Here is a 177,087-nt window from a genome sequence, read left to right as displayed (position 1 = left end):
CCGAAGGCCGCAGGTTCAAATCCTGCCCCCGCAATTAACTTTCCTTGAGAAAGTATTATGGAACCGTGGTGTAGTTGGCCTAACATGCCTGCCTGTCACGCAGGAGATCGCGGGTTCGAATCCCGTCGGTTCCGCCATTTTATATATGCTTCAGGGATGAGAATCCGTTTTTGGGTTCGTCGGAGCATTCACTTCGAGAGCATAAGCTTCGCAGTCTCGAACGAAGTGAGAGTATCCCGTCGGTTCCGCCATTCTTTAATTAGTAAGGCTCGGTAGCTCAGTCGGTAGAGCAGAGGACTGAAAATCCTCGTGTCGGCGGTTCGATTCCGTCCCGAGCCACCATATATAACACCTGTAATACGCCGGTGTAGCTCAACTGGTAGAGCAACTGACTTGTAATCAGTAGGTTGGGGGTTCAAGTCCTCTCGCCGGCACCATGTAATCCTGGAGGATTAGCGAAGTGGCCAAACGCATCAGACTGTAAATCTGCTCCCGTACGGGTTCGGTGGTTCGAATCCATCATCCTCCACCAGTTTTTAGGGGCATAGTTTAAAGGTAGAACAACGGTCTCCAAAACCGTTGGTGTGGGTTCAATTCCTGCTGCCCCTGCCAATTAACTTTTAAGAAATTAACCTTTTGTGGCGATCGTGGCGAAGTGGTTAACGCACCGGTTTGTGGATCCGGCATTCGGGGGTTCAATTCCCCTCGATCGCCCCTTTGTTTTTTCATTTTTTATTGGGGATTAGCCAAGCGGTAAGGCAACGGACTTTGACTCCGTCATGCATAGGTTCAAATCCTATATCCCCAGCCATTATGCGGACGTGGCTCAGCGGTAGAGCATCGCCTTGCCAAGGCGAGGGTCGCGGGTTCGATTCCCGTCGTCCGCTCCAAAATATGGCGCCATAGCCAAGTGGTAAGGCACAGCTCTGCAAAAGCTTTATCCCCAGTTCGAATCTGGGTGGCGCCTCCAGCATATGCCGGCGTGGCGGAATGGCAGACGCGCTCGACTCAAAATCGAGTGGGAAACCGTGGAGGTTCGAGTCCTCTCGCCGGTATATTGAATAGCCCTACATGTTGCATATGCAATGTGTGGGGCTATTTTTATTTTATATAAATTGATTTTATGTATTGTATGGATAGTTGGACTTCAATAAAGATTGACGTATGGTTATATTCAGTATATTGTAGATAAGTAAAGTCTTTAATATAGAGGAGTGAAGTAAAGTGGCTAATGAAAAAAATGTATCGGATACCGATCTGTTATTTAATCTTTCTGTATGGGAAGCGGCATGGAAGAATCGTCCGAGAAGTTCAAAATATAAAAAGAAAAGCGCACCATTTAATACAGAAGAAGCATTTGAGCGGTGGGCCAGGGATTATCATGCACAGTCGTTCACGGAAGAAGGGAAGCAGCGTACTGAGCGCATTACGGGCTGGATTGAGAACCAGGGTGTGGAGTTCGCAGGGTTATCCATTTTGGACATTGGAGCAGCCTCAGGCATATTTGCCATTCCTTTTGCCGAAAAGGGGGCAAGTGTGACTGCAGTTGAGCCTTCGGAGTTGCTTGTCTCCCTTATGAAAGAGACGATACCTTCATCTCTGGAACCCAATATCGAAATCGTAAAAGAACGATTTGAGGAAATCTCCATTCAGGATAAAGGCTGGGAGAAGAAATATGACTTTGCATTTGCATCCATGTGTCCGGCGATGTCAGATTGGGAAACGATTGAGATGGCGATCAACTGTGCTCGTAAGTATGTGTACATAAGCACTATGGCGGGACAGAGGGAACACACATTAATGGATGAGCTTAAGGATATATTGGGTGTAACTTCTTCATACAAGGCGGGTGATATGGGGTATATTCAACAGTTGCTGTATTTGAAGGGTTATTCATACACGATGATCATTACGAGAGAAGTTAACTCATTTGAAGTACCGGTGGAAGAGATTATCGAGAAGCTGCCTGAATGGCTTAATACGTATGAGTTACCATCGGATGAAGATTCTTTCAGACTGGCTGAGAAGTATATTCGGGATACGTACAAGGATAGTACAGTGACCTTCTCACGTGGAGCAAGGTTCGGGAAAATTCTAATCCAACTTGAACAGCCAAATATGAAAACAGTTCGCACTAAGGATAAGCGATAAATTGCATGAGCTTGTTACATGTACAAGAGGATCAGGAATCGGGAGGACTATGTAGTTTAACGTCTGAGATAAGGCTATCAAGCATCACACTGCCATACAAGAAGAGGCATGTGTGAAACATATGAGCTTGAAGTTAAGTTTTTTAAAAGAGGAAGCAGGATAGCTGCTTCCTCTTTTTTATAAAGTTATTAAGACTTCAAGTACATCGAACCAAGCCGTTGGCTCTTTGGAGCTGTAAAGTTGAATTAATGAACTGCGGATGGGCTCAACCCAACCAACCAACCAACCAACCAACCAACGCTTGATTTAATATCGAGACAACGGAAAAACAAAACATAACACGAAACACGTAACACACCAAACACGTAATCTACTTCCTATTGGAGACTTCTACTTTCTGCTTACGCTCCCGGTACTGGCCAGGTGTGATTCCTTCCCACTTACGAAATGATCGAATGAAATTCTGCGGATTGTTGTACCGAAGCCGTGCTGCGATATCTTTAACGGTTAGATCGCTTTCATCCAGCCATTTTTTAGCGATGTTAAATCGGTACTTGGTCAGATATTCACTAAATGCACAGCCGGTCTCTTTGCGGAAAACACTACTTAAGTAGTTGGCATTGTAATGTAGCTTCAAGGCACATTCCTCAAGTGTCAGATCCTTATCGTAATCTTGATGAATCATGGCAATCATCTTCTCTGATATATGCTGGTATTGAGCATACTGTTTCGCTTTAAAAACCTGGATCACGGGCAAGATGACTTGATGGCTAAACCATTCCTCAACTTCAGCGGCGTACTGCAAACCATGAAGTTCATGGAACATTGATCCACGGCCTTGGGAGATCTGTCCGAGTCGTATGCCGGATTCCTGAGTCATTTGCAAAATATGCGTGAGTAGCCTCGTAAGAGCCACCTCATACTCCTCGGGTGTACCCTCCATACCAAAGATTACTTCAAGCAGTTGTTGCAGAAGAGCAGAGGCATGGACCTCATCTGCACTTTGAATAGCTTGGATCAATGAATATTCCAATGATTCCGGGTAGGTCATGGACCAAGTGGGAGCGTAATGATCTATGTTCTCATATTGAAAAATAATGCCTGTTCCCAGCTTCATCCGATGCCTCAATGCTTCCATGGCTTCTATGTAAGCTTGTGGGATGTGATATAGGGAGCTGTGTGGCTGGCTGAAGCCTATACTGACTTGAAGAGTTAGAATCTTATTAATCTGTTGTTGTAACCGGTCTGTTAATACATATAGCTGCTGTGAAAAAATAAAATCATCCTGTTCGACGGTGCCAATTACCGTGACTACGGTATGTTCCAGCACAATAGGAAGCAGTTGCTGGTTATGCGCAACCGTTTCCTCCAATATATTTTGGATAGCGAATAATAAGAGATTACGATCACCAGCTCGATATTTTGTATGATTAACGAGATCGGCCTGTAGTGTAATAACAGCAATTTGTTGCCATTCCCGAACCTGATGCGTGTAGCCATATTCATTCAGGGTGTCATGAAGAGTATGAACAGGGATCTTTCCCTGGAACAGATTCATCATAAAATGATTGCGAATCTGCAATAGATGCACATTAAGTGTGTTCTCTAATTGGGAGCGAGAGGCAGATAATTGTGAAACTCCTGCTCTAATCTGCTCGAACTCATCAGAAAATGGTGGTGATTGCTGCGCTAATGTGTTTCCTTCTTTGGACAGATGGTTGTCACCAAGTTGGGTTAAAAGTTTACGAATCGGGACATGCATTCGCTTGGAGCCGAGCCAGGCGAGTATTAATGAAAGTAAAAGCAAGAAGATGCTGATATACAAGGTGTGTAATCCAATATTGATATATTCTTGTGTCAGAATATTAGTAGGTGAGATTAGAACATAAGTCCATCCTTTTAAAGTAGAAGGGCTATACGTAAGAGAATAATGTGTATCGGCGATCTTAACTTCTTGTTTTTCAAAGCCTGTTGAAAATGGAATGGGTGATAATTTGGTTATGTTGGCTTCCGTATCCCGATCCTGTAATCCAATGGCAGACAAAGGTTGTCCAATGTATACAGGATCGGGATGGACCAAAATACGTTGTTCCCGATTCAAGATGATCAGTCCTGAGGCAGCATTGCCTACAGAGGCTTCTTCAAGTGTATTTTGCAAAGAGCATGCAGGAATTCCCGCAATCAGGGCAGCATCGGAAGAGGTGTTCAGATTCGGAATAGATCTCGCAAGGGCAATATGATAAATACAGCCTGTACCGGGTGAACGCTCATCATTACTGAATACCGATGAAGGGGTGAGCTGCCATCCAGAGGTTAGGGTATCCGATATCAATTGCTTCATGGGAAGAGCGAGTGGAAAATCCGTATTACGATATAATCCGGCATGATCAATAAGCCAATTCTGAGATTGGTTCACCAGGGTAATATCCAGCAAAGGTTCCCATGACCTCATATGCTGAAATTCGCTTTGCAGCTTGTCGGCAAGCAAATGCCCTTTCCCTTGTAGTGAAGAAGAAGCAGACAGGGAACGGAGGGTTACTGGAGAGCGAACGGCCTGATCAAGCATATAACTGACTGTAGCGAGTTTGTGCTCTACGTTGGATTGCATTTGTTCCAGCAACTGTCTGTTGGCCTGTGTACGATGCAGTTCAGTTTGGTTCGATGAATAGATAAATGCGGCAATTCCTGTTAACAAAATGGGCAGGGTGCTTAACAGGATTCCGAAGATAATCATTTTATGGAGATAGCTGATTGGTCGCACAGTTTCAGTTCCACTCCTGACATTAGTAATAGTAACACTTTCTATTTTAGTAAACGCTTACATATAGAACAATCTAAAATTTGTTTATTTGGATAAAAAAGTAATTTATCAAGAGGGCAAACGAGCAGAGATAAGGGATTGATGATAGATGATCTTGCAGAAAAGTGCTATAGAAACGGTTTGGTCGGACTCTCCTAAATGGAATCATGAGAAACGAAATTGCAGTGTGAACGTAAATAGAGACATGGACATCATTCTCTCTACAGGTCGATATCGGTTGAAGGGTAGCCTGAATACGGGGATATAGAAGGTATCCGGAATGCTGTTCAGCTTGGGCGGAACGTTGGTCTTATATAGGGACAGCCAAAGGTCCAACTAGATCCCCGACCTGAGTCTAGGATGAAAAACCGTCCACGGTCTGTTTTGAAAAGTCTCGAAATCCCCTAGAATAAGGACATAAGGTTAAACAAGAAACACGGAAACAAAAAAACAAGAAACAAACGAACAAATGACTCAACACATTAAAATGAACGAATGGAAAGGGCGGTGAACAACAATTATGAGAATGAATAAGGGAAATGGCTGGGCGATTGTATTGATTGCGCTGGGTGCACTACTCCTCTTCGGAAAGTTAACTCCACTTCTTGGACACTTAATGGGTTATCTGATTCCGGTCCTGATGATTGCACTGGGATACTACGGAGTTAAACGAGGGAATGTGATGCTTGGCTGGATTGTTCTCATCATCGGTATCATCTCACTGATGGGCAAACTGGCATGGTTGATCGGACCGATCATCGCGATCGGGTTAATCATCTTTGGTATCTCAATGCTAAGCAATAATCGCAGTCGTCGTGGTCGGTACTAAGCTTTCACGATTATGAAAAGGAGGGACAGAACATAATGAGTGTATTTCGTCGAATGCGGGATATTACCGTAGCCAATCTGAACGAACATTTGGAGCAAAGTCAGGATCCAGTCAAACTGATTGATCAGTTCCTGGTCTCGACCCGCCAAGACATCGGTGAAGCCGAGAAACTTCGTCATCAATATGCAAGCCATACCAGACAAATGAAACAACAAGCCGATCAGGCAGCAAGTATGGTGAACAAACGGGAAGAACAGGCTTCCATGGCTCTGAAAGCAGGGGAAGAACATCTTGCTAAGCTGGCCTTGCAGGAGAAAATTCTCCACGAGGAAAAAATGGAACAGTACAATGAATTGTATGCACAAAGTTATGCGGCATTACAGGAGCTGGATGAACAGATCGACCAGCTGAAGGTTGAATATCAGAATGTATACAGCAAACGTCAATATTACTACGCTCGTATGCAGACGATTCAGTTACAACAACGTATGAACCAGAGAGGGAATCACAACGGTCAGAATGTACCCCGTATGTTTAACCGACTGGATGACCAAGTCTCTGATCTCGAATATGAAGCACAAAGTCTCCGGGATATCCGACGGATGAGTCAAGATGGTTCAGGAGTGACTGGCAGCATGTCATCCTCCACGCTGGATAAGGAACTGGAGCGCTTAAGACAGAAATTGAACAATGACAGAAAGGAGTAGTCACGTGAATAAATTATACCGCTCGGCGCGTAATCGAATGTTAACAGGTTTGATCGGTGGCATTTCTGAAAATCTCGGATTGAGTACCACGCTGCTACGTATCATCTTCTTCATCAGTATTTTCGCTACGGGAGGTACATCATTGTTGATCTACTTCATCGCTGCATTGGTGGTACCAAAGGAATCCAATCACGTTGATCCATATGCTTATGATTCCAACGTAAGAGGATACAAGTAAACGAAAGGAGCAAGCACATGAGCAAATTATACCGCTCAACGCGTGACCGGATGTTAACCGGCTTGTGCGGCGGAATTTCCGAAAGCATCGGAATGGATTCCACCCTGCTGCGTATCATCTTTGTCATCAGTATCTTCGTAACTGGCGGCACGTCGTTGTTAATATATTTCATTGCAGCACTGGTGGTACCAAAGGAACCGTATCCGCCTTATGATCCATATGGTTACGGTCCGGGCCCAGGCCCAGGCAGAGGTTACAACAACTATGATCATCAGCCGCCAAGAGGTCCTTTTCAAAATAATCACAACCAACAAGGTCCTGGTAACTTCGGTCCCGGCCCTGGATACAACAGCAGACCTCAATCTGGTCCGCGTTCTTATGACAACAATGCCTACGGAGCAGGTGCACCGCAAGAAAGTGAACTTGATTCCATGATGAAAGATATCGAGAAAAAAGCACTGAAAAAAGAAGTTGAAGAGCTTCGCCAAAAATTATCTCGTTACGAGAAGGGAGAAAAGTAAAATGGGAGTATTTAAACGGATTAAGGATATGACGAAAGCATCGGTAAATGATATGTTGGATAAGGTAGAGGACCCGATTGTAATGTTGAACCAGTACTTGCGTGATATGGAGGCTGAGATTCATGAGGCAGAGGTAACTGTTGCCAAACAAATGGCGAATGAGCGTCGCATGAAACAACGTCTCGATGAAGCGGAGCGTACTTCGGTACAACGTGAGTCCCAAGCAGAAGCGGCTCTGGCCAACGGTCAGGAAGAAGTGGCACGCAAGTTGCTGGAAGAGAAAATCTACTTTGATCAAAAAATTACGGAGTACAGCGAACTGCATGCACAGTCCGAAGCTCAAGCTAAAGATCTGTTGCAACAGTTGCATGACATGAAAGATGAGTTCTACAAAATGCGTAACAAACGTAATGAACTCGTATCCCGTGCACAAATGGCTAAAGCCAAAAAACAAATGTCTTCCATTAACAGCTTGCATTCGATCGAAAGTGGTGGCGCATCACTAGGATTCCACCGCATGGAAGAGAAAATCATGCAACTGGAAGCTGAAGCTGACGTAGCCCGTGCACCTTATCGCAACACATCATCCACGTACACGAACCCTGTAGATGTGGAAAAACAATTCAAAGTGGATCAGCAATTACAAGCCCTTAAAAACAAAATGGGCAATGGTTCCAAGAATGAAGCGAACGGAACTTCAAAAGAATAACTGTTCGCTCAGTGGACAATATGATATTCTATAAATCGTGTATAATGTACGGTTGGTAGAACAAAAGTTAAGCCATACAGGACTTCATTGCCTGGTATGGCTTTTCCGTTGAATAAAGAGAGATTAACTTACAGGGGAGGTGCGGCGGGGATGAATAAAAAAAGTAAGTGGCTTGCAGTTGTCATTATTATCATTGGTACAATGATGTTATTGAATCAGAATATTAACTTGCTGACCGCTGCCGCACTGATTCTGTTAACGGTTGGAATGCTTCAAGTCCGCAAAGGAGATACCCGTAAAGGTTATCGATATCTTGGCGTTGGTGCTGCACTGTTATTGCTGGATAATTTAATGATTGTATTTTTAATTGTACTGGGTTCTTTAGCTTATTTTTATTCAAAAAACAAAAAGATTCAGCTGGACGAAGGCGTTATGAAGAAACAGAATTTCATGGCTCGGTACTATTGGGATCAATCATCCTGGACGTTACGTAGTATGAGTCTGTGGCATGCGATGGGTGAGGTTAACGCCGATCTGTCTCTTTCGATTCCGGAGGAGAAACAAACGATTGTGCTGCTGCAAGGAGTTATGGGTAATGTTCGCCTTACGCTACCAGAAGATTATGGTGTGGAGATTGAAGCATCGGTTCTTTTTGGACGAATTAATCTTCTTGGAGAACAAGATAGCGGCATGATGAACAAATTAGTATGGAGAACTCCTGGATATGAATCCAGTGAACATAAAGCAAAATTTGTCATTTCTTATATTGTTGGCGACCTAAGCATCAGTAATCCGTAGTAATATAGATGAAGAGAAGGAGGAGACCCCGATGAAGACAAAACGACATACCGACATGGTAACCCGAAGTATGGGTGAAGGGGTCCTCCTGGTTTTCATTGTCCTTGCTGTTATTTTGTATGTATTGTATACATATGGTTATCTTGCTCCGTTTGCAGGCTGGCGTCATCTGATTCAATCGGGTCTTGCGTTATTGCTGCTTCTGATTGGGATCGGAGCGGTCTTTGGGTTCTATCAGAGTTATCGGGTTAAACGCCGGCTTGAACTGCTGCGGGAAACACTGCTACTGTGGGAGAAGGGCTCTCTATCACGCACTGTACCTGATCTGGGCGATGATGATGTGGGCCGTTTAAGTGAGCAACTCGGACGAATCGGCAAGAAGTGGGAAGATCAGGTATCATCGCTCCAGCGATTGTCTACTCATAATGCACAGCTTGCCGAACAAGCCAGAATTACGGCTATTGTGGAAGAACGGCAGCGACTGGCACGGGAACTGCATGATGCGGTATCACAGCAATTGTTCGCGATATCCATGACAGCAACGGCCGTTGGACGAAAGATGGAAAAGGATTTTGAACGTGCTCAGCGGCAGGTGGCCCTGATTGAGGAGATGGCTTCGGTAGCACAGTCCGAGATGCGTGCGTTACTGTTACATCTGCGGCCAGTTTATCTGGAGGGTAAACAGCTCGAACAAGGTCTCCGTGATCTGGTGATGGAACTGAAAACGAAAGTACCCATGGACATTGTGCTCGAAATAGACGAAGACATCGATCTGATCAAAGGCATTGAGAATCATCTGTTCCGGATTGTTCAGGAGGCTATGTCCAATACGTTACGGCATGCAAAAGCGGAAAAAATGGAGATACGGCTCCAGCGCCGCACAGATGCGATTCGGGTACTGATTCGTGATGATGGGCAAGGCTTCGATCTGGATGAGAATAAACAAGCTTCATACGGTCTGGCTAACATGCGTGAACGTGTTACGGAGATTGGTGGAGCCATACAATTTGTAACAGCGCCTGGTAAGGGAACGCGGATTGAGATTACGATACCTTTGATGAGTGATGAAAGCGAGGAAGAACATGTCAATGGAACCGGAAGTCGAAACGGAGACGGAAACGTCGATCAAAGTATTGCTCGTGGATGATCATGAGATGGTACGTATTGGTCTTGCAGCGGTACTGGATACCGAAGATGGAATTGAAGTGGTTGGTGAAGCAGGTAGTGGAGAGGAAGGCATTCGGCTTGCGCAGGAGTATAAGCCCGATGTGGTCCTGATGGACCTGGTGATGGAAGGCATGGATGGCATTGAGGCTACCCGTCAGGTACTTAAAATGTATCCGGAGTGCAAAGTCATCGTATTAACCAGTTACCTGGATGATGAAAAAATGTACCCTGTCATTGAAGCAGGCGCATTCAGTTATCTGTTGAAAACATCAAGAGCCAATGAGGTGGCAGATGCGATTCGCGCAGCCGCTCGCGGACAATCCGTTCTGGAGTCACAGGTGGCTTCGAAAATGATGAATCGGTTCCGGCAACCACAGGCAGCAGCTCCTTTGCATGATGAATTGACGGACCGTGAAATGGATGTGCTCCGATTACTTGCTAAAGGCAAATCAAATCAGGACATTGCTGATGATCTGATCATCGGCATTAAGACAGTCAAATTCCATGTAACAAACCTACTGGCAAAATTGGGCGTAGACGACCGTACACAGGCCGCGATCTATGCTTATAAAAACGGACTTGCAGAGTAAACAGGATCATATGCAATATCATAATCAAGCCAAAGAACCGTGCATTAATTTGCGGAAGCTATAGATAAGAGATGATCTATATAATTGCGTGTTCAAAAAGGTCGGTTTTCAGTACCAAGAAGATGGGATAAAGCTAGAAATGGAGTAGCGGAGCGTAGATCGAGCTACGTGAGAAACCGCATGTTTCCAAAGGAAACATTCTTCGTAAGCCTCTACTTATTTCGGCTGAATTCCATATTCGATGTTGATGATGGCGCTAGGCACCCTTCGTAATCAAAAGCAGACTTTTTGAACAACCTTTATAAGTATGAATGGAAAGCTTCGATCTGCCATGCAAGTGGCGGGTGGGGCTTTTTTTGCTGTGTGCAGAAGAAGTATAGCTAATGTGGGAAAGGGGCATGCTGTTGATAGATTCATAGAATGCAAGAATGAACGGGGGATTCAAATGTTAAATCGTTGGATGACAGCAGGCATATTAGCAATGGCTATCATTATTCTTATCGGTGTGACACAGGTATACGCAGAGAAAAACGAACCTAAAGCAGCCCAACTGGAACAGTTAATCCATACTGCTGACAGCGTGATTGATAATGTGGATCGTCTGGTTATCAAATGGCAAGCAGAAGGCCGGGGAGATGCACAAGCGCAGGCCGTATTACTGGCTAGTCACTTGGGACTGGAACAACCGGTACAGGTACGTCAGACGGGCCACGATGTGTACCGCAGTGAGCTGGTTGCAGGTACGGCTAATGGAGGTGCAGGTATGTTGGTCAATGTCGTCGATACAGGAGACAACGGCTACTATGTCATCGTACAGCTTTCAGGGGATGCACAAACGGATCGGAAGACATTAATGATATTGCAGGAACAGGTCGATCAATTGCTTGCAGACTCAGGGATGAAGGCAAGCTGGAATATGTCTGTGCAAGGTACAGCAGCTAATGTTATTAAAGGTGATGCGAGTCAGCAGTTAGCACTCATCGAGAAAGACCTGTCCAAAAATGTGGATATTGCCTCAGTTGAACGTTATACGGATGTAGGGACTGCAAGTGTCTCTTATGAGGCGGCTGAGCTGCCTTTGTCGATCAAGAGTAGCTCACATATGTTAAATATGCAACTCGCAGTTCATCAGGTCGGTGAACAAGGGAACAATCGAATCACGGTAGGTTTCCCGGTGATCACGATTGAATATTAATGGATGAAATTTCTATGAATTTGGACGGGATATTGAGAATCTTTATCAGAAAAGTGAGTGTGAAATAGTGCATCCATTCAGTTGATATGCTAAAATGGCATCACATCCAAGAAGGAACTTGCTGGTAATTGACAGTTGTATGTCGTGCATATATAACACCATTACATAGCTCGGGGAGAGCGTGAAGGTTATCTTCCCGGAAGAAAGAGGAGCCCATGGTCGAAAAACAATTGCAAGATGAAGTACAGACACCAGGCGCAGTATTTTTCATTTTTGGAGCAACGGGTGATTTGGCCCGCCGGAAGCTGTTTCCGGCTATCTACAGTCTTTACCGTGAAGGCAAGCTTGCCGAAGACTTTGCGGTTATTGGCGTAGCACGTCGTCCGAGGTCCCCAGAAGAATTCCGGGAAGACATCTATGAATCCATTAAAGAGTTCTGCCGTTATCCAGCGGGGGAACCTGATGAGTGGAACGCTTTTGTCGATCATTTTGAATACAAAGCACTGGATATCAATAATGTGGACGGATTCAAAGAGCTGCGTGCGCAAACGGAGCATCTGGAATCGAAGTTTAACACGCCGGGGAACCGGCTGTTCTATCTGGCACTGGCACCTGAGCTGTTTGGCAGTGTCTCGTACAGTTTGCGGGACGGCGGTATGCTGGAAAGTCGGGGTTGGAACCGTTTGGTGATCGAAAAACCATTTGGTTATGATCTGCAATCGGCTGAACATCTGAATGAGCAGATTCGTGAGGTATTCCGTGAAGAGGAAATCTATCGGATTGACCATTATCTGGGCAAGGAAATGGTACAGAATATTGAAGTGATCCGCTTTGGGAATGCTTTTTTCGAACCACTTTGGAACAACAAACATATTGCGAACGTTCAGATTACGCTGGGTGAGACGGTAGGCGTGGAAGAACGTGGCGGTTATTATGATCACTCTGGGGCACTGCGTGATATGGGGCAAAACCATATGCTTCAGATGCTGACGATGATTGCGATGGAACCGCCAAGTCGCCTATTTCCGGAGGACATTCGGGATGAGAAGGTGAAGGTATTGCGCTCATTGCGAGCCTTTACTTCGGATGAGGAAGTGAGCAACAACGTTGTGCGGGGACAGTATTCCGAAGGGGAGTACCGTGGCAAGCACCTTCCGGGGTATCGCCAGGAAGACAAGGTTGATTCGCAGTCGAATACGGAGACTTATTTTGCAGCACGTGTATTCGTGGATAATTTCCGCTGGGCAGGTGTCCCATTTTACATTCGGACAGGCAAGCGTCTGCCGGTAAAAACGACGGAGATCGTAGTTGAGTTCAAGTCGATGCCAAACAACGTGTACCTCGGGAAAAAATATAAGCTCGAACCGAACTTGCTGGTCATTCGGGTGAATCCGATGGAAGGTATATATATCAAAATTAATGCCAAGAAACCAGGCTCGGATTCCGAGATTCAGCCGCTCGCGATGGATTTTTGTCAGAGCTGCATGATTGGAATCAACTCGCCTGAAGCGTATGAACGTCTGCTGCACGATGCAGCAGAGGGGGATTCTACGTACTTTACCCGTTGGGATGAAGTGGCAACAGCCTGGTCTTTCGTAGACCGGATCGCTGCAGCCTGGGGCAAGAATCAGGGAGAGTTACACACGTACCCGGCTGGAACCTGGGGGCCAGAAGCGACAGACAAGCTGCTGGAGCAGGACGGATTCCACTGGTGGCCGGTGAATGGTCAGGACGAGGACAGCGTGATCTGGCAAGTGAACGGTTAGGGTAAGAAATTTAACAACATAAACTACATGACTGAGCCTGGAGACATCGCATTTTGCGGTGTCCTCAGGCTTTTTAGCGCGGAAAAGGCAGGCATCCATCATAAGGAAATAAGTAATTTAAATTAAGTTGTTGACAAAAAGTAAGTATGTAACTTATACTCAACACATGAGTTAAAGAGTTACGCAAATGACAAACTTCATTCGGGCAAACGTTTCGGATAAGTTATCATTCATGAGATAAAATGTAAACCAGTTGAAGGGGTTTGCGTATAGAGAATCATGAAAAAAAATATGCATAATATCTTTAATCTGAGAATACTATTTTGTATATATTGAATGGAGGAAAAGAAAATGATGTTGGATGTAGGGTTGTTGTTGATTCGTTTGGTGATTGGATTGTCGTTCATGGCGCACGGGGCTCAAAAGCTGTTTGGTTGGTTCGGAGGTTACGGAATCAAGGGTACAGGCGGCTGGTTTGAGTCGATGGGCATGAAGCCTGGTGCATTGGTGGCGTTACTGGCTGGACTTGCGGAATTCGGTGGCGGATTGCTGTTGGCGTTGGGTCTGCTCACACCGGTAGGCGGCATTCTGATTGCATTGACGATGGTCATTGCGATTGTGAAAGTCCATGGTGCGAACGGTTACTGGTCCACGCAGAACGGATTCGAATATAATCTCGCGATTCTGGTGATTGGTGTAGCGCTGGCCCTGACTGGTGGCGGACAATACGCGCTGGATGCATTGATTTTCTAAACCCGATAAATAAAAATGAATGAGGAGTGCCTGAATGCCATGGTTATGGCTGAAGGGTGCTTTTTTTTGCAAGTGAAAGAGAAGAATCTGCGGTAGTAATCGGTTATTTTCGGTACAGATTATGGTACAATAGGAGAGTTGGGTTAAGAAGCAGTTCACGGTATGGATGAAAGCACAGATTTGAGGAGGATGAACTCCATTGTAAATGTGTAAAATTAATCTAGTGTATGAATACCTCATATGCAAAATGACCAGTGTACAATCAACCGGCCTTGCCGGATTGCATAAAGATTGAATGATGGACCGGCTATGCCGGATTAACGTGAATGAACGGACGAAAGGGATTAAACCTATGAGCAAAGCTGCAAATGATATTCTTCAACAGGAAGTGGACAAACGCCGGACGTTTGCCATTATCTCTCACCCGGATGCGGGTAAAACGACATTAACCGAGAAACTGTTGCTGTTCGGGGGCGCGATTCGCCTTGCGGGAACGGTAAAAGCTCGGAAAGCCAGCAAACACGCAACAAGTGACTGGATGGAAATTGAGAAACAACGGGGGATCTCGGTTACCTCTTCCGTAATGCAATTTGATTACCTGAATCATCGCGTTAACATTCTGGATACACCGGGTCACCAGGACTTCAGTGAAGATACGTATCGTACACTGACGGCTGCCGACAGCGCTGTGATGTTGATCGACGTGGCAAAAGGTGTCGAGGCACAAACGATCAAGTTGTTCCAGGTATGTGCGAAGCGTGGGATTCCAATCTTTACGTTTATCAACAAACTCGACCGTGAGGGTAAAAGCCCATTTGACCTGATGGAAGAACTTGAAAATGTACTGGGTATTCGTTCGGTTCCAATGAACTGGCCTATTGGTACAGGCCGCGAGCTCTGCGGTGTATATGACCGGATGAAAAATCAGGTGGAGTTGTTCCAAGGGGACGATCACTCGACCATTAAAGTTCAGAAAGTAAACGGTTATACAGATCCAATTATCCGTGAGATGGCAGGAGAATATCTGCATGATCAGTTAATTCAGGATCTGGAGCTTTTGGACGTTGCAGGAGATCCGTTTGATATGGAGAAAGTTCAACGCGGCGAACTGACGCCTATTTTCTTCGGTAGTGCGATCAATAATTTCGGTGTGCAAACCTTCCTGGAGAATTTCCTGGAACTGGCACCGAAGCCTGAACCACGTCGCAGTACGGCAGGGGAAATCCAGCCAACGAATGAAAAATTCAGCGGGTATGTATTCAAGATTCAAGCGAACATGAACCCGGCACATCGGGATCGTATTGCGTTCCTGCGTATTGTATCAGGCAAATTCCAACGTGGAATGAGTGTGAAGCATACTCGTGTAGGTAAAGAGATCAAGCTGTCACAGCCACAGCAATTCCTGGCACAGGATCGGGATATTGTTGAAGAGGCATATGCCGGCGATATTATTGGTTTGTTCGATCCGGGTATCTTCCGGATTGGCGATTCACTGAGCCAAGGCAGCGAGGTTGTCTTTGAGGAGTTGCCAACGTTCTCGCCAGAGATTTTCGCTAAAGTTACCGTGAAAAATGCGTTGAAACATAAACAGTACCAAAAAGGCATTGATCAGTTGACGGAGGAGGGAACCATTCAGGTGTTCCAGACGGCGAGTTTCGACGAGACGATTCTCGGCGTAATTGGTCAACTTCAGTTCGAGGTATTTGAATACCGGATGAAAGGCGAGTATGGGGTAGACGTGCAATTGCAGCGCATGCCTTATCAGTTTGCTCGCTGGATCGTGGACGAGAATCTGGACGCAAGCAAATTCCGGATTAACTCTGCGCTTGTAAAAGATAAAAAAGGAAATTATGTCGTACTCTTCGAAAATGAGTACGCCATGAGAACGGCTATGGATAAAAATCCTACAGCTAAGTTCCTTGAGACTGCGCCTTAAGTAAGTTCGACGTTTGCCTCGGCAATTATTAAAGGGTTAGTTGAATGTGACAAGTTCATGTAATGAAATAGAGCTTGTTAAAAATAAGATCCCTCCGCCAATCGGCGGAGGGATCTATTGCTATACACCTTACTTGGAGGCGGGTATGATCCAGCCGAATAAGGGAAAGCTTTCTTTTGCAGACAGAACAAACGGTGTGATGGTTACCTTACCCTCCAATGCTTCGATTAGCGAAGCGGTTGAACGGGAATGGTGTGCAGATGCTCCTGCGCGATTTGAATGAGTTCTTCCTGCTTGGCAGGTTCTGTGTTCTTCCAGATCATCTCAAAAATGGCGCCAAGTCCAGGTAATGCAGCTTCCGGTCCATCGACTGAACCTTCAATCATCTCCCGAAGCTGATCATCACTCTTGTCATGAACTTTATGAACAATCGCTTCACGCAGGCTTAATGTAATGGGCATCGCAATTCCCTCCTCGTATATTCGGCTGCTTTTATACTGTTCCCTGGGAAGCGCGAGCGCATTCAAGTTTATCAGGCTTTGTGGTATACTACGAAGGATTATTTACGTTAGCATGGGTATCCGTAATGATGCGTCATGCTGAAGTGCAGCGGGAGGTTAAGACCCTAATGGCCAAGAAACAGTATGCCGTAATTGGCATGGGACGGTTCGGATCAAGTGTTGCCAATGCACTGAGTGGCATGGGATTCGACGTGCTGGCAATTGATGCGGACGAGCAGCGGACTCAGGAAATGTCCAATGTGGTGACCCATGCGGTATCGGCAGATTCAACAGATGAAGAGGCGCTGCGTGCGCTGGGCATACGAAATTTCGACGTTGTCGTTGTGGCAATTGGTGAAGATATACAGGCGAGTATTCTGACAACCTTGATATTAAAAGATATGGGTGTACCAGTGCTGATCGTAAAAGCTCAAAATGAGCTTCATGGTAAGGTGCTGCAGAAGATTGGAGCAGATAAGGTGATTTATCCTGAGCGGGATATGGGACTACGTGTAGCCCATCATCTGACCTCGCCAAATATACTCGATTATATTGAGTTGTCTGAGGATTACAGTATTCTGGAGATGAGAGCTTCCGAGCAAATGATCGGTAAGAACCTGATGGAATTGAACATCCGTGCACGTTTTGGGTGTAACGTGATGGCGATCCGCAGTGGGAATTCGATGAACATTTCTCCGTACGCGGAGGACCGGATCGAAGCTGGAGATGTGCTGATCATTGTGGGTCACAAGGATCATTTGACGAAAATGGAGCTTGCATATCCGAAGTGATGGATGCAGATGGGAAGGATGGAAAGATGGATATTGTATCACCGCAAAATACACGGGTAAAAGAATGGGCACAGTTGCTGGAGAAAAAGCATCGTACTCGTCAACATAAATATATTATTGAGGGCATTCATCTGGTACAGGAAGCGTTGCGCGCCGGAGCAGATCTGGAGTGCATTGTGTACGATGGAGAGCGAGGCGTACCTAGCGAACTCGCCGGGCTTGAGAACCCACTACAGCGTGTGGAGTGGGTCAGTGTATCTCCTGCGGTTATCGCTAAATGTACGGATACGATGACACCGCAGCCTGTACTCGCAATTGTGCGTAAAGGCAGTGAGCCACTGGAAAGCCTGATCGCAGGAGCGCGTGGGCTTGTTGTTGTGCTGGACGGGGTGCAGGACCCGGGTAATGTGGGGACAATCATCCGTAGTGCGGACGCCGCTGGTGCAGCGGGGGTCGTACTTGGCGCGGGCTGTGCTGATGTATATAACCCGAAGACGATTCGCTCGACGATGGGGTCACTGTTTCATCTGCCCATTGTGGAGGGCCAGTTGGAATCTTTGCTTCCAGAAGCGAAGGCTGCAGGCGTGAAGCTGGTCAGTACTTCTTTGCAGGCAGAGCATTCATGTTATAGTTATGATTTTACGCAGTCGGTATGGCTTGTCATTGGTAACGAAGGCAAAGGCATCTCAGATGCTACGGCACGTTTGGTAGATGATGCGATTACGATCCCGATGCAGGGGCAGGCAGAGTCGCTTAACGCGGCAATGGCGGCGACGATTTTGTTGTTTGAGGCGATGAGACAGCGGATGGTTTAGGTAGTAAATAACTCACATTTTCTGAAAAACGTATGGAAGACTGGATACTGGTTGAAGGTTGATTAAACCAATTCCAGTCTTTTTTAATTCTCATTTAGGGCGTTCCTCCCTTTTACGACAAACATACACAAAAACAGGAGGGAAGCTGAGGGGTTCAAATTGTATTTTCTCGATCTCAAATAACTCATCCAAACGTTTCTTCATATAAAGTGAGTATTGGTATAACACTAATGTGCCTCCAGGTCGGAGAGCTGTATGGATCTGTGACAGGATATTTTGTCTCATTTCTCTGGAGAAATTAAAGAAGGGAAGTCCGCAAATGATACAATCTAACTGATGAATCTGTTCTTGATTGATCCTCTTAAATAGATAGGATGCATTCGAATGGAACATGAATTCAGGATAGGTTTGCTTCAAATTAATTCTCATTTTCGGGTCTCTTTCAAATAAAAACACGGTTGCAGATTGCGGTAAATGTGCTCTCATGAGACGTGTGACGGCACCTGTTCCTGGCCCCAGCTCAGCAATGGTATTAACCTCATCCCATCGTACAGACTGGACGATTTTACGGGCCAAAAATTTGGAACTGGGCAGGAGACTGCCCACTCGTTTGGGGTTCCTCAGAAATCCTTGCAGGAAAAGAAGCGGTTCGGATGTTTTCATCGTGGTATCCTCCATGGTTGAACTCATTGATGTATCACTTGATGTTGGAAGGCAAGCTTAGCTGGAAGACGAATACGTTAAGTGTATGTTGTAGTGTTAAAGTCCCCTGGTGTAACTCCGCAATGTTCCTCGCAATAGAAAGACCCAGACCCGATCCTGATTGAATGCCTTCGCTATTCCTCGAATAATCCACTTTATAAAAGCGATCAAACAGTCTGTTTTTTTGTTCTATCGTTAGGGGCATGCCTTTATTCTCTACTTCAATGGTAACGTGATTATGCCGCACACTCATTCGAACATGAATCGTACCTGGTTTGAAGGAATACTTCAGTGCATTCATGAGAAGATTGTCGATGGCTCGTGCAATTTTATCACTATCAAGGGAGACCATGATTGGAGCATCACCGAGTTTTTTCTCAATATGAACCCCATTCTCCTGAGCTAAAGCCTCGAATTCAAACAACAATTGATCCAATAGCTGACATATGTCAACCTTTTTCAAATCCAATTGGGTGTTCACTGCGTTAAGACGTGTGTATTCAAATAGATCATCGAGTAACTTCTTCAAATGCGTTGCTTTGTTATAGGTGTTTTGAATGAAGCGGTCATACTCAGCTTTGTCTTGAAAAGATTCTGATTTGAGAAGTTCAATATAACCAATTATGCTGGTAAGCGGTGTACGCAGGTCATGTGAGATGCCTGTGATCATGTCCATCTTGGATTTTTCCAACTCGCGTTCCTTGCTCATCTGTATCTGCAACTGTTCAGTCATATGATTAATGTTGGAAGCAACCCGGCCCAGTTCATCTTGTCGAACTACAGGAACCCTGTAGTTTAAATTACCTTCAGATATGATATGAAGCCCTTGCTCCAGTGAAATGATGTCTTTTACAATTTTTCGTGTGGAACCCAAAAAAGTAAGCGTAAAAATTAAGATAAATATAGGTGTCAGAATATAAGGGAAGTAGTTGAGAATCCAGTTCCACTCCAAACCTTCGCTGATTTTTGCCACAATCGTAATAAGGGTATTATTGATAATCACTGATCCGACAATTGAAATTACAAAACTGATCACCATTCGATTGAGGATATGGATCTGTATTTTTTTCGTTTGTTTGGATTGCTGTAATCGTTTAATCAATTTTATAACCTACTCCCCATACCGTTTTAATATACTGAGGTTCTCGTGGAGTCAATTCCAGCTTTTCTCGCAGATTACGAATATGAACCATCACCGTATTATCCGAATACCCGTAAGGTTCTTTCCATACGGTTTCGTAAATCTTCTCGGAGCTGAATACTTGTCCGGGATGACTCGCAAGTAATACCAGAATGGAGAACTCCAGAGGTGTTAGTGAAATGTCATTCTCTTTTAACTTTACTGAATGCTTGCTTGTATCAATGACAAGGTCCTTAATGAGGATTAGTGAACTCGATTCCGGTTTCCCGATCAATGTTTGACGTCGTAACTGAGCTTTAACGCGAGCCAGTAATTCTAGAGGATTAAAAGGCTTCACCATGTAATCGTCGGCCCCGGTAGTCAGGCCTGTGATTTTATCAATATCTTCTTCCTTGGCGGATAGCATAATAATGGGAGTCGCTGATACTTCTCTTATTTTGAAGCAGGCTTTGATTCCATCCATAACGGGCATCATGACATCCAGTATTATGAGTTGGACCGATGTTGTTTTAATTATATTTAGCGCTTCTTCACCATTGGTTGCCTCAATGACAAGGTATCCTTCGTTACGTAAATAGACATGAATGACATCACGGATATCGGGTTCATCATCAACCACGAGAACGGTATTCACAATTCAACACTCCTTATAAATTAGGATAATAGTAGTGTAAACGATAGCACAGGCTGTTTAAATTGTTTCCTTTTTGCGACAGACATAAACGAACGCAGGTGGCACATTCAAAGGCACTAATTCTATTTTTTCGATGATAAAGTGTTCGGATAATAATTTTTTCATTTGAAGTGAATATTGAAAGGCGATGAATAACCCTCCGGGTTTGAGTGCCTTATAGATCTGCTGTACCAACGTATTTCTTAATTCAGGCTCAAAGTTGAAGAAGGGCAATCCGCTAAAAATGTAATCCAGGTGCTGAATGCCCTCTTGATTCATGGATTCCACTAATCGAGCAGCATCTGGATAACGGGAGAATTCCGGGTATGCGGTTTGCAGATTATTTCTCATCGTCTCGTTCATTTCAAACAACAGGACTTTGGTGGAATCTTGTACCTGTTGTTGAATATAACGAGTGATAGCACCTGTACCTGATCCGAGTTCGGCGATGGCTTTTGCCTCCAGCCAAGACGCTTGCTTCACCATTTTGCTGGCGAGAAACCGGGAACTGGGTATGATACTGCCAACATGTTTAGGACTTTGAAGAAAGCTTTTCAGAAATAAAATGGGTTCATTGGAATTCATGTTTGTGGTTCCTCCATATATGTGATGTTATCCAAACCAGTTAGAAATGTAATAATTGAAGCGTCGATAGCATGGGGCCGCCGAAATAGATTCCTGCTGTAAAATACGTCATGGTCCAGAGCACAGCGCTGGAATATGCAATGAGAGCAAATTGACGATATCTTACGCCACTTAGCCCAATGACCAATGGGAGAACATAACGCACGATTGGAATGAACAATCCGATGCATATGGCCCAATTGCCACTCTTATTCAGCATCAGTTCCGCCTTAACGAAGTGTTTATGATGTTGAAATCTGTATTTTATCTTGGTTCCAAATAACTTCCCTGCGAAATAAGCAAAGGTAAGGGCCGTTAATAGTCCTGATAAAATACAGAAGTACGTGATCCATGAATTAATAACTCCTGTATGACTTAAAATGGCACCGCTGATAATCGTGATCTCATTCGGAATTGGAATGCCGAAAGGCCCTAAGGAGAAGGCAAAATAAAAAATCAGAAATCCATACTGATGAAGTAGCTCCAAGATCGTATTACTGATCATTGTTTTGCCTCCTCTCTAGTTGATATAGCAATCTTAATGAATAAAACTAAGGAATTAATGAGCATATTTCTGAAGAAAAACTAAAGATTACATAAGTAAAGCCAAACAACTGGATTCAAGAGAAAAAAGCCTTGCCAATGTACTGGCAAGACTTGAATAGGCGGAACTATTCAGGAGTGGTGATCAAGTGGCACGAGTTTATATATCAAGTAAAGTTTCTACAAAGGAAGGTATTAGCAAGCTCGATTGAGTACCAATATTTTCATCTGAACGGAACATAAATAAATCGAACGAAATAATGCGGGCATGCCAATATATAGTGTAAGGAGGAAGGGGATGGATAATGAGTGAGCAAGATGAGTACATAAAACTTGTAATGTTAATACGTGCGGGGCATGAAGAAGCGTATGGAGAATTATATGAGAAAACAGTGACGGGTGTATATCAAACTGTGCGATTTCTCATTAAGGACAAGTCTGACGCGGAAGATGTGGTACAGGAGATTTATATTCAGGCGTATCGATCATTGGCGCGATATGATGCGGAGCGTGCTTTTTGTCCCTGGTTAATGGGTGTGACGATGCGACAGGTTCAGAATTATCGACGCAAAAGATTGATGCAGTTTCGGTTTGGCAAGCGAATCGAAAAATCTGACGTGGGATTGGAATATGATTTTTCCACGGATTTGGTTAACAAACTCGCTAATCGTCCTCTGCTGGAACAGGTGCGCCGTTTGCCTTACAAGCTGCAGCAGGTGGTCACACTTCATTATTTGAATGAATATACGCAAGAGGAGATTGCTGGCATATTGGCGATTCCGCTTGGAACCGTAAAATCGCGCATTCATGCGGCGCTGGCGAAGTTGAGACAAAAAGAGAAGATGAATCCAAGGTTGCGGGGAAAGGTGGAGGATCTGCATGAAACTTGATGAACAGTTGCGAACAGCCTACCAGGAAGAAACCAAAGATTGGTCCGTTCCTGCGAGCATTAAACATAAAATGATGGATAGTATTCGACGTGACTCACACATCAAAAGAAACCGAAAAAAATGGCTGGTCACGGGGCTATTGGCTGCTGTACTCATTATTCCCACGGGAGCTTATGCAGGGTACACCTATCTCGCAGACGGAATATACGGTTCACAGGAAAACATCACAGCTATGGGGGGAACAGCTGAGGATTATATGAGGTTGGAAGCGAAGCTGCAGACGGCCAAGGCCCATTTCAGCGAAGAAGAATTTGTTCAATATATAGACCTGTTGAAGCAAATGGGGCAAATGGCCGTGAAGTATGCCGATTCACAAGGCAATTTGCATCCAGAGCAGTTGAGTACAGTGGAACAGGAAAGATATAACCTTCTTGCAGCTGAGCTGGAACCGTTTTTCGAGAAGCTGGAAGCTGTGAGTGTAGGGTCCTCCAAAAAAAGGATGGACGAGGAGCAATTTTGGACGGAACAGTTGGAACAGGCAGAGAAAACATTTACCAAGGAACAATATCGTGAGTTCAAGTCTGTCTATGAACAAATGAAGAAATACAAAGTTATGGTGATGGACAAGGATGGAAGTATTCATGAGGAACGTTTGTCGGCGGAGCAGAAGGATGATTTAAACCAGCTAGAGAGACGCCTAATCCCCTATTTGAAACGGTTAGAGCTCAATTTGCGTTAATTCGGGTGAACTGTGAAAGTGGAGAAGAAGCGGGGATGAATTCTTTCGCTTCTTTCTTTATGTTGTAATCTAAATATTGTAATCCATTACTTCCTCCCCTGCACCTTCAAACGATATTGATGCGGTGTAGAACCTGTGGCTTTACGGAATACTTTACAAAAGTAGGACGGACTCGTCATACCGACGCGATGACCGATCTCGGGAACGGTGAGCGAGGAACTGGTGAGCAGCACACAGGCATGACGAATGCGGGTGGCTTGAGTATAAGCAACGATGGTGGTGCCAGTTGCTTTTTTGAAGACATGAGACAGATGATAAGGAGATAGGTGAAGTGTATCTGCGATCTGCTCCAAATGGAAAGGCTCTGAATAATGCTGTTCAATCCACTGCATAGCAGCTTCGGCATGAGGATGAAGGATTACTGTACTGGATGCGGCAGGGGCCTTTAGATCCTGAATGACGAGATCTTTCCATAAGTAACGAAGTTGCGTAAGTGAATCAAGTACAAAGAGACAGGTATCCTCCCCAGCTTCATGAGGTAGTAGTGCAGGATAGGTCTTATCGAATTGTTCCATTCGTTGAATGAGTGGGGAAGTGGCAGCAAGTCGGATCGGCTGAATCGGAGATTGCTCTCCCAGCAGGTCATGTATGAAACGGTGAGTCGCCATAAAATGCGACCAATGTGCCTTCAATAGTTCAAGCTCAAACATAAGCACGTTTCTGATAAAAGGCCGCTGGCTGGATAATTGAATCTGGAAGTGATGCAATTGAAAGGGTCTAAAAATTATGAGCATACCAGGTTCAAGGGAGAAAACCTGACCTTCGGTTATCAACTGCCCATATCCTTCGTGAATATAGGCTATCTCCATCTGCGAATGAGCATGGAACACTTCGCGAAACGTAGTGTTGGATGTACGACGACAGGTTAGTTTAAATTGTTCTCCCAGGATGATGGACATCATGAACCCTCCCTTATCATGCGCAAGATAGTTTTATTTTAGCACAAGATGAACGCATAAAAGCGCTTTATTATTGTGTATTGTGAAGGGGATAAGGGAGGTATGTAACGATGTTAAAAGTGGCGATTATCGGAGCAGGTGCAATTAGTGGAGCACATATCTCAGCATATTTGGCATTCCCTGAGCGATGTCAGATTGTTGCTGTGGTCGATATCTACCTGGAAAAAGCACAGAAGCGAATTAATGAATATGGTCTGGAAGGTGCACAAGCCGTCATGGATTACACAGAATTACTTGCCCAAAACATTGATCTGGTATCCGTCTGTACGCCGCCGTATACACATGCTTCAATTGCGTGTGATTTCATGCAGGCAGGTGCGCATGTGTTGGTCGAAAAACCGATGGCTTCCTCTCTGGAGGAAGCAGATCTGATGCTGAAAGTAGCGCAAGAAAGTGGCAGGCTACTATCCGTTGTAGCCCAGAATAGGTTTACGACACCGATAATGAAGCTGAAAGGGGTGTTAGATAGTAAACAGATGGGCCCTATGGTACATGTGCAGGTTGATTCGTTCTGGTGGCGGGGTCACAATTATTATGATCTGTGGTGGCGTGGGACATGGGAAAAAGAAGGTGGAGGTTGTACCCTCAATCATGCGGTGCATCACATTGATGCCATGCTTTGGATGATGGGACCTCCAGTGGAATTGCAGGCCATGATGGCGAATACCGCACATGATAATGCCGAAGTTGAGGATATATCCATGGCGATGCTGCGCTTCCAGGAAGGTGCACTCGGCATGATTACCAGTTCCGTTGTACATCACGGAGAGGCGCAGCAGTTAATTTTTCAGGGGAAAAAAGCCCGGGTATCTGCACCTTGGAAAGTGGTTGCTTCTACCGCGCGGAATAACGGATTTCCGGAACCGAATCGAGAGTTGGAACACCAGATTCAGAAGTTCGCTGACGAATTGCCGGATGTTACTCATATCGGTCATGCTGGGCAAGTTGAGAATGTGTTAAACGCTATTGAAACAGGATCTCCCCTTCTGGTGGACGGCGAAAGTGGTCGTAATACGCTTGAACTGATTGTAGGCATCTACAAATCAGCAAGTACGGGGGAAAAGGTTGTTTTTCCACTAGGGGCGGAAGACGCATTTTACACAAGAGAAGGAATTATGCAACATGCCGTACACTTTTATGAAAAAAAGAAGACGGTAGAGAACTTCGAGGATTCGAATATTACGCTTGGAAGTAAGTTGGATTTGTAATATATAATGTGAAAAACAGATGCCGTCTCATGACATTGAGAAATGGCATCTGTTTTTAGGTCTGTGACACTTTTGTACTCTAAAAATACACTGAATGTATCCATTCATATTTTTTGGAATGACGTTATTACGTATGTTGCTTTGTATAGTTATCATCCAAATTAATATAGTAAGGCTTCCTCGCCGCAATGTTACAGCCACTTATCAGCCCAACGTTCCACGGCGCTTAGCGCTCTCCCCAGTTCCGTCCCTTTTCGTGACAACATATATTCAGTCCGAACTGGACGTTCCGTGACCACATGGCGAACCACGAGTCCTTCTTCCTCCAATTCCTTCATTCGCTCATTTAACACACGTTTGCTCAAGTCAGGGATATAAGCGTGAATCTCACTGAAGCGCTTGGGTTCCTCCATCAACGCATGGATAATGAGGGCTACCCATTTTCGGCCAATGATCTGATAAGATTGTTCCACTTTTGTGCATATTTGCTTGGCATTCTCATCATCGCTCATGATTGTGCTCCTTTGATTTAGTATTGCCTGTAATATCATTAGTATACTTATTGTAACCTACATGTCCACAGGCCATATGTGTTAAATGTCACATACCAATTGTTATTAATGTTACCACATAAAGCGTTATCATCAAATAAAAACCCTATAAACACTGGAGTTCACAGGTTCGACACGATTATTGACGAATTGTGACGACAGGTGTAATATGGGTAACGTTAATTCAAATGGTTACAATTTATAACCTAAACACAGGTTGTGGAGAGAAGGAATGTTCCATGGTTGAATTCAGGTGTGTTATATAAACGGAGGCAAGGCGGGGAACACACCCACTTATTCCGTCTTTTGTCATGCTTGGATTTGAACATTTTGCAACATCATATACTATACTGCACAGATCACAGGAGGCACTCCAATGGATGCAATGACATTTGTCCTGTTCGGGGCAACAGGCGATTTAGCCAAACGCAAGATTTATCCTGCATTATATAACTTGTACATGGATCAGAAAATGCCGAAATCCTTCTCCGTTATTGGTTTGGGACGACGTGAGTTGTCCGATACGGACTTCCAGGCGAATGTGGAAAAGTCACTGCATGAATTCTCACGTCAGACGCCGGAAGAAGCATCTCAAGTTCGTGATTTCATTGGCGCTTTCCGTTATTGTTCTCTAAATAATACGAAGCTTGAAGATTACACCAAACTGTTGGAACTGGTTCAACAGCGTGAACAAGAGCTTAACATTCCCGAAAACCGCATGTTCTACATGTCGGTAGCACCGGAATTCTTTGAGCCAATCGCATTGAATATTCAAGAAAGTGGCCTGGGTAACACTAAAGGCTGGAAAAAACTGATTATCGAAAAACCTTTTGGACACGACCTGCAATCGGCTCGTGATCTGAATGAAAAATTGAGCAATACCTTTGCGGAAGAAGAGATCTATCGCATTGACCATTTCCTCGGTAAACCAATGGTTCAAAATATTGAGACGCTCACTTATGCGAATCCGGTAATTCAGGCGTTGTGGTCTAATCGTTATATTGCCAATGTACAGATCACGGCAAGTGAGACGGTGGGTGTTGAAGAACGCGCCGCGTATTACGACCAAAGCGGTGCCCTTCGTGACATGTTCCAAAACCATATGCTTCAGTTGCTGATGATGATCGGTTTGCATTTGCCAAAACGCTGCACACCGGAAGAAATTCAATTCAAAAAGCAAAAAATTGCTGAAGCACTTCGTCCTCTGACGAAAGAAAACGTCGCTACTGAAGTTGTTCGTGCACAATATGCCGCAGGCGAGCTGCAAGGTGCTCCGGTTGTTGGATATCTGGACGAGCCTGGCATCCCAGCTGGATCTCAAAACGAGACCTATGTTGCCGCGAGATTGTGGATCGATGATCCATTCTGGAGCGAGGTTCCATTTTATATCCGTACAGGTAAACGCCTGGCTGAGAAATCCACCAGAATCGTTGTTGAATTCAAGTCTCCACTCAAAACGGGGCATGAATCCGAGAATACAACGGAACCTAACTTGCTTACGATTGAAATTGGTCCGGGAGAAAGTATTTCCCTTCAATTAAATGCGAAGAATCCGTTGAACCATGGTGAAGTGGAACCGATGCATATGACCTTCAACTCAGGTAAACGTAACATCCCTGAAGCCTACGAGAACTTGATCTTTGATGCGATGCGTGGAGATTCCACCTTCTTTGCTCACTGGAACGAAGTGGAGCTGGCATGGCAATGGGTGCAACCAATTCAGAAAGCATTCGAAGCAGGCAGCGTGCCACTGGATACGTACAGCGCTGGTTCGCATGGACCAGAGTCAGCAGATCGCCTGACAGCAGCAGACGGATACCGTTGGTGGTAAGTGAAACGAAAAAGCGAGCATAAGAGAACACAATAGTAAAAACAACAGTACAATCCGTTCTGCTCACCCATGAACATTTTGCACAATCCAAATGCTTCTTCCAAGTCAGCAGGATATAGAACGAGATGTTTTATTACCTTAGAGCTTGAACTCAGAAGCGAGTTGGATCGAAGGTGTAAATTATATAACACAGTATCTATTACGAATATACCGTTCCAATTTTGCATAAGCCCTTCCGGTTATGTGGCCGGAAGGCCGTGAAAATTTTTGAATATAGATTAGCTGTTCAGTTTTGAAAATGGGTTGGCTTAAACGCTGAGAATGTAGTGTAGGGGACGAAATCGATTCTGTAGAAGCAAAGCGTTCGCCTTTATCCCCGGATTTTCTCCTATATAGGAGATTCAAAAAAAATCTGGGGATAACAGCGATCAAAAGAACGATTACCGGAACGGTTACTTCGCCAAACGTTAAGCACTTATTTTTAATATTGAGCGCACATGAAATTTAAACATTATTCATAACAGGAGGATTTTGAAATGAAACTTGGACTTATCGGATTAGGAAAAATGGGATTGAACCTGGGTAGAAACTTGATTGATCACAAACACGAAGTGGTTGCTTTTGACCTGAACGCTGAAGCAGTAAATGAAATGAAAGAATACGGCGCTGAAGGCGTATCTTCATACGCAGAGATGGTGGCTTCGCTCGAATCCCCACGTGTATTGTGGATCATGGTCCCTCACAACGTGGTAGATGCTGTGCTGGCTGAAGTTAGTCCATTGTTGTCCAAAGGTGACATCATTATTGAAGCGGGTAACTCCCACTACAAAGAATCCATCCGCCGTTACGAAGAGATGAAACCTAAAGGCATTCACTACATGGATGCAGGTACATCAGGCGGTATGGAAGGTGCACGTAATGGAGCATGTTATATGATCGGTGGAGACCCTGAAGCTTGGGCCATCGTTGAACCGGCATTCAAAGATACTTCCGTTGAGAACGGCTACCTGTATGCAGGTAAAGCGGGCAGCGGTCACTTCCTCAAAATGGTACACAATGGTATCGAGTACGGTATGATGGCATCCATCGGTGAAGGTTTTGACGTATTGGAGAAAAGTGGATTTGACTTCGACTTCGAACAAGTGGCTCGCGTATGGAACAACGGTTCCGTTATCCGCTCTTGGTTGATGGAGCTGACAGAACGTGCCTTCTCCAAAGATGCAAACCTCGATGAAATCAAAGGCGTAATGCACTCTTCTGGCGAAGGACGTTGGACGGTAGAAACGGCATTTGACCTTCAAACCGCTACTCCGGTTATCGCGTTGTCCTTGCTGATGCGTTACCGTTCCCTGGAAACAGATACATTCACAGGTAAAGTGGTAGCAGCATTGCGTAATGAATTTGGCGGTCACGCTGTAGAGAAAAATTAATTTTATATATAACTGTTAACATATGATGAGAATCGGGTAATGACTTATATCGTGTTTACGAATTCATCAAGTGGAGGTAACATATCATGAAATTTTTCTTGGATACAGGGAATGTGGAAGAAATCAAACGGATCGAACGTCTGGGTCTGGTGGATGGAGTCACGACTAACCCGTCTTTGATTGCCAAAGAAGGTCGCGTATTTAAAGAAGTCATTCAGGAGATCTGTGGCGTTGTTAAAGGCCCGGTCAGTGCTGAAGTCATCGGTCTCAAAGCCGAGGATATGTTGAAGGAAGCTTATGAAATTGCAGAATGGGCACCGAATGTAGTCATTAAATTGCCGATGACCGAAGATGGGCTGTACGCTTGTCATGAGTTGACGCAAAAAGGGATCAAAACCAATGTCACGCTGATCTTCTCCGCAGCACAGGGCCTGATGGCGGCGAAAGCCGGTGCAACCTACATCAGTCCATTCGTTGGTCGCTTGGATGATATTGCGGTGGATGGTATGAAATTGATTCGGGATCTGCGTCTGATTCTGGACATGTATGATCTGCCTTCCGAGATTATCGCAGCAAGCATTCGCAATATCAAACATGTAGAAGATGCAGCCCTTTCCGGTGCGCACATTGCCACCATTCCGGGTTCGCTTCTGCCGACACTTTGGAAACACCCACTGACGGACAGCGGGATTGAACGTTTCCTGAAAGACTGGGAATCTGTTCCGAAATAAAAGGATAGACATTACCTGAATCTTTAGGTGGTCTCGACATAGAGCCTTTTGCCTTGCAGCGTAATCTGCGGGCGAAAGGCTTTTTTAGCTCTGTTTATGTAGTTTCCGATTTCCGGTTAGGTTCGCAATAAGGAGTACTGAGTACTTGTCCTCTAATGTTGTTGTTACTTTCTGTCCAGTGTCCACGTACTGTCCTTCTTTTTCGGGACAACGGTGCATAAGGTTAACATATAGCCTATAGCTCATCCCGCAGGGGAGGGACACTTCGATGATGAGAAGAAAATGGCGAAGCCGGAGACGCCGTAAGCCGCCAAGCGGCAAACGCAAAATGTGGTTGATCATTTTATTGGTCACCGCGTTTTGTTTGATGCAGGGCTTTGCTTATGTAGATAAGAAAATGAAGCCACCCATCATGCACTTGGCCAAGATCAGAGTGAAGCAGATTGCGACTGAAGCGATCAACAAGGCGATTACAGCACAGGTTGCAGATGGCAAAACCAACGAAGGACTGATTGATTGGAAGACGGATACCGCCGGGAAAGTGTCCGGTTTCATGCTGAACTATAATGAGCATATGCGCATCACCGCAAGTACGATGAATATCGTGCAATCCACGCTGCAGAATGTACACATGTTAAAAGAAAAAATCCCGTTAGGCCAGGCGTTGGGAAGTCCGGTGATGGCTTCATTTGGCCCGAGTATACCGGTTCGTATTGAGCCCCAAGGCGCTGTCAAAGTGGACCTGAACACCCGTCAGCAAAATGCGGGTATTAACATGATTTTGGTGGAAGTGTACATTCACATCATTGCTGAGGTCGCAGTTGTGGTGCCCTTCGACATGGAGCCCGAAACGGTTGATACGGAAATCCCGATATCCTATCTGTTGGTTGTTGGGGATGTGCCAATGTATTATTACGATAATCAGGGCAAGCCAGTGGGCAGTAACGGCAGTAATGCCCCGGCTATTGCGCTCCCATCCGGTCATACGGGTGTATCAAGCGGTAGTGGAGTGACTACGAATCCCCCTAGCCAGAACCAGCAACAGACGCCATCCGACCATTCGCAAGGAAGTGAACTTGAATTTGAACCGGATAATTTGCCCGATGTGAATGGGGGATCACAGTCTAATAAGGACGCGCACCCGTGAATCACAGCGATTACTGGTAAAACGACTTTCAGTACAAAATTCGAAAAAGGGGCCTCTAATCAAGAGGTCCCTTTTTCGAATGCTCATCGTACGCCTAGCGGAAACGTTTATATGGACATATTCTCGTCTCACTTGTTTTTCTTGTTCTTTTGTCTGCGTTCTTCCTGTTCCCAATGTTTCAGTTGTGGATAAGGATCGAACGACCATTCGTGCAGTCCGCTGTCCCGGTAGATCCCATAGTGGAGATGTGGAGGAAATTTGCCCTGTGTCCCCGGTTTTCCGTATCCAGAACTGCCAACCCAACCTACAACCTGGCCGGGGATGACCACTTCACCGATGCGTGCACTTTTGTCAAAACCCGAGAGATGGGCGTAATAGTGGTAATGATTGTTCAAATCCCGGATACCGATGCGCCAGCCGCCAAACGGGTTCCAGCCTTTGATTTCCACGACCCCATAACAGGTGCTGCGCACCGGCAGACCGTGTGGAGCGAAGATATCCGTTCCCTCGTGAATGCGATATCCGCCCCAGCTTCGTTTGGTACCCCAGGTGCTACGATAGGAGTAATTGGTTCCCAGTGGAACCGGAAAGGCATGTCCAAACAGATCCAGATTGTCAAAATGCTCATATAACTTCGCAAATTGCTGTATCCGTTGCACAGCACGGGAGTTGTGATAATATTCCCACAAGGCAATGTTGAAGTCCTCCTGCTTGTTTCCGTAACCTTGAATAACCGAAGCCATGCTGTACAGTACATCCTGATCATTGTTGGCATCCGCAATACCGTCTCCAGAACCATCACGTCCATATCCTTTGAAAAAAAGAATGGATTCCGGATGTTGATCCGTCTCATCGGGATTAAGCCATCCTCTCCAGGCCGGAGGGGTCATGAAGATACCTGTAAGACGCTCAGGATGTTTGCGATCCTTCGGGTGTGCACGAGTAATCGTTCGTTCATACTGATCAATGGCGGCAAGCCTGTACCAGGGAATCTGAGTCATCTGACCGATGGTCTCGTATAAATGTCGGCGTGCAGCAAAAATTTCTGCGGGCTTTAACTCGGCAGCCTGTGGTTTGGGAGCGGCATCTACGGGTTCACTGTAAACTTCAACAGGCAAGAATGGGAGAAGTAGAGTACCTGCAAGTAATGTTTTGATCCAAAATCGGTACGTGTGCTTGAGGGTCAAGCGTTGTTGCACTGGGAAGCAGCCCCTTTCCATTAGAATGATACAAGGTACCCGATGAACCAAGCTAAAGGTTAGCGTTCTTCAAAAGTTCTCATTTTATCCATGTAAGCTCATGGGATGAATGGAATGAAACAAATTGTCCATATTGGGCATGAATGCACAAGATGTGACAAATGGGGGTTTTTCCAACGCTTTCATGGTATAATATGTTCCGAGCAACAGCCTAACTTCAGTAGAAAGAAGGTTTATGCATTGGCTAAACGTGTTAAAGAACCGAAGCCGGATTGGATTCGGATTAAATTGACAACCGGCGATAACTATCAGGAAATGAAAACCATGATGCGTTCCAAAACGCTGCATACAGTATGTGAGGAAGCGCGGTGTCCGAATATTTATGAATGCTGGGCCAATCGAACGGCCACTTTTATGATTTTGGGCGATATTTGCACAAGGGCATGCCGTTTTTGCGCGGTGAATACAGGCTTGCCAACGGAGCTTGATTTGCAGGAACCAGAACGTGTGGCGGAAGCAGCAGAGCAGATGAATCTGCAACACTGCGTAATTACAAGTGTAGCTCGGGATGATCTGAAGGATGGAGGAGCTACGATTTTTGCAGAGACGGTGAAGGCCGTACGGCGGCGGTTACCATTGTGCAGCGTTGAAGTACTCATTCCAGACTTTCTGGGCGATCGGGAATCTTTGCAGATTGTGATGGATGCCAAACCGGACATTCTGAATCACAATATTGAGACGGTTGAGCGGTTGTCAGATAAAGTGCGTGCCAAGGCAAAATATAAACGTTCATTGGAATTGCTTGCTCGTGCCAAAGAAATGCAACCTAACATCCCAACGAAATCAAGCATTATGCTTGGTGTGGGTGAGGAATATAATGAAATTTTATCAACAATGGATGATCTTCGTGCGGTGGACTGTGATATTATGACGATTGGTCAATATTTGCAGCCATCGGAGAAACATCTGTATGTTGAAAAGTATTATCCGCCAGAGGAGTTTGCTGCATTGAAACAGGAAGGATTAAAACGTGGGTTCAGCCACGTCGAATCCGGCCCGATGGTACGCAGCTCCTACCATGCGCATGAACAGGTGAAATCGGCTACCAAACATGCTGAGCAGGCGGCAACACACGTGTGATGGAGGATACCGGATTGGAAGAAGAAAAAATCACAGAACAAGAACAGATTCAGGACCAACTTCAGGAGCAGATCCAGGAGCCGGTTCATGAATCGGTTGTTGAATCAGTTGAAGAAAAGCCCAAAGAACCGGTCATTGTACAGATCGGCGGCAAAAATTATGAGATCGTCCAGAACCACAAAGAGGGCTGGAATCCAGAGGTCTTCCGTGATCGTTACAGTGAGGTGCTGGAGCGTTATGATTATATTATCGGTGACTGGGGTTATAGCCAGTTAAGGTTAAAAGGTTTTTACCGTGATAACCATCCAAAAGCGACGAAGGATTCCACGATCGCCAGTATGGTGGATTATATCAATGAATATTGTAACTTTGGCTGTGCGTATTTTGTGCTTCAGAAGAGCAAAGATCAGCCTCAAGCCAAAGCAAAAAGCGGTTCCTGAAAAGGACCGCTTTTTTGGTGTGCTTATTTAGTCAAGAAATGCCGTGCGAACCCGATTCCAGAATGGATAAGGACGGAAACGCGCGAAACTGACCTTATGACTGGATACCTGACAACGGACGGATATTAGATCCTCCACCATCACGTTCACATGATCAATCGTCAGCAATAACCGCTGATCCTTGCGGGAGAAAATATCACAATGATGATGCTTGGGCAAAATAACCGGTGAGCCGAGTGTCCGATAGACACGGTTATTAATCGAAGCAATCTCCGCAATCTGAATCGCCTCAATAGTCGGATGAACCATGGCACCGCCAAGGGCCTTGTTGTAGGCTGTGCTGCCTGATGGAGTGGATACACAGATTCCATCCCCACGGAACATTTCGAATGTCACATCGTTAATATCGACCTGGGCCACGACGGTACCGTCCACACCTTTTAACGTAAATTCATTCAGGGCGATGTAGGAGGAATTGCCCGACTTTTTCCGAATCTCAAGCTCCAATAGCGGATATTGTACAATCCGTGGTTTGAGACGCTCCGGATCTCCTTTGCCACTCATCAGCCTGACTAATTCCCTTAATTCTTCCTTCTTCCAATCGGCATAAAAGCCGAGATGGCCTGTATGAACCCCAACAAAAGCAATATCCGGAATACGGTCGATGAAATTGTGAAATGCCTGTAGCATCGTACCATCGCCCCCGATGGAGATGACAATCTCCGGCGATTCTGCATCCAGCTTGAACCCTTCTTCCTTCGCCAACGCATGAAACTGCTGACTTAGATCAATCGATAACTGGTCTCCGCGGTCTTGAACATAGTATCTCAAGATTAAAGCTCCTTTGTGGTCATTATACTACCGATGATAATCAATTCCGCGGAAGAACACAACGTTTGGATGCATATTCAGTTAAATATAGATTTAATATAGATGAATCGTTGACTTATTTTTTGGCATGTCGTCTTGGCTTGAAGAAATAACTTAATATCGTAAGGAATAGCAACAACACAAGAATACTCGCAAAAACAATGATCCCCGTCAAGAAAATCAGTCCCCAGTCCGGTACATACGTTGATAACGATGGGATGAAACCAGGCTCCATGAGAACGGGTGAAGAGGAACGCCCCATCATGGGTGTCCATAATAGCAGGACCAACAAAGGTGCGATGAGCGCATGAATTGCTCTGGCAAATAGAAATGGAGCGTACCTCATGGGTGTGTTACTCAGAACACTCATAATCTGTGCATGGACGGATAATCCGCCCCAGGAGAGAACAAAGGCTGCTGCTGCAACTTTATAGACGAGTGGGACGGAGGCCCCGGCACTTCCGGCCTCTTTGTTCCCCAGCGTTACTTCGAATAACCCACCGACCAAACTAGGTGATAAGGATGGAGGAAGCCCGCTATGTCGAAGCAATTGCTCGGTAATTCCGTACAATCCACCAAGCCACCCCGTCTGTACAAGCAACTCCAACATGACTGAGAAGAATACAACCAGCCCTCCTACGATAATAATAAGGCGAAGGGATGAGGAGACTGCGTGGCGCAGCAGTTCACCGAATGCCCGTCCGTCGGCCTTCCTTGCCTCATGCATCGCATAGATGGCCCGGATCAGTCTGTTTCCAGGTATTTTCTTCGCTGAGGATGCAGAAGAGTTGTCTGGCTGTGAGCCTTTCACTGTACCCCCGTGAAAACGCATGAGCATACCCACCAGAAATGCAGCAGCGTAATGACTTACAACCAATAACGGAGCAATGGCGACATTGTGGAAGAAGCCAACCGATACGGCTCCAATCATAAAAATCGGATCGGATGATGTGGTGAAGGCAACGAGCCGTTCTCCTTCTTCCCGGGTAACCAGCTTTTGTTCCCATAACTGGGCGGTTAGTTTGGCCCCTGTCGGATAACCGGATGCACAACTCACGGCAAATACAAAACCACCACTTCCGGGAACCCGAAACAATGGTCGCATCAGTGGATTCAGCAAGGTACCTAGAAAATGAACAATGCCAAAGCCGAGCAGCAGCTCGGACAGCACCAAAAAAGGAAAAAGGGAGGGAAACAATACGTCCCACCAGATGGACAGTCCGCGTACACCTGCATGCCAGGTTGCCGCTGGATACAAGACCATTAACACACAAAGGATCAGGAGAGCGAGTGTGACAAGGACATGGGTGAGTCGTTGTGAAGCAGCCATGAATTCTTCTCCTTTATTTTTGGAATGGTCGGTATCCGGAAGTCTGTGATGCTATTGCCATCAATATATGAAAAAAAGTGGACAAACAGTACAAAATTATACGTAGAAAGCGCTTGCAAAAGTGGCTGTGTTTTTGAGTGATGTGTGCTAAAATGAGAAAAACGCCTGAACGTCACCTAATTGTCTCCAAGGTGGAATTCAATTCGGATGGAGTGATGATCATGAGTCTTGTCACCGGAATCCTGGTCTGTGCTTTTGTATATGTGATACGTGCCTCGCTGGTACGCTCTGAGGAAGAGGACTGGCGGAGTTATTAATGGAATATCTAGTGCGCCAACCTATGCGGTTGGCGCTTTTTTTGTGTTTATTTTTGAAGAAGGTCCTATATTCAGATAACAGGTAACGTGTCCTAATGATTTCATGTTATATAGGACTTTTTGTTTTTTTTTGATAGAATGGAGATAAAGGCTTTTGTAGCCTGGATATTGTTACTGTTTTCACAATGTTCATGGAACGTGTAATATATGGCAAAATTCGACATCAGAAAGGGGAATCAGACGAATGAATCCCAGTTTGAGTATTTATGACAATCTTGGCGGCGAGAAAGGGGTTCGCGCACTGGTCGAGGCCTTTTATCCAATCGTCCAGCAGAATGAGCAACTGGCTCCACTTTTCCCTGAAGATATTCAGCCGGTCATTGACAAGCAGTATATGTTTTTGTCTCAGTTTTTTGGAGGACCTGGGCTGTTTTCCGAGGCATTTGGACATCCGATGATGCGTGCCCGTCATATGCACTTTGAAGTGACGGTTGAACGGGCTGAGGCTTGGCTTGCATGTATGGATCAGGCCTTAACACAGATCGGTGTGGAGGAGCCCTTGCATTCGTTTATCCTGCAGCGTTTATCCGGGCCTGCACATCATTTTGTGAATACACCGTAGTTCCGAATATGATTATAAGCGTACGGGAGAGGGATGGAAGAGATTGGAATTAGAGCCACTATATAAGGTGAAAGTGACCTGTCATTATTGCGAAACCGAGTATGAAACCTCACGGGTAAGACCAAGTTTGAAAAGGCCCTACCGGACAGATGCCGATTTTTGTGCTTACTACAAGCTGGAGAATCCGGATTTTTATGTGGTTCGCATCTGTCCTCATTGCGGGTTTGCCTCCACGGAGAACGCAACGGAGCATTTGAATGAGGCTCAGCGCAAGGCTTTTAAGGAACAGGTCGGTAACCGCTGGGTTAAACGTGATTATAGCGGAGCACGGACACTGGACCAGGCGCTGGCTACGTACAAACTTGCCTTGCTGTGCGCGCAGGTTATTCAGGAGAAAGACCGTGTCGTCGCAGGTCTGCTGCATCATATAGCTTGGTTGTATCGTTATATGGAGGACCATGCACAGGAACATCGTTTTCTTGAATTTAGCCTTGAAGCCTATGTGAAAGTGTTTGAACGGGAAGGAACGGGTGGCAATGAAGCCAAACTGTTGTATTTGCTTGGGGAATTGAACCGCAGGGTAGGACGGTTTAATGAAGCAGTGCAATGGTTCAGCAAGGTCATTCATGACAAGCGGATCACAGATGCGGCCATGATTCGTGCATCCAGAGAACAATGGGCCGTGCTGCGTGAACAGATGATATCAAGTAAGTTGGAACTCCCTGAAGAGATGCTTGAAGCAGACAAAGAGGCTGCGAAGCGCAGCCCCTCTAAGTGAATCTTACATTAGATACGGACAGGACGGCTGGATAACAAATAATCACTGTCGTTGTCGATCACGGTCATGCTGGTATTACAGCAGGGAAAGACGAGTAATTTCTTTTTGCCTTCACGAATGAGCACAAGCTCTTTGGGTTTGAGGGGGAGCAGCACATTGCTTGCATGACAATAGGGACATTGCTGTACATAGATGTCTCCCATCACAATATCGTAAGGCCAGCTGTTCTCAAACGGAATCATTCTTGTTCGCCTTCTGGTGCGGAAGGTTTGGAGGTTTCTTGTTTGGCAAGTTCCGCAATCTTCTGCATCAGGATATGTTGTGGCATGTGCATCAGATGCTCCAATGGTACGCCCAAGGATTCTGCTAATTTGACGGCTGTATCAGCCGATACTTGTAAAGGTTTCATACGTTTACCTCCTGAAAGTTGCTATAAGTATTTCTCTAGTATAGAGATATGGCACGCATAAAACCAGTTTTTAATTCAATCCTAACCATCCAATTTATAGAGAGAGGTGCCTTATTAAATGAAAACGCCATTACACCCCGTATGGGATCTGGAGTCCATTTTTAGTGGAGGTTCTTCCTCCGAGACATTTGCTGCGTATCTGATTGAACTGGAAGAGGATGTACGTAAACTGCAACATCTGTTAAACGAAACAGCTGCACCGACTTCATTAGGAGAGACGGCTGCGTTTGATCCCATTTTGGAACTGCTGCAAAGCTGTTATATGCGCGTATCAGAAGGTTCTGCTTTTGTATCCTGCCTCTCATCACAGAACCAGAAGGACAAAAAGGCAACGCAGCTTCAAGGCGCCATCAGTTCCCTTGGTGCGATGCTGAACGGCAGTAAATCGAAGTTCGATAATACACTCAGTCAGACATCAGATTCGGTGTGGGACGCATGGATTGCTCGGGAAGATATTCAGCCGCTGGCATTTGTACTGAACGAGAGTCGCACGCTGGCTCGTGAGAAGCTGTCGCCTGAACTGGAAGGGCTTGCTCTGGATCTGGGTGTAGATGGTTACCATGGTTGGGGCAAATTCTACAACACGATCGTCAGCAAGGTGAACATTCCATTTGAGCAAAATGGGGAAACGGTGATGCTCTCCGCAGGGCAGGCTGCCAATAAGCTGAGCGATAGTGAACGGAATGTACGCGAGACGGTATTTGCAAACTGGGAGCAGGCTTGGACTGATGTCGAAGATTTCTGTGCAGACACGCTGAATCACCTCGCGGGATTCCGTCTGAAGTTATATGAGAAACGTGGTTGGGATGATATCCTCAAAGAACCTCTGGCCATCAACCGGATGTCACGCCAGACACTGGATACGATGTGGGATGTGATTAATGGTGCCAAACCTGCGCTTGTTCAATATCTGGAGCGCAAGGCAGAACTGCTGGGGGTAGACAAACTCAGCTGGAGCGATGTAGACGCACCTGTAGGACAATCCAGTGGTAAAATCACTTACGATGAGGCAGCCATCAATATTGTTGAACAGTTTGCCAAGTTCAGTCCTAAACTTTCCTCGTTTGCAGAGATGGCTTTTGAGAAACGCTGGATCGAAGCAGAAGACCGTCCAGGCAAGCGCCCAGGCGGATTCTGTACGTCTTTGCCACTCAGCAAAGCAACCCGAATTTTCATGACCTTCTCCGGGACACCATCCAATGTGTCAACTCTTGCGCATGAACTTGGTCATGGATATCATCAACACATTATGGAAGAGTTGCCTGCGTTGAATCAACGTTATGCCATGAATGTGGCTGAGACAGCGTCCACGTTTGCTGAATTGATTGTAGCAGATGCCCTGGTTCAGGCGGCAACCGATGAGCAAGAGAAGCTGGCTTTGCTGGAAGACAAGTTACAGCGAAGTGTAGCTTTCTTTATGAATATCCATGCCCGGTTCCTGTTTGAGAATCGTTTCTATGAACAACGCAAAAAAGGCCTGGTTAACGCGGATGAGCTATCCAAGTTAATGGTGGAAGCACAGCAGGAAGCTTTCTGCGGCGCGCTTGCATCAGATCATCCGCATTTCTGGGCATCCAAACTGCATTTCTATCTGACAGGTGTACCATTCTATAATTTCCCATATACGTTCGGGTACATGTTCAGTGCGGGAATTTATGCGAGAGCACAGCAAGAAGGAACAGCATTTGCAGATAAATACGATGATCTGTTGCGGGATACGGGACGTATGACGGTCGAAGAACTTGCTCAGAAACATCTGGGTACAGACCTGACACAACCGGAATTCTGGCAAAATGCTGCGGACTTGGTTATTGCCGATATTGAGCAGTTTTTGCAGATGACAGCTACCGAAAAATAGGTTGAACATATATGAAATAGGCTGCAATCCCCTGTTAACAGACACGGGAGTGCAGCCTATTTTTGTTCATGATCCTAATTTTTAATGTTTAAATATTTTGTCGCAAATAAGCGAAATAACTCACTTTAAGGAAGCGAAATGGCAATTAATTGTGCAAGTTGTAGTTAAAAATACCCAAATATGCCGTTGTTTGTTGAACGTGCACATATGATGTCATATAATGAGTCGTAAGTCCTTGATATATAGGACTATAAGCATGTAGGAGGAGTGTTATTATGAAAATTGACCAGCTTTCATTGGCGCGGCAGTTAGATTTGGTATTTAAAGAGCTTGATCATGAGTTGTCAGGGTTAGATTCAGGGGTAGTTTTTGTGCAAATACGAAACAATGTGATTGGGAAGTTCGGTATTCGACATAATCCGATAACTGGACGGGATGGGCAGATGGATGCGGAGGAAGGTGGACTAAACGAAACCCAGAGAACTTCTTTCCGGGCAATGGCATTGGAGACGTTGAAATTCAAACGCAATTGGACTCATGGCGAAATATCATACGACTTCGTAGTAAGACAAGGTATGATTTTGGTAGATGCAACGATGGAGTCTAATTACAATATGGCGAGCTTGATGATTCGTTACCCTAGAACCAATACATACAAGGATACAGATATGGAGTCGACCTCATAATTCGTTGCACAAAAGAAAGCGGCACTTCCGAAGAAGGCCGCTTTTGCTGCTTTTGGATTCTGCTTAGGCTCAAGCAATAATTACGAGCTTACGAACGACCCGATAATTGCTGCTCAGCGATTTGCACCAGACGTTTAGTGATGTATCCACCCAGAGAACCTGTCTCACGGGAAGTATAGTTACCGTAGTAACCATCTTGTGGAATCGTTACACCCAGCTCTTGTGCAGCTTCAATTTTCAATTGTTGCAATGCTGCAGTTGCTTGGGGAACGACCAGGTTGTTGGAGCGGCTACCGCTACCTTGGTTTTGACCTCCGTACATATGTGTCACCTCCTTATGGGTTGGTGATGTTAGTATGGTTAGAGAATAAGGAAATATACATGATATGGCGTAAGGGAAAATATGGGTAAATATCTGTGTGCAGATCACATGAAAAAGCCGACCCAATGCGGGTCGGCAAGTTGTATCAGGATATCGAAAGAGATGCTGATATACGTAAAAGCAGTATAGTGGATGATCAACTCGCTTAGTCAGTAGGAGGTATAACCTCAATACGTGTAAATAGCTCAACAGGTTGTTCCGGTTCCAAGCGAATCAACCCCGTTTGTTCATCCGATAAATCCAAATTTGGTGCATCCGGGAGCCAAGTATACGGTTCAATGCACAAAAACTGATCGGATTCACCTTTGGTAAAGAGAACCCAGTGTTTGAAAAATGCTTCATCTGCTGAATATTTCAAGGTATATCCATCTTGCCTGCGTAAGTATGCCGTAGCCGATTCACCTTCGGTAGCTTTCAACAGGGTATCCCAGTTACGTCCCTGCAAGTTGATGCCTTCGTTAAGAGCAGACCATTCACCCAGGGGTTCCAGTTCACCTGTTGGTAGTTGTTCTTCATTCTGTCCGTATATTCCGGAAACAGGCAGTTGCAGTGTCCAGTCGGCAGGTTTGCCGTCTAACAAAAACCATGTATGATATCCCATCCCAAAAGGAGCAGGGGTTGAGCTCAGATTGGTGACTCGCAGACGCTGGCTAAATACAGCGTTTTGCAGACTGAACGTCATCTCAAGTTTCAGGGGAATCGGGAATTGAGCCATCCAAAGCTCTTCATTTTCGGTTAGTAATTCGGTCGTTATTGCACAGCCGTCTTCATCTTCCTCAATGTCACTGACACACCAGGATTGGGTACGATGGAGGCCGTGAATATGGTTGTCATTTGCCGTGTTCTGATCGAACTGGTAACCGACACCTTCATATTCGAATTGTCCTCGATGAATGCGCCCTGGTGGAATCAGGAGAGGAACGCCAAAATGGTATGGCTTCTGCAGATAAAAGGCAAGATCATCTTCATCCGGACGGCGGACGACATCTCTGTCCTGCACTAAATCGCGAATAGAAATAATATTATTCCCAAGACGCGGCAGCAGGGTGATTTCCAATTCGCGGCTATGTAGGATATACGTGTCGTAACCATTCCATTGGCCTTTGGTCACTTGTTTCATATCGATGCTCCTTTTCCCACTTGAAATCTGTCTGCAAGCAGTTGTGATGACTGTACTGCTGCAGGCGTGTCATTGTGTACATGCCAGCTATTTCCTGCGCTGCTTCGTGTGAAGCAGGCATAAGGATAAGCAATTCCATCATAACAGATTTCAGTGTCTCGGGTAAAAAAGTTCAACTCATTTTGACATTCGCGCCTGTGCGCATTAAGATGGAACTCTGAAAGCATTTATTCAAATTGAATGACATGAAATCGATGACAGGGATAAGTAGGCCAAGAGAACCCTCTTCAGAAAGCCGGTGGTTGATGCGAACCGGTGTGAGCTCTTTACCGAATGGACCCTTGAGTGTGGATTTGAACAGGTTAAGCCAGAGACGGGTTTGCCTTACTAGAGTCTGCCGTATAATCCACGTTACGGAACAATGAAGGCATTTCTTCAGCTTGACTTGATTCAAGGTCAGGGCGTTAGGAGAAAGGCGAATAAGGGTGGCACCACGGTCTCACGTCCCTTGCGGATGTGGGGCCTTTTTGCGTTCGCAGAGAATGACAGGAGCTACTTTATATCCAATCAGGGAGGCGTTATGTGCAATGAAAACAGTACTTTCAGGTATTCAGCCAAGCGGGAAGCTCACTTTGGGCAACTATATTGGTGCAATCAAAAATTTTGTGAAACTCCAGCATGACTATCAATGTCATTTCATGGTAGTTGATCTTCATGCAATCACCGTGGCTCAGGAGCCAGCCGCATTGCGCGAGCAGTCAGAAGCGGTAGCTGCGCTGTTTCTTGCAGCAGGTATTGATCCTTCGAAATCTAACGTATTTCTCCAATCCCATGTACCGCAGCACGCGGAATTGGGATGGTTGATGACAACACTGACCTCCATGGGTGAGCTTGAACGCATGACTCAGTTTAAGGATAAATCATCCGGTAAAGATTCTGTTGGTGCGGGACTGTTCGTGTATCCATCATTAATGGCGGCTGATATTTTGTTATACAACGCTGACCTTGTGCCCGTAGGTGAGGACCAGAAGCAGCATCTGGAACTGACACGTGATCTGGCAGGACGTTTTAACCACCGGTATGGGGAGTACTTCACCATTCCAGATCCGTATATTCCACAGGTGGGTGCACGGGTAATGTCGCTTGATGATGCCTCTTCGAAAATGAGCAAAAGTAATCCTAACGCTGGCAGCTATATTGCCCTTCTGGATCCGCCGGATGTTATTCGCAAAAAAATCAGCCGTGCCACTACAGATTCGGGACGTGAAGTCGTATATGATCCGGCTAACAAACCGGAAGTTAGCAACCTGATGAGTATCTACGCTGAATGTGCGGGCATGACACTGAAGGAAGTCGCTGAGCGTTATGAAGGCAAGATGTACGGTCCGTTTAAAAAGGAACTGGCTGAAGTGGTTGTGTCTGTGATTGAACCGCTGCAACAACGATATAATGAGATTCGGGAGTCTGGCGAATTGGCTGATGTACTGGATACGTCAGCTCGTCGTGCAGAAGAGGTTGCTTCTCAAACGCTGAGTGCAGTGAAAGAACGTATGGGGTTTGTTCCTAGACGTACATTGTCGTAGTTTTGTAATGGAAGGCAAGAGGTCTATATGTAACAGCATGAACAGTTAACATGAATAAAGAGGGGCCCTATTGAAGGACTCCTCTTTATTTGTGCGTTCATTATTGAACTATAAAAGACCTGATCAAGAAGTGGGCTCTGAAGTAGCCGAGCGAACTTCCTGACGTTCTTTTTTGGCACGAATCACAAAACCCCAGCCAATGTTGGCAACGGACAGGACAAACATTAAAGCAGCGAACCAACCGGAGTAGGAGATCATAATTGCTGAAACCGTTAACAAAATAATCGAAGAGAATGCGAACCATAAGGATAGACCTTTGCTCATTGGGAAAAACCTCCATCTACAAATTTAGTAAAACTCCGTATAACCTGTAGCCTGCGAGCCATAATAATCTTGCAAGCTTGCAATTACATTACAGACACAGATTGAAGGGAGATTATAAATATGGCTCAAGGATCTCGTTCTAACAACTTGGTGGTACCTCAGGCAAATTCAGCATTGCAACAATTGAAAATCGAGGCTGCACAGGAACTGGGTGTAACTATCCCACAAGACGGTTACTATGGTAACTACACTTCCCGTGAAACAGGATCTTTGGGTGGATATATCACCAAACGTCTGGTACAAATCGCTGAGCAGTCTCTGGCTGGGTCTGGCAAATAATTCATCTTAACCAACAGCAAAAAGGATAAACAGAAAGCCCGGGGCGGAAACGCTCCGGGCTTTCTCGCGTATCTGTTCCTATGTCTGATTGTGCCTTGCCATGCTCACTTCGTCAAGGGCGTGCGGATAAAAGTTTTTTATCCATCTTCTCATCGCTTAACCAGCCTACGTACGTATCAATTGTTTCAAAATTCCGATCCATCACAATGACTGCGACAAATGGATATTGTTTCCGGTGTCGATAACGTACATCTGCCCAGCGGACCTTGTAACCGGCAGGTAGCTCTTCAACCTCTGCCACAGCATAGGAGGTGAAGTAGAGGAAAGCACTGACTTCCGGTGATTTGCGTGAAGCAGCAACGGCCGCATGTGTAGACGACGACGCGTGCAGACTCCATACCAGATTAGAACCATCCATTTTACCAATCACATAACTGCCATCCTTAACTCGTTTAACCACATGCCAGCGGTTCCAGGATATCGTTGGAATGACGATGTATTTGGCCTGTTCTGGGCTGTTGTCGAGACGTCTAACTTTTCTAACCGCTTGTGCTCGAGCAATCGTTCGCCATATATAATACAAACCGGTCAAACTATACAACGTAACGAAAAGTGGTGCAGGGGCGATTAGATCAAAGGCCCATAACAGGATAGCTACGACATGTGTAGTGAATAGAAACGGATCAAAAATATGAATGATGTTCCAGGCGATCCAGCGTTCCGTAAAAGGCCGGGCGGCTTGGGTTCCATAGGTATTGAACAGATCGGTGAATACGTGAAAGCCTACGGCTACAGCAGTCCAGGTGGCGACGTGTCCAATGGGGACACCAGGGAATATCAATGCAATAACGCCAGTGATGAGCAGAACCCATAACAGGAGAAATGGCAGAGAGTGTGACAAGCCCCGATGATTCCGGATGTACAGCGAATTGCTTTTGAGACGTAATGCAGTATCGATGTCAGGGGCCTGGGAACCGGCAATCGTGCCAACCATTACCGCAGCTGCAAGCATGGGGCTCGTCGCAACGACAGGATCGACATAAGCGAGACCGGCTAAACCAATCCCCATGACAAAATGTGTAGAGGTATCCATAAACGTCTCCTTTGTGTGGTGTATCGTTCTAAGGCATATTACTTCTCTATCTAGGTGATACCCATATATAGTGTATAATATCCGTCTGTCAGGATGCAAAACATCCCTAATTTCAAAGTTATGACAATAAACTGGTCCATACCCAATAAATGTACGGAGTTTGTCAAACTATTTCGGCATTTCCTATGATAAACTTTATATCGGATACAGAAAGAAATTTGGTCAGAGCCTAAGTGGCCAGTTGTGTTCTATAAATATGTATGGGCATTGTTACACCAAACCGTTACAATAATATAGAATCTCATAAAAAGTAGGTTTCTTGGAGTACATATGTCACAGTAGATGGATGAAGCGAAACAAACGTTATTTTGGGTTCACATATGTATGCGTATTCATAAGAGGAGATACAGAAGGGACGAGGAAGATGCTGAAAAAGTACAAATGGACATGGATGCTGCTGGGGCTCGCACTCATTATGGCTGTGTATCTGATGTGGGGCACTGTATTTGCCAGTAAGGAGAAATTACCCGAGATTCGCGAGATCCAATCCTTTTCCATGGAAAATGTAGATGGCAGTACGGTATCACTGGAGGATACGCAAGGGAAAGTCCGTTTGTTCTACTTTTATTTCACCAGTTGTCCAGATGTCTGCCCTATTACGACGTTTACGTTATCCCAGGTGCAGGATCTGTTGAAAGAGGACGACACCTTTGGTAAAGATGTCTCGTTTGTATCCATTTCATTCGACCCCAAAGTCGATACGAGAGAGAAGATTAAGACGTTTGCGGATCGATTCCATGCGGATTATTCCGGATGGTACTTCTTGCGAGGGGATATGGACAAAACCAAACAGTTCGCCAAGGATTCATTCCAGATCCTGATTGAAGGGGAGAATAAGGATGATTTTGCCCATATGAATATGATTGGCTTGGTGGATCAGAATAATCAGCTGCGCAAAGTATATAATGCGTTTAATACAGAGGATGTTGTGCCTGCTGTAATTGCAGAGGATATTCGCAATCTGATCAAGGAATAATCATCGGATACTCCTATTGTAGAGGCTGCCTTCAGGTTGGATATCAACCGAAAGGCAGCCTTTTGGCATTTCTTTTTAAAAGGAAGGATGTTCAGGGTATTGGATGTATGTCTCTAACCCGGCTTTCTCCAGCTGGGCAATGATATACTCATCCGGTGTTCCTTCTACCCCCGCGTATCCTCGTCGTGTATACATCTGTACTGCATCCGGGAAAGCATCCCGAAGCACACCTCTAATTTTTTTGCCGGAACTGTCATTATCCATAAATAAAAAGACTTCATCATAACCGACTTGCTTGCGCAGGGTTTCCAGTTTGAGTGAATTAAGTGTTCCAAACGTACATAGAATGTTGATTTCGGGTCCAACCAAACGTTTCAGTTTGCTTCGGTCATTCTTACCTTCCACAATGACATGAATAGGCATGATATTCACCTCTTGTTCGAGAGCTTATGTCGACATTCCCCGGGAAATGTTGCAGCGAAAATCGACTGATTATATAAAATGGACTCCTTTCTTTACACGTTTGCTAACTGGATAGAATAAATCATCAAGACAGATCTCTGAAATCTTATCTCATGTGCATCATTAGGTCAGTAATAGCTAGCAGTGGCCGTTACGGTTACGGATCGTTCCTTCGATCGCTGTTGTCTCCAAATTTCTGTTTGAATTTTTATAGGTTGAAATATGGAGACAAAGGCGAACGCTACCGCTTCTTCAAAATCGATTCCGTCCCCTTCACTACTTTTGGCTAATTGTTCAACCTTAATGATCTTCAATAAAATAAAACCTTCGGTGATTGTAAAAGATAGATTTCCCAGTTAGCTTTTATTAACGTGTAAAACGTTAATCCATTTTATATAGTTTAGCTGTAAATGGGGGAATGATGCAAAGCTAATGAAAATACTGGCCTAATTGCTGTATATAAAGGCAAGGAGACAAAGGCAGATCGGAATTTAATTGAGTATACTTTTGGGATCGGACAGGGAAGACTCGCTTCTGGATGTATAGTATGGAAGCAGCAGCATACCAATCATTAATAAAAGAAACGCAATGAAATAGGGCGATAACCCGACACGAAGTTGCCCGGCTGTGATGGGGCCGATAAAAGAACCGATGGATGTGGCAATGGATTGCAATGAGAAAATGCGGCCTAACCTGCTTCCTCCACTCAGACGGATAAACAGGGTAGCCATCGCTGGAAAGATAATGCCTTTGGAAATCCCGAGTACAAATAATACTGTAGACAACGGGATTTGCGGAATGGCTGCCATTACAAAAAAACACAAGGACATCAACAGCACACCCGCAACCAGACGCAGTTTGGGGGAATACCGGTTGAGAAATAACATGCTCAGTGTGAAGAGAGCTCCGATACTGATTACGGAAAATAACAGGCCGGTAGACATGATGGACGAATGCCCTCCTCCTCGAAGGGGTAACTCGAAGAAGAGAATCCCTTGAGCACACGCAATAACCAGAGGCAGGGCAAAGTACCGCCAGGACACGGGCAGGAATGCACTTGTGGCACCTGCTGGTGATACATCAGGTTTGGCTGGTTCAGTCACTCTCTCATGCTGCTTGATGATGCCACGGGGCATCGTCATGAACGCAATGACACCTGTGAGAATTAGCAGATAGCCCAAACCTGAGAATGTAGCAGAGAATCCCACGGAACCCACAATGATCGCACCGGCTGCGGGAGACACCACAGACGCGAGGGTATGTACTACCCCATGTCCTGACATGAACTTCCCCTGTTTCACCGGATCGGTGGATAACTGTGCAAGCAGGGCGAGACATGCCGGAGATAGGAAGGCCAGCACAAAACCGCTGATGGAACGCAGCGCGAGCAGTTGCCATGGTGTCTGGACATAGGCTTGCAGGAGCAGGATCAATCCTGCCCCGAGCAGACTGAATACAATGTAGCGGCGACTGCCATGTTTATCGATTTGTGTCCCGGCAATCAGATTGCCGGGAAGATGCGTTAAGGAATAGATGCCCATCATCCAGCCAATGAAGGTAGGGGCGGCTCCCAGCGAGATGGCAAAAGGGGTCAGAATGGGATACTGGGCATGCAGATCAAATACAGCAAGGAACAAAAACAGGTATAACCAGATGGCCGTTTTCACATAAGCCCCTCCTTGTTAAGCGATGCATGTTCAAACTACAGGTCTTGAACGTGTTCCCGTTCGCCAGCAGAACCTCATGGTACTACTTGTACGCCTGGCGGGACGAACTTAGACCGTTTATTTTTAAGGGAGAGGGCTTAGCTGACAGCAGCTTCGGAAATCATGTATAATATTCGGGAGTGTTACAAATGAATTCAAATACGGAAGGTGTAGTCATGAACATAGAAGTAATCAAAGAGTTTCTGATGCAGAACTGGCTGGTGATCGTGGTTGCATTGATCATATTGTTCTTTGTTTTGAATGTGGTCAAAACCGTGTTGAAATGGTTGATTGCCATCATCATTATTGCGGCTCTACTGATATACAGCGGCATCTCCATTGATCAGATCAAACAAACAGTGACAGATGTACAATCCAGTACAATGGACACCTTGAAGAAGGAAGCAACCAGCATGATGCTGAAGGAAGCTTCCAAAGCGAAATACGTCAAAGGACAGGATGGAGCGTTCACCATCACAAGTCCCAATGTGGAGATTAAGGGAAGAACTCAATCCGATAAAGTGGATGTGACCTTCCGCGGAATTTCACTCGGCGAATGGAAACTCGACAATGAAACGATACGTACGTTTGTCGAACAGGCACAGGAGAACCAAACAGCACCAGCATCGTAGTAAAGGGGGAATCGGTACGTGCTGCAGAATTGGCTGGACAGCCTAAAGGAATTGAATGGCATCACGATTATGCTGCTGCTGATTGTGGCTGCTTCATTATTGCAAGGTTGGTCCAGAGGGGCTTCGCGTTCAGCAGGCAGACTCTTTGGGTTCCTGATGGATGGCATTATGGCGGTCATTGGTATTCTGTTGTCCATCGGTTTAACGTTGTGGCTTGCGCCATATGTACAGCAGTGGCTGTCTGAGTATGCTTCAGCCATGCCTAATCGCGAGCTGAACCGGTGGGAACAGATGTATTATACGTTGGTTACGGCGATTGCAGATTTTCCGCTGATGCGGTTCGCTGTATTATTTGTATTAAGCTATGGACTCATCCGATTGATTCTCGGGTTTCTCTCTTCATTTATTTTTAGCAGCAGGCAGGGGTCAGCCGAGGAAAGTGCGCCTAAAGGTATGTTTAGTCGGTTGACGGGTGCATTCATTGGCACGATCATAGGCTCCGTCCGCGGAATGATTGTCATTGCGGTTTTGTTCATGATTGTCAGTCTTTATCCCGGGAGTATGTTCAGCCGATATGTGGAGGCATCTCCGATCTATATGCAAGGGGCCAAATCGGTTATTGAACCGTTGTCAGGCACGTTTATCAAGGACAAGCTTCCCGTATTTACACAGGCTGTGCAGAAGGAACTGGGCGGCATCCTGCAACGCAAATATGAAGTCATTGACCATAACATTCCGACGGATATTGAATCTGCTGCGAGAGAGGTTGTCAAAGGCCAATCGACAGATGAGGCAAAAGCAAGAGCGCTATATGACTGGGTAGGTTCACGTATTCAGTATGACTATGGTAAAGTGGATGACTATGAACAAAAGGGCATATGGCATGAACAGAATCCGCAGAATACATTTGATACACGCAAAGGCGTATGTATTGATTATGCCCGTCTCTATGCTGTGATGGCCCGTTCACAAGGACTTGAAGTCAAAGTTGTTACAGGACTTGGGTATAACGGCCAGGGAGGGTACGGTCCGCATGCGTGGAATGAAGTGTATTTGAGTGATTCCGAGAGCTGGGTTCCGCTTGACCCGACATGGGCGATCAGTGGGGACTGGTTTAATCCACCGAATTTTGCCGATACCCATCTAAAGGATCAATCAGCTTAACATTACAACGGACATGGGTCCGTAATATGACGACGTTGCCAGGTTATCATGCCGGGAAGAATCAGTTGTAGCGGTATGCATCAAGTCATGAAAGAGGTAGGATGGATGAAAAAGCATTCCAATGAGAAGGATGAACTTACCGACAAACGGCGCTTCAGTTACCGAATGAACGTATTTTTCTTCGCTTCCTTTGTTATTTTTAGTGTTATTATTGTACGTTTGGCCTTTTTGCAATTTGTGGAAGGGCCTGAACTCAGTCAGGAAGAAGCAAGTAACATTACCAAGGATGTACCGCTCCCTCCTGTGAGAGGTACGATCTATGATTCTACAGGTGAAGTGAAGCTGGCTTACTCCAAGCCCATTCAGTCGCTATATCTGACGCTGTATAAAAACTATGGGGATGTTGATGGGAAACCGAGTCCCAACATAGGGGAAGTGCAGGATATTGCCACCCGATTGCATGATGTATTTGAACAGTACAAGTTGAAGGATTCAGAGTCACTTACGGTGGAGCAGATCCTTGAAGAGATGGACTTGAATTCACGTAAGGCGAACGGCTTCATGCCGCGTCTGATTAAGAGCGATCTGTCCGAAGAAGAAGTCGCTTATTTCCTGCAACATAAGGATGAGTTCAAGGGCATTCAGATTGTTGAGGAGAGTGTGCGATTCTATGATCCAGATACAGTGGCGGTTCAGACCATCGGTTATCTGAAGAAGTTTAGAAGTTCGAAGTCCTTGGACAAATACAAAGAGGTGGACGAGGCCAATAAAACGCAAACGGACCCGGGCCTGGTGTATACGGAAAATGAATTTGTAGGCTTTGATGGACTGGAACTGCAATATCAGGATGCTCTCCGCGGCAAAAGCGGATATACATCCGTTGATGTTGATTTGCGTAATTTGCCTGAAGGTGTAGCAGGTACAACTCCGCCGGAGAAAGGGTATGACCTGATTTCCAGCATTAACAAGAACGTTCAGGTGAAAACAGAACAGGCCATTCTGGATCAGTTGAGTTGGCTTCATCGGAATCCGGTTTCCGGTCGATTGCATCCAAATGCCAAGACCGGATTTGCAGTTGCGATGGAAGTGGATACAGGGAAAATCATATCTGCTGCCAGTATGCCAGATTATGATACCAACATCTGGAGAACAGGCAGTATCACCAATGATCAGTATGATGATATCAAATATGTGTATCAAAATGGTACGATTCGTTCATTCCCTCCGGATGACTCTAAAAAGCGAGCTGAATCGATCGTGCTACTCGGCTCCACCATCAAACCGCTTAGTGTCTTGATCGGTTTGAAAGAAGGTTTCTTCACGACCAATACAGTTTATTCGGATAGAGGTTCAACGACCTTTGGTGGGGACAACCGCAGAGTGCAGAACTCATCAGGGCATGTGTATGGTGCCATGTATCCTCGTGATGCGATTCGTCATTCCTCGAACGTATTCATGATTGATGAGATTGGGAAGAAGATGTACTCGAAATACGGTGCGACCGGAATTGACAAATGGGATGAATACATGAAGCAGTTCGGCCTTGGGATATCTACAGGGGTTGATCTACCGAATGAGTTCTTGGGCATACGGGATTACATGAACGAAACGGAAAGCTCGCTGACTCGTCTCGTGTATGGTTCCTTTGGACAGCAAGGGAAATATACAACGATGCAGCTTGCCCAGTATACAACGATGCTGGCGAACAAAGGTAAACGTATGGAGCCACAACTGGTTAGAGAGTTCCGGGATTCGGAAGGCAACGTGGTCGAGAAAGTAAAACCGAAGGTACTCAGCAAAGTAGAGTTTAACGACGCCTACTGGAATGAAGTGCAACGAGGCATGGCCACCGAAGTTTCGGCATTTAGCGGATTCCCTTATGACTTTGCCAGAAAAACAGGAACATCGACACAGGTAGTAGGTGGTAAACTGGTGGATAACGGGGTGTTTATCGCCTATGCACCACGTAATAATCCAAAGCTTGCTGTTGCTGTGGTTATCCCCGAAGGGGGCTTTGGTTCGAGTAGTGCGGCTCCGGTTGCACGTGCGATCTTCGATGCTTATGACGAGGAATTTGGTCTCGACGGTGTACCGAAAAAGGACAAAAATAAAGATTCAAATTCGGAATCAGGCACACAGTGATGTAAAGGTTTCGTTTAGAGAGAGGACCCTTGGCGGGTTCTCTTTTTTGTTTTACGCGGAGAATGGCTCGTAAGAGTGAGTGAGTTAATTAATTGCATTAATATGTAACCATATGAGCTGTGCCACGTTTATATAAGGGAAGGGTAAAAGCGATCCAGCGAACGGGATAACGTTGATATGTCAGTGTTTACATTGAAATCGGTAATTGGTTAGAGTAAAGATGTTGTTTACGAAAATGTAACCAAATATTGAAAGACTTGACAGCTAACCTTTGGTAGACTTGGATGAGTAAGGATTAAATACTGGATTGAATACGTACGCAATAGGGATGAATTATATTATTTTTATAGAGGAACGGGAGAGGCTTAAAACGATGTTTAACCGATTGAAAAAGAAACCCATAACCGAGGAAGATACACCCGTCAACAAGCCTTCTACCGCAAGGCTGAATCTGTTTTTTTTCGCGGCATTTGTCATATTCAGTATCCTTATTTTCAGGTTGGCCTTTGTGCAGTTTGTAGAAGGTCCTGAACTGACGTATATGGAAACGAGTCGTAATACCAAAGATATTCCACTCGCACCTGTCCGTGGTCCCATCTATGATGCGACAGGGGAAGTCGCGCTCGCTTATTCCGAACCTGTACAGTCCCTGTATGTGCTGTTATATGAGGATTATCGGAATGATGAACGGAGACAGGAAGCAGAGGAACTGGCTCATGATCTGGCCGCTGTGTTTAAGCAGTTTAATCCAGGGGACAAAGAGCAGCCGGATGCGGAAGAGATCATTAAACGACTGGATCTGGATTACCAGAAAACGTTTGGATATGTACCGAGGCTGGTGAAGTCGGATCTATCGACCAAAGAAATAGCCTTTTTCATGGAGAAAAAAGCAGAATATCCAGGCGTTATGGTGCTGGAAGAGAACATCAGAAAATATGACCCGGATGGTGTAGCGGTTCAGGTTGTGGGTTACACAAGAGAGTTCAAGCGAGCACCAGATTCCATTGCCAAATATAAGGCCATCCGCGAGGGGGCAAGTACCCAGCGTGATCCTGGTCTTGTGTACCATGAAGAAGAGAAGGTTGGCTTCGATGGGTTGGAGCTTCAATACCAGGAAGAACTCCGTGGACGAAGCGGATATCAGTCCATTGATATTGACGCACGTAATCTGCCAGATGGGACGATGTTACAAACACCACCGGAGAAAGGCTACAGTCTGGTTTCCACCATTAACAAGGAAATTCAGATGGCTGCACAAGAGGCGATAACGGACGAATTGCGAAGACTGCCTAAAGCAATTACCGGATACGCAGTAGCCATGGAAGTGGATACGGGAAATGTGGTAGCTATGGCGAGTATGCCGGATTATGATCCGAACGATTGGGATTATGACAAAATCAAATATGTGTTCCGAAACGGAACCACCGAGTCGTTCCCACCGAATGATGCCAAACCTAGTCGTGCGGAATCCGTTGTACTCCTTGGATCAGTAATCAAGCCGCTAAGCGTACTGATTGGATTAAAAGAGGGACTATTTACAGCCGGACAGACCTATCATGATCCGGGATATGCCATTCTGGGGAAAGACGGACGACAAGTGAGGAACTCACATTCTGCTTATAATGGTTCTATTACGGCGAGAAGAGCAATCGAGAAATCGTCCAATGCGTTCATGATTGATATGGTGGGTAAACGTTTGTTGAGCAAATATGGCTCGATTGAGGGGGTTAAAGTGTGGGACGAACACATGAAAGAATTCGGATTGGGTGTGTCGACTGGTGTTGATCTGCCTAATGAATTTCTGGGTAGGCTAGAATATAATAATGATGACGAATCAGCTCTAACACGTTTGGCATTTGCTTCATTTGGACAGCAAGCCAAGTACACCACCATGCAACTCGCCCAATACACGACGATGCTTGCCAATAAAGGCAAACGGATGGAGCCTCACTTGGTGAAGGAAATCCGTGATGCGGATGGCAATGTGGTGAAGGAGATCAAGCCTAAGGTTCTAAATGAAGTTGATTTTTCCGATGCGCACTGGAATGAAGTTCATAAAGGAATGGTCACCAAAGTAAGTTCATTTGACGGTTTCCCTTACGATTATGCTCGGAAAACAGGAACGTCAGAGCAGGGGACTGGACCGAACAAAAAAGAGAATGGTGTATTTATCGCCTTTGCCCCACGGGATAATCCGAAGCTCGCTGTAGCTGTTGTTGTACCAGAAGGTGGATTCGGGTCAGTCAGTGCTTCACCAATAGCACGAAAAATTTTCGATGCATATGATGAAGTGTATGGTCTCGATGGGACGCCAAAAGGGAAAAAAGACGAAGCAAAAGACCAGGAGTAACGCAAAAAACATCGCGGGAATTTAGCTCTTTCAACATCGTGACCAGAAAGTTAATGAAGTGAATTAAATACATTTGGACAGGCAGGGGAAATAATCCCTTGCCTTTTTTTTTGGCATCGGATAAAATTTGCACAAGGGAAACATTATTAGCCTTGATTAAAACTTAATACCTTGTACAACAAAATTAGATGTAGACAAGTATTTTAGAAGAGGGAAAGGGGACGATTGAATTGTTAATGGTGAAGATGAGGAGTATCCAGAGGGGGTTCATTACGCTAGCGACTCTGGTACTGGTTGTTGTGCTTACGGCATGTTCCAGTGATGCAGAGACTGGCAGCGGTGGCAAGCTACAAGTAACAGCTACAACGGGAATGATTGCGGACGTAGCACGTGAGGTAGGCGGGGCATATGTTGATGTTACCGGGCTCATGGGCCCGGGCGTTGACCCTCACTTGTACAAGGCATCCCAAGGTGATATTCGCAAGCTGGAACAAGCCAAAGTCATTTTCTATAATGGACTGCATCTCGAAGGTAAAATGACAGACATTTTGGAGAAAATGTCCTCAAGCAAGCTGGTTACAGCCGTTACAGAGACCATTCCAGTTGAGGAGTTACACTCAGGCAAAGATACAGGCGGCACGGAATATGACCCACACGTCTGGTTTAACGTCAGCCATTGGATGCATGCGGCAGAAGCCGTACGCGATACGCTCGTGGAGGCGGACCCGGACCATGCGGAAGAATACAAGGCTCAGGCAGAGGCGTATCTGGCGAAGCTCGAGGCACTGGATGCCGAGGTACGTGAGAAGATTCTGGAGATTCCGGAAGCAAGCCGAGTATTGGTTACCGCACATGATGCATTTGGATATTTCGGTCAGGCTTATGGCATGAAAGTGATGGGGCTTCAGGGCATCAGTACAGCAGCCGAATATGGTGCAAAAGATGTTAGCGAACTGAGAGATTACCTCGTAGACAACCATATCAAAGCAGTATTTGTTGAATCGAGTGTGCCTGCCAAAGCAATGGAAGCCATCATCGCCGGAGCAGCTCAAAAAGGACATACAGTCAGCATTGGTGGAGAACTGTTCTCGGATGCCATGGGTGCTGAAGGAACGGAAGAAGGCACATACATCGGTATGATTCGTCACAATGTTGAGACGATTGTAGAAGCCCTGAAATAATGAATTAGATCAAGAGAGGAGTTACAGGATTATGAATGATACTATTTTATCGGAACAAACTCCTACGCATCTGAACAACAGCCACTTGCAGGGAACGCAGCCCACATCGGCTCCTCTTAGTGTTAGGGATCTGGCTGTTGCGTATCATAAAAAGCCGGTGCTTAGCAGCGTATCCTTTGATATCCCGGAAGGCCAGCTCATCGGAATCCTCGGACCGAATGGTGCAGGGAAATCGACCCTGATCAAAGCTGTTCTGGGATTGATACCGAAGATGCATGGCGAGGTACGGATCTTCGGACAATCGTACCGGGAACAACGTCGCCGCATCGGCTATGTACCACAACGAGAATCAGTCGACTGGGATTTTCCAACGCATGCACTCGATGTGGTTATGATGGGACGGTATGGTCATCTGGGCTGGTTCCGTCGTCCGGGGAAAAAGGAGCGGGATCTGGCAGCACACTGCCTGGAACAAGTCGGCATGGGCGATTACATGTACCGCCAGATCAGTCAGCTGTCCGGTGGACAACAGCAGCGTGTCTTTCTGGCGCGGGCACTCGTGCAAGATGCAGATCTGTATTTCATGGATGAGCCGTTTGCAGGTGTGGATGCTACCACGGAGAAAGCGATCATTTCCCTGTTGGAACAGCTGAAGAAACAAGGCAAGACGGTACTGGTTGTTCACCATGATCTGGCGACAGTTGAGGAATACTTCGACCATGTGCTATTGCTCAATGGACGTCTGGTGGCAGGTGGGCCGACAAGTGAAGTATTTGTACCAGATACACTGCAAGAGACGTACGGAGGCCGGATTGCGATGATCGGAAGCCGGACGGAGAAAGGCAAGGTGTAGTGTATGTGGAACTGGATCGTTGCCATCTTGTCTGACCCCAATACACGTTGGATATTGCTTGGCTGTCTTTTGCTTGGATTCAGTAGCGGGATTATTGGCTCCTTCACCTTCCTTCGTAAGCAGAGTCTGATGGGGGACACTCTTGCTCATGCTGCTCTGCCTGGGATCTGTATTGCATTTATGTTGACGGAGACGAAGTCCGTAGGCTTATTCCTGTTCGGTGCTCTGGTGGCCGGCATCGTCGCTACCTTCGGAATTTCGTGGATTACCCGCTACTCCCGGATCAAGCAGGATGCGGCGATGGGCATTGTGCTGACCGTATTTTTTGGGGTTGGCGTAGTGATGCTTACGCGCATCCAACATGGGGCGAGCGGAAGCCAAAGCGGACTTGATAAATATTTGTTTGGTCAGGCGGCATCCATGGTCATGACAGATGTGTATGTCATGGGTGGTGTATGTCTCGTATTACTGATTGCCTGTCTGGCTTGGTTCAAGGAATTCAAACTGGTGAGCTTTGACCCCGGATTTGCGCGTGGTATGGGACTACCAGTGGCCATGTTGGAGCAGCTCATCCTGCTCTTGACGGTGATCGCGGTGGTGGCCGGAATTCAGGCCGTTGGTGTGGTGCTTGTTGCAGCTTTGCTAGTAACTCCGGCAGCAGCGGCACGTTGCTGGACCGACTCACTCGCACTGATGGTGGTGTTGGCAGGCATATTTGGTGCATTGAGCGGTGCAACAGGGACCATCTTTAGCACACTTATCCCTAATCTGCCGACGGGACCTGTAACCGTTCTTGCGGCTACGGTGCTCTTTGCCGGATCTGCTTTGCTGGCTCCGCGTCGTGGATTATTAGCAAGGCGGTTGCGCAGTATTCAGGCCAAGTCCGCGTATATGCGTGAAGAGCGGGCTACACTTCAGACGCTTGCCACACAGCGAAATCAGCAGGAACGGGGGGAGATGTAATGGCAACGTTTTGGATTATTTTGACGGCCGTATTGGTATCTTCTGCCTGCGCTATCCTCGGTTGTTTTCTGATTCTGCGACGAATGGCTCTGGTTGGTGATGCGATCAGCCATGCGGTTCTCCCCGGTATTGCAATTGCCTTCCTGTGGAGCGGTTCCAGAGATTCATTGTGGATGCTGCTCGGCGCAACGGTGTTTGGATTACTTACGGTGTTCTTCATACAGAGTTTACAGGCGGGTGGACTCTCGTCTGATGCCTCGATCGGAATTGTGTTCACAGCACTCTTCGCAGTAGGGGTCATTCTGATTAGTCTGAACGCCCAGCATATTGATCTGGATCTGGACTGTGTCTTGTTTGGTGAGATCGCTTATGTACAGTGGGATACACTAACCCTTGGAGGTACAGATGTCGGACCGAGGGCGGTCTGGATGCTGGGTATCACTTTGCTGGTCATCCTCGTTGTCATTGGGCTGTTCTACAAACAGTTCAAGCTATGTGCCTTTGATCCGGCGCTGGCTGCGGCCTGCGGCATTCCAGTGGTATTGTTCCACTATCTGCTCATGGGACTCGTTTCCATGACTTCCGTAGCTTCATTTGAAAGTGTTGGTTCGATTCTCGTGGTGGGCATGCTGATTGTTCCTGCGGCGACAGCTTACCTGCTCACCGATCGATTGGGCAAAATGATTCTGTATGCCGTCCTGATCGGTGCAGCTTCCTCAGTTGGAGGGTACATCATGGCATACGCCCTGGATGCTTCCATCGCGGGCTGTATGGTGGCCGTTGCTGGGATTCTGTTTGTTCTTGCACTTCTGCTCTCACCGAAACATGGCATCGTATTCCGTTACGCTCGGCGCAAATTCGCGGCACGTTAATTCATAGAGATTGTCAGCCGCCTGCCTTACAGGCGGCTTTTTTAATGGACTGTAAACGAAGAAAAATTCAATAGCAGCCCCTCCTGCTGGAGTGAGCTGCTATTGGGATGCCTAAAGAGTGGCTATGCGGTAGATGAATATAACAATCCTTACGGTTTCAAAAGCACCCGATGAACCCCTTGGCTTCCTCCCGGTGCGGTTCCGAGATATAAATATTTTCCTTGGCTTACGGCCGTGGTAATGCCATACAATGTTCCCTCAGGATCATGCCAGCTATTCACAAGTTCTCCTTCTGGTCCATATTCTGCGACAAGTCCATGTTTAACCGGCGCGCTGGCTCCATTTAACAAGGCCTGTGGAACTTTGGACATCGTTGCCGCTAACCAAGGATGACTATGCATGTAATCGGCAAAAGGCAGACGGGTTGTGAATATCCCTACCCAGAAGTGTCCCTGAGCGTCACGTGTGATATTGTCCGGAAACCCAGCCAGATTCTCTGCAAAAATATCAGAGGTACCTTGTTTGGGCCCCTTCAGCCAGTACCGGGTCAACTGATAATGATATGATTCGGCTACAAGCACGAAATCTTCTTCGGCAGACAATACGACCCCATTGGCAAAATATAAATCCTCAAGCAGAACGGTCGTCTGCTTGGTCACCGGATCATATTTCAATAATCGTCCATGCGGTTTATTCTCGGCAATTTCTTTGAACATGACCTTACCATAGTTAGAGGTATCGGAGAAATAAATCGATCCGTCTTGGGCGATGTCCAGCTCATTTGCCAGGTAGATCGGTCCTCCATCTACTTCAGTGGTTAGTACTTCGACATCTCCGTTCGGGTCAATGGACAGCAGTCCTTTCTGAATATCTGCCACAATCAAATTCCCTGTAGCATCAAATTTCAATCCGTTAGGTGTACCATGGGTATCTGCGAACACCTCGGCTGGCTGCGCTTTGCCCTCCGCGTCAAAGGTCACTCTGTAAATTTTTCCGTCGGAGTCACCCGTATACAGTCGCCCTTCTTTATCAAAAGTGATAAATTCCGGGAACTTCGCGCTGTCTGTCACCAGTTCTGCGGAGCTAAGTTTGTTGTTCTCTTTCCAGGGACTATCCTTCTCAAAAGAAGGAGCGGTAGGTGCAGACCAAGCAGCAGGTTCCACCGTGGCGGGCATCAGTAGAAATACAACGATGCCCAGCACAATTACCCCGAGCAGAGTCAGGCTCCACCTACGAAATTGTTGACCCGTGGATCGGTTGCGTTGTTTTTGTTCTGTTAACATTATTTATCCTCCTAATATTGTTTGCGGGGGCGGAACATGCCCCCAATCAGCCGCAGACTTTGTCTGCATGGCGCGGATCTCTACTCTAAAAACGAAGTTTTCTAACGGAAACAGCGTTACTGATTTATCAAAAAAATAAATACTTCACATATGGGAATGATTTTTGGTAACACTGTTTCCTGTTAGAATCATAGTAACCAAATGGATACATACGTGTCAAACTTTTTTTCAGCGTGCTTGATTTGTTGACAACTTTTCTGTAAATGGTTAGAATGCCTGTTACAAGTAGGTAACACTGTTGCTGGTGAGTAACATGATAACCGAATGAAGGTGATCCTTATTAGTAACGAAGGCAAGCCCTCACCATCCACGGAGCGGGCATTAAAAACATATCAGGAAGCACGTCTGCAAAATACAGAAAATCTCCGTAAGCTTGTGGTTGAAGCGGCTGCAACCATTTTACAGGAAGAAGGACCAGAGGCCGTCACTGTGCGTAGAGTATCGCAAAGGATGGGCTGTTCCACCAAGATCATTTATAGTTTGTTTATCAATAAAGAAGGTTTGGCCCAGCAGCTGTATCTGGAGGGCTGCAAATTGCTGGCTCGAAGTTTTGAAGAAGTGCCGCCCTCCTCTGACCTCTTGCAGCAATTGTTGGATTTGGGTGAAGCCTTCTGGCAGTTCGCGCAGGATTATAGCAGCTACTACAAGCTGATGTTCGGAGGAGCTTTTGCTGAGTTCAAGCCGGATGCAGAGAGTATGCAGGGAACGATGACAGCCATACACCGTTTGCTGATTCTAATTAACACCGCCCAGCAGCAAGGGCAGATTTCGGACCAGGAAGAGACGAGAACTCTTGTCAGCACCATATGGGCATCGCTGCATGGTGTAATCCACTTGTATATGGGTGGGTTCCTAGGTGATGTTACGTCTGCTCATACCGTATACAAACAAACAATGGATCTGATGTCCCATGCCTTGTTTGCAGCTTCCAAGGCAGATAGAGAAGAAGGCAAAAAATGATTGCATTCATCTTGGCTGTGGGCTAGTCAGGAAACTTCCAGAGTGACAAAGGTTAAGCTAAAGCGGTTGATCCTGTTAGGGGTGGTCGTTTTTTTTGGTTTAGGAATTGATACATTACATAAAATGTAATAACTTCGAAGTTTAATCCTGAGCGGGTTATTTTGTTGCATACAGAGGATCTGTGGTAAAATGTCGTTAGCTGTGACGTCCGGAGCGTCCGTTTTTACGGGTGCCGGGCGATCTTGTTGTGAGAGAATGTTTATAATTAGGAAGAAATAGAGAGACAACCTAGGAGGAACTACTGTATGAGTGAACTGAAATACAAATTGCTTGCATTGGATATGGATGGAACATTGCTTAACGATAATCATGAAATTACGCAGGAGACCGCCAAGTGGATACAGATTGCCATTCGTCGGGGTGTACATGTGTGCCTGTCTACGGGAAGAGCGGTATTCCATGCGATGCCTTATGCGGTCCAGCTTGGACTGGAGACACCGATGGTAACCGTTAACGGTAGTGAGGTATGGAAAGCCCCGCATGATCTGCATATGCGTCATCTGATGGACCCGGCATTGATTCGCCAGATGCAGGAGATCGGTGAGAAATATAACAGCTGGTACTGGGCATACTCCGTGGAAGAGCTGTTCAACCGTGATCGCTGGACAGACAATATTGAAGGTCTGGAATGGTTGAAATTCGGCTTCAATACCGAAGTGGATGAAGTTCGTCACCAGATCATGATGGAACTGCAACAAATGGGTGGTCTGCAAATGACCAACTCCTCACCCGTTAATATTGAGATAAACCCTGCTGGTGTATCCAAAGCAAGTGGTGTAGCGGAAGTCTGCAAGCTGCTGGGCATAGAGATGTCCGAAGTTGTTGCTGTTGGAGACAGTCTGAATGATCTGGCTGTCATTGAGGCTGTGGGTCTGGGTGTAGCGATGGGTAATGCCCAAGAGCAGGTGAAAGAGGCGGCTGATCTGATCGTAGCGAGCAACAATGAAGACGGCATCGTCGAAGTGATCCGTGAACATATTTTGAAGGGGGAGTAACCTTTGCTCGCAACCATTGCCTGGATTTTAATTGTGCTGCTGTTTGCAGTAGGGATGGCTGGAACGGTATATCCCATACTGCCTGGTGCTGTAGCCATTTTCTTTGCATTTCTGGTATACGGCTGGTTCTTCAGCTTTGATCCGTTTGGTGTGTGGTTCTGGATCATCCAGATTCTGATTGTTGTTGTGTTGTTTGTGGCTGATTATGTTGTCAGCGCATGGGGCGTGAAGAAGTTCGGCGGCTCCAAATTATCAACCACGCTGAGTACCATTGGTGTGATCATTGGCCCATTTGTCATTCCGGCATTCGGACTGGTATTGGGACCATTTATCGGGGCTTTTATCGGGGAACTGATCGGAGGGTCTTCACCTTCCAAAGCGTCGAAAGTTGGATTTGGTTCCGTCGTGGGGCTATTTACGAGTACGGTGATGAAAATTATTTTGCAAATCGTCATGATTGTTCTCTTTATTATCTGGGTGGTAAGATTCGCCTAATTGTTCAGGATTAGCTTCAACGGGATGTACGTCCGGTGTGGAGGAAAGAAGGGGAATTCGTTTGTCTAAGAAAGAAACATTCATTAGGGGTACGCTCATTCTGGCGGCAGCTGCGTTGATCGCGAGAGTACTCGGATTGGTTCAACGGGTGCCGCTGGAGCATATTCTCGGAGATGTTGGTAACGCATCGTTCACGATCTCCAATACGGTATATTTAATGCTGTTAACTGTAGCAACGGCGGGCATACCGAGCACACTTAGTAAAATGGTATCGGAACGTTATGCGCTCGGACGCGCGAGTGAAGCCCAACAGATCTACCGTGCAGCCCTGATCTTTGCGGCTGTCGCCGGGGTAGTCATGTCTGCTTTATTGTGGTTCGCTGCACCTTATTATGCCACGTATATCTCCAAAGTTCCGGCATCGGTCAGCGCCATTCGCGCCTTGGCTCCAGCCTTGTTGCTGTTCCCGGCCATTGCGATGATGCGTGGATATTTCCAGGGACGCGGCAACATGACAGCAGGTGGTATTTCACAGATTGTGGAACAGTTCGCCCGTGTAGGTACAGCCATTATTGTGGCTTATGTCATGCTGCAATGGAACTACGACGACCAAACGATTGCTGCGGGTGCTTCATTTGGTGGGGTATTAGGAAGTGTGGGTGCCTTTGGTGTCATGCTGTACTTTACCTTGAAGTTGCGTCGTAGCGACCGTACGGCCCAATTGAATTACGAACGTGCAGAACAGTTACCGATGCGAGGTATCTACAGTGATATCTTCAAGCTGTCTATCCCAATTGTGCTGTCCTCACTTGCGGTTCCAGCCATTAACTTCATCGATTCATCCCTTGTGGTACCACTGCTTAGTGGTCAGATCGGACTCGAAGAAGCGACAGGTGTACTTGCGATCCTTGGGGCGAAGGCCCAAAGTATTGCGGGTATTCCTCCGATTCTGGCTATCGCGTTGAGTCAATCATTGGTGCCTGTCATATCGGCAGCATTTGCCCGCAAGGATGAAGCCCATCTGAAGAGTCAGGTTACACTTGCGTTGCGCATTTCAATTCTGACAGGTATGCCGATTGTCATTGCACTTTGTGCGGCAGCATATTCGGTTAACGGATTGCTGTTTACCAATCTGGATGGAACGCCGATCATTGCCTTGCTGACATTCGGTACCATTTTCCAGATTACGATGATGACCACCAACTCCATTTTGCTCGGGGTAGGTAAACCGCGGATTACGATGGTCAGTGTGGCAGCGGGTGTTGTGGTCAAGCTGATTGCAAGTCTGATCCTCGCGCCGATTTTTGGCATATATGGCATCATTATTGCAACGGCACTGTGTTTCCTGGTGATCACATACCTGAATCTGCGTGTTCTTCGCAAAATCGTTGATTTCTCCATCATGGGAGATCGTTGGAAAGGGTTTATCATTACGGTCTTGCTTGCAGCAGGTGTAGGGTTTGCAACGAACTGGATTGGGAATATGATCTTTGGACTGTTCCTGCCGGCGCGTGTCTCCTTCCTGTTTACCTGCCTTGTGGTTGGTGTGCTTGTGGTAGTGGTGTATCTGGTTCTCATGGTTGTGCTGCGTGTACTGCGCAAGGACGAGCTGGGCAGTTACCCCCGTATTCTGCAAAAAATTCTTCGTCCACTGATGCGTCTCCAACGTGGAGCTGGGCAAAGAGGTTAAGAATGCGAGGAGCATCATTCAAGCTCCAATATTTTGTGAGAATAGGGTACAAGCTCTGTCTGCTGTTAAGCGGACAGGGCTTTTTGTATAGTTAAGGTGAGCTTAGCGACTGAGATCTATATTGGCCCTTCAAGGGAGGATTAGCTTTAGATCGGGGTATTCACATCATCCGGCTTTGCGTACTCTATATGATCTTAAGCGTTAGTGTGTAATGGCTTTTGCATCATGAGCCAGTGCTGTTTTCAGCATGCCATACCGGTGTTCGTGACTCATCTCAAACAGCCATGGCCGACGAGGTGCCGTCAGATAACCGAGACAATCCCGAGTCTGAAGCCAGTCATGTCTGGTGATCGGTTCATAAGGCGTATCCCCCCATACGGAGAGCAGTTCCGGACTATATAATCGTTGCCCTTCTGGAAGCCATTCTTCATCAAGCAGCGCCTGAGCGTATAATGTATGATCACCCGCCCCTTCTTCATGCTGGGTAAACAGGCCAGGCCAATATTCGGCACGCGAGCCACGATGGGGAACCGAACGTGCATACGCCAACACTTGTGTGTGTACTTGCTCCACGCCAAACAACAGAGCATATAGGCCTTTGCCAAACATGATTCGCTCATCCAGCTTGCCAAAATGTTCAATGACGCGTCCTGCGAGTCCTGCTCCCCGTCCAAGAGGAAAGACGATATGATTTAGACCTGCCAGATTATGCAGATGGAATGCGGGTTTGGAGAGTACTTCCTTTTGAAAATAAGGATGCTGCACGACCCGGCTCTCGATATAGTTCTGCTCATTAATAATTAATGCCACACTAAGCAGTGAACTGCACCGTTCCAGCCAAAAGCGTTCCCAAAACGGCGTCATAAACGCCGATACGTGAAAGTGCGACAAAAGATGGAAACAGCTTCGTCCGATTCGGCGACTGTTCATATACAGCTGAAGCTGGGGATATGCATCCTGGAAAATGAGTGCATTGCATCGCTCCAGCAGCCGATACATATGTTCACGATCGCTTTGGTTCTGCAGATTATGCATCAAGTCACTCTGAAGATCTGTCATGTGATATCCACCGTTACGAGAGACCATATGAGCCAGCAGTGCCCAATGCAGTTCGGGACATTGCTCATAACATTCCAGATAGGCTGCCGTGCGAGTGATATTACTTCGATTGTGCTCCTGGGTCAGTGTCTTAATCTCTTCCAGAATGATGCAATCTTCTTCGCAGACAAGTGCGCTTTGAACTTGGTCCGAGCGTGCAAAAGACTTGCTGCTGGCAGGTAACATTCGCTCCACCTCAGACTGTAAGGCAGCTGCCGTATCGGTATCCCACTCGATGTCACGCATGGGGTGACGAAGCTGTGCTGAAGCTTGCCATGCCGCTTGTTTGCCGCGCCAGATTTCACGGGCAGCACCCGGAATGGAACGGACCATCTGCAGGAGGGACCCATGATGTTGTTCGCTGGACGAATCAGTTCTGGTGGAAGTCATGATGTGACATCCTTTCATGATATTCTGGGTTTAAATTCACAGAGCATGTGGTTTATTCTAAGTATGCACTGATTATTTGACTTCCACTCGCCAATTTGCTTCACTTAGGGTAAGACAAGGTACAGAAAGGGAGATGAACCGAATGGAACAGATTACTTCCAAACCGGCTTTTGATGTAGCCATCCAATCCCCACGTTTGACGATTGCCGTATTTAAGGCAGACTGGTGTGGTGACTGCAAATACATCGATCCGTTTATGCCTGAGGTTGAAGAGAAATATGCACGTGAACTGACTTTGATTGAGGTTGACGTGGATCAGGTTGGAACGGTTAGTGAAGAGCAGAATATTCTTGGCATTCCGAGCTTTGTGGCGTATACAGATGGACGCGAACTCGTACGGTATGTAAACAAGCTGCGCAAGTCGAGAGAAGAGATTGAGCAGTTCCTGGATCGCGCAGTCGAAGTGTACAACACGATCCATAAATGATAATAAAAGTATGACAGGTTCATGTTGTAAAAGGGTATACTTAAATGAAACGCCATTTCTCTTGAAATAGGGAAATGGCGTTTGTATGTTCGACACGTTCTAGGTAAGAAACGTTTCTGTTTCTGTACATAACCTCAATGACCTGTGGGTCATTATTTCAGCAGACGTTAACATTTTGTCACAAAGCGCGACGTCAATGAACATTTTATCCGGTATAATGAATTTAGTTGTGAAATAAGTGTCAAAGTACCGAAACAAGCGGAGAATATTCTTCGCCATCTTAAACCAACAGCGGGTGAGAAAAAATTGAAACACTTAACTTTGTTTAAATGGTTAACCGTATTAACCTGTCTTGTCATGTTTCTGGCCACTTTTGGTGGAGGCATCGTAACCAAAACGGAATCTGGCCTTGGCTGCGGAACGGAATGGCCTTTATGTAACGGAAAACTCGTTCCGGCGCATACTGTGGCTTCACTTATTGAATATTCCCATCGCGCTGTAAGCGCACTGGCTGGACTGTTGTCCATTGCCTCGTTTGTTGCTTTTCTGCAATTCGGCAAGTCACGCCGTGACCTGCAATTGTTTTCTTTCTTAACCCTGGTATTTGTTATCGTCCAGGGAATCATGGGAGCTTTTGCCGTCGTTTTCTCCCAATCTTCAGCAGTCATGGCACTGCATTTCGGTTTTGCACTGATTGCTTTTGCCAGTTCCCTAATGATGGCGCTGGGCATAAGGCAGGAGGCAAAAGATGGCGGATTGGAACGCCTGAATAAATACCCTCGGGTTAGCAGAAAATTCAGGAATCTGGTCTGGTTCTCCACCATTTACACTTATCTCGTGGTCTACACGGGTGCATTTGTGAGTCACACGGATTCAGCCGGCGGATGTTCCGGATTTCCGCTCTGTAACGGGCAGGTTATTCCTGAGCTTTCGGGTGGAGTAGCGGTTGCTTTTGCTCACCGTGCAGCAGCTGCGTCGCTTGTCATTGTTATTGCAATTCTGGGTCACTTCGCTTACCGTAATCATCCGGACAACAAGGAAATGCGCACCCTTGGCGTGGTATCCGTTGTTCTCATCCTGATGCAAGTCGTGATTGGTATTTTCATGATGGTGACAATGAACCGTCCGGAAGTATACATGTTCGTAGCGCTCGCTCATATGCTGGATATCGCCATATTGTTCGGAGTTTTAACGTATATGAGTTTCCTGGTGTACAAGCTGCATCGCCCGGTTAATCGGTTCTAGATATAGATTCATCCATTTTCAAAAGTATTTGGGCTAAATATGAAAGTCCACCATCCAGTGATGTACATCATTGGACAGGTGGACTTTGTTTGATGTCAGGAGGATCAGGGCAACCTATGGCAAGCAGCAATTACACGGATTGGATGATAAGTTACAGTAGTGAATTCTTGTTGATTGGAAAAGAGGAGGTTAGATATGCTGCGAACGTTGCTGGGGGAAAAACCGCGTATAAACGAAGGCAAATTGAAGGAAGCGATGGACGCAATGGCGCATACGCTTGAGCTATTTCAGCGCCAAATGCATGTGGACCATGATCCCACGCATGACTATCGGAAACTGTATGTGTGGACCCAGGGACTCATCTCCTCACTGGATGAACTTGAGCAAAGCTGTTTCGCTGCTGCTCATTTTCGCCAAAAGGTTGTTGCAGGTTCAACGGATGATATGACGCCGGCTGAAAAAGCCGAGTATGCCCGGTATGTGTATTTTTACAAAGATGGCTTCATTCGCTGCTTTGCCATTCTGGATAAAGTCGGCACAGTTTTAAATGAAATATTCCAACTGAATACTTCAAATACCAAAGCGCATTTTTCTTATTTTACGGTGTTGAGGCAGTTCGATTATGCGAGGGAGCATCATGATCTTGCATTGCGCTTGATTCAGATCAAGGACTCTTATCGTGAGCCGATGAGCAAGCTGCGCAAACGTCGTAATATGGAAATTCACTACATGAACTCCGAAATGCACGATGACCTGTGGCAGTTACACCAGACCTTGCAAGGTAAAGTGAAGTTGGAGGATCTGAATCAGCATGTGCAGGAAATGCGTCAGGGCGTGGATATGGTCTGTGAAACGTTAACAACTTCTTATCGTTATATCAATAATATATGGAAAAGAAATAATTCCCTTTGACAAATCGGAATACTTGGAATATACTGAGTTTCAATTAGAAGGTTACTGTGACAAAGAATAAACTGATATTTCAAAAGTTACGTTCACATTATAAAACATGAACTACATGAACTTATAAAATCCTACAACAACATATTTCTTATCGAGAGCGGCGGAGGGACAGGCCCGATGAAGCCCGGCAACCGATTTGTAACGACATGATACATGTATCATTCGTTATAGATGTTAGGTGCTAATTCCTACAAAATGGTGCAAGGCACGATTTTGGCAGATGAGAAGGTATAATCTTTCACGTGAAGAGCCCTCTTTGTATCTGCAAAGGGCTCTTTTTTGTACTTTAAGGGGAGTTTTTCTTTAGATCGGGTAAAGATACATGTAGGTGGTTGGAAAGGGGCAAGTGCGATTGATTGAATTAAAAGGTTTAACAAAAACGTACGGCAAAGGAAAAAAAGCTACAACAGCGTTAGCCGATTTGAATTTGAACATCCAAAAGGGTGAAATCTACGGCGTGATCGGCCATTCCGGAGCCGGCAAAAGTACATTGATTCGCTGTATTAATTTGTTGGAACGTCCTACGGAGGGTGAAGTATGGGTTGATGGGATTAACCTGACTGAACTGAGTAAAACCGAATTGCAGCAACAGAGACGCAAGATCGGGATGATTTTTCAACACTTTAATCTGTTATCCTCGGCAACGGTATATGACAATGTGGCGTTTCCACTAAAGCTTGTGAATACACCCAAGGATGCCATTGATCGCAAGGTGAAGGAAATGCTCAATTTGGTTGGTCTGGAGCACCATAGCAACAAATATCCAGCTCAATTATCGGGTGGACAGAAACAACGTGTAGGGATTGCGAGAGCACTTGCGAGTGATCCGAATGTACTTCTCTGTGATGAGGCTACTTCAGCGCTTGATCCGCAGACGACAAATTCAATCCTGAAGTTATTGCTCGACATTAACGAAAAGTACAACCTTACCATTGTGCTGATTACACATGAGATGCATGTCATTCAGAACATCTGTGACAAGGTGGCTGTCATTCATCAAGGCGGCATTGTGGAACAGGGACCTGTAACCGAAGTGTTCCTGAAGCCGCAGCATGCGATTACGCGGGACTTCATGATGCGTGACCATGAAGCTGGACTGGCTCTGGAAGAGACCGCTCTGGCGAATGCAGGCATTGAATTGCAGGCAGGTGTTGCTTCGAAACTTGTGAAGATATCCTTTCTGGGGAACAAAACATATGAAGCGATTTTGTCCAGAACGGTTCGTAAGACAGGTGTGGATTTTGCCATCCTGCAAGGAACGATCTCTACGATTAAACAGGTTCCTTATGGTCAGCTGACCGTTCGGTTCGAGGGTGATTCCAATGCGATTGATCGGACGATATCCGAATTGACCGCTGAGGGACTTGATGTGGAGGTGCTACGTTAGATGGATTTTTCAACAGTTCGTTGGGAAGAGGTTGGTAAAGCTTCCATAGAGACACTGCAGATTTTGGGTGTATCAGGCTTTTTCACCGTTATCTTTGGTTTACCACTCGGAGTTCTGCTGTTTATGACAGCCCGATCTGCTTCGATCAAGTCACGGACGGTATACATTATATTGTCCTTGATTGTAAATATTTTGCGATCAGTTCCATTTATCATTTTGATTGTTGCTCTTATTCCATTCACTCGTTCACTCGTCGGTACAGCTACAGGTGTGTTAGGTGTTATACCACCTTTAGTTATTTCAGCAGCTCCTTACTTTGCTCGATTGGTGGAGACGACGCTGCGGGAAGTTGACCGGGGTGTAATTGAAGCGGCGCAGTCGATGGGTGCATCAACCGGACAGATTGTAAGACGGGTATTACTCCCTGAGGCGTTACCTGGTTTGCTTGCTGGGATAACCATTACCATCGTTACGCTTGTCTCTTATACGGCAATGGCGGGCATGGTTGGTGGTGGAGGACTAGGGACGCTGGCAATCAACTATGGGTATTATCGTTATCAAAATGAAATCATGATTATATCCGTAGTGTCGATGATTATTCTAGTCCAAATTCTCCAGATGGCTGGAGATCGCTTGGTCACATTTTTCACCAGGAAATAACAGATAGATAACATGATGGATATGCATTTATGCGGACGCCACATGAAAAAATGATGAGAGAAGGGGTTTTACACATGAAAAAATGGTCTTTCGCTCTACTTAGCCTTATGCTGATTGCAGTTCTCGCAGCTTGCGGAAACAACAAGGATGCCGATAGCGGCGCAGACAATTCAGCAGGTGCACCACGCACAGTGGAATTGAAAGTTGGAGCTTCACCTACACCACATGCAGAGATTCTGGAAAGCATCAAGCCTGAACTGGAAGCACAAGGTATTCGTTTGCAAGTCGTTACGTTTAATGACTATGTACAACCCAACCAGCAACTTGCTGATGAAAAGTTGGATGCAAACTTCTTCCAGCACCAGCCTTATCTGGACACAGAAAATAAAGAACGTGGATTCAACCTCGTTGCTGTAACACCTGTTCATGTTGAACCTTTTGGCGGATACTCCAAAAAGATTAAGTCTTTGGATGAATTGGCTGACGGCGCAAAAGTAGCCATTCCAAATGACCCATCCAATGGTGGACGTGCTCTGTTGTTGCTCGCGAAAGAAGGCATCATTACGCTGAAAGACAACACAAATATCACATCTACGATTCAGGATATCACAGCGAATCCGAAGAACCTGGATATCATCGAGCTGGATGCAGCCATGATGCCTCGTCAATTGGATGAAGCGGATCTGGTATTCATCAACGCTAACTATGCGCTTGAAGCAAACCTGAATCCCGCGAATGATGCTTTGCTGATCGAAGATCTGCAAGGTAACCCATACGCAAACATCCTCGTATCCCGTGAGGACAACAAGGATGCAGATGCAATTAAGAAGCTGGCTGCTGCCTTGCACTCCGAAGAAGTGAAAACATTCATCAAAGAGCGTTATAAAGGTGCAGTTGAACCTGCAACTGAATAATTCACGATATATAAGTATGATATGATGTGAAGTATGTAAGAAGAGGATATCCCATAAGTCATGAATATGACGGAAGGACATCCTCTTTTTACGTTATTTTGTTTTAATGAACCTGATCAGCATACTGCTGTTCATCTGCTTCCTGCAGGTGAGTCCTCTCGGAGGGAGAGAATTTTTCTTCTTCTCCATTTGAGCTTTTGATTTTGTATCTGATCCAACCGATAAGTCCAAGGGTGTGAAGCCGATTCAGACGAGCAGGAGGCTGTTCAGCCCCACGGTAGATGTTTTGTCAGTCGAAGCATTAAATGATATCCATCTTTTGTTCTTCATATTCATGTAGAAGTCCTTTCGGGTTATATCCTCGACAGTACGATAGGTGTTTGATTTTGATTAAGATATATCTGGAATTAAAAGTGAATAATCCCTTTTGGATCAGCGAGTTGTAGGAGGGCGATAAATCTTTTATACTGGATAGTGACTGCTCTTTGAAGAGGGGGATGAACGTGAAGGGAAAGATTGCCCTCATAACGGGAAGTGCCAAAGGTCTTGGTAAAATGACGGCCCTCAGTCTGGCAGATCAGGGGTGTCATATTGCCCTCAACTATGTACACAGCAGAGCAGAAGCTGAGGCTTTAAGGGCTCAGATTACAGCCAAGGGTGTGCGGTGTATTGCCATCCAGGCGGATATATCCAAGGTGGAAGATATCTCTTATTTGGTTGAACAGGTGGAAGATAACCTGGGCAGCATTGATATTTTGGTGAATAATGCGGGCCCATTTGTCCGTGAACGACGATTATTTGCGGATTATTCTGAAGCTGAGGTCCAGATGCTTGTGCAGGGAAATCTGCTGGGACCGATGCTGCTGGATCAGCGTGTATTGCCAGAGATGAGACGCAAGCAATGGGGACGTATTATCCATTTTGGCTTCAGTCATGCTGGAGAAGCGAGATCTTGGCCTCATCGCGCCGTATATGCGGCTGCCAAGGTAGGCCTGGTATCTTTTACAAAGACACTCGCCGTTGAGGAAGCTCCTTATGGAATTACGGTTAACATGGTATGCCCGGGAGATATTCGCGGTGCCAACAAAGAGAAAACGATTGATGAAATGGCAGGCATCACTGATGAGGAAACGCCAAGAGGGCGTCCTGGCAGCGGTGAAGATATCGCACGAGTGATTACGTACCTGTGCCTTGATCATTCCGATTTTATAACAGGCAACATTATGGATGTATCTGGAGGACTTGATCCGATTCGTCCGACCATACAGCGCGAGGATACTTAAGGTGAGTTGTAGGATTGGACGTTGAAACCCGTTGAAACAGGGGACAGATGAAATGGAAACTCTGAATATGTGCACAAAAAAAGAGCCCTCCGCTTCATGCGAAGCGAAGGCTCTTGAGGTTTATTTCGTGAAGGATTGATTAGAATACTTGTACGACTTCTTGTACACCCTCAACTTCTTCAAGAAGGGCGCGTTCAATCCCGGCTTTTAAGGTAATGGTGGAGCTTGGGCAACTGCCGCAGGCACCGACCAGTTTCAGCTTAATGATGCCGTCTTCCACGTCAACCAGTTCCACGTCACCGCCATCGCGTTGCAGGAACGGACGAAGTTTGTCAAGAACATCAGATACCTCATCATACATGGTGTCTTGTGCGTTTTCGCTCATATTGTTCAACTCCTTTCCTTCCTATATTATATTACAAATGGCCACAAATTAAAATGGTCAAACAAAGCAGGTGAACTTAAATGAGACCGATTATTGAATTTTGTGCCAATAATATGCATTTTGGCACAGATGAAGTCATGGATCAACTGGAAGAAAATCCAGACTATGATGTGATTGAATACGGCTGCCTCACCAACTGCGGCCAATGTTCTATGACTCCATTTGCACTGGTGAATGGTGAAGTTGTCATCACGGACAAAGTGGAAGATCTATATAACGCCATTCTGGCCAAAATTGCCGAAGCCGATGTCTGGGACGAGCTCGATCTCGACTAACCGAGATGGCGCTTGGACATCCAGAGCACACCACTTTTCAGAATACGAGGTACACGTCCCATCATGGACGTTTTGCCCATCAGCCCAAACCCAGACTTCTTGCCGAGTGCACCCAGTGTGCCACGAAGCTTGAGTGGATGTGGATTGGGCTTTTCGCCTTTCCAGAGGGCATGCTGAATATGGGCGATCTGCTCACCCTGTACTTCCGCAGCTTGACCGCTAGGGGCATAAGGTACACTGGCACAGTCACCAACCACATAAACATCGGTATATTCGGGGATTTGGTAGTATTCATTCAGGACGACACGACCTTGCGGGTCTTTGGTTACGTCCAGATCCTGTACCACTTTAACGGGCTGAATACCTGCAGTCCATACGACAGCATCCGTTAGGATCTGTTCATCCCGGTTGTAGATGGCATTAGGTTCCACGCGTGAAATGGCGATATGCCCACGTGTCTCTACCTGATGTTCGTTGAACCATTCATGCACATACACGGACAGGCGTTGTGGAAAAGCAGATAATACACGTTCACCACGATCCAGAATGCTGATGTTCAGATCCGGTCTGCTCTCACGAAGTTCGGCTGCCATCTCGACACCACTTAATCCCCCGCCTACGATATGCACATTGCCATAGGCTTTGACTTCATTAAGGCGCAGGTAAGTCTCGCGTGTTTTGCTAAAGCTCTGAATGGTACAGCTGTAGTCTTCGGCGCCTGGCGTGTTGTGGAAACGGTCTGTGCAACCAAGTCCAATGACAAGCTTGTCATACACGAGCGGGTCTTGGCCTTCAAATTCAATCTGACGCTGTTCCAGGTCGATCGAAGTAACTTCTCCATAACGGTAAGTGACTTTATCACTCACTGGAAATTGAATACGCAGGTCATAATCGGATACGGTTCCTGCTGCGAGTGCGTAATATTCTGTCTTTAATCCCTGAAAGGGGCTGCGGTCCACCAAAATAATTTGGGTATCGGCTGGAATTTTACCTTCCAGAAGTTCCTTGATGATGGTGAGGCCGCCATAGCCGCCTCCAAGAATGACGAAATTTTTCATGACTCGGCTTCCTTTCTGCATCAGTCCCACTGAAATGGGGCTGTAACCTGTGAAGCAGCTATGTATGGACATAGCTGCTTCTTTTGTTTGGATTTGAATAAATGAAAAGTAGACATTGAAAATTGAAGATATCATTCAGCAGTTTGCACCACTCGAATTCAAACGTCTCCCTATAATGAAAGCTGCGTTCTGAAGTGGTGCTGTTGCAATATTGATTGTAGATGGTGTTCTATTTATATCCTATTCGTACACTTGAATTTCATTGTAGAACGTATCACGTTCTACCGGAATACGACCTGCACCCTTAATGAGCCAGATGAGCTCTTTTCGTGTAAGACCTTCAGGTGTGAGTGCACCTGCCGCATGACTAATCCGTTCGCGAACGATCGTCCCGTGTGCATCCGAAGCGCCGAATCCAAGAGCGACTTGAGCGAGCTGTGGACCGATGTTAATGAAGTATGCTTTGATATGATCGATGTTATCCAGCATCAGACGGCTGATCGCAATTGTTTTGAGATCCTCATAAGCCGAGTTACGACGCATAATGCTCGCGTTTTTACTTTTTGGCTGCATGGAAAGCGGGATAAAGACCATGAATCCGTTGGTCTCGTCTTGCAATTCACGAATCTGCACCATATGGTTGACGCGGTCCTCATAGGATTCGATTGATCCATACAACATCGTCGTATGTGTACGCATGCCGAGATTATGAGCTGTGCGGTGCACCTCAAGATAACGGTCCACGTTGGCTTTGTCTACACGCATTTTTTTGCGATATTCATCCGAGAGGATCTCAGCACCGCCACCAGTCAATGTTTTCAGACCTGCTTTTTGCAGCTCTTGCAGAACTTCTCTGATACTGAGTCCGCTAATCCGGGTGAAGAAATCAATCTCGGCTGCCGTATAAGCTTTCAGCGTAACATCCGGATATTTCTCGTTTAAAGCACGCAGGGAGTCGACATAATATTGAAAAGGAACATGGTTGTTATGTCCGCCTACGATATGGAACTCACGTACACCTGGATGAATATGCTGTTCCACATAATCGATCATCTCCTGACCGGATAACGTGTAAGAGCCTTCTTCGCCCTGGTCTTTGCGGAAATTGCAAAAAGCACAGTGAGCTTCGCATACGTTTGTAAAGTAAAGACTCATATTCTCGATGAAATATACTTTCTTACCATTTTTCCGCAGGTTGGCCTCATTGGCCAGCTGGCCCAAAGTCAGCAGATCATCTGTTTCATACAGATATACGCCGTCTTCTACGCTCAGCCTTACGCCGTTCTGCACTTTCTCAACGATTTCAGCCATTCTTTTGTCTGTGAACGGTGTTACCAATGTCGACATAGTGTTTCCTCCTGTTCTTTACCGGAATTGAGTTGTGTAGGACCTGACTTACAGAACTACATAGCAAAGATGCGGTCAACTGCCGCCTTCTTAGTTGGACTAACTCTTATTTACCCGGTGCAGCGTGTGCTGCAAATGAAAGCTAAATTTTTTCTGAAAATGGAGTCAGTTGACTCGTATATGCATTGGGGACTGCGTTGCAGTCTCGAAATGTGAAAAAAATTACAACTCCAATTATGACCATCGTCTGAATAAGTCATGACAAAACACCGACATTTCAGTGCGACCACCTATTCATTATAAACCTCGTGTCCCGGGGGTTCAATACACTGGGAAGAAAAAGGAGTACAGGGGGAACGCGGAAAGAGGCAAACATGACTTGAGACCCTTGACGGGGTGGAGTATAATTTAAAGAAGAGTTAATGAAAGGTAGTTCAAAAAGTCCGCTTTTGATTACGAAGGATGCCTAGCGGCATCTCAGCGTCGAATATGGGATTCAGCCGAAATGTCCGTTGCTCACGTAGTTTTGCCTACGCTCCGCTACTCCATTTCTATCTTCATCCCATCTTCTTGGTACTGAAAAGCGCCCTTTTTGAACATGATTTTATATGAAAAAGGAGAGTGACCTGGCATGATTAACATCAGCGAAACAGCTGCTGACAGATTGAAAGAGATGCTTGCACAGCAAGAGACACCTGGTATGTTCCTGCGTCTTGGCGTAGCACCGGGCGGTTGCACCGGATTTTCGTACGCCATGGGCTTTGACGATAAAGAGTCCGATGAGGACCTGTATATGGATATTCAGAACATGAAGGTTGTAGTTGAGAAGGAAAACCTGAAATATCTGAATGGACTTGAGATTGATTTTGAAGAGTCCGGTATGTCGGGTGGGTTCACCATCCATAATCCAAACGCAGTAGCGACCTGCGGGTGTGGATCTTCTTTCCGTACGAAGGAAGATGCGGGTGTGCCTGATAAGGATTGTTAAACTGGCGCGGGTTTGAGCGCATTCGATAACGGATGACGGACGCAAGCCTGTAACGGTAGCCTTAACGATGCAGATTATGAATTGCGCAGGTATTTCGGTAGGTTAACAACCCCGGACGATGAACGTTATCAATCCTTGAAATGGCATTTCAGGGTTGTGAATCACGACCTCTATGGCGTATTAGTCTCGTACTAATTACGTTATGGAGGTCTTTTTGTTATGGCGTTAAAGGAATAGGAATTAATAAAAATCTAGGTTAATATTAGGTGGATTTTCTAATGAATATTTTTGTTTTTGAATAGTCTAAATATAAAATTATTAAATAGAAGGAAAATGTTGGAGGTTGTCGAATACCCTTTATATAGGTCTTTGAATCTAAATAAAATGGGTAAAAAGGAGTGCTTGAAATGGCGAAAGTAATTTCTATCATTAATTATAAAGGTGGAGTAGGTAAAACGACCCTGACATCGAATTTGGCGGCAGAATTGGCATGGAATGGTCTTAAAGTACTTATAATAGATTTAGATCCCCAAACTAATTTAACTTTTTCCTTTTTAAGAGTAGATGATTGGGAGAAAAACTATCAAAACAAGACTATAAAAAAGTGGTTTGACGCGTACATTGATAATGATCAGGATTTCAATTTAGGTGATATAATTATTACTCCAGAAAGAGTAAATGCTCGATTAAAACAATCCAAATCTGATGGTAAAATTGACCTGATTTCATCTCACCTGGGTTTAATTAACGTTGATTTGGAATTAAGTGCGAAATTATGGGGCGGAAGTGATAGAACTAATCGTCGTAATTTCCTAAAAGTTCACTCCAGATTCAAAGAAGGGTTACAACAACTGGAGGATCAAGGTGTTATTTATGATGTTGTTTTAATTGATTGCCCTCCGAACTTTAATGTTGTCACGAAAACGGCTATTATTGCTAGTGATACACTTTTAGTTCCAGCAAAATCAGATTACCTTTCAACAATTGGTATTGAACAACTTGATAAAAATGTAAAAGAACTTGTTCAAGAGTATAATGAGAAAACTAAATACGATGAATTAAATAATGAGTTTGAAGAAGTCAACCCTGTTTTTGAAGGTGTTATATTTACTATGGTTGGTATAAGATATGGAGTCCCATATCAAGCCCAGCAACAATTCATCTCAACAGTTAAACGATTAAACATCCCTGTATTGGAAACAATTATAAGAGAAAATAAAACTATATATGCTGATGCACCGCAAGCTGGAGTCCCAGTAGTGCTTGAAGAGGTTCGGTCAGAAACATATGAAAATGTAAGAGGAGAATTAGAAGCATTGGCTGAAGAAGTTATGAACCGAGTGGGGATTTAAGGAGGATAAGAGAAGATATGAAAAAAAGTGAATTAGTTAACTTTTTAAAAGCTATAACAGATGTAGTTGCTGAAATGAATGAAAAAGAATACGAAGAGTTACTTAGTGGGAATGGTAAATTCGAATATTTAGCAAAGGATAGTCATATTTCAACGAAACAATTGGACAAGCCTATTGATCCATTTCTGATTGATGCTGTAAATAAATTGAATGAATTTAATGATAGAAATGGAGCTGAAGAATTTTTACTACAGAAAAATATAACAAAGAATGATTTATCTAAAATCTCTTCAATGTTAGATATATATGTTAACAAAAGTGATGCTAAAGAAAAGATCATAGATAAAATAATTGAATCTACAGTTGGGGCGAGAATACGTTCGCAGGCTATAAAAGATACTAAACTTAAGAAGTCATCTGATACTCTCTAAAAGGTGGATATTACAAAAAGTTTAAAAGAAATATGGACACGACCTTAGTTCGATTGTATCGGACTAGGGTTGATGTTGCTCAGATTTTTCAGACTATATTAGAATTTTTAGAGATTTGTTGAGGACTTCATTCTAAATGAATTTGGCCGCGAGCTTTTATCTATTTTCAGTGGTTGTCGCATTTATTTCTTTTAAATTCGTCGCGTAAAAATTAATGAGTAAGAAATACACAGCATAAGGGATCGTAGAGTTACTCAAATTAGTCAACTAGGACTTTTCAGTTACTCCAGTATTGGACATTGTAGAACATGAAATCTAGAGGAATATATTAATATTGTGAAATTTCTATTTTTCGCTAAAATCCTTATCAATTAAAGGCCTAACTGGCATTATCAGACGTTTAATATCTAAGTAGTCAAAAATTCAATTGTTTTTGAGTTTAGTTTTGAGAGTGTTACCCTTTTTACTTTCCTTACCTTCCTCTAGTAGAGTAACTCTGCTTCCTGTATATTTTAACTTATGTAATGCAACACTTTTTTATATTTAACCTCACTTCTGACGAAGTGAGGTTAAATTGTTTTTACTTTGTCTAATATTGTTTGTCAAATAGATAATGTATTAGCAAATTCATAATCAATAAATTGATATAAATTAGTTTTCTTCCAACCTTTTTCTTTATGGGAGAGCTCAGATATTTCTCTTGCATTCATTTTCCTAAATTTATAATCTACATATTCAATTGTTGCTATTTCAGTGATTGTAAATAAGTTACTATTAAAAATGGAATCGCTTGTAGCATACTCTCCAGTCTCATTTTCTATCCAGACAATCGATTTCAAATTATCATATAGTGTCTGATATTTCTCAGGAACTGGTCCATAATGATTCTTTAAATAACGTGTCCCAGTAACAGATCTTTTAAAAACTTTGTAATGATAGTAGTCTACATAAAATAATAGCTTGTTAAGTTTCGGTTTATAAGATTTTTGAGTAAGAGTGAAAAATAAGATTATTTGCTCAAACTTAGCTAAATTGAATGATTCATACCCATTGAATGAATTTTTCTGATGAGAGAATATATTACTTACTTGATTTATAATGATGCTTTCTTGATCCTTTGCAAATTGAATTTCTTTAAAATAATTCTCTAATCTGTGTTGTTCAGCTGGAGATATTTTTTCTTTATTTTGAATGAAATATTTATACATTATTTTAGGATCTCTAGTTGATTCTATTAAATTATTTTGTGCTTTGGTTTGAATTGATCCATTTTCATATCGGGTTATTGTAATCTCTCCAAAACCAAGTAATTTTGAAAAATCTTTTTGAGTTAAGTTGTAACTATTCCTAATTGCTGCTATTTCTATTGGTTGAAGAAGACCTTTGGTATTTCTATATTCATTAAATGCAAGATCTTGATTCTCTTGATCATACTCAGGATGATGCAATTCTTCATTTGAATGAAGTTTACAGAAAGCCTTTGTTCCGTTTATCACTATAATTAAATCTTTAACCTCTATTTCATATTTACCACTAATCAAATTGTACGAAGTGTCATGATCACACAAAGGACAAAACAATTTATCATACTTTGTAGTCATTGATAGCCTCCAATGGAACTATTATTTATTATTATTTTTACCAAAAAATGAATTTATATAAGGCAGGGCTGCTAAAGAGTGGTCTCCTCAGCAGCACTGCAATGTTTTAATTTCTAAAAGGGTATACAATTTCATATTCTGCAATATGGAAGGATAAAAACACAAAATCACCTTTATCATCCCTTTTTTTCAGCTTAACATAAATTTCGTAAGTTACATCCTCAACTGAGACTTCAAATCCAAACTCCCAGATGTTTCTTTGCTTTTCACTGCACCGATCTCTGTCAAAGTTTGGACCACGATAATAGTTCTTCGAGCTACACCTCAAGAATTGCTCAATTGCAAAATCTTTTGCATCTTTTAAGCTGATCCCCAACTTTGTAAAGGTTCTCACTTCTTTAGCACCCTTAACTAAGTCGATTTTTTCGTTTTTGTTCTTAGAGTAGGCCTCAAAAGTTAATAAAATTTCATCAATGTCTACTTCAGAGGATTGGTACAAAGGCGTTCACATCCTTATATGGATAGAATCAAAAGCATGATACTATAGTAGCAAAAACTCAGTTTAGTATCAATTGATAGTTTTGAATAGAAGATTCTATTATTGATATCGCGGCGGAGCTGCTTTGGTATAATAAATAAACAATGATATTGAATCAAATAATAATAGAGAGATCGTGTTTTTCTAATTAATGAGGTTCTAACTCTATTAATAGAGAAACCCAATTTTCAATATGACTTCTTCGAGTTCACATACATCTGCGAGGCAGTTTAACAATGAAATAGAGAGAGTACTAGTTGACAATATATGTTGTAACTATTATAGTTACATTATGAAGTTTGAACAGAACATAACCAAAGGAGAGATCATGATGAACATTGCAATCATTGGTGCAACAGGCAAAGCAGGAAGTGTAATTTTGAAAGAAGCAGCAGACAGAGGGCATGAAGTGACGGCGATCGTTCGTAATGCATCCAAATTGGAAGATAAAAGCCTGAACACGCTGGAGAAAGATGTACTCGATCTTACCGCTGAGGATCTTAAAGCGTTTGATGTGGTTGTAAATGCATTTGGTGCTCCAGCGGGTAAAGAAAACCTGCATGTGGAAGTAGGACAAGCGTTGATCAACATCCTGAAAGATGCACCAAACACTCGTCTGATCGTGGTGGGTGGAGCAGGAAGCCTGTTCACAGACGAGTCCAAAACATTGCGTGTCTTTGAATCCCCAGGATTCCCGGATGCTTACAAAGCAACTGCAACGAACCAAGGCCAAAACTTGCAGGATCTGCAAGCATCTTCAGGTATTCAATGGACATTCCTGAGCCCGGCTGGATTCTTTAATCCAGAAGGTGTACGCACTGGCAAATATCAAGCAGGCAACGACGTTATTCTCGTGAATAGCGAAGGCAACAGTTACATCAGCTATGCAGACTATGCGATTGCTTTGGTTGATGAGATCGAAAACCCACAACACAAAAACGAGCGTTTTACCGTTGTTGGCGAAGTGAAGTAACACTTTTAAATGATAATATGGAACATACAAACGGACGCTGATCTTCAAAGATCGGTGTCCGTTTTCTTTATGTTATCGAAGAGGGATGTTCTGCAATAAAGTTAGACAGGTTAGATGATTATTGTTCAACTTCCGACTAACCCCATGAATCTATGTTATATTATTCTAAATATGGAATCGATTTCGATTATATGGAAGACCAACTTCTTTTAATCGGATTTTCTGCGAGCCTAAAAGTATAAGGGAGTGAACAGTTGTGAAGATGTATTCTAATGGAGTTGTACTATTGATCTTTGTGGTTTTTATGATGAATGAATCGAGTGGTTCAGGGTTATCCCAATATCCAAACGTTAAAAATGCGCTGAATCAAATTCACATCACTTCTCTTTATCCGAAAAATAAGAATGGACAGACCTATGGTTCTGCCGCATATGCGACTTCTCCAGAAACGGAACCTGATTTAATCTTGGCTACTGGTGTGGATGGTACAGAAGGATATCTGCTGAAAAAAGACTTGGATGGCGAGCAACCCAATACACCTGAAGAAGCTATTGCGATCCAGAACAGCAGATCACCAGACGGATGGGATATTCCACTGTATGACAAGGATGGTGAAACCGTAATTGGTGTATTTCATGTTGGAGGAAAGTGAAAGTAACCAAAATAGGATCAAAATGTAACTTTATCCTGAAACGTTAATGAAATGAACACCATTCGGCAGTTGATCAAAAGGGTCGGCTGCTTTTTGATTTAAGATTTATTTAGTTTGCTAAAGGATGAATAAACTACTGCACGTTGCGGAGGGGAATGTAGTGTATTTTAAACCTATCATTATTTTATTGGGGCTAGTTTTATGTATCATCGTTGGATGCAATAATGAGGTTCAGAAGTTGGGTACAGATGAGTTTACGGTCACCGGTGATCAAAAGACTGCGACAGAATATGTTAAGGCACAAGGTTATAAAATTTTTTCGTACGATGGTCAAGTTCAGAAGTACACTTTAGACAAAGACAAGTTACTCTATGGGAAGACAGAAACGATACCATATAGACAAACATGGGGAGTTCAAAAAGTAGAACCGGAAAAGTATTTTGGAATGGAAATATCGGTGTATAGCTTTACAGTAACAAACCATCCTTTGGGAACGTTTGACGATAGTAAATCCAAAGTATTAATAATACTTTGTGAAGGCAAAGTTATAGGGGGTACATCCTTCCCAAATGCAGCAATGGATGGAGCACCATATTCATTGGATGGTAAAACATTGGAAGAAGTAACGGGAAAAAGTTTTCAAAAGTGGAGTGAAGAATGGAAAAAGAAATATGGTACTTAAAGAGTCAAAGCTAACGTATTGGCTATTTACAACATATATCTTTCGACGGATACGAAACATAATTGCGCACAAATAGTTGCGATATGGAAACCTAACAAAACAATGATAACTTCATAAAGACAAGTGGAGTAACCATCGGTGTCCGATTGGTTGCTTCTTTGTTGATCCACCTAACGGCAAGAGGGAAATGCAACATTTTTCCTGTTAAACAGGTCAATAAAGATGTACAAATAACGTCATGAGAGGAAGGTGGAAAAACTGAAGCTACGTATATTCACGTTAATATGTTTTATCTCCACCGTTTTCTTTATCTCAAATGTGCAAGATGTTAAAGCTTTATCATGTGCCGAAGCGGGAAGTCCCCAAGAAGAGTTAGAAAGAAATACTGGGGCTGTCTATGGAGAGGTAAAGCAAATAAAGGTGGCTTTAAAGCAAGAGGGGTTTACGGGCACAAAAGAGAAATTCAGATATATTTTAGTGGAAGCTGAGAGGAGTTGGAATACGGAAGTTGACTCTCAACTGATAATCGCAACGAACTACACTTGGGGGTTTGATTTCAAGGAAGGCAACAAATACTTAATCTACTTTAGTGAAGCGAATGGCGAGTTAAGCAGTAGTCCATGCAGTTCGACCATCGAAATGAACAATGTTGATCAAGCAACTGGACTATTCGGGGAAGGATATCCACCCAAACAACAAGTAAATTTAGAACACAAAATGTGGTTTATGTTTGAGCAAGATATTGATATGTATATCGTAGGTATCGTCGTATTAGCAGCGATTTTTATCCTCTTTATGATTGTAAGGAAGAAAAAGCGCAAAGTATAATTTGGTTGCGCTAAACGTGAAGCTTTTGCTCAAAGAAAAAGTCATTTGAACGAGGCATGGATTCCTGTATGACCTATTACCCCCTTTACTTAAATGAGGATCGAGGCGTATAATCCGTTGAGATATCAGAGCATAAGAGGGGATACAGTTATGAATAGTGGATTAATCAACGCAATCATTGCGTATATCATGTGGGGGGTTCTCCCGCTGTATTGGAAGTTGTTTGAGAATGTACCGGCAGGCGAGATTTTATCGCACCGGGTAGTCTGGTCATTTGTGTTTATGGGGATTTTCGTTGCTGTCCAACGTCGATGGGGTGACATGAAGCGCATCCTGACCAGTCGTTCGACCCTGCTGTCCCTTACCGCAAGTGGGCTGCTAATTGCTATCAATTGGCTTATCTTCATCTGGGCAGTTAACAATGGTCATGTCGTTGAGACAAGTCTGGGCTATTATTTGAACCCGTTACTGAATGTGCTGTTGGCGGTTGTCTTCCTTCATGAAAAGCCAAACCGTGGACAATGGCTCGCGATTGCCATCGCTGCTGTCGCGGTACTTATCATCGCTATCGACTACGGACGTTTCCCATGGGTTGCGATCTCATTGGCCGTGTCATTTGGCTTGTACGGTCTGGCGAAGAAGAAGATCAAACAAGACGCTTCTGTGGGCTTATTTTCAGAGACAGCTGTAGTTCTGCCCGTCGCACTTGGCTACTGGATCTACTTGGCCGTTGTAGGAAAAGCAACAGCATGGACATTGCCTGCGCCGATGTTCTTCGAATTGATTCTTTCCGGTGTGGTGACGGCGCTGCCGCTGTTGTTCTTTGCAAGGGCGGCTGCTCGAATGTCGTTGTCCACACTAGGCTTCGTGCAGTATATTGGGCCAACAATCATGCTGATATTGAGTGTGTTTGTGTTCAAGGAAACCGTCTCGCCAGTTCTGCTCGTTGGTTTCGCGCTCATCTGGACAGCGCTCATCGTATACGCTGCTGCATCGATGCGCGCTACGAGACTTGCTAAGGTCAGCTGAACGTAGAGGTATTCTGGTATCATCATAGGTTGCCCTGTCTGCCAATCAGGTGGATAGGGCTATTCTTTGTTTGAGCGGGAACGATAACTCGACAAAAAACTAAAAAGTAACTAAATCGAATTTATGGTAAAATACAGGGGTGTTAACCAAAAAGAGTAATCGAAAAAAAGAGGAGGCAACAGATATATGTTGGTCAATGAGCTGTACCGTAAACGTGGTTTGTTCTTTACAAAGAATGATGTAGTTCAGACATTATTTCAGTTTTCTGTTTCAGCGATCATTGGTGTTATATATGGAGTTATGCTTATCAACGAGACGATGGGTGGATTTATTAATAAACTATTGCCGAGTACGGATGGTCCTGATCTTCATTTATATCTGCCTGTTGTGGTTGCGGTGATTATCTACTCGTGCTTTATCCAGAAGAAACAACGAATTCTTCTTGAAAAAATCTCATTTAGTTGTCTCCATATTTTTGTTGCCCTGCTAGGCTGTGTTTCTTCAGTTATCGTGTTATTGGTAATCTAATCCGGATTCCTACGTATCCATACCTTCAGGCCCATCAACTGCGTCAATGACACCGACAGCGAGTGTTGTTACTGCAGCAGCAGCTAAAAGATTCTTGGCACCAAGCTTGACTCTGTCTTTATCTTCCTCTTTCAAGCCCACAACAACATCTTTACCGCTGTTATATACATACTTGGCTGATATCGCCACACCTTTTGCAGTAGTGGTTACGGCACCTCCAATATCGGCAAGCCCTGCGTCTATGGCGGTATCATCTTTTCGAATGGCACCACTGGCCAGATCATATGTCCCGCTAGCCAGTTGTCCAACGGTTTTGCCTGTACTGATCGTAGCTTTCTCTACACCGTTCCCGATTTCTTTGATATAGGTGCTTCCCGCAAGTTCACCGACCACCCTCACACTGCCGCCCAATACTTTCCCGGTAACTTCCCCAGCCAATTGACCCATCCCTTTTAAAAAACTCATCCTTATGCCTCCGCTCCAATAAGAAGTTGATTCTACGTGTTATCTCAATAAACTTATTATATTCATATCTAAGCCAAAGAACATCAGTCTCCAGCCCGAGTGGTGCCACTCCTCGATTGATCGCGACACGCTATAGAAGTGCCCGACCCGATCCCGGAACGCCCACCACGCTACGCCCTAACGCTACCCAAATGGCACTCTCAGCTTGTGCAACTTGCTCCAACGTAAAAAAGGCGCTACTCCCACCAGGTAGCGCCCACTGCCTTGTTTTACCTTACTACCGACTCCATTTGACTACACACGGTTTTAGAAGTGTCTCAAGGAGCAGCGACATAGTGGAGGGGGCGGAATCGATTCTGAAGAAGCGAAGCGTTCGCCTTTGTATCCTAATTTCAACTTATAAAAAGTTGTTCAAGAAATTAGGATACAACAGCGATCATAAGAACGATCCGCCACCGTAACGCCACCACTGCTCCCATCCAAACTTCTACCCACCGTACCTAGTCAATAAATCCTTCCATGACAGCCGTTGGCATCATATTGGACTGCCATGCGCCTTTGCCATAACCGCCGTTGTATCCTGGTGTAGCCTGAGGCTCCCAGTAGAATACACCTTTACCTTTGCCATTTGGCAGATTGCGAATTTGGTTTTTCATCGCAGCAACAAAACTTTTACCAGCTGCAGCCTGATTATTGTCCATGCCAATTTCAGAGATCATGATTTCTTTACCATAACGGTTGATCATATCCTTGGCGTTGTTTACCGTATTTGTAACAGCGGTGTTCCAGCCGGAAGCGGAAGGATAGAGGGACATGGCGATCATGTCAAAGTTAGCTCCGTTATTGATCAGACCACCAATATTCCATACATACAGGGCGTTATCATCTCCACCGGCCAGATGCACAATGGTTTTGGTGCCGCTGCTTAGGGATTTTACTGCGTTATGGCCTGTGTTCACCAGCCACGCATAGTTTTTCATGTTGGTGGATGCTTTGCCATCTTCCCATAACATGCCGTTGCTTGTTTCATTACCGATCTGTACCCAGTCAGGGGTAACGCCTTTGCTTTGCATCGCCGTCATCACATCACGAGTGTGGTTCCATACCGCATCCATGAGTTGTTGGAACGTGTAATTTTTCCAAGCAGCAGGTTTGGTTTGTTGACCCGGGTCTGCCCAGGAATCGCTATAGTGCAGGGTAAGCATTACACTCATGCCGGCATTTTTGGCACGTTGGGCGAGTGTAGCCGCACGATCCTTATTCATGTAACCGTTCCCATAATCATTCGAAGGATTAACAAAGACACGAATGCGAACCGAGTTGATTTGATAATCGTTTTTCAAAATATCAATGATGTCGCGCTGAACCCCGTTTTTATCTTTCCATTTGTAACCTTGGGCTTCCATACCGGGAACCCAACTGATGTCGGCTCCTTTGGCGAAACTTGGTGCTGCGCTGGCATGCTGACCTGCGGGCAACAGGATGGAGGTGAATAACAAAACAAAAGCCAACATGATGGATGTCTTGAAACCCCTTACATTTTTGAACATTACAAGATGCCTCCTCGGATTTTGGTTGAGTTGCATCCTAATTATAGCCATCTTGGTTTGCTCTACTAAAGGGTCTATTTCCAATATTTTGGGTGTTTTTTTAACCTCTCTACAGAAAATGAGAAAACAAAAAGCCGTCCGAAGACGGCTTTTCTACCCGTGGCGCTTTTTGAAACATTGATCCGTATCCCGCGCCTCCACCAGACTCTTTTAATTTGAGCTAGTGGATCGGGTAAGGGACACGTTCAACATGACATTAGAAATGTTGACGCACCTCCTTTCCTTGTGGCAAGAGTATACAACACCTTGTTTCGGAAAGCTAGTCTTTTTTACGTATTTATGCAAAATTATTTTTCGGTCTGGAACATCGTGATATCTCGTGCATAATGGCTCTTCGTTCCGTCATTGTTTCGGATGCGTACGCTGTCTTCACTGATCCGTTCCACAACGCCGCAACCCACTTCACAGTAGACGCCAGCCGGGTCTTCCTGCCATGCGCTTACCATACATTGGGATAGTGCAGCCGTGAAAAATTCTATATTTTTTTGTAACGTTCTAGGTTTATTGGATTTCATTATATACTCCTTTAATCAAATATATTTGGAATGAGAACAAGCAACCGGACAAATCACACTGTACTTCACTTTACTCTGTCTATTGACCTTTGTAAAGGGATGGAAAAAGTTGCGGCCTTGAGGTATCATTTACATAAATTTTACGTAGCGTTTACACTGCGCTGACGCTTGATGTTGATTACGAATAGTACAATTATAGGAGAACTTCTAACGAAGAATAGATATGCAACACATTCGGAGGCCATACATGCATAGAGACGTCAAAACAGGCAACTACGTTAATCGTGATTTGAGTTGGGTTGAATTTAATCGGCGCGTACTTCAGGAGGCCCAGGATCCAACAACGCCTCTGCTGGAACGCATGAGATTTCTCGGCATTGTCGCTAGTAATCTGGACGAGTTTGTCAGTGTCAGGGTGGCGGAGACCAAAGAGAAGATCAAGGCCGGATTCACGCAAAAAGATTTTACAGGATACACGCCTTCGGGATTGTACCGCAGATTGATCAAACGAACCGGGACCATGGTCGCCGAACAGTATAAAACGTATCGTGAACTTATTCGTCTACTCGCCAAAAAAGGCGTGAACATTCAGGAATATACCGATCTCAATGTGACACAGCAGCGTGCAATGGACCAGTACTTTCATGACATTATTTTTCCGGTACTCACACCGATGGCGATTGACCAGAGTCGGCCGTTTCCGCTGGTACACAACAAGTCTGTCTATCTGTCCGTGATGCTTCAGAAGGAAGGGGAGCAAGAGGGCGAGCCGTTTATGGCTATTGTTCAGGTACCTTCCAATCTGCCGCGAGTAGTTCAGGCTCCCATTCGGGCGAATAGCAAAAAGAAAACATTCATCCTGATTGAAGACCTCATCAAACATCATATTCACACGCTCTTTAGCGGATATGTCTCACTTGCTGCACAGGAATTCCGGGTGACCCGTAATGCGGATCTGTTCATTAATGAAGAAGAAGCGGAAGATTTGCTTGAGGCTATTGAAAAAGAATTGCGCCGCAGACGCCGCGGGGCTCCTGTACGACTGGAAGTTTGCAAGGATTTTCGTCCGGATGCCTTATTGGAATTGCAGGATGAATTCGATATTCAGGACCCGGTGTACGAAATTGATGGACCACTTGATCTGAGTTTTCTGGCGGGATTCGTGGACAGTCTGGAAAGTTTCTCACATCTTAAGTACAGTCCGGTGAAGCCGGTCTATCCACCGGAGTTTCTGCCAAGAGAAAGCCATTTTGAGCTGCTGCGCAAACGCGATGTACTGGTGCATCATCCGTATGAATCGTTTGAACCGGTCACTGATTTTATATTGGAGGCTTCCGAAGATCCAAGAGTACTGGCCATCAAGATGACATTATATCGAGTTAATGGCGATTCGCGTCTTATTCCAGCACTTGCACTTGCGGCTGAAAGTGGTAAGCAGGTCACGGTGGTGGTGGAACTGAAAGCCCGGTTTGATGAAGAGCGCAACATCGCTTGGGCCCGTAAGCTGGAGAAGGCCGGTTGTCACGTGGTTTATGGACTGGTTGGACTCAAGACCCATGCCAAAATCATTCTTGTTGTACGCAGGGAACAGCAGGGGCTGAGACGTTATGTTCATGTAGGAACCGGTAACTATAATGAGAGTACAGCCAAAGTGTATACGGACGTGGGACTGTTCACCTCCAATCCGATTATTGGGGAAGATGCATCCGAGTTGTTCAATGAGATTACCGGATATTCCGGTCCGAAGGCATTGCAGGCATTCCGCGTAGCTCCGGATGGTATGAAGGATGAACTGTTCGCACTGATTCGTAGAGAAACGGAGCATGCGCTGAAAGGCAAACCTTCCAGAATCATTGCCAAGATCAACTCCTTATCCCATCAGGATATGATTGATGAGTTGTATGAGGCTTCTCAAGCCGGCGTGCAGATCGATCTGATCGTGCGCGGCGTATGTTGTCTGCGTCCGGGGGTAGAGGGGCTCAGTGAGAATATTCGGGTGATTAGTATTGTGGATCGTTTTCTGGAGCATTCAAGGTTGTTTTATTTTGAAAATAGCGGCAACCCGGATGTATTCATCTCCAGTGCAGACTGGATGACACGTAACCTGAATCGAAGAATTGAACTGATGTGTCCCGTATTTGATCCAGAACTGAAGAAGATGCTGGTCGATATTCTTAATCTGTCCCTTATGGATAATGTCAAAGCCAGAGAGCTTATGCCTGGTGGCAATTATGTATTTGTCAAAAATGAAAAGCCCCCGCTGAGAAGTCAGACGGAGGCCATGGGGATTATCCCTTGGAAGCCTGCTGAATGGAGTGCGTTAACGTAACTCCCCAGGCTTCCTGCAGATCCTTAACGGCCTCTTCCAGGCCATCAAGTTCCAGTAACGGCTCGGCTGTACAGGTGAATTGCACCTGCAGCGAGTCGTTTTCTTTTGTTGCTTCGATTGCAGCGATGCTCTCGGATCGATTAATGGCCTCGGCTACGCGTAGCAGAGAGCCTACACGATGAGCATGTCGCTCATCCGAGTTTTTCAGAATGTCCCTGTGCTTATTCAGCAGTTGGGGCGTTCTTTTTTTGGGATGGTAGTCGGCCGCACTGGCACTCAGGATGGTTTCCCGGTGAGAAAGTCCATAAATGCTTGCATTCATAATCCAATAGGCCGAGTGCTGCGTATAACGGAAATAGTTAATCTGCTTACCTGCCATGTGCAGCATGGAGGACGCATACAGGATTCGGGCATCTGCTTGATCAGGAGCAGTACCTTGTAGTGCAGTATACAGGGTAACCGCATCCTGATGAATCCGTTGCAGACGTTTCTCCGGAATAGGCGGACCAAAATGGATAAAGTTGCGGATGCTGTCCTTCAGCGCGTCCGGAACGACCGGCTGACCCCCAGCCAAGTAATCACGCAGCAACCCGTCTCGTAGACCCGCACCACTAACCACATAACGATCTCCCTGTATTAACTGGAAGACGGTTCGCAGGATCAGTACGCCGGGCACAATGATGTCTGCACGATCCTTGGCGAGCCCGGGTACCTTTTTACGCTGTGCGGAGGTGAGATGTGGCAAGGAGCGAGCGATGTTTTCCATTGCTTCCTCACTGATCTCATAATGATGGGTGACCGGCAGCGAATACTGGGTACGCTTCTGTTCCACTTTGGCAAGTGTACGCATTGTACCGCCAAGTCCGATGAGTGGCAGGCCAGGATGCTCACGAATCCAATCCTGCCCACGGAGAGCTTGGATGACTTCGTTGCACAACGCATTTGCGTTTGCTTCGCTCCACTGATCTTCACCCCCATAACGGGCATGTGAATTGACTGCACCAATGGGGAGGGAAATGCTATGTAACCTCTTCCGATCCCGAAAAACTGTGATCTCTGTGCTGCCGCCTCCAATATCAACGACGTAACCGTCTGCCAGATCAATGGATTGAGTGACACCAAGGAAGCCATAATAGGCCTCCCGATCGCCGGATACACATTCAATGGTAAGCCCCGTCTCTGTCTCCAGCCATTCAATAATTTGCGAGACATTGCTTGCATTACGAATGGCCGCCGTAGCTGCTGCGCGGATCAGTTTGGTCTGATACGCTTCACAGGTCGCTTTGAATTGACGCAAGATGGTGATGGCTTTATCCAGAGAATGGCGAAGGATGGTTCCATCCGGCTCAACAACGCTGCTCAGACGAGCGGCGTATTTGTCTTCATGAATGATGCGATAGGCTGCGTCCTGATCCAGTTCATATATAACTAGACGAATCGAGTTCGAGCCGATATCAATAATTCCTAAGGTTTCATTAGTATGTGTCATAAGCATCTCCTTCTACAGAGGTTCAACTACCCGAAGTGAAGAAGGGCAGCCATGGCTTCCGGTGAACCCGGCGGTGTGGCAGAGAAGGGCGTAGTTAACATAACAACAATGATAAAGACGATGAAACAGGCAAATATAAGACAACTCACGGCAAAGCCGCGATTGCGCTTTTGCATAAACAGTCGAATACCTGTGACAAAGAGAAGTACCGTAACGGCTACCAGAACGATCGACATTGCAAAATAGGCTACGCCATAAAGTGATTTGAAAAATGATTCCATTGGTTCTGAACGCTCCTTAGATCCTCATATTTAAGCCCTTCCAAGCCATTCCTTAGTAGCATACGACAGATTGACTTGTTTGAAAAGCAAACCGGGCGCTTGTTCCCGTTTCCGCCATCACCCCTGGGACAGGTTTCATGGAAAAGGGGCCCCTGCCGCGGACAAACATCCAAGAAAGCAAGGCTTCTGTTGAGTATGTATAAGGAAGGACTATTGTTTCAAGGAAGGAGATCAACCCATGTCGAGACAACTTGCAAGCAAATGGCGGAAGACAGCGGCTCTGATGAAATATCCGGTAGCGGCTGTCCATATCCCACAGACCAAAGCATTCAACTCGGGTAATCTGCTGCACATGCTCAGTCGTTATGGAATGGTGTATGTCAAACCTATTGTAGGAGGCGGAGGTTACGGTGTCATCCGGGTATCGGCGAGCGGTGGGGCTTATCGATACACTCATATGAAAACGACCCGTTCTTTCGCCAGTTTCAGCCAGATGTATCGCTCTCTGGTGCGTGTGAAGGCTAGACGCAGGTACTTGATCCAGCAAGGCATTCATCTGGCAACGATTGAAGGGAGACCTGTTGATTACAGAGTCAAAGTTGTCAAAACCGAACGAGGTTGGGTATTTCGTTCCTTGGTAGGACGACTCGCTCGTCCCGGACTCTGTGTGACGAATCTGAGCAAGGGTGGCACCATGTTATCTGGAAGGAGAGCCCTTGGTTTATCCCTGCCCCATATATCCGGTCGGCACAAACGCCGGGAGATGCGTTCACTTACACTGACATGCACGTACATTATGGAACGTCAGTTCCCTGGTGTAGGTCAGCTTGGCTTTGATTATGGACTGGATCATTCAGGCAAGATCTGGATTTTGGAAGTGAATACCAGACCCCAATAGAAAATGAATGGGAAAGCTCAAGAAAATCCAAGAAAAACCGATAATATATAGAAGAAAACGTTATGAAAACCGTTTGAAATTTTACATTACCGGGTAATTTACTCGCAACAAGTCTTGAAACTATGAATTTATTCCAAAAAAAATATGCTGATAAACGTTCTGACAGTTGTGCAAACTTCCTGTGCATAAATATTGTCCACACTATACACGTTGATTACTCTATATTTTTTCCATTTATCAACAAACTATGCACAGGATTTCCACATGCCGTTGTGGATAACAAGAACGCTTGTTCTCTATATGAATCTCTGATATGATAGTTTTGAGGAAAAAAAAGGAAAGGTTGTGGCGGGAAATGGCTATGTTATCCGATGAGATGTTGTTGGATTCCTACCATAAAGCGATTGAGTTGAATCTCGAACGAGATTTCATCGCACTGCTGTTGGCAGAAATCCATAAGCGCAAACTGGGTACCGACGTATCTGCCATTCTTCACTAGAGATCCTCATTGCAGGCAATGTTATGGGTTTCCGGACAAGTCCCATAGTGAGACAGGCCATGGCGTGCTCGTCTGACAATGGTGACAGTACATCACATGATTGCAAACGTTTTCGACTTCGTCTGCCGTGTCAGAGGAAGGATGGAATACGTAGGGGCTGTATGGTCCGGTGTAGTCGTCCAATTGCCGCATTCTAACAGTCCCTGAAGGCAGTGGGGGCAAGCCTGCTCCGGTACAACCAGACCGTTACACAGCGGGCATATATAAGACAAGGGTATCCCTCCTGATATGGATTCACTCAGGAGTAAGATACCCTTTTTTGTATCAAATATGTGGTTTCAAGTAAACTAGCGTTTCATGTTACTGCTGTGTCCTGGAGACAACTTGGCTTCTGGATCGAAGTATACCTTTGCATTATTAACAGCTGTTGGGGCCTCGCCGAATCCGACAGCGATCAGCTTCAGTTTACCCGGGTATGTTGTGATATCACCGGCAGCGAAGATTCCAGGAATGGATGTTTCCATGCGGGAATCAACCACGATGGAGTTACTTTCAATTTCAATACCCCACTCGGCAATGGGTCCAAGAGAAGAGACAAATCCGAAGTTAACGATCACGTCATCTACTTCGATTTCCTGCGTTTCTTTGGTTTTCACATGGGAAAGGGTTACCTTGGTAATGGTGTCATCCCCATGAAGTTCCGTAATTTCGGTCGGTGTAACGACATTCACCTTGGAATTCATCAGGTTTTCGACACTGTGCTCATGTGCACGGAACTTGTCCCGGCGATGGATCAGCGTCACTTGCTCAGCGATCGGCTCCAGCATGAGTGCCCAGTCTACCGCGGAGTCACCACCGCCGCTGATCAGTACTTTTTTGCCAGCAAAGGCATTCAGATCACTGATGAAGTAGTGCAGGTTGCTCTTCTCGAACTTGGCAGCACCTTCAAGTTCCAGGCGACGTGGTTCGAATGCACCTACACCAGCTGTAATAATGACAGCTTTGGCATGATATTCATTCTCATCCGTCTTCACGATGAAGTGTTGTTCAGCCTTTTTCTCAACCGATACAACTTTTTCTTCAAGACGGATGTTCGGGTTAAAATGACTCATTTGCTCAACCAGGTTATTCACCAGTTCCTGAGCGGTTACTTTCGGGAATCCGGCTACATCATAGATGTATTTCTCCGGGTAAAGAGCGGCAAGCTGTCCGCCAAGCTGTGGCATACTTTCAACCAGTGTAACGGATGCCTGACGCATCCCACCGTAAAATGCGGCGAACAGACCCGCAGGGCCTCCACCGATAATAAGTAAATCAGTCATATCATGACTGGAATTCTGTGCAGTCAAGAATCAACAACACCTTTCATATTTTAATAGGTAGTTAACAGGGAGAATGTGCGGGTTACGGATCTTAACCGGCATTGGTGGCGAACTGTCTTTCCTATTATAAACGGTGTATTCAGGGTTGCAAAGTTAGCTGCATCACGAATCTGAGAATAATTGATGAAGATCAGATGAGAATAGGATGAAATTGGAAATGAAAGGTTATGAAAAATAACAAAAAAAACCTTGATCTTTACTAGAAATACAGATATCCTTGACCTGTACTATGTGTTTTTTTGTCTAATTTAGAGTCAATATGTAATATGAAGACAGATCCCGTGTTTTGTAAAATCTTGTGGTTAATTTCACAACTTGAAACGATAACTTGCGTGCAAACAAATCAATTTCATAAACCCTGTAGCTGCTTCAATTAAGTCTAGATATAGATCAAAATGGTTCAATTAATCTAGATCTAGTTTCATAAAATCCATTTTTAGTGAGTTATGAAATTGATGCAAACGTTTAAATAAATTCGCGAAGTTAACATTTGTCGTCATAATGGGCAAGACCTCATCAATATTTGTAAGTATGTGCATTTTGCATCTCAACCAAGATTGGGCTGATGCAAGTGAAACCGGAAGGGGTATAGACATGAGCAGTATTCCCAAAATCGTCATCCTCGGCGCGGGCTATGGCGGGATTCTGACAGCCCAGCGGCTGCAGAAGGAATTGAACTATAACGAGGCCGACGTCACATTGGTGAACCGGCATGATTATCATTATATTACTACACATCTACATATGCCGGCAGCCGGCACGGATACCATTGAGCATGCAAGAGTCCCTATTTCGAAGCTGATTGATGAGTTCAAGATTGATCTGGTTAAATCTTCTGTCAAGGAGATTCGTCTGCAGGATCGGAAGATTATTCTGGAGGACGGCACGTTATCCTATGATTATCTGATTATTGGACTAGGCGGTGAGCCTGAGACCTTCGGTATTCCGGGTATGCTCGATCACGCCATGACAATCCGCAGCATTAACTCGGTTAGACTGATCCGAGAACACATCGAATATCAATTTGCGATGTACAAAAACGATAACAAACGAAATCGTATTCGTTTTGTTGTAGGTGGGGCAGGTTTCAGTGGTGTTGAATTCGTAGCTGAACTTGCAGATCGTATTCCACAACTGTGCAAGGAGTTCGACGTGAATCCCAAACATGTGCACATCTATAATGTAGAAGCAGCGCCTTCGGCCTTGCCTGGATTTGACCCGGAACTGGTTGAACATGCGATGAACGTGCTGAAGAAGAAGGGCGTCACCTTCAAAATCGGTGTTCCAATCAAACAATGTCTCCCGGATGGGGTTATTGTGGGAGAGGGAGAAAAGCTCGATGCTGCCACAGTAGTGTGGACCGGTGGTATTCGTGGTAACTCACTGCTGGAACAGGCAGGTCTTGAAGTGATGCGTGGACGTGTGAAGGTAGATGATTATCTGCGTGCCCCTGGACATGAACATGTTTATGTCATTGGTGATAATTCACTTGTCTTCAACGCGGAAGGACGGCCTTATCCGCCAACAGCCCAGATTGCGATGCAGCAGGGTGTGAACTGTGCGAAAAACGTCGTGGCATCCATTCGCAAGAAACAACCGCAACCTTTTGTATTTACGAGCAAAGGAACGGTTGCTTCATTGGGTAAAGGTGAAGCCATTGCTGTTGTAGGCGGCAAGAAATACAAGGGCTGGAAAGCGGCTCAGTTGAAGAAGCTGGTTGATCTGCGTTATCTGTTCATCATAGGTGGTATTCCGCTAGTGCTGAAGAAAGGGCGGTTTTTTGGATGAGACATTGCAGTGTTCAGGTCCGGGGATTATTAACGCGTGACGAACTGGATCGATACAACGCCCTTATGCAGGTTGGTGGTTATCTGGAGGAACAGGATCAGTATGATCTGGCCTACATCGTGCAGAAAGAAGTGGATATTCTCATTTTGCCCGCGATTGAGCGGCTTAAAGAGAAAGGTCGTGACCGTGACCGGGCCACAGCCGAATTCCTCGAATCACTGAAAGCGGTTGATGAAGAGGACGAGGATTAGAGACATAACCTTTCAATCGCTGTTATCCCCAGATTTTTTTGATTCCCTTTTGTTATAGGGAAAATCCGGTGATTGCGTATGCTTCCGATGCTGCTTTCTTTCAGAAAGCGTGTAAGCGAAGTGGATGCTTTCGAAGTAGCTTTCTTGCAGAAAGCGTGTAGCTTCGCTTTTTCAGGTTTTTTCTGTCCTTTCCGTTTTTGTGTAAATAAATAGTTCAAACAATATAGATCTAAATCAAGCTTGAGGTAGTAGAATATTGATAGATAAAAAAGCACCGCAGCAGTATCCTTTACAGGAGATGTCGCGGTGCTTTTTTATGCGGTGCACTATTTTACAGCTTAAGCATGTCTTCCAAAGTATCTTCGTTCAACAGACTTCCCACATAGAACGAACCGAATTCGCCATACCGGGCACTAACTTCATCAAAACGCATCTCATAGACGAGTTTCTTGAACTGAAGTGCGTCATCTGCAAACAGCGTAACGCCCCATTCCCAATCGTCGAAACCGACAGAGCCGGTAATAATCTGTTTCACTTTACCCGCATAGCTGCGACCAATCATGCCGTGACTGCGCATCATGGTACGACGCTCGTCCATGGACAGCATGTACCAGTTGTCATTCAGCTCACGTTTTTTGTTCATTGGATAGAAGCAGATGTATTGCCGTTGTGGCAGAACAGGTTTCAGGCGGGCGATAATCTCCGGATTTTGCATCGGGTCTTCGCCTTCTTTGCCAAGGTAGTTGCTCAGTTCCACTACACTGACATAGGAATACGATTTGGTTGTATATTGAGCAAACATCGTTTTGTTAAATGCGTTCTCAACAGCCTTCAGATCTTCCAGCGTTTCACGCAGGTGCATCATAACAAGGTCTGCTTTTTGACCTACAACCGTATAAACGACCGTACTTCCTTGGGAAGAATTCTCGACTTCTTTCCATTCCTTCCAGAATTCCTCCAGCTCGTCCAGTGCTACAGCACGTTCTTCATCATCTGCTGCTTTCCAGGCGGCCCAGTTAATCGAGCGAAAATCATGCAGGGCGTACCAGCCCTCCAGTGTTGATGCTGCTTCGTTCATTTGTTTTGTTCCTCCTGCAAGGTATATTTCCAAATCCCTATAAGAGATTGTTCAAATAGTCCGCTTTTGATTACGAATGATGCCTGTTGGCATCATCAGCTTCGAAAATGGCATTCAGCCGAAATAAGTGGGAGGCTTACGAAGTATGTTTCCTTAGGAAACACTGTAGTTGCTCACGTAGCTTCCCTACGCTCCGCTACTCCATTTCTAGCTTCATTCCATCTTCTCGGTACTGAAAACCGGTTTTTTTGAACACGCATTATAAGGGACGGGTGAGTGCGTTATCGTTTACATTGTATCCCAACATGAAGCAGAAGGGCAAATGAACAGTACATGAATATAGGGAAATTTGTCCAGAAAGTTCGTTGCTTCGCCACATTTTTTGCGGTACACTAACTACTATCCAGAAGTGAAACCCGAAAGTGTGAAAGAAGAGGTGAATGTCGCCCGATGCAATTTATACCTGTGTTGGTATTAATGGTATTATTTTTTGTTATGATGTTTGGTATCGGTTTCATTCTAAACATGCTGATGAAGACCACCTGGTTTCCTTCCTATCTGTTCATCATTGTAATTCTGCCTGTTGTTGTATACTCTCTATGGGATCATTCCTCGTCTCTGATGTCACATCTGGGTTCTTTCCAGCTTGTGGACTATATGACGGGCGTAGCGGGACTGGCTGGTGCGGTGATCAGTGGCTGGACGATCCAGAAGTTACGTCTGGGTGGGTACAGAATGTTTTAGATGGTTGGAACGAGGTAACACATGCCACGTAATTGCGTGAAAGTCTTGTCTTTGTCGTAAACGCTTACGATTACAAAGGGAAGGCTTTTTTGCTGTTTATTTATATTAGAAGGATTATTGTACACATGTACTTCATATACATCTGGAGAACATTCTCTTTAGATATTTCCTTGTATTCTGTGGCTATAGCTTTTATAGTATTCTAGCGGCTCTCGACATTTTTATTTTAAAAATTTGCTGAATTCGGCGAAAACGTGAATGATGTCGACCTAGGACGAAACGGAGCGAGAACAGGCTGTCTTTTTACCTGTTTTTGAACATTTGAGGATCAGACATTTATGATAGAATAGATAAACATACATTTGGGGAGAAGGAGATCAGGCTATGCGCATGAAGAATCTGCACCATTATACTGAACATCATCGCTACTGCGTATACAGGGAGTTTGGACTTAGCGCCCTGGATGACCGTATGCTTACAGGAGCATATCAGCCCATGGTAGGTGCTTTTGCGGTTGGCTTGTATCGGCTGTTGTTTCAGCATCTTCCCGGTGAACAGGTCGGTTATTCGCCGCTTGAACAGCAACGGAGGCTGTTCATGACGCTTGGCTTGGAGCCAAGCGAGAAAGGGCGCAAATATCTGGTAGAGCAGGCATCCAAGCTTGAAGCGGTGGGACTGCTTCAGACTTCACGACTGTATATACCGGAAAATGATGATTACATCTACGAATATGAGCTGCAACCGCCGCTCTCGCCGGCAGAGTTTTTCCGGACACAGCATTTGACACTGCTGCTTCGTGACAAGATTGGTAAATTCGCCGTGCTTTCCCTGCGTTCCGGTTTCTCGGCAGTGGAGAATGGGGACGCGCCTTATCCGGCAGCCAATAAAGAGAATATTTCCGTTCCCTTTTACGATATATTTGAATTGAATACCCATGTGATTGATTACGAGTTGGAGCAAGCTTTATCGGAAGTATCCACTACGGCTCAACGGACAGGCACGAATGATGCAGCGGAAGAAAACAGTTTGAACTATGCGGACATTATTTTGCGTTTTCCGCGGGAGTCGGTCAATCGCCGTTATGTAGAACAGTTGCGGTTCGATCATGAACAACTGGGCATTGTGAATTATGTCGTGAACAAGTTTAACCTTAGTGTGCAGGATGTATGCCGTCTGCTGGATGAAGATGATATCTTCAGTCCACAGGGCCAGCTGATTCTGGATGATCTCCAGCATAAAGCGAGTATGCAGTTCAGACAGACGAAGAAGCGTCATGAGCAGCAGACCGTACAGGCGGCGAAGGTTGTAGCACTGAGACAGCATATGGAGGAGCCAGAGCGCAAAGAAGACTCCAGTGAACCACCTGTTGAGCATGGGGTACAGATGGAATATTACGTCGAAGTGCCTCCGCAATTTATGACCAAGTGTGATATTCATCAGTACAATATGATGTTGCGTAACGAGCCATATACCCGCCTGCTGCAGACATTCTTTCCTGGAGCAGTACCGGACAATCTGATTGATATATTTGAGAAAATTGATCTGAGTTACAAGTTGCCGGGTGAAGTCATTAATGTATTGATTCATTATTTGATGGCATTACTTGTATCCGGCGGCGAACAGCGAATTAACCGTAACTTCGTGGAGGCCATTGCCTCCAACATGTTACTCAAGCAGGTGAACTCCTACGAGAAAGCCGTGCAATATATCCGTGATCAGGCCAAGGTCAAAGGCAAACAGGCTGCTGGTGCAGCTGGAACCCGTACCCGTACATACGGCAAAGGAACCAAAGCTAAACCCGAAATTCCGATTGTACAAGACATAAGCACCGATGGGGATGCCGTATCTGAGGAAGAGTTCGAAGAGATGATGAGATTTGCCCAGCAGATGCAGGCGAGTAAACAAAAAGGAACTTCATAACTCCCTGACATAGAAGAAGTGCAAGTCCACTTTCACCCCAAAAAAGATCCATTCGCCTAATTACTTTGCGAGTGGATCTTTTTTGGGGATCATGCATTTTATGTTATGACATGTCTATACCTCTAAACAGAAGATGTTTTTTTCGATGGATCTATTCACGGGTTAGTGGATGTTCTAATTCTGCATGACCCATTAAACTGTCGGTTGCATCTCCGTCAACAAGCAAGTCAATACTGGTTACTTCATCGAACTGAAAAAAGGTTCCTTTCAAAGCATCGATCGCTAAAAGCTCTCCGCCAGACCCTAATCTTGCTTCATCCGGAATATGGACATCCAGCGTTAATTTCCCTTGATCAAAAGTAGCAGAAAGGAGCTCAATATTACTCCACAATGGAATAAGTTCGGTTTGATCGCTACTTTGAAGGGCCGCATAGGTTTTACTGTATTTTTCGGAGTCATCTTTGAATGTAATTTCCTTCTTATGTTGCTCTACTTGTAATAGTTGATCATCCGCGTAAAAAACCTCAATTTCCTGAGATTCTTCATTTTCTTCGCTCGGGTTAGTTATTGGTGCTGGTGTTGTACTTGCCGGATCGGAACCCTGCACTGGACTAGTAGAAGGAGGTTTGGTACCACAGCCTACTGCCAGTATGCTTATGGCACAAATGGTGATAGCCAAATAGAATCTTTTTTTCATAGAAGCACATCCTCTTAAATTATTCACTGCCCTATAGCTTCAAATACTCTTTTATCCCATCCACAATGGCTTGTGCCGCTTTATTTAGATTGGTTTCCGACATCATGGCCTCCTCCTCAATCTGGTTACTTAGGAAACCGATTTCTAGAAGAACCGCAGACATCGAGGTTTCTCGGATGACCTGATAGTTTCCGTTCTTAACGCCACGATCATTAAATCCCAAGGCATCGATCAGATTTTTATGAATGAGGGTTGCTAGTGCTTTACTACTCTCCCGTTGGTAATAATACGTTTCCGTTCCCGATATGTGAGGAGCAGCGGTGACACTGTTACCGTGTATAGATACAAACACATCTGCATTAAGATCGTTGGCAAGTTTGACACGTTCCGGTCGAGTAGGGTAAATGTCCGTTTCCCGAGTCATTATTAATTCTATGTCAGGTTCCTTTTCTAAAAGAGCTTGTACTTTAAGGCCTAAAGCAAGGGCAAAATGCTTCTCCTGCTTTTTGGTAAAACTTATTGTACCTGGATCACTTCCTCCATGTCCCGGATCAATAACAACTATTTTTTTACCGCTGTTCACAGGAGTCGCAGGTGCAGGTTCATTTGCCATACTTAGATCAAGGATAAACTTACCGGCGATATTCTGTTGTTTATAACTCACCGAACTTATATTGTTTAATTCGATTACGATTCGAACCTGAGGAGGATTATTTTTGAAAAGAGAATAACGTATCTCAGTAACACTTGGAAATTCATTAACATCCAATCTTCCCATGGATCCTCCAGAGGGGACTTGTCCCATATTTCCGAAGTTGGTGGATGGGAAATCCACAATAATCCGTTCGGGATTTTTAAGTGTAGATATGACTGGAGCAACTTCACGGTCTAATGAGACGACGAGTTGATTATTGGCATAAGTTATATCATGAACCAGGTTCGTGGCTGTATCATTCCCATTCGAGGGGGGAGTTGGTTGCGATACAGTATTGCTGGTTAGTGTAACAATCTTGTCTTTGTTATTCCAGCCGACCCTCAGACCCATTTCTTCACTAACAAAACGCAGAGGAACAACAACCGTATTCTTAATCATTTGCGGAGCGATATTAAGTTTGACGGTATTGTTTTGGACGGTAGCTTGATGCTTCCCAACGGTCAAAGAAATGGCATTGGAAGCTTGTTCGATATCTACATTTTGTGTCTTTTGGTCCCATTTCACATTGAATTTTAAATTCTCAGCGACGACTCGAATAGGAATCATAATATTGCTTCTTACATTGACGACTTCAACATCATTAGGTAAAACTAGCTCCTGGCCATCTAAAATAATTTTAGTTTGATTCGTAGCTGCGTGGGTGTGCATGGGAATTAGCATGAGTAGCAGCGTACTGAAAAGTAACAGGATAATAGATTTCTTCATTTTACACCTCGGTTATAATTTGCGTAGTACCAGACTTCTAACGGGGAAAAACCAATCACCTCCTGTTTATTTTATTAAAACCCAAATTTACTATAATATTCTTTTCACTAATATAAACGCTACAAACCACATGAAAGTCGTAAAGAAAATGTGTTTTTTATTTATCTAATTTAAACCACTGCTGAAATTCGTTCTGGCTAATTTTTTTAACCGGTTTAACTTTTTTGCTTGCTGTATTGTATCTAAAAAGAATCCATTGATCTGAAGGATACTCACTAATGTAATCCATATTTTTTCCGTTCTTATGCCATAAAATTAAACCGGTGCTAATATAGTTGGTTGCCCGAGGAAGATGAACTAAACGGTCTTTCTTAGTATCGTAGATTGCTAAAATGCTCTTCTCCGTATTTCCATAGGAAAATGCAATGATGTCTTCTTTTGGTGACCAATTATATGATGAAATGGTTTCGACATCTTGTTTACCTGCTTGTTCAAGACGTTCGTTTAGAATGGTATACTCTCCTGTTTTAACGTTCACAAGAATAAGATTGCTGCCGGCACTTTTTTCTGCTCGGATAGCAATCCATCCATTCGATGGAGATTCAGCAACACTTGTGATATCCAATAATTTCACTCCAAAGTCTCCCGTATGTAGGATGTGCTTTTCTTTACCATGAGCAACTACAATGGTGTCAATGATGTTTTGTTCGAAATGTGCAACAGCATCTTGCTTTAAAATATTTGCAGTTATAGTGGAGTTGTCACCTTTCCAGACTATTTTGTTTAAGCCTATCGTTTTGTTGAACTTAGGTATACTCTGGTATGTCGAAGAGTTCACAGAAGTCGATTTAGCAGCAATGTGTGCTATTTTATCAGAAGGATGAAACGAGGATGGTGCAGTTGATAACGCACCTAAGCTACCTAAAACAATGACGCATGATAATAAAACATTGGTGTATTTCATGATTATCACTCCTTTAATTGGGGAGGCAGATACGTGATGTTTTCCCTCCAGATCGTTGCGACTGATGAGAACAGATGGCTCGTAGACTACTGCAATCTTTGCTTATCATGAGCTTATCATGATTAATTTGTAAAGATATGAAATTTTAGAGATGATTTGAAGTGAGATTATCAAAAAGGGTGATTAGTCCTGTTAGTATAAGCCTGAAAGATTGAATACATATTTATTTTATATTTTTGTGGCCTTATGACTCTCTCTGGTGTCTAATTCATTGTAAATCAAGAGGAGGTTCTTCCCATGTCAGGAGCTCATGACACAAAACCTGTTTATCCGGATAAACAGGAAAGGATCACTAACTTTGAAAGCACCTATGAGCTGTATCGTCAAAGGATTTGCACGTACTTTTCGCTGAAATTGAATCCGATGGTTGCAGATGATTTGACTCAACAGGTGTTTTTAAAAGCTGTCGAGAATCTTCACCGATTCCAAGGCAGATCAAATTTATTTACGTGGATATTCAAGATTGCTCAGAATACAGTGAAAAACGAATATCGAAGGCTATCGCGAAAAAAAGAAACGCCGTTTGATTTTACGGAATATGAATCACAGTCGATCTCCCTTGAATTTACGAAATATGTTGATTTTCGAATTGATATCGGAGTTGCGCTGAAAAAGTTAAATGAGACCGACCAGGAAATCATTGCATTACGCTTTTTTGTGGACTGCACATTGATTGAAATTTCTAAAATCGTAGGGATGCGTGAAAGTGCGGTAAAGAACAGACTTTACAGAGCTCTGGAAAAACTTAAACAGGAAATGAAAGAATGGGGAGGCGTTACGATCATGTCTATTGAAGACTTGATTTCAATTGTTAATAAGGGTGAAAGCGAGAGATTGAACAATCAGCTCGATAAAGTACACCATGATCTGTTCAATGAACTAAGTGATCATATTGAACGAATCTCACTAAAGTACAAATATCATCCATCGCGAAAAGTAACGATTGAAGTATATCCTGATATGCCATCGTTTCACCAAGCGGTTGGAGAGGCAGATGCTCCGAATTGGTTCATGGGTACCTATGAAGGGAGTATTCTCAAAATTGTATCTCCATTAAATCCAGGACCGGAGCATACCTATCAATCGATTCTTAAAGGTACGGTTCACTTGTGCACCATGTGGCTTATAAGTGAAATCAATCCGAAGGCTCCGAAATGGATAAGGCAAGGGATTGGTGGATATGAAGCCAAGGGGATGACTCAGGACTTTATTGAAGGCACAACAGAAGAAGCTATTCACAATTTAGAGATCCCAACGTTCGAACAATTAGATAATGATACCTGGGATTTCGAAACGATGAAGGGTTTCCAGTTTTCGTTCTTATTTGTGGAGTTTGTTGTTCAACAATATGGAATAGACCAGTTAAACAAATTGATCCGTAACCCTCAGGATTTTAATGACATTTTTAAATGTTCTGAAGAAGAATTGCATCAGAAGATGGTTGAGTTTATAAGTAAGTAACCCATACAAAAGTGTATGTTGCCCGGGTATGAACCGGGCTTTTTTTACATGATTAGATATGTGTTCTTCTAACTAGCTTTCAATCTTTAACTTTAGAGAACGGAGAATTGATTTTAAAGAATTCCTTATATGACATTGGTTTTCGGCCAATCAGACGTTCAAGATCTCCAGACGTTTCCGAGAATTCTCCAGTGTTGATTGCCCGCATCCAACCTAATAAGAAATCAGTCATATGAACAGGTAAGCCATTCGCTACCATAGTGTCTATATATTCGTTTTCACTAATTGCCTCGTAAGGGATATTGATCTCACTAATCTCCGAGAGGGCTGCAGCGATGTCTTCGAAAGAGCTTCCCTCACTGCCACTTAGAGTATATGACTTATTTTCGTGTCCGTTTTGGGTGAGAACGGCTACGTTGGCTGCCGCCAAATCCTCCAGAGATGCAGCGGCTACTTTACCGGAGCCCTCGGGTACTCGCACACCTCCAAATTTAAGTGCATCTCCAGAGAACGAATTTATGACTTCAAGATATGGTGGATTCCGCAGGATTGTATAGTCTAATCCGGATGCTTTAAGCGTTTGTTCAGCAAATAAGTCTGACATCGTTACTTCGGGCAAAATTAAGTTTGAATTTTCTTTTCGTATGATTGACGTGAAGATCACTTGCTTAACCCCAGCCTGCTTTGCAGCAGCGATGACGTTGAAATGTTGTGTATTGCGATCGGTAAATGCTACCGCGGAAATGAGCATCACTTTTTCAACACCATCAAAAGCTCGTAGAAGAGAGTTATAATCAAAATAGTCGCCCTGGTGCGCTTCCACACCTTCCTTAATAAATCCTGCCACTTTATCAGATTCCGGATCACGGACTAATATAGCGACCTGATTTGACGGAACTTTTTTGAGAAGAAGTTCTAGCGTTCTGCTACCAAGATTACCTGTTGCTCCAGTAATAAGCATTTTCCCCATATTAACAACTCCTTTGAACGTCTATAAATACATGAAAATATTTGTTTCACATTCTCATCTTGAAAACTTACCGTCTTACATTCGTCAGTGTACTACCCCATTCACCGACTGGTTCAAGCCAGCTTACGATTCTATCATCAATGAGGTTGGTAAGCGCACCTTCATACTCAGCACGATAAGGTTTAGTAAGTTCATTTTGAATCCAACTTTCTCTTGTTCCTTGCCAGATTTCATAGATCACCAGATCATCAGAATGATCAAGATCATCGGAGACGATCGCATTAATAAAAGTGGGTTCACTTTTGAAATTGCTAATCATCGCGAATAGACTGTCACGGAAAGTTTCTTTCTTACCGGGCTTAATTTTGAAACGGATATTGAGAATAACTTGATTGTGGGTTGTTGTCATCATTACACACTCCTATTATCAATTTTTTGATTTTCTTAATAATCACAAGGCTCATTATGTACCAAGTATCACTTTTAAAACAGTACGTACTTTTTGGTTATATAGTAACCAAAAAGTGATAATTGTGATAAATTGGAGCATAAATTAATTTTTGAAATTACTCTATTCTACATCTAATCTCTGATATTCATCCTTGCTCAATGTTTTCTCTGCATAATTCTGACCCCAATCACAAAGAGCTCGCAAAGCGGGTTCAAGTGACATACCCGTTTCTGATATTGAATATTCCACTTTTGGTGGTACCTGATTGTACATTTTTCTTATAATTAAATTATTGCTCTCCAACTCCCGCAACGATTGGACCAGCATTTTCTGAGAAATTGTTGGTATGAGCCTTTTCAATTCACCAGTCCGTTTAGAACCTTTTATTAAGTAATACAGAATAAGAGGTCTCCACTTTCCGCCAATGACATCTAAGGTAATTTCAAGATCACAATAAAAAGTTTTCAATTAAGAAACACCATCCCTCATTTAATTCCCATTATTATAGTACATGTGTTAAGGAGGCACCAAAATGCCTAATTAAGCTAGCAAGTAGGTAACGGCAAGGATCGTCTGTTGGTAAAACCGTAATATCAGTAGAATTTATGGTTTTCATAGGGGATCGTGATTACTTATTATTCCAGATATATGCTACTCTCTCTTTATTCCATAGTTTTCTTAACGGAAAAAGTGGGAATTTAAATGTTGGGGGTAATTTACTTGCTTCTATCCGAACGATTGCCGATTGCAGCAAGTCTGTACCCTGAGGAACCTGCGTTAATGCGACATGGCCGAACGATAAGTTATGGAGAGCTTTACGGTTTAGTTAAAAGACTGAGCCATGCCTTGTACCTCGAAGGTCTCCGGGTGGGCGATCGGTTTGCCCTTTTAGGTGATCCAGATCCTCAACTCGTTGTTGCGTTTTATGCAGCAGTTGAGATCGGGGCTATACCGCTCATGCCGTCTCCTCTGCTAACAGTGCCTGAACTCGCCGCCATATTTCAGGATGCAGAACCGCATATGGTTATTCATGATGACCAACATGCTGAAGCAGCGATCGCCACAGTAAAGCTTCTTGGGTATGGTCCAAAACTGTTCACGACAGACGAAAAAGGGCGGAATTGCAATTCGCTCGTTACTCTTTTACAGCAGGAATCTGCTTTCTCCCCAAAAGATCATCTCAAACGAAGTGTAGACGATACGGCAGTCCTGATTTATACGGGTGGGACAACGGGTCAGCCAAAAGGGGTGATGCATTCGCATCGTGGTATGGCTGCTTGGAATCAACTTACGCCTTCTGCTGGCTTCGGTCATGATCTCAAGCGTCGTGTGTTAGTGCTTAACCTATCCCATCTGGTGGGTCAGTTCCAGCTGTGGGCGACCATGGCTGCCGGAGGCTGTCTTGTATTCCTAGACGAATACCCGGCGGATGTACATCACATTATGGAAGCTGTTGAACGTGATCAGATTACGCAACTCAGTACAGTAGGCCAACTGCTTCGTGATTTTACCCGTGAGGCATCCATAGGAGGTAGAAACTTGAAGAGCCTATCGCTTATTGGCTGCGGAGGGTCTATTATTTCCCCGGATACACTACAGGAGGTCGTATCGCAATTTCCTGAAGTTATCATTGTGAACAACTACTCACAAGCGGAATGTGGAATGTCCATAAGCCGCCTTTTTCCTGCTCAGCATATGGGCGATCCTCATCGCCTCCGATCTGTAGGTCGTCCCGCCGACCTGGCTGCCCACGGTGAGCAGGCCTTCGAAGTTCGGATATTAAATACGGATGGAAGTGAGACAGTTACGGGCGATGCTGGAGAAATTGTTGTTCGAGGTGCACAGACCATGCTGGGGTATTGGCGCCAGTCGAAGGCTTCTGCCGAGACCATGCCCGATGGCTGGATCCGAACTGGCGATGTCGGTTGTCTGGATGCCGAAGGTTACCTTTATGTGTTTGATCGCTTGAAGGATATGGTTATTGTGGGCGGTTCCAATGTGTTTTGTGCCGAAGTGGAGCATGTTATTGTGACTCATGAGGCAGTAAGCGAGGCGGCCGTAATCGGACATTCTCTTCCTGAAGAAGGAGAGGAACTCATTGCTTTCATAGTGTTACGGGACGGTGAAAGTTTGGATCTGACACAGGTGCGGGCGTTCTGTGAGCCACACCTTGCTCCGTACAAATGGCCTACTCAACTGTTCATTGTGGATACTTTGCCCAGAACAGCTGTGGATAAAATAGACAAAAGGCAGTTGCGCAAGCAGCTATCCTCAATTTCATCCGAACAACTAGGCTAACGGAAAATACTGTTTAATAACGGTTTGGTAGAGTATTTATTGTTAGATCAACAAGAACAGCCCTTCAACTTCCTTTTGGAAGTGAAGGGCTGTATGTTTTCATTACGGTTATGCTGGCGCACACAAAAATACTTTGCAATATTATCTCAAAATCGTGGTGGCCTGATTGCCCGCATAATCCTCAATGACCAGCTTCAAAGAGCTGTTGCTGGACGCTGGTGTGAAGGTCAGTTCACTCAGCTTTGTTCTTCCCCGAATGATATACGGGAATTTCTGCGAAACGTAAGTGACGCCGAACTCGCGTGCCACCCCATTTTCATATACATAGATCTTGTACCAGTCCTCCAGATCAGGCAGGGCAAGTGTGTATTTTCCATCTTTTACTGTGACCTTTTCCTTGGCGTATGGTGTAATCTGAAGATCTGCGAGCTGTCCGGTATGGGTTACCGGGTTCTGCCCGCCAATGGCAATGTTCAGCACATAATGCTCACCATTGGTCGGAAGTCCAGTCAGGAGGACAGATTGTTTTCCTTTTTTGACTTGAAGTGACTTGCTAAAAGGTTCTTTCGTGTATTCGGTTTCTAGTGTGAGCTGAATGGACTCGTTGCCTTTACCTTTGTCTTTGCCCGTATCTTTCACTTTCTTCGGGTTTTTCCAGCTTACGATGGCATCGCCATTCTTTTTGAATTTCACATCGATATTCTGAACGGCTGCATTCAGATCGTAAGGCAGGACGGTTGCTTCACTTTCGGTACCATCTGCACCAACAGCACGGATAGACAGTTCACCAGACGGCTGTTTTAGCGATTTGATATAAAAAGTGGAATCATACACGCCGCCAACATAGGCACCATTTTCATATAAATTGTATTGTTTGACCTCTGAATAGTCCTTCATGTCCCATGCAACAACCAGTTCATTGGTGTTGGTCAGTGCTTTGGCAATATGGAATCCGGTCGGTGCATCCGGTACAGCCGCTGAACCATCAAACATACGGATCTCACCAATATTCATCTGATAGTTCTTAATGGTCTTACCGTTCGGATCAAAGGATAATCCCATAGCAGCAATGGTCTTGCCTTGATATGCACTCAAATCCAATGTAGCTGTCTTCCAGCCTTCCGTATGCGCACCTGAATTAGCCACATTTACGTTGACCACGTTAGATGGATCATCTTCGAAGATTAACCCAACATGCAGGGAAGAAGCGTCGCTGTTGGACGGTTTGTTATACGTTAGCTCCAGTTTGGATTGTCCGTTGACGGACAGGTCGGTCTTGTACAGGCGCAGGAAGTTCTCCGCGTTCAATGTACCATTCACCACAAGTGAGCTGCCGCCATTGAATGCGCCAATGGAGTCATAGTTGTACCTTGCGCCTTTCTCATAAGAGGGACCATAGTCAAAATCAACACTGAGCTTGTCGCCTTCACTATCCATCCACCATTGCCAAGTGACAGGGATATCCTGAATGTTGATATTGGACCATTCTTTATCGTTCGAGACAGCGCCGTCTTCATAATATTTCAGACCGTGGCCCGTATTGAAGCTGGTTGCAAAATTGGAGCCGCTGATGACGGATCGCTCGGTAAGATAAGCGGCAATTCCATCCCAATTTGCACCGGAAGCATACACATCCGACAGATCGGCAGAAGCATTACGACGTGCATCTGTCGGGTCTTGATTTGGACCAGACCACCACGCACGATCGCGCACAAAGGTCATCCACTGGTACTCATCCTCCGCACGATGATTGGTGCTGCCATCGCCCATCTCTTCATCCAGGGCGTTGTGGGTGAAATCGGCACCCAATGTCGCGATACTATTCATGGGCTGACCGTTTTCATCCAGGTTATGACGCAGGTCGTAGGACTGCTTCCAGCGGCCGAATTTGTCATGACCACCTTCCACACCAGCAAATACGGTTTCCAGTGGATCAAGTCCCAGGCTAAGGGCATGATCACGGGAATCGCGGAGCATCTTGTGGTTCCATACATAGTTCAGGAAGATGGAATCCGAGACTCTGCCAAGAACGGAATCCTGCACAAAGGGACTATTAAGGCCGTTAAACTGGTTCTGGTATTGAATCTTGCCTGTTGTATTGATGGTGGAATCATACCACTGAACGTACAGGCCTTTATCTCTTAGATATTTCATGAATTTCTTGTAGGATGCGATATCTTCAGGGGCTACACCCCGGGCAACCTCTTCCTGATTGAAGAAATATCCATCGTAGTTGTAGTATTCTGCCATCTCGGCAAGTTTCTCCGCTACAGGAAAATTGCCGTTTTCATCCTGAATCAGCATTTGTTTATAGGTTTGTGGCCCACGGTCATTGTCCGAGAAAAAGATGTTGGCAATGGACTTGACGCCATTTTTGTGGGCTGCATTGGTGTAGGCCGGATTCGGAATGTTCAAAATGCCAAACTCGAAGTATTTCTCCGTCCATTCCTTACTCGGGTCATACAGCTCCTCCGGTACTCCGGCAGAGGCCATACCATGCCAATAGCTGTAGTAGTCCGTATATTGCCAATAATTAAACAGGTACTGGCTGAATTCATTGGTATAAGGTGTGCTATCGAAGAATGCATTGCCGTAATCGCCACTCATCGTGAACAGTTGCGTGTCCGGGCTAAGCTCAGGATATGCCTGTGTAGCAGCGAATGCTTCATTACGAGGCTGCAAGGGAACATGGGCACGAAGCAGATCGCCATGGATATCACTTTCAGGTGTCCAGTTCAGAATCTGCGCAGAGGTGTATCCGTGCTGATAGGGCTGATTCACTCCTTTGGCACTTTCACCAGTGTAAGGGAGCGTGTCTCCGGCATAAACGGATGATGCAACAACTTGTCCAAGCAGAGCCGTAGTCAGGACCATGGCAGTGACCTTGGGAATGATGCCTTTCGGTTTGAGTTTGCGTGTCATGCTGTTCCTCCTTCAAGTGGTATCAATGGTTGGTATTCTTTGACACAAAGATAAAACTTATGGTTAACGATAGTGGATGAAAGCGTTTTTAAATAGGGTGAAATTAAAGAATCACGAGTACAAACTAAAGAAAAGTTGCAGGTGAGAAGTTAATGTTAGAAGCCGGGTGATATAATTCAAGTTAAGGAAAAAAGCATCGGAGGGAACATGCGACTTGAAAATTGTTAGCGTTTACAATAATTTCTTCAAAAATAATATGTTTATGAAAATGCTGCTGATCTTCTCGATGATATCGATTGTCACGATCATTACGCTGTCTTATATCATCTTCCTGTCGGTGTCCGACTCCACGATTCGCCGGGAACTGGCGATCCAGAAAGCGGCAATGGAACATGTGGATCGGTACATTCATCAGCAGTATGAATCGGTACAAAATATGGTGAGGGACATGCATCAGAATGAGGCGCTCTCCGCCAACATTACGTATCTGATGAATCACTCCTACGCTGAATATGTTCAACACATGACGAATGGATACTATGCCAATCAGGACGACTATTCGGCCGACGTGTTGAAACATTTTCAGAACATTATGGATCGCAATTCGCAGATTAACCAACTCATGTTGTATAGCGCGGAGCAGCAGGATCTGTCCACCTTCAATCAACACAAGCAGTTCCGCAAGCTGGATACCAATATAGCCCATTCCTATATTCCTGACGTGATGGCGATGGAAACGCCCAATATCAGTGCCCCCAATTCCTGGATTCGCAAAGAGATCAATCAATGGGACCCAGCGCTCTATTCCATCCGCGTACCGATTAACAATACACAGACTCTTCGCAATCTGGGCCAATTTCTTGTCTTCTTTGACTCGGAGGGAATCGGAAATGCACTGGATAACTACGAGAGTAATCTGAAGGGAGAAATCGTGGTATTATCAGCCAAAGGCACAGTCTTGTTTGACTCCAACAATCAGTATTACGGGAAGAAGTATCCCCACGTGAATGTGGCCGATTCCCTGTTTGATCAGACGGATATGGATTCAATGAAAAAGGAGCAGAACATGTATGTGAACAAGTTTGTCTCCGCGGATCAGGGTTATGTGGTCATTGGTACCGTTCCGGTGGAAGAGATGGCTGAAACCTATGCGGGCATTCGCAATACGATCATCTCGATCAGCATCGTCTGTATTTTGTTTGCCGTGTTGGTTCCGGCGTTTTTCATTATTAACTTTGCCAAACGAACCCGTCGGATCATTCGATTCACGCAGAAAGTGAAATACGGCAACCTGACGGCTCGCATCGACGATCCTCGTGATGATGAGCTGGGGCAGATCTCACATAGCTTCAACGATATGCTGGACGAGCTGAATCTGTATATTGAAAGGGTCTACAAAGCCGAGATTAAACAGAAGGAGACCGAACTGGTCGCTTTACAGGCGCGGATCAATCCGCACTTTCTCTATAATACGCTTGAAGTGATTCGGATGAGGGCCATATCCCAGGGAGCGAGAGATGTTGGCGAGATGATCTATAGCCTATCTGTATTGTTCAAGAGTCTGGTACAGCAGAAGAAGAACTACACGCTGAAGGATGAGATGGAAGCTTGTCGGTTATATCTGGAGTTATTCCGAATCCGCTACAAGGATATTTTCATATATACGATCCAGATCGATGCTGCTTATTATCAACACCCTGTCGTGAAACTTTCGCTTCAACCCATCATTGAGAACTATGTTGTGCATGGTATTCAGACAGAACGTTCGGATAACCGATTATCGATTGTTGTGGAAGAGACGGATGATGTGGTGCAAGTGGAAGTCAAAGATAATGGCAAAGGCATTGAACCGGCACGCCTGACGGAAATCCTTGAAGAACTGGAACGTCCTGAAGAGTCTGGTCAGATGTTCGGGCTGCGCAGTGTTCATAGTCGATTGCGCTTCCTATATGGGCCAGAGTTCGGTATCACCATAGAGAGCACCCTCGGAGAAGGAACACGGATCAGGGTGCGTTATCCACATACAGAAGGGACAGGTGTGTAACATGTACAAGGTGTTTATTGTGGACGATGAGCCGTTCATCATTGAAGGTTTATACGATATTGTGGATTGGTCTTCATTTGGTATGGAAATTGTGAGCCATGCAGGTAATGGGCAGGCCGCGTTACAAGTGTTATCTTCTCAGCCTGTGGACATCCTGATTACGGATATCTCCATGCCACTCATGAATGGTCTAGACCTGATTCGGGAAGCAAGGCGAGTGCAACCTGAGATTAAGGTCATTATCCTGAGTGGTTTCAATGAGTTTGAATATTTGAAGGAAGGCATGCAACTGGGGATCGAAAACTATCTGCTCAAACCCATTAATGTGGAGGAACTGGAATCTACGCTGAGCAACACGGCGTCCAAGCTGGATCATACCGTGTCACCCCAAACCGATGATGCTTATGGCATTCAGATTCTGAAAGATAACATTCTCCATCGATGGCTTACGGGGCAGATTGCAGCTACGGAATTCGAAGAACGTGCCCAGTTTATGAACCTTTCGCTGGATGCCCCCGACGTTGCTGTGGCCGTCTTGCGGGACAAAGAGCAAGTATCCGGCATGTTTGAACGCGTCGAGAGGATGCTGAGAGACAGACGCCATCTGAACGTATTTCATGATATCGATGGAGACATCGTCATTATTGCCAATATTCAGGGTACTAGGGACGAGGAACAGAAGTTAATGGATGGCCTTCAGGCATTATCCGATGAGATAACCGTAACCCATCCGGCGGCACGCATTGGAGCAGGCAGGTTGATGAAAGGGCTGTACCAGGCGCCGACCAGTTATGCTGAGGCCAAAAAAGCACTCCAGTATGTGATGATCTATCCTGATCTTAAAGTCATCGACCATGCCGTCCTGGATAAGTGCGGAAGTTCAACGGCGACCTTTTTCATTGATTGGAGGGAGTACGCCAAACTCATTTTGTCCCGCAATACAGAACAACTTGCCGACCGGATTCGCATGGATTTTGAACAGCATCGCGATGGGCTTACGCCTGGGGAGTTACAGAACACCGCACTGGAAGTTGTGATTCGCTTCAAAATGGAACTGGAGAGCATCAAACATTCGGATGAGTCTGCCATATACCAACAAGGGCTTCAACTTGTCCTGGACAGTGGCACTTTTGATGAACTCGTGCAGGCGCTTCAGCAAGTGGGGGCGCAGACCATCCAGTCCCTATTGCAGGATCTGAAGAATCCGATTGTGAACCAGGTGCTCCAACATATCGACAAACATTATGCAGAAGAACTTTCCCTGAAGCTGCTGGGTGCCCACTATCATCTGCATCCGGTGTATTTGGGACAATTGTTCCATAAGGAGACCGGGGAGACGTTTGCCGAATATATCAACAAATACCGGATTGAACGTGCGAAGGAACAACTACGAAATTCCAATCTCAAGGTACATGAGATCGCCCGAAATGTGGGGTACTGGGAGACGGGATATTTCTATAAACAGTTCCGTAAATATGTCGGAATTTCGCCGACGGATTTCAAGGTGTTTGGTTGAATCGGTGACGGGGAGATCCAACTGTGCGGACGTAGATCCAAGAGACATATCGGGAACAGGAATGGCATGGTGAAAATCATGGCATACGTTACCCGGCATGTCTCTTTCATGTAAGCGATTTATTTAAACAGGTACAAAATAGTTGCTCCAGGATGATTTCTCTTTAATTTGTACCTCGAAAACTTAAGTTTATCTTCTTTTTGTAAATGCTTTCATTCGATAAGGTTAAAGCAGTTAGTAAGTAGAGCCTAAGGGAACACGAAAAGGGAGGATCAAAGAAATGAGTAAACAAAGAAAACGCTTCTCACTCGTTCTTGCATTGTTAATGGCCGTTACACTTGTTCTTAGTGCCTGTGGAGGAAGCAAAGATGCTTCGGAATCCGGGGGAGCAGGAGATGACGCGGTAGAGTTGATCTGGTATACCATCGGTACCCCTCAGAAAGACGTCAATAAAGTGATGGAAGAAGTCAGCAAGTATACCAAAGAGAAAATTAATGCCACGGTAACGATGAAGATGGTGGACTGGGGTGACTACCCGCAGAAGATGCAGGTTAACGTAGCATCCGGTGAGCCAATGGACATTCTGTTCACTTCTTCTGGTGGATTCGATTATGTACAAAATGCCAGAAAAGGCGCATTCCTCGAACTGGATGACCTGCTTGCCGAATACGGTCAGGATCTCACCAAGACCATTGATCCTGCATTCCTCAGTGGTTCGAAGGTAGACGGACACAATTACGGAATTCCAGCCAACAAGGAGCTGCCTCAACAAGAGGTATGGCGCTTTAACCAAATGCTGGTTGATAAATACAAGCTGGACATCTCTGGCGTTCGTACGTTAGACAGTCTGGAGCCTCTGCTCAAAACGATTAAGGAAAACGAGTCGAGTGTAACACCATTTGCCATGGATAAAAACTATGTTCCTTACGTGCCGTATGACTATGTCATTCAGAACCTGCCAATGGCAATCAAGCTGGATACAACGGACTACAAACTCGTGAACATATTGGAAACACCTGAAATGAAAGAAGCACTTACGACGATGCACAAATACTACAAAGCCGGTTATGTATCCGCAGAAGCAGCTACAACAGGTTCCACGAACGACCTGACAACATCGGGCAACTGGTTCCTGGATCGTGCACAGACACAGCCGCTCGCGGACAACCAATGGTCTGCAAGTTACGGTTATCAAGTGGTTTCAACACCTGCAAGTGACGCCATTATAACGAATACATCGGTACAAGGTTCCATTATGGCCATCTCGGCCAATTCGGAATATCCAGAGAAAGCAATGGAGTTCCTGAACCTGCTGAATACAGATCCGGTGCTGCGAAATATGGTGGACTCCGGTATCGAGGGCACACACTACAAAAAAGTGGATGACACGCATATGGAAAATCTACCTGAATCGAAAAACTACGATATGCCTTCATACTCCCTTGGGAATAACATGCTGCTCTATCTGAACAGCAATGACCCGGATAACAAATGGGATGAGTTCAAGAAGTTTAACGCAGAAGGTATTGATTCCCCGATCCTGAGCTTTAACTTTGATGCAAGCAATGTATCTGCCGAACTGACGGCGGTACAGAACGTGAAAGAGCAGTATTGGGCAGCACTGATGACAGGTACACTGGACCCGGCAGCCAATCTGGATCAAGTGATTGAGAAATTCAATCAAGCCGGACTGGAGAAAGTAATGGCTGAAGCCCAAAGCCAGCTGGATGCCTGGAGAGCGGAAAACAAGTAACAGTACATCGTAAGGATCGGGCGGCTGCTTATCGCGTCCGGTCCTTTTTCATTCAAGCCTGAAGGAGGAACTCCACAATGACTACATTTTTGAAAAACCTGATTAGAAACCGGGTCATGCTGCTCATGGTGCTGCCAGGCGCCATCTGGTTCTTCTTCTTCTCCTACTTGCCTCTTGTGGGTACAGTGGCTGCCTTTAAGGAATATCGCTTCAGCCGTGAAGGGTTCTGGGCAAGTCTGATGAAGAGCGAATGGGTGGGCTGGGACAATTTCAAATTCCTGTTCAGCACAAGTGACGCATGGCTCATTACACGCAACACCCTCTTTTATAACATCGCCATTATCTTCCTTGGACTGGTATTCTCTGTAGCATTGGCAATCCTTCTATCCGAACTCGTGAATAAAAGACTCGCCAAACTGTATCAAACGGGTATGTTTCTGCCGTATTTTTTATCCTGGGTCATCGTTGGTTACTTCGCTTTCAGCTTCCTAAGTATGGACCGCGGGATGTTGAATCAGATTATTGGCTGGTTCGGGGTGGAACCGATTCAGTGGTACTCCGAGGCGAAATATTGGCCGTATATTCTGGTGTTCGTAGCGTTATGGAAAACGATTGGTTATAGCAGCGTTGTCTATCTGGCTTCCATTCTGGGGATTGATAAATCGCTTTATGAAGCAGCCATGATTGATGGGGCAAGCAAATGGCAGCAGATTCGCAATATTACGATTCCGTTGCTGTCGCCGATTATTACGATTATGACTTTGCTGGCTGTAGGCCGCATTTTCTATGCTGACTTTGGACTGTTTTATCAGGTGCCTAGGGATTCGGGTACGCTCTATTCCGTGACGAATGTTATTGATACGTACGTATATCGTGGATTGAAAACAAGTGGTGAGATTGGCATGAGTACAGCTGCGGGATTGTATCAATCCGTCGTAGGCTTTGTACTCGTTATGATCTCCAACTATGTTGTGCGCAAAGTAGATAAAGACAGCAGCCTATTCTAGGACAGGGAAAGGAGTGAACCACCATGGCTCAAGCAGGGATTGTTAAAAAACGCGACTTCCACCACGTATCCAGCGGTTGGAACCTAATCATGAACATCATCGCCGGTCTATTCGCTCTGATCTGTGTATTTCCTTTTATATTTGTAGTCATCATCTCGTTTACGGACGAGAAAGCACTGGCCCGTGATGGATATCGTCTGATTCCGGCAGAATGGAGTCTGGCGGCATATCAGTTTGTCTGGCAGAGTGGGGACACGCTGTTGCGTGCGTACGGGGTTACCATTCTGGTAACGGTACTCGGTACCATTATCAGTCTGATTTTGATGTCGCTGTATGCGTATGCGATTTCCCGCAAGAGCTTCAGATATCGGAGATTTTTCTCCATCTTTGCGATTCTGACCATGTTGTTCAACGGCGGGATGATTCCGACCTATATGGTTGTATCCCAGCTGCTTGGGTTGAAAGATACGTTATGGGCACTGATTCTGCCGCTGGCGATGAATGCCTTCTATATTATGATCCTGCGTACATTCTACTCCACCAGTGTGCCGGATGCAGTCATTGAATCGGCGAAGATTGATGGCGCCGGGGAGTTCTATACCTTTATGAAAATCGTGATTCCACTCTCCTTGCCGGGACTTGCAACCATCGGGTTGTTCAGTACACTCGGTTACTGGAATGATTGGTTCAATGCGCTGTTATACATCGATAATCCCAATCTGGTACCCCTGCAATCGATGCTGATGCGGATTGAGTCGAGTATCCAGTTTATCCAGCAGAACTCTGCGAACAGCTCGATGAGTCTGGCAGCCATGCAGTCCATTCCGCAGGATACGTCCCGAATGGCGATGGTTGTGCTTGCCACGTTGCCGATTATATTCGCTTATCCGTTCTTCCAACGTTACTTCGTACAGGGTCTGACGGTGGGCGCGGTCAAAGAATAACCGGATCTTGCTATAGGATTGGAGAGATGCAGATTGATGACTTACAAGGACCAGAGCAAATCCGTAGAGGAACGGGTACGACACCTGCTTAGCTTGATGACTACGGAAGAAAAGGTAGGCCAACTTACGCAGCCATTTGGCTGGCAGACCTATACGAATGATCAAGGGAACATCACGTTAAATGAATCGTTTAAGCAGCAAGTGGAAAATGGGGGCATTGGCTCCCTCTATGGGGCGCTTCGAGCCGATCCCTGGACTGGCGTTACGCTGGAAAATGGATTATCCGCCAGAGAAGGCGCTGAGGCGGTCAATCTCATTCAACGCTATGCAGTAGAGCATTCCAGGTTGGGCATTCCCATTCTGATCGGGGAAGAGTGCTCGCATGGTCATATGGCCATTGACGGAACGGTCTATCCCGTCCCCCTTTTACTGGGGAGTACATGGAATGTGGATCTATATCGCGAGATGTGTCAGGCAGTAGCAAGGGAGACACGTGCCCAAGGTGGTGCGGTCACCTATTCTCCGGTATTGGATGTTGTGCGTGATCCACGCTGGGGACGTACGGAGGAATGTTTCGGTGAAGATCCGTTTCTTATTGGAGAACTGGCGGTTGCTTCCGTGGAAGGGCTTCAGGGTGAAAGTCTGGACCGTGGAGATACAGTAGCCGCAACACTGAAACATTTTGTTGGTTATGGCAGCTCGGAAGGCGGACGTAATGCGGGACCTGTGCATATGGGCTGGCGTGAACTGTTGGAAGTGGATCTGTATCCTTTCCGCAAAGCGGTTGAAGCTGGCGCGGCATCGATCATGCCGGCGTATAACGAAATTGATGGCACACCTTGTACGGTAAATACGGAATTGCTGGAAGAGGTTTTGCGTAAAGATTGGGGCTTTAACGGTCTGGTCATTACGGATTGTGGTGCGATCAATATGCTGGCAAGTGGGCACGATGTCGCCGCGAATGGACTGGATGCATCGGTGCAGGCGATTGAGGCAGGCATTGATATGGAAATGTCTGGTGAGATGTTCGGGCAATATCTGGTGCAGGCGGTGGCAGAAGGCAAACTTGATGTGCAGGTTTTGGATCAGGCTGTCTCTCGTGTGCTGGCGTTGAAGTTCAGGCTGGGATTATTCGAACAGCCTTACGTGGATGCTGATCGGGCAGCAGAAGTGATTGGCAGTGAAGTGCACGTTCAGCTGGCACGCCAGCTGGCGGCAGAAGGCATTGTACTTCTCAAAAATGAGGCTGATGCGCTACCTCTATCGATAGCCAATGTGGGCCGGATTGCCGTCATCGGGCCAAATGCGGATCAGGCCTACAATCAACTGGGTGATTACACATCTCCGCAACCCAAGTCGAAAGTGGTGACGGTACTGGACGGAATTCGCAGTAAGCTGGCTAGTCATGTGGCCGGGCAAAGGGAGAAGAGTGCTATTGTTCCTTTGACTGGTGACAGCAGTATAGATCAGGTACTCTATGCTCCTGGCTGCCGGATCAAAGGTGATTCGAAGGAAGGATTCGAACGTGCAATCGAAGTTGCCAACCAGGCAGATACCGTCATTATGGTCGTGGGTGGCTCCAGTGCGCGTGACTTTGGAGAAGGAACGATCGATCTGAAGACAGGTGCTTCCAATGTGTCGGATAACTCATGGAACGATATGGAGTGCGGCGAAGGCATCGACCGGATGACATTGGGGCTTGCCGGAGTACAGCTGGAACTCATTCAGGAGATTCACAAGCTCGGCAAGAAACTTGTCGTTGTTTACATTAACGGTCGTCCCATCACTGAACCCTGGGTGGATGAACATGCCGATGCAATTCTGGAGGCGTGGTATCCGGGTCAAGAGGGCGGTTATGCCATTGCAGATATTCTATTTGGTGATGTGAATCCGTCAGGCAAATTGACGATCTCCATTCCGAAGCATGTCGGCCAATTACCGATCTATTATAACGGCAAACGTTCCCGCGGCAAGCGTTATCTCGAAGAGGATCTGGAGCCGCGTTATGCATTTGGATACGGACTAAGCTATACCACATTTGAGTACAGTGAACCTCAGTTGAGTGATGTGTCCATGGCAGCCGGTGATTCAGTTACGGTATCGGTGAATGTGACCAACACCGGCCCATATGCAGGTGCAGAAGTTGTACAGATGTACATCTCTGACGTGGTCAGTTCACTGACTCGTCCCGCCAAGGAACTGAAGGGGTTTGTGAAAGTGAACCTGGAGCCTGGAGAGACACAGACCGTGGAATTCCGAATTGGAGCGGAGCAGTTGCAGTATATTGGTCGTGATTTGAGACCTGTCGTTGAACCGGGACAATTCCATATTCATATCGGCAGCAGCGTAAACGATACGCAAATGGCCGAACTGACTGTAAGGGAGGCGTAAGACTTTGGAACGTATCAGACGATTTATTCGCGAGTTGTCCGAACATCAGTGGCTGGAGCAATTGCAGCTGCGCAGCTGGGACATTACCCGTGCTTATTATAACGTACCAGGACAGTATGAGGATCAGGGCGAATACCCGGAAGGACAGGATTTTGAGCGTTTTCCGAGCAAACAGGGAACAACATATTTCTTTAGAACACGTCTGGAGATCCCTGTTACATGGCAGCAAGCACCTTATGGGCTTGTATTTGAAACAGGCGGAGAATGTTTGCTGCGGGTGAACGGGCACTCCTATCAGGGGCTGGACCGCAATCACACCTATGTCACCCTTGATCCGTCCAAAGTTGGAACCAATCCGGAACTTGAGATCGAGATGTTCGATCCGGTCCCTGAACCCGTGGATCCCTTGAATCAACAGGCGGTTATTCAGCCGCCGATCACATCGATTACGAGCCTGCTGGTAAGACCCAATGAAGCGGTTCGCAGTCTGATGTACACCGTCATTATTGTGCGTGATTCGGCTGTATTGTTGCCCGAAAGTGACTTCAGGCGGGTTCGACTATTAGAACTGGTGTATCGTGCAATGGATCAATTTGTAGGCATGTCAGCAGAAGAGATCCAGCAGGGAGAAGGCATTCGACAGATTGAGAATAATCTGAGACATCATGTGCGTGAGGTTGGTGGTAACGCGGAGGGTCTGGAGCATATGGTGGGACAGTCCCATATCGATATTGCCTGGCTGTGGCCTGTGCGTGAGACGGTTCGCAAAACAAGCCGTACGTTCTCCACCGTGGATGCACTTATGAATGAATATCCCGACTATGTTTATTCCCAGAGCCAACCTTTGTTATATGCGTTTTTGAAAGAACATGATCCCGAGCTGTATGCGCGGGTGAAGCAGCGTATTGCAGAGGAACGTTGGGAACTGGTGGGCGGCATGTGGGTTGAGCCGGATCTGAACATCCCAAGCGGGGAGTCCCTGATTCGTCAGATGTTATATGGTCAACGTTTCTATATGGAGGAGTTTGGCAAGACATCACAGATTGAATGGTTGCCGGATACATTCGGGTACTGTGCCTCCCTGCCGCAGATCTTGAAGCATGGCAATGTGGAGTATTTCATGACGACAAAGCTCGGCTGGAATGACACAAATGTGTTTCCGTACGATCTGTTTCACTGGGTGGGCATTGACGGCACACCAATTCTGTCTTACCTCAATCATGGTGTTAACGAGCACACGCTGCCCAAGGATATTCATGATCACTGGCAGTCCTACCGTGAGAAGGCGGCTCATCCTGAACACATGCTTCTATATGGACACGGAGATGGTGGCGGTGGGGTAACCCGCGAAATGCTGGAGTATGTGGATCGCTCTGACCTGATGGTAGGCCAGCCTACCAGTCGGTATAGCACAGCTGGGGCTTTCTTTGCCGGCGTTGAAAAGGAACAACCTGCACTTCCGCAGTGGCATGGTGATCTGTATCTGGAGTTACACCGGGGAACCTATACGACACACGCGCGCAATAAGCGCAACAATCGGAAAGCGGAGGTTCTGTATCGTGAAGCCGAGCTGTGGAATACACTCGCTCAACCTACTATGGAGGCGAATACTGAAGCTAAAGTGCGTTCAGCATTGCATGACGGCTGGAAATTGATTTTGCTGAATCAATTCCACGATATTATACCGGGATCGGCGATTACGGAATCCTACGTGACTTCGAATGAGGAATATGTACAGGTATTTGAATTGGGCAGAACCGGATTGGATCAAGGCGTTTCAGCATTGACAACGGGTATCAACACAGAGGGGCCAGAAGGTTCAGTAGCTTATGTTGTATTCAACAGCTTGGGCTGGAAACGCAGTTCTGTCGTTCAGTTGTCTGTGCAGGATGGTTTGGATCGCTACGCCATTGATGAAGAAGGCCAGCGCCTGCGGATGGATCGGGAGGATGGCAGCATGTCTATTCTCGTGACAGACATTCCGGCATTTGGATATAAGACGATATGGCTGGTACCGGAAAATACAAGGGAAACAAATGTACGGGAAATGACGAACCTTGCCGCACAACCAACCTTTAATGATACATGGGATACCGCCTTTTATCATGTGCAATTCAACAAACGTGGGGAGATCACCCGTCTGTGGGATAAAACCGCGGAGCGTGAGATGCTGAAGCCGGGTGAACGTGGCAATCAACTTCACTTCTTCCATGATCGTCCAACCCTCTGGGATGCATGGGATATCGACAGTCGTTATGAGGAACAGATTGCTGGCGAAGTGGAACTGTTGGAGAAAAAGCTGATGCTGGCAGGTGCAACGAAGGATGTCTTGCGCTTCCACTGGAAGCTTCATCAATCGGTGATTACGCAGGATATCGTCTTTTATCATGACTCACGGCGAATTGACTTCCAGACACAGGTGAACTGGAATGAAAATCACAAACTTCTGAAAGTTGGTTTCCCGATTGATGTGGTGACCTCCAAGGCCACATTCGAGATTCCATTTGGCGCACTGGAACGTACAACACATCGCAACACAAGCTGGGAGCAGGCCCAGTATGAAGTCTGTGGACATCGGTTCGTGGATGTATCCGAATATGGATACGGCGTGAGCCTGCTCAATGACTGCAAGTACGGGTACGATGTGCAAGGAAGTACCATCCGTTTGTCTTTACTTCGTGCACCAAAGTGGCCGGATCGCACCGCAGATCTGGGAGAACATGAATTCACCTATTCCCTGTATCCACACGACGGAGACTGGAGAACAGCACACACCGTACGTCAGGCCGCTGAACTGAATCATGAGGTGACGGTTCAGCAGGTGAAACAAGTCAAACAAAAGGGTCAGATACAACAAGAGCAGCAGATGGAGCAGGTACAGCAGAGGGAAGAAATACAGCAAAGCACAGGGACTGAGGTAGCTCCAACCGCAGATGCAACGGCAAATGCGGCCCCTGTACGCCCAGCAACCGGAGCATGGATTGGTTTTAATAGTAGTCACGTCATTCTGGATACCGTCAAAATGGCAGAGGATGGACAAGGCACCGTGCTGCGTTTCTATGAATCGTCAGGCAAACGCGAAAATATCACATTGCAATGGCCGCATCCGTTTGAGCAAGCCTATCACTCCAACGCACTGGAAGAACCAATCAAACCACTGGCACATACCAACGGCCAGATTACACTATCTTTTAAACCCTACCAAATACAAACCGTGCTACTGCGGTAAACCTTTTTGAAATATTTTTGAGCTATATATGTCCAACTAAACATTTACACGATAACGGAGAGGACAGAAAGAATTCGAAGAAGCGAAGCGTTCGCCTTTATCCCCGGATTTACCCTTTAGAAAAGGGAATCAAAAAAATCTGGGGATAACAGCGATCGGAGGATATTTCTGACCGCGCAGTGGTCCCGTGTAAATTTTTTGTTTCATCCTATAGCTACACCATTCAATTTGTTTAAGGAGTTGCACTCATCCATGGAACAGTTCAGATTACCCAAAATACCCATGCCACCTGTTGCTTTGCCGCAATCCATTCAGGCCGTACTTGAGGAAGCGGAACAAAAGCTGGCTCACCGTCCAAAACTGCTTCAATTATTCAAAAACTGCTTTCCCAACACCATCGAAACAACAACCAAGTTGATGGAGGACGGTACCACTTTTGTCATCACAGGAGATATTCCGGCTTCCTGGCTGCGTGATTCGGTGGAGCAGGTGGTACATTACATTCCGTTTGCAAAAGAAGACGAGGACCTGCAACGCATCATTGGCGGGCTGATCAAACGTCATATCCAGTATGTTCATATCGATCCATATGCCAATGCCTTCAATGAGACGGCCAACGACTGGCACTGGAACACCACGGACGAAACGGAGATGTCACCTTGGGTGTGGGAACGTAAATTCGAGATCGATTCATTATGTTTCGTAATAAGGTTGGCCTATTTATATTGGAAGGAAACCGAGCTGACCGACATTTTTGATTCCAGCTTCAAGGCAGCGATGCGTAAAATCGTGGACCTGTTCAAAGTCGAACAGCATCACATGGAACAATCTCCGTATCGCTTTACACGCAATAACGGTATCCCGACAGATTCCCTGCGCAATCACGGGAAAGGCATGCCAGTCAATTATACGGGAATGATCTGGTCCGGCTTCCGTTCCAGTGATGATGCCTGTGATTTTCACTACAACATTCCAGGCAACATGTTCGCGGTGGTCGCTCTGCGTCAGATGCAGGAGTTTGCCGAGTGGGTATTCCGGGATATGGAGCTTTTGCAGGAATTGAAGGATCTGGAGCAGGACGTGGATCACGGCATTCAGCTGTACGGTATTTATCGTCATCTCGAATTTGGACCGATCTATGCGTACGAGACAGACGGTTATGGCAACCACTGTCTCATGGACGATGCCGGTACACCGGGACTCATGTCCATACCATATCTGGGTTACGTCACAGCGGATGATCCGATCTACCAGAATACACGCCGCTTCGCTCTAAGCAAAGAAAACCCGTTCTATTACGAGGGCAAGGTTGCCAAAGGAATCGGTAGCCCGCACACACCGCCGAATTACATCTGGCATATGGGATTGTCCATGCAAGGACTGACTGCGCAGTCTGCCGAGGAGAAACTGGAGATGATTCGCCTGCTTGAAGCGACAGATGCAGATACAGGGTATATGCATGAAGGCTTTCACGCCGATGATCCAACCATTTTTACACGAAAATGGTTTGCATGGTCCAACAGCCTGTTCTCCCAGTTGGTCTATAAATCCATGAAGGATGGCCTGTTATGAGCAGTGCACAGGTGAATGACAAAAAGAAGCTGATTATCTTCGCTGATCCTGCGTTTCCGATGGAAGGTGCTTTTCCAACGGAGCAGACTCTGAATGCATGGAAAGCAGTCGAAGAGATCACTGTTGTAAACGCGGATGAACTTGCAGAGGCATTGAAAGCGACGACTGGTGAAGGATGTTTCATCAATCTGCATGCCCCCTATTTCCCCAAATCAGCTTGGACAGAGATTGCAGCTTATCTGCATCAGGGAGGGAGCCTGATCAGTATTGGTGGCGCGCCTTTCAAACGTCCGGTTCGATATGAAAATGGGGCATGGCTTGTAGAGTCTGAGCAGACCGCATACCACCAGGAACTCTATATTCACGAGGCGTTACATGTATCTTCTGCCGGTGTGCAATCGTACACTACATCTGAACAGATCCCGCTTCTTGCCGGCAAAGAAGGACTTTTTGAGATTTCAGATACATGGAATCTGGTTCCGCATACGACCAAAAACAGTGATTTGCCTCACCAGATGGGTTCAGCGGGCACGATGAGTACACAGATTCACTCTTTGCTTCGCCGAATCAGCAAAGATAATCGAAGCATTGCTGCTCCAATCGTCCTATGGGAGAACTCCCGCGGGACTTTCGTTGGTTCGCGTTGGATGTTCGTAAATCTGCCATTGACCCCTTCATTCTGGGAGCAGGATGGTGCTGACGAGATTATGAAGTGGGCACAATTCTGTGCGCAAGGTGTAACCGAGTTATCCCTGAAAACGAATTATGCTTCGTATGAGCCAGATGAGCGGGCTGTACTCACACTTCAAGGCCAGATTTTACAGCGAGCAGGCAACAGACGCACAGCGTCTGAGCTGTGGACATTCGACATAACAGTGGAGCATGAGGATCGCACAAGTGGTACGGCGAAGAAGGTATGGAACCATCGCCTGGAGATGGAACTTTCCGGTGAGCAGCGTTTCACACGCATCCTTCTCCCGGTTTCCATTGAAAGTGGACTGTATCGGATCGTATGCCGCGCACAGGCACCTGACGGGGAAGTTCGGACCCTGCGTCAAGGCTTCTGGGGACAGGATGCCGAATTGCTGGCTGAAGGGGAAGTAATCACCCGCAGCAGGGACTATTTTGTAAAAGACGGACGTCCTCTGCCTGTAGTGGGCATGACCTACATGACCTCTGATGTGGCACGGAAATTTCTGTTTCTGCCGAATGCGGATGTCTGGGATCGAGACATGGCACAGATGGCGAAAGCCGGAATTAACTGGATTCGGACGGGAATCTGGACGGCCTATCGCAACATGATGCAGGTGGACGGACATATGGCAGAGGATGTGCTTCGTGCCATTGATGCCTTTATTTTAACGGCGAAGCGTCATGGCTTGCAGGTCACGTTCACCTTCTTCTCCTTTACACCGGAGACATGGGAAGGAACGAATCCCTATTTGGACCCGCAAAGTGTTGAAGCACAGAAACGATTCATCCGCAGCATCGTCAGTCGGCACACGCATACAACCCATGTGGATTGGGATCTGATTAATGAGCCATCGATGTTTGATCCAGTGCGTATTTTCTCGGCTGGCCCACGCTCCGTGAGGGATTCATATGAACAGCAGGCTTTTGTCAAGTGGCTTCAGCGGCGTCATGAGACGATTGAAGCATTGCAGGAGGCATGGAACATGTCACCGAAGCAGTTTCCCGACTTTGCAGCCGCGGTCATTCCGGAAGCGGAAGAGATTAATTTTGATGTACAAGACATGCACAAGGCCAAAAAAGGAACACGCTGGCTTGATTACTGTCTCTTTTCTATGGAGATGCACAATGTTTGGGCAAGAGAGCTTGTAGGTACGATCAAGAATCTGGTACCGAATCATCTGGTCACCGTAGGGCAGGACGAAGCCCTTGGTGCACAGCGTCCCTCGCCATTTTTCTATGAACGTGAAGTGGATTATACAACGGTGCATTCCTGGTGGTTGAACGATGATTTGATCTGGGATGGTATTTTTGCCAAAACGCCATATAAGCCGAATCTCATTCAGGAGACGGGCATCATGTATGTGGAAACCCCGGATGGACGAGCCAAACGTACGGAAGAAGAGCTTCGCGGCATTCTCGAACGCAAGTACGCTTATGCTTTCTCGACAGGCGGCGCAGGTGCGGTGCAATGGATATGGAATACCAACTTCTATATGGATAATGCCAATGAGTCTCATATCGGAGCCCTTCGTGCAGATGGTACGGAGAAGCCGGAGGCGGATGTATCTTATGATTTTGGCCGATTCATGCATGGCATTCGTGATCTCTTTGAAGACCGTGAGCTTGAAGATATTGCAGTGGTGTTCCCGTATTCCAATGACTTCTCCAACCGTGCCTTGGCCTATGATGCCACAACGAAGCTGACCCGTGTGATGTCCTATGATCTGAAATTGCCTTTCCGTGCATTATCCGAATATCATCTCGAAGCGCTGGAGCAGCAGCCACCGAAGCTGATTATCGTGCCGAGTCCGCATAATATGGACAGCGACGCACTGCAACAATTATTCGCGTTCGCGGAGGAGGAAGGCACAACGCTGCTCATCACTGGACCACTGGGGCTGGACGCATATTGGCAGGCAACTGACCGGGCCGATCATATCGTAGGCAAACGCAGTCTGGATAACGTGCAGCGGGAGGAACTGCTGAATATTAACGGAGTGAATCACCGGGTGACTTATGGACGGCGCCGTATCGCCGAGGTGGCGAAGGAGACGTTGCTTCACAAGGATAAAGATAGACCAGATGAAGTAACCGTTTTGCCTGTGGGTAAAGGGAAATTGATCTGGACCCCACTGCCGCTCGAGTTAAACGGACGGGATGAACCACTTGCTGAATTATATCGTTATGCCACTGAGATTGCTGGCGTCGAACAGGAGGTGGAATGGATATCCGGTGGGGATATCGCAGGGATTTATGGTCGGAAGTTGAGTTTTCCAAAAGGCAATCTGTATGTATTCGTATCGGAGTTTGCCTTGAATCATGAGATTCATGTCAGAGATCAACGTACAGGTGTATCGTATGCGTTCCATTTGGAGAAAAATCGTTCCGTGTTATTTGCCACGGATGCTTCCGGAAAGCTGAATGGCGTGTATCGCCCGGATGAGGTTGAGATTGTACAACAATAGGAAAGAGGTGGCATAACGCAATGACCAAACGCACAGATAAGTCGAAGAGAGCCCATATTATTTCGCATACCCACTGGGATCGGGAATGGTACTTGCCGTATGAGAAGCATCATATGCGGCTCATTCAGCTCGTCGATTCACTGTTGGATCAGCTGGATGAAGGATCGGATTATAAAAGCTTTTATTTGGATGGACAGACGATTATCATCGATGACTATCTTCAGGTTCGCCCTGAGCAGAAGGAGCGATTGGAAAAGCATATCCGTAATGGACGGATTGTGATTGGACCATGGTACATTTTGCAGGATGCATTTCTGACGAGTGGAGAAGCCAATGTGCGCAACATGCAGGTTGGACATAAGGATGCCAAACGTTACGGCACCCCTTCGAAAATCGGTTATTTCCCCGATACATTCGGATTGGTCGGGCAGACTCCGCAGCTGATGCAGCAATCCGGCATTGATAATGTGTTCTTTGGACGTGGGGTGAAGCCTACGGGATTCAACAATACGGTATCGGATGCCGGATATGAATCGAGCTTCTCTGAGCTGATGTGGGAAGGGCCAGACGGATCGAAAGTGCTCGGCGTATTGTTCGCAAACTGGTACTCCAACGGGAATGAAGTTCCGGTAGATGAGGCTTCTGCCCGGAAGTTCTGGGAAACCAAGCTTGCCGATGCGGAGAAATATGCTTCAACCAATGAGTTACTCTACATGAACGGATGTGATCACCAGCCGATTCAGCGAGACCTGCCGGAAGCGATTCGTATGGCTGAGCAATTATATCCCGATATCGAGTTCATTCACTCGAACTTTCCGGATTATCTGACCGCCCTGAGAGCATCGGCTGAACATGAGCTGTCCACGGTCAAAGGCGAACTGCGTAGCCAACGTACCGATGGCTGGGGAACTCTGGTGAACACCGCCTCTGCTCGTGTGTATCTGAAACAGATGAACCAGTTAGGCCAGACCATGCTGGAAAAAGTAGCTGAACCCCTGGCATCCTGCGCCTACCTGCTTGGACATGCCTATCCACATGATCAACTGACATATGCCTGGAAAACGCTAATGCAGAATCACCCGCATGACAGCATCTGTGGATGCAGTGTGGATGAGGTGCATCGCGAAATGGTAACACGATTTGATAAGAGCCGTCATGTGGCAGAGGCCATGATTGAAGAGAGTACAAGACAGATTGCCACAGCCGTCGATACCTCTATGTTTGAGCGTTACGGCGAAAGTGCCCGACCTGTTGTGGTGTTTAATACAACGGGCTCTGAACGCAGCGGTGTGGTTCAAATGGAACTGGACGCGGCTCGGTTGTATTTCCGGGAAGGATATTCGCTGGAAGAGATGGCGGCGCAGATGAAAGCTGTTGATCTGTCAGGTCGCATACTGGTTGATGAAGAAGGTACGCAGATTCCATGTACGGTGGAGGATCTGGGTCTGCAATTCGGCTATGATCTGCCGGATGATCGCTTCCGTCAGCCGTATAGCTGTCGGCGGGTACGTATTCGTTTTGAAACAGAGCATGTAGCCGCATTTGGCCTGAAAACCTATGCATTAGTGAAATCTGTGGATCATGCCAAGAGTGGCTTGCAACCCAAAACAATTACGTTGTTGCGTGATGAACGTGGTATGGAAAATCAACATATGATCGTCACAATTGCAGACAATGGTTCATTCACCCTCACAGATAAACGGACAGGCCGGACTTACAAGGACCTTGGCGTGTACGAAAATGTGGGTGATATCGGTAATGAATACATGTTCAAGCAGCCAGAGAACGAAGTGGCGCGGACAACGGAAGCACTCCAGGCTGAGATTCGGGTCCTTGAGGACACATCATACTTGGCTTCGTTCGAAGTGATTCACCATTGGGAGATACCGGAGTCGGCGGATGAGATGCTGGATCAGGAACAACGGGAACTGATTTATTATCCTTACCGTAAAGCCCAGCGTTCGGCGAAAATGATCCCACTTCAGATCCGAACAGTGATATCACTCAGTCGTAGTGGAAAAGGCGTCCAATTGCAAACAACCTTCAACAATCAGGCAAAGGATCATCGGGTGCGCGCACTCTTCCCAACGGATCTTGTATCTGCTGTTCATCATGTGGACTCCATGTTTGAAATTGCAACGCGTGATAACACGCCTGCACCGGAGTGGCAAAATCCAAGCAATACACAGCATCAACAGTGTTTTGTGGATGTGAGTGAAAAAGGTGCGGGACTGGTCGTGGCCAATCTGGGTCTGAATGAATATGAAGTTCTTCAGGATGGACGCAACACCATCGCCGTTACGCTGCTTCGTGCTGTGGGTGAACTCGGAGACTGGGGATTGTTCCCGACACCGGAAGCACAATGCCTGGGTGAACATACATTTCAGATCGAGATTATCCCTCACGATGGCAATGGTGTAGCGTCTGGTGCATATATTGAAGCCTATCAGTTCCAGGTTCCTTGGACGCTTGTGCAGACCGAAGTGCACCCGGGTTATCTGACACCCAACAACACACCGTTTGCATGGCAAGGAGACAGCTTGGCTTTTTCTTCACTCAAGGTGAATGAAGATTCCGGTGATGTGATGCTCCGCTGGTTCAATATGTCGACCAACTCGGTAACGTTGAGGCTTGCCACATCACAAGCGAATCCACAGTCATTCGAAACGGCATACAGGAGCAACATCCTGGAGGAAGAAGTTGAGATGCTTCATGCCGACAGCATAGAAGAGGCATCGACATTATCATTTGCCAGCAAGGAATGGAACATACAGACAGGTTCATGCGAGATCATCACTGTTGGCTTGCGCCGCTAATAAAAGGTTGTTCAATAAGCGGAAATACAGCATTCTGAATACGCGCTACAAGCTACAGGACGGTAAGTGTACTATGCACTAGGCATTATGTTCCGTGATAGAAGGATTACGCTATTTACCAGATGTATCTGTTGAGTTATTGGTTGTTTTTCTATAGAATGAACAGTAGAATGGCTAATGATCGAAAGTGCCTATGCCATCAAGTTGGTCACGGGTACACTTCAATTGTTCATTCTATATTGAAACATTAAGGGGGCTTGAAGCCATGGAATCCTTGGGAGGACTGCTTCAGCAGCTGAACCCTGCCTTTCGTGAGCAATCGCGGCGGATTGCGGCGGAATTGATGGAAAATCCGTACGTACGCGAATTCCGCGCAGGTCATCCTGAACTGCAAGATGCACAGCTCATGACCGATCTGAGCAAGCTGTTTCAGTACGCCAAAGACTCTAAGAACTGTGCGAATTGTCCGGGACTCGACAACTGTCCTAACGATTTTCAGGGCCACTTTTGCAAACTGGAAGTAGAACATTTTAACGGTAAACCCGAAATTATAGATATCAAAGCACCTTGTTCCAAACATATCGCCCGGCAAAATGAACATATCATTAAGCAACGCATTCGCAGTTTCTATGTGGACGAGCGTGCGCTTAGTGCCGGATACAACGATGTGGAGATCATGGGCAAGGATCGAATGCGTGCTCCGGCAGTGAATCAGGTGCTACGTTATATTAGGGAGACCAAGGAGAACGGATTATCTCCGCAAGGACTGTTTTTGGAAGGAACATTCGGGACAGGCAAGACGTTTCTGATGTGTTATCTGCTGCATGAACTGGCGGTTGCAGGCCACACGGGTGTCATTATCTATATGCCTGACTTTGTGGAAGATCTGAAATCCATGATCAGTGAAGGGCAGAAGCTGAAGGAAATGACGGATATTTTGAAAAGTTGTGATCTGCTCATCTTTGATGATATCGGGGCAGAGAATCTGAATCCTTGGGTTCGGGATCACGTGATGGGGTCCATTCTGAACTATCGGATGAATCGCAAACCAACGTTTTATACGTCCAATTACAATCTGGATGGGCTTGAAAAACATCTGAGCTTCACCAATCGGGACGGCGAGGAATCGAATAAAGGCCAGCGTCTCATGGACCGGATTCGTCCATTCGTGGATGTCATCTCCGTTCGGGGTGAGAATCAGCGCGGCAAACGTTAACTGATTAGTCTATTGGTCTGATCGGCAAAATATACTTTTTAAACGATAAGTCGTCCCAAAAAAAGCCTGGCTTTCGCATTGTCGCGAAAACCGGGCTTTTCTGGTCCTGCGTGAGACCTGTGAGCATCCTATTCGGTGATGAATTTGAAAATAACCATACCGAAAAAGATCACTGTCATCAGGCCAGCCATGCCGGCAACACCCACGATCAGATCAAACAGATCGTTGCGGGGTTCCTCGTTCACATGTTCACGCGGGTCGCTGATCCGCACATTTGCATCCATGTTATTGCCTCCTTATGGGGAATGACAGCTTGCCCGTATGGGGGCTGAAACCCGGAGTAATTTTAGTATACTTGGAAAAGAAAGCGTTTGTAAAGATTTTGAAGTTGGCATGCCACATCCTGTAATTGTGAAGATTTGATGTTGGGAAGATGAACATTGTAGCGTTCAATTCACAAGTTTGACGTACCTGTGTTATACTGGAAGTGTCGTTCACGACGTTACAGGTTAAAATAAAACCGTAAGTATATATAAGGAGGACAATTTCATGGCTATTGTTAACGTATCCGATCAATCCTTCAACGCTGAAGTAGAAGGCGAAGGAACGGTTCTTGTTGATTTCTGGGCGCCTTGGTGTGGTCCTTGTAAAATGCTCGCTCCAATCTTGGAAGAGCTGTCCACAGAAGTTGGCGATGCAGTGAAAATTGCTAAAGTTAACGTGGATGAAAATCCGGAATCTGCTTCCCGCTTTGGCGTAATGAGCATTCCAACTTTGATCTTCTTCAAAGACGGTCAACCAGTAGATAAAGTGGTTGGTCTGAATTCGAAAGATGCGCTCAAAGGAATTATCGCAAAACACCAATAATTTACAGGCTTACACATACGCCTCCGGTTTACATACCGGGGGCGTTTTGCGTCGAATCCCTTTATATAGGACAATATAAAGTATACTATTTATATAAAATGAAACTGGAAATTTACATGTTAACGGAGAGGACAGAAATGAGCTGTAGAAGCGAAGGGTTCGCCTTTATCACCGGATTTTCCCCTCTAAAAAAGGGAATCAAAAAATCTGGGGATAACAGCGATCGAAAGGTCATTCTGTCATCGGAGTTGCTCATGTAAGGTGAGGATTTCAGCTTTTCGGGAAGGAGGATTCACCGAATTATGGATCAATTCATGAATGATTTGCAAGATCAGGAGAAGGCATTGGAGCAGATTCGCCACAAGCTCGCTTTGCTGCCAGATATGTCTGGATGTTACCTGATGAAGAACAGTGAAGGCACGATTATCTATGTAGGTAAGGCCAAAGTGCTAAAGAACCGCGTGCGCTCTTATTTTATCGGCAGTCATAACGGAAAGACCCAGCGTCTGGTTTCAGAGATCCGTGATTTCGAATATATCGTGACGGGCAGTAACATGGAAGCACTCATTCTGGAATGTAACTTGATCAAGAAACATATGCCACGGTACAACGTGTTGCTCAAGGATGACAAAACATTCCCCTATCTTAAAATTACCAATGAAAAGCACCCCCGGTTGGAAGTAACCCGGCGTGTGCTGAAAGATAAAGCCAAATACTTCGGACCTTATCCGAACTCGTATGCGGCTCATCAAACAAAAAAATTGCTCGATCGCATGTATCCACTGCGCAAATGTGGTGTTATGCCCAAAGAAGTGTGCCTGTACTATCACATGGGACAATGTCTTGCTCCTTGTGTGAAGGAAGTGGAGAAGGAGCAGTACGACCAGATTTCACAAGAGATTGGTTCATTTCTGAGCGGTGGTCACGAAGAGATCAAGAAGGATTTGCAGCGTAAGATGCAGGAGGCTGCGGAGGATCTTTATTTTGAACGTGCCAAGGAACTGCGCGACCAGGTGATCGCCATCGATGCGATGATGGAAAAACAGAAAATTACGATGGCTGATGCCAGAGACCGTGATGTATTTGGTTTTGCCATTGATAAAGGCTGGATGTGTGTCCAGATTCTATATATGCGTCAGGGTAAAATGATTGAACGTCACGTATCAACCTTCCCGTTTTACGGTGAGGCGTATAGTGATTTCATGTCCTACGTTACGCAGTATTACAGCGATAATCCGGCATTGCCACAAGAGATTTTGTTGCCGGAAATGCCGAAGGAACTTGCAGCAGATAACGACAGTTTGGATACGGGTTCTGATCCTGATGGATCGGTGCCTGCCGCAGTTACGGTAGAGTTCGAGCGGACGGGACAAGTGGAGCAAAGTAACGCCGCCCAGCCACTGGTTGCTGAGGCTCGTGCAGCTTACGGAAGTTCCGCTGAGGTAGAAGGTGAACAACCTGACAGTATGCAAGAGGAAACTCCAATAACGGATACAACTTCTTCAACTGAAAAACTCCCGTCAGGTCTGGAAGACCCAACTCAGGTTGCTGCTGCTTTACAGGAGTGGTTGGAGATCAAAGTGCTCATCCCGCAACGTGGATTGAAACGCCAGATGATCACCATGGCCGTGGATAACGCACGTGTGGCATTGGAAGAGAAGTTCCGCCTGATTGAGCGAAATGAAGAACGGACATCCAAAGCTGCTGAAGGACTGGGACGTTTTATTGGACTGGATCAGCTTCACCGTATTGAAGCGTTTGATAACTCGAACATCCAGGGTACAAACCCGGTATCCGCCATGATCGTATTTACCGATGGTAAACCGGATAAGAAGGAATATCGGAAATACAAGGTTCGTTCGGTTGAAGGACCGGATGATTATGAAACAATGAGAGAAGTCATCCGTCGCCGTTACGAGCGGGTATTAAAAGAAAACCTGCCCCAGCCTGACCTGATTGTGGTCGATGGTGGTAAAGGACAGATCTCGGCTGCGGTCGATATTTTGGAAAATGAGCTGGGGCTGTTTATTCCGGTATGCGGTCTGGTGAAGGATGCGAAGCATAAGACTTCACAGTTGATGATCGGTAATCCACCGGAAGTCATCTCCCTGCCTCGGGATAGTCAGGAATTCTACCTGTTGCAGCGGATACAGGAAGAGGTCCACCGTTTTGCGATCTCGTTCCACCGGGAACAGCGTGGCAAATCGATGGTGACCTCTCGCCTGGATGCCATTCCAGGGATCGGAGAGAAGCGGCGTAAGCTGCTGTTGAAGCATTTTGGCTCTTTGCGCAAAATAAAAGAGGCCAGCGTCGAAGACTTCCGGCCTCTATCTATTGGTGACAAGTTGGCAAATCAGATTATTGCAGCACTTCGTGATGAGGAGTCGTAACATACGGCTTCTCTTTTTGTTTTGGATTGAATTTGTAGACCACATATCCAACAATGGCCGGGAGTACAATCCAGAAGAGTCCGGCAGCCATATTCAGGGCATCACCCATGAAGACCAGGCTGAGTCCCATCAGCAAGCTGTCGAAGATGACATGCGCGAATACAACGGCAATGAAGCCGTGACGCAGCATGATCAGACTGAACAGCAATCCAATCACCATCAGCTCGATGGGACGGGTGATGACTGGATAGATTGGATACAATGTGTGTCCAAGTGCCCATATGATGGTTGGGATCAGACAGGCAATAAACGTGTTCCGCACAATCTTCTGCATCATGCGAATGCCGAACAGTCGATAAACCGTTTCTTCACCAATACCGGCCATCCAGGCCATGATTGGGAAGAGCCAGGCATAAGTCATATTAAATGTAGATTGATCTGCTGACGTTGTTGACCATGTGCCGATGCTTCGCTCCAGAATAAAGAACAGGATGGATTGCACTCCTAGTAGAATGAATGCCCACAAGTAACCAGCGTACATGCTGTGAAGTACATATTTTCCATATCCCGGTTCTTTGGCACGAGGCCATGGGTTTAGACCTATTTTGCGCCACATGCCGTCACCGGCAACGAGGGACAGATAGATGGTTGCACTCATGACCAGTGTAATACCCGCCTGCATTAACATCAGGAATGCTAACATGAAATTGGAGAGCCCCTGTGCCTGAAAGAGTGGAATCATGTTTAATGTACCAATTACTGAAGCTGCGAAATACACCAGCGAGAGAATGATTCCGCGTTTGAACGACGTATGTGCTCGGGTCAGAATGCTATAGATGATGGCCAGCACGCCCAGAACAAAGGTCAGGAATGCATAGCCGCCATACGTCATCCAGTTGGCTTGGCGCGTTTGTGCTTTCACATAATCCGTATGGGATTCAGGGACTGAGAAGCTAGGATCAAACGATCGAACCGCACCATCTTCAAACGTAAAATTCAGTTCAAGCTTGGAGTTTCCAATGGCTTTTGCAGAATCAGTGTACTTCAGTCCCGCTTCACCATCGCGAGTATCCAGTTGAAGTGTGGGTACTTCATAACCGAATTCGGTCAGAACACCAGCTGCCAGCCGTTCTTTCTCGTCGAGGGACATATTGCCTTCGGCAAGCACTTGCGATGTGGTCGCTTTACCGGTACTTTGCTCCGCCTCAATGGCGGTATAGAGGGAAGAAGGCAGTTCCCGTTTGAAACCAACCACTTTTCCTGTTTTCATATGTACGTCAACATTTAGATATCCGCCTTTGTCCTGATCAGGCAAACGAACGCGGAATACATCGTAAGGATAACTTGTTTCAAATTTCTGGTTATAGGTATCCAGTTGTTTGGTTTTGGCCATATACCCGTAGATATCCGAATGTGTCTGGTAGGTTACCAGGGGTTTTCTGCCATCATTTGGAAGTGTATAGTCATCCACAGAAGCTGCGAATGATCGTGCGGATTGCGTCGCTTCCTCCTTGCTTATGAAGGACGTGGACGAAATTTCTGTCGTTTGCGATGAGGTAGCAGGAAAGATCTGAAATACAAAAAATAGAATCAGGCCAATCGCCGCAAGCAACCCCAGCCGCTTGAAGTTAGCCTTGAGTAGCAAAGGCTGCCCTAAGGGATTCATGTAATGTTGTTCCTCCTTAATCTAATAGAGGTTGTTCAAAAAGTCCGCTTTTGATTACGAAGGTTGCCTAACGGCATCATCAGCATCGAATATGGCATTCAGCCGAAATGTCCGTTGCTCACGTAGCTCTATCTACGCTCTGCTACTCCATTTCTATCTTCATCCCATCTTCTTGGTACTGAAAACCGCCCTTTTTGAACACGCACTAAGATGATATTAAAGTTAACATAGCACAGGGCAAGCATGGAATGCCAATGATGTAACGAAAACAGGTGTAAATCCTTGAAAATGAATGAAAAGCACCGAAAGAATCTGATCCATCCATCGCCATATCTGAGTTTTTCCCTTTTTGGCTGAATTCGATGTTATTTACACAAAAAACGTTTTGTCTGTAAACGCCGCAGCGCTTATAATTTTTGAAGCAAATGTGCAATGATTCGCATGTCTTTCGCCCAACAAGGGAACGAATAGAATATATTCCAACTTCATTATATATGTCGTTTTGATCTGGATCATACATGTTTAACGTTTGGTAACAGCATTTCAAATGAAGAAGGCTCCACGGGGTGTGGAGTTATTTTCATTTTAGAAGAGGTGGAAGATACTCAAGTGAAACTGAATGTTCAATGGATGCGATTATCGCCACCCCGTATTCTTGTGTTAGGGTTTGCTGGCATCATATTGGTAGGCACACTGCTCTTAATGCTTCCGGCATCCAGCCGTAATGGTGACAGTCTTGCATTTATTGATGCGCTCTTTACAGCAACTTCGGCTGTTTGTGTCACCGGTTTGGTTGTGGTGGATACAGGGACTCATTTCTCTGTACTGGGTCAGGTTGTGATTGCGATTCTGATTCAGATTGGCGGACTGGGCTTCATGACGATGTCCACATTGGTTGCCATTGCGTTCAAACGGCGGATTTCGCTTAGAGAACGGTTGATTCTACAGGAAGCGATGAACCAAAGCACGATGGAGGGCATCGTCCGGCTCATTCGTAAAGTGGTGATCTACTCACTCATTATCGAAGGCATATGTGGCACGTTGTTTGCCATTCGCTGGTCGTTCGACATGCCAGTGGGACAGGCGATCTATTATGGATATTGGCATGCCATCTCCATGTTCAACAATGCGGGCTTTGACATGTTTGGGGATTTCCGCAGTCTGACAGGTTATGTGTATGATCCGTTGGTTAATTTTACAGCAATGTTCCTGATTGTCTCTGGCGGCATCGGTTTTGTCGTGTTGTCAGACCTGGTGGATTACCGCAAAACGCGGAAGCTGTCCCTGCACTCCAAAGTGGTATTGCTGATGACCGGATTGTTGATTGTGTTTGGTGCACTCGTTATTTTCGTATTTGAATTCAGCAATCCCCGGACACTGGGCAGTCTGAACTGGGGTGGCAAGATTCTCGGTTCATTCTTCCAGTCCGTTACGCCGCGAACAGCAGGCGCGAATACGGTAGATATTGCCGGGCTCAGACAGGCAACACAGTTTTTTATGATCATCCTGATGTTCATTGGTGCTTCACCGGGTTCTACCGGAGGCGGTATCAAAACAACGACATTTATGATTATGGCTGGGGCGGTCATCGCGATGATGCGTGGTCGTGAAGATATCGTATTTTTCCGCTACCGGCTCGTACAGGAACGGATCTTCAAGGCGCTTACCATTACATTGCTGGCGCTCTTGTTCATCATAGCTGTAACGATGGCACTGAGTACCACAGAAGACGCCGGTTTTATGATGATCTTATTTGAAACGACATCGGCTTTTGGTACCGTTGGATTATCACTCGGACTAACGCTGAAGTTGACTACATTGGGCAAGCTCCTGATCTGTTTCACGATGTTTGCAGGAAGGCTTGGACCTATTACATTGGCGTATGCACTTGGACAGAAAAAGGGTAAAGAGTTATACAGATATCCGGAAGGCAAAATGATTATTGGATAAATCTAATAGTAAGTTATGAAATTGATTTGGATAAGGGGTTCGTGAAGAACAATGAAAACACAGCAGTTTGCGGTGATTGGACTTGGGCGGTTTGGCTCCAGTCTGGCACAGGAATTAATGGAACTCGGCTACGAGGTGCTTGGGATTGATATAAATGAGGAAGTCGTCGAAGACATGAGTGAATTGGTCACCCATGCCGTTGTAGCCGATGCCACAGATGAGGAAGTGCTGCGGTCTCTGGGTATTCGCAATTTTGATTGTGGGATCGTAGCCATCGGGGATGATATCCAGACGAGCATTCTCACCGCGATTCTGTTAAAAGAGCTGGGTGTTAAGACGGTCGTGGCCAAGGCCATATCCGTTCTTCATGGACGAGCACTGGATAAACTGGGGATTGATCGGGTTGTTTATCCTGAGCGGGATATGGGCATTCGGGTTGCCCACCAATTGGTTACCCCGAACTTGCTGGATTACATTGAACTATCCAATGATTACAGTATTGTTGAGATGAAGGTTCCCGCCTGTCTGCACAACAAAACACTTTCGACCCTGAATGCACGTGTACGCTTTGGTTGCAGCATTGTGGCGTTACAAAAAGAAGCCGGGGTCATTATTGCTCCGACAGCACTGGACTCGCTTCAGATGGGGGATATCATGGTCATTATTGGTAATAATGCAGATATCGACCGGTTTGAAGAAGAGGTTATCAGCCAGGAGAGCTGATCATTATCATCAGTTAAAATGGAAGCCAGGCGTTGAAGCCTGGCTGTTTCAGATCAAAGCTAAGGCGTCGTAGTCCTCCGTGAGGGCAATGGCGCCTTAGCTGTAAATAGTGCAGCCGTCTCCTTGACCCATTGTCTGGAGGTCTCGCTGAGGTCCTCCTTTTCCCCATAGATCATGCAGGTTGTTCTTCGGGTCTGCTGTAATTGAGGCAAATGAACAGAGACCAGATCATTGTCCGCGAGCAATTGTGGACGAAGATAGGACTTGGGCAATAGAGCAGCGGCTTTGGCGGAAGGCAGAAGTCGGATGATCGCTTCAAAGGAATCAATCTCCATGCGAATATCCGGCATCACGGCACAGCGCTGGAAGAGGTCGTCCGTTAATTTGCGGTACCAGGTGCCTTTGGAGAATGTGATCATTGGCAGATCCTGCAAATGCTCCATCCCGGCTTCCTTGCCGGACAAGGGGTGTGTGAGCGGCACAACCAGTTCCAGGTGATCGTCAAAGAGCGGCACACAGTTAAGCCCCACTTCGCTGATGGAGGAAGCGACAATGCCCACATCTGCTTTTTTGTCACGCACAAACGAGACAATCTCATGTGTTTTTCCCGTCAACAGTTTCAGTTCGGCATTTGGATGTTTCTCCATAAAGGCATTAACGAGCGGTGGCAACGTGGTTTGAAGTGTCGTTAGACTGGCTCCGAGTGTAATGGTACTCTGTTCTTCGTCTTTATACTGGGCGAGCATGGTGAGGAATTTCTGCTGCTGCTGCTTCTGTTCTACCGCGAAGGTATAGGCGAACTGGCCCACACTGGTTAACTCCAGCCGTTTGCCACGGCGGTGGAACAGGGCAACCCCAAGTTCATCTTCCAATTTGGCTATTTTGCGTGAGAGTGCGGGTTGGGACAAGTTCAGTAACTTGGATGCACGGTTCAGGCTGGACTGCTCCACGACCGCTGCAAATGCATTTAACTCTTCAAACATGAACAATAACCTCTTTTCCATGAATGTGATTCTTGCCCTTGCTTAATCGTTTTCCATGTTGTATAGCCTGTAAACCCAATGTTTCACTGCTTATACCTATAGGTTATAACATTTAATAATTATATTGCAATTCCCTTATAAGAAAAAAAGGAGTAACATGGTTCGTGACACAAGTTGTTCACACCTGGGGAAAACGGAACAATTTGTCGAACCTTTTCATGGAAAAGGATTCGTGTCATGATAAGTAAAATTATTTATGAAAACGTTGTATTTAGCGAAAGGGGATCGACATTTTATGAAAGGGTTTTACTCCAGAAAGCTGCACTCCTTGCTTGGCGTCATTCCGCTCAGTTTGTTTTTTGTTGAGCATTTGGTGACGAACTTCTCGGCAGTTGAAGGCGGCAAAGAGGCTTTTGACGGTGCTGTTGCGTTCTTGAACAGTCTGCCACTGGTTATTGTTTTGGAAACACTCCTCATCTGGTTACCGTTGTTCTACCACGGTGTATATGGTCTGTATATTGCTTATCAGGCCAAGCCTAACGTGGGCCGTTATGGCAATGAGCGCAACTGGCGTTACACGTTGCAGCGGGTCAGTGGTGTCATTACGTTTGTATTCGTTATCTGGCATGTATGGGAGACGCGGGTGCAGGTTGCGCTGGGTACAGTCACCCACGAACAGCTGGGCGGTGTTATTCACGATATCGTGATGAACCCGGTAACATTTATTCTATATCTGATCAGTGTAGTTGCGGCATCCTATCACTTTGCCAACGGTCTGTGGTCGTTTCTTGTTAGCTGGGGAATTACCGTGGGTCCGCGTGCGCAGCGTGTGTCCTCTTATGTATGCATGAGTTTGTTTGGTATTATCTCCATTATGTTTATTGCTTCGTTGTTCGCTTTCCGGAGCCTGGACTTCCAAGCAGTAACTTCGATGGTTGATGTAGTAAAAACAGTTCTAATCTAAGCATTTAGTATTTAAATGCTGACTTATAAGGGAGTGAACAGCAATGGCATCAACGAATGTAATTATTGTGGGCGGCGGTCTCGCAGGCTTGATGGCGGCGATCAAATCGGCTGAAGCCGGAGTCCATGTTCATTTATTTTCACTGGTTCCTGTTAAACGATCCCACTCTGTATGCGCACAAGGCGGCATTAACGGAGCGGTGAATACCAAGGGTGAGGGTGACTCCCCATGGGTACACTTTGACGATACGGTATACGGCGGTGACTTCCTCGCGAACCAACCTCCTGTTAAAGCGATGTGCGAAGCAGCACCTGGCATCATTCACCTGATGGACCGTATGGGCGTCATGTTCAACCGGACACCGGAAGGTTTGCTTGATTTCCGTCGTTTCGGGGGAACGAAGCATCACCGTACGGCGTTTGCCGGAGCAACAACAGGCCAACAACTGCTTTATGCATTAGACGAGCAGGTACGTCGCTGGGAAGCAGCAGGCCTGGTTACGAAATATGAGAACTGGGAGTTCCTGCAGGCTGTTTTGGATGATGAAGGCGTATGTCGCGGGATCGTAGCTCAGGATCTGAAAACGATGAAGGTACAGACCTTCCCGGCAGAAGCGGTTATTTTGGCGAGTGGTGGTCCGGGGATCATCTTCGGTAAAACGACCAACTCGGTCATTAACACAGGTACAGCGGCTAGTGCGGTGTATCAGCAAGGTGTAAATTACGCCAACGGGGAGTTCATTCAGATTCACCCGACAGCGATTCCAGGGGATGACAAGCTGCGTCTCATGTCCGAATCCGCGCGTGGTGAAGGTGGACGGATCTGGACGTACAAAGACGGCAAGCCTTGGTACTTCCTCGAAGAAAAATATCCTTCCTACGGAAACCTGGTTCCCCGTGATATTGCAACACGTGAGATCTTCAGCGTCTGCGTGGATATGGGTCTTGGTGTGAACGGCGAGAACATGGTTTATCTCGACTTGTCTCATAAAGATCCGAAGGAACTGGATGTTAAACTGGGTGGTATCATTGAGATCTATGAGAAATTCATGGGCGATGATCCGCGCAAAATTCCGATGAAAATCTTCCCGGCAGTCCATTATTCCATGGGCGGCATGTGGGTAGATTACAATCAAATGACTAACATTCCGGGGCTGTTCGCAGCTGGTGAATGTGAATATCAATACCATGGTGCGAACCGTCTGGGTGCCAACTCATTGGTATCCGCGATCTATGGTGGTATGGTGGCTGGACCAAAAGCGGCTGAATATATCAAAGGACTCAAAAAGTCGTCCGCAGATATTCCTTCTTCCGTATTTGAGAAACATACCAAACAACAAAGCGACAAATACGAAGGCATCATGAAAATGCAGGGTACAGAAAATGCCTATGTGATTCATAAAGAGCTTGGCGAGTGGATGACAGCCAACATGACGGTTGTACGTTACAACGACAAGCTTGAAGCCACGATTGGCAAGATCAAGGAATTGAAAGAGCGTTATGGCAAAATCAACATGTATGACAGCTCTGGCTGGAACAATCCGGGTGCAGCGTTCACTCGCCAACTGTGGAACATGATTGAACTGGCAGAAGCAATGACTCTCGGCGCTCTGCTCCGTAACGAAAGCCGCGGCGCACATTACAAACCGGAATTCACGGAACGTAATGACGAAGAGTTCCTGAAAACGACCATCGCAAGCTGGTCGAAGGAAGGTCCGAAAATCTCGTACGAGCCAGTAGACGTATCCCTGATCCCACCACGTATCCGGGATTACTCCAAGGATTAAGAAGTATCACACGATTCATGCAATGAATAGTTAAACACCTGAACGAAGAAGGCAGGAAAACTTTGGAGAAGCAGAGCTTCTTCAAAGTTACTGCCATCAACGTGATGTAGTGAAGGTTCTCAGCAAAGGTACCCTGTGTGCACAACGCAGCAGATAAAACGAAAAGCCTGTTCACAAGCAAGCAACATATTTGCGAGGCTTGAAATTCTAAAAATTACGGCAATCCAGCATGAATGGAGTGCAGTTTCCAGCAAAGTTACCTTGCGTGCACGACGTAGCGGAGGAAGCGGAAATGCCCAGAAGAAGCGAAGCGCTCGCCTTTATCACCGGATTTTAACCCTGGAAGGGTTGATCAAAAAAATCCGGGGATAACAGCGATCAGAGGGGCATTCCGCTGACGAAGCGTCTCCCGTGCACCAAACCAGTAACTTTGCGCACCAGCAATACAATCATCGTCACCAGAGGAGGGGACAACGATATGGCGGAACAAGCTACAGCCAACAAAACCGTCAAGTTTATCATCACCCGTCAGGATAGCCCGGAGTCATCTTCGTATAACGAAGAATTTGAGCTTCCGTACCGTCCCAACATGAATGTGATCAGCGCCCTGATGGAGATTCAGCGGAACCCGGTCAATACAGATGGCAAATCCATTGCTCCTGTTTGTTGGGATTCCAACTGTCTAGAAGAAGTCTGTGGTGCCTGCTCTATGGTCATCAACGGCAAGCCACGTCAAGCATGTGCAGCCCTGATCGACAAGCTCGAACAGCCCGTTCGTATCGAACCGATGAAGACATTCCCGGTGGTTCGTGACCTGGTCATCGACCGTAGCCGGATGTTTAGCGCCCTGAAACGTGTAAAAGCATGGATTCCGATCGATGGTACCTATGACCTCGGTCCAGGTCCACGGATGCCTGAGAAGAAGCGTCAGTGGGCATATGAGCTGTCCAAATGCATGACATGTGGTGTATGTCTTGAGGCATGCCCGAACGTCAATGAGAAAACAGATTTTATCGGTCCAGCAGCACTGTCTCAAGTGCGTCTGTTCAATGCTCACCCAACAGGGGAGATGAATGCTGACGATCGTCTGGAAGCGTTGATGGAAGACGGAGGCATTGAGGGCTGTGGTAACTCACAGAACTGCGTGCAATCCTGTCCAAAGGGCATTCCGTTGACAACCTCCATTGCCGAAATGAACAAACAAACAACCAAGCATATGTTCAAACGCTGGTTGGGTGTATAATCTCGTCATAACATGTGCAGAGGTGTAATCTGCAACTTAGAAGAAGTCGTGATCCAGGGCAGTAACATGCCGGAGATCCCGGCTTCTTTTTGTAATGAAGCAGAGGAACCGGGCTACCCATGCAGAATATGATATACTAAGGGGATGGATATGGAGCGTAGAAGGAGGGGGAGATATGGCAGAGACACCGCGTCAGGGTAGCAACAACTCGCCGTCCCAGCGCTCGTACAAGGCACCAGGTTCAGAAGAGTCTGTGTTTCCTGGGGAGGAAAAGGATCATGACCCCTCTCGCCGAAGTTTCTTATTGCGTATGATTTTGATGACGGCGGGTGCAAGCTTGCTCACCGGAGGGTATGCCTGGCTTTGGGAGCCGCGTCGTTTGGAAATCAAGCAAGTGGAGCTGAACCTTCCGAAGTTTCCAAAGGCATTTGACGGTTTGCGTGTAGTTCAGTTCAGTGATGCCCATCTTGGTTTTCATACCGGGTTAAAAGAGATGAAAAAGCTGGCCGCAACGATTGAGGAGCAGCAACCGGACTTGATTTGTTTTACCGGAGACATGGTTGAGAGGGAAGCAGAGCCGATGCGTGAATGTATTCCGGTACTTGCCTCCATGCAAGCGAAGTATGGCAAATTTGCGGTTTTGGGGAATCATGATTATCGGGGCGGACAGCAGAATGAAGTGGCAACCATGTTCCGTGAAGCCGGATTCACTTTGTTACGGAACGAACATGTAGTGATTGAACAAGCGGGCGAACGTCTGGCCATAGCTGGTCTGGATGACGCACTTACAGGCAGACCTGATCCTGCCCAAGCCATTAAGGAACTGGATCAAGATGTGTGGAAATTATTGCTTATGCATGAACCGGATTATGCCGACATTGCTACGCCCTATGGTTTCGGTTTGCAGCTTTCCGGTCATAGCCATGGAGGACAGGTACGATTTCCCTGGGTCGGAGCACTGACAACTCCGCGAGGTTCACACAAGTATGTTCAGGGATTGTATTACACGGATGTCCAGGGGGTATATTACACCACCCAGACACAGATGCCCGTGTATGTGAATCGTGGTTTTGGCATGACGCAACTACCCATTCGTTTTCTGTGCAGACCAGAACTAACGGTTTTTGAGCTTAAAGGACTAACCACATAAAAGGAATATGAGATGCATGTAAAACATATAGGATACAACATGAATGGAGGTTGTCCAGATGGAACGAATTGCGATTGTATCCGACATTCATGGCAACATGACTGCCTGGGAAGCAGTGCTGGAAGATATTCGAAGTCGTGGCGTGGAGCGAATCTTTTGTCTTGGTGACCTCGTTGGCAAGGGGCCAGAACCGGTACAGGTTGTGGATCAGGTGAGAGCCACGTGCGAACTTGTCATCCGGGGGAACTGGGATGAACTGGTTGCGGTTAACCAGGATAACGAGAACTTTACGTGGCAAGCAGAACGGCTGGGTGAGGAACGATTGGTATACTTGGCGAACCTGCCTTTCAGTCATCAATTTCAACTGAGCGGTCGCACCATCCGTCTGGTTCATGCTTCACCTCAAAGTGTATACCATCGTGTACAGCCGTGGGACGAGATGGAAAAGAGGTTGGCGATGTTTGATCCTCCGGCTGATGAGCCTGAGCAAGGTGTTGCAGATGTTGTAGGTTACGGGGATGTGCATAACGCATACTTGCAGTATATGAATGGCAAGTTGCTGTTTAATGCAGGCAGTGTCGGTAATCCACTTGATCTTCCCCAGGCTTCCTACTGTATTCTGGAGGGTGAAGACAGCAACGATACCAATACTCCGTTTAATGTTCAATTTGTGCGGGTGCCTTATGATATTGAGCGAGAAGTACAGATTGCACAGTTCGCGAATGTTCCTGCATTGGATTTCTATATCCGTGAGATTCGTACGGGCATCTACCGCGGGTTGCAGGAGTAGTCAGCATCTGGCTCTTTAGTATTAGGAATTAAATGATGCATTAGGTTAATACTACAATGCTAATACTAAAGTTCGTGGATCAGTTGAAATGATATTACGCCGGATCACCTTCAGAGCATGCTTGTCTTACCGGACTCAAGCCCGTTAGGCAAAAGGAGCGATTGTCATGCTTACCCGAAAAATGCTGGTTCAAGGTCTGCCGGCTTTGTGGACAGAGCGTCTTGTCCTGCGATCATTACGTCAAAGTGACTACAGCACATTATCGGAACTCTTTTCCGATCCTCAAGTCATACGATATGTGAATAGGGGAAGCCAGCCCACGCCGATCAGGGCGAGACGGTTATTGAACCAGATACGGAGCAGCAGCGCCAAGCTGGATTCGTTACATTATGGGATCTGCTGGAGAGGCAAGGACCAGGTCATTGGGATCACCTCGTTCCAGCACTGGAATGATCAGAATGGTACCGCACAGATTGGTTATATCCTGAACAGGTCCTGTTGGGGCATGGGTGTGGCTACCGAGGCGGTACAGCGGCTGCTGCGGTTTGGATTTGATGATCTTCATCTGTGGAGGGTAGAGGCACGTTGTTATGAGGCCAATGTTTCTTCACAACGGGTGTTAAGCAAAATAGGGATGTCCTACGAGCGGAGTCTTCCCTCGTTCGGACTGCATGATGAGGATGACGAGGGATCAGAATCCCTGATGGATGTTAAAGTGTATAGCATGTATCGGGAACAATACGTACGCCCGCTTCAGGAGAAAGACTTGCAAACACTGGTATCTGACAAGCCGCAATAACATAGAGTAAGAGTAGTAAAACGCGAATGAATCGAACTTCAATCATTTGTTACACAATTGAAATATAGCTGCAATTGAACTCTAACAGACAGGGGGTAAACTTATCTCATGACCCCCTTTTTGATAATAGATAATGCTGTTGGGACCCGCGCGAGCGGGTTCATTTTTTTTGAATTTTTTACACAGTCACTCCGATGACAGAATAACCTTCCGATCGCTGTTATCCCCAGATTTTTTGATTCCCTTTTGAAAAGGGAAAATCCGGGGATAAAGGCGCAGCATATGCTTCCGATGCAGCTTTCTTTCAGAAAGCTTTTAGCTTCGCTTCTTCAAGTTATTTCTGTCCTCTCCGTTATCGTGTAAATGTTCAGTTTAACTTATATAATATTTTTAATTTAAAATTAAACCTAAGCCCCCACAACGTGAACAAGCGCGCTGTGGGGGCTTTGTGTTTTGCTCTATTTTACAGTGATACAATCTGCATCTGTTTCTGTTTGAAATACACCCAGTCGGTGAATCCAATCTCCAGCAGACGTGTACGAACGTCATCCAGTTCATCTGCAACCCGCTGAGGTTTATGAGCGTCCGATCCAAATGTCACCTTCACCCCATAATGATGGGCGCGTTCCAGAATGGCATCCGAGGGATACCAGCCACCGCTGAGTTTGGTTTTGCCAGATGTGTTAATTTCGATCGCTACGTTGGATTCTGCAATGACCTGTAACGTTTCATCAATGGCCTGATCAGCGATAATTTCGGAGAACGGGGGATAATTTCCTTTCATCGCATCAATGTGTCCAAGGATCTGGAACATCCCGCTGCGAGCCGATTGCCGGATCAATGAATAATAGCTTTCTTTCACTTCTACTTTGCGAGCATCGCTCAGTCCGTTCCACCGGGTTTTGTTGAAGATGCTTACATCCTCGGTATGATGAACGGAACCGATAATATAGTCAAAAGGATACTGTCCCAGTGTGGTTCGGTACAATTCTGCATGAGCAGGGAAGTAGTCAGATTCTATGCCAAGCAGCACATCGATTTTACCAGCATACTCTTCTTTCAGAGCAAGGACCTCTTCCACATAATGCTGCAATTCAGACTTGCCCATTGCGATCCGTGGAAATGCCTGCTCAAGTTCACTGCCAAAGTATGGTGTATGATCCGAGATGCCGATGGCCTGAAGCCCTGCCTTCATACCTGCCTCTATATATTCGCGGATGTTGCCGTCTGCGTGTCCACAACGAAAATGATGTGTATGAAGATCAAATTTCATATGGAATCCTTCCTTTCTCATGGCTCATTATCATTCTGAACTGATGAATTGGGTTTCCGGCATGCCTTTGAGGTCACTTATGAATTGTTGCATTGCTGAGTTGAGGTACCGACTGGACTTATAGATGACACCCACAGGGTGACTGACCTCCAGCTCACTTAAAGGTATCATTCGCAATGTGCCTTGACGCAACTCATGCGCAACAGATTGTTTGGAGATGACAGCTGCCCCGAGATCAATCTCGACCATCCGTTTCACTTCTTCGCTGCTCGACAACTCCATTACAATATTAGGCTCAATATTATGTTTCTTAAAGATGGTTTCCGTAAACCGTCGCCCTACGGTATCAGGGGACAGCAGAATCAATGGTGTGCTCCGGAGCACATCCACTGCAGCATGTTTTTTCTTCGCCAGCGGATGGGAAGGAGATACCACGAGTTCAAATGTGTCATAGTACAGCACCGATGTATTCAGGTTGGGATTACGCTCTGTGAGATAACCGATACCAATGTCAACCAGACCATTTTCGACCTGGGTATAGATCTGTGATGAAGGAAGGGATTGGATACTGGTTTTGATCAGCGGGAATTGATCCTGGAAATAGGATAACACCCTGGGCAAGATCTGAATAGCAATGGAAGTTGTTGTGCCTAACACGATACGTCCCTGAGGCGTTTCATCGAGATCGGACAATTTTTGCTTCAACTCATCAACGATGTCGAGCATCCGTTCGGCGTGCTCCAGAAATACCTGTCCACGGTCTGTAAGGGTAACGGGTTGGTTACGATCCACAAGAACGGTGCTGAATTCGTCCTCCAGACTTTTGATCTGGGCCGAGACGGCAGGCTGAGTCAAGTTCAGAAGTTCACCCGCTTTGCGGAAGCTCATCGTTTTGGAAATGGTAATTAGTGTCTCCAGTTGGCTTATGTTCATAGGTGACCTCCTTGCAGGAAAAGTATCTTCGATATGTAGATGTGGTGCGATGAAATCCCGTAACTGGTTATTGTTCCGTTATCTTAAATTATAGGTGATTCAGGACAGCAGAGCAATGAAGGGAATTGTCAGGAGCAAAAGTAGTTCAAGAGACTGTGAAAAAAACGCGAATGAAAGAATTTGATTTTTTTTACAGTTGTGAGAAAGCAGTAATAAAGTCCTAAATGCCTTTTGCCACGCACAATGTTCGAAATTCGTTCTTCAAAAGAAGTGAAAAGCTCTGTTTATTCGCTAGAATCAGCTATAAACATTTGCCCCACGGATGACGATAAATTATAGTACACATGATTTAACGAATTCTTAATGAATTCTTGTACGTGATAAAGTATAATAAATTTAATGAATATGGGACTTTTGGTGTGTGACCAATAACCCAGTGTGAGGGGGACATAGACAGTGAAAGCGGAAGTGATTAATCCTTTCCTGGAATCGGCACGGAACGTATTTGAACAGCTCATCCAGGTTTCGCCTTCCACCGGGAGTCTTGGCGTGAAAAATGTAGAGTACATTGCAGACCATGTCTGGATCGTGATCGGAATGACCGGACAACTTAGCGGAAACATTGTATTTGGAATCAATGAACAAGTTGCATTGAAAATTGTATCTGCGATGATGGGCGGTTTTGTCATTACAGAAATGGATGAAATGAGCAAAAGTGCGATTTCGGAACTGGGTAATATGATCAGTGGTAATGCCAGCACCATCCTGTCGAACCAGGGTGTTGTGGTCGATATTACACCTCCACAAGTGATGAAGTCCGAACATCTGACTACATTTAGTGCAACGAAAGCACTGAGCATTCCTTTACTGATGGACGGCATTGGTGAGATGGATATTCAGGTCATGATCTCGTAGAATAGAGCCATACGCCTCAAGAGGCAATATGTGTTCAATACGGGAGGACATCGGGTATGCTGAAAGATCAGGTAGTGTTTATTACAGGGGCATCAAGTGGTATCGGTGCGCTGTGTGCGCAGATGCTGATAGAAGAAGGAGCCATCCCGATTCTGGCTGCCCGTTCGCGGGACAAGCTGGAAGAGATTGGTGCCTCGCTGAAAGGGCCGCATGAATTACTCACGCTCGATGTTACGGATAGTGAGCAGGTTCAGGCAGCTGTGGAGGCGATATTGCATAAATACGGACGAATTGACATTTTGCTGAACAACGCAGGTTACGGGAAATTCGCAGCGATGACAGAGATGTCTGTACAGGAATTTGATGAGATGATGGACGTGAATTACATGGGCATTGTCCGCTGCACCAAAGCAGTGCTTCCACAAATGCTGGAACGGGGCAAAGGTCAGATTGTGAACGTGGCCTCCATGGCTGGCAAAATCGGTACAGCCAAATCCGCTTCCTATACAGCTACGAAACATGCTGTACTTGGATTTAGTAATGCGCTGCGTCAAGAGCTTCGCAAGACTGGTGTTATGGTGACAACGATTAATCCAGGTCCGATTGACACACCATTTTTCCATCGGGCTGACCCATCTGGGAATTATGTGAATAATGTACGTTGGATGATGTTGAAACCGGAAGACGTTGCGGGTCATATGATTCGGGCGATGAAAAAGCGCAAGGAAGAAGTGAATCTGCCAAGACTTGCTTCTGCTGGCATATGGCTATACCAGCTATTTCCTCGTCTTGCAGATCGATTGTCGCACGGTATAATGAATCAGAAGTAAATGTGATACGAGGCATCATATACGGAATTAAAGAAAGGCTCCGCCGAGGGGCTTTTCTTTTTTTTGGCGTGTATACATACCATTGTGGAATAAGATTTGGTACGCGGGCTTTTTTCGCATATAATGAAAGGTAATGTGATGACAGGCTTCGGTAATATCCGTACACATCAAAATGAATAAATTAAAAGGATGGACATACATGACGAATCAAACATTTGCTTCAATTGGCGTGGAACAGGATCTGGAGGCCGTTTTGGCGAAACATGGCATTAACGAACCTTCACCTGTACAGGCTCAGACGATACCGGTTATTCTGGAAGGCCGGGACGTTGTATCCAAATCCCAGACGGGAACAGGGAAAACGCTGGCATATCTGCTGCCACTGTTACAATCCATCAAAATGGATATCAAAGGTACGCAGAAACTCATTATTGCACCTACACAAGAGCTGGCGATGCAGATTGTACGTGAGGCACAGCGCTACGGCGAAGAACGCAAGATCGGCGTATTGGGTCTGATTGGTGGCGCAGCGGCTAAACGTCAGATCGAGAAGCTGCGTGAGCATCCACAATTGGTTGTGGGTACACCGGGACGACTGAAAGAATTGATTACACTCAAAAAACTGAAAATGCACAACGTCTCTACGATTGTTATCGATGAAGCGGACCAAGTGTTCCAACTTGGCGGCGTAAGTGACGTGAACTTTGTACTCAAGAGCGCATTGCGGGACCGTCAGTTGATCTTCCTGTCAGCAACCATTGATGAGAATACGGCTGGACTCGCGAAGCGTGAGATGAAAGAGCCTGTTCAGATCGGAATTGAACCGGATCGAGCTACGGCTGCGGGCCTGGAACATTATTATTTTGTAGAAGAAAACCGTAACAAAATTGACATGCTGCGTCGTCTGGTTAGACAGTACAATCCGGATCGCGCAATCGTATTTGTGAATGCAACCGAAGATATTGGTGAAGTGGAAGCAAAGATGAATCATCTGGGCTTGTCCGCTGCTGCGCTGTATGGGGATGCTGACAAAGTAACCCGCAGTAACGTATTGTCTGCCTTCCGTAATGGCAAACTCCAATTGCTGATCGCCAGCGAAGTCGCTGCCAGAGGTCTGGATATCGAAGGATTGCCAATGGTCATTAACTATGACCCTGCATTTGACTCGGAGCATTATGTTCACCGTGCAGGTCGTACAGGCCGGATGGGACGTTCGGGTATTGTACTGTCCATTGTGGATGAAACACAGATTTTCATTATGCGTAAATTCGCTCGCGAACTTGGAATCGAACTGTCAGAACGTGTACTCTTTGGTGGTAAAGTACTGGAGGCTGATCCGCGTCCGGACACGCGGCCTGAGGGACATTCGTTCTCCAGAAAACCAGGACAATCCAGAGATCGCAAACCAGGTCAGGGCAGCCGCAATGGCGGTACTCGAGCTACAATCTCCAATTCGCGTCCAGCGGGTAACAAACCAACTGGCAATACAGGCCGCACAGAGCGCGATCAGGATCGTAAAAACAAGGGAGCACCCAAGTGGAGTAAAGACAAAACGCCACGCTCCGAAGAATAGAATCTGACGAAAGGGGTGCAGGGATAGATGGAAAACGTTCAATCGCCTGTTCTGCAAATCAGCGGGTTAAGCGGAGGTTATAGTGCCAAACGACCGGTCCTTCACGGCATCGATCTGGAAGTTGGACGTGGAGAGATGGTCGGACTAATCGGCTTAAACGGTGCTGGCAAAAGTACAACGATGAAACATATTCTCGGCTTGATGACCCCTCAACAGGGCGAAGTGCGAGTGATGGGCAAGAAGCGGGACGAGGATGCGCAGATTTACCAATCGGCCATGGCATTTGTTCCGGAATCACCCGAACTGTATGATGAGATGACGGTGATGGAGCATCTGGAGTTTACGGCAAGAGCGTACAATGTGTCGGAGGCTGACTTCAAGCAACGTACGGAGAAACTGCTGGAACTGTTCCGTATGAATGAGAAAAGTACAAGTCTGTCGACTCACCTGTCCAAGGGGATGAGGCAAAAGGTCATGATCATGTGTGCTTTTGTGGCAGGACCACCATTGTACATTATTGATGAGCCTTTCCTGGGACTGGACCCGCTGGGTATTCGCTCCTTGCTTGATTTTATGCTTGAGATGAAAGCTTCGGGATCATCCATCCTACTCAGTTCACACATTCTGTCCACGATTGAAAATTACTGTGACCGTTTTATCGTTCTGCATCGTGGGCAGGTTATTGCTCAAGGGACGTTGAATGAATTACGCTCTCAATTCGGGGAATCGGATGCCACGCTGGAGCACATGTTCTATTCCCTCGTACAAGGCAGGGATTGAGCATGGATCTCAAGCTGCTATGGAAGCAAAGACGCACAGGATTCTGGAACGGAATTCTTCCTTATCTGGGATATGTAATCCAGAGCGGTGTAGCTATGGTCTTTTTATTTCTCGTCATTGCGTTCTCCGCCTGGTATACATCGTTTGTTCAGAACATTCCCGCAGAATTTCCGATTCGCTGGATTGCATTGGTACTGCTGGCGCCACTGGTGCTGTTTAGCAGTTATCGTACATATCTGCTTCCGGCAGATATTGTGTTCCTGCGACCACAGGAATACCGGATGCAGGAATATTTGAAGAACAGCTTTGCCCGGGGCATCATCTATAAAAGTCTGGGCCTGTTACTTGTGTTTGTTACATTGTGGCCTCTCTATGTTAGAGCAGATCTGGATGCACGCCCATTTGGCTGGTTCATCGTATTCCTGTTGCTGTGGAAAGGGTTGTCCAGTTATGGAGCATGGCAAGAGCTAAGAATGGTTCAGGTCGGGGCATCAAGAGGATATCGTCTCTTGCGGTGGGCTCTGGCAGTGCTGGCGGTTGGCGCATGGCTATGGCAGCCACCTCAGCGCAGCGTATGGTTTCTGCTGTTACTGGCTGTTGTCTATATCGTCGCCTTGCGTATACCAGTGAAACATCGGGTGGCGTGGGAGCGTCTGATTCAGGTGGAGCAGGGGCAGGCAGGCAGGGTTATGCGGACGCTCGGCTGGTTCGTGGACGTACCTTCATCCGGACAGAAAGTAAGTTCACGTCGTTGGCTTAGCAAATGGGGGAGCGGTCTTCCATGGAACGCGGGGAAAGCTTACCGTTATTTGATTACCAAAACGTTTATTCGAACCGAAGTGTTCTCCATCGTGTTACGCCTAGTTGTACTGGGTATGTTATTAGCCTGGTGGACAGCAGGCAGCTACTTTGGTGTAGGCGTGTATCTGTTCTTCCTGTTGCTTGCAGGTGTACAGCTTGGTGCGCTGCGTCGCAGTCATAGTGAATCGTTCTGGATCATGATCTATCCGATCTCGGGAGAGAGTCGTCGTTCTCAGGTGTTGGGTTTCATATTCCATCTCCATGCACTGGCTGCATTGCTCATGTGGCTGCCTATGCTGATTGCCGGAGCGAGTGGACTGACGGTCACCGGGGTAGCACTTATTTTGGGCATACTGGTGATTGTAATCATGCGCCGTTCTCAAGGCAACAAGTGGTTGAAGGAAGAAGAAGACGAGTAAACGGCCGAGCGTACCTCTCACCTACCAGATGGTGGTTCGAGTTGGACGAAGTTAATTATGATTTAATCAACAAAGACGGGTATTCCGAGCTGTGTCCCGGAATACCCGTCTTCATGTTGCACTCAGATCACTTGGTTCCCGCGCATGTGTGTGTATTTAGGACTAACAGAGGAATGATTTAGTGATAATGACGAGCAAGATGAACAGAACGAGAATGGCACCTGTGTTAGTAAATCCTCCGTAACCGCCGCATCCATAACCGCTTCTAGTATCTTCAACTCCAGACATGGTCATTCCCCTTTCAAGTGGTTGTTTGGCACGCCCTTGCGTACATCGTATATTATGTGCAGTGGGGGTAGGCTGATTGGGCCGATGCCCGGTGAAGCTAGAAATTGGAGCTTTTGGGCAGCTGTCCCGGGTGGGGTAAGTCATATCTGGCGAGTTGTAGAATAACAAAAGAACCCTCTGTATATTCGGAGACATGTAACGTCGCCGGTATACAAAGGGTTCTTATATCATTCAGGGTTCGGTCTGTTTTAATTAAGTCGTCCGCAGATCCTGAACTCCACGATAGATGGTTTCATACAGATCTTCCAATCCGGATTCTTCAATACAGGAGAAGGCGATCCGCAGATCCGATTCACCCAGCGCGATTGTACCCACACCATATTGATGCAGCAAATGGCTTCGAAGTTCTTCAGCGCCAACGTCTTTCAGCTTCAGGCACATGAAGTAACCGGAGTTGAACGGATAATAATCCCACGCATCTCCATACTTGCCACTATCGAGAATGGCCTTCACTTTATTGGCGCGACCTTTCATAATCTCGAACTTCTCCTGTTTCTGTGTTTCAAACTCCGGTGCTTTGAGCGCATCCAGTACAAAAGTCTGGGAAGGATGCGGACCACTGGAGATCGTTGCCCGGATAATACCAAGTGTTTTTTGTTCCAATGCATGCAGAACGGCTGCATCTTCATGGGCATACGTAATGAATCCAACGCGGAAGCCCCATACGAACTCTTCCTTGGTGGCACCATCCACTTTTACGGTCAACACACGTGGATGAATGTTGGCAAGTTTGCCAAACAGGGATTCATGAATGGAATCTTCAAAGAACAGTCCGAAGTACGCATCATCTGTTACAGCAACCACGTTAACGCCGGCTTCAGCGGCCTGACGAATCGTGTTTACAATTGCATCTGCTTCTTCGGCTCCAGGTGTATAACCTGTAGGGTTATTCGGGAAGTTGAGCAGAACGATGGCTTTACCTTTGTCCTTTTGATCAAGCAACGCCTGAAGCAGACCGTCACTGTTGAAGTTCAACTGATCATCGAACAGGGGGTAATGAACCAACTGGCCATGACGACGGATGCCAAAGGTCAGCTCGTAATTTTCCCAGTTTTTATCCGGATATATGACAGCGTCCCCTTCATCAGCGAACAGGTCGGCTACGATACTTAGTCCATGGGTTAATGCATTGGTTACAATCGGATTGCCAAACGTTTTGCCTTCCAGGGAAGGCGTTTCCTTCAGCATCTTGTCTCTCCATACGGTCCGCAATTCAGGTTTGCCTGCAGGTGGAGCGTAAGGATACAGATCCTTTGGCTGGAATGCAGACAGCTTCTCCTGAATAACTTGAAGATGCATCGGCACACCGCCCTCCAGGGCGATACCAATTGTGGCATTATGGGTCTTGGCCAAGCTTGCTGCTTCAGCAGATTGACTCAAAATCCCCTCTTTAGGAAAATAAATTTCTTTGCCAAGCTGTGACAGCATGGAGTAGACGTGACTGCTGCCTGTCTGAATACTTTCGTTCAACTGTTCAGCCAGTGGATTCATTCTTTTCATCCTTCCAAGTCTTTGTGATTCAACTGCCTAACATTATATCACCTTGACATGCCCCCGTCACGGAAATTACGCAATATGACAGTTATATCGCTTTACCGCGTTGTTGCAGAGGGTTTGAAGGTGGGAATTAGCTGAATTTATCCTTGGATGAATCCTTCGAAAGAGATACTTATTGCTGGTGAAATGGACAATATTTCTGCATCATTTCAGCAGTTTCAGCATCTCGTCCCTCATTGCGTTGTTCCAGTTCACCACGGATATGATCCAGGCGTTCGATGGACCAATTTTGTCCGAATTTAAATTTGGCAGTGACTCGTTCCGGGGCAATTCTTATAACGGCTACAGCTTTAAGGTTGCCCGTGTAACGCGAGTCAGCAGCGTCAATGGGTACATATCCTCCTTGCGGCTGGAGTTTCTCCATGAAGCGTTGCAGTACCTTGCCTTTGATGTCCAGATCCTTAACCGGTTCTGCCTGACCGAAGGCCATGACACTTTTGAAAAAAGAAGTTGCCGGACAAGCAAGCTCGGGATCACTGAAATAGGATGGAATCAGGGCGAACTCTTCAGCTACGGTGAAACTGACCGAGGAATCCTGTTTGATCTGTTTCATCTTCTCGCCAGCCAGACTGCCGTGGAAATAAAAACAACCGTCCATATAAACGAAATTCAGTGGTGTAACTCGTGGTTGTCCGTCCGGACTGACCGTTCCCAGAAACCCGAAGGAGCACTGATCCAGAAATGTGGTAATCTCTTTTTCTTCATCTACTGTGAATTCTTTCCGTCTCATGTGTATTCCCCCATCAATCAATGTATATTAGAACGCCATATCTTATGCATAACAATAGTTCATACATTGACAATGAAATAGATCCAATTTACATTCAATTTAGTGGGCCAATTCGTCAGGGATCACAGATGAAGACATATGAAGAGAGGTGCATGATGGAATTGTGGCTGCCGATGGATACCTATGAACTTCAGCATCGATACAAGTATGAGGCATTGTACCATGCATTACGTGATGCCATTCATGCAGGAACATTGGTGCGAGGCACGAGACTTCCTTCCACCCGTGAGTTGGCACGGCAATATGAGATGTCGCGTGGTTCGGTAGCTCAGGTATACGACATGCTGCTTGCGGATGGTTATGTCCATGCACATCGGGGAAGAGGTACCTTTGTGACCGAAACATTGTCCTCTCAGGAAAATGAGAAACAGGAAGCTGTTCTCAGGCTGTCTCCCTGGGGCGAGCGGGTACAGAGGTTGAATATGCAACATGAAGCCCTGCGGACTCAGATGTCTTCACCGAAGCCGTCCGTGATTGATTTTCAAATGCAGCGCATGCCTACCGAACATTTTCCGCTGGGGGAGTGGAAGAGTGCACTCGCTGCGGTTCATCGCAGTGGTTGGCGAGAACCTAGCGGTGCAGCCGGTGATCCGGAACTGCGTGAGGCCATTGCCTCCCATCTCAGATGGACACGTGGTATCCAGGCTGAAACATCTCAGATTGTATTGTTCAGTGGTTCAATGCAAGGCATCACCCTGCTATCTCAACTGCTGATTACGGAGAATGCAGCAGTTGTATTGGAGAATCCGGGTTATCCGGGCATTGCCCATGCCGTCAAGTCCTGTGGTGGATACATCATCCCGGCAGAGGTGGATACCGCAGGTATCATTCCTCAGCCTTGGGAGGCACAGACGTTATTTGTCACCCCTACCCGGCAGTTTCCAACTGGTGCCGTGCTGGGGCTGGATAGAAGACGTGCCCTGCTTGCGTGGGCCTCGAAGCGGAATGCGGTCATTATTGAAGATGATTATGACAGTGAATTCCGATGGGGCGGAAGACCCATTGAACCCCTCAAAGTGCTTGATCGTGAACAGCGTGTCATCTATGTTGGTTCATTCTCACAAACGATGGTTGCTTCGTTCCGACTTGGCTATGCCGTACTGCCACCTGGTCTGGTAGAACCTCTCCTTGCCGCCAAGGCGCTGTATGAGCCGGTATCTCCTGCGCTGTTAGAACAGCGCGCACTGGCAAAATTTATGACCAGAGGAGGTTACCTGAGGCACTTACGGCGGTTAACCCGTTTATACGGGGAACGGCATGATTTTTTTGTGCGAGAGATGGAACTACAGTTGCCGGAAGCATTCACGATGCAGCTTGGTGATGCAGGACTGCATATCTACGCCATCTGGAATGGCGATGTGGACAGTTATCAGCGGTTTAAAAAGCTCGCTCAGGAGGATGGCATACTGTTCCGCGATGCAGAGCGATATCGGCTGACATCAGGTCATCCGGCGGCCTGCTTTGCTTTTGCGCATCTGGAGAAAGAAGAGATGACAGAGGGAATCCGGCGAATGCGGCTAGCCTGGGAGAAGTGCACATTTTCGTTTCGGTGAATTCCGCTGTATAATAGGATAAGACATTTCGCTCCTGTAGGAGCAGAGATCATATATGAGCAAGTTGGATTGAATGATGCAAGATACTGGAATACATATGGCCTTGATTGAAGAAGTGAGATTCAGATCAGAATGATGCCATATGCAGAGAGATTAACTATCAAGGGGGAGTGGCGACATGCTGCAGGCATCGCCGTCATCATTTGTTATTTTGCCCGCTGTCGCCAAAATTGTCTGTGAACCGGGCTGGAAGTGGCAGAAACGGGAAAAACCGATGCAAAACTATGATTTATTTTATGTATGGAGTGGTGAAGGAACGCTTGTACTGAATGACCAGGCGTATGAAGTTGGCAAGGGGAGTTGTTTTCTGTTCAGGCCGGGAGATCATCCTACTGCAACACATAACAAGCAAAAACCGTTGGTACTTACGTATATTCATTTTGATGTGGACGTGCCTGTTACTGACGTTCCCCAATCCTATCGCGAGGTACAGGAAACGGTGGAGTTTGAGCACTTGCTGGCACGTTATGTAAGACTATTCTTATCGGATGTGTACGGACGTGATGAAGAGAGTCGATTGATTCTGAAGCAATTGATGATTCATTTGCTACGCGCCGACACGGAAGAACCTGTAGAGAAAAAGGTAAGCAACCAGTTGTCCGATGTCATCCAGGAGGTCGCCAATTATGTGCGTCAGCATCCGGGGATTACACATCGGGTGGAAGATCTGGCTGCCCGGGCTGGCTTATCACCCCGATACTTCTCAATCAAGTTCAAGGAACTGGTCGGATCATCGGTGCAATCTTATATTATCCGCATGCGTATTGAACGGGCGGAACATCTGCTGGTGCATACCGGCATGAATGTGACCGAAGTGGCGGATGCTCTGGGGTACCGGGATATATTCTTCTTCAGTCGTCAGTTCAAGCAATATACAGGCAAAAGCCCGTCCGAGATTCGTTAACATTCGGATGGGAAGAACATGACAACGTTTCAAGTCTGGAACGCAAGGGTAATTATCTAGCATTCCAGATGACCAAAAGGGGGAACTTGTGATGAACGGAAAACGTCGGGTCCGCAACCGGGGATGCTCTACGAAGGGATGCAATATTTTCCGAAACCGTCTGCGTCGCTTCAAACCGGCAGAAGACTTGCAAGATGTGTGGTTTTGAGGAAAACTCAGCAGACCAATAACGACGGAGCGAAGCTTCGTATTGCATGTATACATGGATGAATATGAAGACATAAAGAGGATGGCGCAATACCCGGTTACAGGTGCTGCGCCATCCTCTTTATTTGCGTATGAACTCCTTATTTTTTCGGTTTCAACCGTCCAAGCAAGGTGCCCATTTTGACCGAATCGCCTGGCTGTAAGCCTGGTTTCGGTTCAAATGTGCCACTCTGCGTCAGCAGAACAACAGTGGAACCGAATTCAAAATAGGCCAGATCATCGCCCTGTGCCCAGGTACTTGTGTCCGCGTTAGCATACTGGATGCTACTCACGTTCATCGCACCTACTTTGACAACCGCCACTTCACCGTAATCGTGTGCGATATACGTAATGAGCCGTTCGTTTCGACTAAGCACGGATTTCATATGGGTCAGCCCAAAATCATTCACGGGATAAACTTTACCCTTGATGTGTTCACTCTCTATTTTGCGGCCGCTGACAGGTGCATGAATGCGATGATAGTCGCGAGGACTGAGATAGAGAACGAACCCGTACCCGTGCTTGTACTTCTCCAGATGGGGAGAATGGTTTAATAATTCAGCAAGTGTATAATTTTGTCCCTTAACATTCAGGAGTGTCCCTGCAGATATTGGACCGGCTGCCGTAATCTTGGCATCTACCGGGCTGATCAGTGCATGCTCTGAAAGTTCCAACGGGCGCATGCCCGGCTTTAATTTGCGGGTGAAGAAGTCGTTCAGTGAACGGTATTCCTTCCAATCTTTCTCGGCCTCCTGAACAGGGATGTCGTAGGTCCGGACAAAATAAGGGATAAATGCCTTACTTCCCCGGCTTTTGGAGAAGGCTCCCACAGTCCGGGAGATCCACTTGCGCGAAGAAAGCTCGGTCATTAATCGCAACAGCGTTTTTGCCATGAATATCCCCCTTAGGGTTAATGCGAACTTCAAGGCCGGCAAGACCGGCCGTTCTGCATAATATTGACACAGAATGCACACGAAATCAATATGATCTCCTATCGTATGTCTGCGGTTGTCTCGGAATCATCGAATTTTGTTCCAGCAGCAGACGCCCATAAGCCATGGGTTTGCTGTACGTTGTCTTCCAGTGTTCCGACATTCCCGCCTTGCGAAATCCGTAACGCTGATCGCGTCCATTGCATTCAATAAAATAGATCTGGCCGCTGCGCGTTATCCCGAGATCAAGGCCCAGATCAGCCAGATGTGGAAGACTGGCCGCTAAGATCTGGGCAATTCGGAGTGCTACGAATCCGATTCTGTATTCCAGTCGAGCCAGGTCGAAGCTAGATTCTAATCCAAGGGCCTCCTCGAGCTTCATGACTTTACCACCCTGGGCGATATTGGTGACAAACGTATGGGCAGGAGCCGCTTTGGCAAACATGCCTGTAATTCCCCAAAGACCATCACTGCCACGTTGTACAGATACCCGCAGATCTACCGGCCTGCCCTCATAACGTACCAGTGGGATACGTTCTTCAATGAGGTAGGCATGACGAAAGATCCGCCTTAGGGTGGAGGAAGGAAGCTGCCCTCTGCTCAATCGGAAGGTAGCCCACCCTTTGCGTGCAGCCTTCGTCTCACAGGTCAGTTTCCACTGTCCATCTCGCTGAAAGATTCGCATAATGCCATGACCGATACTGCCACTGCACGGTTTGATGACCAGGTCATCATAATGTTCCATCATATAGGCCAGAGATTCTGGCGTAGCTTTAACGGCATGGGGCAGGTGTTCTCTTAAGGTGAGATCCTGATGAAGCATGTCATGAATATGATCTTTGCGGTACCGATTGCGAACGTTGAATATCTGGATACCTTGCAACATCAGCTTGGTGATCTGATGCTGTTCCGTCCGGCGAAGCTGAAGTGATCGGTTATGGATGACGGAGGGCAATGGCATGCGCTCGCGAACATATCTGCCTTCTTTTTTTACATAGGTGAGACAGGTTTTTTGATCCGAATCAATATCTTCCAACCGCAAAAAACAGGGGGTTAATCCATAACTGGCCGCTGCCTGTTCATAATTCGCGAGTGATTCCTGACCGGTCCTTCCGGTCGGTATCCCCCGGTACATGCGTGAATCGAACATAATGCCGATCGTTTCTTGAAGCATGACCGTTCCTCCTTCGATGTTATCGCGACCATGGATCGTCCACTCATGGAATGCCGGCCTGTCACCGTATGGCTCAGACATCGCGATAACGCAGACCGGTGTGTAAGATGCATCGCCAAGCACCAGCGTTTGTTTAGGGCGTGTCTAAAACTTTGAAGGAAGCAGGTTTTGCCGAAATTTCGCTCCAAGCAAGGAAGTTTTCCGCAGGCGTGTCGGGGCACGTCAAGGGAAAGTGACGCAGGAGGGGGCGAAAAGACGGTGAAAGATGCACTTCAGCGAGTTTTCAGACACGAGCTAGACATAATATCCTATGACATGACTGGGACGGGGGCGTGGACAGCCGCCTTTCCTCTGCTGCCCTGACACGCCTATTTCCACGAAGAGCATAGAACTTTCCTGTGTTGATGCCTAAACATTCGTGCTCTGGAATCCGTGAAACTCATAAATGAAGTGGCAGATGCCCATATGGAAGCATATGATGCCGGAGACGAACGTTAGAGGAAGGAGCAAGCTGCATGAGTAAAAATGGCAAAAAGAAGGTTCCAACGCCGAAACTGCGGCATGTGAGCCCGAAATTCAAGGAATTGGAACTGACTGATCGCCGGGCAGACAAAATGAATTCAGGTTTCAGTATGAATAGGGAAGAACGCTTGAATACGAATAAAAAGGATTCAAAGGCTGTTCAGGAACCGGAAGAATTCCTATTTGAATCAACGGAACTGCCTGCTACAACGAACGAGCTGGAAGAGCTGGAGATCACGTCCAAAATCAAGCCGGAACCTGTAGAGTCTGATCGCAAGGAAGTTGAGACGCAAGATAGCGTGGAAAAGCAGATTCAGGTTAGCAGCGTGGCTCCGCCTGCTCTGGTGGAAGAGCAGGGTATCAACAAGCAGGAGATAACAAGCAAGGATCGGCTTCAGATCCTGAACCAGAACCAGATGCCGGGTCATACTGGACATTACATCTACACGGATGACTTGAGTGAATTTGCTGTTACGGAGAGCAAACTGGCTCCTTTTTCTGTGGATGCCTCGAAGCTGAAGCCGGATGCGGTCGGCAGTGAAGCATTGCAGGATTATGCAGTCACCAGCATTCACATTGCAGACGGGGCCATTGTTTCCGCGAAACTTGCCGAAGCGTCTGTATCGGAGGAGCACCTGATTGACGGCTCTGTGTCAGGACACAAAATACGAAATGCTTCTATTGCCGGTGAGAAAATCAGGGATGGCAGTATTACTTCTCAGAAGCTTGGCAACCAAGTCATCGATTCGAGCAAAATTGCCGATGGTTCCATCGGCACAAGACATCTCAGCCGTATGCTGGTAACGGAAGAATTAATCAAGAATCATGCCGTAACTGGAGACAAAATCGCGATAAGCGGCGTGGATACAAGGCATCTCACCGGAGGAGCTGTGCATACTTCCAAACTGGCTGATGATGCGGTGACTACATCCAAAATTCGTGAAGCTGCTGTCACAGGCAGCAAAATCGAAGAGTTATCCATCGAGTCTCACCATATTCAGGCAGGTGCTGTTAAACAGATACATCTGGCTGAAGGGGCTGTGGGTCGTTCACATCTATCCAATGGCAGTATTGGAAGTGACCAGATTGAGGATGGATCCATACAAACAAGACATTTGGCTGAGGGTTCACTAAGTGGGAGACATCTACTGGACGGTTCGATCGGTTCAAGCCAGATTCGCGCTCATGCCGTTGGCAAGGAGCAGATTGGCAATGGAGAAGTGGGCAGTGAGCATTTGACGGAAGGTGCAGTCACCAGCAGCAAACTGGCAGACCAGTCTGTTGGAACAGCAAAATTGCTGGAGCAGTCCATTACGGCCTCCAAGATCGCTGATCAGAGCGTCATTTCTTCCAAAATTGCGGATGAAGCGATACAGGGTAAACATCTTGCCAAAGGGTCCATTCGTGCGGAACACATTGCCAATCGGGGAATCACGCCAGTACATGTGGATAATTCCGCCATTCACTCCATTCACATTGCAAGTGGAAGCATCGAGGCAACTCATCTGTCTACCGGAAGTGTGTCCGGAGATGCTCTCGCAGATGGCGTGGTGTCTGAGCGGCATCTTGCAGAGTCCGCCGTAGGTACGTATGAATTGCAGGATGCTGCCGTTACAGATGTTAAGCTCGCGGATGGAAGTGTGACAACAGAAAAGCTTGGAACGGCATCGGTGAGTAGCAGAGTACTTGCCCCGGGAAGTGTCATATCCTCGCATCTTGCAAACGGTGGGGTCACGGGTACTCATCTGGCTCCAGGGAGTGTGGGTTCGGAGGCCCTGAGACCTTATGCAGTGAAATCAGATCACCTGACAGAACATGCCGTAGGGGCACCTCATCTTCAACCAGGCAGTGTTGAAACGGATGCTATTGCACGGGCGGCGGTCACAACAGACAAATTGGCTCCTGGTAGTATAACTTCAGCCCAGTTGGCTGGTGGGTCCATTTTTCCGCCTCATCTAACAGATCATGCGGTTACCTCTCCAAAGCTCTCACCAGAGAGTGTTGCCACAGATAAACTGGCGGATTTTGCTGTTACGTCAGCCAAACTGGCAGATGGGAGCGTAACTTCTTCCAAAATTATGGCAGAAAGTATTAACGCCAAACATATTCCAGCAGGAACGATTCGCGGGTATCACTTGAAGCAGCATGCCGTTTCCCTGGAACATTTGTCGGAAGAAGTACGCTCACCGGAATTATTCGCTGATGGCAGTATTACGGGCAACAAACTTCGGCATGGGTCCGTAAGTGCGGACCATTTGGCAGCAGATTCGGTATCCGGGACAGAGCTACAACAGGCTGCTGTAGGTAGCGAGCACTTGCAGCCATCCGTTGTACAATCGGTCCATCTGGCTGAAGGCAGCGTGAAATCGGAACATTTGGGAACTCAAGTAGTGAACTCACAACATCTGAAGGCGGACATCATTCATGAGGAGCATATTGCTGAACAGGTGGTCACATCCCACCACTTGGCACCTGGATCTGTGGAAACAGACCATTTGGCACCTTTATCGATTACAGCGGCTCATCTTCAGCCAGGTTTGATCAGTGGTTTGCATCTTCAGGCAGAGTCGACGAGTGCTGTTCACCTGCAGCAAGGATCTGTACATTCCCGTCATATTCAAGATGGTGAAATTCTTCCTCATCATATCCATGAACGCAGCATCGGAACGACGCATCTGGAAGAAGAAGCGGTAAGTACGATTATTTTGCAGGATGAATCTGTCACACGCTCCAAACTGGCGAGTGGTAGTGTAGATGGCAGCAAATTAGTTGCAGGGGCAGTATCGGCTGCCCACATTGCCAACGAAAGTGTGGAAACCCGTCATATCCAAGAAGGAGCGATCCTTGCTGATCATATTCAAGAGTGCAGTATTGGCTCCATTCATCTGGATGAGGACTCCGTAAGTGAGATTCATTTGCAAAATGGATCGGTAACGAGCTCCAAACTGGCGGACGGCAGTATTAACGGAAGCAAGTTACTCGAAGGTACGGTGTCGGGAATTCATATTGCATCCGAAAGTGTGCAATCCGGGCATATTCAGGCAGACGCCATTCATGCTGACCATATTCAGGAGCGAAGCATCGGCACAAACCATCTGGAAGAGGAAGCAGTCAGTGCCATTCACTTGCAAAATGGGTCTGTCATCAGTGCCAAACTGGCCGACAGCAGTGTAACCGGCAGCAAGTTGCTCGAAGATGCGGTGTCGGGAATCCATCTCGCTTCTGAAAGTGTGCAATCCCGCCATATCCAGGCAGGAGCGATCCTTGCTGATCATATTCAGGAGCACAGTATCGGCATGTTTCATTTGGAAGAGGAAGCAGTCAGTGCCATTCATCTGCAAAATGGATCCGTAACAAGCACCAAGTTGGCCGACGGCAGTGTAACCGGCAGCAAGTTGCTTGAAGGAGCAGTATCGGATATCCACATGGCAGACGATAGTGTGCAATCCCGTCAGATTCAGGCAGGAGCCATCCATGCGGAGCATATTCAAGAGCGGAGCATCGGCACAGCACATTTGGAAGAGGAATCGGTAAGTGCTATTCATTTGCAAAATGGATCTGTAACGAGTGCCAAACTGGCGGATAGCAGTATAACTGGCAGCAAGTTACTCGAAGGTACGATATCCGGGATTCATATCGCATCGGAAAGTGTGCAATCCGGGCATATTCTGGCAGGAGCCATTCAAGCTGATCATATTCAGGAGCGAAGCATCGGCACAACCCATTTGGAAGAGGAAGCAGTAAGTGCGGTTCATCTGCAAAATGGGTCCGTAACAAGTGCCAAACTGGCTGACGGTAGCATAAACGGCAGCAAATTGCTCGAAGATGCTGTATTGGGGAGCCATATCGCATCCGAAAGTGTGCAAACTCGTCATATTCAGGCAGGAGCAATCCTTGCTGATCATATCCAGGAGCATAGCATTGGTACGTCCCATCTGGAGGAGGAAGCAATAAGTGCGGTTCATCTGCAAAATGGGTCCGTAACAGGGGCCAAACTGGCGGATGGCAGTGTGGGCAGCAATAAACTGCTTGAAGATGCGGTGTCGGATGTTCATATTGCCAATGGAAGTGTGCAATCCCGTCATATCCAAGAGAGAGCCATACAGGCTGACCATATTCAGGAGCGCAGCATTGGGATCTCCCACCTCAAAGCGGAATCGGTAAGTGCGATTCACCTGCACAATGGTTCCATAACAAGTGCCAAAATGGCGGATGGCAGTGTGAACGGTAATAAATTGCTTGAAGGTGCGGTATCGGCTATCCACATTGCAGATAAAAGTGTGGAATCTCGGCATATTCAGGATGGGACGATTCATGCGGATCATATTCAAGAACGCAGTATTCGCACAACCCATCTGGAAGAGGAAGCAGTAAGCGGGGTTCATCTGCAAAATGGATCCGTCACAAGTGCCAAATTGGCCGATGGCAGCGTGAACGGCAGCAAACTGAGTGAGCAGAGTATTACCTCTAATCATTTGAATGCGGGGATTGTAGGTCCAGCGCATTTGAGCGAAGAGATATGGCATGCGATTCGTCAGTTCAGTGGAGAAACGCTGGAGCAGTTGGCAGCTATTAAAAGACAAGAGGGATTGCTTCAAACAGAAAATGAGGTTGTACCGCAATCACAGCAGGCAATCGTCGAGGCATTGCCGAGTGCTGGTCTGGAAGTAACACAAATTCACGAGACATCGGATCAGGAGCTGGAGCAACAACAGGAGCTGATATCCCCAAGTGATCAGCTTGGTGAACCACCTGCAGCTTTGTTCCCGACAGAGCAGGCAGATCAGGCTCAGCAACCACAGCTTGAACAGTCACAGGAGAACGCTGGAACGACGGAGGTTGTGTTAAGTGAACAATCGGTTACACAGGAGCATCTGTGTAACGATGCCGTAGGCAGCAGCCAATTGCAATTGGGTGCAGTTCAGGCCAAACATCTGGCGTTCCAACCTGTTCGCAGCGTAAGCAAGCAACCGGTTGTACAACAATTCGGAATGGAAGCTTTTGTACTGCCAGAGAGTGAAGTGAGCACAGAGGTAACCGTTGTTTTTGAAGAGTCGTTTGCTTCAGAACATTATGTGATTGTGGGCATGAGCAATGATCGGGGATTCCAAATCTCCCTGCTCTCACAGAGTGAGGACGAAGCAGTACTTGAGGTGTCACGCACGGCAGATTGCAAGCATACGTACGGGTTGTTGTCATGGATTGCAGCGGGACCTTCGCAAGAATAGTGCCGGTTGTTGTATCTGTAATACACAAATGACAAAAGCGGTGTCCAGAGTTGTCCGGGACACCGCTTTTGGTTGATATAAGCTTAATCCGTTCGGACGGTGAGGGGGGTCTGAACGTTTTGTTACCATTAGGATAAGTACATTATAAGTTCAATCACGATAAAGTAAGATTTTACAGACCTACAGCTTGATACGCTTTGGTAATGGCAGTAGCTTCAGCAGAATTCGCTCCGTACAGATCTTTGGCTGCTTGGATGGTAGCTGTTTTGGCAGCGGCAAATTTGGATGTTGGTGTCAGGTAGTTCACCAGTGTGCTGTAGAAAATTTGAATCGCTTTATCCCGGCCGATTCCGGTAACAGTCACACCATTATGTGTTCCGCCTTGAGCAGCAAGGTAATAGGCTTTGTTGATGATACCGCTGTTGATATGAACACCGCCGTTGTCCTGTGTGCCTGTGTAACGATCGCTGTATTTGTCAGGTTGACCATACAATGTAGGGTTGGAAAGAGAGCGCAGCGCATCTCCTGGAATGTTAGGTGTGTAGATATCATCACCGAGCAGCCAGTTTTTACTTTGGATTGTATTGCCAAAAATATCAGCAAAGGCTTCGTTAAGTGCACCTGGTTCGTTACGATATTCCAGATTGGCTGTATATTCAATGACACCATGCGTCAATTCATGACCGACAACATCCAGATCACCAGACAGGGATCGAAACGTCGTTCCATCTCCGTCACCAAAAACAATCTGTGCCCCGTTCCAAAAGGCGTTATTGTAATTGGAGCCGTAGTGCACGGTTGATCTGATCAACAATCCGTTACCATTAATACCGTTACGGTTGAATTTGTTTTTGTAAAAATCATACGTGGCAGCTGCATGGGCATGAGCATCTACACCTGCACGATCGGTCCATACATTATCCGAATCCGTGAGCAAGGTACCAGGCAGCGAGGAGCCATTGTTCGCCGTATACGTTTGGATGCCATTGCCGCGAGTGGTGTCTTTCAGTTGAAAGGTGCTGCCGGATTGGGTGGTTGTCAGGGTTTTGGTATCACCGAGTACACCTGTACCTGTTCCAGTGGCAAAGTTAATGAGGTCAAACTGGGATACAATACTGCCATCCACTGCGTTGATGAAATATTTGGTCCGTAGAGGGGCAGGTTCCAGTACGTTTACTTCCGTAATGTAAACCAGATACGTCTGACCATCTTCTTCATGATGATAGATGTTTAATTCAGCTTGAGGTGTAATTTCCGCGGCACCAAGCTCTCCAATCCGTGAGGTTGCTTCTTCGGTTGCAATACGGATTGCGTCTTCTCCGCTGATCTCGGCTACACCATCATTCGGAATGGCCTGTTCTTCAATCGGTGGAAGATCGCCAAGTGCGGAGCTCACGGCTCCGGTTTTGTCCAGGTGGACCGTCTGTTCAGCACCATATACCGGGATACCTTTAATGTACTGTTTCAGGCGGAAGTGTCTTACGCCAGATGTATCTGTGTTTCTTTTGATAATTTTGAGCTGGGATTTCACATCGGAATTCAGGAATTGTTCCTGTTGTCCAAGGTAATTGTAGATCGTATCATCTGTTCCACTGTTCAATGGAATACCCTCCTCGGAGGCATAAGGGGCCTGAAGTGGAATGGATTGATCAGACAATGGAGCTGCAGCAGCAGAGGATACGGAAGCGAGCAGAAGAGCTCCTCCAAGAATTGTTGGCATAACTTTGGCAAATTTCATAGTAAACTCTCCCATTCTTAAATTATTTTTTTGTTGGAAAATGATCATGCCAATCTCGGTTGGAATTCCGTCTGCAACTTGGGCAGCGCGGAGCGTGGGGCTGAACCTGAAGCGTGGAATAAGACAAGAAACGATTGGAACAAAATCGGTTTGGCCTTAGCTGGGGGAGTGTTAAGCACGACACCAAACGAAAGGATAACCGTTTATTCAGTTCAGCCCGAAGGCTATAATCGTCTATTGTGTTCCTCTTTCAGAAAGCCGGGGGTTGTCCAATTGCGCAGGTAGATGATTGGTTCACGGAAAACTGGGGTGTTCAATCCGGGTTTGCGTAAATGATGAATACTGTGTGTTCTGAACGGCATCACTCCTCTCAAGAGTAGAAAGAATCTGTTTAACAGGTTCTGTGAATGAAGTCATAACCTAATCAACCTAAGGTCAATAAATGGATTTGCAAAGATGTATGGGAACTTACGTTCACCACTAGGTTATTTTTGTAAATAAAACGGCTTGGAACGTATATTATCACAGTGTAAAACTTTGGAAAAGATGCAATTTTAAATTTTTTCTAAAATTGTGTCTGAAGTAGGGGAGAGGTAGCGTTTTTCACATATTTTGACGTATTTTGTCTAAAATCAAGGCCTGTACCCCCGTGTTCCCAGGGAGAACCTGCTTCGTGCAAGGACATACGCCGTTTCCACTGCTCCACGAATACATAGAATAACGTGTACTCCCTTGGCATGCCGATGATTGAATGCGGGAGGTGAAACTGTTGCGCAAAACCCGTACTACAGCACGTTATGCAACCCGATCAAAGGTGACACGCAAAAAAACAGTGCTGAAGAAACGAAGATGGAAATCTGGACACAAAAAGGGTACAAAGGCCTATACGTTCGTTATTCCATCCAAACAGCTGATGTCACAGGTTAAGGATGGAGTAGAGAATGGAACGGAAAATGGCATGAGTGATGCTCCAGCACACAGGGATGGTTCTCAGCGACCGCTGCTGTCGGTCATTATCCCTGCTATGAATGAGGAGAAAACGATTGGTGCAGTGGTACGTGAAGCACTGCGGATATGCCGTGATGCTGAAGTGCTTGTCGTTGTGAATGGTTCAACAGACGGTACGGCTCATGCAGCCAAACGGGCTGGCGCACGAGTACTCACGTATACAGAAGCGCTGGGACATGATGGAGGACGAAAAGTAGGCGCAGAGGCAGCCTGTGGTGAGGTATTGCTGTTTACTGATGCAGATATCGCCATTCCCGCAGAGCACCTTGCGCCTTACGTGAAGGCTGTGCTGAAGGGAACGGATGTGGCACTTAACGACTACCATGGGCCAGTCACTCATCATCCCGTTCATCCAGTAGTGGAGGCCAAACACATGTTGAACAGCATACTCGCAAGATCCGATCTCCGGGGGGCATCCATGACAGCTATTCCACATGCAATAAGCCGAAAAGGACTTGAGGTCATGGGGATATCCTCACTGGAAGTTCCGCCCCTCGCACAAGCCAAGGCCGTGATCGGTGGACTTCGGGTACGCGCTGTTCATCACGTACCTGTAGGTAGAATGAATGCAGTACGAATCAAGAAGCGAAGCGGACCTGATCCGCTAAGTCAAGTGGTGCTGAATGATCATATGGCAGCGATCAAGTGGATTACGGATACGCTCGGTCCCCGCGGAGGTTATACCGATCTGAAACGTGTTCGCAACCTGGCGAGGTAAGCATGTCGCATCGGATGATGCAGCATGCTGGAGGTGAGGAAATGAAGGGACGTTCAGGGGTTGTCCGCCGCAGGCGGACAACAAAGAGACAAACGACAGCAGGAAGAACCGTAATGAACAAGCGTCATGGGAACAAGAAACATGTAGAACTTCAAAAAACAAGAAAAAGCCGATCAATGTCTGGCCAAGTAGATCTGCACTTGATGTGGAAAGCGGGGCAAGTTGCAGGAAGCGAGGCAAAGGCGAACAACACAGCGTCAGAAAAACATGCACGTCTCGTGTGGAATGCACACGCCGCGAACGTTGCGGAGCTACGCAATTTCCAGTTGGCCCTGAAAGCAGGCAAGGCATATATGCAGGGTTATACGCATGCCACGGGACATTCATTCCAGATCGTACCGCTACCCCTTCGTCATTCGGCTGCTGCCATTGTTTGTGCCTGTAATGAGGAACACACACTGGGACAGGTGTTATTGCAACTAAAGCGGTTGCCTCTGACGGATATCATTGTCGTACTGAATGGAACGACAGATGACAGTTTGAAACAGGTTCTAAGTCAGCCGGGACTGACAGTAGTCTATGAACCGGATCGGGCAGGACATGATGTGGGCCGGGCACTTGGCGCCAAGATGACGGATGCGGAGACGGTACTTTTTGTGGATGGAGATATGGTTGTCCCGGCTGAAGAGCTTGCACCATTTCTATTTGCGGTTGATCGCGGACAGGATGTGGCGTTGAATAATCTGACGTCTTTGCTTCCTGGGTTTGCAGGGCAGGATGAGGTAAGCCGGATCAAGGCATATCTGAACCGAACACTAGGTAGGGCAGATCTCGGTTCCAATTCCATGACAGCTGTGCCCCATGCCTTGTCTCGTCGTATGATTCAGACCGTGAAGCCAGCATCACTGGCCGTTCCTCCCAAGGCACAAAGTCTGGCTATTCAGCATGGAATGAGCGTATCGGCACCAAGCCAGGTAGATGTTATTCGTTCCAATCGTCTGCGCCCTGGTAACACGGGAAGTGGGAATGATGTCGCCAGATTGATCATTGGTGATCATCTGGAAGCACTGGCTACATTGCTGGGTACAGGTTGGAGTCCGGCTCAGGCACATACACTCTCCCGTGCAGAAGTGGCTTACAGGAGGAACGCCAGATGACACTGACAAGTATCATTATCCCAACGTACAACGGTCTGGATCTGATTAGGCCCTGCATTGATGCCATACGTCAATACTCGGGCGATCCTGCGTCATATGAAATTATCGTTGTAGATAACGGTTCGACGGATGGAACGGCTGAATATTGTGCGCTGGAACGAATTCGATTTGTAAGGTTCCCGGACAATCGGGGTTTTCCGGCAGCCTGTAACGCTGGACTTCGTGCCGCTTGCGGCGATGAGCTGTTGCTGTTGAACAATGATGTTACGGTCACGCCCCGTTGGCTGGAGAACCTGCGAACGGCACTGTACAGTGACGCAAGTATTGGGATCACGGGTCCTGTTACGAATTATGCAAGCGGCATCCAGCAGATTGAACTGGCGTTTCGGAACATGGAACATTTTCAGGAGTTGGCCCATTCCAATAATGTTGCGGATTCTTCAAGGTGGAGGGAAGTACGCCGGATCGTGGGTCTGTGCATGCTGATAAAACGAAATGTAATGGAATCAGTTGGACTGCTTGACGAGGCATATTCTCCAGGACACTATGAGGATGACGATTATTGTTATAGAGCAAGATTGCAGGGATATCGCTTGCTGGTATGTGGAGATGTTCTGGTGCATCATCAGGGAAGTGCCAGCTTCCAAAAGACTGATCCGGTAGCGTGGAAACAGCTGCTTGAGCGTAATCGTTCGATTTTTATGAACAAATGGCATGTCGATCCGCTTGAATATATGGACATATCCGATGAAGGAGGGAACGTGGAATGAAAGGTGTCATTCTTGCCGGCGGAACGGGAACTAGACTGTATCCGCTGACCCGGCTCATTAATAAACATCTGCTTCCAGTCGGTAAACATCCGATGATTATGTATGGCATCGACAGGCTCCGCCAGGCAGGCATTGATGAACTATTGATTGTAATTAACAAACATTCCGCCGGGCTATATACAGAGTATCTTGGTGGCGGAGCGGATCATGGGGTCAAGTTAACGTATCGCATTCAGGAAAAGGCAGGCGGGATAGCGGAAGCATTGGATCTGGCGGCCTCCTTTATTCTTCCCGGCGAAAGATTTGTTGTGCTTCTCGGGGATAATCTCTTCAGCGACGACCTGAAGCCTTATGTGGACCGCTACATGCTGCAACCTGCGGGTACGGCGCGAGTTCTGCTCAAACAGGTGGATGATGCACGACGTTACGGGGTGCCGGTTTTTGATCCTAAGCATCCAGAGCGAATCTCGTACATTGAGGAGAAGCCAAGTCAGCCAAAAACCTCTTATTGTGTGACGGGAATATACATGTATGATGATCATGTATTTAACCTGATTCGCAACATCGCACCGTCTGCACGCGGAGAACTTGAAATCACGGATGTGAATAATCACTACGCGTCTGCTGGCGGATTGGAATATGACATTTTGCAGAAATACTGGAGTGATGCAGGTACATTTGAGTCGCTCCAGGAAGCAGCTGTCCGCATGAAAGGACAATTGCCCTAAAATATATGTGCCTGATGCTGCCGCTGTGCGGTGCCCCATGGGAGCAGAACACTCTGCGCCGGAGCTGGAAGGATGCTCCGGCGCTTTGCGCAGCGACAATCCTCGTGCATGCCAAAGGAGGGAATGGCGTGAGAGTAGTGACACGCACCGGGTCTGCTGGGGCGACCGTGTCGGGTAAGCCCCGGGGCATCCACCCGGCCGTATTTATGGGCAGTGGCACTCCGGCAGCAGCAGGTACAGAGCCTGCTGGTGTCAGAGGTGTTAAGTCAGGGAAACGTAGTACCCCGACGAAAGCGGGTATATCTGCTGGCGCAGCACATAAGGTCCGTGCTGGCAAAGCGAACAGCTCGGGCAGTGGTGTTGGCAGAGCAGGCAAAGCTGGCCGTGCGAGCGCAAGCAAAAAGGCAAGAGCCAGCCGCATCGGCAGAGGCAAAGGCAAAGGCAAAGGCAAAGGCAAAGCCGGCCCGCGCCAGGGCACTGCTGGGCGCAGGCCGGCACCAGCGCGGGGCGGGCGTGCCGCTGCCCGCGCCAAGCAGCGCACGGCGATGCGCCGTGCGCCCATGCCAGCACCGCAAGCC

At 46.2% G+C, this 177,087-nt stretch carries 156 protein-coding genes, 10 tRNA genes, 1 pseudogene, 1 riboswitch and 1 other annotated feature; of the genes and pseudogenes, 114 read left to right on the top strand and 53 right to left on the bottom strand.

Annotation, left to right across the window (positions count from 1 at the left end; all coding sequences use genetic code 11):
• Positions 1–59 precede the first annotated feature (59 nt).
• From ACE3K2_RS15620 to ACE3K2_RS15570, 11 genes are all read left to right on the top strand, one after another.
• Positions 60–137, top strand: a tRNA-Asp gene (locus ACE3K2_RS15620).
• Between the two features lie 129 nt (positions 138–266).
• A tRNA-Phe gene (locus tag ACE3K2_RS15615) sits at positions 267–342 on the top strand.
• A 19-nt stretch (positions 343–361) separates the two neighbouring features.
• Positions 362–437: transfer RNA gene (locus tag ACE3K2_RS15610), tRNA-Thr, on the top strand.
• Positions 438–446: 9 nt separating this feature from the next.
• Positions 447–532, top strand: a tRNA-Tyr gene (locus tag ACE3K2_RS15605).
• Between the two features lie 6 nt (positions 533–538).
• Positions 539–612 (top strand) — tRNA-Trp (locus tag ACE3K2_RS15600).
• Positions 613–641: 29 nt separating this feature from the next.
• Positions 642–714: transfer RNA gene (locus ACE3K2_RS15595), tRNA-His, on the top strand.
• Between the two features lie 22 nt (positions 715–736).
• A tRNA-Gln gene (locus tag ACE3K2_RS15590) sits at positions 737–811 on the top strand.
• Positions 812–815: 4 nt separating this feature from the next.
• Positions 816–890 (top strand) — tRNA-Gly (locus ACE3K2_RS15585).
• A gap of 6 nt (positions 891–896) precedes the next feature.
• A tRNA-Cys gene (locus tag ACE3K2_RS15580) sits at positions 897–970 on the top strand.
• 6 nt (positions 971–976) lie between these two features.
• A tRNA-Leu gene (locus tag ACE3K2_RS15575) sits at positions 977–1,055 on the top strand.
• A gap of 169 nt (positions 1,056–1,224) precedes the next feature.
• A complete protein-coding gene (locus ACE3K2_RS15570) occupies positions 1,225–2,151 on the top strand; it encodes a methyltransferase domain-containing protein (RefSeq protein WP_421891889.1) in 927 nt (308 codons plus the stop codon).
• Positions 2,152–2,521: 370 nt separating this feature from the next.
• On the opposite strand, the gene ACE3K2_RS15565 is transcribed toward ACE3K2_RS15570, so the two are convergent.
• Entirely contained in the window at positions 2,522–4,912 is a 2,391-nt protein-coding gene (locus ACE3K2_RS15565) for a helix-turn-helix domain-containing protein (RefSeq protein ID WP_421891887.1), read from the bottom strand.
• 559 nt (positions 4,913–5,471) lie between these two features.
• On the opposite strand from ACE3K2_RS15565, the gene ACE3K2_RS15560 reads away from it, so the two are divergent.
• From ACE3K2_RS15560 to ACE3K2_RS15505, 12 genes are all read left to right on the top strand, one after another.
• Positions 5,472–5,780, top strand: coding sequence for a LiaF transmembrane domain-containing protein (locus tag ACE3K2_RS15560; protein ID WP_421891885.1), 309 nt, complete (start codon positions 5,472–5,474; stop codon positions 5,778–5,780).
• A 35-nt stretch (positions 5,781–5,815) separates the two neighbouring features.
• Positions 5,816–6,487, top strand: coding sequence for a PspA/IM30 family protein (locus tag ACE3K2_RS15555; RefSeq protein ID WP_421891882.1), 672 nt, complete (start codon positions 5,816–5,818; stop codon positions 6,485–6,487).
• Positions 6,488–6,491: 4 nt separating this feature from the next.
• Positions 6,492–6,725: a PspC domain-containing protein gene (locus ACE3K2_RS15550; RefSeq protein WP_253440859.1), complete on the top strand. Its 234-nt coding sequence runs from the start codon at positions 6,492–6,494 to the stop codon at positions 6,723–6,725.
• A 17-nt stretch (positions 6,726–6,742) separates the two neighbouring features.
• Positions 6,743–7,246: a PspC domain-containing protein gene (locus ACE3K2_RS15545; RefSeq protein ID WP_278298326.1), complete on the top strand. Its 504-nt coding sequence runs from the start codon at positions 6,743–6,745 to the stop codon at positions 7,244–7,246.
• 1 nt (position 7,247) lies between these two features.
• Positions 7,248–7,955 (top strand): PspA/IM30 family protein, encoded by a 708-nt coding sequence (locus ACE3K2_RS15540; protein WP_124117409.1) that lies wholly within the window; start codon positions 7,248–7,250, stop codon positions 7,953–7,955.
• 150 nt (positions 7,956–8,105) lie between these two features.
• Positions 8,106–8,753: a cell wall-active antibiotics response protein LiaF gene (gene liaF / locus ACE3K2_RS15535; RefSeq protein WP_421891877.1), complete on the top strand. Its 648-nt coding sequence runs from the start codon at positions 8,106–8,108 to the stop codon at positions 8,751–8,753.
• Between the two features lie 31 nt (positions 8,754–8,784).
• Positions 8,785–9,900, top strand: a complete 1,116-nt coding sequence (locus ACE3K2_RS15530) for a sensor histidine kinase (protein WP_421891874.1) — start codon at positions 8,785–8,787, stop codon at positions 9,898–9,900.
• Positions 9,842–10,510 (top strand): response regulator transcription factor, encoded by a 669-nt coding sequence (locus tag ACE3K2_RS15525; RefSeq protein ID WP_091020933.1) that lies wholly within the window; start codon positions 9,842–9,844, stop codon positions 10,508–10,510. Before ACE3K2_RS15530 ends, ACE3K2_RS15525 begins: the two co-directional genes overlap by 59 nt.
• A gap of 445 nt (positions 10,511–10,955) precedes the next feature.
• The gene (locus ACE3K2_RS15520; RefSeq protein ID WP_421891871.1) at positions 10,956–11,705 is read left to right on the top strand and encodes a YwmB family TATA-box binding protein; all 750 of its coding nucleotides are present in this window, start codon (positions 10,956–10,958) and stop codon (positions 11,703–11,705) included.
• A gap of 215 nt (positions 11,706–11,920) precedes the next feature.
• Positions 11,921–13,471, top strand: a complete 1,551-nt coding sequence (gene zwf / locus ACE3K2_RS15515) for a glucose-6-phosphate dehydrogenase (RefSeq protein ID WP_421891868.1) — start codon at positions 11,921–11,923, stop codon at positions 13,469–13,471.
• A 354-nt stretch (positions 13,472–13,825) separates the two neighbouring features.
• Complete coding sequence (locus ACE3K2_RS15510; protein ID WP_024634146.1) at positions 13,826–14,224, top strand: DoxX family protein; 399 nt, start codon at positions 13,826–13,828, stop codon at positions 14,222–14,224.
• A 352-nt stretch (positions 14,225–14,576) separates the two neighbouring features.
• Entirely contained in the window at positions 14,577–16,160 is a 1,584-nt protein-coding gene (locus tag ACE3K2_RS15505) for a peptide chain release factor 3 (protein WP_342571046.1), read from the top strand.
• A gap of 227 nt (positions 16,161–16,387) precedes the next feature.
• On the opposite strand, the gene sspI is transcribed toward ACE3K2_RS15505, so the two are convergent.
• Entirely contained in the window at positions 16,388–16,621 is a 234-nt protein-coding gene (gene sspI, locus ACE3K2_RS15500; protein WP_036673259.1) for a small acid-soluble spore protein SspI, read from the bottom strand.
• A 128-nt stretch (positions 16,622–16,749) separates the two neighbouring features.
• On the opposite strand from sspI, the gene ACE3K2_RS15495 reads away from it, so the two are divergent.
• Both ACE3K2_RS15495 and ACE3K2_RS15490 read left to right on the top strand, forming a co-directional pair.
• Positions 16,750–17,451 (top strand): potassium channel family protein, encoded by a 702-nt coding sequence (locus ACE3K2_RS15495; RefSeq protein ID WP_076211287.1) that lies wholly within the window; start codon positions 16,750–16,752, stop codon positions 17,449–17,451.
• 26 nt (positions 17,452–17,477) lie between these two features.
• Entirely contained in the window at positions 17,478–18,266 is a 789-nt protein-coding gene (locus ACE3K2_RS15490) for a TrmH family RNA methyltransferase (RefSeq protein WP_421891865.1), read from the top strand.
• Positions 18,267–18,356: 90 nt separating this feature from the next.
• Here ACE3K2_RS15490 and ACE3K2_RS15485 read toward each other — a convergent pair whose 3' ends face one another.
• From ACE3K2_RS15485 to ACE3K2_RS15465, 5 genes are read right to left on the bottom strand one after another with little or no spacing between them, the layout of a single operon-like run.
• A complete protein-coding gene (locus ACE3K2_RS15485) occupies positions 18,357–18,929 on the bottom strand; it encodes a class I SAM-dependent methyltransferase (protein WP_421891863.1) in 573 nt (190 codons plus the stop codon).
• Positions 18,930–18,963: 34 nt separating this feature from the next.
• Positions 18,964–20,070 carry a sensor histidine kinase gene (locus ACE3K2_RS15480; RefSeq protein ID WP_421891860.1) on the bottom strand — a complete coding sequence of 369 codons (1,107 nt, stop codon included), beginning with the start codon at positions 20,068–20,070 and terminating at the stop codon, positions 18,964–18,966.
• Positions 20,063–20,743, bottom strand: a complete 681-nt coding sequence (locus ACE3K2_RS15475; RefSeq protein ID WP_421891858.1) for a response regulator — start codon at positions 20,741–20,743, stop codon at positions 20,063–20,065. The genes ACE3K2_RS15480 and ACE3K2_RS15475 overlap by 8 nt, the downstream gene beginning before the upstream one ends.
• Before the next feature lie 57 nt (positions 20,744–20,800).
• Positions 20,801–21,367 carry a class I SAM-dependent methyltransferase gene (locus ACE3K2_RS15470; RefSeq protein WP_421891855.1) on the bottom strand — a complete coding sequence of 189 codons (567 nt, stop codon included), beginning with the start codon at positions 21,365–21,367 and terminating at the stop codon, positions 20,801–20,803.
• A gap of 40 nt (positions 21,368–21,407) precedes the next feature.
• Positions 21,408–21,911: a DedA family protein gene (locus ACE3K2_RS15465; protein WP_421891852.1), complete on the bottom strand. Its 504-nt coding sequence runs from the start codon at positions 21,909–21,911 to the stop codon at positions 21,408–21,410.
• 343 nt (positions 21,912–22,254) lie between these two features.
• Here ACE3K2_RS15465 and ACE3K2_RS15460 point away from each other — a divergent pair, with 343 nt between their 5' ends.
• Together ACE3K2_RS15460 and ACE3K2_RS15455 are read left to right on the top strand one after the other, a co-directional pair.
• Complete coding sequence (locus ACE3K2_RS15460; RefSeq protein WP_421891849.1) at positions 22,255–22,839, top strand: sigma-70 family RNA polymerase sigma factor; 585 nt, start codon at positions 22,255–22,257, stop codon at positions 22,837–22,839.
• A complete protein-coding gene (locus ACE3K2_RS15455) occupies positions 22,829–23,578 on the top strand; it encodes a DUF3600 domain-containing protein (protein ID WP_421891846.1) in 750 nt (249 codons plus the stop codon). The genes ACE3K2_RS15460 and ACE3K2_RS15455 overlap by 11 nt, the downstream gene beginning before the upstream one ends.
• A gap of 86 nt (positions 23,579–23,664) precedes the next feature.
• Here ACE3K2_RS15455 and ACE3K2_RS15450 read toward each other — a convergent pair whose 3' ends face one another.
• Complete coding sequence (locus tag ACE3K2_RS15450; RefSeq protein ID WP_421891843.1) at positions 23,665–24,540, bottom strand: AraC family transcriptional regulator; 876 nt, start codon at positions 24,538–24,540, stop codon at positions 23,665–23,667.
• 107 nt (positions 24,541–24,647) lie between these two features.
• Here ACE3K2_RS15450 and ACE3K2_RS15445 point away from each other — a divergent pair, with 107 nt between their 5' ends.
• The gene (locus ACE3K2_RS15445; RefSeq protein ID WP_421891840.1) at positions 24,648–25,805 is read left to right on the top strand and encodes a Gfo/Idh/MocA family protein; all 1,158 of its coding nucleotides are present in this window, start codon (positions 24,648–24,650) and stop codon (positions 25,803–25,805) included.
• A 191-nt stretch (positions 25,806–25,996) separates the two neighbouring features.
• Here the strand turns inward: ACE3K2_RS15445 and ACE3K2_RS15440 are convergent, their stop codons facing one another.
• Positions 25,997–26,317, bottom strand: coding sequence for a winged helix-turn-helix transcriptional regulator (locus ACE3K2_RS15440; RefSeq protein ID WP_036605715.1), 321 nt, complete (start codon positions 26,315–26,317; stop codon positions 25,997–25,999).
• A gap of 415 nt (positions 26,318–26,732) precedes the next feature.
• On the opposite strand from ACE3K2_RS15440, the gene zwf (ACE3K2_RS15435) reads away from it, so the two are divergent.
• From zwf (ACE3K2_RS15435) to yunB, 4 genes are all read left to right on the top strand, one after another.
• Positions 26,733–28,187, top strand: a complete 1,455-nt coding sequence (gene zwf, locus ACE3K2_RS15435; protein WP_421891837.1) for a glucose-6-phosphate dehydrogenase — start codon at positions 26,733–26,735, stop codon at positions 28,185–28,187.
• A 536-nt stretch (positions 28,188–28,723) separates the two neighbouring features.
• Positions 28,724–29,617: a phosphogluconate dehydrogenase (NAD(+)-dependent, decarboxylating) gene (gene gnd, locus ACE3K2_RS15430; RefSeq protein WP_145325054.1), complete on the top strand. Its 894-nt coding sequence runs from the start codon at positions 28,724–28,726 to the stop codon at positions 29,615–29,617.
• An 86-nt stretch (positions 29,618–29,703) separates the two neighbouring features.
• Entirely contained in the window at positions 29,704–30,348 is a 645-nt protein-coding gene (gene fsa / locus ACE3K2_RS15425; protein WP_036605718.1) for a fructose-6-phosphate aldolase, read from the top strand.
• Positions 30,349–30,616: 268 nt separating this feature from the next.
• On the top strand, positions 30,617–31,495 hold the full coding sequence (gene yunB, locus ACE3K2_RS15420) for a sporulation protein YunB (RefSeq protein ID WP_421891833.1): 879 nt from the start codon (positions 30,617–30,619) through the stop codon (positions 31,493–31,495).
• A 128-nt stretch (positions 31,496–31,623) separates the two neighbouring features.
• Here the strand turns inward: yunB and ACE3K2_RS15415 are convergent, their stop codons facing one another.
• A complete protein-coding gene (locus tag ACE3K2_RS15415; RefSeq protein WP_421891830.1) occupies positions 31,624–32,694 on the bottom strand; it encodes a M23 family metallopeptidase in 1,071 nt (356 codons plus the stop codon).
• Positions 32,695–32,934: 240 nt separating this feature from the next.
• On the opposite strand from ACE3K2_RS15415, the gene lipA reads away from it, so the two are divergent.
• Together lipA and ACE3K2_RS15405 are read left to right on the top strand one after the other, a co-directional pair.
• On the top strand, positions 32,935–33,834 hold the full coding sequence (gene lipA / locus ACE3K2_RS15410) for a lipoyl synthase (RefSeq protein WP_421891827.1): 900 nt from the start codon (positions 32,935–32,937) through the stop codon (positions 33,832–33,834).
• Positions 33,835–33,848: 14 nt separating this feature from the next.
• A complete protein-coding gene (locus ACE3K2_RS15405; protein WP_421891824.1) occupies positions 33,849–34,274 on the top strand; it encodes a YutD family protein in 426 nt (141 codons plus the stop codon).
• 27 nt (positions 34,275–34,301) lie between these two features.
• Here ACE3K2_RS15405 and ACE3K2_RS15400 read toward each other — a convergent pair whose 3' ends face one another.
• Together ACE3K2_RS15400 and ylbJ are read right to left on the bottom strand one after the other, a co-directional pair.
• Positions 34,302–35,105, bottom strand: a complete 804-nt coding sequence (locus tag ACE3K2_RS15400) for an NAD kinase (protein WP_105409911.1) — start codon at positions 35,103–35,105, stop codon at positions 34,302–34,304.
• Between the two features lie 115 nt (positions 35,106–35,220).
• A complete protein-coding gene (gene ylbJ / locus ACE3K2_RS15395; RefSeq protein ID WP_421891821.1) occupies positions 35,221–36,474 on the bottom strand; it encodes a sporulation integral membrane protein YlbJ in 1,254 nt (417 codons plus the stop codon).
• Positions 36,475–36,626: 152 nt separating this feature from the next.
• Here ylbJ and ACE3K2_RS15390 point away from each other — a divergent pair, with 152 nt between their 5' ends.
• From ACE3K2_RS15390 to ACE3K2_RS15380, 3 genes are all read left to right on the top strand, one after another.
• Positions 36,627–36,791, top strand: coding sequence for a hypothetical protein (locus ACE3K2_RS15390; RefSeq protein WP_155984997.1), 165 nt, complete (start codon positions 36,627–36,629; stop codon positions 36,789–36,791).
• A 244-nt stretch (positions 36,792–37,035) separates the two neighbouring features.
• On the top strand, positions 37,036–37,413 hold the full coding sequence (locus ACE3K2_RS15385; RefSeq protein ID WP_036605723.1) for a globin: 378 nt from the start codon (positions 37,036–37,038) through the stop codon (positions 37,411–37,413).
• A 43-nt stretch (positions 37,414–37,456) separates the two neighbouring features.
• Complete coding sequence (locus ACE3K2_RS15380; RefSeq protein WP_421891817.1) at positions 37,457–38,191, top strand: DUF2225 domain-containing protein; 735 nt, start codon at positions 37,457–37,459, stop codon at positions 38,189–38,191.
• Between the two features lie 8 nt (positions 38,192–38,199).
• Here the strand turns inward: ACE3K2_RS15380 and ACE3K2_RS15375 are convergent, their stop codons facing one another.
• Together ACE3K2_RS15375 and ACE3K2_RS15370 are read right to left on the bottom strand one after the other, a co-directional pair.
• Positions 38,200–38,433, bottom strand: coding sequence for a hypothetical protein (locus ACE3K2_RS15375; RefSeq protein ID WP_421891814.1), 234 nt, complete (start codon positions 38,431–38,433; stop codon positions 38,200–38,202).
• Positions 38,430–38,600, bottom strand: a complete 171-nt coding sequence (locus tag ACE3K2_RS15370) for a YycC family protein (RefSeq protein WP_074096390.1) — start codon at positions 38,598–38,600, stop codon at positions 38,430–38,432. The genes ACE3K2_RS15375 and ACE3K2_RS15370 overlap by 4 nt, the downstream gene beginning before the upstream one ends.
• Before the next feature lie 118 nt (positions 38,601–38,718).
• Between ACE3K2_RS15370 and ACE3K2_RS15365 the strand changes: the two genes are divergently transcribed.
• Entirely contained in the window at positions 38,719–40,518 is a 1,800-nt protein-coding gene (locus tag ACE3K2_RS15365; protein ID WP_421891811.1) for a M3 family oligoendopeptidase, read from the top strand.
• A 272-nt stretch (positions 40,519–40,790) separates the two neighbouring features.
• Complete coding sequence (locus ACE3K2_RS15360; RefSeq protein ID WP_421891908.1) at positions 40,791–41,204, top strand: O-methyltransferase; 414 nt, start codon at positions 40,791–40,793, stop codon at positions 41,202–41,204.
• Positions 41,205–41,292: 88 nt separating this feature from the next.
• On the opposite strand, the gene ACE3K2_RS15355 is transcribed toward ACE3K2_RS15360, so the two are convergent.
• Positions 41,293–41,526 (bottom strand): alpha/beta-type small acid-soluble spore protein, encoded by a 234-nt coding sequence (locus ACE3K2_RS15355; protein WP_017692382.1) that lies wholly within the window; start codon positions 41,524–41,526, stop codon positions 41,293–41,295.
• 205 nt (positions 41,527–41,731) lie between these two features.
• A complete protein-coding gene (locus tag ACE3K2_RS15350; RefSeq protein ID WP_421891808.1) occupies positions 41,732–42,706 on the bottom strand; it encodes an aldose 1-epimerase in 975 nt (324 codons plus the stop codon).
• Positions 42,707–42,951: 245 nt separating this feature from the next.
• Positions 42,952–43,218: a binding site (T-box leader), on the top strand.
• A 75-nt stretch (positions 43,219–43,293) separates the two neighbouring features.
• Here ACE3K2_RS15350 and trpS point away from each other — a divergent pair.
• On the top strand, positions 43,294–44,289 hold the full coding sequence (gene trpS / locus ACE3K2_RS15345) for a tryptophan--tRNA ligase (protein ID WP_421891805.1): 996 nt from the start codon (positions 43,294–43,296) through the stop codon (positions 44,287–44,289).
• Between the two features lie 123 nt (positions 44,290–44,412).
• Here the strand turns inward: trpS and ACE3K2_RS15340 are convergent, their stop codons facing one another.
• On the bottom strand, positions 44,413–44,613 hold the full coding sequence (locus ACE3K2_RS15340) for a hypothetical protein (RefSeq protein WP_421891802.1): 201 nt from the start codon (positions 44,611–44,613) through the stop codon (positions 44,413–44,415).
• 120 nt (positions 44,614–44,733) lie between these two features.
• On the opposite strand from ACE3K2_RS15340, the gene ACE3K2_RS15335 reads away from it, so the two are divergent.
• Positions 44,734–44,952 (top strand): alpha/beta-type small acid-soluble spore protein, encoded by a 219-nt coding sequence (locus tag ACE3K2_RS15335; RefSeq protein WP_017692386.1) that lies wholly within the window; start codon positions 44,734–44,736, stop codon positions 44,950–44,952.
• 112 nt (positions 44,953–45,064) lie between these two features.
• Here the strand turns inward: ACE3K2_RS15335 and ACE3K2_RS15330 are convergent, their stop codons facing one another.
• Entirely contained in the window at positions 45,065–46,045 is a 981-nt protein-coding gene (locus ACE3K2_RS15330; RefSeq protein ID WP_421891799.1) for a metal-dependent hydrolase, read from the bottom strand.
• 424 nt (positions 46,046–46,469) lie between these two features.
• On the opposite strand from ACE3K2_RS15330, the gene ACE3K2_RS15325 reads away from it, so the two are divergent.
• Positions 46,470–47,081, top strand: a complete 612-nt coding sequence (locus ACE3K2_RS15325) for an SCO family protein (protein ID WP_421891797.1) — start codon at positions 46,470–46,472, stop codon at positions 47,079–47,081.
• A gap of 75 nt (positions 47,082–47,156) precedes the next feature.
• On the opposite strand, the gene ACE3K2_RS15320 is transcribed toward ACE3K2_RS15325, so the two are convergent.
• Complete coding sequence (locus tag ACE3K2_RS15320) at positions 47,157–47,504, bottom strand: toprim domain-containing protein (protein WP_062837991.1); 348 nt, start codon at positions 47,502–47,504, stop codon at positions 47,157–47,159.
• A gap of 530 nt (positions 47,505–48,034) precedes the next feature.
• Positions 48,035–49,210, bottom strand: coding sequence for an MFS transporter (locus ACE3K2_RS15315; protein WP_421891794.1), 1,176 nt, complete (start codon positions 49,208–49,210; stop codon positions 48,035–48,037).
• Positions 49,211–49,398: 188 nt separating this feature from the next.
• Here ACE3K2_RS15315 and ACE3K2_RS15310 point away from each other — a divergent pair, with 188 nt between their 5' ends.
• From ACE3K2_RS15310 to ACE3K2_RS15275, 8 genes are all read left to right on the top strand, one after another.
• Positions 49,399–49,881, top strand: coding sequence for an ATPase (locus tag ACE3K2_RS15310; RefSeq protein ID WP_421891792.1), 483 nt, complete (start codon positions 49,399–49,401; stop codon positions 49,879–49,881).
• A gap of 69 nt (positions 49,882–49,950) precedes the next feature.
• On the top strand, positions 49,951–51,045 hold the full coding sequence (locus ACE3K2_RS15305) for a transglutaminase domain-containing protein (RefSeq protein WP_405173049.1): 1,095 nt from the start codon (positions 49,951–49,953) through the stop codon (positions 51,043–51,045).
• A 105-nt stretch (positions 51,046–51,150) separates the two neighbouring features.
• Complete coding sequence (locus tag ACE3K2_RS15300) at positions 51,151–53,187, top strand: peptidoglycan D,D-transpeptidase FtsI family protein (protein WP_421891789.1); 2,037 nt, start codon at positions 51,151–51,153, stop codon at positions 53,185–53,187.
• 373 nt (positions 53,188–53,560) lie between these two features.
• Positions 53,561–55,537 carry a peptidoglycan D,D-transpeptidase FtsI family protein gene (locus tag ACE3K2_RS15295; RefSeq protein ID WP_421891786.1) on the top strand — a complete coding sequence of 659 codons (1,977 nt, stop codon included), beginning with the start codon at positions 53,561–53,563 and terminating at the stop codon, positions 55,535–55,537.
• Positions 55,538–55,773: 236 nt separating this feature from the next.
• Positions 55,774–56,718, top strand: coding sequence for a metal ABC transporter solute-binding protein, Zn/Mn family (locus tag ACE3K2_RS15290; RefSeq protein ID WP_421891905.1), 945 nt, complete (start codon positions 55,774–55,776; stop codon positions 56,716–56,718).
• Between the two features lie 31 nt (positions 56,719–56,749).
• Complete coding sequence (locus tag ACE3K2_RS15285; protein ID WP_421891783.1) at positions 56,750–57,571, top strand: metal ABC transporter ATP-binding protein; 822 nt, start codon at positions 56,750–56,752, stop codon at positions 57,569–57,571.
• 3 nt (positions 57,572–57,574) lie between these two features.
• Complete coding sequence (locus ACE3K2_RS15280) at positions 57,575–58,534, top strand: metal ABC transporter permease (protein WP_421891780.1); 960 nt, start codon at positions 57,575–57,577, stop codon at positions 58,532–58,534.
• A complete protein-coding gene (locus ACE3K2_RS15275; protein WP_047841304.1) occupies positions 58,534–59,406 on the top strand; it encodes a metal ABC transporter permease in 873 nt (290 codons plus the stop codon). Before ACE3K2_RS15280 ends, ACE3K2_RS15275 begins: the two co-directional genes overlap by 1 nt.
• Positions 59,407–59,555: 149 nt before the next feature.
• Here ACE3K2_RS15275 and ACE3K2_RS15270 read toward each other — a convergent pair whose 3' ends face one another.
• On the bottom strand, positions 59,556–60,689 hold the full coding sequence (locus ACE3K2_RS15270) for an SMP-30/gluconolactonase/LRE family protein (RefSeq protein ID WP_421891778.1): 1,134 nt from the start codon (positions 60,687–60,689) through the stop codon (positions 59,556–59,558).
• 324 nt (positions 60,690–61,013) lie between these two features.
• Here ACE3K2_RS15270 and ACE3K2_RS15265 point away from each other — a divergent pair, with 324 nt between their 5' ends.
• The 4 genes from ACE3K2_RS15265 (at position 61,014) to ACE3K2_RS15250 (ending at position 64,949) form a co-directional block, all read left to right on the top strand.
• Positions 61,014–61,709 carry a TetR/AcrR family transcriptional regulator gene (locus tag ACE3K2_RS15265; protein ID WP_421891776.1) on the top strand — a complete coding sequence of 232 codons (696 nt, stop codon included), beginning with the start codon at positions 61,014–61,016 and terminating at the stop codon, positions 61,707–61,709.
• A 305-nt stretch (positions 61,710–62,014) separates the two neighbouring features.
• Complete coding sequence (locus tag ACE3K2_RS15260) at positions 62,015–62,764, top strand: Cof-type HAD-IIB family hydrolase (RefSeq protein WP_076253219.1); 750 nt, start codon at positions 62,015–62,017, stop codon at positions 62,762–62,764.
• A gap of 54 nt (positions 62,765–62,818) precedes the next feature.
• Positions 62,819–63,259, top strand: a complete 441-nt coding sequence (locus ACE3K2_RS15255; RefSeq protein WP_047841365.1) for a DUF456 domain-containing protein — start codon at positions 62,819–62,821, stop codon at positions 63,257–63,259.
• Positions 63,260–63,320: 61 nt separating this feature from the next.
• Positions 63,321–64,949, top strand: coding sequence for a putative polysaccharide biosynthesis protein (locus tag ACE3K2_RS15250; protein ID WP_421891773.1), 1,629 nt, complete (start codon positions 63,321–63,323; stop codon positions 64,947–64,949).
• A gap of 201 nt (positions 64,950–65,150) precedes the next feature.
• On the opposite strand, the gene ACE3K2_RS15245 is transcribed toward ACE3K2_RS15250, so the two are convergent.
• Positions 65,151–66,437 carry a DUF2515 family protein gene (locus ACE3K2_RS15245; RefSeq protein ID WP_421891770.1) on the bottom strand — a complete coding sequence of 429 codons (1,287 nt, stop codon included), beginning with the start codon at positions 66,435–66,437 and terminating at the stop codon, positions 65,151–65,153.
• Between the two features lie 142 nt (positions 66,438–66,579).
• On the opposite strand from ACE3K2_RS15245, the gene ACE3K2_RS15240 reads away from it, so the two are divergent.
• From ACE3K2_RS15240 to ACE3K2_RS15210, 7 genes are all read left to right on the top strand, one after another.
• The gene (locus ACE3K2_RS15240; RefSeq protein WP_017692403.1) at positions 66,580–66,924 is read left to right on the top strand and encodes a thioredoxin family protein; all 345 of its coding nucleotides are present in this window, start codon (positions 66,580–66,582) and stop codon (positions 66,922–66,924) included.
• A gap of 306 nt (positions 66,925–67,230) precedes the next feature.
• Complete coding sequence (locus ACE3K2_RS15235) at positions 67,231–68,169, top strand: COX15/CtaA family protein (protein WP_421891766.1); 939 nt, start codon at positions 67,231–67,233, stop codon at positions 68,167–68,169.
• A 195-nt stretch (positions 68,170–68,364) separates the two neighbouring features.
• Positions 68,365–69,081 carry a Cthe_2314 family HEPN domain-containing protein gene (locus ACE3K2_RS15230; RefSeq protein WP_421891763.1) on the top strand — a complete coding sequence of 239 codons (717 nt, stop codon included), beginning with the start codon at positions 68,365–68,367 and terminating at the stop codon, positions 69,079–69,081.
• Between the two features lie 136 nt (positions 69,082–69,217).
• A riboswitch (SAM riboswitch) is annotated at positions 69,218–69,359 on the top strand.
• Between the two features lie 125 nt (positions 69,360–69,484).
• On the top strand, positions 69,485–70,519 hold the full coding sequence (locus tag ACE3K2_RS15225) for a methionine ABC transporter ATP-binding protein (RefSeq protein WP_421891760.1): 1,035 nt from the start codon (positions 69,485–69,487) through the stop codon (positions 70,517–70,519).
• Positions 70,520–71,179, top strand: a complete 660-nt coding sequence (locus ACE3K2_RS15220) for a methionine ABC transporter permease (RefSeq protein ID WP_421891757.1) — start codon at positions 70,520–70,522, stop codon at positions 71,177–71,179.
• A gap of 74 nt (positions 71,180–71,253) precedes the next feature.
• On the top strand, positions 71,254–72,093 hold the full coding sequence (locus ACE3K2_RS15215) for a MetQ/NlpA family ABC transporter substrate-binding protein (protein WP_289390331.1): 840 nt from the start codon (positions 71,254–71,256) through the stop codon (positions 72,091–72,093).
• 503 nt (positions 72,094–72,596) lie between these two features.
• A complete protein-coding gene (locus ACE3K2_RS15210) occupies positions 72,597–73,376 on the top strand; it encodes an SDR family oxidoreductase (RefSeq protein ID WP_421891753.1) in 780 nt (259 codons plus the stop codon).
• A 139-nt stretch (positions 73,377–73,515) separates the two neighbouring features.
• On the opposite strand, the gene ACE3K2_RS15205 is transcribed toward ACE3K2_RS15210, so the two are convergent.
• Positions 73,516–73,761 (bottom strand): NifU family protein, encoded by a 246-nt coding sequence (locus tag ACE3K2_RS15205; protein ID WP_062837977.1) that lies wholly within the window; start codon positions 73,759–73,761, stop codon positions 73,516–73,518.
• Between the two features lie 80 nt (positions 73,762–73,841).
• Here ACE3K2_RS15205 and ACE3K2_RS15200 point away from each other — a divergent pair, with 80 nt between their 5' ends.
• The gene (locus ACE3K2_RS15200; protein WP_036605750.1) at positions 73,842–74,096 is read left to right on the top strand and encodes a YuzB family protein; all 255 of its coding nucleotides are present in this window, start codon (positions 73,842–73,844) and stop codon (positions 74,094–74,096) included.
• Here the strand turns inward: ACE3K2_RS15200 and ACE3K2_RS15195 are convergent.
• Both ACE3K2_RS15195 and mqnE read right to left on the bottom strand, forming a co-directional pair.
• Positions 74,093–75,154: an NAD(P)/FAD-dependent oxidoreductase gene (locus ACE3K2_RS15195; RefSeq protein ID WP_421891749.1), complete on the bottom strand. Its 1,062-nt coding sequence runs from the start codon at positions 75,152–75,154 to the stop codon at positions 74,093–74,095. The two genes, ACE3K2_RS15200 and ACE3K2_RS15195, sit on opposite strands and share 4 nt — an antisense overlap.
• Positions 75,155–75,394: 240 nt before the next feature.
• The gene (gene mqnE / locus ACE3K2_RS15190; protein WP_421891746.1) at positions 75,395–76,501 is read right to left on the bottom strand and encodes an aminofutalosine synthase MqnE; all 1,107 of its coding nucleotides are present in this window, start codon (positions 76,499–76,501) and stop codon (positions 75,395–75,397) included.
• 631 nt (positions 76,502–77,132) lie between these two features.
• On the opposite strand from mqnE, the gene ACE3K2_RS15185 reads away from it, so the two are divergent.
• From ACE3K2_RS15185 to ACE3K2_RS15175, 3 genes are all read left to right on the top strand, one after another.
• Positions 77,133–77,489 carry a HesB/IscA family protein gene (locus tag ACE3K2_RS15185; RefSeq protein WP_253440679.1) on the top strand — a complete coding sequence of 119 codons (357 nt, stop codon included), beginning with the start codon at positions 77,133–77,135 and terminating at the stop codon, positions 77,487–77,489.
• 407 nt (positions 77,490–77,896) lie between these two features.
• A complete protein-coding gene (locus tag ACE3K2_RS15180) occupies positions 77,897–78,841 on the top strand; it encodes a ParA family protein (RefSeq protein ID WP_421891743.1) in 945 nt (314 codons plus the stop codon).
• A gap of 17 nt (positions 78,842–78,858) precedes the next feature.
• Positions 78,859–79,272, top strand: a complete 414-nt coding sequence (locus ACE3K2_RS15175; RefSeq protein ID WP_421891739.1) for a hypothetical protein — start codon at positions 78,859–78,861, stop codon at positions 79,270–79,272.
• Positions 79,273–79,874: 602 nt separating this feature from the next.
• On the opposite strand, the gene ACE3K2_RS15170 is transcribed toward ACE3K2_RS15175, so the two are convergent.
• Together ACE3K2_RS15170 and ACE3K2_RS15165 are read right to left on the bottom strand one after the other, a co-directional pair.
• Positions 79,875–80,873, bottom strand: coding sequence for a type II TA system antitoxin MqsA family protein (locus tag ACE3K2_RS15170; RefSeq protein WP_421891736.1), 999 nt, complete (start codon positions 80,871–80,873; stop codon positions 79,875–79,877).
• Positions 80,874–80,979: 106 nt separating this feature from the next.
• On the bottom strand, positions 80,980–81,372 hold the full coding sequence (locus ACE3K2_RS15165) for a hypothetical protein (protein ID WP_421891733.1): 393 nt from the start codon (positions 81,370–81,372) through the stop codon (positions 80,980–80,982).
• 370 nt (positions 81,373–81,742) lie between these two features.
• Here ACE3K2_RS15165 and ACE3K2_RS15160 point away from each other — a divergent pair, with 370 nt between their 5' ends.
• The 6 genes from ACE3K2_RS15160 (at position 81,743) to ACE3K2_RS15135 (ending at position 86,103) form a co-directional block, all read left to right on the top strand.
• Positions 81,743–82,384 (top strand): NAD(P)-dependent oxidoreductase, encoded by a 642-nt coding sequence (locus ACE3K2_RS15160; RefSeq protein WP_421891901.1) that lies wholly within the window; start codon positions 81,743–81,745, stop codon positions 82,382–82,384.
• Positions 82,385–82,640: 256 nt separating this feature from the next.
• Positions 82,641–83,036, top strand: a complete 396-nt coding sequence (locus ACE3K2_RS15155) for a hypothetical protein (protein WP_421891730.1) — start codon at positions 82,641–82,643, stop codon at positions 83,034–83,036.
• 160 nt (positions 83,037–83,196) lie between these two features.
• Positions 83,197–83,718 carry a hypothetical protein gene (locus tag ACE3K2_RS15150; RefSeq protein ID WP_421891727.1) on the top strand — a complete coding sequence of 174 codons (522 nt, stop codon included), beginning with the start codon at positions 83,197–83,199 and terminating at the stop codon, positions 83,716–83,718.
• 249 nt (positions 83,719–83,967) lie between these two features.
• A complete protein-coding gene (locus tag ACE3K2_RS15145) occupies positions 83,968–84,546 on the top strand; it encodes a hypothetical protein (RefSeq protein ID WP_421891724.1) in 579 nt (192 codons plus the stop codon).
• Positions 84,547–84,696: 150 nt separating this feature from the next.
• A complete protein-coding gene (gene rarD, locus ACE3K2_RS15140) occupies positions 84,697–85,575 on the top strand; it encodes an EamA family transporter RarD (protein WP_421891721.1) in 879 nt (292 codons plus the stop codon).
• A 186-nt stretch (positions 85,576–85,761) separates the two neighbouring features.
• Positions 85,762–86,103, top strand: a complete 342-nt coding sequence (locus tag ACE3K2_RS15135; protein ID WP_421891718.1) for a hypothetical protein — start codon at positions 85,762–85,764, stop codon at positions 86,101–86,103.
• A gap of 9 nt (positions 86,104–86,112) precedes the next feature.
• Here ACE3K2_RS15135 and ACE3K2_RS15130 read toward each other — a convergent pair whose 3' ends face one another.
• From ACE3K2_RS15130 to ACE3K2_RS15120, 3 genes are all read right to left on the bottom strand, one after another.
• Positions 86,113–86,568 (bottom strand): hypothetical protein, encoded by a 456-nt coding sequence (locus ACE3K2_RS15130; RefSeq protein ID WP_421891715.1) that lies wholly within the window; start codon positions 86,566–86,568, stop codon positions 86,113–86,115.
• 500 nt (positions 86,569–87,068) lie between these two features.
• A complete protein-coding gene (locus tag ACE3K2_RS15125; protein ID WP_421891712.1) occupies positions 87,069–88,118 on the bottom strand; it encodes a glycoside hydrolase family 53 protein in 1,050 nt (349 codons plus the stop codon).
• 347 nt (positions 88,119–88,465) lie between these two features.
• Positions 88,466–88,693, bottom strand: a complete 228-nt coding sequence (locus tag ACE3K2_RS15120) for a hypothetical protein (protein WP_338588477.1) — start codon at positions 88,691–88,693, stop codon at positions 88,466–88,468.
• 247 nt (positions 88,694–88,940) lie between these two features.
• Between ACE3K2_RS15120 and ppk1 the strand changes: the two genes are divergently transcribed.
• A complete protein-coding gene (ppk1, locus tag ACE3K2_RS15115) occupies positions 88,941–91,022 on the top strand; it encodes a polyphosphate kinase 1 (RefSeq protein WP_421891708.1) in 2,082 nt (693 codons plus the stop codon).
• On the opposite strand, the gene ACE3K2_RS15110 is transcribed toward ppk1, so the two are convergent.
• Together ACE3K2_RS15110 and ACE3K2_RS15105 are read right to left on the bottom strand one after the other, a co-directional pair.
• Complete coding sequence (locus ACE3K2_RS15110; RefSeq protein WP_421891705.1) at positions 90,982–92,511, bottom strand: Ppx/GppA family phosphatase; 1,530 nt, start codon at positions 92,509–92,511, stop codon at positions 90,982–90,984. The genes ppk1 and ACE3K2_RS15110 overlap by 41 nt on opposite strands.
• A 26-nt stretch (positions 92,512–92,537) precedes the next feature.
• A complete protein-coding gene (locus ACE3K2_RS15105) occupies positions 92,538–92,792 on the bottom strand; it encodes a hypothetical protein (RefSeq protein ID WP_421891702.1) in 255 nt (84 codons plus the stop codon).
• A gap of 238 nt (positions 92,793–93,030) precedes the next feature.
• Here ACE3K2_RS15105 and ACE3K2_RS15100 point away from each other — a divergent pair, with 238 nt between their 5' ends.
• Together ACE3K2_RS15100 and ACE3K2_RS15095 are read left to right on the top strand one after the other, a co-directional pair.
• Complete coding sequence (locus ACE3K2_RS15100) at positions 93,031–93,690, top strand: YheC/YheD family protein (RefSeq protein WP_421891700.1); 660 nt, start codon at positions 93,031–93,033, stop codon at positions 93,688–93,690.
• A gap of 355 nt (positions 93,691–94,045) precedes the next feature.
• Positions 94,046–94,189 (top strand): sporulation histidine kinase inhibitor Sda, encoded by a 144-nt coding sequence (locus ACE3K2_RS15095; protein ID WP_017692430.1) that lies wholly within the window; start codon positions 94,046–94,048, stop codon positions 94,187–94,189.
• A 92-nt stretch (positions 94,190–94,281) separates the two neighbouring features.
• Here the strand turns inward: ACE3K2_RS15095 and ACE3K2_RS15090 are convergent, their stop codons facing one another.
• Together ACE3K2_RS15090 and ACE3K2_RS15085 are read right to left on the bottom strand one after the other, a co-directional pair.
• Positions 94,282–94,461, bottom strand: coding sequence for a hypothetical protein (locus ACE3K2_RS15090; protein WP_421891696.1), 180 nt, complete (start codon positions 94,459–94,461; stop codon positions 94,282–94,284).
• Positions 94,462–94,536: 75 nt separating this feature from the next.
• The gene (locus ACE3K2_RS15085; RefSeq protein WP_421891898.1) at positions 94,537–95,511 is read right to left on the bottom strand and encodes an NAD(P)/FAD-dependent oxidoreductase; all 975 of its coding nucleotides are present in this window, start codon (positions 95,509–95,511) and stop codon (positions 94,537–94,539) included.
• A gap of 654 nt (positions 95,512–96,165) precedes the next feature.
• Here ACE3K2_RS15085 and ACE3K2_RS15080 point away from each other — a divergent pair.
• Together ACE3K2_RS15080 and ACE3K2_RS15075 are read left to right on the top strand one after the other, a co-directional pair.
• Complete coding sequence (locus ACE3K2_RS15080) at positions 96,166–97,359, top strand: NAD(P)/FAD-dependent oxidoreductase (protein ID WP_036605766.1); 1,194 nt, start codon at positions 96,166–96,168, stop codon at positions 97,357–97,359.
• Entirely contained in the window at positions 97,356–97,610 is a 255-nt protein-coding gene (locus ACE3K2_RS15075) for a hypothetical protein (protein WP_421891693.1), read from the top strand. The genes ACE3K2_RS15080 and ACE3K2_RS15075 overlap by 4 nt, the downstream gene beginning before the upstream one ends.
• 331 nt (positions 97,611–97,941) lie before the next feature.
• Here the strand turns inward: ACE3K2_RS15075 and hemQ are convergent, their stop codons facing one another.
• Positions 97,942–98,688, bottom strand: a complete 747-nt coding sequence (hemQ, locus tag ACE3K2_RS15070) for a hydrogen peroxide-dependent heme synthase (RefSeq protein WP_421891690.1) — start codon at positions 98,686–98,688, stop codon at positions 97,942–97,944.
• Between the two features lie 450 nt (positions 98,689–99,138).
• Here hemQ and ACE3K2_RS15065 point away from each other — a divergent pair, with 450 nt between their 5' ends.
• Together ACE3K2_RS15065 and ACE3K2_RS15060 are read left to right on the top strand one after the other, a co-directional pair.
• The gene (locus ACE3K2_RS15065) at positions 99,139–99,432 is read left to right on the top strand and encodes a YuiB family protein (protein WP_124117510.1); all 294 of its coding nucleotides are present in this window, start codon (positions 99,139–99,141) and stop codon (positions 99,430–99,432) included.
• Between the two features lie 384 nt (positions 99,433–99,816).
• Positions 99,817–101,352 carry a helicase DnaB gene (locus ACE3K2_RS15060; RefSeq protein WP_421891687.1) on the top strand — a complete coding sequence of 512 codons (1,536 nt, stop codon included), beginning with the start codon at positions 99,817–99,819 and terminating at the stop codon, positions 101,350–101,352.
• A gap of 151 nt (positions 101,353–101,503) precedes the next feature.
• Here ACE3K2_RS15060 and ACE3K2_RS15055 read toward each other — a convergent pair whose 3' ends face one another.
• From ACE3K2_RS15055 to ACE3K2_RS15045, 3 genes are all read right to left on the bottom strand, one after another.
• On the bottom strand, positions 101,504–102,049 hold the full coding sequence (locus ACE3K2_RS15055; protein ID WP_421891684.1) for a GerMN domain-containing protein: 546 nt from the start codon (positions 102,047–102,049) through the stop codon (positions 101,504–101,506).
• A gap of 31 nt (positions 102,050–102,080) precedes the next feature.
• Complete coding sequence (locus ACE3K2_RS15050) at positions 102,081–103,469, bottom strand: N-acetylmuramoyl-L-alanine amidase (RefSeq protein WP_421891681.1); 1,389 nt, start codon at positions 103,467–103,469, stop codon at positions 102,081–102,083.
• A 157-nt stretch (positions 103,470–103,626) separates the two neighbouring features.
• Positions 103,627–104,433 (bottom strand): hypothetical protein, encoded by an 807-nt coding sequence (locus ACE3K2_RS15045; RefSeq protein WP_421891678.1) that lies wholly within the window; start codon positions 104,431–104,433, stop codon positions 103,627–103,629.
• A 297-nt stretch (positions 104,434–104,730) separates the two neighbouring features.
• On the opposite strand from ACE3K2_RS15045, the gene ACE3K2_RS15040 reads away from it, so the two are divergent.
• Positions 104,731–105,954 carry an RNA polymerase sigma factor gene (locus ACE3K2_RS15040; RefSeq protein ID WP_421891675.1) on the top strand — a complete coding sequence of 408 codons (1,224 nt, stop codon included), beginning with the start codon at positions 104,731–104,733 and terminating at the stop codon, positions 105,952–105,954.
• Positions 105,955–106,033: 79 nt separating this feature from the next.
• On the opposite strand, the gene ACE3K2_RS15035 is transcribed toward ACE3K2_RS15040, so the two are convergent.
• From ACE3K2_RS15035 to ACE3K2_RS15025, 3 genes are all read right to left on the bottom strand, one after another.
• Positions 106,034–106,924, bottom strand: a complete 891-nt coding sequence (locus ACE3K2_RS15035) for an SDR family oxidoreductase (protein ID WP_421891673.1) — start codon at positions 106,922–106,924, stop codon at positions 106,034–106,036.
• Positions 106,925–106,991: 67 nt separating this feature from the next.
• A complete protein-coding gene (locus tag ACE3K2_RS15030; RefSeq protein ID WP_421891670.1) occupies positions 106,992–107,336 on the bottom strand; it encodes an antibiotic biosynthesis monooxygenase in 345 nt (114 codons plus the stop codon).
• A gap of 159 nt (positions 107,337–107,495) precedes the next feature.
• Positions 107,496–107,843: a winged helix-turn-helix transcriptional regulator gene (locus ACE3K2_RS15025; protein ID WP_421891667.1), complete on the bottom strand. Its 348-nt coding sequence runs from the start codon at positions 107,841–107,843 to the stop codon at positions 107,496–107,498.
• A gap of 252 nt (positions 107,844–108,095) precedes the next feature.
• Here ACE3K2_RS15025 and ACE3K2_RS15020 point away from each other — a divergent pair, with 252 nt between their 5' ends.
• Positions 108,096–109,673 (top strand): class I adenylate-forming enzyme family protein, encoded by a 1,578-nt coding sequence (locus ACE3K2_RS15020; RefSeq protein WP_421891664.1) that lies wholly within the window; start codon positions 108,096–108,098, stop codon positions 109,671–109,673.
• Between the two features lie 141 nt (positions 109,674–109,814).
• On the opposite strand, the gene ACE3K2_RS15015 is transcribed toward ACE3K2_RS15020, so the two are convergent.
• Entirely contained in the window at positions 109,815–112,595 is a 2,781-nt protein-coding gene (locus tag ACE3K2_RS15015) for an endo-beta-N-acetylglucosaminidase (protein WP_421891661.1), read from the bottom strand.
• A gap of 214 nt (positions 112,596–112,809) precedes the next feature.
• Here ACE3K2_RS15015 and ACE3K2_RS15010 point away from each other — a divergent pair, with 214 nt between their 5' ends.
• From ACE3K2_RS15010 to dnaI, 11 genes are all read left to right on the top strand, one after another.
• Entirely contained in the window at positions 112,810–114,639 is a 1,830-nt protein-coding gene (locus ACE3K2_RS15010) for a sensor histidine kinase (protein ID WP_421891659.1), read from the top strand.
• 1 nt (position 114,640) lies between these two features.
• Entirely contained in the window at positions 114,641–116,155 is a 1,515-nt protein-coding gene (locus tag ACE3K2_RS15005; RefSeq protein WP_421891656.1) for a response regulator, read from the top strand.
• A 280-nt stretch (positions 116,156–116,435) separates the two neighbouring features.
• On the top strand, positions 116,436–117,908 hold the full coding sequence (locus ACE3K2_RS15000; RefSeq protein ID WP_421891654.1) for an ABC transporter substrate-binding protein: 1,473 nt from the start codon (positions 116,436–116,438) through the stop codon (positions 117,906–117,908).
• 77 nt (positions 117,909–117,985) lie between these two features.
• On the top strand, positions 117,986–118,915 hold the full coding sequence (locus tag ACE3K2_RS14995) for an ABC transporter permease (RefSeq protein WP_421891651.1): 930 nt from the start codon (positions 117,986–117,988) through the stop codon (positions 118,913–118,915).
• Between the two features lie 23 nt (positions 118,916–118,938).
• Complete coding sequence (locus ACE3K2_RS14990; RefSeq protein WP_421891647.1) at positions 118,939–119,859, top strand: carbohydrate ABC transporter permease; 921 nt, start codon at positions 118,939–118,941, stop codon at positions 119,857–119,859.
• Positions 119,860–119,895: 36 nt separating this feature from the next.
• The gene (locus tag ACE3K2_RS14985) at positions 119,896–122,250 is read left to right on the top strand and encodes a glycoside hydrolase family 3 N-terminal domain-containing protein (protein WP_421891895.1); all 2,355 of its coding nucleotides are present in this window, start codon (positions 119,896–119,898) and stop codon (positions 122,248–122,250) included.
• Between the two features lie 4 nt (positions 122,251–122,254).
• Positions 122,255–125,479, top strand: a complete 3,225-nt coding sequence (locus ACE3K2_RS14980; protein ID WP_421891644.1) for an alpha-mannosidase — start codon at positions 122,255–122,257, stop codon at positions 125,477–125,479.
• A 252-nt stretch (positions 125,480–125,731) separates the two neighbouring features.
• Positions 125,732–127,051: a glycoside hydrolase family 125 protein gene (locus ACE3K2_RS14975; protein ID WP_421891642.1), complete on the top strand. Its 1,320-nt coding sequence runs from the start codon at positions 125,732–125,734 to the stop codon at positions 127,049–127,051.
• Positions 127,048–130,209, top strand: coding sequence for a beta-galactosidase (locus tag ACE3K2_RS14970; RefSeq protein ID WP_421891639.1), 3,162 nt, complete (start codon positions 127,048–127,050; stop codon positions 130,207–130,209). Before ACE3K2_RS14975 ends, ACE3K2_RS14970 begins: the two co-directional genes overlap by 4 nt.
• A gap of 20 nt (positions 130,210–130,229) precedes the next feature.
• Positions 130,230–133,025, top strand: a complete 2,796-nt coding sequence (locus ACE3K2_RS14965; protein ID WP_421891637.1) for an alpha-mannosidase — start codon at positions 130,230–130,232, stop codon at positions 133,023–133,025.
• Between the two features lie 265 nt (positions 133,026–133,290).
• Entirely contained in the window at positions 133,291–134,241 is a 951-nt protein-coding gene (gene dnaI, locus ACE3K2_RS14960) for a primosomal protein DnaI (RefSeq protein WP_062837925.1), read from the top strand.
• A gap of 128 nt (positions 134,242–134,369) precedes the next feature.
• Here the strand turns inward: dnaI and ACE3K2_RS14955 are convergent, their stop codons facing one another.
• On the bottom strand, positions 134,370–134,525 hold the full coding sequence (locus ACE3K2_RS14955; RefSeq protein WP_091037832.1) for a YqzM family protein: 156 nt from the start codon (positions 134,523–134,525) through the stop codon (positions 134,370–134,372).
• Between the two features lie 265 nt (positions 134,526–134,790).
• Here ACE3K2_RS14955 and trxA point away from each other — a divergent pair, with 265 nt between their 5' ends.
• Both trxA and uvrC read left to right on the top strand, forming a co-directional pair.
• Positions 134,791–135,108, top strand: a complete 318-nt coding sequence (trxA, locus tag ACE3K2_RS14950; protein WP_017692451.1) for a thioredoxin — start codon at positions 134,791–134,793, stop codon at positions 135,106–135,108.
• A gap of 302 nt (positions 135,109–135,410) precedes the next feature.
• Positions 135,411–137,498, top strand: a complete 2,088-nt coding sequence (uvrC, locus tag ACE3K2_RS14945) for an excinuclease ABC subunit UvrC (RefSeq protein WP_421891632.1) — start codon at positions 135,411–135,413, stop codon at positions 137,496–137,498.
• Here uvrC and ACE3K2_RS14940 read toward each other — a convergent pair.
• Positions 137,467–139,164 (bottom strand): CPBP family intramembrane glutamic endopeptidase, encoded by a 1,698-nt coding sequence (locus ACE3K2_RS14940; RefSeq protein ID WP_421891630.1) that lies wholly within the window; start codon positions 139,162–139,164, stop codon positions 137,467–137,469. The two genes, uvrC and ACE3K2_RS14940, sit on opposite strands and share 32 nt — an antisense overlap.
• A gap of 630 nt (positions 139,165–139,794) precedes the next feature.
• Between ACE3K2_RS14940 and ACE3K2_RS14935 the strand changes: the two genes are divergently transcribed.
• The gene (locus ACE3K2_RS14935; protein WP_421891892.1) at positions 139,795–141,114 is read left to right on the top strand and encodes a TrkH family potassium uptake protein; all 1,320 of its coding nucleotides are present in this window, start codon (positions 139,795–139,797) and stop codon (positions 141,112–141,114) included.
• A gap of 51 nt (positions 141,115–141,165) precedes the next feature.
• Positions 141,166–141,837 (top strand): potassium channel family protein, encoded by a 672-nt coding sequence (locus tag ACE3K2_RS14930; protein ID WP_421891627.1) that lies wholly within the window; start codon positions 141,166–141,168, stop codon positions 141,835–141,837.
• A gap of 59 nt (positions 141,838–141,896) precedes the next feature.
• On the opposite strand, the gene ACE3K2_RS14925 is transcribed toward ACE3K2_RS14930, so the two are convergent.
• Positions 141,897–142,820 (bottom strand): LysR family transcriptional regulator, encoded by a 924-nt coding sequence (locus ACE3K2_RS14925; protein WP_091037825.1) that lies wholly within the window; start codon positions 142,818–142,820, stop codon positions 141,897–141,899.
• A 295-nt stretch (positions 142,821–143,115) separates the two neighbouring features.
• On the opposite strand from ACE3K2_RS14925, the gene ACE3K2_RS14920 reads away from it, so the two are divergent.
• The 6 genes from ACE3K2_RS14920 to ACE3K2_RS14895 all read left to right on the top strand — a co-directional run bounded on the left by ACE3K2_RS14920 (position 143,116) and on the right by ACE3K2_RS14895 (position 149,552).
• Positions 143,116–143,784: a succinate dehydrogenase cytochrome b558 subunit gene (locus tag ACE3K2_RS14920; RefSeq protein ID WP_421891623.1), complete on the top strand. Its 669-nt coding sequence runs from the start codon at positions 143,116–143,118 to the stop codon at positions 143,782–143,784.
• Positions 143,785–143,827: 43 nt separating this feature from the next.
• Positions 143,828–145,570: a succinate dehydrogenase flavoprotein subunit gene (gene sdhA / locus ACE3K2_RS14915; RefSeq protein WP_253440597.1), complete on the top strand. Its 1,743-nt coding sequence runs from the start codon at positions 143,828–143,830 to the stop codon at positions 145,568–145,570.
• A gap of 478 nt (positions 145,571–146,048) precedes the next feature.
• Positions 146,049–146,813 carry a succinate dehydrogenase iron-sulfur subunit gene (gene sdhB / locus ACE3K2_RS14910; RefSeq protein ID WP_036605794.1) on the top strand — a complete coding sequence of 255 codons (765 nt, stop codon included), beginning with the start codon at positions 146,049–146,051 and terminating at the stop codon, positions 146,811–146,813.
• A 175-nt stretch (positions 146,814–146,988) separates the two neighbouring features.
• A complete protein-coding gene (locus ACE3K2_RS14905; RefSeq protein WP_421891619.1) occupies positions 146,989–147,963 on the top strand; it encodes a metallophosphoesterase in 975 nt (324 codons plus the stop codon).
• Between the two features lie 58 nt (positions 147,964–148,021).
• A complete protein-coding gene (locus ACE3K2_RS14900; RefSeq protein ID WP_421891616.1) occupies positions 148,022–148,753 on the top strand; it encodes a metallophosphoesterase family protein in 732 nt (243 codons plus the stop codon).
• Between the two features lie 166 nt (positions 148,754–148,919).
• Positions 148,920–149,552: a GNAT family N-acetyltransferase gene (locus ACE3K2_RS14895; RefSeq protein WP_421891613.1), complete on the top strand. Its 633-nt coding sequence runs from the start codon at positions 148,920–148,922 to the stop codon at positions 149,550–149,552.
• A gap of 463 nt (positions 149,553–150,015) precedes the next feature.
• Here the strand turns inward: ACE3K2_RS14895 and ACE3K2_RS14890 are convergent, their stop codons facing one another.
• Together ACE3K2_RS14890 and ACE3K2_RS14885 are read right to left on the bottom strand one after the other, a co-directional pair.
• Positions 150,016–150,825, bottom strand: a complete 810-nt coding sequence (locus ACE3K2_RS14890) for a histidinol-phosphatase (RefSeq protein WP_421891610.1) — start codon at positions 150,823–150,825, stop codon at positions 150,016–150,018.
• A gap of 30 nt (positions 150,826–150,855) precedes the next feature.
• Positions 150,856–151,758: a LysR family transcriptional regulator gene (locus ACE3K2_RS14885; RefSeq protein WP_036605798.1), complete on the bottom strand. Its 903-nt coding sequence runs from the start codon at positions 151,756–151,758 to the stop codon at positions 150,856–150,858.
• Between the two features lie 456 nt (positions 151,759–152,214).
• Between ACE3K2_RS14885 and ACE3K2_RS14880 the strand changes: the two genes are divergently transcribed.
• From ACE3K2_RS14880 to ACE3K2_RS14860, 5 genes are all read left to right on the top strand, one after another.
• Positions 152,215–152,673, top strand: a complete 459-nt coding sequence (locus ACE3K2_RS14880; protein ID WP_036605799.1) for a chemotaxis protein CheX — start codon at positions 152,215–152,217, stop codon at positions 152,671–152,673.
• A 56-nt stretch (positions 152,674–152,729) separates the two neighbouring features.
• A complete protein-coding gene (locus ACE3K2_RS14875; protein WP_421891606.1) occupies positions 152,730–153,503 on the top strand; it encodes an SDR family NAD(P)-dependent oxidoreductase in 774 nt (257 codons plus the stop codon).
• Positions 153,504–153,702: 199 nt separating this feature from the next.
• Positions 153,703–155,076, top strand: a complete 1,374-nt coding sequence (locus tag ACE3K2_RS14870) for a DEAD/DEAH box helicase (protein WP_133387044.1) — start codon at positions 153,703–153,705, stop codon at positions 155,074–155,076.
• Between the two features lie 27 nt (positions 155,077–155,103).
• Entirely contained in the window at positions 155,104–155,856 is a 753-nt protein-coding gene (locus tag ACE3K2_RS14865; RefSeq protein ID WP_036605802.1) for an ABC transporter ATP-binding protein, read from the top strand.
• A gap of 2 nt (positions 155,857–155,858) precedes the next feature.
• The gene (locus tag ACE3K2_RS14860; RefSeq protein ID WP_421891601.1) at positions 155,859–157,076 is read left to right on the top strand and encodes an ABC transporter permease; all 1,218 of its coding nucleotides are present in this window, start codon (positions 155,859–155,861) and stop codon (positions 157,074–157,076) included.
• Between the two features lie 162 nt (positions 157,077–157,238).
• On the opposite strand, the gene ACE3K2_RS14855 is transcribed toward ACE3K2_RS14860, so the two are convergent.
• From ACE3K2_RS14855 to ACE3K2_RS14845, 3 genes are all read right to left on the bottom strand, one after another.
• Positions 157,239–157,364, bottom strand: coding sequence for a YjcZ family sporulation protein (locus tag ACE3K2_RS14855; RefSeq protein WP_215075720.1), 126 nt, complete (start codon positions 157,362–157,364; stop codon positions 157,239–157,241).
• A gap of 252 nt (positions 157,365–157,616) precedes the next feature.
• Positions 157,617–158,915 (bottom strand): aminotransferase class I/II-fold pyridoxal phosphate-dependent enzyme, encoded by a 1,299-nt coding sequence (locus ACE3K2_RS14850; RefSeq protein WP_421891598.1) that lies wholly within the window; start codon positions 158,913–158,915, stop codon positions 157,617–157,619.
• A 178-nt stretch (positions 158,916–159,093) separates the two neighbouring features.
• The gene (locus ACE3K2_RS14845; RefSeq protein ID WP_421891595.1) at positions 159,094–159,711 is read right to left on the bottom strand and encodes a pyridoxamine 5'-phosphate oxidase family protein; all 618 of its coding nucleotides are present in this window, start codon (positions 159,709–159,711) and stop codon (positions 159,094–159,096) included.
• Positions 159,712–159,863: 152 nt separating this feature from the next.
• Between ACE3K2_RS14845 and ACE3K2_RS14840 the strand changes: the two genes are divergently transcribed.
• Together ACE3K2_RS14840 and ACE3K2_RS14835 are read left to right on the top strand one after the other, a co-directional pair.
• Positions 159,864–161,324: a PLP-dependent aminotransferase family protein gene (locus tag ACE3K2_RS14840; RefSeq protein ID WP_421891592.1), complete on the top strand. Its 1,461-nt coding sequence runs from the start codon at positions 159,864–159,866 to the stop codon at positions 161,322–161,324.
• Positions 161,325–161,502: 178 nt separating this feature from the next.
• On the top strand, positions 161,503–162,288 hold the full coding sequence (locus ACE3K2_RS14835; RefSeq protein WP_421891589.1) for an AraC family transcriptional regulator: 786 nt from the start codon (positions 161,503–161,505) through the stop codon (positions 162,286–162,288).
• A gap of 347 nt (positions 162,289–162,635) precedes the next feature.
• On the opposite strand, the gene asd is transcribed toward ACE3K2_RS14835, so the two are convergent.
• Both asd and ACE3K2_RS14825 read right to left on the bottom strand, forming a co-directional pair.
• Positions 162,636–163,427, bottom strand: a complete 792-nt coding sequence (gene asd, locus ACE3K2_RS14830) for an archaetidylserine decarboxylase (RefSeq protein ID WP_421891586.1) — start codon at positions 163,425–163,427, stop codon at positions 162,636–162,638.
• Positions 163,428–163,512: 85 nt separating this feature from the next.
• Positions 163,513–164,640, bottom strand: coding sequence for a YheC/YheD family protein (locus tag ACE3K2_RS14825; RefSeq protein ID WP_421891583.1), 1,128 nt, complete (start codon positions 164,638–164,640; stop codon positions 163,513–163,515).
• 515 nt (positions 164,641–165,155) lie between these two features.
• On the opposite strand from ACE3K2_RS14825, the gene ACE3K2_RS14820 reads away from it, so the two are divergent.
• Complete coding sequence (locus ACE3K2_RS14820) at positions 165,156–170,390, top strand: WIAG-tail domain (protein ID WP_421891580.1); 5,235 nt, start codon at positions 165,156–165,158, stop codon at positions 170,388–170,390.
• 172 nt (positions 170,391–170,562) lie between these two features.
• Here ACE3K2_RS14820 and ACE3K2_RS14815 read toward each other — a convergent pair whose 3' ends face one another.
• On the bottom strand, positions 170,563–172,128 hold the full coding sequence (locus ACE3K2_RS14815) for a M4 family metallopeptidase (RefSeq protein ID WP_421891577.1): 1,566 nt from the start codon (positions 172,126–172,128) through the stop codon (positions 170,563–170,565).
• A gap of 769 nt (positions 172,129–172,897) precedes the next feature.
• Here ACE3K2_RS14815 and ACE3K2_RS14810 point away from each other — a divergent pair.
• The 5 genes and pseudogenes from ACE3K2_RS14810 to ACE3K2_RS14790 form a co-directional block, all read left to right on the top strand.
• Positions 172,898–173,854 carry a glycosyltransferase family 2 protein gene (locus ACE3K2_RS14810; RefSeq protein WP_421891575.1) on the top strand — a complete coding sequence of 319 codons (957 nt, stop codon included), beginning with the start codon at positions 172,898–172,900 and terminating at the stop codon, positions 173,852–173,854.
• Between the two features lie 41 nt (positions 173,855–173,895).
• Positions 173,896–175,011: a glycosyltransferase family A protein gene (locus tag ACE3K2_RS14805; RefSeq protein ID WP_421891572.1), complete on the top strand. Its 1,116-nt coding sequence runs from the start codon at positions 173,896–173,898 to the stop codon at positions 175,009–175,011.
• Complete coding sequence (locus tag ACE3K2_RS14800; RefSeq protein WP_421891569.1) at positions 175,008–175,781, top strand: glycosyltransferase family 2 protein; 774 nt, start codon at positions 175,008–175,010, stop codon at positions 175,779–175,781. Before ACE3K2_RS14805 ends, ACE3K2_RS14800 begins: the two co-directional genes overlap by 4 nt.
• Entirely contained in the window at positions 175,778–176,509 is a 732-nt protein-coding gene (locus ACE3K2_RS14795) for a sugar phosphate nucleotidyltransferase (protein WP_421891566.1), read from the top strand. The genes ACE3K2_RS14800 and ACE3K2_RS14795 overlap by 4 nt, the downstream gene beginning before the upstream one ends.
• Positions 176,510–176,637: 128 nt before the next feature.
• A pseudogene (locus ACE3K2_RS14790) lies at positions 176,638–177,087 on the top strand (hypothetical protein); the annotation flags it as partial.

Origin of the sequence: Paenibacillus sp. (assembly GCF_048976745.1) — a bacterium.
In the GTDB taxonomy this organism is placed as follows: Bacteria; Bacillota; Bacilli; order Paenibacillales; family Paenibacillaceae; genus Paenibacillus.
Note: the sequence above shows the minus strand (reverse complement) of the source record. Positions and strands in the feature narration are given on the sequence as shown.

What these genes read in the sequence shown, in the direction of transcription:
- ACE3K2_RS15560 (WP_421891885.1), top strand. Translation starts at nt 5,472, where the DNA reads ATGAGAATGAATAAGGGAAATGGCTGGGCGATTGTATTGATTGCGCTG.
- ACE3K2_RS15555 (WP_421891882.1), top strand. Translation starts at nt 5,816, where the DNA reads ATGAGTGTATTTCGTCGAATGCGGGATATTACCGTAGCCAATCTGAAC.
- ACE3K2_RS15545 (WP_278298326.1), top strand. Translation starts at nt 6,743, where the DNA reads ATGAGCAAATTATACCGCTCAACGCGTGACCGGATGTTAACCGGCTTG.
- ACE3K2_RS15540 (WP_124117409.1), top strand. Translation starts at nt 7,248, where the DNA reads ATGGGAGTATTTAAACGGATTAAGGATATGACGAAAGCATCGGTAAAT.
- liaF (WP_421891877.1), top strand. Translation starts at nt 8,106, where the DNA reads ATGAATAAAAAAAGTAAGTGGCTTGCAGTTGTCATTATTATCATTGGT.
- ACE3K2_RS15530 (WP_421891874.1), top strand. Translation starts at nt 8,785, where the DNA reads ATGAAGACAAAACGACATACCGACATGGTAACCCGAAGTATGGGTGAA.
- ACE3K2_RS15525 (WP_091020933.1), top strand. Translation starts at nt 9,842, where the DNA reads ATGGAACCGGAAGTCGAAACGGAGACGGAAACGTCGATCAAAGTATTG.
- ACE3K2_RS15520 (WP_421891871.1), top strand. Translation starts at nt 10,956, where the DNA reads ATGTTAAATCGTTGGATGACAGCAGGCATATTAGCAATGGCTATCATT.
- zwf (WP_421891868.1), top strand. Translation starts at nt 11,921, where the DNA reads ATGGTCGAAAAACAATTGCAAGATGAAGTACAGACACCAGGCGCAGTA.
- ACE3K2_RS15510 (WP_024634146.1), top strand. Translation starts at nt 13,826, where the DNA reads ATGTTGGATGTAGGGTTGTTGTTGATTCGTTTGGTGATTGGATTGTCG.
- ACE3K2_RS15505 (WP_342571046.1), top strand. Translation starts at nt 14,577, where the DNA reads ATGAGCAAAGCTGCAAATGATATTCTTCAACAGGAAGTGGACAAACGC.
- sspI (WP_036673259.1), bottom strand. Translation starts at nt 16,621, where the DNA reads ATGCCCATTACATTAAGCCTGCGTGAAGCGATTGTTCATAAAGTTCAT.
- ACE3K2_RS15495 (WP_076211287.1), top strand. Translation starts at nt 16,750, where the DNA reads ATGCGTCATGCTGAAGTGCAGCGGGAGGTTAAGACCCTAATGGCCAAG.
- ACE3K2_RS15490 (WP_421891865.1), top strand. Translation starts at nt 17,478, where the DNA reads ATGGATATTGTATCACCGCAAAATACACGGGTAAAAGAATGGGCACAG.
- ACE3K2_RS15485 (WP_421891863.1), bottom strand. Translation starts at nt 18,929, where the DNA reads ATGAAAACATCCGAACCGCTTCTTTTCCTGCAAGGATTTCTGAGGAAC.
- ACE3K2_RS15470 (WP_421891855.1), bottom strand. Translation starts at nt 21,367, where the DNA reads ATGAATTCCAATGAACCCATTTTATTTCTGAAAAGCTTTCTTCAAAGT.
- ACE3K2_RS15465 (WP_421891852.1), bottom strand. Translation starts at nt 21,911, where the DNA reads ATGATCAGTAATACGATCTTGGAGCTACTTCATCAGTATGGATTTCTG.
- ACE3K2_RS15460 (WP_421891849.1), top strand. Translation starts at nt 22,255, where the DNA reads ATGAGTGAGCAAGATGAGTACATAAAACTTGTAATGTTAATACGTGCG.
- ACE3K2_RS15455 (WP_421891846.1), top strand. Translation starts at nt 22,829, where the DNA reads ATGAAACTTGATGAACAGTTGCGAACAGCCTACCAGGAAGAAACCAAA.
- ACE3K2_RS15450 (WP_421891843.1), bottom strand. Translation starts at nt 24,540, where the DNA reads ATGATGTCCATCATCCTGGGAGAACAATTTAAACTAACCTGTCGTCGT.
- ACE3K2_RS15445 (WP_421891840.1), top strand. Translation starts at nt 24,648, where the DNA reads ATGTTAAAAGTGGCGATTATCGGAGCAGGTGCAATTAGTGGAGCACAT.
- ACE3K2_RS15440 (WP_036605715.1), bottom strand. Translation starts at nt 26,317, where the DNA reads ATGAGCGATGATGAGAATGCCAAGCAAATATGCACAAAAGTGGAACAA.
- zwf (WP_421891837.1), top strand. Translation starts at nt 26,733, where the DNA reads ATGGATGCAATGACATTTGTCCTGTTCGGGGCAACAGGCGATTTAGCC.
- gnd (WP_145325054.1), top strand. Translation starts at nt 28,724, where the DNA reads ATGAAACTTGGACTTATCGGATTAGGAAAAATGGGATTGAACCTGGGT.
- fsa (WP_036605718.1), top strand. Translation starts at nt 29,704, where the DNA reads ATGAAATTTTTCTTGGATACAGGGAATGTGGAAGAAATCAAACGGATC.
- yunB (WP_421891833.1), top strand. Translation starts at nt 30,617, where the DNA reads ATGATGAGAAGAAAATGGCGAAGCCGGAGACGCCGTAAGCCGCCAAGC.
- ylbJ (WP_421891821.1), bottom strand. Translation starts at nt 36,474, where the DNA reads ATGGCTGCTTCACAACGACTCACCCATGTCCTTGTCACACTCGCTCTC.
- ACE3K2_RS15390 (WP_155984997.1), top strand. Translation starts at nt 36,627, where the DNA reads ATGAGAAAAACGCCTGAACGTCACCTAATTGTCTCCAAGGTGGAATTC.
- ACE3K2_RS15385 (WP_036605723.1), top strand. Translation starts at nt 37,036, where the DNA reads ATGAATCCCAGTTTGAGTATTTATGACAATCTTGGCGGCGAGAAAGGG.
- ACE3K2_RS15375 (WP_421891814.1), bottom strand. Translation starts at nt 38,433, where the DNA reads ATGATTCCGTTTGAGAACAGCTGGCCTTACGATATTGTGATGGGAGAC.
- ACE3K2_RS15370 (WP_074096390.1), bottom strand. Translation starts at nt 38,600, where the DNA reads ATGAAACCTTTACAAGTATCGGCTGATACAGCCGTCAAATTAGCAGAA.
- ACE3K2_RS15365 (WP_421891811.1), top strand. Translation starts at nt 38,719, where the DNA reads ATGAAAACGCCATTACACCCCGTATGGGATCTGGAGTCCATTTTTAGT.
- ACE3K2_RS15355 (WP_017692382.1), bottom strand. Translation starts at nt 41,526, where the DNA reads ATGTACGGAGGTCAAAACCAAGGTAGCGGTAGCCGCTCCAACAACCTG.
- ACE3K2_RS15350 (WP_421891808.1), bottom strand. Translation starts at nt 42,706, where the DNA reads ATGAAACAAGTGACCAAAGGCCAATGGAATGGTTACGACACGTATATC.
- trpS (WP_421891805.1), top strand. Translation starts at nt 43,294, where the DNA reads ATGAAAACAGTACTTTCAGGTATTCAGCCAAGCGGGAAGCTCACTTTG.
- ACE3K2_RS15340 (WP_421891802.1), bottom strand. Translation starts at nt 44,613, where the DNA reads ATGAGCAAAGGTCTATCCTTATGGTTCGCATTCTCTTCGATTATTTTG.
- ACE3K2_RS15335 (WP_017692386.1), top strand. Translation starts at nt 44,734, where the DNA reads ATGGCTCAAGGATCTCGTTCTAACAACTTGGTGGTACCTCAGGCAAAT.
- ACE3K2_RS15330 (WP_421891799.1), bottom strand. Translation starts at nt 46,045, where the DNA reads ATGGATACCTCTACACATTTTGTCATGGGGATTGGTTTAGCCGGTCTC.
- ACE3K2_RS15325 (WP_421891797.1), top strand. Translation starts at nt 46,470, where the DNA reads ATGCTGAAAAAGTACAAATGGACATGGATGCTGCTGGGGCTCGCACTC.
- ACE3K2_RS15320 (WP_062837991.1), bottom strand. Translation starts at nt 47,504, where the DNA reads ATGCCTATTCATGTCATTGTGGAAGGTAAGAATGACCGAAGCAAACTG.
- ACE3K2_RS15310 (WP_421891792.1), top strand. Translation starts at nt 49,399, where the DNA reads ATGAATTCAAATACGGAAGGTGTAGTCATGAACATAGAAGTAATCAAA.
- ACE3K2_RS15305 (WP_405173049.1), top strand. Translation starts at nt 49,951, where the DNA reads ATGCTGCTGCTGATTGTGGCTGCTTCATTATTGCAAGGTTGGTCCAGA.
- ACE3K2_RS15300 (WP_421891789.1), top strand. Translation starts at nt 51,151, where the DNA reads ATGAAAAAGCATTCCAATGAGAAGGATGAACTTACCGACAAACGGCGC.
- ACE3K2_RS15295 (WP_421891786.1), top strand. Translation starts at nt 53,561, where the DNA reads ATGTTTAACCGATTGAAAAAGAAACCCATAACCGAGGAAGATACACCC.
- ACE3K2_RS15290 (WP_421891905.1), top strand. Translation starts at nt 55,774, where the DNA reads ATGGTGAAGATGAGGAGTATCCAGAGGGGGTTCATTACGCTAGCGACT.
- ACE3K2_RS15285 (WP_421891783.1), top strand. Translation starts at nt 56,750, where the DNA reads ATGAATGATACTATTTTATCGGAACAAACTCCTACGCATCTGAACAAC.
- ACE3K2_RS15280 (WP_421891780.1), top strand. Translation starts at nt 57,575, where the DNA reads ATGTGGAACTGGATCGTTGCCATCTTGTCTGACCCCAATACACGTTGG.
- ACE3K2_RS15275 (WP_047841304.1), top strand. Translation starts at nt 58,534, where the DNA reads ATGGCAACGTTTTGGATTATTTTGACGGCCGTATTGGTATCTTCTGCC.
- ACE3K2_RS15270 (WP_421891778.1), bottom strand. Translation starts at nt 60,689, where the DNA reads ATGTTAACAGAACAAAAACAACGCAACCGATCCACGGGTCAACAATTT.
- ACE3K2_RS15265 (WP_421891776.1), top strand. Translation starts at nt 61,014, where the DNA reads ATGAAGGTGATCCTTATTAGTAACGAAGGCAAGCCCTCACCATCCACG.
- ACE3K2_RS15260 (WP_076253219.1), top strand. Translation starts at nt 62,015, where the DNA reads ATGAGTGAACTGAAATACAAATTGCTTGCATTGGATATGGATGGAACA.
- ACE3K2_RS15255 (WP_047841365.1), top strand. Translation starts at nt 62,819, where the DNA reads ATGGCTGGAACGGTATATCCCATACTGCCTGGTGCTGTAGCCATTTTC.
- ACE3K2_RS15245 (WP_421891770.1), bottom strand. Translation starts at nt 66,437, where the DNA reads ATGACTTCCACCAGAACTGATTCGTCCAGCGAACAACATCATGGGTCC.
- ACE3K2_RS15240 (WP_017692403.1), top strand. Translation starts at nt 66,580, where the DNA reads ATGGAACAGATTACTTCCAAACCGGCTTTTGATGTAGCCATCCAATCC.
- ACE3K2_RS15230 (WP_421891763.1), top strand. Translation starts at nt 68,365, where the DNA reads ATGCTGCGAACGTTGCTGGGGGAAAAACCGCGTATAAACGAAGGCAAA.
- ACE3K2_RS15220 (WP_421891757.1), top strand. Translation starts at nt 70,520, where the DNA reads ATGGATTTTTCAACAGTTCGTTGGGAAGAGGTTGGTAAAGCTTCCATA.
- ACE3K2_RS15215 (WP_289390331.1), top strand. Translation starts at nt 71,254, where the DNA reads ATGAAAAAATGGTCTTTCGCTCTACTTAGCCTTATGCTGATTGCAGTT.
- ACE3K2_RS15205 (WP_062837977.1), bottom strand. Translation starts at nt 73,761, where the DNA reads ATGAGCGAAAACGCACAAGACACCATGTATGATGAGGTATCTGATGTT.
- ACE3K2_RS15200 (WP_036605750.1), top strand. Translation starts at nt 73,842, where the DNA reads ATGAGACCGATTATTGAATTTTGTGCCAATAATATGCATTTTGGCACA.
- ACE3K2_RS15195 (WP_421891749.1), bottom strand. Translation starts at nt 75,154, where the DNA reads ATGAAAAATTTCGTCATTCTTGGAGGCGGCTATGGCGGCCTCACCATC.
- mqnE (WP_421891746.1), bottom strand. Translation starts at nt 76,501, where the DNA reads ATGTCGACATTGGTAACACCGTTCACAGACAAAAGAATGGCTGAAATC.
- ACE3K2_RS15185 (WP_253440679.1), top strand. Translation starts at nt 77,133, where the DNA reads ATGATTAACATCAGCGAAACAGCTGCTGACAGATTGAAAGAGATGCTT.
- ACE3K2_RS15180 (WP_421891743.1), top strand. Translation starts at nt 77,897, where the DNA reads ATGGCGAAAGTAATTTCTATCATTAATTATAAAGGTGGAGTAGGTAAA.
- ACE3K2_RS15175 (WP_421891739.1), top strand. Translation starts at nt 78,859, where the DNA reads ATGAAAAAAAGTGAATTAGTTAACTTTTTAAAAGCTATAACAGATGTA.
- ACE3K2_RS15170 (WP_421891736.1), bottom strand. Translation starts at nt 80,873, where the DNA reads ATGACTACAAAGTATGATAAATTGTTTTGTCCTTTGTGTGATCATGAC.
- ACE3K2_RS15160 (WP_421891901.1), top strand. Translation starts at nt 81,743, where the DNA reads ATGAACATTGCAATCATTGGTGCAACAGGCAAAGCAGGAAGTGTAATT.
- rarD (WP_421891721.1), top strand. Translation starts at nt 84,697, where the DNA reads ATGAATAGTGGATTAATCAACGCAATCATTGCGTATATCATGTGGGGG.
- ACE3K2_RS15135 (WP_421891718.1), top strand. Translation starts at nt 85,762, where the DNA reads ATGTTGGTCAATGAGCTGTACCGTAAACGTGGTTTGTTCTTTACAAAG.
- ACE3K2_RS15130 (WP_421891715.1), bottom strand. Translation starts at nt 86,568, where the DNA reads ATGAGTTTTTTAAAAGGGATGGGTCAATTGGCTGGGGAAGTTACCGGG.
- ACE3K2_RS15125 (WP_421891712.1), bottom strand. Translation starts at nt 88,118, where the DNA reads ATGTTCAAAAATGTAAGGGGTTTCAAGACATCCATCATGTTGGCTTTT.
- ACE3K2_RS15120 (WP_338588477.1), bottom strand. Translation starts at nt 88,693, where the DNA reads ATGAAATCCAATAAACCTAGAACGTTACAAAAAAATATAGAATTTTTC.
- ppk1 (WP_421891708.1), top strand. Translation starts at nt 88,941, where the DNA reads ATGCATAGAGACGTCAAAACAGGCAACTACGTTAATCGTGATTTGAGT.
- ACE3K2_RS15110 (WP_421891705.1), bottom strand. Translation starts at nt 92,511, where the DNA reads ATGACACATACTAATGAAACCTTAGGAATTATTGATATCGGCTCGAAC.
- ACE3K2_RS15105 (WP_421891702.1), bottom strand. Translation starts at nt 92,792, where the DNA reads ATGGAATCATTTTTCAAATCACTTTATGGCGTAGCCTATTTTGCAATG.
- ACE3K2_RS15100 (WP_421891700.1), top strand. Translation starts at nt 93,031, where the DNA reads ATGTCGAGACAACTTGCAAGCAAATGGCGGAAGACAGCGGCTCTGATG.
- ACE3K2_RS15095 (WP_017692430.1), top strand. Translation starts at nt 94,046, where the DNA reads ATGGCTATGTTATCCGATGAGATGTTGTTGGATTCCTACCATAAAGCG.
- ACE3K2_RS15085 (WP_421891898.1), bottom strand. Translation starts at nt 95,511, where the DNA reads ATGACTGATTTACTTATTATCGGTGGAGGCCCTGCGGGTCTGTTCGCC.
- ACE3K2_RS15080 (WP_036605766.1), top strand. Translation starts at nt 96,166, where the DNA reads ATGAGCAGTATTCCCAAAATCGTCATCCTCGGCGCGGGCTATGGCGGG.
- ACE3K2_RS15075 (WP_421891693.1), top strand. Translation starts at nt 97,356, where the DNA reads ATGAGACATTGCAGTGTTCAGGTCCGGGGATTATTAACGCGTGACGAA.
- hemQ (WP_421891690.1), bottom strand. Translation starts at nt 98,688, where the DNA reads ATGAACGAAGCAGCATCAACACTGGAGGGCTGGTACGCCCTGCATGAT.
- ACE3K2_RS15065 (WP_124117510.1), top strand. Translation starts at nt 99,139, where the DNA reads ATGCAATTTATACCTGTGTTGGTATTAATGGTATTATTTTTTGTTATG.
- ACE3K2_RS15060 (WP_421891687.1), top strand. Translation starts at nt 99,817, where the DNA reads ATGCGCATGAAGAATCTGCACCATTATACTGAACATCATCGCTACTGC.
- ACE3K2_RS15055 (WP_421891684.1), bottom strand. Translation starts at nt 102,049, where the DNA reads ATGAAAAAAAGATTCTATTTGGCTATCACCATTTGTGCCATAAGCATA.
- ACE3K2_RS15050 (WP_421891681.1), bottom strand. Translation starts at nt 103,469, where the DNA reads ATGAAGAAATCTATTATCCTGTTACTTTTCAGTACGCTGCTACTCATG.
- ACE3K2_RS15045 (WP_421891678.1), bottom strand. Translation starts at nt 104,433, where the DNA reads ATGAAATACACCAATGTTTTATTATCATGCGTCATTGTTTTAGGTAGC.
- ACE3K2_RS15040 (WP_421891675.1), top strand. Translation starts at nt 104,731, where the DNA reads ATGTCAGGAGCTCATGACACAAAACCTGTTTATCCGGATAAACAGGAA.
- ACE3K2_RS15035 (WP_421891673.1), bottom strand. Translation starts at nt 106,924, where the DNA reads ATGGGGAAAATGCTTATTACTGGAGCAACAGGTAATCTTGGTAGCAGA.
- ACE3K2_RS15030 (WP_421891670.1), bottom strand. Translation starts at nt 107,336, where the DNA reads ATGATGACAACAACCCACAATCAAGTTATTCTCAATATCCGTTTCAAA.
- ACE3K2_RS15015 (WP_421891661.1), bottom strand. Translation starts at nt 112,595, where the DNA reads ATGACACGCAAACTCAAACCGAAAGGCATCATTCCCAAGGTCACTGCC.
- ACE3K2_RS15005 (WP_421891656.1), top strand. Translation starts at nt 114,641, where the DNA reads ATGTACAAGGTGTTTATTGTGGACGATGAGCCGTTCATCATTGAAGGT.
- ACE3K2_RS15000 (WP_421891654.1), top strand. Translation starts at nt 116,436, where the DNA reads ATGAGTAAACAAAGAAAACGCTTCTCACTCGTTCTTGCATTGTTAATG.
- ACE3K2_RS14995 (WP_421891651.1), top strand. Translation starts at nt 117,986, where the DNA reads ATGACTACATTTTTGAAAAACCTGATTAGAAACCGGGTCATGCTGCTC.
- ACE3K2_RS14990 (WP_421891647.1), top strand. Translation starts at nt 118,939, where the DNA reads ATGGCTCAAGCAGGGATTGTTAAAAAACGCGACTTCCACCACGTATCC.
- ACE3K2_RS14985 (WP_421891895.1), top strand. Translation starts at nt 119,896, where the DNA reads ATGACTTACAAGGACCAGAGCAAATCCGTAGAGGAACGGGTACGACAC.
- ACE3K2_RS14975 (WP_421891642.1), top strand. Translation starts at nt 125,732, where the DNA reads ATGGAACAGTTCAGATTACCCAAAATACCCATGCCACCTGTTGCTTTG.
- ACE3K2_RS14970 (WP_421891639.1), top strand. Translation starts at nt 127,048, where the DNA reads ATGAGCAGTGCACAGGTGAATGACAAAAAGAAGCTGATTATCTTCGCT.
- ACE3K2_RS14965 (WP_421891637.1), top strand. Translation starts at nt 130,230, where the DNA reads ATGACCAAACGCACAGATAAGTCGAAGAGAGCCCATATTATTTCGCAT.
- dnaI (WP_062837925.1), top strand. Translation starts at nt 133,291, where the DNA reads ATGGAATCCTTGGGAGGACTGCTTCAGCAGCTGAACCCTGCCTTTCGT.
- ACE3K2_RS14955 (WP_091037832.1), bottom strand. Translation starts at nt 134,525, where the DNA reads ATGGATGCAAATGTGCGGATCAGCGACCCGCGTGAACATGTGAACGAG.
- trxA (WP_017692451.1), top strand. Translation starts at nt 134,791, where the DNA reads ATGGCTATTGTTAACGTATCCGATCAATCCTTCAACGCTGAAGTAGAA.
- uvrC (WP_421891632.1), top strand. Translation starts at nt 135,411, where the DNA reads ATGGATCAATTCATGAATGATTTGCAAGATCAGGAGAAGGCATTGGAG.
- ACE3K2_RS14940 (WP_421891630.1), bottom strand. Translation starts at nt 139,164, where the DNA reads ATGAATCCCTTAGGGCAGCCTTTGCTACTCAAGGCTAACTTCAAGCGG.
- ACE3K2_RS14935 (WP_421891892.1), top strand. Translation starts at nt 139,795, where the DNA reads ATGCGATTATCGCCACCCCGTATTCTTGTGTTAGGGTTTGCTGGCATC.
- ACE3K2_RS14930 (WP_421891627.1), top strand. Translation starts at nt 141,166, where the DNA reads ATGAAAACACAGCAGTTTGCGGTGATTGGACTTGGGCGGTTTGGCTCC.
- ACE3K2_RS14925 (WP_091037825.1), bottom strand. Translation starts at nt 142,820, where the DNA reads ATGTTTGAAGAGTTAAATGCATTTGCAGCGGTCGTGGAGCAGTCCAGC.
- ACE3K2_RS14920 (WP_421891623.1), top strand. Translation starts at nt 143,116, where the DNA reads ATGAAAGGGTTTTACTCCAGAAAGCTGCACTCCTTGCTTGGCGTCATT.
- sdhA (WP_253440597.1), top strand. Translation starts at nt 143,828, where the DNA reads ATGGCATCAACGAATGTAATTATTGTGGGCGGCGGTCTCGCAGGCTTG.
- sdhB (WP_036605794.1), top strand. Translation starts at nt 146,049, where the DNA reads ATGGCGGAACAAGCTACAGCCAACAAAACCGTCAAGTTTATCATCACC.
- ACE3K2_RS14905 (WP_421891619.1), top strand. Translation starts at nt 146,989, where the DNA reads ATGGCAGAGACACCGCGTCAGGGTAGCAACAACTCGCCGTCCCAGCGC.
- ACE3K2_RS14900 (WP_421891616.1), top strand. Translation starts at nt 148,022, where the DNA reads ATGGAACGAATTGCGATTGTATCCGACATTCATGGCAACATGACTGCC.
- ACE3K2_RS14895 (WP_421891613.1), top strand. Translation starts at nt 148,920, where the DNA reads ATGCTTACCCGAAAAATGCTGGTTCAAGGTCTGCCGGCTTTGTGGACA.
- ACE3K2_RS14890 (WP_421891610.1), bottom strand. Translation starts at nt 150,825, where the DNA reads ATGAAATTTGATCTTCATACACATCATTTTCGTTGTGGACACGCAGAC.
- ACE3K2_RS14885 (WP_036605798.1), bottom strand. Translation starts at nt 151,758, where the DNA reads ATGAACATAAGCCAACTGGAGACACTAATTACCATTTCCAAAACGATG.
- ACE3K2_RS14875 (WP_421891606.1), top strand. Translation starts at nt 152,730, where the DNA reads ATGCTGAAAGATCAGGTAGTGTTTATTACAGGGGCATCAAGTGGTATC.
- ACE3K2_RS14870 (WP_133387044.1), top strand. Translation starts at nt 153,703, where the DNA reads ATGACGAATCAAACATTTGCTTCAATTGGCGTGGAACAGGATCTGGAG.
- ACE3K2_RS14865 (WP_036605802.1), top strand. Translation starts at nt 155,104, where the DNA reads ATGGAAAACGTTCAATCGCCTGTTCTGCAAATCAGCGGGTTAAGCGGA.
- ACE3K2_RS14860 (WP_421891601.1), top strand. Translation starts at nt 155,859, where the DNA reads ATGGATCTCAAGCTGCTATGGAAGCAAAGACGCACAGGATTCTGGAAC.
- ACE3K2_RS14855 (WP_215075720.1), bottom strand. Translation starts at nt 157,364, where the DNA reads ATGTCTGGAGTTGAAGATACTAGAAGCGGTTATGGATGCGGCGGTTAC.
- ACE3K2_RS14850 (WP_421891598.1), bottom strand. Translation starts at nt 158,915, where the DNA reads ATGAATCCACTGGCTGAACAGTTGAACGAAAGTATTCAGACAGGCAGC.
- ACE3K2_RS14845 (WP_421891595.1), bottom strand. Translation starts at nt 159,711, where the DNA reads ATGAGACGGAAAGAATTCACAGTAGATGAAGAAAAAGAGATTACCACA.
- ACE3K2_RS14840 (WP_421891592.1), top strand. Translation starts at nt 159,864, where the DNA reads ATGATGGAATTGTGGCTGCCGATGGATACCTATGAACTTCAGCATCGA.
- ACE3K2_RS14835 (WP_421891589.1), top strand. Translation starts at nt 161,503, where the DNA reads ATGCTGCAGGCATCGCCGTCATCATTTGTTATTTTGCCCGCTGTCGCC.
- asd (WP_421891586.1), bottom strand. Translation starts at nt 163,427, where the DNA reads ATGGCAAAAACGCTGTTGCGATTAATGACCGAGCTTTCTTCGCGCAAG.
- ACE3K2_RS14825 (WP_421891583.1), bottom strand. Translation starts at nt 164,640, where the DNA reads ATGCTTCAAGAAACGATCGGCATTATGTTCGATTCACGCATGTACCGG.
- ACE3K2_RS14820 (WP_421891580.1), top strand. Translation starts at nt 165,156, where the DNA reads ATGAGTAAAAATGGCAAAAAGAAGGTTCCAACGCCGAAACTGCGGCAT.
- ACE3K2_RS14815 (WP_421891577.1), bottom strand. Translation starts at nt 172,128, where the DNA reads ATGAAATTTGCCAAAGTTATGCCAACAATTCTTGGAGGAGCTCTTCTG.
- ACE3K2_RS14805 (WP_421891572.1), top strand. Translation starts at nt 173,896, where the DNA reads ATGAAGGGACGTTCAGGGGTTGTCCGCCGCAGGCGGACAACAAAGAGA.
- ACE3K2_RS14800 (WP_421891569.1), top strand. Translation starts at nt 175,008, where the DNA reads ATGACACTGACAAGTATCATTATCCCAACGTACAACGGTCTGGATCTG.
- ACE3K2_RS14795 (WP_421891566.1), top strand. Translation starts at nt 175,778, where the DNA reads ATGAAAGGTGTCATTCTTGCCGGCGGAACGGGAACTAGACTGTATCCG.